Consider the following 230,686-nt stretch of genomic DNA (forward strand, 5'->3'; position numbering starts at 1 on the left):
AGAAGGTGCTCAGGCCGGTTTAAGCTGGTCCACGGTATTACGCAAACGAGATGGCTATTGCAAGGCATTTGATAATTTTGATGTGCAAAAAGTTGCCCGCTATACTGCGCAAAAGCAACTGGAATTACAAAGTAATCCCGAGATTATCAGAAATAAATTAAAAATAAGTTCGGCGGTCATTAACGCGCAGGCGTACATCGCCATCCAGGAACAACACGGCAGTTTCGATACTTATATCTGGTCTTTTGTAGACGGCCAAAGCATCAAAAATGCCTGGAACACGATGCAGGAAGTCCCCGCAAATACCCCGGAATCGGACTCAATGAGTAAGCGCTTAAAAAAGGCAGGTTTTAAATTTGTCGGCACCACCATTTGCTACGCCTATATGCAGGCGGTAGGGATGGTTAATGATCATCTGGTGACTTGCCCAAGATATAATGATGTTTAGTAGGGCGCGGCTTTAGCCCGCCTTGTACAGCAAGATAATGGCGGGCTAAAGCCGCGCCCTACGAAGAAAGAACGGTAGTTTGAATAGATAAGGAAGACGGTGCGAGCAATACACGATTACCTGAATAAACTCAATCAGCGCTATCAAACGGGTATTGCACGCGAACATGCCTACTCTGGCCACTGGTGTTAAACTAGGCGGTAAATTGCGCCAGTTACATTTACTGCAAAGCCCGTTGCTTGATGAGTTAATCAGCAGTTATCCAATAGCCGGTGATAATCACGCCACCCGCAAAATCAATAAACACGATTTTGTTTTAAATCCCGAAGACAGCACGCAAGGCCAGGTGTGGATTAATGATCAGCAATATTTTGCCCAGGTGCCGGTGATCGCCTGGGAATTTTATATCGGCGGTTATCAGCCCGCGCAAAAATGGCTTAAAGACCGCCACGGTCGTACTCTGGATTTTGACGACATCCTGCATTATCAAAAAATCATCGTCGCTCTATCCGAAACCCACCGGATCATGCAGGAGATTGATAAAGTGAATATCACGTAGGGTGTGGCTTTAGCCCGCCATTATCGCGTACCATGTTGGGTATTTTCTGGCGGTCTAAAGTCGAGTCCTACGTATTGTATTTGTGATATTTCTATAAGGAGAGGCGGTGTGAGTTATCAGAATCTAACAACGGGACGATTTTCCGAAACAGGGTGTGCTTATTCTCTAACGATGGTAACGGATAGACGAATTCCTCATTTTAAGGAGTTTGCCAAGGCGCGTTACTTGATTAATGAAATGCGTATGTTACATGAAAAAGAATTAGTAAAATCATTGGCCTGGGTGTTGATGCCAGATCATTTGCATTGGCTGTTGATTGTAAATGAAACTCATCTATCTGAAATAGTGCGAATATTTAAGGGGAAAAGTAGCTTTGATTTAAAAAAATCTTTTCACCTTAATGGTGTGTTTTGGCAACGGGGATTTTATGATCATGCGCTTAGAAAAGAAGAAGATTTAAGAGCTGCAGCGCGGTATATTGTGGCGAATCCGTTGCGGGCTGGATTGGTTGATAGCATTGCAGATTATCCGCATTGGGATGCAGCGTGGATGGTTGATTAAGATTATGCGTAGGGCGTGGCTTTGGCCCGCCTTTTGATAATGGCGGGCTAAAGCCACGCCCTACAGGGTTTAAGGTATTATTATGAGAAAAAAAGGGCGGCAGGTTGTTTTAGATACTGAAACTACAGGATTAAATCCGAAAGAAGGACATAGAATTATCGAGATCGGTTGTGTGGAGCTGGTTAACCGGCGTTTAACCGATCGGCAATTTCATATGTATATCAATCCGGAGCGGCATATTGATGATGGCGCAATTGAGGTGCATGGCATTACCAATGAATTTTTACAAGATAAACCCTTGTTTAAAGATGTAGTCGATGATTTTGTAGATTTTATTCGCGGTGCGGAACTTATTATTCATAATGCGCCTTTTGATGTCGGTTTTATTGATAATGAATTCAAACTGGTGAATTCAGCTGTCAAACATGTAAACGATATTTGCACTGTGTTTGATAGCCTGGTCTATGCCCGAAAAAAACATCCGGGACAGCGTAATAGTCTGGATGCCTTGTGTAAGCGTTATGGCATAGATAACAGTCATCGTGACTTACACGGCGCATTACTCGATTCGGAAATTTTATCGGACGTTTATCTGTTAATGACCGGCGGGCAGATTTCTTTGCTGGATGATGATGATTTAACTGATGGGGCAACAGAGTATATTATTCAACGCCTGAGTAGTGACAGGCCGCCTTTGAAAGTGATTCAATGTTCAGAAGAAGAATTACTGGAACACCAGCAAATGCTGGAATTGCTGGAAAAATCTAGCGGTGCCTGTTTATGGACACAGTAAGTAACGAGAATTTATGGAATACGCATTTTCCTGAGTTTGTTAAAGCTGGAGAAGCTGGTATTAATAGTCTTATGGCTGCTGCAAAATTAGTTACAATGCCTGCCGGGCAGCAGGTTTTTTATCCCGGGGCGGTATGTGAACACTATCTGCTGGTACTTGAGGGCAGTGTGAAAGCGCAGATTATTTCAGCAGGAGGGCGGGAAATGCTGCTTTATCGTGTCAGGCCAGGCGATTCCTGCGTGCTGAGACGACTTCATGTTTACTAAGTGGTGATCATTATCCAGCCGAAGGTATTACCGAAAATAAGGTTCTGGCTTTTGCTATATCATCACATGCTTTTTATCGCTGCATTGAGCAATCAGCTTTTTTTCGCGAGTTTGTATTTAAGAAGTTTTCAGCGCGTTTATCCGATGTGATTGCACTTTTGGAGGATGTTACTTTTAGTGCCATTGATACACGCTTAAGTAAGGTATTGTTAGCAGAAGAGTCGGGTATAATTACCCTCACTCATCAGGAGCTGGCCACCAAACTGGGTTCAGCTCGTGAAGTGATTTCCAGACATTTAAAGCGCTTCGAAGCGTATGGCTGGGTTAGTTTAAACCGAGGCACCGTAACTTTACTAGACACTGAGGCTTTAGGAAAAATCGCTGACAAGCATTAATGCATAGAGTTTGTTTTTGCGTTTTCAGCATCTTCTTTTTGCTCTTTAACGATAAATCTGACGATAGTAAAACCAATTAAGCCACCGACCAAGCAAGCCATCAATAATGGCATGGCAAATGGTATCTCGTGATGGTCACGCATATTCATCTGAAACATGCTAGAAAAAATATTCAGGAAAAAATCAATCATAAATCACCCTTTTTGTGAAAGCGCCAGTGCACGGATTGCTGCCTTGATACCAACAGGCTGGATTTTATATTAGAGTATTATGAAATGGTTATCAGTGACTATGTCACATAAGTAAGTTTTTTATTAAGTTATTTATATTTTCTTATCTTTAGAGAGGTTTAGTATGGCAGCAACACCTTCAAATATGATGCCTTTAGGCACAATAGCACCTACGTTTAGTTTACTTGATACGATATCTGGAAAAAAATTGAGTCTTTCTAGTTTACAAGGAAGCAAAGGAACCTTAGTGATGTTTATCTGTAATCATTGTCCTTATGTCATCCATATTAAAGACCAATTGTGTGCTATTGCGCGGCAATATGCAGAGCAGGGGATTAGTACTATTGCAATTAGCGCTAATGATGTAGTGAATTATCCGATGGATGCCCCCGATAAGATGCAGGCATTAATGGCAGAGTGGGGAAATCCGTTTGCGGCTTATTTATTTGATCAGACACAGGAGGTGGCAAAAGCATATTTAGCCGCCTGTACTCCAGATCTTTATTTATTTGATAAAGATTTAGCCTGTGTCTATCATGGGCGACTGGATGCGGCAACACCAAAGAATAATGCTCCCTTGACGGGAGAAGACCTACGTAATGCCCTAGATGCTTTATTAGCTGGAAAACCTGCTATTAAGGATCAAGTCCCCAGCATAGGCTGTAATATTAAGTGGAAATCTTAATGAGCGCAGGTCGTGGCATTAGTCCACCATGTCCAGCAGCGGTATTAACGGTGGGCTAAAGCCATGCCCTACAAAGTGCTTCGTTATTTGATATCTTCTGGGCGACAATCACCTGGACACAGAACTTGACCCATTGGACGTAGAAACGTGTAGGTGGCGGGGACGACGATAAAAACATCAGCTACCCGCCCAAAGGCATCATGGGGTGGTGCGATTGAACTTAATGCTGTGATGGGTGACATGGCGATAAATAATGCCGTACCTGCAACAGTTGCCGCTAAACCTATAGGACGAAATATTAACAGGTCAAAGGGTACAAAAACCGGGTTGTATTTAGAGGACTTAACAGTAGAGTCTGAAGCCTGATATGCTTTAGCTTGTACCTGCTGGGTAATGAAGAAACAGACGAGCAGACTAAGTAGTAGATATTTTTTCATGATCATATTGGCTAAGATAAAAAAAGCGCTAGCTCGAGAGAAGTAGCGCTTTTTTGTGTCAGTAAAGGTGAATATTTACGACGTTAGGCTGTCAGCAGGGAAAAATCAGTCTGCACATAATCAGCAGGCTAAAACTGAACCCTACATCAGTTTAATGGACGTCTTTCCAGTATTCCTTTTTCAATAAGTAGGCGATCACACCAAACAGCAAGATAAAGAATAATACATATTTGCCCATGCTTTGGCGTTCTAATTGCGCTGGTTCACCGGCATAGACCAGGAAGTTGACAATGTCATTAACTGATTTATCAAATTCTTCGGCATTCATCGTGCCTGGTTCTTCGAGTACCAGTTCAGTGATAGCTTCCTGACCATCAATTTTTTTGTAGACTGGTTTTTGATTGCCTTGAAGCTTCCAAAGAGGGTTAGGCATACCCACTTCAGGAAAAATTGCATTATTGACGCCCAGAGGTCTTATTGGATCGATATAAAAGCCTTTCAGATAGCTATATATCCAGTCAGCACCTCTTGAGCGGGCAATCAATGATAAGTCTGGTGGTTGTACGCCAAACCATTTTTTAGCGTCATGACCGTTCATTGCGGTGAGCATTTTGTCATAAATACCCGCACCTTCAGGAGCAACTTTATCCAGGATCTCCTGTTGCTCTACTTCGAAGTCATCAGCCAGATTCAGATAACGAATGTATTTAGTCGAATGACAGCCTAAACAATATTGAACATAGAGGTGAGCACCATTTTCCAATGATGCTTTATCTGTTAAATCAATATCTGCTGAGTCCAGTTCTATCCCGCCAGAAGCAAATACGCCCAGAGGCATCAACAGTAATAGACAGCTTTGTAATAATTTTTTCATATTAGTCTAGGCTCCCTTTGATTTTTTTAGCAAGGTCGGCAAGTACATGTGCAATACCAGAAGCATCAGGTCGTTTATGCACCACTGTCTGTCCATTTTTATTTTCTGCTACATCGTGGGTCATTGCAGAAAAAGCTTCCTTTATAGCTGGAATGCGATCTTCAATGTTAGGCTGTTCGTTAACGCGCCTGGGTAAAGGTTTAGTTTTTTCCCAGCGAGTATAAATTGGCATTAATAAGAAGAAGCCAAAATAGATTGCAGTAAAAACCCGGGCCATCATGGTCGCACCTGCTGTAGGAGCTTGCATGCCAAGATACCCAAGACCAATAAAGCTGATGACGAATAGCAAAATTGCTTTTTTGTAAATACCGCCACGATAGCGAATAGACCTTACTGGACTGCGATCTAGCCAGGGAAGCAGGAACAATACAACAATCGCACCGCCCATCGCAATAACGCCGGCAAATTTATCCGGGATTGCTCTTAAAATTGCATAGAAGGGTGTGAAATACCAGACAGGAGCGATATGTTCAGGTGTGGCTAGAGGGTCTGCCGGTATAAAGTTGGCATGTTCCAGAAAATAACCGCCCATTTCCGGCATATAGAATAGCACGGTAGCAAAAAAGAACATAAAGACAGCGACGCCGACAATATCTTTGACTGTGTAATATGGATGGAAAGGAATACCATCAACAGGATGCCCCCAGGGGTCTTTGGAATCTTTAATTTCTATGCCGTCAGGGTTATTTGAGCCGACTTCATGCAGGGCAATAATATGCAGAAAGACCAACATGATTAAAATCAGTGGAATGGCAATAACATGGAAAGCAAAGAAGCGGTTTAGGGTTGCATCCGAGATAACATAGTCACCGCGTACCCAAAGTGATAAATCATCACCAATGACTGGAATAGCGCTGAATAAAGAAATAATGACCTGTGCTCCCCAGTAAGACATTTGTCCCCAGGGTAGTAAATAACCCATAAAGGCTTCTGCCATTAGCGCTAGGAAGATCAGCATACCAAACATCCAGATAAGCTCTCTGGGTTGTTTGTAGGAACCGTATATCAAGCCACGGAACATGTGCAGGTAAACTACAATAAAAAAGGCTGAAGCGCCGGTAGAATGCATATAACGCACTAACCAGCCCCAGGGGACCTCGCGCATGATATATTCGACCGAGTCGAATGCCAGACTGGCATCCGGTTTGTAATTCATGGTCAGTAATATGCCGGTGACAAACTGGTTAACCAGCACCAATAATGCCAGCGATCCAAAAAAATACCAGAAATTGAAGTTTTTCGGCGCATAATACTGCGCCATATGTTCATTCCACAATTTTGACATTGGAAAGCGTTCAAGAAACCAGGTGCCGCAATTTTCTAAGTGTTTATTTTTCATGCGCTAGCCTCCGAAGCATCTTCACCGATAATAATGCGTGTTTCTGTAATATAGCGGTGAGGCGGTACATCTAAATTAGTAGGAGCTGGAACGCCTCTCACTACGCGCCCTGCCAGGTCAAACCCTGAACCATGACACGGACAGAAAAAGCCGCCTTTCCATTCAGGGCCTAAATCATTAGGAGCAATTTCGGGGCGAAAAGTCGGTGAACAACCAAGGTGAGTACATAAACCGACAGCAACAAAAATCTCCGGTTTTATGGAACGAAATTCATTTTGGCTTGATTCAGGTTGGTTAGACTCTAATGATTTGGGGTCCGCCAGTTTAGCAGTATCTGTTGCCAGGATCTCCAGCATATCCGGGGTGCGATTAAGAATCCAGACGGGTTTCCCGCGCCAGGCAGCGCGGATGAGTTGACCTGTTTCTATTTTACTAATATCAATTTCTACTGGGGCTCCTGCTGCTTTAGCCTTGGTGCTTGGCTGCATTTGCGCCAGAAATGGGACGGCAATATAGCCTGTACCCACAGCACCAACGACTGTTAAAGCCGTGGTTAGAAATTGGCGTTTTGAATTGTCGACGCCTTGTTCGCTCATGTATAACGCTCCTCGTTGTGTTTTTTAGCTTTTTATTTAATTATTAAATCAATGTTACATCAGAGCTGCAGTATTTTGAAGCTTGTTTTAATAATCTTTTAAATTGCGTTTTTTAATGCCTTAATAAAAGCATTGTTTTCTTCTGGCTTGCCTATTGTTACCCTTAGGCAATCGCTAAGTAAGCCTTTTTGTGGAGATAGGTTTTTTATTAAAATGCCCTGATTTTTTAAAGCGTTAAAAATATCTGTTGCCTTATCTTTAGCTGTGCGGAAAAGAATAAAGTTTGCTGCACTCGGACAAGGCCGAATATCTTTAAGGGTACTTAATTGCAGAAACATACGCGCTCGTTCACTACACAATATTTCAGTTTGTTCGGTAAACATGTCTGGGTGTGTCAATGCAAATTTTACACTGCATTGAGTGAGGATATTAATATTATAAGGCAATCTGGCTTTATTGAGTTGATTAATAATCATACTATCTCCAGCAATAAATCCTAAGCGCAAGCCTGCCAGGCCTAGTTTTGAAACCGTGCGCATAACTAATAAATTTTTATAGTTTGTTAGTTGATTGATAAAACTGAAATTGGTAAATGGGGCATAGGCTTCATCAATAATGACTAAACCCTTAGACTGCCGGATAATCTGTTCTATAGCACTACTATCAAATAAATTACCTGTCGGGTTATTAGGATATGCAAGAAAGATTATTTCCGGTTGTTGACTTTTGATGGTTGCCAGTGTCAGATTTAGATCCAGTTCAAAAGTATCAGCATGCAAGGGCAAGCCTTGATAATTCAGGCCTAAACATTGAGCAATTTGTTTGTACATGACAAAACTGGGCTCTGGCGCCATAACTGTTGCACTGCCAGGTAAAGCCATTAGCAATAGCTGAATGATTTCATCGGAACCATTGCCTAATAGAATGTCACTTTCAGCCGGGATCTGGTTGTATTCTTTTAAGATGCGACAAAGCGACTTGGCTTCCGGGTCGGGGTAGCGATTAATTTCTGCAGCATGTATGACTTTTAGCCATTCTGCTTTAATCTCTTCTGGCCAGGTATAAGGGTTTTCCATCGCATCAAGCTTTATATACCCCGTTGCATCGGCTACTTTATAAGCAGATAATGCTCTGATTTCAGGGCGAATTACGGTAGAGATAAGATCTTGCTCAGTCATGTTTTAGCGGGTTTTAATTTATTCAACACGTTTGAAATGATGTACCCATACTGGTGCGGATTCATTCCATTCCATACCTTTATGCATCTTTAGAATCAGGTTTTTATACATTTCAAGGCTAGGATAGCCTTCTGCTTGCGCTTCAGCATCAGTCATATCGCCAATGGTTTCTCTGGTTAAATCTGTAACAATAAATTCCTGACCTTCCAGTGTAAAAGTTTCATTTGGATAGGCGTATACCCCATCACGACGTTGCTGGGTTTTTCTACCGCTTAGCGCGGCTTCGACTAATTTAGGGTGGGTAACCAGGCGTTCTATGCCACAGGTTTTTTCAGGTAGGTCGGCCATTTTGGTTTCTCTTGTTATATTATTAACTTGTTCCCACGGACATCGCGGAAATTTATACTGGAACGTACTGTGTTCCGTGACGCTGAGCATCACAAACTGCGTTCCCACGCTGGAGCATGGGAACGAGAAAATTACTTACTTTAATCTGTATTCAGCTGAACGGGCATGAGCGGTCAGGCTTTCTCCTCGAGCGAGTATTGAGGCTGTTTTACCCAGTGTATTAGCACCTTCGGCAGAGCAGAATATCAGACTGGATCGTTTCTGGAAATCATATACCCCTAAAGGTGAAGAAAATCGTGCTGTTCCTGATGTAGGCAGAACATGATTAGGTCCTGCACAGTAATCACCTAATACTTCTGCTGTATAACGGCCCATAAAAATAGCACCTGCATTACGTATATGCGTACACAGTTTTTCCGGGTCTTCCACTGATAATTCAAGATGTTCAGGCGCAATGGTATTTGCAACGGCTGCAGCCTCTTCTAATGAGGCGACTTTTATCAGCGCGCCACGTCCTGATAATGAAGCTTTAATGATCTCTGCGCGTTCCATTTCAGGCAACAGTCTAGCGATGCTGTTGGCTACTTCTTCCAGAAAATCTGCGTCATCTGACAATAAGATTGCCTGAGCATCTTCATCATGTTCAGCCTGGGAGAATAAGTCCATGGCAATCCAGTCTGGATTTGTTTTACCATCACAAATAATCAGTATTTCTGACGGGCCGGCAATCATATCAATACCGACTTGACCAAACACCAGCTTTTTAGCAGTGGCAACATAAATATTTCCAGGACCGACAATTTTTTCTACCGCAGGAATAGTTTCAGTGCCAAAGGCCAAAGCTGCAACGGCTTGTGCGCCGCCAATGGCAAAAGCGCGGTCTACACCAGCCAAATAAGCTGCTGCTAAAACCAGCTCATTGGTGTGACCATGAGGTGTAGGCACAACCATAATCAATTCACGCACCCCAGCGACTTTCGCAGGAATAGCATTCATTAAAACTGAAGAAGGGTAAGCGGCTTTACCTCCTGGTACATATAAGCCTGCGCGATCTAAAGGGGTTACTTTTTGTCCTAGTACCGTGCCATCGGCCTCGGTGTATTGCCAGGATTGCATTTTTTGTTTTTCGGCATAGACGCGTACACGGTTTGCTGCGAATTCTAATGCTTCGGCTTTATCTTGAGGCAAGCTATCCCAGGCGGCTTTTAATTGTGCCTGAGAAAGTTCCATCTCGGATGGTTTAGTAAATGAGCATTGATCAAATTGGTTGGTGTAATCAAGTACGGCTTGATCGCCATTGTTGCGTACATTGGCAATAATATCTATAACGCGCTGATGAATGTCGTGATCAGAACTTTCTTCAAAAGCGAGTAATTGTTGCAGTTGAGTCTGAAAATTTGCATCAGAAGTATTTAGGCGTGCGATAGATTGATTCATAGTAATTTATCTTGCTGCAAGTGTTTTTTCGAATTGATCTAATAAGGGCTGGATAATCTGGTGCTTCATTTTCATAGACGCTTTATTCACCACCAGACGTGAGCTGATATTCATAATCAGTTCACGCGGTTCTAGTCCATTGGCTCTTAAGGTATTGCCGGTATCGACGACATCGACAATGTAATCAGCCAGTCCGACTAAAGGCGCTAGTTCCATCGCACCATAGAGTTTGATGATTTTAGCTTGTATACCTTTGCTGGCAAAATAACGTTCTGCTGTTTTGACATATTTTGTTGCCACGCGTACCCGTCCGGAAATATCAGGCGCATTGGTAGGCGCTGCAGTCATTAGCTTGCAGCAAGCGATATTCAGATCTATGGGTTCGTATAAATTATCTGAATCATGTTCAATCAGTACATCTTTACCCGCTATCCCTATATCTGCAGCACCATACTCGACAAAAGTGGGCACATCGGTAGCACGTATGATAATGAGTTGTATATCCGCATGATTGGTTTTAAGAATAAGTTTGCGACTCGTTTTAGGGTCATCAATTGGAATAATATCGGCTTCTGCCAATAATGGCAGCGCCTCGTCGTATATTCTGCCTTTTGAAACGGCGATAGTTAACATGAATAAAAGCCTTTGTTATCTTGGGATGCGGCGAATGGTCGCACCGAGCTGGGAAAGTTTTTCTTCAATATGATCATAACCCCGGTCAATATGGTAGATACGATCAACGAGTGTTTCGCCTTTAGCAACTAAGCCCGCAAGCACCAGACTGGCCGAAGCGCGTAAATCTGTTGCCATTACCGGTGCAGCAGTCAGCTTATCTACGCCTTTACAAATTGCCGTATTGGATTCTAGTTTAATGTTAGCTCCCATACGTTGCATTTCCTGGACATGCATGAAACGGTTTTCAAAAACAGTTTCGGTGATGGTGCTGACACCTTCTGCAATTGCATTCATCGCCGTAAATTGTGCTTGCATATCCGTTGGGAAGGCAGGGAAAGGAGCAGTACGAATTGATACTGCTTTAGGGCGTTTACCCTGCATATCCAGTTCAATCCAGTTTTCACCGGTGGTGATTTGTGCGCCTGCTTCGCTGAGTTTATCGAGCACAGCATCGAGTAATTTTGGCTGGACTTTATTGAGTCTAATTTGCCCGCGGGTCATTGCAGCAGCAACTAAATAAGTCCCCGCTTCAATACGGTCAGGTAAGACGTTGTAATGCAAGCCTTCTACACCTAAACGTTCAACGCCTTCAATTTCTAGAACATCCGTACCTATGCCGGTGATTTTTGCGCCCATTTTATTAAGGAAGTGCGCAAGGTCGTTAACTTCGGGTTCGCGAGCCGCATTTTCAATTATGGTTTTGCCTTCGGCCAGTGTGGCGGCCATTAATAGATTTTCTGTTCCGGTAACAGTCACCTGCTCTAACACTAAACGACAACCTTTTAAACGCTTTGCTTTGGCATGAATATAGCCATTTTCAACTTTAATATCTGCGCCCATTTTTTCCAGGCCGCTTATGTGAATATCAACGGGGCGGGCACCAATAGCACAACCGCCAGGAAGTGAAACATCGGCCTGACCAAAACGCGCTAATAAAGGGCCAAGAACTAAAATTGATGAACGCATGGTGCGCACAAGCTCATAGGGCGCTTCAAGCTTATTAATGGTGCTGCTATTTACTTCAATATTCAGTTTTTCATCTACGGATAACTGTACGCCCATACAGCCGAGTAATTCCATGGTGGTCGTAATATCATGTAAATGCGGGATATTACCAATCAAAACTGGCGTATCACTGAGCAGGGTGGCCGCTAAAATCGGGAGTGCAGCATTCTTGGCACCCGAAACGGTCAATGTACCAGTCAGTTGTTTGCCGCCAGTAATAAGTAATTTATCCATTGTGTTTTATTAATTCTTGAGTGTAAATAATTCGATTTCAGATATATCGCTGAGCTTTGCCAGGGCAGATAGCTGTGCAGGGATATTTTCAAATCGTAGTTCTGTTTGATATGAGCGGGCAAATTTTATCCATTCTATAAGTAAAGCTAAACCAGCGCTATCAATTTTACCCAGCTGCTTTAAGTCTATGTTAATTATCGAGGCACTTTGCTGAAAGTTTAAAACTTTCATTGTTGTTTTATCAATGGTGCTGAAAGTTAAGTCACCCTTAATAATATAATTAGCCTTTGAAGGGGAGAGAATTTCTATGTTTTGCATCGGTTTATTTGTCTTTATCCGATGCATTAAACAAAAACTGGCTGATCAGCCGTTCCAGTACCAGTGCTGATTGCGTTAGCTCAATGGTATCACCTTCTTGTAAAAATTCATCTAATCCGCCGGGGGTTAAGCCGATGTATTTATCACCGAGCAAGCCTGAGGTCAGGATGCTTGCCGAGGTGTCGCTAGGCATTTTATTGTAGCGCGCATCAATACGCAGTTTAACCAGTGCATCATAACTATCAGTGTCGAAACTAATATCAGCAACTCGACCTATAGGAACGCCTGCCATAGAGACCAGTGCTTTATTTTTAAGGCCACCGACATTTTCAAAATGGGCAATGACTGTATAACTGCCATTATCTTGCAAATCACTAAAATTACTGACTTGCAAAGCAAGAAAGAAAAGCGCTGTAATACACAGGCTCACAAACAGACCAACTAATATTTCTATGGATTTGTATTGCATGTTTAGGACTCTCCATACATAAGGGCAGTTAATAAAAAGTCAAATAACAGAATGGCAAAAGCCGAGTTGACTACGGTTCGGGTAGTAGCGCGGCTAATACCAGCAGAAGTCGGGAGAGCATCATAACCTTCAAATAAGGCAATCCAGGAAACTAGCCAGGCAAAAATAATGCTTTTGATAATGCCATTAATAATATCATCGTGAAAATCAATCACGCTTTGCATTTGTGACCAATAAGCGCCAGCATCAACATTTAATAATTCTACGCCGGCCAGGTACCCGCCTAAAACTCCAACTGCACTAAATAAAGCGGCTAATAAAGGCAGCGAAATAAATCCGGCAAAAAAACGGGGTGCAATTATATATTTTAATGGGTCTATGGCCATCATTTCCATTGCTGAAAGCTGTTCAGTTGCTTTCATTAAACCAACCTCAGCGGTTAACGCTGAACCAGCACGTCCGGCAAATAATAAGGCACTGACCACAGGACCTAATTCTCTAACTAATGAAGCCGCTACCATAATTCCCAGTGAAGATTCGGCGCCATAGGTAGATAAGGTATAGACTCCTTGTAAGCCAAGCACCATGCCGACAAACAATCCGGAAACAGCAATTAGCCAGAAAGTAAGTACACCGATGCTATAGAGTTGTTTAATAAGCAAATTTGGCCGGCTTAATGTATAAGCTAAACCCGTTGAAATCGAGAACAGAAATAGACTGCTCCGACCTAATTTTGCCAGAAATTTTAAACTGGAATGACCGATCGTCTGGAATAATTTCATAATGCAGGATTACACGCGAGCAGGTCAGTAGTAAAGTCGTTTGCAGGGTAGTGAAATGGAACAGGGCCATCTGCCTTGCCTTGCATAAATTGATCAACCCAGTCTGAGTCTGTATTATAAAGCTCTTCTGGAGTGCCCTGGCCGGCAATCTTTCCCTCGGATATAAGGTAAATATAATCCGCAATAGAAGATGTTTCCTGAACATCATGAGAAACAACAATACTGGTTAAATGCAAAGTTTGATTTAACGTTTGAATAAGTTTGACTAGCACTCCGAGGGAGATTGGATCCTGTCCGGTAAAGGGCTCGTCATACATGATCATTTCAGGGTCTAATGCCAGGGCCCTTGCCATCGCTACTCGTCTTGCCATGCCTCCGGAGAGTTCACTGGGCATTAAGTGCCGTGCTCCGCGCAAGCCAACGGCATTCAGCTTCATTAATACCAATGTACGAACCATAGATTCCGGGAGTTGTGTGTGTTCTCTGATAGGAAAGGCAATATTATCGTACACAGACATATCAGTTAATAAGGCACCACTTTGAAATAGCATGCCCATTTTTTTGCGTAATTTGTATAATCTGGAGCGCGAAAGTTGGTGTACGTTTTGTTGATTAATTAATATTGTACCGCTATCAGGTTTAAGCTGTCCGGCAATAAGTTTTAATAAAGTAGTTTTACCGGTACCGCTAGGTCCCATTATCGCAGTGATTTTATGAGGCTCAATTTCCAGCGAGATGTCATCAAAAATTTTTCTGTTGCTACGGGAGAAAGTCAAGTTGCGGATGGAAATCATGGTAAGTGTTTTTTATAAGCGCTCCAGAAAACACATTATTATAGTGCAAACAAGGGATTCACGACTATTTTTTATCCTGAGCTGGCATTGCCGCCGGGACACACTGCAATGTTACGAGAGCAAACTTATAGTTACTGTTTTAAGTAACTACTCAGCGTGTCAGGGTCGTTAAAATACAACATCGGATGCAATCCTTGCAACACTAGCAGCATTACTATAGTTACACACAACGCTTGATTTTTGATACGAACAATAGCATACCATTTATGGATATGTATTTATTTATGCTTCAATGAGTTAAGGATTTATTTTTGAATTTTTGAAGCCCGAAACTTTAGTTATTAATTAAGCCTTTTCGAGTATCGATCTTTTCGCTTTGCTGCGTTGCTAAGATTTCTGCAGAAAATTTGGTTAAGGATACGCAGCAAATAACCTACGCAACTTATTTTTTGAGGGTGAGGCTGCCTGCCTGCATTGTGCAGGCAGGCAGGCTGCGTATTGAGGCTACTTCTTGGTGTTCTTTTCCTTGGATTTAACCTTTTCTTGTGATTTTAATTTGATATTATTCCTGTTTTTTTCAATTGTTTTCACACCAATCCCTTTTACATTGCTTAGTTCATCTATACTTTTAAAATCGCCATGTTTTTCGCGGTAGTCGACGATCTCTTCAGCTTTTTTATCCCCGATGCCATTTAACGAGGTTGCAATTTCCTTCGCACTTGCTTTATTAATATCTATTGGCTCAGCAAACACGCTAAATGACAAAAACATTAATACTATTAATAACTTTCTCATTTTTCTATCCTTATTCAGTAGTTGAATTACTAAGTATAGTAAAGATCTTAATTTCGTCAAATTAGTCATTACATTGGTTGATTTTTTCTTGAAAATATCACTTTAAATACTTCTTTATTCAATAACTAAGCAATAGAGTAGCTTATTTCTCATTTGTCGCAGGCAGCAATATAAAAAAATCAGGTTAAAATAGCCACTTGTATACTGGGCTTTCGTTTTTATTATGATGATGCTCGGTTTTTCGCTTCTATTCTTGTGATTGGTTTTGTGTTTTTAGTGGCATGGGTTCCGTTTTTTATGGCACAATAAGCAATTTTTGAACCAACAATAAATTATGCTAATTGATTTTCTTGCTTTGGTATTTGGTTTAGTTGTTCTGGTCTATGCTGCAGACTGGTTTGTCGATGGCGCATCTTCAATAGCCCGAAACTTAGGTGTTTCGCCTTTGTTGATAGGCTTAACTATCGTCGGTCTAGGCACTTCCGCGCCAGAAATCATGGTTTCTTCGCTGGCTTCACTTCAGGGAAATCCTGGCTTGGCTGTAGGTAATGCCATTGGATCTAATATAGCGAATATGGGTTTAATTCTAGGTGCTACTGCATTAATAGCACCACTGGCATTTCATTCAAGACTGTTAAAGCGTGAATTACCGGTTTTGATGTTAATTAGCATTGCCTGTTATGTTTTAGCCTTAGATGGCTTAAGTGTTTTCGACGGTGTGTTAATGTTATTAGGCTTAGTGGTCTTTTTATATTGGCTAATACATTCAGCAATGGCTGAGCGCAAAAATGATGTCTTAGCTAAAGAAGTAGAAGCAGAAATACCAGAAGAAATGCCAAAAATTAAGGCGTGGATTTTTTTTGTGGTTGGCTTGCTGGGTTTATTAATCAGTTCCAAAGTTCTAGTATGGGCAGCAGTGAATATAGCGTATGCGATGGGCGTTAGTGATCTGGTGATAGGCTTGACTATTGTTGCATTGGGTACAAGTTTGCCGGAGTTGGCTGCGTCGGTAGGTAGCGTGCTTAAAGGTGAGGATGATTTAGCGGTAGGTAATGTCATAGGCTCGAATGTGTATAATCTATTGGCGGTTTTTTCCTTGCCTGCATTGATTGCTCCTGGGCCGATAGGTGCGACTGTGATCAGTCGTGATTTTCCGGTAATGCTGGCTTTTACAGCGGTATTATTTATATTGGGCGTAGGTCTTTCCAAAGCGGGCCATATTAATCGTTGGGAAGGCGGTGGCTTGTTATCCGCGTATTTACTTTATCAATGGACAATTTATCAAAATGTTATTTAAGTAATGACTCATGAATGATGCCCAGCTAATACAAGTTGCAACAGAAGTCATTGCTCTGGAGGCACAAGCAGTCAATGGTCTGTTGTCTCAGCTGGATAATGATTTTGTGCAGGCCTGCCATATTATTGCCGCATGTAAAGGACGAGTGGTTGTCACTGGGATGGGTAAGTCGGGACATATTGCCGGGAAAATTGCTGCTACTCTTGCAAGCACTGGAACGCCAGCTTTTTTTGTGCATCCGGGGGAAGCGAGCCATGGTGATTTAGGGATGATTACCCGGCAAGATGTCGTGTTGGCTTTATCCAATTCAGGCGAAACTGCTGAAATTGTAACGTTATTGCCGTTGATTAAACGTCTAGCGGTGCCGATGATAGCTATGACCGGTAGGCCTGATTCTACTTTAGCTAAATTTTCTTCAGCACATATTAGCAATGCCGTAGAAAAAGAAGCTTGTTCTTTAGGTTTAGCACCAACAGCGAGTACTACAGCTGCATTAGTGATGGGGGACGCACTGGCGGTTACGTTAATGACTCTACATGGCTTTACACGTGATGATTTTGCTTTGTCACACCCCGGTGGGAGCCTGGGCAGGCGGTTGCTAGTTTTGGTGAGTGATATTATGCATACCGGTGAGCAATTACCCATAGTGCAGCAAGATGCGAGTATTATGGATGCTTTAGTTGAGATGACGGCAAAGAAATTGGGTATGACTGCTGTTGTTGATCTGCAGGGGCAACTGGCAGGTATTTTTACCGATGGCGATGTGCGCCGGTTACTGGAAAAAGCCATTGATATCCGTCAGGCTTCATTGTTAGAAGTTATGACAGTTCATTGCCAGGTGATAAGTGAGGATGTTTTAGCGGCTGAAGCGATGCATGTCATGGAGCAAAAGAAAATTAATGCATTGATCGTTGTTGATGCTAACAAGCAAGTGACGGGTGCGTTGAATATGCACGACTTAATTCAAGCAGGAATAGTTTAAAATGCAAAATAGAATTGAAAAAGCAAAAAATATTAAACTATTAATTTTGGATGTAGATGGTGTTTTAACTGACGCAAAGCTGTTTTTTGATGAGCAGGGCAAAGAATATAAAGCCTTTAATGTTCGTGATGGTCTAGGTATTAAGCTATTACAGCAATCCGGAATTCAGGTTGCGGTGATTTCAGGCAGAGCCTCTAAACCCGTGGCTTTAAGAATGGAAATGTTGGGCATCAGTTTGGTCTATTTAGGGCAAGCTGATAAGGGGAAGGCGTTTAAGAAAATAATTGCTGAAGTAGGTTGTACGCCTGAGCAGGCCGCTCATGTTGGTGATGATTTAATCGATTTACCGGTATTGATTCAGGTAGGCCTGGCTATTGCTGTGCAAGATGCAAGTGAATATATTTTACCTTATGTAGATTGGCAAACTCGCCTGTCTGGCGGCCAAGGGGCTGTTCGGGAAGTTTGTGATTTTATATTACAGGCGCAAGGAAAAATGAGTGGCATGATTGAGTTATATAAAAAAATATAATGTTTGTTGAACAATGTAAAAACTTTTTTTTCTTGTTTTTGGTTTTTCTGATTTCAATGTGGGCAGTTAATTACGCAACCGATCAAGACACAGAGAAAAGCTTGGTAACGAAGGACCACAATGCCAAATATTTTGCTGTGAGCTATAGTAAAATAGAAATGAATGAATTTGGCTTGGCCGATAGCAAACTGACAGCTGATTTTGCGGCTAATTATAATGGCGATATAGGAACTGAACTTACCAACCCTGAGATGATAGTCTATAAAAAAGTTGCGCCTCCTTGGGTAATTCGTTCTAAAACTGGACATGTCTCTGCAGACGGAAATAAAATATTTATGAACGGCCCGGTTTTTATTGACCGCGCTGAGGCTGAAGGTGTGCGCGAGGTGAATATAAAAACTAGCAACTTGCGGGTTTTACCCGAACGGAATTATGCGGAAACTGACGACTGGGCTGAATTGGTGAGCGGCCTGGATAGAATATCTGGTGTGGGGATGGAGTTATTTTATCAGGATCCTCTGTATATAAAATTATTGGCGAATGTTAAAGGCTTACATGAGTATTAGTAAATGGCTATTGCCAGGATTTTTGGCTTTAAGTATGGCATATAGTCCCTGGGCAATCGCTTTAGAAGGCGATGCGCGTCAACCCGTTAGCATTGAATCAAACTCTGGTTTTTATGATGATAAAAAAGGTGTGAGTATCTATACCGGTGAGGTTATTGTAATTCAGGGCAGTATGCGTATGGATGCGGATAAAGTGGTAGTGCATATGAAAAATCGAGAAATACAGAAACTGGTGGCAACAGGAGAGCCCGTAAAATTTAAGCAAACACCAGAAGAAGGTAAAGAAGATGTGCATGGAAATGCTTTAACGGCTGAATATTACCCGGAAACTCAGTTATTGATTATGCTTAAGGAAGCGGTGGTATGGCAGGGGAAAAACAGTACGGCGAGTGAAAGAATAGAATATGATCGAATCAGTGAAGTAGTTAAGGCCGGTGACAGTGGTTCTGCTGATAAGCGTGTGCATGTGATTTTGCAACCTAAAAATAAGGCAAGCGAGCAGTAGTGGCGATTTTAGCGGCAAAAAACATTGGTAAAACCTATGCTAAGCGTAACGTCGTGAATGACGTTTCTTTTCATGTGGCGAGTAATGAAATTGTTGGATTACTTGGGCCGAATGGTGCAGGAAAAACGACCAGTTTTTATATGTTGGTAGGATTAGTACGGGCAGATGCCGGACATATTTTTTATGATCAGCAGGAGATAACTCAGTTTCCTATGCATATTCGCGCTAGATTGGGCATAGGCTATTTGCCTCAAGAAGCATCGGTATTTAGAAAACTGAGTGTTAGCGACAATTTGCGTGCAGTACTAGAACTTAGAAAAGGACTAAACAAGGGACAGATTGAACTGATTATTGATGAATTACTCGATGAATTTAGTATCTCGCATATTCGAAATAATATAGGTATGGGGTTATCAGGTGGTGAGCGACGTAGGGTAGAAATAGCTCGGGCTCTGGCAACCGATCCTGAATTTATTCTACTGGATGAGCCTTTTGCGGGTGTAGATCCAATTTCCGTCATTGAAATCCAGAAAATTATTGCACATTTAAAAGATAGAAATATTGGTGTATTAATTACTGAACATAATGTGCGTGAAACGCTAGGAATTTGTGATAGAGCTTATATTTTAAATGCTGGACAGGTCATTGCAGAAGGTACTTCCGATGACATAGTCGCAAATGAAGAAGTAAGACGTGTTTATCTGGGTGAGAATTTTAGCCTTTGAGTATCTTGAAATTCTTTTGTTGTTGTATTTTATTGAGAGGCGTTAAATGAAGCAGTCTTTGCAACTCCGTATGGGGCAGCAATTATCGATGACGCCGCAATTGCAACAGGCGATCAAGTTGTTACAGCTGTCTACCTTAGATTTACAGCAAGAAATACAGCAAGCATTAGATTCAAATATGATGCTAGAAGTTATTGAAGATGAGATGTCATCTTTGAGCGAGCAAAATGTTGTAGAAAATACAGTGGATACTACGGATAGAATGAGCAGTGAAGGGTCACAAACAGACATGCCGGATGAACTACCTACCGATAGTTCCTGGGAAGATGTTTTTGATTCTGTGCAAATGGGCCCCGCATCAGCTGGTGACATGCCTGATTTTGAAGTACAACGTAGTAAGTCCATCAGTTTGCAAGACCACTTGTTGTGGCAAATGGAAATGATCCCTTTTACTGACAAGGATAGAGCCATCGTTATGGCTATTATTGATGCAGTTAATGGTGACGGTTATTTAAGTACTCCTGGTGATGATATTTATCAGGGCTTAAGCGAGCAAATGGAGGATCTTGAAGAAGATGAGTTTTATGCGGTATTGCATAGAGTACAGCAATTTGATCCACCCGGAGTAGCAGCTGAAGGTTTAAGGGATTGTTTATACATACAATTACGACAATTGCCCGAAAATACGCCTTTGAGAACTGAGGCTATGGAATTAGTCAAGCAACATCTGGATTTGTTAGCAGCTCAGGATATTGCTAAATTGTTAAAGCGTTTAGCCATTTCAGAGCATAAGTTAACAGCAACGATTGCTCTGATTCGTTCCCTGGATCCTATCCCAGGACGAGCTATTGAGGAAAGAGAATCGGAGTATGTTATCCCCGATTTATTTGTCAGCAAAGTGAATGGTAAATGGCGGGTTGAATTAAATCCTGATATTGCTCCTAAGCTGAGAGTCAACCCTTTTTATTCAAATATGATAAAGCGGGCAGACAATAGTAAAGATAATGTCAGTATGAAAGAGCATTTGCAGGAAGCGCGCTGGTTTATTAAAAGCTTACACAGTCGCAACGATACCTTGTTACGTGTAGGGCGAAGTATTATTGAAAGGCAGACAGAGTTTCTTGAGCATGGTGCAATAGCCATGAAGCCGATGGTGTTGAGAGATATTGCCGAGGAATTAGAGTTACATGAATCAACGATTTCACGGGTTACTTCGCAGAAATATATGCATTTACCCAATGGTGTTATCGAGTTTAAGTATTTCTTTTCCAGTCATGTTTCGACCGAAGGTGGCGGGGAATGCTCGGCAACGGCAATACGGGCCTTTATTAAGGAATTGGTTAGTCATGAAAATCCGGTAAAACCGCTAAGTGATAGTAAAATGGCGGAATTACTAAAAGAGAAAGGAATTAATGTTGCACGGCGTACAATCGCTAAGTATCGCGAGGCAATATCTATACCACCATCAAGTCAAAGAAAGCGGCTTTTGTAAGAAAGTAGTATAATGATTATCGTTTTTTTAATATTATTAGGAGATAAATATATGCAAGTTAGCGTAACAGGTCGTCACGTAGATGTCACAGAAGCAATGAAGCAGCATGTAGAAGATAAAATCAGTAAGTTAAAACGCCATTTTGATCATGTTACAGATATACACGTCATTTTAACTGTGGAAAAGCTAGAGCAAAAAGCAGAGGCAACGGTGCAAATTAGTGGTGCCGTGTTGTTTGCTGATGATGTTCAGGAAGATATGTACGCTGCCATTGATAATATGGTGGACAAATTAGATCGTCAAATTATTAAGCATAAAGAAAAAGTACAATCACATCGCTAATAATTAGCAATTAAACAACGAAGAAAATAGCTTTAAAATTCTTCGTTGTTTAGTCTAACGTTTAGTGTAAAAACGTTAAAATCATGAAACTATTAATTTTGACTGGACTGTCAGGCTCAGGAAAGAGTATTGCCCTGGATACTTTGGAAGATTGCGGCTTTTATTGTATAGATAATTTACCTATTAAATTACTCGATGATTTTGTCAGTAACGTGATGTTACAAGACCAGGCTATATACAGTAAAACAGCGATAGGAATTGATGCGAGAAATCAGAGTGATAGCTTATACGCTTTTGTTGATAAATTAGTATTTATCCGGAGTCAAGGTATTCAGTGTGACGTTATTTTTATGCAGGCAGAAGATAGTGTTTTACTCAAGCGCTATAGCGAGACAAGAAGACGGCACCCCTTAACAAATTTACACCAGTCTTTAAAAGAGGCCATTAAAATTGAAAAAGATATTTTAAAGCCAGTTGCAAAAAGTGCAGATTTAGTTGTCGATACCAGTCGAACTCATTATCATCAATTAAGGCAATTAATTAGAGATTATGTGCAAGAAGGCGAGGCTTTAAAGATTTCTATACAGACACAATCATTTGGCTTTAAGCATGGCATTCCTCTGGATGCAGATTTTATTTTTGATGCGCGTTGCTTACCAAATCCTTATTGGAATCCCGAGTTAAGGGCTTATACCGGTAAAGATCAGGTAGTGATTGATTTTTTAGAATCAGAAGCAGTAGTGACAGAGTTTTTTCAAGATATTTCGACATTTTTAGAACGTTGGATTCCCCGTTTTGAGCAAGAAAATCGCAGTTATTTAACTGTTGCTGTGGGTTGTACAGGCGGACAGCATCGTTCGGTGTTTTTAGTAGATAGTCTTGCGCGATATTTCCAGAGTAAGGCATTTAATGTTATCGTCAGGCATCGGGAATTGCAATAATTAGCAGATTTTTCATATTTTTTCGGTAGCTACAACATAATGAGATAGATATATGCCATCACCTAGACCACAAGATCACTCAGATTTTAATTTACAGCAAATTATAAATGACCTGGATAACGGTGCGCTTTATGATGCGCGGGGTCATTTGCATAGTTTATACCCAGCAGAAATAGCTTTGTTGCTTAGGTCTCTACCTACGGATTATCGCTATCGACTGTGGAAAATTATGGCTCCTGAAGCGATGGGTGAAACGCTCGCAGCGTTACACGGTGAAGTACGGATTGGTCTAATTGAGCATACATCAGGAACTGATTTAGTGGCTGCCGCAAATCAGTTAGAGCCCAGAGATATGGCTGATTTAGTAGCAGATTTTTCTTCAGAGGTCAGGGAGAAGGTCCTTAAAAAAGATGGCAATAGTCGTCTTGAGGCTGCTCTTTCATATGATGGGCACACCGCTGGCGGGCTAATGAGTATGGATGCTTTACCGATACGAGGCGATGTGACGGTAGATGAAACTTTAGCTTATTTGCGGGCGCAGAAAACCATGCAGGCAAATATGGATAGTCTGGTTGTTGTAGCGCGAAATAATCGTTATCTAGGAATGGTGTCTATAGCGACAATTTTAACCAGTGATGCAGAAACGAGAATTTCTACGCTGATGGATACTGCAGAAGCTATTCCTTTAAATATGCCTGTTGCAGAGGTTGCAACTATTTTTGAGCAAAGAAATCTGTTATCTAAAGCAGTCATTGATGAGCAGGGTATTGTTGTTGGCCGGATTACACTTGAAGAAGTGCTAGATGTTATTCGAGAAGAGGCCGATCACGCAATTTTAAGTTCTGCAGGTCTGGATGAAGAGCATGATTTATTTGCACCTGTTCTAGTTAGCGCTAGGCGTAGAGCTGTCTGGCTAGGGGTCAATTTATTTACTGCCTTTCTGGCATCCTGGGTAATAGGTTTATTTGAAGCAACGATTGACCAAATTGTTGCTTTGGCGGTATTGATGCCTGTGGTGGCGAGTATGGGAGGGATTGCAGGTAGTCAGACATTAACGCTGGTTATTCGTGGTCTGGCATTGCATCAAATTTCTTCTTCCAATGCGATGTCTTTTCTATTTAAGGAAATGTCTGTAGGGGCAGTAAATGGTATTGTTTGGTCAATTATTGTTGCTATGATTGCTGCTGCCTGGTTCTCTAATGGCCCGTTAGGGATGATGCTGGGAGGTGCGATGATTATTAATTTAAGTTGTGCGGCAATAGCGGGCGTTTTGATTCCGCTGTTTTTACACAAAAAAGGAATTGACCCTGCGTTGGCGGGGGGAGTTTTACTGACTACAGTCACGGATGTGATTGGTTTTATGTCATTTTTAGGTCTGGCGACAATTTTTTTATTAGCGTAAAATAATTAATTTTGAGGAAAGTACAATGAATATAAAAAAATCACCTTTAGTAATTGCTATAGGTACCACACTGTTTTCTGGTTTAGCTGTAACAAGCGTTCAAGCCGAGGGTATTGAAAGTACTGATAGTAATCCTTTTGCAATGACTGAATTATCTAGCGGTTATATGTTTGTCGCAGAGGCAGATAAAGGCGAGCAAGCAGCCAAGAAAATGAAAGATGGGAGTTGTGGAGAGGGGATGTGTGGTGCAGGTATGATGCCTAAAGCTGATTTGGAAAAAACATCAGAAGGAAAATGTGCAGGAAATAAAGCTATGCCGAAAGCTAAAAAAGAAGATATGAAAGACATGAAAGATATGGAAGGAAAATGTGGTACTAATATGAAATAAAGACAGATTTATCCGGGTTGGCCCGGAAAATCAAGGTTCTCAAGACCCATAAAGTGCTTGTTATTTTATGGGTTTTTTATTGCCTGAAGGTTTTGTATTTTTCATGGCAAGGAGGGGGGGGGAAGGGTAAGCCATATTAGCAAAAAACGATTTAATGCCCATCTAGAAATTACATTAAGAAAAAAAAACAAATAATTGAAAGTTATTGATGTTTTAAGTTTTATATTAATAGTTTTGTGATTATTAAGTGAAAATTATCTAAGTCATTGTCAAAAAAGGGTAATTATTTTTATTCATCCTTGACTAAGCGAAGTTAGAAAACTATAGTTTGTTTAAAGGTGGAGAAAAGTGGTGAAAAGTAGTTTTTTTTAGAAAAAATAGGTAATTAAGGGGGGATTTTGTTTCGTGGTGTAACGGCAATTAATTTAGATGCAAAAGGACGTTTTGCAATTCCTACTCGATATAGAGAAGAATTGCAGGATTGTTGTGAGCGTCAGTTAATCGTTACCGTCGCGGTGAATGAAAAATGTGTTGGTGAACCTGGTTGTCTATGGCTTTATCCGCTACCTGAATGGGAAAAGCTCGAATTAACCGTAAGTAAATTACCGACTTTAAATAAAATGGCTGGAAAATTACGCCGCTTCCTTATTGGTAACGCTATAGAAGCCGAAATGGATGCACAGGGGCGGTTATTAATTTCTGAAAAACTTAGAAAATTTGCCGGCATGGAAAAAAAACTGATTTTAGTAGGACAGTTAAATAAATTTGAAATATGGAACGAAGATGCCTGGATTGCTAAAGAGAATGAATGGCTTGAAGGTGATGATGATGAAGGCCTGGATGAGCTGGAAAGCTTGTCTTTTTGATAAGGGAATAGATCATGCATTTACCGGTATTATTTAAAGAAGTATTGCATGAGTTAACCATAAAGCCAGATGGGATTTATATAGATTGTACTTTTGGACGCGGCGGACACAGTAGAGGCATCCTTCAGCAATTAGGCCCCGCAGGACAATTATTGGCCTTAGATAGGGATCTTGATGCAATACAATCGGAAATTGCACAGGAATTATTGAAGGATTCTCGTTTTCAATTAGAGCATTGTTGTTTTTCACAGTTACAGCAAGCCGTGGAAAAGCGTGGCTGGAAAGGCAAAGTGGATGGCATTCTGATGGATTTTGGTGTTTCATCACCCCAATTAGATAATGCGCAGCGTGGATTTAGTTTCATGCACGATGGACCGCTGGATATGCGTATGGATTGTAACTCTGGCCTGTCAGCTGCAGAGTGGCTGGCCAGCGTATCTGAAGAGGATTTAGTGCAGGTGCTTTTTGATTATGGCGAAGAGCGGTTTGCGCGCAGAATTGCTAACGCGGTGGTGACTCAAAGATTAGAAAAGCCATTAGAAACAACTAGGCAGTTTGTTGATTTACTGGTTGAGGCTATACCTTTTAAAGAAAAACATAAACACCCGGCAACACGTAGTTTTCAGGCTGTCAGGATTGCAGTTAACCGTGAGTTGGAAGAGATAAGCAGCGTACTGGATCAGGCGGTAAATGTTTTAGCTAGTGGCGGAATAATGGTAGTGATTTCTTTTCATTCCCTGGAAGACAGAATTGTTAAACGCTTTATCAGAGATGAATCAAGAGGCAAGTATACGCCGAGTAAATTACCACTGCAGGCTGAGGAGTTGGCAGCGATAAGATTAAAAAAACGGGGTAAAGCAATTAAAGCGGGTAAACAAGAGTTGGCAGATAATCCAAGGTCGCGTAGTGCAGTTATGCGCGTAGCGCAACGTAAGTAGAGTTATGCAGCGAGTTATAGTTGTTGTATTACTGTTTATATTAGTGAGTTCTGGGCTAGGCGTTATTTTTAGTAAATATAATTCCCGGCTGGTTTTTATAGAAATACAAAAAACCGAACAAGAGCTTGATCGACTGGAAGTTCGCTGGGAAAGGCTGACATTAGAAGAACGTATGCTAGCTGAGCATAATCGCGTGGAAAAGATAGCGAGAAAGAAAATGGGTTTAATTGAGCTGGATCGCAAAGCTATCATTTATATACGGCTTTAAAAATGTTGCAAGCTGAAAAGAAAAGAAATATTAAGCAAGCAGATGATTTTTCGGGCAGAAGAAAACTGGTAATGATTCTTATGTTTGCTGCCATGATGATGTTGGTTGCTAAAGCAGTGCAATTACAGGTTCTGGATACGCAGTTTCTACAGCAACAAGCACGCAGTCGTCACGTAGGGACAGTTCAAATTGCAGCTTATAGGGGGCAAATTAAAGACCGGAATGGAGAAAGTCTTGCAGTTAGTGCACCGGTTGGCTCAGTCTGGGTAAACCCGCAATATTGCCGGGTGGAAACGGGCAAGAAAGCAAAGCAGGCTTGTGCGGAATTAGCTAATGAAACAAAACTGAAGCAGCTGGCAAAATTATTAGATATGCCGTTAGAAAAGATTAAAAGGGCATTTGACCCAATGTCGAATAAGCAGTTTGCCTATTTAAAAAGACGGATTGAACCGTATCTGGCGGAAAAAGTTAAGGCAATCGGGTTGCCTGGTGTGGCGATTGTTAAAGAATTTAAGCGTTTTTATCCTGCGGGTGAAGTAACGGCACATTTATTGGGATTTACGAATGTTGATGATCAGGGACAAGAAGGACTGGAGTTAATGCATAACTCGACTCTGCAAGGCATTACAGGAAGTAAGCGAGTGATTCGTGATGGTGCCAGACAAGTGATTGAAGAACACGATGTAGAAAGTATTGAAGAACCTGAAGCAGGACAAGATTTAACTTTAAGCATCGATGAACGTCTACAATATCTGGCGTACAGAGAATTAAAAGCAGGCATCATAATGCATAATGCAGAAGCGGGTGCATTAGTGATTTTAGAGGCTGAAACAGGAAATGTACTGGCGATTGTTAATCAACCATCCTTTAACCCGAATTCGCGAAAAGGTTCGAAGATATCGCATTACCGGAACAGAGCAATAACCGATGTATTCGAACCGGGATCTACGATGAAGCCTTTAGTCGTTGCTGCTGCTTTAGACGGTGGGTATGTGAAAGAAAACCAGTTATTTATAACCAAAAGTTTAAGAATAAAAGGTAAGTGGGTTAAGGATGGTCATGATTATGGCACCTTAAATCTGACAGGTGTGTTAAAAAAATCGAGTAATGTTGCAGCCAGTAAAATTGCATTATCGATGCCGCCTGAGTATTTTTGGCGTTTTTATAATTCAGTAGGTTTTGGCATGCCGCCAGGCATTGGTTTTCCAGGTGAGGCGAGTGGAAGTTTGCCCGACTATTCTGGCTGGAGTGCATTTGAACAGGCAACATTATCTTTTGGGTACGGGCTGTCGGTGTCGATATTACAGTTGGCTAGATCTTATACGGCACTGGCAGATGACGGAAAATTGCATTCGGTAAGCCTACTGAAACGTGACCATGATAACTATGCACAACAGGTTTTATCCGCTGCAACAGCAATAAAAGTGAGAACGATGCTAGAGCAGGTGGTAAAAAAAGATGGCACAGCCTATCAGGCACGTGTAGACGGTTATCGAGTTGCAGGTAAAACAGGAACAGTTAAAAAGGTTAAAGACGGGGCTTATAGTAATGATTACTTATCGGTATTTGTTGGTATGGCACCTGCAAGTGACCCAAAGTTGATTATTGCCGTGATGGTTGATACACCACAAGCAGGTCAATATTACGGTGGATTAGTAGCTGCACCCATTTTCTCTAAAGTGATGGGCGGAGCATTAAGATTATTAGGTGTTACACCTGATGAAGAGCAGAGTATGTCAGTATTATTATCGAAATAGTGATATGAAATTATCGGAGTTATTAACAGGCTTAGCGTACGTCAAGTATGATGCCGAAATTACCCACATTGCTTTAGATAGTCGTGAAATTACTATGGGCGGTGTCTTCTTTGCAGTCGCAGGTGCTATGCAGCACGGTTTGTCATACGCTGCTCAGGTTCAGCAACAAGGTGCTGTTGCAATTGTTTATGATCCTGCAAAGCAAGGTGCCAAACTGGCCGAAAAGATATCAGGCTTACCGCTGATCGCCGTTGACAATCTAACTGAGAAAATGGGCGGCATAGCTGCCCGTTTTTATGCAAATCCTGCGCAGCACTTGAATATTATCGGAATTACAGGAACCAATGGCAAAACATCCTGTAGTCAGTTTCTAGCACAGACAATGGGTGCCTGCGGAGTAATTGGAACATTGGGATGGGGGCTTTGCTCAGATTTAAATAGTACGAGTAATACCACACCTGATGCATTTGCAATGCAAAAGATTTTGGCACATTTTGTAAATCAAGGCTTAGTTAATGTAGCCATGGAAGTTTCGTCACACGGGGTGGATCAAGGTCGAATTAGCGCTATTAGTTTTAGCGGAGCTGTTTTTAATAATCTGAGCCGTGACCACCTGGATTATCACGGCAGTATGGAAGCCTATTTTTTGACAAAATTACGCTTACTTAAATGTAAAGGGTTAAGGTTTGTTGTGGTTAATCTGGATGATGCTTATGCTGAACGTGTTATAGCGGCCATTTCAGATGGAGTCAGAATTTTGACATATAGTCTGCAAGATAAAGTGCATAGTTTGGACTCGAGTTTAACAGCCAGGAATATTAAATACACATTAGCGGGTATAGAGTGCGATGTGTTTTGGCAGAGCCAGCAGGCCATATTAAAAGTCAGTTTGTTAGGGGATTTTAATTTACAAAATATTATGGCTGTTTTAGCGGTTTTGCTAGAAACAGGGCGCCCGTTAACCGAATGTTTAGCGGCTATACAATTAATTAAACCCGTGATAGGGCGTATGGAATGTTTTACAGGGAAAGCAGGAAAACCCATGGTTGTGGTCGATTATGCACATACCCCTGATGCACTGAATAAGGTTTTAAGCACATTAAGGCGGCATTGTACGGCGCAGTTAAGTGTCGTTTTTGGTTGTGGTGGCGAGCGAGATAAAGGTAAGCGTGCCGAAATGGGACATATTGCTGAGCGGTTGGCCGACAGAATTATAGTGACAGATGATAACCCGCGTTTTGAAGATGGAGAAACTATTATTAATCAGATTATTAGTGGACTTAAGATGAACAAAGTGACAGTGATTAGTAATAGAAAAGCGGCTATAGAAAAAAGTATTTTGATGAGTTCAGCTCAGGATATAGTTTTAGTTGCTGGTAAAGGGCATGAAGATTATCAGGAGCTAAAAGGTGTTAAATATCCGTTTAGTGATCGCGAAATCGTGCAGGAGTTATTGGTAGCATGATAGTCATGAGTCTGGATGAAATAAGCAAAATCCTGCACGGGCACAAGATCGGTGCTTCAGTGCAGGTTTCTGGTGTCAGCATTGATACACGGACTCTATCCAGTGGTGATTTATATATCGCCATAAAAGGCGAGCAGTTTGATGGCCATGATTATATTGCCCAAGCACAACAAAACGGTGCTATTGCGGTAGTTGTGGCAAAAAAAGTTGCTACAAAATTACCTCAGATTATCGTCAAAGACACCCGACTTGCTTTAGCAGAGCTGGCTAGGGCATTAAGGGATAAGCTACAGATAAAAGTTTGTGCTATTACCGGAAGCAACGGCAAGACTACGGTAAAAGAAATGATTGCCGCTATTTTGTCAGTTAACTATCAAGTGCTATTTACTCAGGGAAACTTTAATAATGATATTGGGGTTCCATTAACACTCTTACGGTTACATGAAAAGCATCAGTATGCGGTTATCGAAATGGGTGCTAATCATCCTGGTGAGATAGCGTATATCAGTCACTATGCAAGACCGGATGTTGTTGTTATCAATAACGTAGGAGCAGCACATATTGACGGCTTTGGCAGTCTTGAAGGTGTGGCGCAAGCGAAGGCTGAAATTATTCAATCATTAACTGATGATGGTATTGCGGTGTTAAATGCAGATGATCAGTTCTATTCCATGTGGAGAGAGCTTGCCGGGCAACGTAAAGTTCTATCATTTGGCCTCACTCCGGCTGCTGATATAGGTGCAGACAAGATTGTAACCGAGTTACAAGAGCAGCAATTCAAAACGTCTTTTGAATTAGTCTTTAGTGGCCATAAAGTACCCGTCGAGTTAGCTCTGGCAGGCCTGCATAATGTAACAAATGCGCTAGCTGCAAGTGCTGCTTGCATAGCATTAGGTGTAAAACTGGAACAGATCCAAGCGGGCCTAGCCAAAGTTAAAGCAGTCAACGGTCGATTGCAACTGTTTGAATCCGAGTCAGGAATTAAGCTTATCAATGATACTTATAATGCCAATCCTGATTCTTTAGCAGTTGCACTAGAGGTCTTAAAACAGTGTCCGGGAGAATCATGGCTGGCTTTAGGGGCTTTTGGCGAATTAGGCGCTGAAAGTGCACATATTCATAGCGAGATGGGTAGGCAAATTAAAAAAGCAGGTGTGCAACGCCTTTTTGCAACGGGAGAGATGACAGAAAGCACTGTGCAAGCATTTGGTGCAGGAGCTGTTTACTATGCCTCAAAAAATGATTTGATTGAGGCAGTAAAAAAAGAAATAACACCAGAACAGGCGCTATTAGTCAAAGGTTCAAGAGCCCAGAAAATGGAAGTTGTGGTTAATGCATTATTAGGCATAACAGGAAGGTAAGCATGTTACTGTATTTTTTTGATTATTTAACACAATTTGATTCTGGCTTTAGAGTATTCCAGTATCTGACTTTACGCGCAATTTTAAGCGCATTAACGGCCTTGTTAATTTCATTTTTAGTAGGGCCGGCGATGATCAGGCGCTTAAGTAATAAAAACATCGGTCAAAGTGTCCGCGATGATGGTCCCGAAAGTCATTATCAAAAAGCAGGCACCCCCACCATGGGCGGGACATTGATTTTGGTTGGTATTGCCACAAGTACATTGCTTTGGAGTGATTTACGGAATAGCTATATTTGGGTGGCGTTATTAGTGACCATGACTTACGGCGTTATCGGATTTATTGATGACTACAAAAAAGTAAAGTTAGGCAATAGTGATGGCTTATCGGCACGGACTAAATATATCTGGCAATCTGTGATTGCGCTGACTGCCGCTATCTATCTTTTTAAAACAGCTCAAGTGCCTGCAGAAACACAGTTTATTGTGCCTTTTTTTAAAGAAGTTGTGGTTGATATGGGCTGGGCTTATGTGGTGTTGACCTATTTTGTCATTGTAGGCACTAGCAATGCAGTGAATTTAACAGACGGTCTGGATGGTCTGGCGATTTTGCCTACGGTTATGGTTGCGGGCGCATTAGCAATTTTTGCCTATCTGACTGGCCATGTGATGTTCGCAGATTATCTGGCCATACCTTTTATACCCAAAGCAGGTGAGCTGATTGTTTTTTGTGCCGCGTTAGTTGGTGCAGGATTAGGTTTTCTATGGTTTAACGCCTACCCGGCGATGGTGTTTATGGGCGATGTAGGTGCTTTGGCATTAGGTGCCGCATTGGGTGTTGTTGCAGTGCTGGTTCGACAGGAAGTTGTGCTGCTCATTATGGGCGGCGTTTTTGTGATGGAAACCGTTTCTGTGATTATGCAGGTTGCCTCATTTAAGTTAACAGGAAAAAGAATTTTTAGAATGGCACCGATCCATCATCACTTTGAGCTAAAAGGCTGGCCGGAGCCGCGAGTCATAGTTAGGTTCTGGATTATCACTTTTATTCTGGTATTAGTTGGTTTAGCAACATTGAAGTTGAGATAGCGCATGAAAAATGACGATATTTTAAAAGCACTCGATACCCGGTTTTCCTTAAACAAGCAAAACTCAAAAGTTATCGTAGTTGGCTTAGGCATAACAGGCTTATCGGTTGCAAAGTTTTTACACAACCTCGGACTGCAATTTGCCATGGTCGATAGCCGGAAAAATCCTCCGTTTAATGACGAATTATTGGCTGAAATGCCGGATGTCGCGGTTTTTACTGATGGTTTTGACCCGGCAGTATTTGATGTGGCTACACATATCATTGTAAGTCCGGGTGTTTCCATGCAAGAGCCAATAATTCAGCAAACTATAGCCAGGGGCGCGCGTTCTTTAAGTGATATAGATTTATTTGCCTGTGCAGTAGATAAACCTGTCGTTACCATTACCGGTTCGAATGGAAAAAGTACCGTGACCACATTGCTGGGAGATATGGCGAAAGCAGCAAACAAAAAGGTTGCGGTAGGTGGTAATCTGGGTATTCCAGCTCTGGATTTACTTAACGATGAAATTGAAATATATATTCTGGAATTATCCAGTTTCCAGTTAGAGCGAACCAGTCAGTTAAATGCAGTCGCTGCAACGGTGCTAAATATTTCGGCTGACCATATGGATAGATATGCAAATTTAGATGCCTATATCGAGCAAAAGCACAAAGTATACGCTGGCAATGGTGTGATGCTGATCAATTTAGACTGTCCTTATGCGGCCTCTATAAAGCCGTCAAATAGAGACGTGTTAACTTTTAGTTTGAAGGGAAATGCTGATTATTGCGTTATAGAAACTGCTAATGGTCGCAGTCTGGCATTTCATGGGCGAGCAATATTTCCAGTCGATAAATTATTAATTAGCGGCGTACATAATCAGTCAAACGCTTTAGCTGCTTTAGCTTTAGGTGCAGTTATCGGGTTGCCAGAAACAGCAATGTGTGCAGCATTGGGTCGTTTTAAGGGACTAAAACACCGTATGCAATTTGTCGCCAATATTAATGAGGTTTGCTGGGTAAATGACTCCAAGGCGACTAATGTCGGAGCTTGTGTTGCTGCGCTGCAGGGCTTTAAAGATTCCAGTGTGGTATTAATTGCTGGCGGAGATGCAAAGGCGGCAGATATGAGCGATCTTGTTTCGGTACTACAAGAAAAAGTTAAAGCTTTATTGCTCATTGGTAAAGATAGCCAATTGATTCAGCAAGCAGTTAATGACTGCATTCCCGTATTAGACGTAGGCACCTTGAAAAAAGCCGTTAAAAAAGCACAAACAATTGCCCAGGCAGGTGATACTGTTTTGTTATCGCCAGCGTGTGCAAGCCTGGATCAATTTGCAAATTATAAGGAAAGAGGAGCGCAGTTCGTGGCTGAAGTAAAGGCGCTGGAACAATGAAGATTGCAGAGCAGTTAGCCAGGCTGGCAGGTGTCAATATCTATTTTGATAGAGCACTGGTATTTGCAAGCGTGGCGCTTATTGTGATGGGGTATTTAATGGTGTCATCAGCCTCTTTACACCTGGGTGAAAAGCTGGCCGGAGATTTATTTTACTACCCTGTTAGGCAACTTATTCATATCACCATTGGGGTTATGACAGGGTTCTTAATTTGTATGGTGCCAATGGATTTTTGGGAAAAGGCAGGGCCAGCGCTATTTGTCGTTGGTTTGATTTTGCTGGTGATTGTCTTGATTCCGGGTTTAGGTATAAAAGTGAATGGTAGTATGCGCTGGCTTTCAATCGCCGGAGTGAGAATACAAGTCTCCGAACTGGTTAAATTAATCGTGGTCATTTATATGGCAAGTTTTGTATCACGACATCATGACTTTGTGAAAGATTCAGCTTATGGCTTATTGCGGCCTTTATTATTATTGTCGAGTGCTTGTGGTCTATTACTGTTAGAGCCAGATATGGGCTCAGCTGTCGTTATTCTGACGATAGCCATGGGCGTTATGTTTCTTAGTGGCGCAAGGCTGCAACAATTTATCTTATTGATTATTACTGTCATCGGAGCAGGCATTTTAGCTGTTGTATTGTCTGGTTATCGATCTGCGCGAGTGACAAGTTTTTTGCATCCCTGGGAAGATCCTTTTGGTAAAAGTTTTCAATTAGTGCAGGCGTTAATTTCCTTCGGACGTGGCGAATGGACAGGCGTTGGCATGGGGAGTGGTGTACAAAAACTGTTTTATTTGCCTGAAGCTCATACTGACTTTTTATTTTCTGTCATAGCTGAAGAACTGGGGTTGTTAGGTGTATTAAGTGTGATTGCTTTATTTGCGATCATCGTTTGGCGTGCTTTTGCTATTGGCTTAATGGCTGAGAAGTTAGATAAAAAATTCTCTGCTTTTATTGCCTATGGCTTAGGCATCTGGTTTGCCTTTCAATCTTTTGTCAATATGGGTGTCAATATGGGCGCATTGCCAACCAAAGGTTTGACTTTACCGTTTATGAGTTACGGCGGAGGCAGCATGATCGTGATGTGCTCTGCCATGGCAATGCTGTACAGGGTAAATAGTGAAATGATTGCGTTACAACGAGCCGAGTCTGAAACTAAAACGGCATCAGAATATGAGGCGCGGGCATATGAATAAACGCATTGTGATTATGGCGGGTGGTACAGGTGGGCATGTTTTTCCTGCACTGGCGGTTGCTCATTACCTCATTGAGCAAAACTGGCAAGTAAGCTGGATCGGTACTCGAAAAGGAATGGAAAGCAGAGTGATCCCCGAAAATAATATCTTAATAGATTGGATCAGTGTTAGTGGATTACGCGGAAAAGGCATATTGGCATTATTTAAAATGCCATGGATGCTAATAACAGCCTGTCTGGAAGCCAGAAAAATATTACAACAAAGAAAGCCTGATGTGGTTCTGGGCATGGGCGGGTTTGTCGCAGGTCCCGGTGGCTTGATGACAAAACTGATGGGTATCCCCCTGGTTATACATGAGCAAAACAGAGTGCCAGGCACAACTAATCGTTTGCTGTCTCGTATTGCGAATAAAGTCCTGCAGGCTTTTCCGGATAGTTTTCCCGCGAATAAACAGATTATTTTTACTGGAAACCCATTGCGTAAAGAATTTATGCAAGTCCTTAACAAGGCTCAGCATGACCCATCTAAGGGCTTACGTATTTTGGTCATGGGCGGTAGTTTAGGCGCGCAGCGCCTAAATGAAGTCGTTCCCGAAGCCCTCGCGTTGCTGGATAAAGTACTGGTAAGGCATCAGACAGGAAATGCAATGCTACAACAGGTTACTCAAACCTATATAGATAAAGGTATAACGGCGACAGTAACACCCTTTATAGATGATGTGGTTGAGGCTTATGCATGGGCAGATTTAGTCATCTGTCGTGCGGGAGCTATGACAATAAGTGAAGTCGCTGCAATGGCTTTGCCCAGTATTCTGGTTCCCTACCCGTATGCGATTGATGATCATCAGACAGCTAATGCTCAATATCTGGTGACCGCAGGGGCTGGCATCATGATAGACCAGCAACAGTTAACGGGAGCATTTTTAGCTGCACAGATTAAACAATACTCGCCACGACTTGATGAGATGGCAAGGGCAGCAAAACATTGCGCAAAATTAGATGCAACTGACAGCGTTGCAGAGCAGTGTATGTTGGAGGCAGCAGCATGAGAGATTCAATTAACCAGATTATTCGACAACGCTTGACGAAAATGCAGAAAATCCATTTCGTAGGTGTTGGTGGTACAGGTATGAGCGGTATTGCCGAGGTGATGTCTAATCTTGGTTGTCAGGTTTCTGGATCGGATATCAAAGAAAGCCCTGTTACTGAGCGCCTAAGAAAGGTAGGTGTCACAGTTTATATTGGCCATGATCAGAGAAATGTAGCCGACGTAGATGTGCTAGTCACGTCAACAGCAGTGGGTAAAAGTAATATAGAAGTTAAATATGCTTACCAGAACCGAATTCCAGTGATTCCCAGAGCAGAGATGCTTGCGGAATTAATGCGCTTTCGTTTTGGTATTGCAGTTGCGGGTACCCACGGCAAGACAACGACGACCAGCCTGGTGGCAAGTATTCTGGCAGAAGGGGGACTGGATCCAACTTTTGTTATTGGCGGGCGACTTAATAGTGCAGGAACTAACGCACAGTTAGGGCAGGGTGAATATTTAGTGGCCGAGGCTGATGAAAGTGATGCATCATTTTTACACCTTCAGCCAATAATAGCGGTGGTTACTAATATAGACCAGGACCACATGGAAACCTATGAAGGGAGCTATAGTCGTTTAAAAGGTACTTTTATCGAGTTTTTATACCATGTGCCTTTTTATGGTTTAGCTGTTCTGTGTCTTGATGATCTAGGTGTACGTGAAATTTTAGCGCAGTTATCGAAACCGATAAAAACATATGGGACGCATAAGGATGCTGATGTAAGGGCAGTCAATATTCAACAGCAAGGCATGTGTACTCATTTTACAGTGACTCGCTGGGATGGGCACCAAGATCTGAATGTAGTTTTGAACATGCCCGGTTTACATAATATGCAGAATGCTTTGGCTGCAATTACCATTGCTACAGAGCTAAATGTGGATGATGCCGCAATCATTAAGAGTCTGGCTGAGTTCAAGGGTGTCGGACGACGCTTTCAGCTTAATGGCGAAATTACTATAAATCAGGGCACATTAACACTGGTGGATGACTATGGACATCATCCGAGAGAAGTAGCGGCAACTTTAGAAGCCTTGAAACAGGCATGGCCTGATAAACGCTCTGTAGTGGTATTTCAGCCGCATCGCTATTCCAGAACACGTGATTTATTTGAAGATTTCGTTAACGTCTTGTCCACTGTCGATGTGCTGATTTTATTAGATGTATACGCAGCCGGTGAAGAGTCTATCAGAGGAGCAGATGGAAGAGCGTTAAGTAGTGCGATTCGAATGCGTGGTCAAGTCAATCCTGTCTTTGTTGAAAATAGTGAGGATTTGGCACAAATTTTGATAGGTATTATTCAGCCGGGAGATGTTTTGCTAACAATGGGTGCGGGAAATGTTGGCCATATTGCAACTCAGCTACCACAACAATTATTAGAACTAACGCAACAATGAAAGCTTCTAACGACGGTTTACGTGGACTCATATTAAGCAATGAAAAACTGGATAAATATACCAGTTGGCGTGTAGGGGGAGCTGCTGACCGCATGTATATTCCCGCTGACAAACAAGATTTACAACAGTTTATTGCCAGTCTGGCAGTCAATGAACCGGTGTTTTGGCTGGGCTTAGGAAGTAATTTATTAATAAGAGATGGTGGTATACGCGGTACGGTCATTAATGTCCGGACTAAGGTTAAGCAAATAAATTTAGTGGACGATACTCATGTCTATGTTGAATGTGGTCTACCCAGTGCGCATGTTGCACGATTTTGCTCAGAACACGATTTATCTGGTGCTGAATTTTTAGCTGGTATACCAGGTACGATGGGAGGAGCACTAAAAATGAATGCTGGCGCTTTTGGGGGGGAAACATGGAATTTGGTGGAAAGTATCGAAATAATGCCTGTGGGAGGCAAGTCTGCCGAATATGAGGCGAGTAAATTCGAGATAGGGTACCGGAGTGTGAAAGGGGTAGATAATAACTGTATTTTATCAGCAATTTTAAAGCTAAACAGGAATATGGAGCAGACAGGTCAAGGAAAAATAAAAAAACTCTTGGCGCAACGGGCAGCGACACAACCTATTAACCTGCCTAGCTGTGGTTCGGTATTTAGAAACCCTGCTAATGATTTTGCCGCACGTCTGATTGAGGCAAGTGGTTTAAAAGGGTATTCCATAGGAGGCGCGGAGGTTTCAGACAAACATGCAAATTTTATTATTAATACCGGAAATGCGACGGCTAAGGATATAGAGCAGCTTATTGAATATGTTCAAAGTGAAGTAGCGAGAAAACAGGGTGTTGAGTTACACACTGAAGTTTGTGTCGTAGGAGAACAAGTATGAAGCCGACCGTTATAAAACAAGCAAAAGATTTTGGTCGTGTTGCAGTTTTGATGGGAGGCACTGCAGCAGAACGAGAGATTTCTCTTAATAGTGGCAATGCGGTTTTTCAGGCATTGTTACGCAAAAATGTAGACGTTACGGCTGTGGATGTTAAGGGCACTGTTTTAGCCGCTTTAAAGGATTCATCTTTTGATCGCGTAGTGAATATGATACACGGGCGAGGTGGTGAAGATGGCGTATTACAAGCTGTCCTAGAGTCCTTAGGTCTCCCGTATACGGGTAGTGGTGTGCTGGCTTCAGCCCTGAGCATGGATAAATTGCGCACAAAGTTGTGCTGGCAAGGCGCAGGTTTAGCAAGCCCTAAATGGATCGTGTTACAAAGTAAATACGATATACAGCGCTGTATCGATGAATTGGGTTTACCGGTAATTGTTAAGCCCTCAATGGAAGGTTCAAGCCTGGGTATGAGCAAGGCAGAAACTCAAGAACAATTACACAGAGCTTGGCAGGAAGCTGCGCAATATCAATGTGATGTATACGCAGAAGCGTGGGTGAATGGTAAAGAGTATACGGTGGGAATACTGAATGATGAGGCATTACCTGTTATCAGGTTAGAAACCCCTCATGTTTTCTATGATTATGATGCTAAGTATCGGGCAGATAGCACACAGTACCATTGTCCATCCGGGCTTACTGATGATGTAGAAACACAATTAACCGAATTAGCATTAAAAGCTTGTAATGTACTGGGTGTTAAGGGATGGGGGCGGGTTGATGTATTTATTGATAATCAGGGAATGGCGCAACTCATTGAGGTAAATACTGTTCCGGGAATGACCGATCATAGTTTGGTACCTATGGCAGCTAAACAGGCAGGTTTAAGTTTTGATGACTTGGTCTGGCGTATTCTGGAGACCAGCTTGAAATGATAAATAAGCGCATGCAGCTAAAGCTAGCAGCATTGTTAGTGATTATGCTCGGTATCGTTTTCAGTTGGCCACTTGTAGAGCAGGTCATAGCTAAAACTTTGCCGATACGCCATGTGCAAGTTGAAGGGGCTTTTCAATATATTGACAAGCAGGATATACAAATGAAAATTAATCCGCTGGTTCAATCGGGCTATTTTTCAGTCGATTTGCAGGTGATACAACAAGCGGTGATGAGTTTACCTTGGACAGAAAGTATACAGGTGCAACGGATCTGGCCTGATAGACTTAAACTCAGAATTTATGAGCAAAAACCGGTTATACGCTGGCAGGCACATAGTTTATTAAATGAACAGGGTGAGGTGTTTAGGCCTTTAAATATTGATAGGTTTCAGGCCTTGCCGGTATTGTATGCCCCGAATGAACAGCGCCATCAGTTACTGGAAGTGATGCATGGCTTAAGTGTTAGCTTGATGGATCAAGGCTTGTATCTGACGGAGTTTAGAGTCAATGAAAGGCAGTCCTGGTCATTGAGTATGGAGAATGGTCTGGAAATACAGTTAGGTAGACTGCAGCCCTTAGAAAAGTTTAGCCAGTTAATGAAGGCACTTGTCGTATTGGGAAGTGAGTTGGTAAATAAAATGGTTTATGTCGATATGCGCTACCCGAATGGCTATGCTGTGCGCTGGCGAGAAAACGAACAAATTAATTGGTAATTATTATCTGGAATAGGGCTATATCAAGAGTTTAGCTTGTTCTCATCAAGTAGTTAAAGGCAAAGTAATGGCAAAACAGACAGAGCGTAAGGTAATTGTAGGGCTGGATATAGGGACATCCAAAGTTGCCGCTATCGTTGGCGAGGTCAATGAAAACGGTGAGGTTGAAGTGATCGGAATTGGTTCTACACCATCTAGAGGCTTAAAAAAGGGAGTGGTGATTAATCTGGAGTCCACTGTCAACTCGATTCAGCGTGCTGTAGAGGAAGCTGAGCTAATGGCGGGATGTGAGATTACATCTGTTTACGCAGGGATCGCAGGAAGCCATATTAAAAGTTTAAATTCACATGGTATTGTTGCGATTCGAGATAAGGAAGTGTCTCAATATGATATAGACCGGGTAATAGATTCAGCTCGTGCTGTTGCCATTCCAGCGGATCAAAGGATTATTCATATTTTGCCGCAAGAATTTATTATTGATTTACAGGCAGGCATCAAAGAGCCTATTGGCATGTCGGGTATACGCCTGGAAGCAAAAGTACATATGGTAACGGGGAGTGTCAGTGCAGCACAAAATATTATTAAATGTATACGCCGTTGTGACTTAGAAGTCGATGATATCGTTCTGGAGCAACTGGCTTCCTGTTCTTCGGTATTAACCGAGGATGAAAAAGAACTGGGAGTGTGTTTAATTGATATTGGTGGTGGTACGACAGATATTGCCATTTTTTCACAAGGGGCAATAAAACATACAGCTGTTATTCCAATTGCAGGGGATCAAGTAACCAATGATGTTGCTGTTGCCTTACGCACACCGACGCAAAATGCAGAACTAATAAAACGCGAACATGCTTGTGCATTAACTCAGTTAGCGGATGCTAATGAAATGATTGAGGTGGCGAGTATTGGTGATCGACCCTCACGCAAAATTTCCAAACAAAATCTGGCGGAAATTATTGAGCCCCGTTATGAAGAACTGATGCTGTTAGTCCAGGCAGAGTTACGGCGAAGTGGTTATGAAGGTTTGATTACTGCAGGTATTATTTTAACAGGAGGGAGTTCGAAAGTGACTGGACTGGTAGATCTGGCAGAAGAAATTTTTCATATGCCAGTCCGATTAGGTATACCCCAGCATGTAAAGGGTCTAACTGATGTTGTACAAAATCCTATTCATGCTACAGGTGTAGGGTTATTGTTGTATGGAAGGGATCATTTAGCAAGTAGTGATCATTTGGGAGAAACCAGTGAAGGAATTTTTGCACGAATGAAAGCCTGGTTTCAAAACAATTTTTAATATTATCTTTAATAAAATGTGAGGCGAGAGTTATGAAATATGAATTAATGGATTTAGGCTTAGAAAATGCAGTAATTAAAGTAATTGGTGTCGGCGGCGGTGGCGGTAATGCTGTAGATCACATGGTTAATAGCCATATTGAAGGAGTAGAGTTTGTTTGTGCAAATACTGATGCACAAGCCCTGCGTCGTTTACAAGTACCTACGGTGATACAGTTAGGTGCCGAACTGACCAGAGGTCTTGGTGCCGGTACAAATCCAGAAATAGGTAGAGAAGCTGCAGAAGAAAACAAAGATTTAATTCGCGATGTTCTTGAAGGTGCGAATATGCTGTTTTTAACGGCTGGTATGGGAGGGGGAACCGGCACGGGTGCTATTCCTGTTATTGCGCAGATAGCAAAAGAGTTAAATATTTTAACAGTCGCAGTCGTTACTAAGCCTTTTGATTTTGAAGGTAAAAAGAAGATGCAGGTTGCTGAGGCCGGAATTGCAGATTTAGAGAAATATGTAGACTCGTTGATTATTATTCCTAATCAAAAACTATTGCCAGTGTTAGGTGCTAATGTATCAATGAAAAAAGCATTTGCAGCTGCGAACGATGTTTTACTTGATGCAGTGCAAGGTATAACCGAGTTAATCACCAGTCCCGGCATGATTAATGTTGATTTTGCTGATGTTAAAACAGTCATGTCAAATATGGGTGCCGCTATCATGGGGACGGGAATTGCGAGTGGTGAAAATAGAGCGCGCGTAGCTGCAGAAAAAGCGATTGCCTGCCCGCTGTTAGAAGCTATCAATCTTCAGGGTGCGCGAGGAATTTTGGTGAATATTTCTGCTGCAGATATGGGTATTTCCGAGTTTGATGAAGTAGGTAATATTGTACATGCGTTTGCCTCAGATGAAGCAATTATTAAAATTGGTACGGCTATTGATGAGAGCTTAGGTGAAGATATTAAAGTTACTGTAGTTGCAACAGGCATGGGGAGCTCTCAAAGGACAGTAAGTGGACCTATATATATGGTTCCACCAGTTCCAGCAACTGGAAATGATTATGCTAGCTTGGATACTCCAACAATAACACGTAATCAAAAACAGGATAGTAAAGAGACTCGATTTGGAGTACAGCCAAAAACTAATTCAGCAGATATGGATTATTTAGACATCCCTGCTTTTTTACGTCGCCAGGCTGATTAGGTTTGCTGGATAATATAAGCGCATTACCTAGCCCAGGCCTCAGGTGTATGCGTTGTATTATATTAAAAGAACATTAGAGGGGAATATGCTATTCAAGATATTTATTAGAAGTAGATATGTAAATATGCTAGGAAGAAGGCACTGCGTTCCAGATTAAACGGATGTGGTATACTTTGCCAAATTTGATTGATGACAGATTAGACTTAGGCATAGTAAATGATTAAACAACGAACATTAAAAAATACCATCAGAGCAACGGGTGTCGGTCTGCATACAGGGAATAAAATTTATCTGACCCTGCATCCAGCCGCAATTAATACAGGGATTAAATTCAGACGAGTTGATCTAGAGGAACCGGTTACAATTGATGCTATTCCGTATAATGTTGGTGAGACAACGTTGTCTACAACACTGGTAAAAGATGGCGTAAAAATATCGACTATTGAACATTTGCTCTCTGCCATGGCAGGTTTAGGTATCGATAATGCACTGATTGATGTTACCGCAGCGGAAGTACCCATCATGGATGGAAGTGCAGGGCCGTTTGTGTTTTTGATTCAATCGGCAGGTGTTCAAGAACAAGACGCACCAAAGAAATATATCAGGATTAAGCATGAAGTTAAAGTAACTGATGGTGATAAATGGGCGACTTTTTTGCCTATGAACGGTTTTAAAGTGACTTTTACTATAGATTTTGAACACCCTGCATTTGGTGAAAATGTCAAAACCGCAACTATGGATTTTTCCTCTACTACTTTTGTTAGAGAAGTCAGCCGTGCTCGCACCTTTGGCTTTATGAAGGATATAGAATTTTTACGCGAGAATAATCTGGCCCTAGGTGGTAGTTTGGATAATGCAATTGTGATTGATGATGATAAAGTCCTCAACGAAGGTGGTTTACGTTATGCCGACGAATTTGTAAAACACAAAATGCTGGATGCTATTGGTGATTTATATTTGTTAGGCCACAGCTTGATTGGAGAGTATCAAGGTTTTAAATCCGGACATGGCTTAAACAATCAGCTATTAAGAGCGCTGATGGCTGATACTGATGCCTGGGAAAAGGTAACTTTTGAAAATGATGAAGATGCACCGATTCCATTTATGCGTTCAGCTGAAAGTCGTGCTGACGAATAAATAATAGTAGGTAAAAATTTGCGTTTTTTAGTCGATTAAAGATTCATCAGGTGTGGTTAGAGCAGAATAACGTCTGCTCAACCAACTATCAAGCAAGTACTGGCAAGAAAGTGGACATGCTGTTGTTTAACGATTATATTTTTGTAAGGTCTTACTTAATCCCAATAACGCATCCTTTAATTTACCCTCCGCGAGAGAGTTTGCATTATCTCGAAGCAGGTTTATATTCTCATCCGATGGGATTATTTTTGTTACCTCCTTTTTCATCTTAAATGGCTCAGGTCTTAGGACTCTGATCCGAATCCTGTTAATTCTTTCATTGCTTTGGGCGTTGACTGCCTGCTGTATTTGAGCGGTACAAAAACGTAGCTGAGATGCCCAGGCAGCCGAACCGACATAAACCATTAAACTGTTATTATTAATAACGCAATCCTTGATATGCATTTGCAGTTGCTTTGGGCTCGCTGCAACTATGATACGTAGAATCCGCTGATGCTTTATTAATCGTAGCTGAATGGCAGATGTATGAGAAAAAGCAGACGCAGGTTTAAAGCTCATGAATAATGCCGGGCATAAGTCGGTTTAACAAAACTTAGATACAAAGCAGTCGATAAGCCTGATGAGCCATAAATCATCGCCATCACCATAATTTGATAGCGGGCAGCAATAAAAGGTGAAATACCCGAGAGTATTTGCCCGGTCATCATCCCCGGTAACGAGACTAAGCCGACAGCAAATAAAGAATTAATCACCGGAATCATGGCTGCCTGAAAAGCAAAATTTCGCGCTTCGATATAACTATGTGTATTGTGCAGTTCAGAATCTAGCCTTTCGGCAGCGAGACTCACACTATTCATGCTATTGGCAAACACCATGCCAGCAATAGGAACCATATAATGTGGCGCATACCACGGCGTTAAATGCAGGGTACCCTGAGTAATCAACAGCAGTGTTAGACCCCCGCCAAGTACAATGGCAGTAAAAGCATATTTATAGAGTGCTAAACGTAGTTCGGGGACAGTACTAAGAGCAATCCAGCTTGATGCAACGCACATAATGAACAAAATAAGCAAAATGGTGCCACTATTTTGTGCTGCAAAGATAAAAGTTAAAGCATAGCCAACTAATGCTAGCTGAGACAACATTCGAATCAACGCATACACCGAATGCATAACATTCAATGACCAACGTGTGAAAATCAATAAAACCAGCAGTGCAGGTATTAAAGATAAAGCGAGACTGCTTAAACTGATGGTTTCGATGCTGTTCACAAGGCTGATTAAAAAATATTATTTTGGTTTTAGGGGGTGTAAATTATCAATATGGTTGAAATCAACTCCGACACTAATAATAAAACTGGTGGCCTCTTCAATATTCATTTTTGATTTAACAATTTTGGATTCATGCACAATCACAGTAAAGCCTGATGTAGGATTAGGTGAAGTCGGAATAAACAGAATATACATATCCTCGACCCTGTTAGTTACATAAGCAGGTACCCAGACATCCTCTTTTGGATATTCGGTAAAAACAACTTCACGCGCTTGTTTTTGTCCATGCCCAGTAAACAGATTAACGACTTTTTTGATTACCCGATATATTGAATTTAATAATGGAATGCGGTTAACGATATTATCGATTAAACGAATGATCCAGGAACCTTCAACAATCGTTAAACGATATCCTACATAAACAAACAAATAAAAGCTAAAAACAAAGATAGAAATGGTAATTAAATAATTATCCCAGTAACCATAAACAAACTGAAAGGTACCAGAAATAAGCTCTTTCATAAATAAAACAATTTGTAACACCACAACAATCGGGATAAATGCAAAAACGCCTATAAGAAAATAATTGGCAATGCGTTTAATATAGCTATTCATAACGGTTCCTTTTAGTTTTATTATTTTTGGTTGTTAAAAGTTCAAAGATTTGACTATTAATAAGACTCCCGAAAAAGCCAGAAAGAATGCAAATAACTGAGTATATTTTTGATTATCAATTTGTGTGTAGATAAATTCTTCAGTAAACAAAAAAACAACAACGGAAATTTGTAATAACAACATGTTATCGGTATAAGGCATTCCGCTTTCATAACCTATAAGATACAAGGTGAGTAATTGAAATACTGCGAAAGTCGCATAGCAAATAGCGATAGTAACGCGGGTAATATTTTTAGAGTGGCCTTGTTCATGCACTAGTGCGGTTAGCAAAGAGCCACCTAAATTGGTAATACCATGAACAATACCCATGATTATCAAATATAGTTTTTCATATCGGATCATTGCTCTTAGAGATTGTTCAATACGCGGAAAGAAATTCTTTAGTGCAACAAAGATTAAAAATAGTCCAATCAGCAGGCCAATATTTACTTTAATGTTGGTAATAATAAACAGAAAAAAAACGATACAAGGAATGCTGTACAACAGAACATTTTTATACAGATCAAAGTTGATATAGTTGTAATGCTTCACTACTTGTAGCATATTGATAGCAATAGAAATAGGCAATAACACGGAGAGTGTATAGCTAAAATCATAACCCAGTAACAGCAGCAAAGGTGTACCAAATAGCAGGATACCAACGCCAAATAATGACTGAATAACGGTCGTAAGGATTAAGGCAGCTAAAATATCAACAGGCATACATTTCACAGTGTCAATTTACAATGCTACTAAGTATACCTTGCATTCAGTGAGTTCTGTATAAGAAATATACAAAATACCACATCGACATAAATAGATGATTATTCTACAAAGGGGAATCCTGACAAAATGATTATTGATATGAAAATAGTGTGCAAGCTGGGAGCAAGAAAAATTCTTATTGCGATAATGATTCCCCTAAAGTTGTCAGTATATATTTTAAAAGTTCCAACGTCAGCTATCAAGTTGTGCAAACATCAAATCTATCATCGCAATGTGAATAAAAACGGTGCTTGAGTCAGTTAATACTGCGTAATACTTACTCAATCGCTGATAACGATAAAGCCACACAAAGGTTCTTTCAACAATCCTTCGATGTGGTAATGATTTAACCCCTTTCCTGAATACCCATAACCCCCTCAGCCAATTTAAATAGGCGTCCTGGCATATACAGAGTTCGCATAGCCATATAGCCCAATCGAGGTTACATGTCCACCCATTGGAAGCGCTCACGTATAACTTCTGTGGTCAACACTGGCTACGTTTACTAAATCGAAAACCGGCATTCAGCTCAGCCAATGGCTCGATGTCGAATCAACTGTGGACACCGTTTGTGGTCGACAATAAGGAGGCACTAAAGGTTATAATTGCAAAAAGAAATGGCCCGTTCTTACCCTTTCAAAACTGTTTTTCTAACGGAAACAAACGAAATTTCACAAGCCTGGTTCAGGACAGGCAATGCCTTTACGAGCAACGGTGTGGTTGAATTTACGAAACAGCTACTGGCACACTTACCCAATCGAATACGTATTCTTCCTCTAGGTGACAGTGGTTATTTTGTAAGCGACTTACTTGAGTTGCCTGATATCAGGGGGCATGGTTATTTGATCAAGGTGAAGTCCAAGAGTTTGGTTGCACGGCTGACCGATCCAACCTGGGGCACTATTAAAGGCACCCCCCCGATTTGGTAGCAATGCGAATCGCAGTATCGATGTAACGGCCGGCCTCTGCGCTGGATGGCTCAATCTCTGCTCGATCATCCGTATATCCTAGAAGCATCTTATTGAGATGTAAGCGTATTGATGATGTGCTACATAACCCTTAAGCACTTCATTTATGCGCGTTTGCCAGTAACAATCAGCATTAAGATTTTCCACATGGTTTAACAGGTTAACCTATTTTTAACCCTGATTATAAGTTTGCTCAAATCGCGCAATAAATGTAGCTAATTCTGCTACAGGCAAATGATTAATTCCCGCCGCTGCCCTACGACCTCCGCCGGTTGTAAATGACGCACACAGTGCATCCGCATGGGTTTTATTGTTTAACGGGGCCCGAACACTAACCTGATAATCACCCGCCGGAGTGTAAGTTAACACAGCATGAGCCCTGTCCGGGGACTGGTTTGCTAAATCATTACTATATACTCCGCTGACTCGTCTTGTCCAGCCGTGATCCGGTAATATAAAAACGGCAATTTTTGCGCTGCTATATTCCGGGTGTACTTGTTCTGCACGATGCATGTCCTCTAAATAACCATTTTCTAGTTGCTGATAGATAAGGTGACTATTGCTTATAAAATCAAGTGGTGAGGCATAGCTTGCCATTTCAAGATAGAGTTTGTCTGGGGCAAAGTGCAAATCTTCAAGACAACTACCATAACCATTGTAGTTAATATAGGTACCAAGCTTTTGCAGTAGCTGAAGATCCTGTGTGCTGATGTCAGTGGTATTGGCAAGATATTTAGCGCTACCGTGCAAATTGTCACCAAAAGCAGCGGTAATGGCCCAAAGAGGAAACTGATTTTCAAGCTGCTTATTGATAATTAAACTGGTACAAGTATCTGAGCTGGTATCAATTAAAGCAGTTAAATTAGGGTGCTGTGGAATATCACCAGTCTGGTGATGATCAGCATAAAATATTATTGCACCTCTAGCCAGAAAATCATTTAACGGTGCGATATTTTTTTGCATGGAAATATCTAAAACAGTGAGTCGGTCGCCTGCCTGGACATTAATTTTTTTCAGTAATTGTATATCTCGCTTTATACCGGTAATTAAAGTCGACTCAATTGGCTGGGCAAGACGTAGTTGTATAAGTGCACAGATACCATCTGCATCACCATTAAAGATATCGTAATTCATTAGTTGTTTTTTTCGGGCAAGATGTTTCTTTCGCGCAATAATGCGATGACTTGCGCCGCGGATTCTTCAAGAGATAGAGCGTTTGTATCAATTTTTAATTCTGGCTTAACAGGTGCTTCATAGGGTGAAGAGATACCCGTAAAATCTTTAATTTCACCATCTCTGGCTCTCTTGTATAAACCTTTAACATCTCTAGTTTCACAGACTTCTAACGGGCAGAAACAGTGTATTTCGATAAAGTCACCATGTGGCATTAAGCTTCTCGCCATTTCGCGCTCTTCTTTAAACGGCGATATAAAAGCTGTCAGAGTAATAACCCCTGCTTCTAACATCAGCTTTGCTGCTTCACTAATGCGGCGAATATTTTCTTTACGATCCTGGTCATTAAAGCCAAGGTCTTTATTAAGGCCATGACGAACATTGTCGCCGTCCAGAACAAAAGTATGCAGACCAAGCTGGTAAAGTTGATCTTCTACTGCATGAGCAAGTGTTGATTTTCCTGAACCAGATAAACCGGTAAACCAGAGGACAACAGATTTATGTTGATTTTTTTCTTCACGGCGTGTCCTGCTTACTGTAGATTGGTGCCAAACGACGTTGCTGGATTTATCTGATAGTTCGCTCATATTGGAATAGTTTATAGTGAATGTTTAGTAAAATATTTTGATATTTAGAGTTATTCTTTAACCTGGCGTTGGTTCTCTATCATTGGGCAGTTTCCTGAACATATAAAGTTAACCCTAAAGCCCCCATCTGCTCTAAGTTTAAATGGCTCAATTGCCAGTAAGACAGGAAAAGGGTTACTAAAGTTAATAGCCCCCCCCCCACCAGTGCAATAATTAAAAAAAGCCCGATACGTATGTTGAGTCTGCCCAGTGTCCATCAATAAAGTATAAGATTGATAATGTAATCATGGTGACAGCTATTAGCGTAGACCAGAATATAAATATTGGCACCATAAAAAAGAGCAATCATAAGGGGTTCAAGTAGTTCAATAACCATAATACTTGCACCGGTAAAAAATGGTTCAGGTCGTACATGCAATCCTTCATTTTACTTGAATGCAAGATCTAACCCCAGTTTTTTTGGATATGCCGCTTGATTTTTTTGTCTGGCTAATTCGCAATTTTGGATTTGAGCCTGTTATTCTTTTTTTCAAAAACAGACGCCTGTTGAATCAATCGGGCGTATCAGTAAAAAGCTATTTTCATAGCGTATATTTCAAACATCCTTAGTAGTTTCAGCATCGGGCTTGTCCCGCAAACGGTTCAGATTGTGGCTTGCTATGCGATCACATAGTTAGTATGTAACTTCACGACAGACAGTATAACCCGAATTCATATAATAACTGCAACACCTCTTTAAAGGGTTAGATGGTATAGTTTCCGTCGACTAAAACCTGAAACTAAAAAGAGGTGCTCAATGAACACGTTTAACCATCTAACCCAAGAGGAAAGATTTTACATTTATACGCAACTAAAACAAGGCGTTTCTAAGAATCAAATAGCCATCACATTGGGGCGTCATAAATCGACTATTGGACGTGAAATTACGCGTAATACAGGTCAGTGTGGTTATCGTTACAAGCAAGCTGAGAGAATAGCTAAACAACGCCATATTGATAAGCCCAAAAACATCAAGATGACGGCTGAGTTACAACAGATAATAACGCCTTTAATCAAAGAGAAATGGAGTCCTGACTGTATTTCAGGACGCTTAAAACAACAAGGTAAGGACTCCGTCAGTCATGAGACTATTTACCGTTATATTTTAGCTAACAAAGCAGCCGGTGGCGATTTGTATACTTATTTGAGGCATCAAGCCAAACCTTATCGTAAGCGATATGGAAAAAATGATTATCGCGGAACGATACCCAGCCGTGTTGATATTGATGAGCGACCAAAAGTGGTTGATGATAAAACGCGTTTAGGTGATTGGGAAGCAGATACTGTTATCGGTAAAGGACATAAAGGCGTATTGGTGACGCTGACTGAACGGGTCTCAAAGCTCAACTTCGCCATCTCAATTGAGCGTAAAGAATCTGAATTAACGAAAGAGGCGATTATCAATGCTCTTGAGCCTTTTAAACGTTGGGTTCACACGATTACCTTTGATAATGGACGTGAGTTTTGTGGGCATGAAGCCATTGCAAAAACACTCGACTGCGGCACTTATTTTGCCAAACCGTATCATTCGTGGCAACGAGGTTTAAATGAAAACCACAATGGCTTATTAAGGCAATACTTCCCTAAAAAAGAACCTTTGGATAAGGTAACTCAAGATGAGGTTGATAGTGCAATTACAGCACTTAATCATCGTCCAAGAAAAGGGTTAAATTACAGAAATCCATGGGAAGTATTTTGCCAAATAACGGGGGTTGATATAAATAAATCACAGGGTGTTGCATTAATTGCTTGAATTCGCGTAATTTTAGATGGTATTTCTTCATTATCTTCTTTGCAAGATAGTTGTTTTTCATCAATATCGATATGTTCCCACATTCCGTTTTGATGTAACCAAATGGGGTCAGCATTATTTTCAATAAACTCATCTACATCTATACCATCAATTGTAGGGTATCGCTTTATTTTAACTTGTTTGCCATTCATGAAAACCCACTCATATTTTTTTTGACGTTCTGCTTTTGCAGCTTTACGGGCTCGTTTTTGTGTCGTTGTGAGTTTCTTCTTAATTTTGGCCATGAATAATACGCCTGGTTTAAATATTCATCATGACTTCACTCATTTGAGACTGACCTAAGTAACCTCTCATTATACACTGGCAGCGGCCGCACGAATGACTTCCGATAACGGAGGAATCCCTTCTAACTTCAGTAAGCGACTTTTTAAATAACCCCAAAATGACATGCCGTGCTTTCGGCAGGTCTTCTTGAGACTGGCAAAAGTATCACGGGCTTTCCGCCCTGCATCACTTCGTGTACTCCCGCTGATTTTTCGTTTCTTGACGTAATCCCTTATATCCCGTTCGCTTAAATTGTTATGAAGTGGGAGGTAGGGTTTGTCGAGTACACGGAGGAGTTCATGTTGATTTTTCCCCATTCGCCCGAGAGCCTGGTTAAGCGTTTCGTAACAGGTTTTGGTACTGCATAGGATTTGAAAGCGCTGCCTGATACTGTTCGGTAACAGGATTAAGTTTATAAGCTTTCAGGTCATGGTAAATCGACCAAAGCTGGTCGCGTGCGTCATCGACTGCCTTGGTATGGCTGTCATTTATAGGAATCAGGCGATTAATCACTCGTTCGGCATGGATCCAGCACAAGGCATGATCAAAGACGTTAAACTGCCCTGCATCATCACTGATAATTGAAAAAGTCAGAGGAAATGCCTTGGTCTAGCAGCCCTCCCATCAAAGCACCTTCCGTGACTATTTTTCTGTGCCGAGGTTTAACGATGCCTTGCTGATCCAGCCATTCGCACCCGTCAGGTGCCGTGTTAATGCAGACACTGATATTTTCCAGTGTCGCCAAGATTACAACAGACAGCTTATTTTGTGCCATGTATTCAATGGCACCTGTGTTCAATGTATAAAGCGTTGTTTTGCCTTGTGATAGACAGTTTAAAAAATTGATTCTGCTTTTACTTTCTGTACTACTGAACCAGGCAAAAAAATCATTGCCAATATGTGTGCAATAGCCATTTTGCCCTTTATGCCGTGCGCCAGTATCATCTGTATGAATATATTTAGAAACGGATAATCCCGTCTTCAGTAATTCATCTTTTTCGGCATGAAAGTCGTCCAGATCTTCTGTTAGTATATAACTGAGCTTACCGCTCGAAATATCGACGCCTAAATCACGAATTTGTTCCAGTAGTAATGGCTGTGTGACATGTTGGTGATGGTATTGATAGAGAATAAAGGCAATAAGGCTTTTACCAAAGCTACCTCCCTGAATGTCTTCGGGAAGCTGACCTAAAATCGTAAGACCCTCTGGCGTTATATATTCTGCTAAACGATAACGAATGTTATGAGTTTGAAAGGTAATATCCTGAATAACACGATCCTGATACCCTTTAAAGCGTGAACCCTCTGGGATTTCATCCGGCTGAATAATTTGGGTTTCATCTATTTTGAGGTTGCCTTTTTTACTGCGCCTTGGGCCTTTTTTCCTTTTTGATGAGGAGTCATCACTTCCTGGGGCACCCTCCTTATCCATTGTACTCGGTTTGATTTTAGGCTTTGTGGTTTCGCCTTTAAGCTTGAGTATCTCTTGTGCTAACTCATCAATCTGCTTTTGTTGCCAGGCAAGCATTTCCAATAACACATCGACTAGCGGTGTGCGATCTTCTTTGTTTATCTCTGGTAATTCAGGTTTAGGCGAGTTCATAGAATATATTGTAAAGCAACTTTTTAATATTTTCCCGTGGATAATGAGAAGTTACTGACCTAACTCTGTCAGAAAAACTTCATTAATTGTACGAACTCCACACTTAGGGCACGTAATTTCTTTCTCGAAATCGGGTCTAAACGTTTGTTGATTCATTTTTATTTTTCCAACTTCAGAATCGAATATTCCATTACATTTTTTACACTCAAAATTTATTTGCATGACTGCGCCTCCCTCTTTGTAGTGCTAACGGCCCCGATAACCTGCCGGGCCACCATTTTAGACCGCGTTAGCGCCGCTGACAATTACCCGGTCAGGTTTATTGGATTGTGTGCGCCCGGCATGGGCATGATCTTATGGGGGTGTAAGTCCCCTGTACATTATCCAGAGATTTATTCTAAATGATAATTCTAAAAAGTACTAGCCGATGGCAAGGATGGAAGGGCGACCAACCATCTGAAAGAAGCCTAAGTGCAAATCTGTGAGCCACTGGACAAAAACAGCATAGTAAGGCCGAACCGCAGGGCGAGTCAGCAAAATTGACGGAGCCCGCCTGGATCACTGTGAAATGGTAAATGCTGTGGTTATGCAGAGAAAGATTATATTCTTACCCGGGGAAATCTGTCTGCCTAAGTTACTTAACAGAGGCGGTGAAGCAGAGCCTGCGCAGGTGCGCGTTAACAGGGTAGAAGTCAGCTGAAGACGAGAACCCGATATTCATACTGGGGAAAGGTCTGAAGGCCGTGTGATAAGGTGGTGCTTGTGAGCTTTGCTTATTCCTAAACCCCGACGGAAAAAAGACGGGGGTTAGGTCTTGCAATCAAGTATTTGTCGGTTTCTAGCAAACTTTTAGTCCTTAGAATAAACAGCTTGTATTTACCAATCATCAAGTGACCAGCCAACTTAAGTCGATATATGCATGATTATAAGACCCCGTGTTTTCTCATTTAATGACCAAACAAAAACCGTGGAAACAGAAAGCCTCTTGCCTGCTGCCACAACAACACAACATCTGAGATCCTAGCCAATCCTGGGGTATTGGTGCTTACTGAGAACTCAATATTGTTTTCACCTGGCCTTAGAATTCCAGGGGCAACAACCTCATGAAGGGTTCGGTGTTGATCACCACCGAACAGTTGATCTGGGTGTTGGGTCATAACCCCTTGACCATTTATTTTTACTGTGAGTACTACTAGTCCAGTCTCCGTTTCAAAAGTATTCAGCCGAAACATGAGCACTGAACACATACTGACATCTGGGGCACGTAAATTAAAATCGAAATCCTTGTCGATATCTGAACCCCTTTGTATTGTAAAAGGAGCATCGGTTATTACAACAAACTCTGACATAGTCTTCTCTCTAATTGATTTATACCTTATTCATTTATTTTGAATAAGTATAACGACTAGCCGACGGCAATTGCAACTCCGCGAGGTTGTTTTACTAATTCGCAATTCGGGAACTAACCCTTTCGTTCAGCAGCAAATTAGATGCTGAGGGAGTTGCTTGGTCAAAAAACCGGGGATTAAGGCTAAAAATCGCTCCGATACTTGTTGTTGACCGTTGACTACAATGGACAACCTTTAAAGTTCAGTTAACGGGTAAAAACAGAGGCGTGGTTAATCAATCGGGCTGATCCACAAAAAGCTATTTTCATATATCGTAGTTACAGACTTCCTGCTATCGTGCCAGGCATGTCCAACAAACGGTTAGATTGTGGCTCGCTTCGCGATCACAATCTAACCTTGCTCGTCAGATTGTATATACTTGTAACTCCATTTTAATTGCTTTACCCAAGCCAGTGAGATCTCCATAAATTGATCTTGCATTAATACCAACCTTTCGTAATAACGTATAGACATTTTGATATAGGGGGTATCTGACAATAAATTTGTACATTTTACACTTATCATATATTCCAGAATTTATTATTGATTCAATAGTTTTTTCTCTATTTCCTGATATTAAAAATGTACCAAATTGCCTATCCATACGTGCATTTTGCTCTAATGGTTCAGTGACCCATAAAATATCGTATGCAAAGCGGTCAACCACTTCATCAAAAATTTCATCTTGTTTCCCATGGATTGAGGCTCTAGATTCAGAAAATTTAGAATCTCGATTTTTGATAAAATTTAAAGAGCTTTCCATTACCGAAGAATAATCCAAAGCATAGATTGCAAAATCTTCATTTGATAGTGGATCATACGTCTCTAAAGCAAAATATAAAGCGACATAAGGGCTTTCAGTAAAATCAAGCAATCTTGTTGGAACACCGTAATGTTGCATTACAGACAGCCAAGAAAGTTTTGATTTCGGTGTATGCTCAGTTTGGTTATAAATATGGTATTTTGAACGAAACGCTTTATGTGAATGATCTTCAAATTTGCGGGCATTTTCTGAACTCCATTTAGTGCCAATAACACGTTCTAACGTAGACTGTAATTTCCACTCAGCACTTGAATGACCTCTATAAACAAAATGATTTGGAAGTTCATTGAGTTTTCGTATTAACTCATCAATGCTTTCAATAGTTACCTCTTCAATCATCCCCTCACCTTATAATAGGCTTCCTGCAATTCCTTTAAAACCTCAACTCTTCGCTGCTCTGAGTCCACTGGAATTATTACCGCATCGCCCTTAAGTTTAATATTGGTATATTTTTTTGTTGGTTTGGTTGTATTCTTGCTGAGGCTGTATTCCCAGTTGCAGCAGTTGATTTTGCAACAGCTTCGATATTGTCTTCATTTAGGTATTCACCAACTACCTCTACGTTACCGTAGTCACCATTTATTTCCTTACAATACACTGATAGAGGCTTTTGAAATAATTCATCAGCATCAACAGGATTAGGGCCAGTAAAAGATGCCTTAAATCGTTTGATTGAGTATGCTGACTGAAGTTTTTTTATAAATCCATCTGGGTCAGGAATCATATCTACTCTAACCTCAATTCCATGCTCTTTTATTATGTTTGTATTTTCAAATAATTTAGTAATTTTCCTTGCTATTGATCTGACATCTGGAGCTACTTTTGTCTTTTTAGCTATACCTAAAAGTCCGATGGTACAGTCAAATAATACATGGGTATATGGTCCAGAATCATCAATCAAATCAACAAAATTACCTGTTTCAGGATCAAACCGTTCAACTGTTGTTTTTGTAGTACGTCCAACTGCAAATACACCAGTCATTTCATCAAAATATTCAATATTTCCGATATGCCAAATGTGATCTTGCTTGAGTTCAATCTCGGGCTTTTCATTCAACGTTTTTATAAACAGCTGCGATGTAGAAATATTTGGTAAAAATAAATCGCTTTGTGTAGATTTAATAAACTTTGCTAGATATAAATAATATTCGACTACAGACACTATATTCGGCTCCTTCCATACAAAAATCTAACATTGTTAATAAGTGGAAAAAACTCCATCTAGTCCATATATACAATGCAAAAATTTCCATGTGTTGTGATATTAAATTAGGTAACATGGAAATATTTTCTTTAATTTTCCATTTTATCCATAGTAGCGACCATTATAGTGGAAAGCAAGACAAACATAATACTGACAGGTGGAAAATATTTTTCGGTATTGGGTCGTCGTCATAAAAAGTAGAATACAGTTTAATGATGGCCTATTGTATTGAATATAAATAAGTATTATTTATTTTGAGTTTCTTTATTCAAGTAATGGAGGTGAGGCGTTGGTGCATTATTTTCTATATATTGTGATGATATTGACAATAACTTGGAAAGTATCAATAGATTTTTTTAAGCTACCTTAGTTAGGTTTTCCTTATGGATATGCATAATAAATTCAGGCCGAATCCCGATCTAAAACTTATCGAGAAAGTGCGTGAGGTCATGCGCTATCACCACTATCAATATCGAACCGAGCAGACTTATTGCGACTGGATTACCCGGTATATTAAATTTCATGGTTGCCAGAAGCATCCCCGAGAAATAGGGAAACTGGAGATTGAGTCTTTTTTAAGTCACCTTGCGCCAGAACGAAAGGTTTCTGCATCGACTCAGCGACAGGCATTCAATGCTATTGTGTTCCTTTATATTAAAATTCTTGATTTACCTGTGGCAGAGGATATCGGGCATGTCAGGGCGAAACGACAGAGTAGACCTCCGGTTGTTTTGACCAAGTACGAAGTTCAACAAGTTTTTTCATGGATGAAAGGAGATCATCTTTTGATGGCTAAAATTTTTACGGGTGTGGACTCCGGCTGATGGAATGTATCCGTCTGCGCATTCAGGATCTTGATTTTGGGCAGAGTCTGGTTTATATACGTGATGCTAAAGGCGGGAAAGACAGGCTGGTGGTATTGCCAAAATCTGTTCGGGAAGATTTACAGTTTCGGGTTGAGAACGTTAAAAAAATACATTATGAGGATATGTTGCAAGGATTTGCTCGAGTCTATATTCCTGACGCTCTTGCACGAAAATATCCATATGCCTCCCAGGAATTCCGCTGGCAGTATGTGTTTCCGCCTAAAAAATTGAGCAAAGACCCCCGCCGCCGTTCTGGTGTACAGAGCAGACCTCATGTGCTTGAGTCAGGTCTGCAGAAAGCGGTGAAAATAGCGGTTGATCGCGCGGGTATTACAAAACGTGCGACTTGCCATACATTACGCCATTCATTTGCAACGCATATGCTGGAAAATGGGGTGAATATCCGGATTGTACAGGAGCTCATGGGGTATGTGGATGTGAAAACGACTGAAATTTATACTCATGTTATGGAAAAAGATATTTCGGGTGTTGCTGGTCCGCTTGATCTGCTATAAAAGCATGGGTTGGTTGTGGTGTGACTGGCATGATAGTCAGCTAGCTGGTGGAAGTCCAGCCTTTGCCCTGTGAGAAGGGAAAAAGTAGGCGAAAGCAAGGGTGTCCAAAGAAACTCCCGGTAGCTACCCAACAGGGAAACACGGTTATTGGGAGCCAATGCGGAATCTGAAGGAAGCTCTAGCCAAATCGATCACCTAAACGAAAGTGAACCTTCGTAAGGCGGCAACAAGGGGATAAGGTGCCCGCGACCACCGAAGTCCAATATTCTCACCGTAACGTGTTGTTGTATTGAAGGTAGGTAGATCGAGAGATAGTTGACTATCTTACCCAGTGAAGAGCCGTCGGCTTTGGGTCGGAGTAACTGCGACTCCTTAAGCCCTAAGCGCTACAGTAATGTAGACGTTATGAACCGAGGGTTTTCAGATGAAGCCATAGTAATCGTAAAGTTTGGTGCCGATGAATTCATGGTGACATGAAGGAGGGTAAAACATCAAATCAGCAACAGGACGTTGGAGGTGAAGGGCGGAACACGTAAGCGGCCATGGCCGTTGATTATAAACTGATGGACTGAGATCAGCCTAACAGGAACAACCCTCTATTCGCGTCGTAAACAGTGAACGAATCGGTTGTGCGAGATTGAAGAAAGCCCATTGCAAAAGAAAGAAAAAAAAGTGAAATGAACGAACACGACCTATTAATAGAGGAACCCAGACTTTTCGACCAGTTATGCTCAACCTTATACTTGGGCGTCGCTTTTAAACAGGTAAAGAAAAACAAAGGTAAACCCGGCATAGACGGAATAACCATTGCAGACTTTGAAACTCGTTTAGACGAAGAGCTAAGTCAGTTGCAAGAGGAACTCGCAAACTGGACTTATCAACCCTCGCCAGTCCGTCGAGTAGAAATAGCCAAGCCGGGAGGCAAAGGTGTACGACTACTCGGCATACCGACGGTACGGGATCGAGTGGTACAAACAACATTAAAGCTACTGCTGGAACCGGTCTTTGATCCGCATTTTTCACCGCACAGCTATGGATTTCGCCCAGGGCGAAGCCAGCACGAAGCGGTACAAGCGGCACAACAGATAGTGAACAGTGGCAAGCCCTACGTGGTGGATATAGATCTATCCAAGTTTTTTGATAGAATCCATCACGACAGGCTGATAGCCCGAATGGGCGAGAAAATATCCGACAAACGGATACTTCGCCTAGTCGGAAACATGTTGCGTAGCGGCGTCATGATCAATGGCATCGTCAACCCCAGCAAGGAAGGCGCAATGCAAGGGGGCTCACTCAGTCCCTTGCTGAGCAATATCGTTCTGGATGAACTGGATCAGGAATTGGAAAAACGTGGACTGGAATTTTGCAGGTACGCGGACGACTGTAATATCTTCGTAAAATCGCAAAAAGCGGCAGATCGAGTGATGGAAAAAGTCAGCCAATTCATCGAAAAGAAGCTGAAACTGAAAGTGAATCAGGAGAAAAGCCAGGTGGCTAAATCCGATGCGGTAAAGTTTTTAGGTTTTACCGTGGTTAAGGGGACAATTGCCATTGCGCATAAAGCCCTGCAAACAGCCATGAGTGAAATCGAAGAACTGACACCGCGAGGTACACATCAGACTCTGGATACATCACTGGACGAGATCAATCAATGGTATGTGGGCTGGTCAAATTACTACAGTTTGACTTACTACCCCTCACAATTGAATAAAATCGAAGCCCATATCAGGCGACGACTACGATCACGAATAGTCGATCAACAAAAGAGAAAACAGCATCTATATCGAAAACTGGTCAAACGGGGCGTACCACGAAAACAAGCATCAAAAGCCGTCTTTTCAAACAACAAACGGTGGCAACTCTCCAATGCGCGAGCAGTGACGAGGGCTTATCCGAACAGTTGGTTTATAAATCTGAAAGGGCAGGAAATACGATCCGACCGAAAGTTAGAGCATTGGTTTGAAGTTTCTCAATGGATACGTCTTGCGTGAGGAGCCGTGTACAGACCCGTACGCACGGTTCTGTGGGCAGACGCGGGAGCTGCGGCTCCCTCTGACCCGATACGCCTTGATTTAGCTTAGGAGCGTGCACGAAATAAGATATGCATCTTAAAATGGGGCGCAGGTCTTTAGCCTGCATTGTAAAAGGCGGACTAAAGATCCGCGCCCCATTGTGTCGAAGTTACTTCATGCGCGTTCTTTAGCTATGTGCAGAAAATATTTCTTGCATCTTATTGAAGTACAGGTAGCGTTGCAGCGCAAAGCTGGCGAGCCCGATTTGCGTTATCTGCAGGTATGGGAAACTTATCTACTAATTGACAAGTTTCCCACCCGTTCCCCTGGTTTAGGTATATTGAAAACTATAGTTTTTAATAAACATCTCGTACATAGCGTTTATCTTTTTTCATTTGATTAACGTATTCTGCCGCTTGTTCTTCAGACAGATCACCATGAATGGCAATGACATCATGCAATGCTTTATCAACATCCTTGGCCATACGGTATGCATCACCACAGACAAAGAAATAGCCTCCTTGTTCGAGTAAGGCAAATAGTTCGGCTCCTTTTTCACGCATGCGATCCTGAACGTAGATTTTTTCTTCCTGATCACGAGAGAAGGCTAGGTCTAGTCTGTTTAGTACGCCATGTAATTGCATAGCTTCGATTTCATCTCGATAGATAAAATCTTTATCTGCATTGCGATCGCCAAAAAATAACCAGTTAAGTCCTTTTGCTTTTCTAAATTCACGCTCTTGCAAGAATGCACGGAAAGGTGCGACTCCAGTACCCGGTCCGACCATAATCATAGGTAAATCATTGTCTTCAGGAACACGAAACACTTTATTCGGGCTAAAGAAACAACGTACGGCTGAATTATCATCCGCTATGTCAGCAAGATAGGTTGAGCAGACGCCTTTATGTTCACGGTTGAAGCTGTTATAGCGCACGCTACTGATGGTTAAATGCACTGTTTCAGGGTTTGCTTTGCCACTAGACGAGATGGAGTAAGCTCTATGCTGTAATGGTTTTAATAACGCCAGAAATTCTGCTGCCGAGAATTGCATTGCCGGGAATTGTAATAATAAATCTAAAGTATCACGCCCCCAAAGATATTTAGTGAGCTGGTCTTTGTCATCTGTGGCTAATAAATTATTCAGTTCCTGATCGCCTGAACGTTTGGCAATTTCATTCAATAATTCTTTGCTTGGTAACTTGATTTCGAAATGTTCACGTAATGCTTCCGATAGAGGCATTAAGACGCCACTTACGGGCTCTTCTTCGTCACCGCTACAGCCAATCGCTTTAATGATGTCAGCGACTAATTCAGGACAGTTTACAGGCACAACGTTCAACGCATCCCCCGCTTCATAACTTAATCCGGAGTCTGCGATCGAAATTTCATAATGGCGAATTTCTTTGGATGAATCCGGACTGGTCAATAAACGATTGGCAACTAATTTTCCTGGGAAGGGATTTTTTCGCCCATATTTTGCTGTAGCCGGTATGCTGTTACTATCAACTGTTATTGTCGCAGCGCCATCGGCCATTAGCGGGATAACATTGCCAATCCAGTTTTCGGCGGCTTCATCAAAATCGACATCACAATCAATGCGGTCGTACAGGCGCTTGGCACCCAGTTTTTCTAAACGCTGATCCCAATCTTTACCCGCTTGGCAAAACATGTCATAACTGGTATCGCCTAAAGCAAGGACTGAATAGTTCATATTTGTCAGGTCAATGCTATCGTCAGAGCTGATTGTTTCCCATAGCATTTGTGCGTTATCAGGCATTTCGCCTTCACCGTAGGTACTGGTGATAATCAATAGATATTCGAGACCGATAAAAGTGTCAGCTTCGATTTCATCCATGCTTAAAATACCGGGGTTTAAACCATGTGCTTTAGCTAGTTGTGCGGCATCGTGAGCCACTGATTCAGAATTTCCGGTTTGTGATCCATATAAAATGCAAATACTACGCGCATTAGCGTTATCGCCAGAGCCTGCGCTTTGTATGATATGGGAGTGCATTCCTGCAAAAAAACCACCTAGCCAGGCCTGTTGTGCCTCATTGAAAGGTATGTTTTGAGAATTGTTCGCTATTGTCATGGGACTACTCTTAAAAAAGGGTCTCGATAGTAATTAGTGAGTCGAGTGAAATGCCGGGTTATTTTATCTGTGCTACGCTTGATAATCTAACCCAACTTACAATATAACTCTTTGTTGGCTGCCAATTTAAGTGTTGTATTTCTAATCTGTAGAGCGTGGCTTCAGCCCGCCAAAACTCAAAAGTCTGCTAAAGGCGGGCCGAAACCACGCCTTACAGACAATCAAAGATTTCTCGTCTTAAATTGCTAGCTTGTTTGTTGTTGGTTTGTTTAAGCAGCTGCTTTGATTTTTATCATATCCTGAATAACTGTCTGGCTGCTTAATGCCGCTAAATATTCATCCACACTGGGTATATCTGCTAGTGCCTGAGTATTAAGTGCTGACTGTTCAATAATCCAGTTAGTTGTACCAATCGAATTAAAGCTTTGTACGTCACGTAACATTAATGCTTTTTTATAGTCATTCAAGCGCTTATTAGCTAACAAAGTTGCAAGCTGTGCGTCATCATAATTTGCATAGGCTTCACGTGATTCTTTAACTAAAGCATCTTGCAGTTTTCTGGCTTTTGTGGTGATTAAGCGTTGTGCTGCTGCTTCTGTTTGCTGAGCACTTTGTACCTGGTTAGCCGCAATTTGCGTTGCTTTATTCAATACCGCAAAGCTATTAATCATCTTAAACGCTAGCGGGCTATCTGTTGCACCATAATCAGGCGTTTGACCGTCAAACAACACCGAACCATTGACGTAAGCAAGCTGAACTTGAGCGATCTGCTGTTGCGCCTGATCAACCGCCAACTCTTCAATAATTGCTTTGCGCTCAATTGTTTTGGCGATAAATTCAGCAGTTTGTGTTTTGTATAGCCATAGTGGAATAGCAAATCTGAAATGATTACGGGCATTATCCCAGTTATCAAGCAATTTTTGCGCCACACTCGATTCAGCATATTCCGCATGCTGTTCCAGCATGGAAATAACAAATTGCTCATGCGCTCGGGCAGTATCACTATCTTCGGATAAATTTCTGATTTCAACAGAAGAGGCATCATATAAATGCTGTAATTTGTCTTCAGGATCATACTGATAGGCATTACCACCCGACATCCCGTTACAGAAACCTTTACCAAAGGTACCTATGTTGAGTACCACGCCGTTAGTCATATATTCACAGGCAAAATCACCGACTCCTTCTACTACGGCCATTGCACCAGAATTTCGCACGGCAAAACGGTCACCTGCTTCACCGTTAATAAAGGTTTTACCCCCCGTTGCACCAAACAGTGTAAAGTTACCCACTAAAACATTTTCACCGGGAACTTTATGTCCTCCACCCGGCGAGAGAATGACAATGGTTCCACCACACGCTGACTTACCAACGCCATCGTTACAGGTTCCTGTATGCTCCATACGCATACCATCATTTGTAAATGCGCCATAACTTTGTCCGGCTGATCCATGAGTTCGAACAATCAGCGAATCGGGTGCTAAATATCGACGCTTATGCTGATTGGTATAAATTTTAGAGTTAGCTGCAACTTGGTCTGCATCTAATTCATAAGATAATAAACGCTCGATATCGATGGCTGTTTGACCACCCACTGATTTATGGCGGTTAGTCAGTTTAAATTCAGGGCCTTCAACGATAACTTGTTCTTGCCTGGCATGTATAAAGTCCGTTTTGAATTGTTCAATGATTTTATTATCAATAGAAAAATCGGCTTCCAGATAAACCGGTTTCTCGATATGAATGACATCAACGTACTTTAAGAGTTTACCAAAGTCCATTTGACCAATCATGCATTCATGATCCATTAAATGTAATAAGTCAGTTTGCCCTCGTATTTCAGCAAGACTCTGGTAGCCTAAGGAGGCGAGAATTTCACGCACTTCGTGAGCCAGGTTCATAAAATACTGGGCTAAAACTCGTGGATCGCCTTTAAATTCTTCATGCAAGGTCGTCAAACCTGCTGGGCAACGTACATTACAGTTTTTAGCCATCACACAGCGTAGCATCATTAATGCGGTAGTGCCGAATTCAAAAGAGTCACCACCGAGAATTGCTGATTTAACTACGTCCGAACCATTTTGATGCGCGGCGCTACAGCGGATGATGACTTTATCACGCAAGCCATTCACGGAAAGTGCTTGATGTACTTCGGAAATACCTATCTCAGGTGAACGTCCGGTGTTTTTCAAACTGGTCACCGCAGCGGCACCGGTACCACCCGTATTTCCTGCTACGTTAATCACATCAGCACCGGCTTTTGCAACACCGACAGCAATAGTACCAATGCCTTCAGAGGAAACCAGTTTAACAACAACACGCACTCGTGCTGCCTTGGCATCATGTATCAGCTGGCCTAAATCTTCAATTGAATACGTGTCATGATGTGGAGGAGGGCTGATTAATTCAACTTTAGGCGTACCACCTCGCGCAGCAGCAATCTCTACAGACACTTTAGCCGCAGGTAATTGTCCTCCCTCGCCAGGTTTTGCTCCCTGAGCAATTTTAATTTCAATTTCTTCAATATTTAAGTCAGCTAAATAGCCTGCCCAGACCCCAAAACGCCCTGAAGCAAACTGTTTAATCTTGCTTGATCTCATGGTGTTAAAACGACTCGAATGCTCACCACCTTCACCAGAGTTACTCATAGCGCCCGCAATATTGGTACCTTGTGCAACGGCTTCATGTGCTTCGGCTATTAAAGCACCATGACTCATTGCCCCAGATGCTAAAGCTGCAGTAATTTCATGAGCAGGCTGCACCATATTCAGGTTAATCGCAGCGCGTGCATTAATGATGTTTTTAAAGTAGTTTGTCGCTAAGTGATCAGTCTTGTCAGGTGTCACAGAAATCGCACTATCTGAGATTTCAATGCTCAGTGCCTGAGCAGCAAAACGAGTATTAAAATGCGCAGCTAAATTATCTAAACGCTGTTGAGTAGCGTCATTGCTTAAACGGATCTCAAAACTGTTATCTACTTGCTGAACAGTCAGGCCGCGAATGCTGAAATTAATATTTCCGCGCAGGTTTTGTTTACCTAAAATTGCAGTAAATTCAGCCGTTTCCCTGGCACGAGAAATGTCGGCAGGATAACTCATTACATCACGTAAAGCAGCTGGTCGGCTGTCTCTTTCCTGCATGAGAATTTTGCTGAAATTACGGTAGGCAGGGGTTATACCAAAGTTATCTATTTGCTCCGGCGTACGTTTTTCATAGCCAAAATCGGCATACGCACTATCACTGATGACTGGGGATTTGCCATGATTGATATACAGAATATCTTCATCCGTCATATGAATATATTCACGGACTGAAGTATTGCCAAAGGTATGTCCGGCTCCTTCATTACGCTCTTTAAACAAGCCCAGGAAAGGGATGTCGCTTTCGGAACCAACGGCTAATGCCTTTTCATGCCATTCGGTTGCACTGGCCGCAATATTTGCAAACTGGATGCCCCCTACAGAGGAATTAATATTTGGGAAGTAGATTTTTAATAGTGGTTCGTCGGTATCAATATAATTAGATTCAAAAAACTCGCCACCGATATAGCTTTCTGCGGTACATAAGCCAAATTTACCCATGATTTTCATCAGCGATTTTTCAGCCGCTTTTTGAAAACTGTTGAGTGCTTTTTGTTGCTTGTCTTTGCTATATTCAGAGATAACCCGGTTATGTACACTTAACGGGCAGATAGCCGATGCGCCAAACCCTAATATAGTGGCAATATCATGTGCGCTGACAGCTTGACCTGTTTCAGAAATGAGTGAGGAATTAAAGCGTAAGCCTTCTTTAACAAGATGCTGATTGGCAGCTGAAATAAGTAGCAGCGCAGGGATAGCCGCAAGCTCTTTACTGATATTAATATCAGTAAGAATAATAATGCCGGTATTATTTTTTGCTGCTTGGCCAACTTTAAGACAGACATCTGTTAAAGCCCGAACAAGATTTTTTTCATTTTGTTTTGCATTTTCAAAATCAGGTACGTACAGGGCATCAATAGTCACTATGCTGACTGTAGATTGCTGGCGAATTTGTGTTAATTGAGTGCGCTGTAAAATGGGTGAATTAATCACCAATTGTTTACTCGTACCCTCTGAAAAAGTCGGTTTTGCACCGAGTGCAACACGCAAAGTCATGCCATCGCTTTCACGCAGGGAATCTAAAGGCGGGTTGGTGACTTGAGCGAAGCGTTGGCTGAAATAACGTGACATGCCTCCTTCAGCACCTGACAAGGCATTTGGTGTAATCCCGTAACCCATGGCAGAGATTTTTTCCAGGCCAGTGCTTAACATAGGGTCCAACAAAAATTTAAAGCTTTCCTGGTTTAGCGAATATGCGGTATGTCGTTGATCAATGTTAAAAGCGTGCTCATTGTCCAGGCTCGATAGCGCAACGGGTGCCAAAGTGTCTAAATGAATAGCGCGTGCTTTTAATAAAGCATGGTAATCGGTTTCTTTTGCTAAACGTTCCATTACCTGATGGCTGTTATATGCTTCGCCAGTGTTATGGTCAAAATACACCATGCCACCTGCTTCAATACGGCCACGCTTTAAAACGTCTCTGGAAGGAAAGTCAATTTGCCCTGCTTCAGACATTACTGCTAAATATTCACTGGTTTCCACAGTACGCAAAGGACGTAAGCCAAGACGGTCAAGGCGAGCGCCGACACGGATTCCGTCATTAAAAATCAGCGCTGCAGGGCCATCATTTTTTTCTTCGTATAAGCTGAAGTACTCCAGCATGGCTTTAACATCAGCTGATAACGTCGTGTCATTTTCCCAGGCAGGTGGCATCATCGCTAAAATAGCAGTGACAATATCCAGTTTATCTTCATGGATACGGCGTGATAAGGTTTGATCTAAACGACTGGAATCAGATTGACCGATAGGAAAGACCAGGTTTTTACCGTGTTGTCTGGCAATGGCCTGTTCGCTTAAGCGGTTTTTCTTGTCAGTATTTAACTCTCCATTATGCGCCATATAACGGAATGGTTGAGCCATCATTGTCGCAGGAGCGGTATTGGTAGAAAACCGGGTATGGAAAAATAAAGTACAGATGTCGTGGTCTTTATCGTACAGGTCGGTGAAGTACGGAATCACTTCAAAGGAGTTTAAACGGCCTTTATAGACTTGAGTTCGCGAGCTCATTGATAAGGGATAAAATCCATTTAATTCATGGCGCGTAAAGCCTTCTTCTTCGATGGTTAACAATACATCCTGAATATAGCGTTCGAATTCTTCATGACTGGCATCTTTTAGTGAAGTTACCGGGCGACCAAAAATAACCTGTTTAATGGGGAATTGCGCTTTAATGGATGCCGCATTCAATACGCTATTATCAACAGGAATATCACGCCATTTAATTATAGGTAAGCCATACTCTTTTAAATGACTCTCTACTAGATTAAGCGCCGCTGAATCATAATGATTATGATCTTCCGGAAAGAAAAAGTTGGCAACACCAAACTGGCCTAATTCCAGGTCTTGTATGCCGGTAATTTTGCGGAAGAACTTGAGTGATAAATCTATATTAACCCCGGCACCATCACCAATCCCTTCTGCACTCATACCGCCACGATGAGGGATAGTACACAATGCCTGATGTGATTTAATCAGCAAATCATGTGTTTGTTTGCTTTGTTTATGGGTAATAAAGCCGACACCACAGCTATCCTGTGATGACTCAGCGTTATATAGCATTTGATCTTGTTTGTTTAATGGGGAATTTTTTTTCATTCGTCCAGCCCGTCTACGTTTAGCAGCATGATGTGGTTTTAACTCTGAAATATTTATCGATAGGTGTTTGTTTAAATAGTAAAAGTTGCGTTTGTTTGGTTGCAAGTACCTTCACACAGTGTTTTCAAAGTGACCTATAAAACCATTTTTGTTAATAAAAATTTTCTTTAGAGAAACTTATCAATACTAACATGGAAAATAAAATTTGTCATTTTTGCTGATATTGCAAATAGTGAAAGCTAAGTGGCAAATTTTTTTCCAATTACATACAGGAAAAAGTCCTATATTTATTATCGGTTATAAATATTACAATTTCCTGTTATAAAAATAAATATGTAACGAGTAAATGAATAATAAAATTTTTCTGTCAAGTGCTCTCTCTATGTTGGTACTGACAAATGCACAGGCTGCTGATGAGCCGGAAATAGTTCAGGATAATGAGCTCTCGATAGAGCTGGAAACATTAAGTATTGTTAATACAACGCCTTTAGGCGCAGGCATCGCTATTGATAAAGTCCCGGCAAATGTACAGCAGATGGATGCAGAAGACTTGGCGAGAGCGCAAAGTATTTCACTGGCTGATTATATGAATCAATATATGGGTAGTGTTAATATCAATGATGCGCAGAATAACCCTTTTCAACCGGATATACAGTATCGCGGCTTTACAGTTTCGCCTTTAATGGGGTTGCCTCAGGGATTGTCAGTGTATACGAATGGCATACGTTTTAATGAGCCGTTTGGAGATAATGTGCATTGGGATCTGATTCCTAAGGGAGCGATTGAGAGCATGAGTTTAATGCCTGGATTTAATCCGGCTTATGGTTTAAATAGTTTAGGCGGTGCGATTGCAGTAAAGACGAAAACCGGTTTTAGCGCGCCAGAGCATAGCTTGACCCTCAGTGGGGGTTCCTGGGCCAGGCATAACGAAGAATTAACCAGCGGCTGGAATAATGGTGAATTTGCTTATTTTTTGGATCTGCAATATTTTCATGAAGACGGTTGGCGTGATTATTCTAACAGTGGTGTATTTAATGGTTTGGGAACGTTTAGTTGGCGTGGGGATGCCGGACAGTTAAATTTAACCTTGGCAGGTGCGGATACCAGTTTAACCGGTAACGGAGCGATACCGGTAGAGCTAGAGGCAATAGATCGGTCGGCGGTTTTTACTCACCCCGATAAAACCAGTAATCATTTCTTTTTATCTGCTTTAGATGGCAACTTATGGGTGAATGACGAGACTGAGTTGACCGGTAATATTTATTATCGTAGTAATCGCGTGGATACCCTGAATGGCGATGGTAGCGAATTTGAGGAATGCGATGATTCGGATTTTCTGTGCGAAGAGGGGAGTGATGAGGCCGTAGAGGATATAAACGGTAATCCTGTCTATGCTACTGATGCGGTTGAAGGTGGAACCCTAAATACTTCGGAAACTAATCAGTGGTCTTTTGGTTTTGCATTACAATCTGCTTTTAATCAGGCCTTGTGGGGGCATAAAAATCAGTTTGTTATCGGTACTAGTTATGATTTGGGCAAGGCCGCTTATAGTGCTGATACGGAATTAGGCTCATTAACCGATAATCGCGGCGTTGATGGTTCGGGGATACTCGTGGATGAATCCCGGGTGCGTTTAGATACTACAACTAATTCACTTGGCCTGTATTTTACCGAAGTTTTTAATGTTACTGAGCAACTGGCGATTAATGTTGCGGGGCGTTATAACCATGTAGAAATTGATATGCAGGATCATTATGGAACTGAATTGACTGGTAAGCATAAATTTGACCGTTTTAACCCGGCTGCTGGTTTAACCTATGCTTTTATACCGGAAGTAAATTTCTATGGTGGTTATAGTGAGTCTTCGCGCGTACCGACACCCATGGAATTAAGTTGTGCTGACCCCGAAGCCCCCTGTAAATTACCGAATGCTTTTATTGCTGATCCACCTTTAGAACAGGTGGTGGCAAAGTCATGGGAATTAGGTTTTAGAGGTCGTTTTGCAAATATTCTGGGTGGCGGGATTCATTGGAATCTAGGTTATTTTAATACGATTAATCATAATGATATCATTTTCAAAGTGCTGGCACGGCCAATAGCGCAGGCTATTTTGATAATGTTGGACGCACTCAGAGGCAGGGTGTCGAATTAGGGCTTAGTAGCTCATTTTTTGATCGCTGGCGTATGGCACTTAATTACTCATTTATAGATGCTGTTTTTTTAACGCCTTATACTTCGCATAGTCCAAGTAACCCTTATGCGGATGCAAATGGGAATATTCAGGTTAAAAGTGGTAGTCATATACCAGGAGTACCTGAGCATATAGTTAAATTCTCTTCAGATGTTGATATTATCGAAAGCTGGACTTTTGGCTTTAATGTGCTTTTTAATGCTGAGCAATTCCTGCGTGGTGATGAGGCTAATTTAGATGCGCCTTTAGATTCTTTTGTAGTGGTTAATTTACTAACTGAATATCGCTTTAATGAGCATTTTACGATTTTTGGTCGCCTGGATAACCTGTTTAATGAAAAATACAATAACTTCGGGATGTATGGTGAGACCGGAGATGTTCTGGAAGGTATTGGAATTGCTGATCAGGATAGCCGATTTGTTGGCGTCAGTGCGCCGCGAGCGGGATGGGTCGGTATTAAATTAACCTTATGAATGGTGTGAAGGCAAAGGTTACTGGCTTGAACCTAGAAACCGCAGTTGAGCACGGATTTTGTGGAAAATATGAGTATGAAAGACAAGACACAGCTCGCAGGCAATGGCCGTAGCCCTTGGCAAGAGCTGTAACGCAGTATTTCGTGCTCAGATTTATCCACAAAACCGTGAAGCGGAGTAGAGTCACCCAACAGGTGACAAGCATTTACGATTATTATATTTTATATTCAGTCACTTATAGTGTTTTATAGCGGTCAACTGCGGTTTCTAGGTTGAACAAAATAGACTGATAATCAGGCATAAAAAAACCCGCGTTAAGCGGGTTTTTAAGGCTTTAAACTTTATTATTTTTATTTTTAAATGAATTTTATTCCTTTTTAAACTTATTTATTATTTTTATTTGTTAAGTTTATCTTACCTCGTTATCCCTATTTTTTTTTACTTAAATCCCTCAAGTGCTGCAAATTATATATCAATAAATAGGTAAGTGTCCATCAATAAAAATGATATTTTAATGGAATAAAGTTTCGTCTCGAAAACATAATTTAAAAACAAGGGCTTAAATTTTAGACTGTGTGATTTTTTTGTAAATAAGCCAGTATATTAACTGCTTGTTTGATTTTGATTTGGATTGTTAAATATTTTGCTTAATAGCCATCTTGCTTGCACTATTTTTTATTATTATAGAGCTTGATTAAAGTAGCCGGATCCTGCTCTAAAAAGCCATGACTGCCATGTAGCTGCATAAGCTGTGCCGCTAGTGCCGTCATTGGCGTAGATGTAGACTGGGTGCTAGCTAAATCGGTGGCCATATGAAGGTCTTTTAATAATGTTTTGACACGCCATTTAATGGGTGTAAAAATGCCGCTTGCCATTTCAGGAGCTACGATTTGCAGCGGCTTAGAGTCGGCAAAACCACCTGTCAGAGCAGTGGCAATTTTACTGGCATCTACTCCGGATTTTTCTGCTAATGCAATCATTTCCGCAATAACCAGGACATTACAGCTAACAATCATTTGATTGCAAACCTTGGTTATCTGACCGCTGCCAACTTTCCCCATATGAGTGAATTGGCTATATAAAGATTCCAGTACTTCACGAGCAATTTTAACGGACTTTTCATTGCCCCCCGCCATAATGGCAAGGGTGCCATCTGTCGCACCGGCAACGCCTCCAGAGACAGGCGCATCAACCCAATCCATTGCACAGTTTTTATGTAAAAGTTGTGCCAGTTGACGGGTTGTTTCAGGGTGTGTACTAGACAAGTCAATCAGTAATTTATGCTTGGTACCCAATGGGAGTAAGTGCTGCAAAACGATATTTTCTACAATTGGGCTATCTGCAAGGCAGAGCAGGATAATATCAGATTGAGCAACTAGATCAGTAACACTTTTACAGGGTATAGCGCCTGCCTGGATCACTGTATTAAGTTTTTCTGGCGTTCGATTCCAGACATTAACGCGGTAACCTGCCGCTAACAGACGGAGAGACATGGGTTGTCCCATTAATCCTATACCGATAAATCCAAGGCTTTTGTGCGTGTGATTCATAGCGAGAGGCTTATTATTCCTGATCTTTTAATTTCACAGCAGTACCATAGGCAAGTATTTCAGACGCATTCGCCATAATAGCACTGGTTGTAAAGCGTATATTAATAATCGCATCAGCTCCGCGTTTTGTTGCTTCATCAACCATTCTTTGGATAGCGATATCGCGAGCTTCGGCTAGCATTTCAGTGTAACCGACAATTTCCCCGCCAATAATACCCTTCAGGCCAGCCATAAGATCACGCCCAACATGCTTGGATTGCACGACATTACCTGTGACAACGCCGAGGTTTTTTTGAATTGTTTTGCATGGAATTTCAGGAGTAGTAGAGAATTGCATTTTGTTTTTCCTTTTTCAATTTATTGTACAGGTTCTGTTTTTGTTTCCGATAGTTCAGGTACAAACAGGGCAGGATCTACTTTGGTTTTATTTAAATAAACATTCCAGTGTAAATGTGGCCCGGTGACTCGTCCAGTTTCACCTACTTCTCCGAGTTTAGTCCCTTGTTCAACAATTTGTCCTGCTTTGACAGTTATTTTCGACATATGAAAATAACCACTTATCAGTCCTTGTCCATGGTCTAAAAACACAGTATTGCCATTGTAATAATAGCTGCCGGTATTGATGACCATACCAGGAGCCGGTGCGCTAATTGCTGTACCGGTTGATGCAGCAATGTCCAGACCGCTATGAGGGTTTTTGGGCTGGTTATTAAAAAAACGTTTGAGACCGAACGGGCTACTTAAACGTCCCTTGACCGGCAGGCTAAATAATAAGTCTTCAACCGGCTGTTCAGTCCAGGTGTTCAACGCTTTATTGATTGCAGGCCGTTCACTGCTAATACGCTTAAGATCATCAGGATTTGGATTAACCATGCGTTTGTTTTTAATGGTAATGTATTGCGCAGGGTAGTCTTTATCAACGATATCAAAAGCTAGCTCGGTGGTTTTCCCCTCTGTTTTTACCTGGATAGCGTGTTGCCCTGTTTTGCTCGTAAGTGGAATACCAATCACAGCAAACCACCTATGATCATTTTCCAGAATCAAAACGCGTTTATCCTGAAAAAAAACTTCTGGTGCCGGTGTTTCTACAGATCCAAGTTCAATATTAACAATACCACCTGGCACCGCCAGTTGTTTTGGAAGGGCGCTACTCAGCGATATTTGCGGTACCAATAATAATGTTAAGAGCAATTTATTCATGTTTAATTTCCCGTATCTGGCTGTTAATTGAACCTGTTGCCAGGCGTGTATTAAAAGTTTGTCCGACTTTTAGGTGCTGTGTCGATGTGATTAGTTTGCCCTGCTGATCGGTACTTAAAGTATAACCGCGTTGCAGGGTGGCCAGAGGGCTGACGATATTTAGAGTCTGGCTAAGGTGGGCTAGTCTTTCATGTCGTGTATGTAACTTGATTTTAATGTTAGTAAAGAGGCGATTGTTTAGAGCCAGGTATTCACTTTTAAGTCGCTGCACTGTATGCGCCGGGTTATATTGCCATAGTTGTGCATGATGTGTCTTTAGTCTTGCTTTCGCCTGACTTAGCTGGTTTTTCAGTGTATTCGTCAGGCGTAGTTCTAATTCATCGAGCCGTTGTGCTTTGATTTGTAATTGTTTACCGGGATGCTGCAATTGCAGGTTTTTAGTTAGCCAGTCCAGGTGTTGCGCAGTCTGTTGAATGTTATTTTTTATCAATTGAATTAAACGCTGCTCATATGCCTGAAACTGTCCTAACCATTGTTGTCCGTCAGGTGTACAATGCTCTGCCGCCGCCGTTGGTGTGGCTGCGCGTAAATCGGCGACATAATCTGCAATAGTCGTGTCGGTTTCATGGCCTATGCCGCTGATAATCGGAATATGGCTTTTATATATTGCATTTGCGACCATTTCTTCATTAAATGCCCATAAATCCTCTAATGAACCGCCACCACGCGCTAATAGCAGAACATCACATTCTTTACGCTGATTAGCCGTAATGATCGCCTGATTGATTTCGTATTTCGCTTCGTTACCCTGAACCATAACGGGATAAATAATAATCGGAATACTTGGAAATCGGCGGGCAAGTACGGATAAGATGTCGCGTATGGCAGCACCCGATGCCGATGTAATAATTCCAATTGCCGCAGGGATCCGTGGTAATTGCTTTTTGTGATCCGGGGAAAAAAGTCCTTTTGCATCTAGCTTGGCTTTGAGTTGTTCGAAGGCGAGGCGCAACGCGCCATCGCCGGATTCCTGCATCTGATTGATAATTAATTGATAATCTCCACGAGATTCATAGAGGCTAACATTGGCACTAGCCAGAATTTGCAGGCCATTTTCAGGTTTAAATTTAAGCCTCTGTGCCTGGCTTTTAAATAAGGCGCAACGCACCTGAGCGCGTTCATCTTTTAAAGAGAAATAAAGATGACCAGATGACGGGCGACTTAGATTAGAGATTTCACCGCTGATTTGTATAGAAAAGAAGTTTTGTTCCAGCAGAAATTTAACATCTCGATTGAGCCGGGAAACGCTATAAATTGTTTGCATAGTGGGAGTGAAAGAATCCATAGCATTTATTTTGGAGTTTAAAGGTTTAGCAAAAATGTCTGAGAGTAGGTTGTATAGTCTATACTCTTGCTGGTCAATACGTCGCACGGTCGCCATAGCCGCAGATTTTGGCTGGAACAGGAGGCCGAGTCACGGATATGGCTGATTATGTAAAGTAACAGCAAAGTTAAGTGAAGAGTGAAAATTAAGCGTTACAACCTCGTCACAGACTAGACGAAGTTTGTTTAGATTAAAACATGCCCTCCAATTTTCATATAAATAATTAACACATCTCAGAGTATTGTAAAATAAACTTCATTATCTGTATATTGATTGGAGTAAAGATGGGTTGGCTTTATCTTTTGGGAGCGAGTATTGCAGAAATATTTTTTGCATTAAGCCTTAAATATAACGAAGGGTTCACTAAACTGATTCCTTCGATTGTTACAGCAGTGACAGGTGCGGGGAGTTTTGGTTTGTTAATTTTAGCAATTAAAACCTTACCTCTAGGTACGGCTTATGCTATCTGGACCGGGGTTGGTGCAGCAGGAATTGCTATTGCAGGGATTTTTCTGTTTAAAGAATCGGTGGATATTTACCGCCTTTCTTCCATCGCACTTATTATTATTGGTGTAGTAGGTTTAAAAATATTTTCTGGTGAATAATATGCTGCATATTATCAGCATCAGTTCAGGACACGAGGTATTATTTGAACGTATTGCCCGCGGGGATGTCTTGCTTTTTATCGAGAGCGCAGTGCTTTGTTTACATAAAAATTCACAAGCTGCACAGGCAATACTGGCAAATAACCAGCAGTTTGAATTTCATGCTTTGCAAGCTGATTTATTAGCAAGAGGGCTCACTGCAGATAAGATTATATCGGGGATAAATATTGTTGATTATCAAGGTTTTGTTACTTTAACGCTGACACATAAAGTCATTAAAACATGGAGTTAAAGGTGAGCGGCGATAACATACCCACGAACAGTCAGGGTTTTTTGCTGGACATGAGTCTATGGAATGAACAACTGGCAAAGTGTCTTGCTGATATTGAGGGCATAAATTTAACAGATGCGCATTGGGAAATAATATATTTTATTCGCCAGTTTTATCAAGAGTATAAATACTTACCCAATGCCCGTGTTTTTAGTAAAGCTATTAAACAAAAGCTGGGTGAAGAAAAGGCGAATAGCCGTTATTTACTGAAATTATTTCCAGCAGGGCCACTAAAATATTCCTGCAAGATTGCAGGCTTACCCAAACCGCCTAGTTGTTTGTAGCTTGGACGTTTTTAGTGGCTTTATAGCTTCATGACACACCTCATATTTCCAGTGTCAGCTTTTCAATTATTGGAAAATTTAGTTTGTCAATTTACTGCTGCTTAAACCTGTGGATCTGCCGACGCTGTTTTTTGTTGGGACGTTCTGTGACGTCATTGTGCAAAAATTGACGTTCTATTCGTCTCTGAGCCGCATCTTGCTCGCGTTTTAAGCGACTGGCGGCTGTTTCTTCATAAAGAAGGACCGCTTCAGAAGCAGGTCTACGTTGGGCATTGATGGCTACTACTATAATATCCCAGCTTAAATGATCTTTATGGATAATTATATGGCTATCAACTTTTACCTCTTTACCTGGTTTTGTGCGCTGACCGTTTAAGTGTACTTTGCCCCCTGAAACTGCTTCAGCGGCTAGTTTGCGCGTTTTAAAAAAACGCGCAGTCCAGAGCCATTTATCTAAACGAATGGATTCTAACTGAGCCATAAGCGGAATTAACTTTCAGACCAGGCTTTATAACCACCAGCTAAACTCACTGCATTGCTGAAGCCTAGTTTATGCAGGCTTTCTGTTGCTAATGCCGAGCGCCCACCTGACTGGCAGCAAATAATAATTTTAGCTGCGTGTTGGCCAGTAAAAGCAGGGTGGTTATTGATTTGAAACTCAAGTACTCCGCGCGGAATATTGATTGCATTAGGTATTTGGCCTGCGGAAAATTCAGCAGGTTCCCGAACATCTAGAATAAGATGGTCAGATAACGTTTGTCTGGCTTCCGTTACACTGATTTCAGTAATGTTTTGTTTGGCATTTGCAACTAAATCCATTGCTGTTATAGGCATGTTTTTTCTCCGGATCAATCATTTAAAAATATATATTAGCAAGTTATGATATATAAATGCCAGTTTTTTAGTGACTGGCAGGTAATTAAGGTAAATAATAGCTGTTTTTCGTTTTTTTGTGCTGGGGATATTTTGTGAATCTTGAGAAGGTTATTTTCGGTTTTTTCATTGTACTATCATTAACCTTGAATGTAGGTTTTGTCTTAGGTGAGTATAATAATCCTGAGCACCATAGTGTTTATGAGTTATTTGCTGTTGTGGTGGTTAATATGATTGCTACCGGCTTAAAATTGGGCGATCGATCGCAAATTGGAGCGTTACTGCTGGCAACAAGCCTGGTAGCTGATTTTGAATTAATTGCGGCGGCTTTGGAGTGGACTTTTGCTGTGCATGTCATTGGGACAGGGATTACACCTGAAGTTATTACCAGTATCGTTTCTCTAGCCGGAGGCGCATTGGTTGCTAATATAATTTCAGTTGTTATTCTGGTTTCAGAAACCCTGATTTCAAGGATATAACAGTCAGATGTTTATTTAACACTCTATATTCGAGCATAGTCTATGTACACTAGTAATGAGCTAAGCCGTGTTAGTTTTATTGTTATGCGCGAGATGCGCACGCCTTTAATTGCCTTAATAACGGTATATTCGGTTGCTATTTTTGGCATGGTGTCTATACCCGGCCCTGAAATAGATGGAAAAATAGAGTATTTAAGTATTTTTCATGCTTTTTATTTTATGACTTATACCGCAACCACGACCGGGTTCGGTGAAATTCCTTTTGCATTCAGTGATGCACAACGTTTGTGGGCAATAGCATGTCTTTATGTCAGTGTCGTCACCTGGTTTTATGCACTGGGTAGTATTGTACGTTTATTCCAGAATGTATTTTTTAAACGTGCTGTTGATGAATTGCGTTTTGCTTTAAGTGTTAATCGTATCGGAGCACCTTTTTATATTATCTGTGGTTTTGGTGATACCGGCAGTGTGCTGGTAAGAGGTTTGAATGATGCTGGTTTGCATGCCGTTGTTATTGATGAGAGTGCGGAACGTGTAATGGCCTTAAAATTACGTAATTATAAAACCGCTGTGCCGGGTTTATGCGCTGATGCAAGTGTCCCCAGGCATTTACTGGAAGCGGGTGTAACCAGCGAATATTGTAAAGCGGTGGTTGCCATCACCAGTATTGAAGACGTTAACCTTAAAATTTCGGCTGTAGCACGCTTATTGAACCCCGATGTTGGTATTCTTACCATGTCTAAAATGGATGTTTTTGAGGAAACATTGGCGACTTTAGGGGGAGAAGTGCATATTGTTGATCCTTTTAAAACTTTTGCTAAAGTGCTCAATGCCTGTATCAATAATCCTGCGTTTTATGCCTTGAATAATTGGCTTGTTGGTGATAAAGGCGCAAATCTTGAATCGTATGTGCATCCACCTGTTGGCGGCTGGATTATTGCTGGTTATGGGCGAATGGGTATGGAGGCGAATCATGTTTTAACCATGAACGGGATAAAAACGGCTGTAATTGATCCACATTCACGCAAAAAAGAAGAAGAAATTGAAACCTATATTACGGGTAGAGCAAATGCCAAAACATTGAGGAAAGCAGGAATTGATCATGCAGTCGGGTTGTTAGCAGCTGCCGATGATGATGGTCAGAATTTAAGTGTATTATTAAATGCGCGTAGTCTGAATCAGAATTTATTTACTATCGTAAGGCAGAATAGTCATCAAAATGAGCTGGCCTTCGCTAAAGCAGATGCTGATATGATTATGCAGCCAACTTTGGTTACTGCAAGAAAAATCCTGTTATTGTTGATAGCCCCTTTATTAAAACACTTTTTTCGATATTTATTGGCCAGGGAGCCAGGTCGGGATGATGATATTAAACAAGTTATCAGTACGCTAAGGGATAAAATAGGTGATAAAAAACCCTTACTGGTAACCGTTGATTTTACCCGAGAAAAAAGTAGAGCAGTGATTCAGTACTTAGATCAAGGTTTTGATGTGTTGTTGGGTGATATTATTGCCGATCCGCGGAACCCCGAGCAAGAGCTGGAATTAATGCTGTTTGTTATTCAATCTGAAGGGCAAGTAATAGTTTTACCTTCGAATGATCATAAAATCAAAGAAGGCGACCAATTACTTTTTTGTGGCACTGCGTATGCTAAACAAATATTAAAGTCGACTATTAACAATGAGTATACTTTGCATTATTTATGTACGGGTATTCACAAACCATCCAGTTATTTTGCCCAATGGTATGCACGTAGGTTCAATAAAGCGTAGTTTCCGATTTTATCAAGTAGTGTGAGTTGAAAAATTATAATGAGTGAGAATATACGTAAATGCGCCCTGTGTGGACTTGCAGTTGAAATAGAGGGATTTAATGTCCAGACAACTGAGGGCTTAAAGCACTTTTGTTGTGCTGGGTGTGTGTCAGTTTATCGCTTATTAAATGGCGATAAAATCAAAGAATAAATAATGCAGCGCAGATTTCAGCCTTTCTAATGGCAGGTATTCAGAAATATCCTTAAATTGATTCTACTTTATATCCAGATTCCGACCAGGACAAGAAACTGGCGCTGTCTTTTTTCCATTCCGCAAGCACAAAGCGTTGTGCATCTTGTCCGTTTATCTGTAAATCATGTACTGCAGGCCTATGGGTATGGCCATGAATTAAGCGCTTAGTCTGGAATTTTTCCATGACCTTTTGAATGCTTTGCTGATTGACATCCATAATATCCTGAGATTTTTTGCGCTTATGAAAATAACTGCGTAAGCGATACCAGCGGGCATATAACAATCTGAATATCAACGGCCTGGATAAAACATTTTCTTGCCATTCGGTAGCGTGTGATTTGATACGGAATTCCTGATAGGGCAGGTCATCGGTACACAGCAAATCGCCATGCGTCAGTAAAGTACTCGTTCCATAGAGATCAATGACGCTATATTCATCCAGTAAGGTGATCCCTGTTTGTTCACTAAACCGCTTGCCGATCAGAAAGTCACGGTTACCATGTATATAAAAGACGGGTATGCCCTGATTCGTGAGAGCTTTAAGGTGTTTTTTTACCGTGTTGATTGGCGGGCTAAAATCATCATCCCCAATCCAGGTATCAAATAAGTCGCCTAATATATATAAAGCACGAGCTTGAGTGGCACGCGTTGTTAATAGTTCTATAAACTTACGTGTTACTTCAGGGCGTTCAATGGTTAGATGCAAGTCTGAAATAAACAGAGTTTCATTACTCATAGCATAAAAATCTGGCGCAAAAGAAAGAAAAATAAGGAGTGCAATAGCTTTAGGCTAGCTATTGCTAAAAACTAAAACTTTTTACTCTTAATATGTGATGAGTCGGGTTGTTAATCAGTTCTGCGTCTAGATAAGTCAACCCGACTTACAAGCTGTTTCTATTTAATAACTTCAGCTTTTTCAATAATAATATCTGTTTTAGGTACATCTTGATGGCCATTGCGAGTAGCTGTTGGCGCTTTTGCCATTTCATCAACAACATCCATACCTTCAACTACTTTACCGAATACAGTATAACCCCAGCCCTGTGATGTTGGTGCGCTATGGTTTAAGAAGTCATTATCCTTATAGTTAATAAAAAATTGAGAAGATGCAGAGTCTGGAATCCCTGTACGCGCCATGGCGACCGTGCCACGATCATTTTTTAAACCATTATCGGCTTCTATTTTAATCGTATCGTGTGTCGCTTTTTGTTTAAAACTGGTATCAAAACCACCGCCCTGTGCCATAAAGCCTGGAATAACACGATGAAAAACAGTGCCATTGTAAAAGCCTTCATTAACATAGGTAAGAAAGTTTTTTACAGTAATAGGCGCTTTTTCTGGGTTTAGCTCAATAGTGAAATCACCCGCAGTAGTTTGAAATTTGACCCTAGGTTGTGTTTCTGGCATTTTGTTTTCCGTTGAGAAAGAATAGGTTGAAGTAAAGTAGAGCATCAAAAAAATAATTAAAGAACGCATAGTACCCACTATAAAAAGATGTAAATCGTAAATTCTATGTGTTTTTAGCTTGAAAGAGAAGGGTTAATATTGCAAAATTGAATAATTAAACTCATATCAGTGAGTCCTCAGATTGAATTATTCGGAATTACAAAGCCACAAATGTTAAAAATATATAATACCCTGACGCGCAGCAAAGACATTTTTACACCGCGAGTTGAGGGGAAGGTAGGCATGTATGTCTGTGGGATGACAGTGTATGATTACTGTCATATTGGACATGCACGTGTGATGGTCGTGTTTGATATTGTTGCTCGATATTTACGTTATTCAGGTTACGACTTAAGGTATGTGCGTAATGTCACTGATATAGATGATAAAATCATTCAGCGTGCAAATGAAAATAATGAAGAGATTGGCGCCTTAACGCAGCGATTTATTGAAGCAATGCATGCAGATGAGCGTGCATTAGCCGTATTACCACCTGATATGGAGCCCAGAGCGACTAAATCAATGGATGATATTATCCTGATGATTACCGCCTTGTTTGAAAAGGGTCTGGCTTACACAGGGAGCAATGGGGATGTTTTTTATGCAGTGAATAAATTTGCCGGTTATGGTGCTTTATCAGGTAAAAAACTGGATGAATTACAGGCGGGTGAGCGAGTTGAAGTCGATCAGGCAAAAAAAAATCCCTTTGATTTTGTATTATGGAAAAAGGCCAAAGCAGACGAGCCGTACTGGAATTCGCCCTGGGGAAGAGGGCGGCCGGGTTGGCATATAGAATGTTCGGCTATGGCTACGAGATGTCTGGGGCATCATTTTGATATACATGGCGGCGGTATGGATTTACAATTTCCTCATCATGAAAATGAAATTGCCCAATCTGAAGGCGCGACCGGTGAAAAGTTTGTTAATACCTGGATGCATAATGGATTTGTACGTATAAATGAAGAAAAAATGTCCAAATCGCTGGGTAATTTTTTCACAGTCAGAGAAGTGTTAAAGCAATATAGGCCAGAGGTAGTACGTTTTTTTGTAATGTCCAGTCATTACCGTAGTCCACTCAATTATTCTGATGAGCAGCTGGATGATGCGGGAGTTGCATTGACTCGTTTATATACAGCCTTGCGTGGAGTTCCGGCAATAGCAGGAAAAAGCAGTGAATATAGCAAGCGATTTAAACAGGCAATGGACGATGATTTTAATACGCCTGTTGCAGTAGCGGTATTATTTGATATGGCAAGAGAATTGAATAAAGAAAAAAATAATGATGCCGAACTTGCATCCAGGCTAGCCGCTGAATTAAAAGAGCTGTCTAATGTATTGGGCATTTTGCAGGATGATCCGGAAAGTTTTTTGCAGGCTGGAGATACCGTAAAAGAAGGCGGTTTAAGTGAGCAGGAAATTGAACAATTCATTGAGCAGCGCCTACGGGCAAAACAACACAAGAACTGGGCGCTCGCGGATAAAATCCGCGAGGATTTAAAGCAGCAGGGCATAGTCCTGGAAGATGTTGCTGCAGGCACCAACTGGCGTCGTGAATAAATGGCCTTGTTTGTTATTGCAACAAAGTCACTGTAGGGCGCGACTTTAGCCGGCCTATGTTAGTTGTTACTTAGGTTGGCGGACAGAAGCCACGCTCTACCGACAACAAGCTTTTCTAGTAAAACTGTTTTTTATAAAAAACCAAAGTCAATAGAGCTTGAAACTAATCAATTATCAATACTAAGTATAAATGTGACTGAAATAAAAGATAAATCCATCCAGATATACCTTGACGAACTGGCAAGTAAAGCACCGACACCCGGTGGCGGAAGTGCAGCGGCACTGCTAGGCGCGCAATCTGCAGCATTAACCAGTATGGTATGTAATTTAACCATCGGTAAACCAAAATACGCAGAAGTTGAAACGGAAATGCAGGTCTTGTTAAGCAAATCCGAATCCTTGCGTGTAACGTTAACTGCCATGATTAAGGCTGATGTTGATGTTTTTAGTCAATTAATGGCAGCATATGGCCTGGCAAAAGAATCGGACCAGGAAAAAGTAGCTCGTAGCCAGCAAATTCAGACAGTATTGCGTGAGGCAACACAAATTCCCTTAAACTGTGCCAAAGCCTGTGCCGAAGCAATAGTATTAAGTCAGGAAGCGGCAGATAAAGGCAGCTTAAATGTGATTAGTGATGCCGGAGTCGCGGTGATGTCGGCTTATGCCGGGCTAAAAAGTGCAGCTTTGAATGTTTATATTAATGCCGCCAGCCTGAAAGACAGGCCTTTTGCCGAAGAAAAACTAGCAGAATTAGCAGTAATACTCAAAGGCGCAGATATAAAAGCTGAAGAGATCTATCAGCTAGTCAAAAATAAATTGTAAAACCTTAAATAATTATTGACCGACTATAAAAAACAGCTATAATAGTCAGCTCTTTAAGGCATTAATTGCTAGCGTAGTAATTGAACTTATAAGTGTATCGGGGTATAGCGCAGTTTGGTAGCGCGCCTGCTTTGGGAGCAGGATGTCGGGGGTTCGAATCCCTCTACCCCGACCAATACAATGCGCTTGTAGCTCAGCTGGATAGAGCATCGGCCTTCTAAGCCGAGGGTCGCAGGTTCGACTCCTGCCAAGCGTACCATTTCCTTAAAGAACCACACACCATTATGGTGGGCGTAGCTCAGTTGGTAGAGTCCCGGATTGTGATTCCGGTTGTCGTGGGTTCGAGCCCCATCGTCCACCCCAATGATACTTTATAAACAATAACTTACAGGTTTCTTCTTGTAAGTGGTCAATCAAATGTTCTTTGTATATCAATGCCTAAGTTACCATGTAACATACATGGACTAGTTAGTTATTGACGAATAATAATTGTAACTACTCAGCATACTTAAAAATCGCATGAAGTTATAAAGAAAATTCTGGCAGCTTCCCCTCAAATACAAGCAGCATTATCTGAGTTGCATTCGCTTTGTGTATACGACACGTTGATAGATAACTTCTGACGCGGTGAAATATTTCAGTGCCATCGGTACTACGAAAAAAAACGATATTTTTTGATGAACTTTGCTTGTTCGAATCGCATTTTCGGCAGCATTATTGGTAAACAACACACAAACACACTGATGTGTCATAAGGCTCAACACATTCTCCTCATAATTAATAAGCCTTTCCAGTAAGTTTCTAGCCTTAGTGCGTTTAACTCTTCCTCGATTTACTTTTGTAGGCCTATCGAGCGACGGACATTCAATTTCCGCTTTGCCGAGTAATTTTCTCTCTATATTGCACTTTCCATTGCTCAGCTTCTTGGCCCGTCAGTATCCCAGTTGTTTTATTTGACTGCGCCATTCACTTTCTCAAGCAATTGCTTAACATGGTTGATTGCTGAATCAACAGCAATGGAATTTATTTTCAACGGTAATCATGGTTTACTTTAAAGGCGGATTTATTATCATACGGGTTTTAAAGACCAAATTTCCCTTGTTGTAAACGATTGTAAGGCAATTAACAAAGTCGTTCTGGACTATAGGTATTTAAGAGAAACTCTATTGATGACCATTGTTATCAAAGCAATAATTTGTGAATTTATGGACAAGTTTGCTGTTTCACGAAAGTTACTACCAAATCAATCGCCTTTAGGAACCTGTCTGACTAAATCATACAGTTAGATGCTTCGTTATTTTGCGTAGCGTAGCTTTCTATCTTTGCGGGTCCATAGGAAAAAAACCACGGCAGTACCAATCAACCCCATCATGCCGCCTGGACCCCAGATCATAATTCCACCTAATTGTTGATCTAGCATTATTTCAATGGCTAAACGTCCATCAAGTACATCGTATGCAGCATAGATCTGGTCTCTTTTTAACGTAATCATGGCGCCAATAATGGTGTTAGGGATAGTCACTAGCCACAAAATAACTATGCGCATACCAAAGGGAATGCGTGATGTATTTTGACGTGGGTCGCAGATTAGCCACCAGAAAAAGAAACCAGTGAGGATCATGGTAAAGTGCATCCAGTTATGTAATGACTGATTTGCCAGGGCTCGGTTATGCAGGCTGGGAATTTGCCAGATTAATAAGGTTGCGATAAATAGAATAGAAGCAATTGCCGGATGGCCCAAGAACTTATAGAGCCATTGCACTGGTTTATTTCTGATTATAGGCGTCAGAACTGAATGGCGAATTATTTTAGGAAGCCCTTGTAAAAGGGGAGCAAGAGGCATGCTTAATATAAGCAGTAACGGCCCTAGGCCACGCATTAGTATATGTTCGATTTGATGAAAAAAAAGAAAATGTTCTGATAATGGTTCTAATGGCGATTGTAAGGCGATAACAAAACAGAGCATGCCGAGTAAAAAAGTAATTGTTTGCCCTATACTTACTGGACGACCTGCTTCTCGTCTTTTTGCGCGACCACGGAAATAAACGACCACGGTCAATAGCATTGGAATGGCAACATCAGGTGTATAAATCCACGCTGACCAGATAGGTTGCCAGGGTCGAATTTCTCCGTGTGCGAAGCTTATTAGCGGGACAAGGAAAAGGAAAAAGACTATGAGAACTTTTATAGGATTAGGGTACACAATTTTATAAACGGCAAGAGTAGGCAATACTTTCTTGCCTACTCTGTAATTCAGGGTTATGCGCAGAAATCTTCTATGCGCGATAATATGCCGGGCATATCTAAAGCACATTCTGCTAATAGCTCTTCACGAGTCCCTTGTTCGATAAATCTATCTGGTAAGGCGATATTTAAAACGGGCATCAATATTTGTTCCGCCTGTAAAAATTCATTAACCGCACTACCGGCGCCACCAGCCAATACATTTTCTTCAATAGTGATTAGTACATCATGGCTTTTAGCCATCTCTAAAATAATCTTTTCATCAAGCGGTTTAATGAAACGCATATTAACCACGGTAGCACCAAGGTGTTTCCCAACTTCGAGTGCCGGTGTCACCATGCTGCCCCAGGCTAGAATAGCAATCCGACCACCCTTATGACGTATTTCTGCCTTACCAATTTCTAATTCACTAAAGTCAGTATTGACTGTAGAGCCAGGACCTTTGCCGCGTGGGTAACGTACTGAAGCAGGGCCATCGTAGTTGTAGCCGGTAGTCAGCATCTGGCGGCATTCATTTTCATCAGCAGGTGCCATGACTAGCATATTTGGAATGCAACGCAGAAAACTATAATCAAAATTACCCGCATGAGTTGGACCGTCAGGCCCCACCAGACCTGCGCGGTCTATAGCAAATAACACATCCAGATTCTGGATGGCAACATCGTGGACTAATTGATCATAGGCACGCTGCAAAAATGTTGAATAAATTGCAACAATCGGTTTTGCACCCTGGCAGGCTTGCCCAGCGGCTAAAGTAACAGCATGTTGTTCGGCGATAGCTACATCAAAATAACGTTTTGGAAAGCATTCGGAGAACTCGACCATCCCTGAACCTTCACGCATTGCCGGGGTAATTCCCAGCAAACGCTGGTCTTTATCTGCCATATCACATATCCAGCGACCAAATACCTGAGTATAGGTAGGGTGAGGCGAAGGGGCGGCTTTAGGTAAGCAATCCTTGGTACGGTCAAAGGCAGGAACACCATGGTATGCTAATGGATCTTTTTCTGCTGGCGCATAGCCTTTACCTTTTTTTGTTACGATATGCAGAAACACAGGCCCAGAAAGCCCTTTTACGGCGCGTAGTGTATCCACCAGCATATCAATATCATGACCATCAATGGGACCAATATAATTAAAACCGAGCTCTTCAAATAATGTTCCTGGAACAATCATGCCTTTGACATGTTCCTCGGTTTTTTTAGCCAGTTCCCATACTGATGGCAATCCACTGAGCACTTTTTTGCTTTCTTCCCGGACTGAGGAGTAAAGCTTACTTGAAATGATTTTGGTGAAATAGTTGTTCATGGCACCGACATTAGGTGAAATGGCCATGTCATTATCATTCAGAATAACCAGTAAATTGGCATCTATCGCACCTGCGTGGTTCATTGCTTCAAAGGCCATACCACCGGTAATACTGCCATCACCGATGATAGCGACCATACGACTGTCTTCGCCTTTGTTTTCAGCTGCAATAGCCATACCCAATGCAGCACTGATCGAGGTGCTTGAGTGTCCTACTCCAAAAGCGTCGTACTCACTTTCTTGGCGTTTAGGAAATGCAGAGACACCTCCTTTAGTACGAATCGTCGGCATGCGTTCCTTACGGCCGGTTAGAATTTTGTGTGGGTAAGCCTGATGACCAACATCCCAGACTAACTTATCTTTTGGGGTGTTATAAACATAATGCAAAGCAACCGTTAGTTCAACTGTGCCTAAGCCAGCCGAAAAATGACCACCCGATAAACTAACAGTATGAGTTAAAAATTCACGTAATTCCTTGGATAAAGGAATTAATTGAGCTCTAGATAATTTACGTACGTCTTCGGGCAGGTTGATAGTATGTAAAAGTGGGTAATTTTCTGCGATATTCATAGTACGTTCCTTATGACCCTTTTTTGATTTGAGTGCATGGCTAGCCAGGTTTTTCCCGAGTGACCAAATTGAGCCAGGGACTTTGTGAGTGTCGGCAATGGCTTGATCGAAAGAGTTGACAACCCAGTCACGATCTTTTTGTGTTAAGTTGAGCGGCGGCAGTAACTTAACAACATTCATACCATGCCCTGCCACTTGTGTAAGTAGGTGGTGATCTTTAAATAAGGGAATGGTGATCATCTGACAAAATAATCCCTTAGTAGCTGCTTCCAATGTTGCCCAGGCTGCTTTAAGCTTTAGGCTTTTAGGTGCCTGAAATTCAACCGCAACCATTAAACCTTTGCCGCGGGCTTCTTTTAAAAATTCGTATTTGCTACTCATGGCGTTGATACTATTAATGATATCTTCACCAACTTTTGCACTGTTTTCAACCAGTTTTTCATCTTCTATGACTTGCAGAGTTGCAAGACCTGCTGCCATCGCCATATTATTTTTGGAAAAGGTCGATCCATGCACAACTGCTCTGTCCATACGGTTGAATACGGTATCCATGATCTTGTTGGTCATGGCAACGCCTCCAACGGGTACAAAGCCGCCTGATAAGGCTTTGGCCATGCAAATCATGTCCGGTTGTACACCCCAGTGTTCAATTGCCCAGAATTTTCCACTACGTCCAATACCGGTCTGTACTTCATCGGCAACAAACAATGTGCCATATTTTTGACAAAGGCGCTGTACTTCCGGTAAGTAATTGTCATCTGGAATATTAACCCCTTTGCCTTGTATGGGTTCGACTATAAATGCAGCAACATCCTTGGTGCTTAATGCTTGTTCCAGTGCAGCAAGATCATTAAATGGCACTGAACTGCAACCAGGCAGGAATGGACCAAAGCCTTCCCGGAAAACCTTTTCACCTATTAAAGATAAAGATCCCATGGTTAAGCCATGATAGCCATGATCACAAAATACAATTTTTTCGCGTTTTGTGGTGTAACGGGCAAACTTAATCGCAGCCTCGACAGATTCTGTACCTGAATTACAAAAAAACATTTTATTCAGATTATCGGGTGTCGTAGCCAGAATTTTCTTGGCCAGTAAGCCGCTTAGAAGTGACACATCCATTTGCACTAGATTAGGTAATTCCAGTGTTAGTGTTTCTTGTAATGCACTAATTACAGTAGGATGATTTCGGCCCACGGCAAACACACCAAAACCACTTAGGCAATCCAGATATTCAATATTATCCTGATCATATAAATATTGCCCCATGGCTTTTGAGTAATTGCGGTCATAGCCTATTGTTTGCAAGACCCGAACCATTTGATTATTCAAATAGTTTTCGTGTAACTCAAATTTTTCCTGGCTATGTTGAGTAAAAAGTTCGGCGATACTGAATGACATGACTATTCTAGATAATGTGTTTAAAGTTGAATGGTTCTATTGCTAAAAGCAGGCAATATAAAAAGCGTACAAAACAGGGTAAAACTAATGCCAACTGCCAGGGTAATACCCATGCTGGAAATGCCAAAATGCGGTATTAAAGCTAAACTGATAAAACTACTCATTGTAGTAATCGAGCTGAACATAACGCCACGTGCAGTACTGGATTGTAATAAATGCTGGTCCTCTTCGAGTCCTTCATATAAGCAGTGCATAATATGGATGCCACTATCAACCCCCATGCCTAGTAGTAATGGCAGGGCGATAATATTAGCAAAATTAAACGGGATGCCAAGGAAAACATTCACAGTGCAAGTTAAAAGGCCGGCGAGTAATAAGGGACCTAATACTAATAGCGTCTTTTTAAAACTTTTCAACATAAACAAAAGCAATAAGCTAATAATAAGCAGCGAACTGGTGAATGCCTGTTGAAATGCCCCGACGACAGCTTCACCAGAGGCCAGATCGCCAATAGGCAGGCCGACTGCTGAAGGCTCAACACTTTGTACCTCTTCAGCAAAGAGTTTTAAGTTTGCAGGAATGTTTAAATTTTGTTCAGGCATGATCATTGTACGATAGATGCCGGTTGGACTTAGCCATTGCAGACGAATGTCGACAGGTATATCATTTATGCCAAATTGATACGCACTCAGACCCTGACTGAGCATATTAATAGTGTAGGGCAATAGACCTAAGATACTGTTATCCAGATTTTGCGCTAATATGACCGGTTCTGGAAATTGTTCCAGAGAGGCCAAAAATTTATTGATGTTTGCACTTAGATCTGACAAGACCTGAGGATCGATGGATGTACTATTTTTTTCCAGTAAGTTGGCAAGTGTTGCATTAAATTTGCTTAAAACCGCAACAGTATCAGAAGGTGCTAGACGCGCGTTAAACTGACTCAGCTGAGGGCCTAGGATTAGAGCCAGGTCTTCAATCGTAAACAGCTTGTCTTCCTGATCGGTTGCAACCAGACTTTGCAGAGTAATGGTGCCATGAACTGATGGTAACTGATCCAGTTTTGCACTCATGCGTTGTGTTTCTTGCAGATTATTGCTTAATGTATACAGTGCATAAGGCGAATCAGTTTTGGACTTTAATAAATCTTTAAAAGTAGACACCGATTGCGCCTTTGGATTACGCATATCGATTGGATTGGAATCGAAACTGACGTACGGAATGGCAAACAGACAGGCAAAGGCTATGACAAAAGTGCTAATACGAATGGTTTTTTTATAGCGAAAGGGGAGTGTCTGGATAAAAGAAGGTTGGGCGGGTGTTTTAAACGCTTCTGCATGTTTAAGTTTGAATATACTTAGTAGTGCAGGTAAGACCAGCATAGACACAGCCAGACCAATAAACATGCTGACGCCCGATATCAGGCCTAATTCTGAAACACCTTTGTAGTCAGTGGGTATAAAAGCAAAAAAGCCTATAGAGGTCGTTAATGCACAAAGAAATAGCGAAAAGCCAACGCTATGCAAGGCATTTTTAATAGCGTCTGTATTGTTCTGTTGATTAACCAGTTGAGCGCGATAATGCAAATTCATATGAATTGCAAAATCTACTCCCAGACCTATATAAAGGGCTGCAAATGAAACGGAAATGACATTTAAATGGCCAATTGTGATGGCAGCAAAGCCAGCGGTCAGAGCCAGCCCCATTAGCAAGCTAATCAGAGTTGCCAACAGAAGTTTTATGGAGCGGAAACATCTGAAAAGAATAATTAAAACTAGCAGCAAAGAGCCTATACCACTGAGTACCGCACCGTTTCCAATATCCTCTAATTCTTCATGCTGCAGAGCAATATCACCAGTGATGCGAATATTTGAGCCGGGCATTTCAAGCATAAGTTGTCGGGATACTGCGCGCGCTTTTTCAATGGCCGCAGCGACAGGCATCATAGACTGGTAATGTATTCTGGGTTTGGCGATGACAATTCGTCGTGTTTTATTAGTTGCGCTATTAGGGTTAAGAATCTCTTGCCAGGACACATGATAATGATTACCTTCAGCTGTCTTATCCAGGGCTGTGCTGATAGACGATAGCAATGCAGGCAAGCTGTTACTGATCACGCTATCTTCATTTTCCAGAGCCTCAGTCAAAATTGTAAATAGCCCTTGCAGGTGGTAATTTTGTGCCAGATAACCAATAAAGGGTTGAGCATCTGTCAGGTTGCCGGCTAATTTATCTAGCTCTGTCGTGGACAGGTAAAGGAAAGCCTGTTGACGGAAGAAAGTATTGTCATCAGGAATGTAGTTAGATTCAAAATAATCAGTATTGTTATTCAGCCGTTTTAATAAATTGCTGGCAGCAATACCTGTTTCTTCAGGCGTTGGCGTGTCGACCACAAAAAGAATGGCATTAGTATCCTGAGGAAAAGCTGTTTCCAGGCGTTTATAGTTTTTCTGAAAAGGTAAGTCTGGCGACAGCATTTCAGAGGAATTATTGTTAACGCCAAGATGGTCTTTTGCATAATAAATACTCAGGCCTGTTAACAGTAGAGCGCTACCAAGAACTAGCCAGGCATAGCGTGTCACCAGGCAACCTTGCCATTCCAGTATTCTAGTAGCTAATGTCATGCCTGAATCCACTGTGTCTGTGTTATCTGAGGGAGTCGACAAGCGAGGTATTTCAGGGTTTTATTAGCTGCATTGAAATGCAAGCCTAATTTAATTAAACGCGGCAGTTCGCCAGGGTGACTGCATAAGTAGCGCATAAGTTTACTGATAGAGACTACGCCACTATCAGTCATCGCGTAGTTAATCGCCTCAGGTAAATCAAATTCAGCTGGATCTACAATGCTCCGTATGACGATAAAAGGGATCTGCGCCTGATGTGCAGTTTGCGCGACAGCACCCGATTCCATATCTACAGCAATAGCTTGAGTTAGCTGGTATTGCCTGTTTTTATCTTGTGCCAGACTGATAACCGTATCGCTTTCCAGAAGGCAGGCTTGATCATAAGTAATGGATTTATCAAGTAATCTAATGACTTGCTGTGACCATAGTCTATGGGTTGCTAATGAGGTGTAATCTTTGGTTAAAATACTAGCAGGTATAACCAGATCACCCGCTTTTAAATGCGGTGCTAGTGCGCCGGCACAACCCCAGCTAATTAACTGAGTTGCACCGCGGGCCAATAAATTTTGTGCCGCACTGTTAGCATTTTTAGAGCCAGAGCCAGATAAGATGATTAGCGTATTTTCAGACATAGCAAAGCATTCCCCCTGTTTAATTCTGGATTTAGTCAAGGTGTGTAATTCTTCAGGTAATGCAACCAGAATGCCAGTAATCACTTTTTACGTTTCTCATTGCGATAACGCGCTAAAGCCCATAATGGAAAGAATTTGTCATAACCATGGTATTTCAGATAAAACACCCGCGGAAAGCCAGGTGCTGTATGGCAGTCATCAGCCCATAAACCGTCTTGCTGTTGCGTGTTTAGCAAATACTCAATGCCAGCCTGCACTTCTTTTGATGCATACTCTCCGGCAGCCATTAAGGCCAAAGTGGCCCAGGCTGTCTGGAAGGCTGTGCTGGTATGGAATTGACCGCGCACGCTTGGATCATGATAACTTTGATTGTCTTCGCCCCAGCCACCATCGTCATGCTGTACACTTTTAAGCCATGCGACCGCTTTAGTATACATGGCGTCATTTTTTGGTGTATTCGTTTGTTCCAGCGCGATGAGCACCGACCAGGTACCATAAATATAATTAGTGCCCCAGCGACCAAACCATGAACCGTCCTCTTCCTGTTCGGAACAAATATAGTTCAGGCAACGGTTATAAGCAGGTAAATACTCATCATGGTCTTGAGCCACTTTAGCCATTAGCATTATGCAGCGTGCGCTGACATCAGATGTAGGCGGGTCTAATAAAGCACCGTGATCGGCAAATGGTATTTCATTGAGATAATAATAGGTATTATCCACATCAAATGCACCATAGCCGCCATTGCCTGCCTGCATGCCAACAATCCAGCGGGTCGCACGGTGAATGGATTCATCCATATCAGGTAATTCAGAAGTCGCCATACCGTAGGCAACGACTGCAGTATCATCGACATCAGGATAATGAGGGTTTTCAAATTGAAATGCCCAGCCTCCGCCTTTCAGGTTTGGACGCTGTATACGCCAGTCTCCCGGTTCATCAGATAATTGTTTGTTTTTTAACCAGTTATAAGCGAGTTCTCTGCTGTCTTTGGTGTTATCCAAATCAGCTTCCTGCAAGGCAAGTAACGCCAGGCCGGTATCCCAGACGGGAGAGAGGCAGGGCTGGCAATAAGCCTGATCTTCCTTGATAACTAATAATTTATCGATAGCCTTGCGTGCGGTAACAACATGTTCATGATCAGCAGGCATGCCAAGTAATAGCATCGCTTGATAAGCATTGACCATAGCAGGAAAAATCCCGCCTAAACCATCCTCGCCATTGAGTCGCTCGGTAAACCAGTTCTTGGCTCTTGTTACTGCGATTTTATGCATTCTATCAGTGACCAGGATGCGTGATTTACGCCCCAGAGCATCCAGAAACAAGAAAAATTTATTCAGCAGGCCTCTTTCAGGAAAATAATGCTGCTCTTTGTCCGGGTGGACAATAAATAATTCCAGAATATCAATATTAAGCGGGTTTTTTGCTTTTGCCTCTAGAGTACACAAAATAAATAGAGGAATCATAACGGTTCTGGACCAATAGGATACTTTATCTATATGAAACGGAAACCACTTAGGCAATAACATGATTTCCACTGGGATAAATGGCACACCGCGCCATGGAAGTTGTTCAAAAATAGCCAGCGCAATACGAGTAAAAACGTTTGCTTTAGCGGCGCCGCCCTGATTAAGAATAAATTCGCGCAAGCTTGCCATATGAGGCTGATCAGGCTGGTCTCCGGCCAATTTTAATGCATAGTATGCTTTTACACTACAGCTAATGTCGCCTTTACCGCCCTCAAATAATGGGTAACTACCATCTTCAGATTGATGAGCGCGCAAATAAACCGCAATTTTAGCCTGTAATTCCTGGTCAATATCATCCAGGTAATGCATCATCATGATGTATTCAGCTGGAATAGTGCAATCTGCTTCCAGCTCGAATAACCAATAACCATCCTTGTGCTGTAAAGACAGAAGTTTGTCTTGAGCATTTTTTATGGCACTGTCCAGTGAATGGATCTTGCTCATATTATTATAATCCTCGGTAAACATAGTGCGACTCAATTATTTGCTTGATATTGCCAGTCTTTGCAGACCAGATTTTTACTTTTTAAATCAAAAAGTAGTGATAGCAAAAAGTTGCTACGACCAATGACTCGTGTTGTTAAAATAGTTTGCTTAACGCTTTTACGAGTGATTTTGACTTCATTAGAGTCTTTAAAGTCCAGATGTTGTTTGATTTTATTAAGGGTAAGTACGGCCATACCTAAAGCCCATAGACAAAAGTTACGCATACCGGTTTCATGACTAGGGAGCATTTGTGTATAGGTAAGGGCATCTTTTAAATGACCCTGTGCGATACTGATTAAGTGTTCCAGACCAAGCTGAAATTCAGGGCTATCCGTTGATGTGCTCAGTTCTTTTAGGTCAAAGCCGGTTTCAGTGAAAATATCCTGTGGCAGCCAGCAAACTCCGCGTTGAGCGTCATCCCAGATATCTTTTAAGATATTAGTCATTTGCAAGCCTTGCCCAAAGGAAACAGAAAGTTCGAGTAACTGTTCGCGGTGCTGGTTAATTTCCGGCGAGTAATGACAAAATAATTTTGCCAGCATTTCACCGACACAGCCTGCGACATAGTAGCAATACTCATTCATGTCTTGCATGGTTGCCAGTCCGCCGTGTAAATCCATGCCTTGATACACAGGCATCCCTTTTGCCATAGTTTCAACACAGCCTAGCAACGCATCTATTTGTTCAGGAGCAAAGCTATGAGTGATTGCTATAACCCTGGGTGTAAGCTGAATCAATACATGTTCTGCGGGAATAGTTTGTACTGATAGCAGGGGTGCTAAATCCCGGGCGAAAATTTCAGCTTCTTTGCCGGTTCTGACGACTTCTATAAAGGTGCTACAGAAATGTTTTTTCTGTTCAACACTGAGAGACACTTCATCTTCAACAGTATCCACTATACGGCACAACAGGTAGGCATTTGCTACAGCAGAATATAGACCTTCAGGTAGCTGAGGAATTGTTAAGGCAAATGTCCGCGATACACCTTCCAATAATATAGCCTGAAATTCATCGACAGAGGTTGCTAAAAGCGATTCTGGGTTTTCAATAGAAATTTGAGTATCAGTCATGCTGTCTGTAAAAAGTGTATTGAAAGAAAAAACTTAATATAGTGATGAATTATAGACTGTCTGTAGCTTAAATACAAAATATGTTGTTTTTTTGCGAAAAGTTACATTTTTGTCTTATAAATGATTGTGAAAATGAGCCTGATTGATAATTTGTTATCAGAGTTTTTGTTGTTTTTATATAAAAAAATGTGTTTCAAACTGGTGTTAGTCTTTTAAAAATAGTATGCTAGATATTTATTAGGATTAATTAATGTAATTCTGCATTGGAATTTTAATGCTTGTTTCCATATTTTTCTTTTTGTTGTAAATTTGCAACTTTTTGGTTTGTTTATATTTTAGATTTGGAGTAGAAGGTTATGGGTGTTCCATTAAGACAGCAAATTGCTGTAGGTACGTATTTAATGAAGCAAAAATTCAAAGGTGTCGATAAATATCCTTTGGTATTAATGTTAGAGCCTTTGTTCCGTTGCAATCTAGCATGTGCAGGATGTGGGAAAATTGCTTACCCTGACGATATATTAAATAAACGTTTATCAGTTGAAGAGTGCCTGCAGGCCGTCGATGAATGTGGCGCGCCTATGGTGTCTATTCCTGGCGGAGAGCCATTAATTCATAAAGAAATGCCGGAAATTGTTGCCGGTATTATTAAGCGTAAGAAATTTATATATCTTTGCACTAATGCATTACTGTTAAAAAGAGGATAAAAGATTATACGCCCTCGCCATACCTGACTTTTTCAGTGCATCTTGATGGTAATCAGGCTAGACATGATGCGTCAGTATGCCAGGATGGTGTATTTGATATCGCAGTAGAAGCAATTAAAATGGCACTGGATAAAGGCTTTAGAGTGACCGTTAATTGTACGCTTTTTCAAGGAGAGACATCGCAGGAAGTTGCAGACTTTCTAGATTATGCAACAGAGTTAGGCGTAGAAGGTATCACAATTGCACCTGGTTTTAGTTATGAAGATGCACCCGATCAAGATTCATTTATTTCTAGTCAGGCTGCAAAAGAATTGTTTCGTGGGATTTTTGCCATTGGAAAAAATAAAAAATGGAAATTAAACCACTCTTCGCTTTATCTGGATTTTTTGGCGGGCAATCAGCAATACGACTGTACTCCTTGGGGTAATCCGACACGTAATGTTTTCGGTTGGCAAAAACCTTGTTACCTGTTGTCAGATGAAGGTTATGTGGACAGTTTTCAGGAAATGATGGATACCACGTCCTGGGATAAATATGGTGCTGGAAAGAATCCTAAATGTGAAGGCTGTATGGCACATTGTGGATACGAAGCGACAGCGGTAGAGGATACTTTGGCCCACCCCTAAAGGCATTAGCTGCATCAATTCGTGGACCGAGGACAGAAGGTTCAATTGTAAAGGCCCCTAGCTATAAACCGGGTACAACGAGATTAACAGACATTGCAGTGAAAGTAGAAGGTTAAGACCTTAAGGCCTGGTTACATTGATGACTGAAGCATTAAGCGGTTTGTCTGCTGTTATCTGGTTACTAACTGCATTACTTCCCTGGCAACCTTGGCGTACCAGAGAGTTATTAGAAGCTGATAGACCAGAAGAGCTTGATTTAAGCGCAATAACGGTGGTTATTCCGGCGCGTAATGAAGCGGCAGTGATTGCCGGTACTTTGCAAGCCTTAAAGCAGCAAGGGAAGGACTTGCATATCATTCTGGTTGATGATGAATCGGTAGATGGTACAGCAGAGGTCGCTCGGCAGGTGGGTCTGGATAATTTGCAGATTATCCGTTCTGAATCTTTGCCTCCTGGCTGGACTGGTAAATTATGGGCGCAGGAGCAAGGTTTGCGAGCTGTGCAGACACCATTAGTATTGTTACTGGATGCAGATATTTTTCTCATGCCGGGTATTTTGTCTGCTTTAAAAGCCATGCGTGATGCAGAGGGCTTACAGTTTGTTTCCTTGATGGCCATGTTAAAAGTTGATAGCTTCTGGGAAAAAATGTTGATGCCGGCATTTATTTACTTTTTAAAATGCTCTATCCTTTTGCTTTGGCAAATAATACCGCTAGCAAAGTGGCTGCTGCTGCAGGAGGGTGTGTTTTAGTGGATACTCAGGCCCTACGTGCAATAGGCGGAATGGCTGAGATTAAAGATGCAGTAATAGATGATTGTACGCTGGCAAAGAAAATCAAACAGGCAGGATATAAAACCTGGATGGGACTCACGCATGGCGTTATCAGTCAGCGGCCTTATGTGTCGTTGACTGAGATATGGGATATGGTCGCACGCACTGCTTATACGCAGTTATTTTATTCTAATAGTTTATTGTTAGTCTGCACGCTGCTTATGACGCTTATGTATGTGCTGCCTTTGTATGGTTTAATGTTTTTTACCGGAAACGCATGGTTTTTTCAGTGCTAGCCTGGTTAATTATGCTTGGGCTGTATCTACCCACTTTGCGCTTTTATACACTTAATAGTGCTTGGGCTTTATGTATGCCAGTAATAGCTGGTTTATATTTGTTAATGACCTGGACTTCAGCTGTGCGCTACTGGCGAGGCGAGCGTTCACGTTGGAAAGGTCGAATTTATCAGAAAGGTTAAAACAGAATGATGCCAATTAGAAAAGTGATAATGATGTTCTTTTTGTTTTTTTTTACTTCGGTAGTGTTTGCTGAAGTTGATGAAACAGAAGCTGCAACTCAGGTGGTTAAAGACTTTCAGGCGGTTTTACTAGATGTAATGCAGCAGGGCGACAAGCTCAATTTTGAACAACGTTTTGAGATATTAAAGCCTGCAGTATTAAAAAGTCATGATTTGGCTAAAATTACGCGTATTGTGGTTAGCAAAGAGTGGCAAACGTTAACAACCGAGCAGAAAAAAGAGCTAATAAGACTGTTTAGCACCTTAAGTATTGCATCTTACGCACATTATTTTAATAGTTTTTCAGGTCAAAGTTTTAAAGTCGAATCGGCAAAGGCATTGTCCCCCGGGCAAACTTATGTCCATACATTTTTAATGCTTCCTGATGATAAGGATGTCAGTATGGATTACCTTTTGAAAAAGACCGGCGATGAATGGCGTATTATAAATATCATCACTAATGGCGTAAGTGATCTGGCTTTAAAGCGTTCTGAATATGTTGCTGTGATACAAAAATCAGGTTTTGATGCTTTATTAGCGGAACTTTCTGTTAAAATTGAAAAATTCTCTAATTAAAATTTATTTCCGCTTTTGATTATTCGACTATTATCTCGTCTCCTTGCTTCTGCTGGTATTTGTCTATTAGTAGCCTGTGCCAGCACTAGCGAACCTAAAACGGTAGAAGTCATAAATCCTGACGACCCGCATGAAAAAATTAACCGTGAAATCTATGCTTTTAATAAAGGTGTGGATATTTATGTTGCTTCACCGTTAGTCACTGTTTATCAATTTATTCTTCCTGAATTTTTAAGCACAACCGTTGCAAATTTTTTCACTAATTTAAAAGAGCCCAGAACAGTTGTCAATGATGCCTTGCAAGGAAAACAGGCTTCAGCTGGCGCGGATTTTGAACGCTTCGTTATAAATTCATTGCTGGGCTTTGGTGGCTTGATTGATGTCGCTAGCTACGCAGAAATTGAGTACCATGAAGAAGATTTTTCGCAAACTATGGCCATCTGGGGTGTGCCGCGCGGCGACTATCTAGTTATTCCTGTATTAGGTCCTTCGTCTTATCGAGGCGTTCCAGGGAAAATTGTCGATGCCGCTTCCAGTCCTGTTAGTTATCTGATTTGGCCGATACAGGTATTAGATTTGTTAAACTCACGTTCTAATGCAGATCAATCTTTAAATTTTATTGATCAGGCGGCAGTCGATCCTTATTTATTTATGCGTGCTTCTTATTTGCAGTGGCGAGACTTTCAGATTTCTGAAGGTGCGAATGCAGCAGACGATATATTGTTACCTGAATTAGATGAGTCATTTGATGAAGAAGATATGAATCTATTGCAAGAAGATTTAGATATTCAATTGTAGGTAGGGAAGATGAAAAGCCAGACTAAAGAGGTCATAGCACAAACCAGATACTGGTTGGAGCATGTTGTGATAGGACTTGATTTTTGCCCCTTTGCCAAACCCGTTTTTGAGCAAGGTAAAATTCATTTTCAGGTAACGGATGCGCAGTCGCTGGAATGCTGCCTAGAAGACCTGATTGCTGAGGCTGAAAGACTGGATACACAGAGTGAAATAGAAACCAGCTTACTTATTTTTGAAAGCTCATTACAGGATTTTGACAATTTCCTGGATGTTCTGGATATTGCTAATGACTTATTGTTTGAGCAGGGCTATGAAGGAATCTATCAATTAGCTAGCTTTCATCCTGATTATTGTTTTGCAGACTGTGATGCAGATGATCCTGCAAACTATACTAATCGGGCGCCTTATCCTATATTCCATTTGCTCAGGGAAAAGAGTATAGAATCTGCTTTAGCGCATTATAAAAATCCAGAAAATATTCCTCAGGCTAATGTAAAGCTTGCCAGGGAGCTAGGTCTCAAGAAAATGCAAAGCCTGCTGGAGCAATCTATGCAGGCAAAAAAAGAATGAATACCTTGTGAAGGGAAAAATAGCCTGCTCTTTACACATTTTTTTCTGATTTCAGCTCGGCCAATAAAAATTCAATTTCTGTACGCATTTTTTGTCTAAAAAATATAAAGCGCCAGCGACTACCGCCGCATTGTTTCCATAGCATAGCGGAACGAATACCACTTAATAGCAGCGCCCTGATTTTATTAACAACTTCCGGTGATGAAAGATAAGTTTGATCTCCATTTACGATAATACGCGGGTCAATCGTACTAATGGTGCCGTGATAAATATCTGCCAGATGAGCAATGACATTTTCATGCATGACACCGAAATGTTCACTTTGTGCCTGGGCTATTGTGATCTTGTCGCGTACCGTTTTTAGCATTTCCTTGTTTGCAGAAAAATTAGTTTCTAAAAAAATCAGAGAGGCGGCATATCTTGCGATTTCAGGATTGGGTATGCTGTGAGTTTTGAGTTGCAATTGTAATTGCTCAAGTCCCAGCTTTATGCCTGGAAGGCCTCCATAAATGTCTACAGGGTTATCGGCTTCCAGGGCTAATAAACTACCTAAACTGGCTTGCATGGCTTGTTTATCGGCTTTTCCTGTTGTTGCTAATTGTTGAACCAGATAAGTTGCCTGGGCTATTCCGGCAAGCGCAATTGTTTGATAGGTTATTGTTTTGAAAGACATAGGATTAACAAATTTGAGTAGGAGTACACGTTTTTTCAGTAGGGCGTTTTTCTTTTATCCATGCAGAAATACCATTTTGTAAATGCGATACATGAGACATATTAAGTTCTTCGGTTAAAAGCTTGCCTACCTTACCACTACGGCCACCTGAGTGACAGACTAATATAATTTCCTGATCCGGCGATGAACGTAATTTTCGCACTTCTGCAAGCCACTGTTCGATATTGTAATTGCCGTTCTGATCAAAAAAATTAACCGGGTGACTACCCGGTATTATCCCTGTAGTTTGCCATTCCTGTGCTGTGCGAATGTCGATAACCAAGGCATCTTTGTCTAGGTTGTTATTTAACTCGCTAGGTGATAAGTTAGTAAGTTCTGCGGCACCAAGAATATTACTACTGAATAAAAAACAAAAAATGAGTAAGTATTGTATGAAATTTTTAATATGCATGAGTAGATATTTCTTAATTAAGAGAGGATAAATTTTTTAACCAGAAGTGAATTTCTTGGTAATTTATATCATGATTAATGTTTATTAGTCGAGTATGATATGCAGCTAAATTTTATAATCGGACTTGGGATGACAGCAATGACAACAACAGTAAAGCTAAACGTAACCGGAATGAAGTGTGGTGGTTGTGAAAATACAATCAAACAGACATTAACTGGCAAAGCCGGAATTTTATCTGTAGATACCAGTCACGGCGATGACTGGGTGGAAGTTGAGTTTGATGAAACTACGATTGAAGAAGATGATGTAATTGAGCTTATTGAAGGCGCGGGTTTTACAGTAGTAGATTAAAATCAGTCTGGAAATGAAAAGAGTAGATTTTAGCTTGCCTTCTCACCGGTCAGTAACAAAATGAGAGAATTTTATGAGCGAAGAAAATAATCCCGATAACACGGATAATAGCGAGCCTGAAATTCGCTTATCTGTATTAGGCATGAGTTGTGCTGGCTGTGTAAGTGCAGTAGAAACAGCATTATACTCGGTGTCAGGAGTAACCTCGGTTGCGGTAAATTTTGCTGATCATTCGGCCATTGTGAAAGGTGACGTTGATCCTGATTTACTGAAAAAGTCACTGAAAGATTCAGGCTATGACGGTGCCGTCATGGAAGGTTTTGAAGACCCTGCTGAACAAGAAGAGCAAGAAATGGCTCGATATCGCCAATTAATACGCAAAGCTACGGTTGCTGCAGTATTTGGCGTGCCGCTAATGGTGGTAGGCCACTTTGGCGGTGTTCCCGATATAGGATCGGCAACCGGGAACTGGTTCTGGCCTGAAGTCGCTCTGATTACTCTGGCTATCCTGATTTATTCTGGCGGGCATTATTTTGTTGGCGCAGTAAAGTCTTTACGCGCTGGCCAGGCAAATATGGACACGTTAATCGCCTTGGGCACGGGTTCTGCATGGCTATATTCCAGCGTTGTTATTGATTATTCTGAATATTTGCCTTCCCTGTCTGCGCATGCCTACTTTGAAGCGGCTATTATTATTCTGGCGTTTATTAATTTTGGGGCTGCACTTGAAACCAAAGCGCGCGGCAAAACTTCCAGCGCGATTCGTGCCTTGATTGGTTTACAACCTCGTACGGCAAGAGTAGTCAGAGATGGACAAGAACTTGATATTCCCATTGAAGAAGTTGGCCTAGGTGAAACCTTAAGAGTCCGTCCAGGTGAAAAAATTGCTGTGGATGGTGAGTTGATAGAAGGGCATTCAACGGTTGATGAGTCTATGTTAACCGGTGAATCCTTACCTGTAGAAAAAGTTGTCGGTGCCAGCGTGGCAGCAGGGACCATGAATCAGCAAGGGAGCTTTTTGTATCAGGCTACACGTATTGGTCGTGATACTGCTTTGGCGCAAATTATTAAAAGTGTACGCCAGGCGCAAGCCAGTAAGCCAGAATTAGCTAAATTAGCAGATAAAATTGCCAGTATTTTTGTGCCCGTCGTGGTGTGTATCTCAATTCTGACTTTTATTATCTGGAATATCTGGGGGCCTGAACCTGCATTAGGCTATGCGTTTGTAACGGCGATGACAGTATTAGTGATTGCCTGCCCATGTGCTTTAGGTTTGGCAACCCCTATTTCTGTTATGGTTTCTGTTGGGCGTTCGGCACAGTCCGGTATCTTGATTCGTAATGGCGATGGTTTACAGGTGGCCGGCAAAATCAGTACTTTAGTGCTGGATAAGACAGGCACTGTAACTGAAGGCAAACCTACAGTATCAAGCATCGTAGCAATTGGAGATTATAGTCAGGATGATATTCTGCAGTTAGCTGCAAGTATTGAGAAAAATTCTGAACATCCTTTAGCATCTGCCATTATCAATGCTGCTGAAGAGAAAGCCTTAAAATTATCAAGAGCGAAAAAATTTACTGCTGTTGCTGGACATGGTGTGTCAGCAGTGATTAAAGATCAGGCGGTGTTATTTGGCAATGAAGCGCTGATGCGAGAACAAGGCGTTAGCTTTGAGGCATTTGAAGATAAAATGCTGGCGCTATCAAAGCTCGGGCAAACCCCGATGTTTTTAGCGGTTGATAATATTATCGCCGGAATTATCGCTGTGGCTGACCCGATTAAAGCCGACTCGGCTGAGGCGATTAAGCAACTACAAGCGCAAGGTGTACGCGTGATAATGGTTACAGGTGATAATGCCGTTACAGCGGCTGCAATCGCAAAACAAGCAGGTATTAGCGAAGTGCGGGCACAGGTATTACCTGAGGATAAGGCGTTAATTGTCAAGGAGTTACAGCAAGCAGGGCAGGTTATTGGTATGGTCGGCGACGGTATCAATGATGCACCTGCTTTAGCGCAGGCGGATGTTGGAATAGCGATTGGTACTGGTACAGATGTGGCGATAGAAAGTGCGGATATAGTAATCTTGCAAGGTTCTTTGTTAAAAGTGCCCGAGGCTATGTTGTTGTCCAAAGCAACGGTCGCTAATATACAACAAAATCTGTTTGGCGCGTTTATTTATAACTCACTGAGTATTCCTATTGCAGCTGGCTTATTGTATCCGGTGTTTGGTATTCTATTAAGTCCAATGATTGCCAGTGCGGCAATGGCGATGTCGTCTGTAACAGTCGTTGCCAATGCCAATCGTTTGCGCTGGATGGATTTGAATAACGAGGGCAAGAAAGACTATAAACAACAGGTTTTAGAATTATTCGAGGCTTTTAAAAAGAGCTTAGCGTAAGCAGCACGCAGGGCTGTTTCTGTTCATGGCACAGAAACAGCCTTTTGTTTTAACAAATATCTTCCCGGTTATCCTGCGTGTCTAAGTTCTAAGACACGTCAGCGCATCACATTAATCCTTTTTTTATCTAAGCAGTATTCTTGTGATGGCAGTTTTGACAGGCCCTATAGAATTTATAAGTGGGGCCTTTAGCTTATCCTGACTAATCCTGATTTTACGCGTTTTTGCATCTGCTCTAAATATTGCCGTTCTGCTTCTAACCAGTCCAGTATGTCCAGATCCGGTTTAAATTGGCGCTTTAATGAGTTGAAATAAGCCGCATCAGAAATCCATTTTTGTTTTTGTACTTCATTTTTACTCATGAGATATGTTTTTTCAAGTTCTAAACGTGCAGAAAGAATAGTTACAGAAATAATTGTAAATTATGCGCCATTATAAAATCATGGCGGGATTTTTCTTAATGGCTTTGGTAAATTAGCTTCATTTATTTATCAGTAAAGCCTGGATAACATAATCTAGAATTTCCCTGTAAAATGCTTAGCTATTGTCGACCAGGATTTATTATGCGACATAAATACATCATAATCTATGTTTATTGCTTGTGTCAGGCTTTGAGCTGACTTTACTTATAAAGGAAAATAAAATGCAAATGCGTTTAGCAGATATTCAACAACATGTGGGTGGCGAGTTATTTGGCGATGCAAATACTGTGGTTACAGCCGTCAACTCACTAGAATTAGCTATGCCGGGCGAGATAGCATTTGCTGAAAATGACAAATATCTAACAGCCTCTTTGCAAAGCATGGCCTCTATCATAATTGTACCGAAAAGCTTTCCCGAGTTGGAAGGTAAAAATATATTAAAAGTTGATAAGCCGAAAGAGATTTTTATTGGCATTATGATGATGTTTGATGACTCTGCAGTGGGGTTTTCCGGTATTCATCCCACTGCGGTTATCGCTGAAAAACAAGTGACTACCGCAGACTCTGTTGCTATTGCGGCACATGTTTGTATACAGGAAAATGTCACTATTGGTGCAAATACCAGTATCGATTCTAATACCCATATTGCGCATGATGTCGTAATTGGTGAACATTGCAAAATAGGTCCAAATGTCTCCATTTTATCAAAAGTAACGTTGGGACATAACGTTACTATCCATCCTGGTACGGTAATAGGCGGGGATGGTTTTGGCTACTTCTGGGATGGACAGCAGCAGAAAAAAGTGCCGCAACTTGGCGGTGTGATTATTGAAGATAATGTTGAAATAGGCTGTAATGTCTGTATCGATAGAGCAACCTTTGGTATGACGCGGATCGGCAAAGGCACAAAAATTGATAATCTGGTACAAATTGCGCATAACAATGATATAGGCGAACATTGTATTATTGTTTCCCATGTAGGTTTATCTGGCAGTGTTACATTAGGTAAACGCGTTACTTTAGCAGGGCAGGTGGGTATTGCCGATCATATCACTATGGGTGATGGTTCTACAGCTGCCGCAAGAACAGGAATTTCTAAAGATGTACAGCCCAATCAGGTTGTCTGGGGCGCACCTAATCGGCCGATAAAACAAGTGATGCGTGAAATGGCAAGCATTTCCAGGTTGCCTGCTTTATTGGGTGAGGTGAAAAACATCCTTAAAAGGTTGACTGATGTAGAGCAAAAATTATCTCAACTGGATAAGTAATAGGTGATTGAGATCAGGCTTTTGCCCCCTGCTCTGCGGAACTGCCATTAAGTTAAGCAATTATTATATTTATAATCAATGAATTACAGTGTAGTTGGTTAGATTTTTGCTACAAAGCAATAAAAATGTAGCCCAACATAGGCTCCAAACGAGGCATTGTTGGGTTACATTATCTACGCTTCGCTAGATAAGCTATCTCAACCTACAGAGTAACATATTGTTTAATATGAATTTTTCCTTAACTTAATAGCAGTGACGTAGTGCGGAGAATTCATGCGGGACGCTCTGTACGTTCCATGCCACTAAGTAACCAACTGCATTCCCACACAAAGCGTAGCAACCAGCCAAATTAAATAATGAAAACTCTCTTCAAAAGTCAGTGGTTATTGCCAGTTTTATCTGGCATCTTTATTGGTACCAGTTATATTCCCTTTCCTCCCTGGGCTTCGATTTTTGGTTTTATCCCCTTATGGATATTCTGGGAACAGCAAACGCGCCTGAGAAACGTCATTCTAAGCAGTATCCTCTGCACTTTTGTTTATACCCTGATCGGTTTTAACTGGGTTACTTATTTATTGCATGAATATGCCCACGTTCCCTGGTTTGTTGCGGTGCTAGGTATGCTTTTATTTGCCTTATTTGCACATCTTTTTGTGCCGGTTGCAGGAATGCTATGGTTTATTGGCCGAAAACACAGGCTTTATTCCGGCTGGCAGTCTATCCTGGCGATGGGGCTGTTAACTGCATTATCATTGTGGGCAATTCCGATGTTGTTTAAATGGAATTTTGGCTATGCCTGGTACGGTGCGAATATTCCGCTATATCACCTGGCTGAATATATCGGTTTTAGCGGCTTAAGCATGTTAACGGTGCTTGCCAATGTTCCTTTGTATATGGCATGGCAGAACAAAAAGGAAAAAGCAGGGCGTGTTGTGTTTATTCGTGTGCTTATTATATTTCTTACCTTGAATGTTTTTGGTTTAAGCACAAAAGCATGGCAACTCAAACCTGATGCTTCATTTAATACTTTGCTGGTGCAGGCTAATATAGGCAATGCCGAGAAAATGGCGGCTGAGTTTGGGCGCGGTTTTTATGATGAAATACTGAACAAATATCAAGCTGCTACGGATAAAGGCTTAGACCAACATGCTGACAGCAGGGTAGATTTTATTCTTTGGTCTGAAACCGCCTTTCCATCTTTATTAAATCGTGAATATCAGGATAACTATTTTTCTCAGCAATTAATAAAATATATTAATACGCGACAGGTTGCGCTCATTACAGGCGCTTATGCGAAAGATCCTGATAGCGGCCTGATCACAAACTCATTATTTATTTTAGATAACAAAGGACAGGTACAATCATCGTATTACAGTAAAACTATTTTATTGGCTTTTGGCGAGTATATCCCCGGTGAGGAGCAGTTTCCCATCTTTCGTGAATGGTTGCCTATGGTCGGCCATTTTGGCCGTGGTCAGGGACCTACAGAATTGCTTGCATTAAAGGATTATAAAATAGGCCCACAAATATGTTATGAAAGTCTTTACCCTGATTTTTCCAGATCATTAGCGGATTTGGGTGCGCAGTTTATTGTCAATGTTACCAATGATTCGTGGTATGGCACCTGGCAAGAGCCATATCAGCATATGTATATGACTTTGGCGAGAGCGATAGAAACCCGCAGACCCTTGGTGCGAGTAACCAATACCGGTATTTCAACGGTAGTGCTGGCATCGGGCGAAGTTCTACAGCAATCACCCATGCATCAAGAGTGGGCCGGATTATATACCGTGCCTTATTTAAAAGAACCTAAGGCTACTTTTTATCAGCGATATTATGCTTTAATGCCTGAGGCTTTATTGGGGATTTTATGTTTATTGATTATAAATGGCTTCAGATTAAGAGCAAAGCCAGGTGAATTATAGGATGTACCGCGACTCAAAGCGCATCATTCGCGTGCAGATGCGCTTTATATGTCAGCAATAATTTAACCAGCGAATTTAATCCAGGCCAATAGTCTTTACCACATTAAATCATCAGGGATCTGATAATCAGCATACGGATCATCAGTCGCTACGTCATCTTTTATCTTGTCATTCAGAACCAGAATATAACGGGCATCACGTTGTTTTATTTTCTCAGCCACTTGTGCGGGAACCAGTTCGTAGCGAGCATCATATTTAACAATGGCTAATTTACCATTGCTGATATTTTTTAGTGTGGCATCATCGACATAAATTTTCTTGACCGTGTTATTGTCCGAGAAATTATACGCAATACCTTCACTATCTTGTGGCTGACTATTGAGTTTAATTAATTGCTTTATCTGCGCTACAATCGCTTTTTTATCTGCTTCTAGTTTACGTTGCTGATTTAACTCACGGTCTTTGGCCTGTTTTTCAGCCAGTGATTTTTGCGCAAGTAAGGTGGCTTCCTCGGTTTGTTCAGTTTTGCTATTGCGTTGTTGCTTTGATTGTTTATACTTTTCCTTTTTTGCTTGATTTGCTTTATCTTTCTTAATAAGACCTGAGTTCAAAAGCTGGTCTTGTAATGAGATTGCCATACTTATTGCCTTTATTATGCTGGGTTGGTTGTTGCTAAATTATAATGTAATCAGATTTTTATTTAAATAGTGCTGGAGTTATTCCTTATATGAGTCATATGTCCAAGAAAGTTATGCTGGTGTCTGGTGAATCATCAGGCGATCAGCATGGCGCAAATTTATTTCTTGAATTAAAAAAACGCTGCCCTGAAATACAGGGAATGGGTATGGGCGGTAAAAAAATGGCCGAAGCTGGAATAGAATTACATTATGATTCATCAAATATTGGTGTTATTGGTGTGATCGAGGTCATTCTACGTTATGGAGAGATCAAGCGTGCCTTAAATACCATGCAGACTTTGTTATTAGAACAACGGCCTGATTTGCTGATCTGTATTGACTACAAGGAATTTAATTTTAAATTGGCAGGTTTTGCCAAGAAGCATGGCATCAAAGTGTTGTTTTATGTGAGTCCGCAAATCTGGGCCTGGCGGCCTGGGCGCGTGGTTAAATATGGCAAGGTCATCGATATGATGGCGGTTATATTTCCCTTTGAAGTACCCTTTTATGAAAAAGAAAATGTGCCCGTACGCTATGTCGGTCATCCTTCGGTGGATACAGCCCATGCAAAGCATAGCAGAGAGGAAGATTTTAAAGCGTTTAAGCTTGCGATTGATCAACCGGTGGTGGGAATATTACCGGGTAGTCGTACCGATGAAATCAACCGTATGTTACCAATTATGCTGCAGGCGGCTGAACTGATACAAAAAGCTATTCCAGGCGTGCAGTTTGTTTTACCGCAAGCTGATTCAGTGACAGACGAGCTATTACAGTCTTCTTTTCAACACTCGCAAATTCAGGTTAAAGCCATCAAAAGTCAGTTTCATGATACCGTGCAATGTTGCGATGCAGTGATGACAGTTTCAGGAACGGCAACCCTTGAAATTGCATTACTAAAAGTGCCAATGTTAGTGGCTTATAAACTATCTACTATTACCTATTTACTGGCGAGGATACTGGTCGATACAGAATTTATCGGCTTGCCTAATATTATTGCTGGAAAATCCGTGGTAAAAGAGTTTATCCAACATGAGGCGACCCCGGAAAACCTGGCGCAGGAAATAATACATATCTTAGAGGATCAGCAGTACGCGCAGATAATACGTGACGGTTTGCAAATGGTAAAATTAAAAGTTGGTGAGGGCGGTGGCTCAGAAAATATGGCTGAGTTAGCACTGGAAATGCTGCAGGATACATAGTTATAAAGTGGATCTTGTTTTTACGCTCAGCGCCGAGTCATGCATTTCACTGCAAAGCAAGCGCTGGAACGAGAGTCAATAGCGGGATTACATTATCGACAGACATAAAAAAGCCCAGATAAACTGGGCTTTTTAGATAAACTAAAAAACTAATACTTAGTCATCACCGCCAAATACGCCTAATAATTGCAACAAGCTCAAAAATAAGTTGTAAATAGAAACGTATAAAGAAATGGTAGCAAGAATATAGTTTGTTTCGCCGCCGTGAATGATTTCACTGGTCTGGTACAAAATCATACCTGACATCAATAAAATAAACATACCAGATACAGCTAAAGACATGGCAGGAATAGAAAAAATCATGGCGCCGATACCAGCCAGGAATGCAACCAGGATACCCACCATTAAGAATCCGCCTAAAAAGCTGAAGTCTTTACGTGTTGTTAAAGCGTATCCAGATAGCGCAATAAAAATAACGCCAGTACCGCCTAATGCAGTCATCACCAGCTCATGGCCATTAGAGAAAGCACTAAGATACATATTGATGATTGGGCCTAATGTTAGTCCCATAAAGCCGGTCAAGGCAAAAATAAATACTAGGCCTAAAGCGCTATTACTGAATTTAGTGGTTGCAAATAGCAATCCAAAATAGCCCACCATAGTCACAATCATGCCTAAAGGCGGCATATTTAGCATCATGGCCAGGCCTGCAGTAAAGGCACTGAAAAGTAAAGTCAATGAAAGCAACATATAAGTGTTTCTTAAAACTTTATTGGTCGCCAGTGTACTTGCACTGGCAGGTGTAGCAGCAACATTTAATCTCATAATGATATAGCCTAAATTGATAAAAGAATAACAGTAACAATCTTACAAGAGTTTGGTAATATTAAACAACTAAAAATTTAATAAGAAAAGAAAATAGATGACAGAAGTACAGCAACAGACGCCTTATTTATTAATGGGCGGCGAAAAAATGATATTAAAACTGGTGGAGCGGTTTTATTTTTATATGGATACGCTGCCTGAAGCAAAAGAACTCAGGGCAATCCATGCACCTGACTTATCCGCCGCAAAAGAAAAACTGTTCAAGTTTTTATCTGGCTGGCTAGGTGGTCCGGATTTATTTATTCAGGAATATGGACATCCGCGTTTAAGACAGCGGCACTTTCCTTTTAAAGTGAATCAGCAAGTGAGAGATCAGTGGGTATTTTGTATGCACAAGGCTTTGTATGAAATAGCGATGCCTGATGAGTTAAGAAAAAACATAAAGCAGGCAATCGATGATTTAGCAACGCATATGATTAATGCTGAGTGATAGGCACTCAAAGAGTAAGCTTTATATGTCAGGAATGGGACTCAGAAATCAGACTGCCCCTATGTCAAATAAAATGCAATAAGCAGAGGTTCAAGGTTCTTTTAACAAAAAATAAAGGACTTTTAACTTAAGCACAGAGATCACTGAAGTTTCAAAACAAAAAATTCAGTGCTCTCTGTGGCCTCAGTGGTAAGAATGTTAAGTTTTTTATCGTCACTTGTTTTAGAGTCGATATTAATCGGCAATAGTTGTCAGCTTTGCAGCCAGCTTTGCAGATGCTATGCCCAGTCCTACGCCCAGAATAAGTGAGAAGGAAATGATGCAAACCGGGTTATCCCATCCAAAACTGAGTAATACATCTGTGGATAGTTTATCAGGTGTTTGTAAAAGATAGCCAAAGGTTGCTGAGTAGCCTAGTACACTAGCGGGAATGGCTGCAAGTGCAGGGACGTTAGCCGCTAGACACATTGCGATGACAGTAAAGGTAACAATAACGGCTGCCATCATTGGGAAGCCAAGTAATGTATCAGGTGAAATAGTAGCTATTTCATAGGCTGCATAGGTGGCTACAACGACACCAAAAACACTGCAGACGACTGTATTTTTTGCTGCTTCATCGGTACCACCTAAAGCAAAATAGGCTGCCCATGAAATGGTTGCCGCCCAGATTAAAAAGACACCGCTTAGTGGCCCGACTGCCAGAAAAGTTGCGAGTCCTGCTAAAACTCCAATGCTGACAGACAGAGCTGAAAGACCATTCATATTATTATCTCCACATTATTACCTCGGTTAGATATTTGATGTTGCAGTGAGGCGGAAGTACAACATCAAGTTTTACAATTGAACGATATAGATAATGTATTTCTATCTATATAGGCCGCGCGCCCTGATTTAAACATGTAAATTTAAAATACGCAAACGGGCAAGTATATAAATTCAGCAGAACCTGAAGCACAGCTTTAGTGAATAAGGCAGTATTAAGGATCCTTATCCATTTCTTGAAATATTTGATAAAAGTACAGATATAAAAACAAACAGCCCAACCCAACAGCGCCTAAAATCATGCGAATTTGTTTGTCGACGACATCCTGTTCAAAGATAAACTCGAGAAAACAGGTAATAATAACTAATTCAGCGACATAACAAATGCTGACATGCTGATATTTAGTATATGAAACCAGTACTTTATAAGCTTTTACCATGATGATAAAAAATACTGCCCAGTCAAGAACTTCTGCATCGTGGCCAGAAAGCCATAAGCCTTCACCAGTTATTTCCTGACCGACGGCATATAGAGAAGTCAGCATATATAAAACCAGGCGTAACATCACTAGTAATATAATCAGAGAAACCAGTTTATCAACCCACAGGGTGATTTTTTCAATAATTAATATCATGTGTTTTTTATAAAAAATAGTCTCGTGAGCTATAAACAGGCGTGCACTAGCTGGAGCTTTATTTTTACGCCTGTACTTAGTGGATTATCTGCGTCGTTAATCACTCGTGTCGAGTGAATGGTGCAGAGAAAAATTAATGTAATTTAATACGCGAAGAAATAGTACTTCTGAATAGATTCGAAAGCGTCAGCATTGTTGTTTTAAAGTAACCAAATAAAGCAGCCTGGTGCATGGTATACAAGGATAAATAAACCACCCTGGCCATAAAGCCGCCGATAGTGACCGTACCCATAAGATTGCCCATAATATTACCGACTGTCGAATATTTGCCTAAAGAGACCAGTGATCCATAATCGCGATAAACATAATCAACGGGCGGTTTATTAGACATGCGGTTGACCAATGTTTTATGCAAAGTCGTAGCTTGCTGGTGAGCGGCCTGGGCACGCGGTGGTACATTTTCCTTATGTCCTGGCCACGGACAGGCAGCGCAATCACCCAGAGCAAAAATATGGGTATCGCTGGTCTGTAGGGATTGATTAACAACTAATTGGTTAATACGGTTAATTTCCAGACCATCCAGGTCTTTAAACCAGTCAGGGGCTTTAATCCCTGCTGCCCATACTTTTAAATCAGCAGGGATTATTTCACCATCATGAGTTTCAATGCTTGTGTCTGTTATATTAACAACACGACGATTTAGCTTCAGGTCTACGCCCAGTTTAACCAGTTGTTTCTGAGTGGCAATGGACAGATTGGAGGGAAGGGCAGAGAGCAATCGAGGTGACGCTTCAATAATAGTGATTTTTATCTTGTCAATGCCTTCCGCCAAGTCATATATTGCTAATACCCTGGATACTTCATGCAATTGTGCCGACAGTTCTACACCTGTCGCGCCACCACCAATGATGGCAATAGATAATTGCTGCTCGTTATTGTTTTCATGTTGGGCGTGTAATTTTATGCAGGCTTTTACCAGATGTTTTTGAAACTTGAATGCCTCGACCGCTTTATCAAGAAACATGCAATGCTGCTCAACACCTTGTATATTAAACGTATTACTAATACTCCCAACCGCCATAACCAGGGTATCGTAATGAAACGAACGTTCAGGTATTAACTCTTCCCCTTCATCACTGATTGTGGGACTTACAGTAACTTCCTGAGTTGCCCTGTTTAACCCCACCATTCTGCCCAGACGGAAACGGAAATGGTTGCGATGTGCCTGAGCCAGATATTCAAGTTCTTCGGAGGCATCCAGAGTACCCGCAGCAACTTCATGTAATAAGGGTTTCCAGATATGGGTTTGTGAGGCATCCAGTAAAATAATTTCTGCTATGCCCGGTTTGCCTAGTTTTTTGCCCAGACTGGTTGCTAGTTCCAGCCCTGCTGCGCCGCCACCAACAATAAGAATTTTATGCAGGGAATTTGTTGTGCTCATAAGGTCTTCCTGTACAGAATCATAATTTCAGACACTATACATGATTTAAATACAATAAAGTACCCGATATGCATCGATAAATTCCCCAAATAATCACTTGTGCAGGTATAATAAATTCATTGTGTCATTTTATACGGATAGCGTTTTATGCTTCGTTACCTTTTATTATGTTTGTTTGTATGTTCAACGGCAGTAATTGCAGAGGAAGGCGAGCCTGCAGTTACTAATTCTCCGGATGCAGGTGAAATTACAGACCCTTCGGATACGGCTGAAATAGAAAATTCTCCAGAAGTGCCTGATATGCCCTTGCCGGTTCAGGATGGTGAGCCTATGGAAGCCGATATTACCATTACCCGGCGCGGCGAAAAAACCATTCATGAATACCGCGTGAATGGCGTAATCTACAAGATTAAAGTTATACCTGATATTGGGCCTGCTTATTATTATGTTGATCCTGACGGTGATGGTGAGATGGAAGAGGTCAGTGAAAGTGATCTGGATAGTTTAATCAAAATTAATCAATGGACAATTCTTAGCTGGTAAGGCCTTGTCAGTCTATACATCTATTTCTGCATCTGAAGTTCAGTCAATTATAGAGATTTATCAGCTCGCCCCGTTTATCGGCTATACAGGAATAAGTGCCGGGATAGAAAATACCAATTATTTAATAAAAACTGCACAAGGTGATTTTGTCTTAACCTTGTATGAGCACTTTAATGCGCAAGAGATAGTGCCCTACCTGGATTTGCTGCGCCAGTTAGCTGAGCATGCAAGCTACTATCCTGTTCCGCTTGCAGATGCACAGTACAAATACTTACAGATAGTTGCGGGAAAGCCCGCAGCATTATTTAAATGTTTACCAGGAAAATCCGTTCAGCAAGTCACGCCTGAGCAGCATCAGGCAGTTGCCAAAGCCCTGGCAAGTTTTCATTTACAAAGTTCAGGATTGGCTTTCAGAAAAAGAAACACCAGAGATATTGCCTGGATACAAGATATCGCAACACAGATAAGCCCTCATTTGTCGGCTCAAGATAGTGCACTACTGGAAGATGAGCTTGGCTTTCAATTAAAACACCAGACTCAGCATCTAAGGCAGGGCATCATACATGCTGATTTATTTAAGGATAATGTATTATTTACCGGGTTGCGCTTAACAGGCATGTTAGATTTTTATGTGGCCTGTTATGATTGCTATTTACTGGATATTGCGATTACCTTGAACGACTGGTGCATTGATCAGCACGGTCAGTATAGTCACGCACAACAAGCTGTTTTTTTGGCGGCCTATCAGCAGTTAAGAGAGCTTGATCAGCAAGAGCAAAAATATCTTCCAGTGTTTTTACGCCGGGCGTGTATACGCTTCTGGTTGTCTCGTTTAGAACACCAGCTTAATCCTAAAGCAGGTGAGATGACTCAGGAAAAAGATCCTGAGCGCTTTAAAAATTTATTACTGCAACACCGGCATTTTGATAGCTTGCAATAATCCGCTTCGTAGATAGCAACAGCGTGGTACAATCCAAAACTGGTATTTCGCGCGATAAATATATCGCTGAAGTATCGATTGATAATAATTATAAAAAGGAGAGGTTTACGATGAAACTAAAACAAGCTTTATTGGCAGGTGTAGTTCTTTTATTATCTATTTCTGCCAATGCAGAAGTTATATTAGAAGATAATTCAAAAATTGTAGGTAAATGGAACTTATACGCAGAAGCAGCTCAGTTGCATAAAGAGAAGGTGGAACTTTTTTCTGTTTGGGACTTTACTAATCAAGGCGTTATAAAAACTGAATCCGAAGATCGTTTTGGACGCACAAAAACGTTAAAAATTGATTTAAAATATGCGGTTGAAGATGGAGTGATCAAGAAACAAAAAACACCGGGTCGTGCAAAACTCGAAACATGTAAGGTAGAGTCACTAGATGAGAAAAACATGGTTTTAAAATGTCCGTTTCTGTATTTGTTTTTCAAAAGATAATAACAGCCAGTTTTGGGGGGTAGGCTAAAGCCTATTTCCCCGGTTATTAATCAGACCAATAATTCTCACTGACAAAGTTTTCCAGGGCACGGACTTCTGCCCAATTTTCTAACTCCAGCATTGGCCTGGAATAAAATTTTTCAACATGCCCGAGACAAAGAATCGCAATCGGCAGGCTGCCTTCCGGCATCTTCAAAAGGGCGGCTAATTTTTCCGGATCAAATAACGATACCCAGCCCATACCTAAACCTTCAGCTCTGGCTGCAAGCCAGATGTTCTGTATTGCACAGGCAGTGGAAGCAATATCCATTTCAGGCAGAGTACGCCGGCCAAAAATATGCTGTTCGCGTTTATCAGGCAGCGCGACAATCAATAATTCGGCACACTCCATAACACCTTCAACTTTAAGCTTCATAAAATCCGTCTGGCGCTTGCCCAGTGCTGCTGCTGTAAGCTGACGTTCCTGTTCAACTAATCGATATACTGCATGGCGTAAAGCCTGATCAGTTATTCTGATAAAGCGCCAGGGTTGCATTAAGCCGACACTGCCTGCCTGATGCGCAGCGTTTAACAGCTTCGCTAACGTTTCGCCAGGCACAGCTTTATCAATAAAATGGCGCATATCACGGCGTTCGGCAATGGCGCGATAAACGGCTGATATCTCAACATCAGAAAATTTATGTTTATTCATAAGCCAGAGCCAGACTAATTAAAACAACGGTTTCAACCAATTCTACACTGGCACCATAGACATCCCCGGTCACGCCTTGTATGCGCTGCATACTCAGATGTCGTATCCAGGCAATGAGCATAAGGACTGAGAGTAATGTATAGATGTTTGTTAGCCACAAACACAACAACAGGGAAGCGAATATCATCAGTCTGGCGACGTGTCTGGGGAGGTGTTTCTGCATTGCACTGCCTAAGCCATTTTCTCTAACATACGGTGTGCTTAGCATCAGCAGCAAAATACTTAAGCGGCCTAAAAAAGGCGCAAGCAAAAGAAAGCCCAGTCCAGCATCAAGTTGCAGCAGGCTTTGAATGGCTGACCATTTTAACAGTAAAATTAAAACCAGAATAATCACCGCAACTGGCCCGGCTGCTGGATCTTTCATAATCTTTAAACTACGTTCCTTATCGCCTAAACCACCTGCCCAGGCATCACTGCAATCAGCAAGGCCATCAAGATGCAATCCGCCAGTCAACAAAACCCAGGCAGATAAAATAATGGCAGCATGAATAGCGAAGGACATACCCGGAAGTAATCTGGCAAGCAGGAACAGAATAGTCCCGATCAGCAAGCCGACTAAAGGATAAAAGAGCACCGATTGACCCAGGCGCTGGTCAGATACAGTAATGTTTAAATTTAACGGAATGCGGGTGAGAAATTGCACGGCAAGCGCAAAAGAAGCTAGCATGATAAAAAAGTCACTTAGCGATTAATATAAGGATTTCCATTACGCTTAAGCGTTTATTTTAATGGCCTGCCTTGTTGATCTTTGCATATTCTGCCAGAGTACAATAAAAAGGCATCGACAATAGGCCAAAGAATGCCAAAGCCAAGAGTGGCAATACACACCAGAGACTGTATAACAGCCAGCTTATAAAAGCCCAGATACCAGCGATGTCCGGCAAAAAAACCCGTTAAAGGGAAAAGCGCCAATGACAGTGCTATGATGCGTGATTTTACCGGCTCCTGATGATCCATATAGCTGCCAATAAGCGTGACCATAGTCGCATTGGCACCTTCACCTTCAAATAATACATCAGAATCAATAATAGGCAGAACGGGCTCACTCCATTCACTTACATGAAACTCGTAAAACTGTTCATCGCTTTTAATCACACCTGTTTGAGTGTCTTCATCGTAACTTTTAATTTTTCCAATCATTTTAAGTAAAACCTCATCTCATAATTTTCCATGATTTTACTATAGTTAAATGATTGGGGAGGACTTTATTCTAGTTCCCATGCTTGAATTATCCTCGTTCCCACGCTCCGCGTAGGAACTCATACTTGAACGCTTTGCGTTCAATATTTCGTGACGCAGAGCGTCTGCTTATGCATTCCCACGCAGAGCGTGGGAACGAGGGGGAGGTATTTAATCTCCAGCAAAGTGTCTAGTTCCCATGCTTGAATTATCCTGGTTCCCACGCTCCGCGTGGGAACTCATACTTGAACGCTCTGCGTTCAATATTTCGTGACGCAGAGCGTCTGCTTATGCATTCCCACGCAGAGCGTGGGAACGAGGGGGAGGTATTTAATCTCCAGCAAAGTGTCTAGTTCCCATACTTGAATTATCCTGGTTCCCACGCTCCGCGTGGGAATTCATATTTGAACGCTCTGCGTTCAGTGTTTCACCAAGCAGAGTGGGGAGTGAGGTCGGACAAGGATGAACGTTATTCACACGCTGTATTGATATCTGCGGCTGGAGTGGGGGCCTTAAGGTACAAAACTCTATCGTCTCCCGCTCTATTACCCGCTATAGTCGTGTCAATATCAGCATTGCCAATTCCAGCGCCTGAACCGGCGCCGGCAGAAACTAATCTGGCGCAATATCCTGCTGCAGTACCGGTTAAACCCGTTATGCTATCACATTGAGCAACACTAGGAACTTGTATAACAATAGGACGTCCCCAGGCATCCAAAACGACACTATCACCATCAGCAAATGCACGATGAACAAAAGTACCAGCAGCCGAAGTTAAATTTGTAGCCAAGGCCGCCTCTGATGCTAAAGTGATTCCATTCATTAAATAAGGCCCGCGCCAGCCTATCTGCGTATCGGGGTCAAAAGCTGCCCACCCACCCGCATCAAACAAATAATACAGGCTAAAATCGCTGCCGCCTTTACTGGCAGGATATTTCCCCAACGTATCCAGATAATACCGCTCCATAATTGCCCGCTTAATATTCGTCATACTCACATCCGTGACATCGCAGGTGGCTTTGCGACTGGTGCCGCTGAAATAGGGAATAATGAGCCCCGCCAGTGCAACCAGCACTAACAAGACTACCGTGAGTTCTATTAACGTCATACCCTGTTGCTTAATCTTATTCATTAGATCTCCTGTTTGTGGCCCGTATGCAGCTTGCGGAATACGGGGTTTTTTCTCGTTCCCACGCTCTGCGTGGGAATGCATACAGGAACGCTCAGCGTTCCGTTAGTACAGCATGCATCACCAATCACGATAGACCTCAATTAGCCCCGATTGATCAGCATAATTCCGCGCACTGGAATAGCGCCAATGCTCGGCAAGATCCACATACCCACGCTTAACGGGATTCAAATGCATATACTCCAGCTTCTGGCGCAAAATGGCTGCATTCTGTATTAACTGCGGATGCGAACCTTCCTCCCAGACCTGATAATCACGGTCCTGCTTATGCGCTTTTTTATAAAAAGCCAGTTGCTGTAAAAGCGTCTGTTCGCCCGTGGCTGATAAGTGATCAATCAAACCTCTTGCAGTAAAAGACTTAAACCGTTGTACATCTTTAATTAACTGATGCGATTGCGCGATCCAGTGTAAATGATTTTCCATAATCACATAGCCATACAGTTTAAGGTCGGCATTCTGTTGTAAATAGCAAAATGAATCTAAAATAATTTGTACGGCAGCAGGGCGGGTAAACATAGGTATCCAGTTGACAATAGTATTGGTTAAAAAATGCGGACTACTCTGCTCAGTTATTGTGTAGCGACTTTTGCCCATAAATTTACCTCATTACCCTTATATTTAGTTCCCGAGCTCCATTTTTTCTAGTTCCCACGCTCCGCGTGGGAATTCATACGGGAACGCTCTGCGTTCCGTACTCATGACGCAGAGCGTCTGCCACTGCATTCCCACGCAGAGCGTGGGAACGAGAGAAACCTGCGTTTCATGTTGCCTGTTGTCAGGTTGTTATATCAGTTTATCTAGTACCAGCGCGCCATTTTTTTCTAGCTCCCACGTTCCATTTCTAGTTCCCACGCTCCGCGTGGGAATTCATACGGGAACGCTCTGCGTTCCGTATTCATGACGCAGAGCGTCTACCACTGTATTCCCACGCAGAGCGTGGGAACGAGGGATACGGGCTACGTGATTACCAGTTAATCACTGGAAGTAACGAGCCTTTAAAAACTGAAACTAAGACTGCCGAGCCTGAATTATGAACTGTATCAGTACAGGAGGGTGAAGCGGATGCGTCAAATTCATTAACGGAAAGGCTAATTTGTCCGATAGGTATTGTTGAGTTAGGTCCTGAGGCATCATTAAAACCATCAAAAGAAAGCTGGTGTGTAAATCCATCTCTTGGTAATGTTTTGGGACCGCTTACAATTGGGTTATTTATTGTTATGATGTCTCCTGATGCTGCATCTGTTGATGAAACGTAATAAATTTTTACACAGATATCAATATCCGTGTTATCAGTTGCCCATGTGCCGCCTAGCCCCTCGCAACTAACTTTTGTGTCTGGTGTTACAAGTGTGCCTCCACAGTGGGATGTAGGAATCCAGTCTTCACCGTAGATGACTTCGCATTGGTATCGGGTTGTATACGTTGTTGTTGGATCGCAGGTTCCATCCCAATGTCCTCCTGCCATTTCACATGCGACTAAATCACTGTCAAATGGAAGTGCAGAACAAGTTCCAGCTCCAGAAAGTACTGCTGCTGAGGTATTGATTTGTATTCCAGTAACATCAACCTTCCAGCTGTTCGAATCAATCGCTAAATGATCTGTGCCAGGGTAGTCTTTATCAAAGGTATCGGTTCCTCCGGATACGCCATTTTTGCCATAGCTATTAAGTGTTATCGTGTCTGAGGTATTACTGAAATTCCAGCCGTGGTTAACTGTAATTGTATCGCTTCCTGTTCCCCAGCCGTCCGCAAGGGCCTTAGGTGAATCAATATTAATATAAGGCCCATTCCAGCCATAACCCTGCGACGTAGCGGTGTGGGGTACATATGCAGTCTGGTTGCGCCAACTTGCTCCGCAAGTTGCCTGACTATCTTTGGTTGGATCAGTTAAACAATAATCCTCCTCTAATAAATCATGAATTTTGAAAGGTAACCTGCCCATATCCTTCACAAACCCTGAAATATTCGGCTGGCCATTGATCAAGACATCGGGGCGGCCGATAATCGCGCGCCGGATCTTCTCGTAACGATCTTTGGTTACTTCATAGCGGCTCTGAAAGGCCAGTTCCGAGGTGGTTTCGATAGTGATCGACGCCATGGCGACCAGAACCATCATAACGACCAGTAGCTCTACCAGGGTAAAGCCGGATTGTTTAATGCAAATTGAATTCATAGTTAACTAAAAAATAAAACCTTGTGCCCACTGTCTGAGTCACAGCCATTAAGTTCAAATATTATTGTATTTATAATCAATGTATTACAGTGTTAGTTGGGGTGTATTTTTGTTGCAAAGCAATGCCAACGTAACTCAACACAGGCTCCAAACGAGGCAATGTTGGGTTACGTTATCTACGCTAGCGCTAGATAAGCTAACCCAACCTACGGTGTAATATTTTGTTGAATATATTTATTCCTTAACTTAATGGCAGTGACTATCGGTGTGGGAAATTATGCGCGGATGCCCGTGAGGCAAAGCAAACTGGCAGTGCTGCCCTTTGCTGCGCGTGAAAGTATATCAAGCAAAAATCAGTCCATATATAAAGCGTAAAGTGTTTTGCTGCGCTGCAACGGAGCGATCAGCTGATGCCTGGCATTGCGTAACACAGGGCGACCGGGTATGCAGCGCTCTGTTGCGCATGGCGGTGAGGTGGAGGGCTAGCTTAATTTTTGGTACTGCTGTCTAACGGACGAGTGTGGAGCGTGAAATTACGCGATGAGGTGTGGCATATAACCTGCCTGCCCTGGTCATATAGCACTATTCTTTGTAGGGAAATACTGCGCATTGACAATATCTGAAATGGGCGCTGAAAAAATACACAAAATTAAGCGTAATAGAATCAGCAAAGTAGACAAATAAATAAACAAATCAGCGCAAAAAAAACAAAGCTGGCACAGAACTGGCCATAGGATTCAGGATCTAACAAGTTCATTCGATTCAAGGAAGAAATAGCCAGACGGTGAAAAACAGGAATAGTCGAATAAGGGGGGGAAGGATTCCTCCCCACTGCCAGACGCTCTAGACCAGCAAGGGGCAGTGCGCGTTAGTCTTCACTTTAAACACTAAACTAACGATATTGGGAGAAACCCTTCGTGAAATATTATAACTACAAAGCCCGTCAAGCGGGTATGACTTTAATCGAATTGACTGTTGTTTTGTTGATTTTAATCGGTTTGGCTGGATTAATGATCCCTTATGTATCGGGTTTTGTTTCTAAAACGCATGATGCCACCGGGGATAATAATATTGCTAACTTGAATAATACAATTCAGCGTTTTCAAGTGCAATCTATGAAATTTCCTAATAACCTGCAATCCCTGGCTGATGTTTCAGGTGCAACGTATACCGAACTGATGAATACCAATGCAGGGGTTTATGCACCAACAACCTACGTCGAAGGTGGTGCGGGTAACATGCAGATTATGTCCTTAAGATCTGCGGGTATTACCAGTGTTTTGGATCTAAATCAGGTTGCAGGTACATTCAACGGCACAAGTGCTACTTTTACAGCAGCAGGCGCACCTGTTGATCTTACTATGGGTAGTGGTTCTACGTTAGGTGTTTTAACGGTCGGTTTAGGTGCTGAAACTACAGTAGGTACAGATGACTACGCTTCGATCGAAGAGCATTTAGCGGATGCGACTGGTGCACAAATATCGCATTTCAATGCAACCTGTAACGACTATGTGCTTTTCGGTATTGGTCAGGAAAATGAAATGATCGGTAAAGCTATGACCGATGCACCTATACATTTTGCACAACAAGGTGCAATGGGCCCGGATAACAACTACAACCGTTTTGTGGCTATCTTTGAAGTAGATAAAGCGAATGGGACTGGTGTTGTGCTAGCAGCTAACAGCCTACCAGAAGATGAACTTGGAAATGCATTAGCTACTGCAGACTGCGGAACGTCTACTCATGCTGCTAAATTTATCGGTACAGCAATGTTAATGATGCCTCCACATTTATGGGGATTAGCGCATTCATTAAGCCATACTTATGAAAATATTGCGAATGGCAACTAATTAATAGCTAGCTATTTATGATTCCCATGCTCTGCATGGGAATTTCTAACCCGCCGAAGTACAAAACAGATTGTTTATCGTGCTTCGGTTTCGTTTAAAGGATACATAAAACGAAGCAGGAGTTTGATTGTTATGGATGATTGCTAAAGAAGGCCGGGAGGGCCTTCTTTTACCCTAGCGGTGTGCTTTTATACAGAGAGCATAGCGCTAGGGTTTTTTTTGTGTTTATACCTGCTTGCCCTCGTTCCCACGCTCTGCGTGGGAATGCATGCTTAGACGCTCCGCGTCGTGTGTCAATGAGCTGAGAGGGTGGTTGTTTGATTCGCGACGCAGAGCGTCGCTTAATGCGTTCCCACGCAGAGCATGGGAACGAGAATATCCTGCATGGGAACGAGAATGTCCTGTGCGGGAATGAGAATATCCTGTGTGGGAATGAGAAAGTTCCTGCGTGGAACGAGGACAAATATGTTAAATAAATTTTCCTGGCCTTACCGGCTATTGGTGGTGCTGCTGGCGCTGGGAGTGTATGGCTTTATGCGTCAGCCGGTGGTGTTGCTGGATGAGTTAAAAACCACGCTGGATAATAAGGATGAGGCGCAATGGCAGAGCTTAACAGGGACTGCGCAGGTGCAGCCGTATAGCAAGGCGATGCTTGAGAGCTTGCTGAAAATGAAGTATGCGGCGGACTGGGAGCAGGGCAATCGTGGCGATGCGATAAACAGTTATTATGCCGGACAAGAGCAACTGGATGTTATCAGCCGTCAATTAGCCGGTACCGAAGGTTTTCGACATTTTATCTGTGGTGATTTAACCGGCTTTCTGCACACATCGGAGCAAAGCGCTGAGGGTTGTTGGCAACTGGATGGTGTGGTGCGCTGGGTATCGCCTGTGGAAGTGCGGGTGTTGTTTGTGAATCCGCAAACGGGTTGGCAGTCGTCGCTGTTATTGCAGCGCGATGGCTTGTTTAGCTGGAAAGTGGCGGCGGCGGATTTACCGGTAGATGAAATACTGGCCGCCTATCAGCAGCGCCTGGTGGAATAAAAAATTCTGGTTGCCACGTTCCCACGCTCTGTGTGGGAATCCATACGGGAACGCTCCGCGTTCCGTGACGCAGCGCGTCAGCTACTGCATTCCCACGCAGAGCGTGGGAACGAGGTGGAGAGCGTGAGAACGAGATGGAGAGTGTGGGAACGAGCTGGGTTGAGAGACTCGGAGTGTCAGACTCTGTATTTCTGCGCTAGCGCGGAAACAATAATAATTATAAATAGTTGTCATGAAGTTACCTTTTGCAAATGCGCGTCCTGCGCATACTTTACTGTATATCACTGAGGCCAAGACCTTCCGTATAGATGTCGACAGACGCGGCGTGATGCAAGGCGAAGTCGAGGTGATTGAATTGCGTTGTGATTCTTCGCGCAGCATTCCTGCTGTTCTTGAGCATATTATCGAAAATTCCCCGCCGTTAGGCAAAAAGCTGTGGATCCTGTATGTGCGCCTGGCGACTTATTTAATCGCTTTACCCTCGGTGCAGGTTGCCGGGGTTGAGGATGAGGTGCTGGAGCAGGCTTTGCTGTTTGAATATGAGAGTCTCAGCGGGCAGTCAGTGACCAACAGCCAGCTGGCTTATCAGTTTGTGGCTGATGCGGATGAGATGAGTTCCTACTGGATTATTCTGCTGGCCAAAGAGACCTTTACGAACATCAATGCAGTGTTAAAAACGGCGCATTGTAAACTGGGCGGAGTAGGGCATCCGGGCGGTCTGCCTTTTCAGTTTTCCGGTAAAGACGCGCCAAGCTGGTTGCGCGTAGAAACCTGGTCGGATAGCTGTTTTGCCTTGACTAAAAATCCGGATAGCGGCTTTTCACTGCAAATTTTTCACTCCGGACAAAATTCGCGCTGGCAGGATGAGCTGGATCACTGGCTGGCTGAAACCGGGGAAGTGGATAAGTCGGAAGTGATTTTTAATAATAAAATCGAGTATTTGCCGGAGATTGAGGAGCGTTATCATCTGACACTGGATGGCGCGCTGACTTACTGGATGGGCTTGTGGGCTGACTATCTGGTGAATAACAGAGCGTCTGCGGTGCCGTTGTTGAATACGCAGCGTAAAGTGAATATGGATCTGGTGTTTATGCTCGGCGGTGGCAGTCTGGCACTGGCTTTATGTCTGGGGCATTTTAGCTGGAATTTATATCAGCGCAATGATTATGAATTTCAGATCGCGCAGTTACAGGAGACGGAGAAAAATATCAAGACAGCGCGTGACGGAATTAACAAGACTCGTAGTGAGGCGACTGTTATAGAACAAAAAGTCCAGTTATTGCGTAACAATGTCAAGGTGATTCCAGCGGCGATGGCGGCTTTGCAGCAGCGGCCGATGGCTTTATTACTGGGTTTGTCCAAACATGCGCCGGAGGATTTGCTGATTGAGTCGGTGAGTGTGGATGAAGAGCGGCAGATTGTGATTACCGGAGTGTCTTTGCAACCGCTGTTGATTAATGAGCTGGCGAGTAACGTGAAAGACGATTTTGCGGCGTTGGGCTGGCGGGTGAAAACGCCCTATAAAACGGATTTGCAGGCTTTTGCCGGTGGCGGGCCGTGGGAGTTTAAATTGGAATTGGTGGATGAGGGGTTGCAGGGGTTTGTGCCGCTTGAGCCATAGTTTGTTGTTGCCCGCGCTCCATCATGTTTTCTGGTATCCATGCCCTGTATTTTTTTTCGGGTTTCTCATGCGCTGTATTTTTTTCTGGTTCCCATGCTCTGCATTTTATTTCTGGTTCCCATGCTCTGCGTGGGAACCCATAGGGGAACGCTCTGCGTTGCATGACGCAGAGCGTCGGTTACTGCATGCCCACGCGGCGCGTGGGAACGAGAGGTTATAAATGACAGCAGAAAAAAAAAGAGAACAGATTTTAAAGCGGGCTTTGCCGGCGTTATTTATTACCATTATTTATTTTATTTTTGTCAGTAATATTATGGGTGAGCAGGCGAGCAAGGCGCTGGATGATTATACCCAGCTGACACGTCGTGGTATTTCACCTGCCTCATTGCCCGGAATGTATATGCAGCAGGATCAGGCGCGGCAGCAGTTGAGCGCTCTGCAGGCTGAACAGACCAAATATGTGCAGGAAATTAAAGGTATGGTGGGCTATTTATCGGGCGATATCGATGCGACTGCGACGGCGAGCACTTTGGCGCAGATTCTGGCGCAACATCATATACGAGTGGAGAAGGAGTTGAGCGAGCCTTTTGAAAGTAAAAACCTGCCCCCTTCGCTGGCCGAGGTAAAAGCGTTGTTGCAAGAGTCGATTAAGGCCGGTGATACGTTTGGTGTGCAGCACTTATGGTTACGCGGCAGTTATCAGGCGATGTATGCGGCATTGGCAGACATGAATGCCGTGCAACTGGGGGCGATTCCGGTGGCTTTTAGTATGTCGGTGCCGGATGAAAGGGCCACGGGTGAGCTGGACTGGGAGCTGGTATTGTGGATGTGATGATGACTACATTGTTCTGGGTGTGTTCTGGTTCCCACGCTCTGCGTGGGAATCCATACGGGAACGCTCAGCGTTCCGGTTGCATGACGCAGAGCGTCTGCCCCTGCATTCCCACGCAGAGCGTGGGAACGAGATGCTTAATGTTTAGTATTTGGCGTGGGAACGAGGTGTTTGGTGTCTAGCGACAAGGTGAGGTGTTTATGAGTAGCAATTCAAATTTTTCTTTAGCGAGCTGGAAGACGCAATCCAGAGAACATGAGCTGCGCGCGAATCAGCGCAGTGTGGTCAGCGGCTGGAGTGCGACTTTATTTACTGCGGCCGGAAGTTCAGTGTCTGGCACGGTGGTGGATAGCTCCTTGACAGGTGTCAGTCTGGTTATTGCTCAGGGCGGGATAGATATTGATGTGGATGTTGAGCTGACGCTTAATCTGAATACCGGGCAGAGACGATTTACCCGTATAGCGCGGGTCTGCTGGCTGGATCGTAGTGCGGGTGATGTGCATTTTGGCGTACAGTTTGTCGATCATACCGGCTTGACACCGGAGACGCATCAGCTGGATATCAGCGCTATCCGTATTGATCCGGCTTGTGCTTTAAGAATTCCAGCCGGTATTGCTGTGCGGCGTAAGCTGTTGCCTTTTCTGGATCTGCATGGCGTTATTCAAGTGGCGTGTGCCGATATTAAAAATATAACGGTGCTGAATAGCGTGAGCAGGATGTTAAAAGCGCCTATTCGCAGCTGGCCGGTGGATGCCAAAGCGCTAGAGCAGGTGTTAAAAGATGTTTACGGTAATACCGTGCATCAGGCTGCAGTTAAACCGGTTGCGAAACAAAAGGAGGATGCCGGTAATGCGGCGATTGATCTGGCAGAGGGACTGCTGTATTCGGCTTTTATACGTCAGGCGTCGGATATTCATGTAGACCCGCATGTTAAAGGTGCGCGGATTCGCTTCAGGGTGGATGGCCAGCTGGAGGTGTTTGATGAAATCAAGACAGATATTTATCAGGATTTAGCGAGTCGACTTAAGGTTATTTCCGGGCTGGATATTGCAGAGAAGCGTGCGCCACAGGACGGGCGCTTTACGCATAAATTTACCGGCAGCAATCAGCAGGTGGATATCCGTGCGGCGACTCTGCCGACCAAGTATGGCGAGCGGATTACCATGCGTTTGCTGGCGACGCAAAATGATTCTTTGACGCTGGTTAATCTGGGGTTTATTGAATATCACCAGTTAATGATTGAGCAGTTTTTGAGTCGTATCCAGGGAATGATGGTGCTGACCGGCCCTACCGGAAGCGGTAAAACGACGACTTTATATGCGGCGATGACCAAATTGTTGCGTGAGCGTCAGGTGAATATCATGACGGTGGAAGATCCGATTGAATATGAAATCCCTGGTGCGGCGCAATGTGAGATTGATTCCAATTCGGATAAGGTGAGTTTTAATTCGGCGTTACGCAGTATTTTGCGCCATGACCCTGATGTGGTGATGGTGGGTGAGATCCGCGATAAGGAAACCGCGGATATTGCGATTAAGGCAGCGTTGACCGGGCATATGGTGTTGAGCACTTTGCATACTAATTCGGCGATTGCGACGATTACGCGGTTGATTGACATGGGTGTGCCGGCATATCTGGTGGCGGCGGCGTTGCGCGTGGTCATTGCACAGCGTTTATTACGCCGCTTGTGCGGGCATTGCAGTATTGCACGCCCCTTACTGGCGGTTGAGGCTATCGCGATTGATCGCAAGGATCTGGAAGGTACCCGTGTGTATGAGCCGGTGGGCTGTGTGTATTGTGGCAATAAAGGTTTTAAGGGGCGGATTGGTTTGTATGAGGTGGTGGAGTTGCGCACGGAGTGGGCGCGAGTCATTGCCGAAGGCGGCAGTGAGTCGGATTTGCTGGCTATGATGCACGCGGAAGGGATTAATAGTTTGCTGGATGATGCGGTGGATAAGATGTTGCTGGGTAAAACTTCGTATTCAGAAGTTATGCAGGTGGCGTCGTCGTGGTAGCCCGGAATTTAGGGTGGGTAGTGAGTGACGCTGTACGTCACGAAACGCAGAGCGTTTCTTCATGCATTCCCACGCAGAGCGTGGGAACGAGGGATGTAGGTGGCATTGTCGTGGTAGCCCGGAAATTGGGGTGGGTAGTGAGTGACGCTGTGCGTCACGAAACGCAGAGCGTTTCCTTATGCATTCCCACGCAGAGCGTGGGAACGAGGGGTTTATAGCGCGTGGGAAGGAAGGGTTTATTTTGCGCAGGTGAGAGTGAGGGGGGTTCTCGATGACAATTTTTAGCTATACCGCTCGGGATCGTAGCGGTCAGCAGACGAGTGATGTGGTGGACAGTGTTTCGCGGGATGCGGCGATTATGCAGTTGCGTGGTGAAGGTTTGCTGGTTTTACAGATTAATGAGCTGAAAAAAAATAAAGATGAGGAGTCTTATAGTTTAAATCCCCTGGATTACCGTTCAATCAGGTCTCTGGATATAGAGAATGCCTTTCATCAGATTGCGGTGATGTTGCGCAGCGGTGTGAGTTTGATGGATGCCGTGGAGTTGATACGCAAACATTCACGTATAGGTGTGCGTAAGGTATGGGTGAAGATTGCTGAGCGAATTCAGCAAGGCGGTGCGCTTACCGATGCCTTAATAGAACAGGATCTGTTTTCTAATTTGACCATTCAATTAGTCAAGGTGGGAGAGCAAACCGGGCATATGAGTACCGTTATGGATCAGGCGGCTAAAGAGATGGCTTCGACGCGGCGTTTAAAAAAACAGATTACTTCGGCTTTGAAGTATCCGGTGTTTACCTTGCTGTTTGCTATTGGTCTGGTGGTGTTTATGCTGACCAGTATCGTACCGGAGATCAAGAAGTTATTGTTGATTATGGGGAAACCGATGCCACCCATTACTCAGGCATTGATCGATATATCCGACTGGTTTGTTCAGAATGCGATATTTATGGGTATTTTTGCCGTGGTGTTTGTCGTGGTTTTTGTACTGTTGTATCACTGGCCGCCTTCACGCTGGTGGGTGGACCGGTTTTCTTTGAGAATTCCATTGATCGGGCATGTTTTACGGCTATCAGGAACGGTGCTTTTCTGCCGGGCGATGGGGCTGTTACTCAGCAGTGGTGTATTGATTGTGGATGCTTTAAAGACCATGGAGCAGTTGCACGGTAATAAATTTATGGCCAGTCATGTCGCTTTTGCACATAGCCGGGTACTGCAGGGTTCTTCTTTGGCTGAGCCTTTAGCTGAGAAGGCTCGGTATACGGATCTGGTGTTGCAAATGATTCGAGTTGGTGAGAACTCAGGAACTCTGGATGATATTTTAGTAGAAATGACAGAATATCATAATGAGTTGCTGGAACAGTCTATAGCGAAATTGACGGGAATGATTGCGCCTATGATGACTATATTTGTGGGAGGCATTATTGGCTTTGTCTATGCGGCCTTTTTGGTGGCGATGTTTTCAGCGGCAGGCGGGAGTCCTTCATGAGGTGGTTGGTTTTTGGGTTATTGGGGTTTTGTTCACTGGTGTTTGCTGCACAAAAGCAAGTGCAAGAACAAGCTCCAGAACAAGTACAAGAGCAAGTAAAAAAACAAGTCCCAGGACAAGTACAAGAGGAAGTACAAAAGCAAGTCCCGGAAAAAGTACAGGAGGGCGCGCCAGGAAACAGGGTTTACAGAAAAAGCAGTGGTTTGAATGTAAATAATGTTAATAAGACGGTTAAAGTTTTGCGTGACCCTTCGGCGATGAGTGGCAATTTCAGGCAGGCACTGCGTGGTTTGCAGGGGAAAAGTCCACCTGTAATACAAGGTGTACCAACTGCGGTGGGTGCGAAAAAATTTGAGCTGCCTGAGATTGAGATTGTGGGGCGGGTTTATAGTGAGAATAAGCCTGCTACAGTGGTGCTTAAGGCAAATGGTAAATATCACCATTTTGTAGAAGGTGATCAATTAACCCGGGTGATTGATGATCAATTGGTCACTTTTCATGTACAGGAAATCAACGAGCATAGAGTCCGCTTATTGGTTATGCCTTTTAATAAAATTCTGATTTTTAATTAAGCTATGTGGTCTATGTTCCGTTTGCGTTGTGTCTTATTAATTGTGTGCCTGGCTGTTTTCGGTTCCGCATGGTCGGCTAAAAGAATTAGCAACAAGATTTCCGAGCTTGATTTTCAAGATATTACGGTGGGTGATGCGCTGCGTATTTTGTCCAAGCAATCGGATATGAATATTATTTCCTCTAAGGCGGCAGCGGAAATACAGATGACCATGTATTTACGTAATATACAGCCGATGGCCGTGCTGGAGGCGATGGCGAAAACGTATAATCTATGGTATGAGAAAGATAAAAAATCCGGGGTTATTCGGGTTTATACCGTTAAAGAATTCCGTCTGGGTAATGTCGACTATCGAAACGAGCGTACCGAAGTGTTTACTTTTAAGCATCAGCGTACTTCGCTGGACTTCGGCTATATGATTCAGGATTTATTTGGCTACGGGCGGGTAATGCTAAGTCAGGGCGCTGATGAAAATGAAGTGATTAATGATCTGTATGAGCGCCTGGAGCGCTTCGATATTATTGCCAGCAATACTTATAATCAAACTGATAATAGTAATTCTAATGGCTTTGGGATTAGTAGTTCGGGGGGGGGTAACAATAATAGCCAGAATGGCAATAACAACAGCAATAATAATAGCCGGAATGGCAACAATAACAATAATAGCCAGAATGGAAATAATAATAACCGCAATGGCAACTATAATAACCGCAATAGCAATAACCGCAATGGAAACGGGCAAAACAATGGCATGTTTTTAGGCCGTAATCAGGCATTTGATGCCTTGGAACAGTTGCCGAAAAATGAGACTGATGCGATGTTGACCGGCTCGCATATAGGCTCTACAGCGTCCATGAATGAGTTGATTGAGCATGTTTCGCCGATTTATGTAACCTTGATTCGTCGCCAAAACCGTGTGTTAGTGCGTACCCGTGATAAAGACGCCATGCAGGAAATTCAAATTTTATTCAAGAAATTGAATATTAATATGGCGACATTAATGCTTGAAGTGAAGGTGCTGGAGCTGATTTTAAATGATGGTTATGAATCAAGTTTTGATTTTACGATTAATTCAGGGGATTTTCAGGTAACCAAGGCATCCAGCGAGAATTTTATTACAGCAGCGAGTAATGTCTCTGATCTGGTCCGCACCGGACTGGGTGATCCCTCTATGGTTGCGGCGGTGGTCAGTAAAAACTTCAAGGCGCGTTTAAAACTGCTGGAGGAGGAAGGTCGGGTGACAGCGCTGGCGACTCCGATGATTACCACTTCCAATCAGGAGGTCAGCCGGATATTTATAGGTGAGGAACGGCCGATTACCACGAGTCTCAGTGTGACTTGTCCTGCGATAGCAACGCAGTCTGGAGTGCTTGGCGGTGGCATTTCGCAGAGTGTTTGTATTCAAGCCCCTGATACTGAAATTCGACCGATTGGTAAAACCTTGTTATTAACACCGAATATCAGTGCGGATGGTACGGTGGATATTCGCCTGTTGGTTGAAGACTCCAGGGTTTGTGAAGGTTGTGGCAATATCCCCAATGCTGATGGAAGAGGGACACTAACGAATTACAAGGTAGATACGGTACAGGCGCAGACTTTTTCTGGTGATATTGTCGCGGAAAATGCACAGATGATTGCTGTCGGTGGTTTGATTAATGAGCGCTCTGAAGATATAGAGAAAAAAGTCCCGGTATTGGGCGATATTCCTTATTTAGGTTTTTTCTTTAACGATATTCAGAGGGTGCGCAGACGTACTGAAATGGTGATTTTGATTCGTCCTTATGTGATGAATAATAAAGAGGATGATATTGATGTGAATCAGGCCTGGCTGGAGGCGAATAGCATTCATCCCAGTGCGGATAATCTTAATCATCTGGATATGTACAAGAACAACCAGCATCTGGATAAAGGCTATGAGTTACAACCGGATTATAAGGTGTACCCCCTGCAAGATGAATTTGACAGTTATCATGGCAAAGGTGCAGGTGCCAAGGTGCCTAAAGTTGCTGAGCCCGAGCAGGCTACTTTTATGCAGTTGACCGAATATGCGGCCAGAACAGTACGTCTGCCAGACTCAAAGCATGAGAAGGTTGCAGGAATTCAGGCGGTGCAAGTGCCTGGTGCGTATCAACTTGCTGAGGTGTTTTATGATTTGCGTCTTACAGCCGCTCCTGTTGCGAGTTGGCGGAAAGGAGGCGTTTATGTGACGGCTGTTGAGGTGCGTAATTTGTCAAATGAGACGGTTACGATTGATTATCAGCACCTGAAAGGCAACTGGCTGGCATCGACGATTGAAGAGGAGAAAGTCGCACCGCGGAAAGATTTTGGCGATATGACATATTTGTATCTGCTTTCGTCCAAGCCTTTTGAGCAGGCGTTAGAGTACTAGGGTAGGGCTCTCGTTGCGGTCTTGCATGCTGGGGCGAGTGTAAGAGTTTAACTTTAACGGAATGCGCTTGAGGGATGGCACAGCGAGCGCAAGAGACGCTAGCATGATAAAAAAGTCGCTAAGCCTGTAACCTGGAAACTTCAGTTGAGCACGGATTTTGTGGAAAATCTGAGTGTGAAAGACAAGGCACAGCTCGCAGGCAATGGCCGTAGTAGTCCTTGGCAAGAGTTGTATCACAACCGACTTATAAAAGCCCTGATAGCAACAAAGTGCTATGCGGCGTAATTTTACCGGCTCCTGATGATCCATATAGCTGCCAATAAGCATGACCATAGTCGCATGGGAATTTATATATGCTTGCTCAACGTTTCATAACCCAGCGTATTAGTTTTTAATGAATCAAGTTGAGGTGTTGATAAAAAGCCGGTGAGATTCGGAAGGAAAGGTGACTAACTCAGGGTGAGCTTATTTCTAGCTTAGAAAATTTTTATGAAACTCTGTTTTAATCGGTGAATTAAAAGGTATTGGGGACACTTTTTAAAGCGCCCCCAATACTCCATATTAATAAACTAAAGTATATTTAATAGACTATTCTTCTTCGTCTTCGACTACCAGTTCATATCCTTTAGCTTCTAACTCTCTTACAGCAGTGGCAAAGCTATCTTCTGCAGCAGCATCATCAGCAGCAAAAGAATTAGGATGAAAAGGTAGAGGAACAACTCCGTGTGTAATCATTGAGCAATATGCTACTGGTCTGTCGCTGTGACGAGGTATATAAGATCTTCCTGATGGTGAGACATTTAAGTAAACTTCTGCTCTGCACGCAGCACCAGTAACATTAAGATATTCTTCATCAACAGCAAGTAGTTTTACTAGAGTAACAAAGTGGTCACTACCAGGGAAACTAAAGGTGAATTTTTTATGATACTTTAAGCCGCAAAATTCGACTTTTCTAGCCCACACCTTCTTGTATTTAGCTCCATCAGGTTTGTCCCCTATTATAACCGCAAGATCATGACCATGATTCGGTATTAAGTAATATCCAACACCGTCAAGCTCGCAACCTTGATCAATTGATTGTGCCTGTGCTGCACTCATTACTGCAAACATTGAAATTGCTGCAATAACACTTATAAAATAATTATTTTTCATAATTGTAGTCCTTGTTTATTTTGGAATGACTTCATCCTTAAAAAGAAATAACACTCGGAAGTCCTTAATTGTTTTCCGCTTTTAAATTATATACCTAACATCTAAAATGGGAAGTTTTTTTAGGGAATAATTGAAAAAATAATTAATAAATGGGTTATCTGGCCTATTTTTCTGCAAATTATGAAAATAGCGCCAAGGCGAAGTGCGTTGTTTAAACCCTGAAATGAAGACGGCGAGATCATTCGTCAAATTGAAATACGCTAGCAATGCAAGAAAGAAGTGTGTTGTATTCTGTAGGTGCACGGGTCGTGCACCTATTTTTTCATTTCAGGGAATTAAATAGTGCTCTTAGTATTCTAATTCTACCTAGGAATCGGCATCTTGCTTTACATGCGTAGTAAATAAAATACCCTGTAGTTTTATCAACATAATGCCAATAATAATACTGGAAATTAAAATAATCCAGGTGTAATGGGTGTTGTCAATAGGATACAGGTCAGGTGTCAAAGGTGCTGTCAAGCCTAAAATACTATCTAAGTTTCCAGACCCTTTTCCTACTTTTAGCTGGGCTTTCATGCCTTTTTCTGTATGTTGGGAGACTTCACAGTGGATGTAATAGGTATAGTCACGGCTGGGTACGATAAACGAGCCGGTTTTTTGACCTTTGCCGTAAAGTTCAATGGTGAACATGCCTTTGGGGTACATGTACCCTGGCAGACCATGAATCATAAATTGATGGCGTATATCATCTTCGTTGATAAAAGTGACATTAACACGGGCACAGGGGGGGACTTGCCAGTCGCGCTGATCATAAGTAAACATTTTGCCCGCAAAGTCCTGGGCAAATTTTTTCCCACCACGAATAGTGATATTGACATCCTCGGAGATTGCCGGGCAATCTTTGGGTAAGTTATCCGGGTTATTATTCATAATCATGCTTTTCTCATCCATGATCATGCCACCATGATTCATTGCAGCAAAAACAGGCATGGTTAAAACCAAAGAACATACCAGTAATGTTATCTTTTTCATGAGTCAGCCCTGTTTAATCCACGAATAATAAATACCGTTAGCCCGATTGCAAGGCCCGCTAATAATCCAAATAAAATAATACGCAGGTAATCCGGAGCAAGTTCACCCGCTTCAAGTTTTCCCCAGAGTGGACGTTGTTTGGCATAATAGCTATTAGTCAGCACATCATCTAAAGCATCGTCGCGTAAAACGGATGGCATACCCTGCTTGTTGAGCAAGCTTTCATAAACCAGTAAGGCTATATTTCCGCCAGGGCTCATGCCATCATTGGCAACGCCCATTTCCACATGATCATGAAACAGCCAGACGCCTTCGCCATAGCTGTGCAAGCCATCATTAGTCGTTTGCAGGTTTAAGTCAATGCGCTGCGCAGCGGCTAAGTCATAAACATCACGGGTAATTTGAGCGGCAGGATTCTGTGCCACACCATCATAATCAGTAATGGTCGCTTTATGACCATGTATATGTACCGCAATATTGCTGTGCTGGGTATTAGCGATACGTAGTTTAATATTTTCGTCTGGTTTGGCAATGATCAGAGCATCACGCAAGGTGAAAGGGAAAGAGTGGCCATTGAGCATAAAGTAATTTTCTCTGGACTCACTCATATTATAAACGCGGTGCATTTGCTTGGAAATTACACGTATATCATTAGATTCTTGTATGCTTTTTGCCAGGTTTTTATCTATTGACTGATAATGCAGATCGTATTCGCGGTCAAATTTTTGCTTAATTGCGACTGAAGAATGGCGCACATGTCCCGCGCCTACATTAAAGGTTTGTACCCAGTTGTTGGGCTTGTTTTCTTCAACCACAAACATGCCATTTAAGCCCATCATTAAATGTTTATCAGTTTGCACATGGCAATGATAGAGCATGGTTCCCGCATGGCGCGGCTGTAGTTCATAGGTACGGGTAGAGCCAGGCATAACGGGCTTTTCGCCGGTAACCGGTACGCCATCATTATCGCCTCCTGTGGGTGTTTTAAATGCATGATCGACACCATGAAAGTGCAGAGTATGCGGAAAATAATGCGTATTTTCCAGCGTGATGTATACCTTGTCGCCTTGTTCTACGCGTATCACTGGAGAGGGTGCGCGTAAAATCGCATTGGCTTGATTTGAGCGGAAATTTTTCACACTCATGCCGCGTAATTTAGGTGAAAATGCCCACATGCCTGGTTGAATACCAGGTGCAATTTCATAAGTGGGAAAAACGCCGGGACTGTCAGGCGTCGCGCCGTTTAATTCAATGACTTCGAGTTTTATGCGGATAATATCCGGGTCGCCATCGCCATCTAAATCATCACTTTTGGTTAAGGCATCTTCAGCAATACGACTATGCATGATGGTAGGCATGGAAGCATTGTTCATTCCTTTGACAAAGGCTGCAATATTATACGGGTTGTCCGGTTCGCAAAGCAGGGATTCATCTATTTCAACACCATCAATCACTTGTGCCGCGCGCCATTCGGGGTGCTCGTCTTCACATGCTTTGTAGACCTTCAGCGGCTGACTTAGCTGGGGTTGTTGTCCCGCTGGTAAGTCAATGCCTGCTGCGCGCTGAAAAAAAGCAGGTCGCAGCCATGCACTTAAGACAATCAGAGCAACGACAACAGGAATAAGACGGTAATAGAAAATTTTGTTGTGCATATAGTAAGGATGGCAGAAAAAATTTGGTGGTTAAAAAGCTGATATTGAAGCATCCTTGCCATTTAACCTAGAAACCGCAGTTGACCGCTATAAAACATTATAAGTGACTGAATATAAAATATAATGATCGTAAATGCTTGTCACCTGTTGGGTGACTATACTCCGCTTTACGGTTTTGTGGATAAATCTGAGCACGAAATACTGCGTTACAGCTCTTGCCAAGGGCTACGGCCATTGCCTGCGAGCTGTGCCTTGTCTTTCACACTCAGATTTTCCACAAAATCCGTACTCAACTGCGGTTTCTAGGTTCAATGACTTTTCCAAGGCAATATAATCAAACGTTTATAATAGCATAATTTTATAGAGGGACGTTTTCTGGTTCGCTGAGTACATATCTATATGAATTACCATGCAAAGCAATAAAAAACGTAACCCAACATAGGCTCCAAACGAGGCATTGCTGGGTTACGTTATCTACGCTGCGCTAGATAAGCTAACCCAGCCTAGAGTGTAACATTTTGTTTAATATGGATTTATTCCCTAACTTAATGGCAGTGATGTTTTTAGCAGGAATCTCGTGGGTTAAGCAAAGATTCCTGATAAAAAACTTCGGGAATGACGAGACGCTTAACAAACGGATATTTTAAAATTTATTTTAATATAGCTGTGAGTTGTACGTAATCAGGTGGGTTTATATATGCTTGCCCGGGTTAAGTTGCTGGAGTATGAAATTCACACTAAAAGCGATAATTAATAATACGATGCCCAAGGCCAGGCCGAGTTCAAAATCTCCTTTACTGGTTTCTAGCGCTATTGCAGTAGTCATGGTTCGCGTCGTTCCTTGAATATTACCTCCCAGCATCATGGCGGCTCCCACTTCGCCTATTGCTCGCCCGAAGCCTGTAATAACCGCCGCCAGAATCACATAACGTAATTCTTTTATCAGCGGCAAAAATAACTGGCTTTGGCTGGCTCCCAGTGATTTTAGGGTAGGTAATAAGCGACTATCGGCTGATTGTACTGCGACTACGCACATATTGATAATAATCGGCAATATTAAACTGGCTTGGCCAATAATAACGGCGGGTTCTGAATACAGCAGACCATAATCACCCAATAAACCACGGCGACTGAGTAAACCATAGAAAATCAGGCCTATCATTACCGTTGGCATCGCCATTAAGGTATTCAGTAATTGCAATACCATGCGTTTGCCAATAAAGGTATTTATAGCAATTAATATGCCTACAGGAATTGCGATTAGTGCGGCGAGTGTTGTAGCTATCAGCGCTATTTTTAACGATGTCCAGACAATCAGGTAAATTTCAGGGTCAAACTGCAGCAACAGCTTGATTGCCGCAGTAATGGCATCGGTAAAATAATTCATTTGCTTATGCGGGATCTGAACGTTGCCAGTGCCCTGACTTTCCGCCTGATTTTTGTTGCAGTTGCACTTTGTTAATGCTCATGCCTCGATCAACTGCTTTACACATATCGTAGATGGTCAGTAACGCGATTTGCGTTGCTGTTAATGCTTCCATTTCAACACCGGTCTGGCCATTGGTTTTTACTGTGGCGTGGCAATGAATACGGTTTTTTGCTGTGTCAATTGTGAAATTTACTTCTACATGAGTAATAGGCAGGGGATGGCACAGGGGGATCAAGTCAGCGGTTTTTTTGCTGGCCATAATCCCTGCTATGCGGGCAATGGATAGCACGTCGCCTTTTTTATGTTGGCCGTTTTGAATAAGAGTCAGGGTACCTGGCAGCATTTCGATATAACCAGTGGTGACTGCGCTTCGCTGGGTAATCGCTTTTTGGCCAACATCGACCATATGCGCTTCACCTGATAGGTTGAAATGGGTTAGTTTTGTCATGTTACTTTAGATTTCGATTAATGGCATGTATCATCCGTCTATTATCTATTTTTTTAGTCAATGAGTGAATGGCTGTGAGCATTAAAGTTCGTTATTTTGCAAGTTTAAAAGAAAGTTTAGGTCGCGATAGTGATAATCTGGAATTTGAACAGACTATTAGTGTAGCTGAAGTGTGGGCAAGGGCCGTTCCAGCAAAGGAAATGCCCGTCAATATACTTGCAGCCGTTAATATGCAATATGTGGGTTTAGATCAGCAAGTGGCTGATGAGGACGAAGTTGCATTTTTCCCGCCTGTGACGGGAGGTTAGCATGATTAAGATAGTGTCTGCTGAATTTGATCCTTTTGCCGAGGCTCAAAGCCATCAGAAAAAAAGTGCCTTAACGGGAAAATACGGTGCGACCAGTCTATTTATTGGCACGATGCGTGATTTTAATCAAGGCGACAAGGTGCAGGGTATGACTCTGGAACACTACCCCGGTATGACTGAAAAACAATTGGCTATGGTTGTAGCAGACGCTGAAGAAAAATGGTCATTACTGGATTCACTGGTCATTCATCGTGTTGGTGATGTGTTTACTGATGATGTACTGGTGCTTGTTGTCATCTGGTCTGTGCATCGAGGTGATGCGTTTGATGCCAGTCGGTATATTATGGAACAATTAAAATCGAAAGTGCCTTTCTGGAAAAAAGAGATACTAACCGATGACCAGCATCGCTGGGTGGTAAAAAATACGGATGGGTATTTGTAAGCGATTTTATTTCGGGATTTACTCGTTCACCGGTTCTGCGTGGGAATGCATCCGTAAACGCTCGGCGTTCTGTGATGTAGAACGTCTGCTCATTCATTCCCACGCTGGGCGTGGGAATGAGGTTTGCTGCTGTTATTTAAAATGCAGGTTTTTGTGCTGTGTTGTTGTAACGCTCAATACTTGACGTGATTTCAGCTTCGGCATCTGCAATGCCGAACCAGCCTTCAACCTTAACCCATTTGCCTTTTTCCAGATCTTTGTAATGCTCAAAGAAATGAGAAATTTTATTCAGATCCGCTTCCGGGAAGTCCAGATAGGTTTCAATTTTATTGTAATACTGAGTCAGTTTTTGTACAGGTACAGCCAAAATTTTTGCATCTTCACCTGCTTCATCAGACATTTTCAGTACACCAATCGGGCGGCAACGAATAACACTGCCACTTAGAATAGGGTGTGGTGTTATAACCAATACGTCAACCGGATCACCGTCATCAGATAAAGTGTGTGGAACATAACCATAGTTTGCAGGGTATTGCATCGCTGTACCCATAAAACGGTCTACAGTTAATGCGCCAGTTGCTTTGTCTACTTCATATTTGACAGGGTCACTGTACGCTGGGATTTCAATAATAACATTGATGTCACTAGGGACATCTTTACCAGATTTGACGTTTGTAAATGACATATTGCTTCTCTTAAATATGGAAAATTAATAACTATATAATTATACGCATATTCTTTATACTTTGAGCGTTGATATTTGTTTAATTTTTGATTTTAAGGTGAAGTGAGTGCAGGGAATATTACGTAAGATGAAAACTGAGTTACAACAGCCGGTAAAGTATCATTTGCCGTTGGGTGAGCAGTTAATAGAATTAAACTCCTGTATCGGCAAAGCGATTAAACTGAACTACACAGGCAAGATTTTTTGTGTGCATTGTCAGCGTGCGATAAAAAAAAGTTTTAATCAGGGATTTTGTTACCCGTGTTTTATTACATTGGCACAATGCGATATATGCATAATGAAACCTGAGTTGTGTCATTTCGATGCCGGTACCTGCCGGGAGCCAGAATGGGCGAAGAAGTTTTGTTTTCAACCACATTTTGTTTATTTGGCTAATTCATCAGGCATTAAAGTTGGGATTACTCGACATACCCAGGTGCCAACGCGCTGGATAGATCAGGGAGCGGTGCAAGCACTGCCTATTTTAAGGGTGCAATCACGATATGTTTCAGGCCTGGCGGAGATCATCATTGCTGAGCATGTCAGTGATAAAACCAGTTGGCAACGCATGTTGAAAAATCTGCAAGACCCTGTTGATCTACTGGCAAAGCGTGATGAATTATTGTCTGTTTGTCAGCAGCAACTCGCGGCGATAAAAGAGAAATTTGGTGATCAGGCGATTGAGTTATTGCCTGAAGAAAAAGTCACAGATATTGTATATCCTGTTGAGCAGTATCCCGTTAAAGTAAAATCATTTAATTTAGATAAAGCGCCTGAGGTGGCTGGAGTCTTACTAGGGATTAAAGGGCAGTATTTACTGTTTGATACCGGCGTGATTAATATCCGTAAATTTGCCGGCTATGAAGTGGAGTTTGAGGTATGACCCAGGTAAGAGAAATTGCGCAATTAGGTGCAGGGATTTTGCGTCTGCGTGCAGCAGAAGTGCAGGATGTTAAATCAGCTGAAATGCAGTTTATCGTAAGCGATATGTTTACTACTTTGGCGAGCACTAATGGCGTGGGGATAGCTGCACCACAAATATCCGAGTCATGGCGTATGATGATTATTGCATCCAGACCGTCGGAACGGTATCCCTATGCGCCTGAGATGCAGGCAACGTTAATGGTTAATCCGTGTTTTGAATGTATTAGTGAGCAACAGGAAAAAGATTGGGAAGGTTGTTTAAGTATCCCTGGTGTTCGGGCAAAAGTACCCAGATATACCAATATAAAAGCGACTTATACAAATGCAGAAGGGGAATCGGTTACGCAGATTTTAGACGGTTTTATAGCACGCGTTTTTCAGCATGAATATGATCATCTTGATGGTCTGGTTTATCTGGACAGGGTTGAAAGTAATCGAGATATAATTTCAGAAACGGAATTTGCCAAGTTAATGCAAAAGCAGAATTAGACTAGCTTATTAAGCATTACTTTTTAACTTATTGTTTATGGACATGATAATAAGAGGGTAAAAGGCATGGCAAAAAATATAAACAAGGCCCAGTCTGCCAGAAAATAGAGTCCCGATAACGCACACAAATATTGTTCAAATGCTGTCTGCTTTGCTGATGCCCAGTTTTCGCCAGGTGCGCATACGGTAGCTGTTATTTCTGTTCTACATTCAAGACGAGGAGAGTGATCAGCCAAGATAACGAATCCAGGATCTTGCAAAATATCTGGTTCAGGTATCAATGTCTTCTGTGAGTGATGCTTTTCCCTAACAGCATAACAACCAATTAGACTCAGAAAGGTATTGGTTTTGTTATGCTTCGTTAAAGAATTACAGACGCTCATCCATGATGAGTTTGGTCGGGACGGAATGCATATCCATCTTGAGTGATTTACTGGTATTCACCTGTAATTATCCATTTTTCTGCTGCATCTAACTTATTAAAGGCAAAACGTTTAATATCTGCACTGACAAAGTGACTTGCGATATTTTCAGCAAAACTGCCGATAGCAGAATCTGTTACCAAAGCAATGTGGGACACTTGTTTATGATGTTCCTTGATAAATTTAAAATGGCTTATCAAGGCCGCGAATGAATCCCAACCTGGAAATGACTGCACATGAATTATGATACCTTTTAATTTCCCTGCACTTTCAATATACGGGTCAATAATTTTACTGGCGGCTTTAAAGTCTGCTATAGATAGCTCTCCATCTGGCTGAAGTATTGCAATTCCAGCTACCGCATTTAAGTTTACAGTCAACATTGTTATTCTCCTATATTTAGATCCGAAAATTGAAAATGCTGCGGATCTGGTTACTTTTTGCTAATAAAACTTTCTGATAAGTTACCAAGTTTAACCGTGTTTTTATACCTTATTTTCAAGGTTATGACAGCCAGGGTCGAGGGATTCAATTATACGAATGGGATGCAAAGAAGCATACCGCTTTTCTGGTTCCTGGGTTTCGGTGTCCATGTTGAAATAATACAGTATTTTAAATGCTATTTAATGTCTTGCATGATTTAAACCTAGAAACCGCAGTTGGCTGCTATAAGGCATTTTAAGTGACTGAATATAAAATATAATTTTCGATTTTGGGTGCAGGTCTTCAGCCCGTTTTATAAATTGCAGGTTAAAGAGCTGCGCCCATATTAATGATGATGTAACTGTGTGTCGTGTATTTTCTTATGCCGTTCGAGTTCTATTATTTCTGCCTCTGGGATTGTTACCCTCAGCACTTGCGCCAGAACGTTGACCATCTCTATGACCTACTCTGGGTTTTTTCGGTCTGCTGGGTTTAATAGGGCGGCTGTCTAAACGCGATTCGGGCAAGCTATGAACAGGCTCAAAACCCTCTACCATTTCACGGCCAAGCAGTGATTTAATGAGTCGCTCAATATCAACAAGCTGTTGAAATTCATCGGCACTCACTAATGATACCGCATGCCCCGATGCACCTGCGCGCCCTGTACGACCAATACGATGGACATAGTCTTCGGGTACATTGGGCAAATCAAAATTAACCACTTGTGGTAATTGATCTATATCCAGACCTCGTGCAGCGATATCGGTTGCTACCAGAATCCGGATAAGGCCACTTTTAAAATCGGCCAGGGCTTTGGTTCGTGCGCCCTGGCTTTTATTTCCATGAATCGCCGAGGACTGAATTCCTTCTGTTTCCAGATGGCGGGCTAATTGATTCGCGCCGCGTTTGGTTCGGGTAAAAACCAGCACTTGTTGCCATTGGTTTTGCTTGATCAGCTGAGTGAGTAATTCAGGTTTCTTTTTCTTATCAACTGGATAAATACACTGCTTTACATTTTCTGCAGTGGTAATCAGTGGGCTAACCGAAATTTCAACAGGATTATGTACGATAGTTTTAGCTAACTGACGAATTTCATCAGAAAAAGTAGCCGAAAAGAGCAGGTTTTGGCGTTTTTTAGGCAGTGTCGCTAATATTTTGCGTATATCATGAATAAAGCCCATATCCAGCATACGATCGGCCTCATCCAGTACCAGAATTTCTAATTGCGAAAATCTAACGGCATTTTGGTTATACAGGTCTAATAAGCGTCCTGGTGTCGCGACTAGAATATCCACACCCTGACGCAGGCGCATCATTTGCGGATTAATTTTTACACCGCCAAACACCACCGTAGAACGTAAGGGTAAATGCTTGCCATAGCTATTAATGCTGGCCTCGATTTGCGCGGCTAATTCACGTGTAGGCGTTAATATTAATGCACGTACCTGATTGGCGTTAACGTGTTCACCTGTAGAAAGTAACTCTAGTAAAGGAAGTGTGAATCCTGCTGTTTTACCTGTGCCTGTTTGTGCGGCAGCCATTACATCACGTCCTGCAAGTACTGCAGGTATTGCTTCAAGCTGTATGGGGGAAGGGGTTTGATAGCCTTTTTCGGAAATGGCTTTAAGAATATCTGGGGATAGGTTTAGTGCAGCAAAACTCATGTGTTGTCTCATTTAAGATTGGAATCACTTTTCAGTGTGACAGCTAGTCTACAGGAACTTGCTTATAAGTATGTAATAAATTACACACAGCCAGCTAATTGTATTGCGGCTGCGGGGCACAGGCTTTAGCGAAGTAGAAAGGATTTCTGAAAATAGCGATACTTCGAGCGGTGATGGTTGCGGATTATATAGTGAATAGATTGAGGCGATTGTTATAGCTAAGGCAGCGCGCAATAAATATGCTACCCCATATTGCGCAGGATTTTTGTTTGTCTTCAAGGCTTAGAAATAGGCACATAGTTGGCTACGTAACTATTTCTACAAAGCAGAAGACGGACAAAAAGACTAGCAAGATGGGTGGGGTATTTGTTGCGAGTTTCCTAAGCTGTTGTGCTTTGTTACTTGACCACTACACTACGAATATTTAGTTAATTATGCGCCCAGGGTAAATCCGACCTTAATTGTCACTTGCCAGTGGGCGACTTTGCCATCTTCAATATGGCCGCGGGTTTCGACAACTTCGAACCAGCGCATATTATGAATAGTTTCCGAAGCTTTGGCGACAGCTGTTTCTATTGCTTGTTGAATGCCAACCGTTGATGAGCCCGTTAATTCGATTTTTTTATAAGTATGATCAGTCATGGAGATATCCTTTTAAAGAGTAGCATTTTTTAAGTATATAGGCGCTCAGATTGTTTACCTATATATTAAGCAGCAAGGCTTAATTATTGAAACGACAGTGTAACTTCAAATGAAATAATTTTCCTGTAAAATTTTCGTCTCAAAGTTGACTAATTAGCTGGATAAATGACAATCCAGTCTTGCTGCATATCGAGCACTGTCCAGCCGTTTTTCTGAGCTGCATCAAGTGCCTTGTCCAGTTTGTCTATATGAGAGTCCCTGTCATAGGTATATTTTCGTTGTGCATCGGTATGTTGATTGATCCTCACTGGTTTGTTGGCTTTATCATCAATATAATTGATTTCTGGCAATCTTACCAATACGGGAATCCCATCACGCATTTCCAGTCTGGTTTTGATACTACTTCCGATTACCTGCTCCGGTGGAATAGCATAAACCTCCTCTTTATTTCTTAACAGTGGGATGCGGCTTTAGCCCGCCTTAATAAGGCTTACACGCTAATAATGGCAGGCGAAAGTCCTGCAATGGCCTTAACGCTTATACTGCATAACACTTTCTGCTTTATTACGATATTCAGTGGCTTTAGCCTGATCACCTAACTGCTGATTATAACTAGCTAGAGCCATCAGTATTTCTATATTTCCAGTGTGTTTTTGTAGTGCGCTTTGCAGTATTTTGATCGCCTGTTCAGGATGCTTTTCAGCTGTGGCAACCGCATATACATATTGATAACTCGCGGTATCAGGCTCTAGTTCAGCGGCTTTTTGTAATGCCTGCAGGGCTTTTTCTTTTTCGCCATGTCGCACATACCAAAGCCCTAGCGAGTGATACAAAGCAGCATCTGGAATAACTTTTAAGCCCTGCTGTAATATTGCAAAGGCGGCTTGCTCCTGATTCTGTTGCTGCAAAAAATTAGCATAATTAACATACGCGGGAATAAACTGTACTTGCAAAATCAATGCTTGCTTAAAAGCAGCCTCAGCCTTGGCAAACTGTCCCAACTGGCTGTAAAGTTGCGCTAAGGACAATTGTGCCTCGGGCCGGTCGGCTGCAAATAACAGACTTTGCCGATATTCTTCGCTGACTTTATCAATTAATTCTTGTTGTTGTTTTTCCAGTGAACCGCGTGGTACAGCTGCTAAAATGCGTGCCGCTTCCATACGCACAATTTTAACAGGATCATTTAATGCCGCGAAAATCTGCGCAACTGTATGCTCTAAAGGAAATAATTCCAGTGCCAGTAAAGCCTGTCTACGCACATCCGTATCTTGTGAGCGTAGCATTTGCATAGCTGTCATCAGGGTCTGTCTTGAAGGGTATTCTCCTAGGTGTCCTACGACGGTAGCTTTAGCAATATTTGGCGTCACATTTAACAGTGTTCCGTAAGCCAGCTGTAAAGCATCTGCCTGTTGTTGCTCTAATGCATGGAGTGTCGGGCCAAATTGCTGATAACCTTGCGGTGTTTTTCCATACCATTTTTTAATTGCCTCTGCTGCCCACGGGCTATTTTTATGCTGATGGCAGTTAGTGCAGGCATCAGGTGTTGCTAATTGAGTTGCCAGGTCCGGGCGCGGTATCCGGAAACTATGATCATTACGTGCATCTACCCCCATATATACGGTTGCAGGCATATGACAGGCAATGCAACTAGCTCCGGCAGACTTATCCTGATGAAAATGATGTTTTGAGGTTGCATAATCAGTAGCCAGATGACATTGCAGACAAACCTTATCACTTTCGGCTTTACGTGCCAGTGTATGTGGATTATGACAATCGCTACAGATCACTCCTGCCTGATACATCTTGCTCTGCAAAAATGAAGCATAGACATAGACCTCATCTTTGATTTGACCATCGGGATAATACAGTGGCGCGGTTAATAATGCAGGTAAATAATGATCGCGGAAATTATCTCCCGGAACAAAGTTATCATCCAGTTGTGCGCGGCGCGAATGGCATTTAGCACAGACCTGTATTTCTGCCTGATTTGTAGATGAGCTACCTGATAGTTCTGGTTTACCCGTTTTAGTATTGATTGTCCAGTTTCTGTTTGCGGGTTTGGGCAGATGAACTGTTAATCCATTTACTTGCCTGTCACGTTTGTCTGCTGGCTTTTCTGCCCAGATGATATGTTCAGAGGCTGGGCCATGGCAGGCTTCACAGGAAACATTGATTTCATCCCATGTTGTCGCGTAGCTTTTATCCTGCTCGGAATAATTTTTCTGCAGATGGGTACTGTGACAATCGGCACACATAAAATTCCAGTTTAAATTCGGTCCTGTCCAGTGCAATACATCGCCAGCTTTAATAGCCTCATCAGGATGCAGGCTAAACCAGCGTTGCCCGCCCTGTTCTTTGCTACGACTGTCCCAGGCTATATCAAGCACCTGAATTTTGCCCTTAGGAAATTTAACCATATATTGCTGCAAAGGGTAGATGCCAAAAACGTAGCTAATTTGATAGTCGTGCAGCTTGCCATCCGGGCCATCGGTATTGACCATAAACTGATCCTGATTTTTATAAAAACGACTGCTGATACCTGACTTGCTAAAGGTCGCATTATTAAAATTGCCCAGGACATTTTGTGCATTTGCTTCCTGCATCGCCAGATCATGGTGCGAGTCTTGCCATTGATTATGTTCTTCAAGATGGCAGGACTTGCAAGTTTGCTCCCCGACATACTCCGGGGCCGCAATTACGGCTAAAGGATAAAGAAAACAAAGCGTTATAAGGTAACGTAACAGGGATATTAATTTCATTTTTACCGGTTTAGAAGGATGGTTTTGGCAACAGTCATTTACTAAGGGGTGTGCATTAACTAACTTGAGCAACCTGATTTTTGTAGGTGGGCGCGGCCCGTTGTCATTCACAGGATGAAAAGATTAATTTGCATAGGCCTCAGCGAGAAGAGTGTTATTTATTTTATACCGTCAAGATAATTTTACCTATATGTAGGCTGGTTTCCATTAACGCATGTGCTTTTTCTGCTTCTGCTAAAGGGAAAGTTTGATAAATAACCGGTTTAATCTGACCATTTGTCAATAAAGGCCAGACATTTCTTTTTAATTGCTTAGCAATGTGTGCTTTAAATTCGATACTTCGTGAACGCAGGGTCGAGCCTGTAAGCGTCAGGCGTTTAAGCATAACTGGCAATAAATTAAGCTCAGCTTTGATACCCTTTTGTAGTGCAATCTGTACCAGTCGTGCATCAAAATCCATGCATTTTATATTGCGCGCCAAATAATCCCCGCCGACCATATCCAGAATAACATTAACGCCTTTACCTTGTGTATAGCATTTTATTTCTTCAACAAAATCTTGCTGCTGGTAATTTATCGCTAAATCCGCACCGAGTTCAGTGCAAAACAGGCACTTTTCTTCGCTACCTGCGGTGACTATAACCTTTGCTCCAAAGGCTTTAGCCAATTGAATTGCTGTCGTACCAATGCCACTACTACCGCCATGAACTAACAGCGTTTCGCCAACCTGCAGCTGCAGGCTGGCGCGATCAAAAACATTACTCCAGACAGTAAAATAGGTTTCCGGCAATGCAGCGGCTTGTACAAAGCTCAATGCATCCGGAATGGCTAAACACAGTTGAGCCGAAGCAGTGCAGTATTCTGCATACCCACCGCCGGTGATTAATGCACACACTTTATCGCCAATATTTAAATGGGTAATATTGCTGCCTAATGCGGCAATGGTTCCGGCCACTTCCAAACCTAAAATATCAACAGCACCAGCTGGTGGCGGGTAAAGTCCCTGGCGTTGCATAATGTCGGGACGATTGACACCGGCGGCATGCACTTTAATTAAAACCTCATCGGCTTTTGCGATTGGGATAGGGCGCTGGTCTATTTGCAGGCTGCTACTTATTCCTGAATTAATGATATTTATGGCACGCATTTTTGTTGTGGAAGAGTGAGGCATTAACTTCGAAATTTAGCAGGCTTAATACGATAATTATAAGGATGATCAATATGACCGCATTAAATTCTATAGCAAACTCGACTTCGGGTCGACATGGAGGCGTGGCTGAACTTAAGATTTATGCCAGGAGTGTCATAACAGAAGTATTCAATCATCACGTCCATTCGCTTATTGGCGAGTGGCAATTAGTCTGCCGATCTAAGGTTTAGCTAGCACAAAAAATTACTGTTACCGACAAATCCTTTCCTGATTACCCATAACTCTCAGCTATATTCGCCATCCGATGCTTATAGCGCACTACCTTAAGTTAAGAGATTTTTATTGCAAAGCAATAAAAACGTAACCCAACATAGGCTCCAAACGAGGCATTGTTGGGTTACGTTATCTACGCTTCGCTAGATAAGCTAACCCAACCTACAGTGTAACATTTTGTTTAATATGGATTTATTCCTTAACTTAATGGCGGTGATGCTTGCAGCAGGAATCTCGTGGGTTAAGCAAAGATTCTCGATAAAGCTTGTGCCCAAGCTTGACTGGGTAGACTGCGAAAATGACGAGACGCTTAAATATACTGATATTTTAAAATTTAATTTAATAGGGCTGTGAGTTGTACGTAATCAGGAATCCTTTTTATTTATTATATAGGTAAGATCATTCTGATTAAAGGTGGTGTGATTTATTATGGCAGCGGCGTCTCGTTAAGGAATTTAAACAGGCTAGTACTGGACGCTTAACGGTTGAACAACAGTCTGTTTTCTCCCCGGATTACAATCTACGTATCGGGTAATAGTAACTACGGGTTAGGTTGAACAACAGTCTGTTTTCTCCCCGGATTACAATCCTACTGAGAAACTTAGCCTTAAATTTTCTTCAGCAAAAGTGCCCGGAGGCAGAATCGAATCTTCGACACGTGTATTTTCAGTCCATAGTGGTTGAGCTTTAGCAACGATCTTTAAATTTTTACAATAATAAGGATAGAGATAAGCTATCATGAATACATTGAAAAGTTTAACAATCGGACAATATGCATCTTACAAAGACAGAGCGAATTCTTCGGATTTTCACTGAAGTGCGAGCTGGGGAAGGTTCCACAGCACTTCTAATGCTCACCAATGTATTTCTTATTCTCTGTGCTTATTATTTCATTAAGCCATTACGTGAAGGCTGGATCGCTATTTCAGATATTGAAGGCCTGTCGAAAATGGAAGTCAGGGCTTATTCAAGTTTTGCTCAGAGTATATTTCTATTATTTATTGTCGGATGGTATGGTCGTCTATCCGAGCGTTGGAGTCGCATTACCTTAATTACACGAGCAACCCTGTTTTGCATATCTAATATGGTAATATTCTGGATTCTTCAACCGGGTTTATTTATTGAAGGGTTACCGGCATCAGGAATTATTTTCTATCTTTGGGTGGGCATGTTCGGGGTATTTATTGTCGCTCAATTCTGGACTTTCAGCGCTGATATATACACTGATGAAAGCGGCAAACGTCTCTTGCCTCTAATAGCCATAGGGGGGACCTCTGGAGCTGCCGCAGGTTCATGGATGGTTGATCTGTTTGTCGAAACCGGAATCATTCATACAGAAGCCTTGTTGCTCATTGCAACCTTGCCACTTTTCGGTTCGGTTTTAATCACCCGTACTGTTGATGCCCGCCTAAGAAATCAAGGTTCCTTGGGTAAGGTTAAATCTTCTGTAAGTATTCCTGCCTTAGTGACTGAAAATAAAGATATTAAACCTATTATTATCGGTGCCAAACTAATATTTTACAGTCGTTTTATGCTGGCTGCTGCTCTAGTCACGCTTTTAACTAATTGGGTAAATACCAATGGTGAAAACCTTTTATTTCGGGTGATTCAGGATGCACTGGCTATGCAAGCGATAGAGCTGAATATAACCGGTTCTCAGCAGATACTCGGATTCATTCGGGATGGTACCACGGCATTTTATGGGAACTTCTTTTTCTGGGTGAATATCACCGCCTTGTTTCTACAGTCTTTTATGGCCTCACGCTTGCTCAAACTAGGCGGTTTTGGAGTTATTCTTTTGACTCTGCCCGTTATCGCTCTGCTTTCCTATACGACTATGGCGTTATTGCCAATTCTGTTAGTTGTAAAAATAATGAAGATTGCAGAAAATGCCACAGACTATTCGATCAACAATACCGCTCGTCATGTGCTTTGGCTACCGGTTGACACGAAGATGCGATTTCTCGGGAAACCTGCCATAGATACACTTTATGTTCGATTTGGAGATGGATTAGCCGCCATTACAGTTCTAATAGGTGTTCAAGTGTTATCACTATCGACCAAACAATTTTTTATCTTCAATGTATCATTGGTTGTGCTTTGGTTGATATTCGGCATCATGCTGGTACGCGAGTACAATAAGGCTTTAGCTGCAAACCTGACGGAAAACAAGCGTTAATTTGGTTTTGAGATAATACTTAGGTATACCTGATTACCCATAACTCTCAGCTATATTCGTCATTCCTGCACGCTTTTAGCAGGAATCTCGTGGGGTAAGCAAAGATTCCCGATAAAAGACTTCGGGAATGACGAGACTATTAACATACTGATATTTAAAATTTTTTTAATATGGCTGTGAGTTGTACGTAATCAGGTAGGCATATACAAGAATATCGTCACCAGTCGTTTGCTAGGTAGAGGATTGAGTCCTGCATAAGTATGGCAAGGCTGTTTCGGACTGTTCTTAACCTATCAAAAAACAACAGTTGAAGCATGTTATGATTTATTAACTCTGTTTCTATAGGTCATTTAAAGAAGTGTCTGGTTATGCATATATATAATAAATATCTGATAGTCCTTACTTTAACCTCCCTCATCCCGGTGATATGCTCTGCAACCCCTGAGACAACCGAGTACAGAACATGGATTGCTGATATGAAAGAAAGTCCCAAAGGACCTTTTATCCGTGTTTTCTGGTTTTGTAACGATGGAGAAATTTTATTGCCAAAACCCTATGCATGCACTGAGCATGGTGGGGGGTATCAGCATGGAAAGCTGAACGACAGGGCCTTGATTCTAAGAAATAATGGCTACTGGATAGCAAATTTACTTGCTGGAATCGATACGAAAAACATCCTGGCTAGTGATGATTTTGTTGATTGGTATGGTCAGTTGCTAATTGAAAAGTTTCTGATCAGAACAGATAATGGCTGGATTCTGAAAAAGGCCCTTTATTACCGCGGAGCCATTCAAGAAGAAGACGAAAGGTATGGAGCCAGAATGCTGCTCACTGCTCTAGCTGAAAAAAATGAATGGATCAAGCGACGTTACTCTGCTCTGCGTACGGGAGTACAACTTCTTCCTCATGGCGAAGATAGCGCATCAATTCAGAAAGTTCGACAAATGTCAGTTTCTCTAGCAGAGCAGGATGAACAGTTTGTAAATTTACGTACCAAAATTCATGTATCGCCCGATGCAGGGGATGCCAGGCTGGTCCGTGAATATGCGGCAAAGATTAGCGATCCTCAGCAACAAGCCAAATACATGGAATTGGCTCAGGAAATCGATCGCGTTTTCCAATCACATCCCTTGCATCAGTTACTGGAACGGAATGCAAAAATTTTTTCTGCTGAACCCTGGTTACAGCAGCTGCTTCTTGAAGCTGGCAAAGCCTATCATTCAGACAATAGTGCTGGAAACTATTATGCTGTTACATCACACCTTCTCGCTGACCTTCGCGATGCACTCCCTAAAATTCGAAAACCAGGTTCAAGGCTGCGCATTCTGGATTTGAGTCTTGCTGTTGAAGTTGAAAACTTCAGAGTCAGTACTCAACTCAAATCTACACTTACAAAAGTCAATCGACTGCAACGTATTTCCTGGTTACGAGATGCGGCTTTAGCTGCCTACGGCACTGGTCATATTAATCATCGAAGCCTGGAAGCACTACAGGCTTCTATCAGCCGAATGGAATATGCACAACTTCCTTTAACTACTTATTTCAACGAATTGAAATATCTTTCCCGCGCTCCTGGCTGGAGTACACAGGAATTACGCTTTCAGTTTTATCAATCAATGATAAAGTTGACAGAAATAGAACCTTTAGCCATATTTTTTATTCAAGATATTTTACGCGGAAGTCCCATGCTGTTTTTTTCGCAAATCCTGGATAGCTTAAGTCGTGATGCTAACCAATTGGCTGGGACTACGCATAAGATCTTTAATACACAAGTTGGCGTTGGGTTCCATGCTCTCAACCCAGGACTGGCCAGGGGAAAGTTATATACAAAAGTTGATATCAATAATTCTGCAAACTTTGACTCACAAGGTATCTATTTACTACCTGAAACTGTTGCCGACCTTCCCTCTATTGCTGGTATTATCACTGTTGGGGAAGGCAATTCGCTTTCGCATATTCAATTACTGGCCAGGAATTTGGGTATTCCCAATATTACTGTTAATGAAAATCTTCTGCAGCAACTCCAGGACCATGATGGTGAAACCATTGTTATGGCAGTCAGTCCAGATGGCCTGATAGAAATAAATGGCGATTCAGAATATTGGCAAAAATTCTTTAATTCAAACTCCAATCAACAACAAGCTGTTATTCGCCCCGACCTGGAAAAACTCGATCTGTCTATACAAGAAATTATAGGTCTGAACTCCCTTCGAGCCTCTGATTCGGGCCGCATTGTTGGCCCTAAAGCTGCCAAACTGGGGGAGTTGTATTATCATTACCCTGGAAAGGTTGCAAAAGGTTTTGCTATTCCATTCGGGGTTTTTCGTAAAACAGTATTAGACGCGCCCTACAAAAAAACTGAACAAACTGTGTTTGAATGGATGGAAAGTCAGTATGCAATTATTCATGCCTTACCCATAGATTCTGAACAGCGCAAGCAGATGACGGAGTCTTACCGGGCGGAAATATATGACATAATCATCAATACTGATATAGGGGATCAAAACCGAAATAACATACGCAAAGCAATGATCAATACCTTCGGCAGTACAGAGGCAGGCGTATTTATCCGTTCGGACACCAATGTAGAGGATTTACCCGGCTTTACTGGAGCGGGGTTAAACCTGACATTGTTTAATATTGTCAGTATAGAGAATATATTTAAAGGAATCACTAAAGTATGGGCCTCACCCTTTACTGCTCGCGCATTTTCCTGGCGACAATCGCTTATGGAATCACCTCAACATGTTTATCCGTCAATACTGCTTATGCAAACCGTGGCAAATGATAAATCCGGCGTTATGATTACAGAGGACATTGATACCAACAAAAAAGGTGTCCTGTATATTGCAACCAACGAAGGCGTTGGCGGTGCCGTCGATGGGCAATCTGCCGAATCTCTGCGTATAGATACAAGGGATGGGAAGGTTCTATTATTAGCCACTGCATCTGCGCCCTTTCGGAAAGTTCCATTACCTGAAGGCGGCATTGCAAATGTACCGGTTAGTGATTCTGAAAGTGTATTAAAAGCAAATGAAATAAGCCAGTTAATACAGTTTGCCAAAGAATTACCGGATACATTTCCACCTATCACAGATGAAAATAACAACCCTGTTCCGGCTGATATTGAATTTGGATTTTTCAATGGCAAGCTACAATTATTTCAACTGCGTCCCTTTTTGCAAAGTAACAAGGTTCAAGCCAGCTCCTATTTAATGAATATGGATAAGGCGCTACAAAATAATATGAACAGGATGGTATTAATGAATGAGGTACCGGAAGAATTATGAAAACCATGATACACATGCATATGTTGCTTGCTTTGTTGTTTTCTGCCGTACTGCAGGCATATCCTTTGGATGGATACAAGGAAACAGGTATAAGACGTGTCGAGGCTGACCGGCTTGCAGTGTTAGGAGAAATTCGCGGACGCAAACAACCCCCGGGGGCTTTACTGCCTATTCAATATGTTAATCTGCGTTTACTGGATTACCCGGAACTAAATTTACCACCGCCAGACCCAAATTTTACAACCCAAATCACCAAATTGTTAGGCAACTCTAGTGAACATTATGGGATTTCTGTTTTAGACGTTTCTGATCCCCATCATCCTCTCTATGCAGAATATCGTGGTGATTTTCAGCAAAATGTAGGAAGTGTTGGAAAAATATTGGTAGGATTAGCATTATTTCAGGCACTTGCGGATATTTATCCGGATATTGAGTCGCGAAAAAAAATACTGCTTGAAACCATTATCACCGCCGATAATTTTATTTATACCGATCATCATAAGGTGCACATCTGGAACCCGGTTAGCAGAAAAAGCGTTACTAGAGAATTGAGAATAGGAGATCAGGGTAATTTATGGGAATGGCTAGACTGGATGTTCTCGGCAAGTTCAAATGCAGCAGCGGCGACGGTAATGAAACAGGCCATGTTATTAGTGCATTACGGTAAAAATTATCCGGTTGGCGATGATGAATCCAGCGAGTTTTTTAATATTACTCCCCGAAAAGAGCTTAGCCAGCTATTTACAAAGACTTTTATAGACCCGTTAAATCGAAGCGGCTTCGATCCGGAACGGTTTCGACAAGGTAGTTTTTTTACACACTATGGCAAGAAAAAAGTATCTGGGACTTCGAGTTTTGGTACAGCTCGGCAACTTATGCTGTTTTCCTTGAGAATGGAACAAGGTAGGCTTGTGGATATATTTTCCAGCCGTGAGATTAAACGTTTACTGTATATGACTGAGCGCAGAATTCGTTATGCCTCATCACCGGCATTGTCCGAATCGGCGGTATATTTCAAATCCGGCTCATTATACCAATGTAAACCGGAGCCGGGTTTTGTATGTAAGAAATATCATGGTAATGTCAAAAATTATATGAATTCAGTAGCAATTGTTGAATCACCTGCAGGGGAACCCCGTCTTAATTATTTGGTGACGTTGCTTTCTAACGTGTTGTATAAAAATTCCGCAGTGGATCACCAGACACTAGGCACCCGTATTCACCGCGTTATAGAAGCTATGCATCCGTATCAGGCACTAACACCAGAGGGTATTCCGATTGCTGCAAGTTTTGGAGATGAATTAATTGGTTACGAAGGAAAACGTTTGCAACGCCTGCAGGTTGTTAATATACAGGTAGCATTGCAGAAATTAGGTTATTCAGTCGGTGGGGTCGATGGTAAAGTAGGCCCCAAGACGATCAGGGCCATAAAAGATTTTCAGTCAGCTTATAAACTCGAAGCGGACGGAAAACCGTCCGCAACCCTGCTAGAAAAGCTTAATGAAGTACTTGCTAGTTTTTAGAGGCGACCATATGAGGAACAATTAGATCGTGCAGCGGTACAATCATTTTCTGTAGCCATTTACCACCGTCAGGATGTTTGGCAAGTGCGACTATTATAAATTTGTGTCCACCACTTTCGACAATGGCGCTATCAGCATGCCAGGTTCTCCATGAACCAGATTTTCGATAGATTTTAGCGTCTGGACGTTCTTTTTCAAGTCCTTTGACAAATTTGTGATGAATCGCAGGTTTTGACAGAATTTCTTTCATTTGGCTGGCTAGTGGTTCTGGAACTAACTGCCCTGTTTCAAGCATATAATAAAAACGGGCGGTCTGCATTGCTGTAGCGCCATGGGAAATGTTATGTAATGGGTCACGTTTCCATGCCTTGGCTTTACCATATTCCTTTCCTACCCATAGGCCGCCATTTTTATCCTGATCATAAAGTTTGAAACGATCAGACTGCAAAATTTCTGCTAGTCTCGCTTCACCAACACGATGATACATTTCAGTCGCAGCCTGATTCGAGGAATACCTGATCATATCAGTTAATGTCTTACTGGTATTTTGATCCAGTTGCATTTTTCCGCGCTCGATTTCTACGAATGCACCTAGAAGAATGGCAATTTTTGGAAGGCTGGCAGCATACACCATATTCTCACCATTAATCATTGCAACTTTTGGATGTTTAAGATCAGTAATATCAACCAAATTTAAGTTAAGCCATTTTTTTTCTGCTGCGTGACCTAATCCGATAGATTTTATCACCCTTTCCAATTTACGTTGGAGAACCGGGTCTTTTGAATTCGTCAAAGAGGGATAGTTACCGGCAAAACTTACTGAAGGCGCCAATAAGCTAATTAGCAGGGAAGTAAATAGAAAACAGATTGATGTTTTCAAAGAATTCATAAATGCACCTTATCAAGTGAAGGGTGAAAAGAATTGAACTATTTTTTTATTGTAAATCTATATTACTCAAGTAGACATAAAAAACGATATCTGTTTTTTATGAAGCCAGGTTAAAGTATAAATATACGTAAAATATATGATTGTCTCTCAATTCCATTACTTAAAGCAAGTTAATTATTATTTGGGACAGTAGTTTATACTTCGCACGGCCACATATGCGGTTTTCTAACGGCCGATATTAGCCGATAGCCGCATTGCTGAAACAGTTGCGTAGCTTGCTATGCGCCAGTTTCAGTGCCTACACTATTGGCAGTGAGGGAGGAAGGGAATCAAAGAAATCAAAGTGTGTCCCGATTACTATTCAAAACTATTATTGTTAAATCTACAGTCCTCTGTGTCAGGATAAATGTCGTTTATGCTCTCAAATTTCTTTTTAAATCCCTGGCGCTTATCTGAGGTTCCGCTCTAAATACAATTCAGTAGTTATTAGCATTGAAAGGTTTTGACGCGCTTCTGAATAAGTAAATACTTGCATTTTTGTTTACTCCAATACTTTTCTGTTTTTTTTTTTTTTCATTTTAAAGAAGTACAGCGTTTAATCGCATTGATAAAGCAGAATAACACAACAATCACCCGTCTTAATCGGTTGAATTTTAAAGATGGTAATATCAACCGAGTTTGACCCTATTGGTTCCTAAAAGCATCCCTTTTTGCACCACACTCCCTTGTGCAACAGGCAATGCCACTACGACATCATTTATCGTCGCCGTATGAGCAATGCGATTTCGCTAGTTTTCATTTTACTGTCTCCACCCGGAGCTCTAAGTTCTGCGGTTCTTGCTTGGCAACTGATGTTTTTTTAAACTAAAGCGGTAATACGCCTGCAGAGGGGGCTTGAAAAGCTGTCATTTTCTATTCCCCAGCCATAATCTGTTTTAAAAAAGGCACGGTAAGTTTGCGTTTGGCTATTAGTGTGGCTTGCTCCAGCCTGGGTAACAGATCCCATAAGGCGGGCAGGTCGCGCGCATAATGTTTGTTTAGAAACTGTCCGACTTGAGGCGAAATATCAAACCCGAGATGTCTGGCTTTGCAGGTGAATGCTGCGATTCGTTCTGTATCAGAAAGTTCCTGTAGTTTTAGGGTCAGGCCCCAGCTCATACGGGTTTTTAAATCAGCCAATTCGATTGCGAGATAATTCGGCGGGCAATGCGCAGAAATAATCAGTTGATGATTATTTTCCCGGTGTTGATTATAGAAATTGAACAGCGCAAGTTCCCAGGCGTTATTTCCTGCACAATATTCAATATTGTCTATACAGATAAGATCAAACGTCTCCAGGCCTTCAAGAATATCAGGGGAGGGGAGTTCGCCCTTTTTTAAAGGCAGGTAAAAGGCGGTCAGTTGAAGTTGGTGGGCTTGCTGGCAGCATGCCTGCAATAAATGAGATTTACCCTGGCCGTGATCACCCCAGAGATATATTTGTTGATCGCCTTTACCACTCGCAGTATCCGTTAGATATTGAACGACCTGTTGATTACTCGCCGTATAAAAACTGGCAAAAGATTGTTCGGCCTTAAGGTCAAACTGTACCGGGATTTGCTCTGACATTATTACTGGTTTCTGGCAGAATAACGGACAAAAAGAGTACAACCTAAAAATAGCATCAGGCTGAATAGCACTTCTAAAGCAGGTAATAGACGCTCTGTTCGGGCATACGTTTCGATGCTGCCGTGGATAAAATAAGGCATGCTCAGATAAGCCATCCACGAACAGCTTTTTAAATTACCTTTTAAAAATCCCCTGAAAACAAAGAGTAATGGGCTTACTATCACAATCAGTGCCAAAGCAACGGGTAGTTTTTCAGGTGGTGATAAAACGGTATTCCAGAGCATAAGTAATACAAATAATCCCAGATAACCACAGAAAGCAATGGCGTAATAATAGCGTGCATTCATGATGTTTTTAATTTTATGGCCGTTTTTGCTAAACGAGCGCCTAAGGCAAAGCAAAGTGTTTTTTCATCTTTACTTAATGTTTGTTGAATATGAGCAACATGGCTAGCACCATAAGGTGTGCCGCCTGTTTGTGTTTCTCTTAAGGCATCTTCGCTACTGGGAAGTCCCAGCAGAATCATGCCATGATGAAACAAGGGTAACATCATAGACAGTAAAGTGGTTTCCTGCCCGCCGTGCATGCTTCCTGTCGAGGTGAATACGGCTGCAGGCTTATTAGTCAATGAGCCGCTAAACCAGGCTGCAGTGGTATTATCAATAAAGTATTTAAGCGGCGCTGCCATATTACCAAAATGAGTAGGGCTGCCTAAGGCCAGCCCGTCGCAGCTTTTTAAATCATCCAGTGTGACATACAGCGAGCCTGACTCGGGGATGTCGTCAGCCGTTTTTTCACATACCGTGGATATTTTAGGTACGGTGCGCAGGATTGCTTCTGTGCCGGCAACAGACTCAATGCCATGGGCAATTTGTTGTGCCATAGTCTTGGTAGTTCCATCGCGGCTGTAGTATAAAACAAGAATATTAACCATTCGTTAAACTGTAAAATGCTTGCAAGGATAGGTGCCTATTATAAATAAATGTTGGGCGTGGCTTCAGTCCGCCTTAATAAATAGTTGCGGGCTAAAGCCACGTCCTACGACAGGAAGGGTAAACGAGTTTATAAAATCGCTAAAACACTTTCAGGTGGACGACCAACAGCGGCTTTACCATTCGCTAATACAATAGGCCGTTCTATTAATTTAGGCGTGTTAACCATCCCGGCAATTAAAGCATCTCGATCCAGATCGGGATTGTCCATTCCGGTTGCTTTATATTCAGCTTCATTTTTACGCATTAATTCACGCGGTTGCATATCAAGCAACTGCAAAATGGCATCTAATTCTTCCGCTGTTGGTGGCGTTTTTAAATATTCAATGACTTCAGCTTGTACGCCGTTTTCTTCCAATAATTGTAGTGTTTGACGTGATTTACTGCATCTTGGGTTATGGTAAATTTTTACGCTCATGGTTTTATCCAGACAAAAATTAAAAAACCTATAATAGCACACACAGGGGGAGTTTAGCCCTTATAAACAATGTGTAGAATGGCATGAAATTTTTACAGAAACCTGGTGTCCGGCAGACCTTAATGGACTGGAAAAATTATTGTTGATCGGTTAATCCGGTTTACTGCGCATGCTAGTTATCAGTGCCTGTTGGTAAAATAAATAATAGCTCAGCATCATCAGGCTACGAATAAGCATAAACACGCTTAATGCCAGCCACAATCCATGGTTGCCCAAAGCTTGAGTGCAATACCAGGTAGGTAGAAAAACCAAAAACAGCGCAAGTAAAATACAATCACGCATTTGCCTGGATAAAGTTGCTCCGATAAAGACGCCATCCATTAGAAAACTGCTAAAAGATATTAGCGGTAAGACGATCAGCCAGGGTAAATACTCATAGGCTGGTTCACGTACTTCGGTTAAATGAGTCAAAGCATTGATAATGTCTTTCCCTGCGTAACTAAATATGAGTGTAAATAGCAGCGCAATAAGCAAAGACCATAAGCCTGTGGTCTTTAGCGATTGTTGAAACAGGCGCTTATTGTTTGCCCCTAAAGCACGACCAATCAAGGCTTCTGCTGCATGAGCAAAGCCATCTAAAGCATATGCCATAAACGTCTGAAAATTCATTAAAACAGCATTGGCCGCTAAAATAGCACTCCCAAATTTTTCACCTTGTACGGTAAAAAAACTAAAGGTAAAAATTAAACACAGAGTACGCACAAACAAATGACTATTCATCAAGAGCATGGGTTTAATCTTGTCGAGTTGAAACAGATAAGACCATGACAGGGAACGAGAACACTGGGGAATACTCCGCGCGACCAGGATAATCCCAAGAATTAAGCCGGCATATTCAGCCAATACCGAGGCCAGTGCAACGCCTGCGGAATTCATGCCGTAGTGCACGACAAACAGCAGGTCTAAGCAAATATTACATAAATTAACCGTGACTACGATAAATAAAGGACTCTTAGTATTTTGCCTGCCTAAAAACCAGCCTAAAATCACATACTGACATAACGTTGCAGGAGCGCTCCAGATACGTATATAAAAATATTGCTGTGCCAAAGGCTCGATACTATAGTCACAATTAATCAGGTAAAAGCTAAACGCAGCAATGGGCTGTTGAAATAAAAGAATCAGTAGGGAAATACTGAGAGCAAGAACAATAGCGCGAACTAGTATAGCTTTTAATGCGAGTGAATCATTAGCCCCAAAAGCTTGAGCACTAAGCCCTGAGGTGCCCATGCGTAAAAAGCCAAAACTCCAAAAAATAAAACTGAAAATCAGCCCGGCAAGCGCGACAGCGGCCAGGAAGTCGGCATTATCCAGATGCCCCATAACAGCGGTATCAACCAGGCCCAATAAGGGCGTAGAGATATTGGCAATTATCATTGGTAGAGCAAGTTGCCAGACCTGCCGATGATTAAAGTGCCGGTTATTCAAAAGTGATAAAGAACGTTATGGAAAAGCCGCTGCTAAATAGCATCAATACCAAATATTCTGCGATATAAAACCCCATGTAAAGCAACAAAAAAAGGCACTGCCCAGATCAAACCGATGCCAAAAGGTATCAGGCTGATCAAGTAAATTATCCCTATCATGACATAAATGAAAAAAATCTTGAACCAGTGTTGATGTACCGCTTTGCGTGAAGTTTCCATTGCTTGCCAAAAATCCATGCCTTTTTCAATAATCAGTGGCAAAGTAAAAATATAAGCAATACAAAGATAAATACCAGGAATAACTAATAACATAAAGCCTAGCATAACCAACAGAGATGCAAAGCAGGCTGCAATAATAATAGGCAGGCTGTAACTGAAATAAGAAAAAGCCAAATTAAAATCAACAGCGGCATCTACCGCGCGATATAGACCCATCATTAAAACGCCTGCAAAAAGCGGATAGCTGGCCAATGATATAAGAAAGTTAAAAACACCCGTTAAGATAGATGCAAAAGCTGGATCTACCATGTTAAATAAGTTCATTAGCAAGATAGAGCCAACACTTATTGCGGTAAGTGCCAAAAAAATGATTAGAACAGCACCTAAAACAGGCGCTTTGAAACCAGAAGTTCGCTGCCAGGCTTCCTGAAAAACTTCCGAGACAGTAAAATCATAAGGAGCAGCAATGCCCTCTTGCAGACTACCTGATACTGGTTTCATATGTTGATTTGTTTGCATAAATGACCCTCAAGCAATAACTATAAAGTATTGAGTGTAGTGCAAAATGATAAAAATAAAATGCAAGTTATACTTCGCACGGCCTCATATGCAGTTTTCTAGCGGCCAGTTATAGCCGATAGCTATATTACTGAAAATAGTTTCATAGCTTCTTGCTATGCATCTGTTTTAGCGCCTTTCTCTCGACTAAAATCAATTCGTTATACAACCGTATCCGTGACTGCGCGAAGTATAATACCGATGGTGAAAAAGCAAACCTGGATGAGCCCGGCAATTTATTTTATCCGGTGAGAGATAAATAAATCATAAAAAAGGTTGCGGACTTAAAAAAAAATTGTATAATATTCGAATCATCTAAGGGGTCCTTAGCTCAGCTGGTAGAGCACCGCACTTTTAATGCGATGGTCGTGCGTTCGAATCGCACAGGACCCACCACTTAGAAACCTTGTATATCAAGGGACTCAAAGACATTGCCCGTCGAGTTGAAGCAGAACAAAAGTAGAAAGGCGTAAATTTAGGCGCACTTCTGCATAACTGCTCTAATGAGGTGGCGTAATGAACCAACAAAAAAAATCAAACATAGTCCAATACTGGGCTGATAGTCATTTAGTTGTTTCTGGTAATCAATACCAATTAATCGACAACGAAACTCAAAAAATATTATTCAAATGTACTGCTAAGTCTGATCTTGAGGCTAGTAAAAAATGCTGTGCTTTTCTTCGTTATGGAAATGCTAAGCAGCCCAATAAATTCAAATTACATAAAGCACCATCTAATGTAATGTCATTGCCATTTGTGACTAAAAGCAAAGCAGGCCGAGATTGGTTTAATATTCCTGTGACGGGTGATTATGCAATCGACTGCAGCACTGGAGTCGATTGTGCAGCAATGCTTATTAAAGCAATGCGTGATGACAAAGGTTATTGTGGCGGAAACCTGCAGCTCATCGTTTTATCACTTTTAAATCGTAAAGAAACTAAACAAGAATTACACGGCATTATTGTTGGGTTCTTCTCTCAACTTGATGTGTGGCTTCAACTATCAGCAACTCATGGTGGTAAAGGACTAGATAATATTTCTTATGAGCAATTCATAGAAAAAGTATCATCATGCTTAAAAGAGGTCGCGTAATGGCTTACATCAGACCTTTAAAAAATGGTAACTTCCGTGCTGACATACGCATGAAAGGCATTACCAAAAATAAAACATTCCCTTCAAAACTACTTGCAGAAGCCTGGGCATCGGCTACCGAGTCTAATATTAAATCTATACCTGCTTTAAGCGTTGAACAGTTGATTAGCTTATCTGATGCTGATATAGATGCTATGGGCGGTATTGAGTTATTCAATCAATTAAGTGTGGATTTATTCAGTACCCGCAATGCGGCAAAGCTGGGAGTCATTAATCAACTTAGTAAAAAAGAACTGCTACAGCTGTCACCACATGAAATAGAAAACATGGGTGGTGCTGAATTATTTACCCAGGCAGGTAAACGCATTCGTTATAAAACTTTTCGTGAAGTCTGTACGGAATATTTAGCGCAGTGGAAAAAGAAGGATTATCAAAACCAGATGTTAAGGGTTAATTACTGGTGCAGTATTTTTGGTGAACGGATAATCACTGACATTGATATTTTCGATATTCGAGATCAAGTTGATCTTATGCTTAATGAAAAACAAAGGCCTGTCACGATAAACCGCAAAAAAGCCGTTTTAAGCAGCGTATTCAAATACGCCTTATCACGCGGTTATATTGATGAGAACGTGGTTACGAGTGTAGTTGTTGATAACGATAGCAAGAAGCGCGATAGAGTTCTGAATAAAGACGAGAGAGCCAGATTATTGACCGCTTGCCAGTCAGCGAAATGGAATAAGCTTCATTTACTTGTGCTAAGTGCATTGACCACAGGCGCGAGAAAATCTGAGTTATTAGGTTTGCACTGGAATGATATTAACTTCAAAGATAGTACCGCGAAGCTAGGCGATACTAAGAACGGTAGCAGTAGAATACTCACATTTCCGCCAATAGTTATGACTGAGTTCAAGCGCTTTCAAGAAGTGGGTAATGGCTTGATATTCGAATCTGACCGTAAGTCTGGTACACCTAAAGATATTCGTAAATCATGGACAGCCGCGCTCAAGGAGGCAAACATATCTGATAAAGACACTCTTAACAATGATGGTAGTGTTAAGGTCGAAAAGTTTACCTTTCATTGCTTGCGTCACGGTTTTTGTTCTGCTTTATCCGACGCAGGAAAGGAGTTAAGTCAGATTGCTGAGCTTGCAGGGCACAAGTCAATACAAACGACTATGCGGTATATTCATCAGGGTAACGAGCAGAAAAAGCAGATTGTTGATGAATTAGCCCAAGCTTTTAATTTATAGGATAATCCAGTTTAACCAGCATAGCTCGACGGAGCGAAAAGCAGAGTCATTACCTGCCTGGCTGGTTTCTTATCGTAATGGTTTACACTTTAATGAGGTGTGTTTTATGAATAAGCTTTTTGAGCTCAAAGACTGGTTAACATTGGAAGACACTGCAAAGGAACTTTCACAAGCCCTTTCTGAACCAGTAAACAAAGCTGATATATTACATTTAGCGATAGATGGGAAGATAACTTTGTCAGTAAATTTATTAAAAACTATACCTGTAAATTTTGGAAAAATTATTGTTCTTAATGATGCCGAAAGGGAAGAAACTCCTTTAGAAAATATAGAAGAAGGCGATATCTACTCTTTAGAAAATGAATGGATATTCATGGAAACAACACAAGATATTGAGCGAATCAAAGGTGTGTGGGATTTACCAATGGGGGATTGCAATAAACAATATATTGAGTTTCAATTGCAGAAGCTAAATGAAAACATCGGAGGTGAAAAAGAATTTATCCCGGAAGACACAAGTGGACTTTTTTTAGTTAGCTCTAATAAGGAAATGGTCAAAGTTCTAATAGGAATAGAAGATATTGAGATTATGAGTGGTTCCATAGCTAATGGAAAAAAACTAAGACAACGTATAAAAGATGAAAAATTTAGTGAATGGCAAGCAAATGAGTTACTGAAAAAATATTCTGAAGATAGAAGGAGGTTTATTGAAAGAAGTTCTAAAACTCCAATTTATCAAACTTATTACCATGACTATCAACTCCGTGACTCTAGCTTTTTAGTTGTTCGGCCCAGAGCGATTAGTGATTTTATAAATACACTTGATTCAGAAGTTCTACCGGAAGAAAAAAACGTTACAGTAAATGACTTATTTACAAACCCACCCCAAAATCATTCTGAACCATTTGAAGCTTTAAAGAAACAAGCTTGTAATTTTATTAATGAATACCACAGATTACCTAAAAATAAAAAAGAACTGTGGGATTATTTGACTGATCAGCTTGAGTACGACACAAGAAAAAACGCTATTCTTTATCCATATTCTAAAAAATGGACTGATTTTGATGCTTTTAGTTCAATGTACAAGAACCGGACAACTATCCGATAAATCCGATAAATCCCACAAAAACTACAATCACCTATAACACACTGAAATAATACAATCTCTTTTTAAACAACATGAGATTGTATTAATGACTACTCAAACACAGGTCACACTAAATGACCTAACCCCCTCCAAAAAAATCCCCGAAAAATATCCTGAACTGTTCCCTGAGAAAAAATGGAAATGGAAAGTTGCTCAACGGCAGCATAACGGATTAGCTAGAGCGTTTCGTAAAATTGGACGTGACCTCTATGTCAATGAGCTTGTTCTTGCTGAGTGCATAAATGAGCAGTTAACAGCCTGATTCGCATAATAAATGCGATTCAAACCATCTAATTACCAGAGCTGTTACTGCAAAGGCGCGTTTTTAGGCGCAAATTCCAGAGTATTTTTAACAAAATGCTTCAATTCGACGGGCAAAATCGAGAGGAATATAGCAGGAACAGCAATGGAGTTTTTATAAACAATATTATTAACACCAAAATGTATTTATTAAACGTCACCCGCAATAACGAGCCGTTTGTTTTGTGCGAATATGAAACAGAGGAACAGGCAGTTACGGCACTTGAAGCGTTGCTGGATCAGTACGGTGATGAAATTACCTACACGCTTGATGAGCAGGCATAAAAAAACCCGTAACTCAATGAATTAACGGGCTAATAATCAAACGCTATACTTTTCAAAATCGATTTTAAGTATAGCAAACTTCGATTATTTTGCCCAAGGATTTTGGCAAAAAATAATGAAAAAATTACTAAACAAATTAAATTCACAAAGCACTATACAAAATTATTTGTTGGGAGAGGCTAATGGCTGACATTAACGCGCTTCTCTCGGGTCTGGAAAAAGTGAGGCCTAATGGACAGGGTAAATGGATGGCATGTTGCCCCGCACACGAGGATCGCTCACCATCATTAGGTATAAAAATTACTGATGATGACAGGATTTTAATCCATTGTTTTGCTGGATGTGAAGTCGGCGCCATTGTTTCGGCGATAGGATTAACGCTAGCTGATTTAATGCCTGATATCCCTAAAGACCAACTTTATAAAAAAGGCAGTAGACCGCCTAAATTCAATAAATTTGAGCTGTTCGACAAAATACTTAACGAGTCGCGAATATTGTCTATCGCAATGCGACAAATTCTTGAAGGCAAGTCTCTTGATAATGATGATCTACGCCGTGTTATTCAGGCAGAAAACACGATTAATGATTTAGCTATGGAGATATTACGATGAGCCTTGAGGACACGCTTCAAGCCCAAAATGAAGCTATAGTAGCTAAAAAAAGACGTAATTCATCTTCTGTTGCTCCTATTAAGCCAAATGTGGAAATATTAAATGCAGAATCAATCACTGAAATTAAACGGAATACCTTAAACAAACTACTGTCAAAAATAAATCCAGTAGATTTTTTAGCGGTGTGTGAAGCTTTAGGATGGGAGCCGTCAAAAAATAAAATGGGAGGGGATAACCCGCCTACGCAAAGCAATTATAAAGTAGCCATTGTTGACGAACTTATGAAATCAGCAAAAAGCAATAACTGGCACTTGGCATTAGACTCAGGGCTTTTCTATATTTATACAGGCAGCATGTGGATTAGCCTGGATAAGGATGAGTTAAAAAACTTTTTAAAAGATGTTGCCATTAAACAAAGTTACCCGCCTATCAAAGCAAAGGACAGTAAATTTATAGTCCAGCTCTATGACCAAGCGATACAGGATGGATTTTTTACTGATAAACATTATGCTCAGCAATCAATGATTAATCTGAGTAATTGCACATTAGTTTTAAATAGTGATGGTGTAAAAATTAAAGAATTTGATTACCGTGATTTCTTAACTCACCAGCTTCCATTTAATTACGACCCTGAAGCTCATAACGCTATTTTTCAAAAGTATCTGGATGATGTATTACCCGATAAAGATACGCAACGCACATTGCAGGAGACCTGCGGTTATTTATTCATTAAAGGCTTAAAGCTGGAAAAAATATTTTTCTTGTACGGAACAGGTGCTAACGGTAAAAGCGTTTTATTTGAAGTGATAAACGGCCTAATCGGCGATGAAAATACCAGTCATTATTCACTAGAAAGCCTGACTGACAACAGCGGCTATTATCGAGCAAAAATAAAAGACAAGATTGTTAATTATGGCACTGATATAAAACTTACAAATATTGACGCAGGACTATTTAAAACTCTGGCGAGTGGCGAACCAATTGAGGCAAGATTGCCATACTGCGAACCGTTTACAATGTCAGATTATGCAAAGCTTATCTTTAATGTTAATCGACTGGATAACGCAAATATTGAGCATACTCATGGCTTCTATAGGCGCATATTGATTATCCCGTTTGATAAAACAATTGCCGATGACAAGCAGGATAAATCTCTGCATAAGAAGATATTAAGCAACAAGGCAGGCGTACTTAACTGGATTATTGCAGGAGCCAAGCGTGTTATTGCTAACGAAGATATTTTTGTATCGGAAGAATGTCAAAAATTTAAAGCTAAATTCATCAAGGAGACGGATAGTGTAGCTTTATTTTTAGATGATTCAGGATATGAACCTAGCAATACAGGAACAAGCTTTTTGTCAAACGTTTATGCTGAATACAAGGAGTATTGTATTGATGACGGATATAGATCTTTAGGAAAAAATAATTTCAGCAAACGGATGTGCGCACTTGGTATTAACCGGGTAAAAAACAATCACAACAAAGATTGTTTCAATGTGATTAAAAATTATAACCCCTAAAAAACACACCCTGTGTGGAAAAGGTTATAAAGTAAGTTTAGGATTTTAGGATTAAGTCTACAGCCCTTTAATATAAAGGGTTTCACGTCCTAACTTTTGATTTTAAAACTTAGTCAAAACTTAGTTATTTTTTAGGAATCCTAAAAACATCCTAAAAAAAAACTAAGTCTTGAAATCACTTTTTAGGATGCTGACGCCTTGATACATAAGGCTTACAGAGCAAATCCTAAAATCCTAAGTTTACTTGATAACCTTTTTCACACAGGGCATGATTTTAAATCCATACAAAATATATAAAACATTATGAAAATCACGCTAGCAAACAAAATCGAAATTAAAACCACACCCGATAACGAAAAGCTAGGCGGTAACAAGGAATTAGCCAGGCTGCAAAATGATAACGATTACCTGAAATCAGAACTTAAATTAATTAAGAAGCAGGTAAAGGACGCTAGTGGTGATCGTGAAGCTAAGCAAGCACTCCAAAAGGAACGTGATGCACTGCTACTGCATGTAGCTGAACTTGAACGAGTGGCCGGCATAACTGATGCAATATTGAATGATAAGGATACGGAAATTGCTAGATTAAAGGGCAATCAAAAGCCAGTCAATTAAAAATAGAGCTTAGTTTTGTTCGGTGACACTAATACGAGATCTGACGGCTGAAAATTCAGCCATCAAAATATATTGATTATCGATGCAAAATTCAGATAAGCACAAATTCCCCCATTGGGGGAAACCAAGAATACCAGTCAACTGGGATTCTTCAAACAATAGAGCACTGTAAAAAAAAAGCTAAGTCATTGATTCATAAGCCCTGAATTGAAGTTAGGGCAATATAATCAACAGGTTACGGCTACCCATATTCAATGGGATTATTCAGTTAAACACGGAAAAACCGCTAAATAACCCTTTATAACGGCATAAAATTAAGTTTTTAATGTTGAGTAAAACTAATGACAGACACTAAAAAACAAGGCCGTCCATTTGGCACAACAAAATCAACGCTGGTTCGAAATCGAGCCACCAAATTTTTAGAGAAAACTCTTAAAAATGAAACCGCTGATACTCTCTCGAGAACGCTATCAGCAATTGAATTATTAAAAATTAATCAGGAAAAAAAATAAATGAAAACAATCGATTCAACAAAAATCTTATTAGCTAAAAGTTCTGTAGAGGCATTAAAACCGGTTTCAGATTTAATCAGTAAAATAAAACACTCTGATCTTGCATACAATGAGTCGGCAATCCAAAAGGTCAGTAAATTTTCAGAGTTTCTTGAGTCGCTATTATCTGAACAACAGGCAATTTTAAATCAAGCTGATGCCCTTCAAGATAACCGCGACGAGGTGTTAATTAACCTTGCATTTCAGTATGTTAATAAAATACCCGATCGAGTTGAGGGCCTTAAAAAATCGCGTCCAGGGATTGAGAAATACCACAAGGAAAAGCGCGATGAGCTTCAACAAAAGGGGTTTTCAGCGGATGAAATTAATAAAATTATTCCAGAGAATCAGTTACTTGAAAAACTCAGCTCTTTGGAACAGAAGGTGGCTGAACTAAAACAAGAGGAGGCTAAGCTTAAAAAATTTATCCATGACAAGCCATTTTTTGATACCGCGATCATCGAGGGTACTTATTTCTATAATCACTTCACTGAGAATGAGGCAGATTTTAGAAACAACCCGACATGCCAAATTCAATACTTAGACATGATTTAAATGCAAAGCATCATCAATGCACAGCTAAAAAAAGCTGAGAGTAAGCCCGAACCTGCGGAAATTGAGCCAATAAGGCCTTACAACAAGGCCGAAATTGCTATGCTGACGATCGTGGGCTCACGATTAATGGAGGCTCGTAAATTGTGCAAACTAAACAGAAAACAAGCCGCTGACTTGCTTGGCGTTGAGGAATTTTATCTTGGCCGGCTTGAAAACGGTCTTGATGTTGATTGCGTTCCGCTGGAATTAATTAAGCGGGCCGCAGAAGTTTTTGATGTTTCAATTGATTATCTGTTTGGCATAACTGACGACTGGGAAAGAGATCCGGTTGTTTGCTATGAACGGGTGGTGGGGCAATGGATGTATGAGGAATTTAAAAATCAACTTCTTAGCCAAGCTGTGCAGCAACAAAAGCTCTTAAGAAAAATTGACTCAATCGATTATTTGGTGAAAAAGTCGATTATTTCACTGGAAAACATTTTTAAATCACTTGATCGGTTTAGGGAGCTTAATCCTGAGTTTGATACTGATATGAGAGGCGGTGCGAGCCTGGTTCATGCAGTAGAAAAATTCAAAAAATCCATTAATATCATCGAATCGAAATTATTAAGATCAAAAGTTTTAAAACTAAAATTAGAGAAATTACCTTGAAATTAAATGCAGAACAATGGGAAGAGATACGCTACCAATGGGAATCGGACGATAGCTTAAGTTTTGAAGAGCTATCAAAAAAATTACCAGTTACCCGACAAACCATAAGCAAAAGAGCACATAAGCATGGCTGGTGCAAGAATTCTGGAAAGGAGTTAAAAAAAATTACTCGCAAAGAAATTGATAATGAACATGATATGAAGAATGGCGTTGGCAGGCCAGCAATAAAGTTTAAGCCTGAATATTCGGAGCAAGCAAAAAAGCTGGCTCTTCTTGGCTTGGTTGATAAAGAGATTGCACCTGTATTTGGGATATCATTGCGAACATTGAACAAATGGAAAATCAAATATCCTGAATTTATGCAGTCCATAAAGGATGGAAAGCTTCAGGCTGATTCAGAAGTGGCACTCTCTCTCTATAAATCAGCAATAGGCGGCCATACTATTTCAGAAGAAAAAGTTATTCCTGATGGCGATGGTGGAACAACTATCATCGAAATAAAAAGGCAGATACCACCTGATTACCGTGCTCAATCATTATGGCTAAGAAATAGGCAGCCTGCAAAATGGCGCGATAAAGTAGAGATTGATGCAGCTATTGATGTAAATGAAACTTCAATAGAATTCATTATGGAAAACTTTATTAAAGTTATGGATAAAGCCCATGAGCGAAGTCGGTTAATGCGTATTGAGCGCGGCCTTGACCCAAAGGACTGATTAAAATGATTGGCATAGGAATAGGGATCTTGACCGCTGCACTTAAAAAGGTTGTTGCACCACCTGCTCCAGTTCAGGATGCTACACCACCGGTTAAAGATGATCCGCCTGCGTAATTGGTATTACAGAGATTGCGGCTAATGTGCCTGTGCTTAATGAGAATGGTGGTGATCGTAAATCAGTATTACAAAATGAAAAATGTAATACTGAAATATTAGATAGAGGCAACTCCAAAGAATACAGCAATGATGCTAATATCTCAGCATCTTAGAAACGTTAACGCTGCCGAATTCTCGGCAACGCAAATTATCTTGAGAGCGCACTAAGATAGGCTAGGCTTTTGTCAAATGTGCACCCGGGTGCATATTTGGATATATAACTAAAAAATGAGCTTGAAGCCTGTATGTCAAAAGCGACTTGAAAGTCGTATTTGATTATGCAATCAACCGTCCGCCTGGAAGGACACAAATTAATTTAGTGTGGGAAATGCCACCAAACAAAAGCCACATGGTAAGTTTATTGAGATGGTCAAAACGGACCTACAGGTCCGTTTTGGATTGCGTCAAGCAAGAAATTTAGCGTACAACATTTTAATACACAAAACATAGCTGCTAATTTCAATGCGGTTTTTTTGTGTCTTAAATATCACCAGAATTTCTGGAGTCAATAAGCTTCCTAATTATTAAGGCGCAATCTAAGGCGTAATTTTAGGCGCAGTTGTCAAACAAAACCACTTAAATTAAAACAATTACGAAACAACTTGAAACTAGGTGTATATAAGGAGTAGACTACAGTCTCACTCTGTTTCAATAAGTCTAGCAAGCTCTTTTAATGCGATGGTCGTGCGTTCGAATCGCACAGGACCCACCATAGAACTTAAATGAAAACAAGGGCTTAGAAAGGATTTTAAGTTTCAGTAACTGTGTACTAAACGAGCGACTACAGTGATAACTACAGTAGTTTGGTTTATTTCTCTCTCAAGAGGAAACACAGATGCTAAATTTTCATATCCGCAAAGTAACACTCCAAAATGGCGATACTCGTTATCGCACCATAATTACCAAATCTGGTAAAAGTACAAAATCAAAAACATTTAGACGTAAATCCGATGCTAAAACATGGGGAAGTCGTACCGTTTTAGAATCTCAAGAAAATGAAGCCAAAGGTATTAAGCCTTGCACTATTACGTTTAGCCGTTTGACTGATGAATATATGCACTGGTGGACTGGCAAAGACCATGATCGAGTTAGACTCGTTTTATGGTGGGAAAATCAATTAGGTAAAATTCTCTTATCTGAAATCACCCCTGAACTGATCCGTGAAAAACTCAAAGTAAAAAAATCAAAAGCCCCTGCCACATACAATAAGCATTTAGCTGTTATTTCTGCAATTCTCGACTATGCTACATTACAGCAGGAAGAAGATGATATTACAGAGCAGTATATCGATGAAAACCCCTGCAAGCGTGTTCGTTCTCTCAAAGTAAGCAATAAACGTGTGCGTTATTTATCCGACGAGGAAAAACCGCGTCTATTGAAATCTGCTAAAATCATTGGCGGTAGGTTTTATCTAAAAGTATTAATGGCATTAACCACCGGCATGCGCAAAGGTGAGTTGGAAAAACTGCGCTGGAATGATATTGATTTTGAGCGTGGTTTAGCTTTATTACATGATACTAAAAACGGTACATCAAGACATACGCCTGTTCCCGATGTTATTATGGGCGAAGTGAAAAAATATCGTGAAATTGGTAATAGCCTATTATTTCCTTCGACTGTGAATCCTGAAAAACCTTTCGATTATAAAAAACAGTGGGCTAATTGTCTTAAATCAGCCAATATTCAGGATTTCAGATGGCATGATATGCGGCATGATACCGCCAGTACCTTGGCGCGTGATGGAAAAACCTTAAAAGAGATATCTGAGGTGTTAGGACATAAATCCCTGGCTAGTACTGACCGCTATACGCATCTTTGTACAGAACACAAAAGCCAATTGCTGAATGATACGATGAATAAGGCGATTAGTTTGTAAATTAAATTCAATGATTAGTTGTAAGCTATCTTATTGGCAGCTTGCTTATTTTCAGTTAGTAATTATTCATTTATGGAGTAATAGTGATAGTTACATGTGATGTTATTGATCAAAACGCCACCATTCATCCTATATATGAAGAGGTTTTATCATTTAAGAAATCTAAAAATAATGATAAAAACAAGCATCCTTGGGTAAAAAAATGCTTATTACTCAATGAGACGAAAGAGTGGATTAGTGAGAATTCAAGAGGTGAATTAATTGGACAAAATACTTTTTGTATTGTTGTTGCAGATGCTTTTGATTTATATTTTTCTGAATATCCCAATACTCGAACTAAAGTTCAAGCGGAAGAGATTAAACGAAATTCAAAATCATTGAAGTACGCCATGCATAACTGCTTACTTCCAAAAGCAGCTAGCTCTGAGAAGTTTAATGAAGGATTAAATTCTTTAATTAACCTTGAAGCTAAATGCCCGGGCCCTGTCACCTCACAAAGAGGCAATCCAAAGCGTAGGACTCTAATAGTAAATATTGCTACAGGTCTTTATGACTCATTTAATACTTTACCAAGCCTGATCATTCTTACCAATTTGATTTTAATGGTTGAGTTTATTGATGCTGATAACTTAAAGAGAAGTATTAGGAACACTTATACTGAGGAGTTAAAGGCTGAAATCAAAGATGGAGCGATACGAAGGCGTGATAAAACTAATAGAAACATATTTGACTCAGAGTTACTCACGCAGAATGCTATCAATAAACTCCAAAAAAGTGCAGTACCTCAAAAACAACCGGTCAATATATTTGAAAATCAAATACAGTTAACTGACGCATTCATGAATGAAGTGCAAGTAAAAGATGATTCTGAGTTAATTAGACAATTAGCATTATTAAAAAATATGCTTTATGAGAGGCTATAAACAAAGGAAGTCCTACTTTAGGAAACAAAAAAAGAAATTCTTGAGTTTTGTTTCCTAATTTTATAACGTACTTAAGCAAACTATTATTATACCTACTCTATGTTAAACAACGAGTAAGGCTATATGACTTCAGCTATTTTACCAAAGATAAGCAATAATCCATCACTCAGCGAATATATCCCAAAAAATAAATTCGCCGTATCTCCTAACTGTCCTGTAACAGAACCAGAATTTAACTGGTTATTTAAACAACGTGAGCAAAACGGTTTTGCACTGGCTTTCGTCAAAGTCAGTGCAAGAAGTTTTCTTGTGCATATTCCTTCATTTATTGAATGTCTAAACGCTAAACGAGGTCTATAAAACTGCTCATTATCCGCGCCACGCAAACGGCTACCAATTAGGATAATTGGGCACAGATAGGCGTTATCGCATGTCGTATGCGGATAGTTACCAGAGTTTATAAGGCTTCCCGATGAAAACTACAGTGATTTTACTTGTTGAGGGAATATGAACAGACAAAAAGAAGCCCGCACAGATACGGGCAACAGAAATATAGCACAACTATTTTACCACTCAGAAAATAAGGGAGGTAAAAAACCTTATGTCAGATAACTTATTATGTTTGCAGCAAGAAATGCAGTCAGCGGGACTTAATATTAATTCAGGCCAGGAGATTATTTTAGATGGAAAATTCAAAAACATTGGCACGACAGATAAACCAGGTAAAAAATGCGCTTGGTATATTGGCCAACAATATCATCTGGGTGGACACGAATACACTCTGTGTACTTTTGGTGATTTTTCCCTAGATTTAAGACAATCCTATAAAAGTTGGGGCGACAAAGATCAATTATCTAAAGTTGATTACGCTTTATTAGCAGATAAGCAAAAACAGCAGCAAAAGCTGGTTGAGCAACAACTCAAGCGTAAACGTAAACAAGCCGCTGTTGATGCGGTTAAGGAATGGGCTGCATTATTACCAACTGGAGACAGTCAATATCTAACTAAAAAATGTATAGGTGGTGTTGGTGTTAGATATGGCGAAGCCGATAACAATCCATTTATTGCAATTCCGGTTAATGGTATTGATGGCAGATTACGAGGACTGCAAAAAATATTTGATCACAATATTCCGAATCAGGAGCGTAATAAAACCTTTACCACAGGCACAGAAAAACAAGGCGGACATTATTTAATGGGTGAGGTCTTAACCTTTCACCCGCTTTGTTTTGCTGAAGGCTATGCAACCTCCGCAAGTATACATGAAGCAACAACTTATCCAGTCGTTGTATGCTTTGATGCTGGAAACATTAAATCAGTTGTAGCAGCCTATCGCTCAAAATACCCCACACAGCAATTCATCATCTGTGCAGATAATGATCAATGGAAAGATGAAATTAAAAATCCAGGAGTAGATAAAGCAACTGATACTGCAAAAGAGTCAGGGTGTTTTATTGCAATACCTGACTTTTCTGATTTAGACATTAGCACTAAGCCCACTGACTTTAATGACCTGCAATTATTGGCAGGCAAAGAAGCTGTATTAAAACAAATTCAACATCCAGAATTTGACTATAGAAAAACACAAGTTACCGAGGTTACTCAAGTTACCCTCAATGAGAATAAGGGCTTGGAAGGTAACCCTGAACAAACAAAAGATGATACAAAGGTTGCTGAACAATGGCCGGGTGAATCCTCACGGCCTTGTTATGGAGTGTATGAAAAATGGCACAAGATTAATAGTACTCAACGTAAACCGGGCGTATATCATCATGGCATTAAAGATGGTGGAGACAATGCACCACCTGTATTGTTAGAAACCTGGATATGCAGTCCACTGTATGTTCGTGCAATTACCCGAGATAACAATAACTTTAATTTTGGGCGGATTATTGAATTTAAAACGAGTACTAAAACCAGACGGCAATGGTGTATGCCCATGTCAATGTTGGCCGGTAATGGTGATGAGTTAAGACGCGAACTGTTATCAATGGGCTGTGAAATTGACCCGAAAAACCGTAATCAATTGCCATTGTATTTACAATCCATTCCACCTAAAACCGTTTTAAAAAGTGCTTTAAATATAGGTTGGCATGATAACGCTTTTGTTTTACCTGATAGAACCATAGGCAGTGCTGAAGTGTTTTACCAATCTTCTCACCTTGAACAGCGCGAATATACTCAAAATGCACAACTTGAGGATTGGCAACAACATATTGCCCGATTATGTATTGGTAATCCATTATTGGTACTGTCAATGAGTATTGCCTTCTCAGGCCCATTACTAAGAAAATTACATACCGATGGTGGAGGATTTCATATTTATGGTGATTCGTCAAAAGGAAAAAGTACCGGATTACGCGTAGCCTGTTCTGTTTGGGGCGGTGATGATTACCGTAAAACCTGGAAAGCAACAGGTAATGGTATGGAAGGTGTTGCAGCTATTTTTAATGATTCACTACTGGCTATTGATGAAATATCCGAAGCGGAAGGCAAAGAAATTGGCGGTATTATTTATGCGCTAGGTAACGGTGTTGGTAAAACCCGGGCCATGCGTGATGGAACAGCAAAACCTTCACATCGCTGGGTTGTTGCGGTGATATCCAATGGAGAGCGAACTGTTGCGTCACACATGGCAGAGAAAGGCTTGCAGATCAAAGCAGGTCAGGAAATCAGATTACTGAATATTCCGCTGTTTGGGCAATATGGTGCGTTTGATGACTTACATGAATTGGAAAATGGACGACAATTTTCCGATACCCTGCAAGCTAATAGTAAAAAGTATTACGGCACCGCAGGTATTGCCTTCTTAGAACAACTTTGTTCGGATCAGCAAGACTTAGGTGAATTATTAGAGCAATTCCGCAAAGTATTTGATGATGGCACACTCAGTAGTCAGGAAGGTCGTGCTGCAAATCGCTTTGCCATTACAGCAATGGCTGGTGAGTTAGCAAGCAGTTACGGTATCACAGGATGGGAACCGCAGACAGCACTCACAGCTACTTTGCAATGCTTTCAACAATGGCGCGAAAACTTTGGTTCAGGTGATCACGAAGAAAGGCAAATCATAAATGCTATTCATGATTTTATTGATTGTCACGGAGATAGCCGATTCAGTGAGCCAAATAGCTCGCTAACGATCAATAATCGAGTAGGTTATTTTCGGCAATCAGGTGATGGCAATCGAGAATACATGTTTACCGCTAGTGGCTTTAAAGAAGCACTGTCAGGGCATGATGTTAAACGAGGTCGACAGGCGCTTAAGAAAGCAGGTTATTTAATCCCTGGTAATAAGATAGATCAACAGCAATTAAAGGTCAGTGGGCGTAATACTAAAGTCTATGTACTTAGATTGTCAGGGAGTAACCATGTATGACATGACGGTTATGATTACTGATTTTCTGCAACAAAATAAGACGGAAGGTAACTTTAGTAACCCCAAAGATAATGCTCAAGTTACCCCGCAAGACACTGATGATAAAAAGGGTAACCGTAGTAACTTGGGTAACCAGGAAAAATTAAGTAATGAAGTAGTCAATCAAATGTTTATTCATGCGGCACAAGCTTCAGGACTGATGGCTGAACAACTTTGGTCTTTTTTGGATGATTCAGATATTGATGACTTACTGCATCATTTGATAGACCAAGAGACATTAACGGTCTATGCAAAATCATGGGCACGTTATCCTGAAACCGTGCCAGAAGGAAATACTCAACCTTTCCCTACGCATGAACTTAAACCTAAAACAGTAGCATGCAAACAATGCCAGAACTTTATGCCTGACAAGATAGGCGATGGTACCGGAATTGGGCATTGTTCTGTTAATGCTCCGGCAAGTAAAAAAGGCTCACTTTGGCTTAATACAGAAGTTATTTGTAATAAATATAAAACCACAGCATAGGAGATTAACGATGAATAATACGCTCGCTCAACTTAAGGCAAACCAAACTAATGCTCAGAAATCTACTGGCCCGGTAACAGAAGAGGGTAAGAAAACTGTTGCAAATAATGCCCTCAAGCATGGATTATTTTCCAAACAGCTTATTCTGAAAAATGAAAATGAAACAGACTATCAGTTATTGCATAATGGCTTGCAGTGTGAATTAAAACCGGTGGGTACATTAGAACAATCATTGGTAGAACGGATCGCTGTAACTTTGTGGAGGCAACGGCGTCTAGTAAACTCCGAAACTGCACACATTAACTTAAGCAACCAGGAACCCAAGATACTTAAACTGGTTAATAGTGAATTGGATTTAAGCTATACAAGTAAAGAACTAAAAGCAGAAGATTTGACTAATTTTGATCAGGAGCAGTTAAAAATATACAAGGCTGTTGTAGAGGAATTTGAAAAAATAGATGATGATAAAGTAAATGTATTAACGGAAGTAAAAGCATACGCCCCACTAATTTACCAAACCCTGGCAGAGGAAGCCGAAACAGATGAAGAAAGTTTCAATGATTACATTAAAAATTTTGCAAGTCTCAGAGAATGGATTGAAGACTTGGTTGATTTTTATCAGTCACAAATAAAAATAGCTCAACAACGCCCTCTAATTCTTGAAATAGCGAGTTCTGTGCAAAATAAACAATCCATACTTCAGGGCAAGCTACGAGACGCATTAGCCAAGTATCAGTTGATGTTAGATAACGAACTCTATAAAGCCATTAAAACCCTAAGAGAGACCCAAACCTGGCGCTTAGACATACTGGAACCCATGACTGAAAAAAATGGCTTTGTTTTGGAAAATAAGTCATAAATTAAAGTGTTAGCTGCGCTTACAGCAATGTTGCGCAACATAATTTAACTAATGATTTCGGAAAAAACAGAGAGTGGGGGGGAATAAATGGGCGGATATGGCAGTGGTAGAAAAACCAACATTAAAAGCACTGAGGATACTTTATCAATTGATATTCGGCGTTGGCAGCGTGATAGCTTTTTAGATAATGGCACAAGCTTTACATGTAGGTGGTCAAAGCGAGGCAAAGTGATAGGAAGGGTTAATGTAAAAACAGAGGCAAATTTAGTAAGACTGAACTATTCCACTAGAGTCCACGGTGGTTCATGGGAAAATCAAAATTATCCAGTTCAATTACAAACGACGCACTGCAATTATGGCGGTAAACGCTATTGGTTTATCTGTCCTGCAAGCGGCTGCAATAAGCGTGTTGCTCTCCTATATTTACACAATAGCCACTACTTTGCTTGTCGGCATTGTCATAAACTTGCCTACCCTAGCCAAAGGGAACGTGATTGGGATAGCGCTGCAAGGCAAGTCGATAAAATCAGAGAAAAGCTGGATTGGGAGCCTGGCTTTCTTAATGGAAACGGCTGTAAACCAAAAGATATGCACTGGAAAACCTTTTGGCGCTTACAAAAAGAACATGATGTTTACGTAAAAAAAGTGACAAGTGCTATCTAAGGTTATTTAAATTAAACTATAAGAAAATTACAAAAAACAACAGCAACATATCCATATAAATGTAGAATGAATGGCTATTTGTACCAGATTAACGGATTGCTCTGCACCTATTCAATGACCGAAAACAAACTATCCATCTCCCAACTTGAACAATACCTATCCAAAGCCGCATGGATCTTAAAAGGCCCCGTCGATGCATCAGACTTCAAGGTCTACATATTTCCTCTGCTATTCTTTAAACGTATCTCTGATGTCTACGATGAAGAGTTTCGTATCGCACTGGAAGAATCTGAGGGCGATGAAGAATATGCCGCTTTACCTGAATTCCATCGTTTTGAAATCCCTGAGGGCTGTCACTGGATTGAGGTGCGGGAAACTGCAACTAATGTAGGTTTAGCGATTGAAAAAGCCTTACGAGGCATAGAGCAAGCGAACCAGGAATTCCTATACGGTATATTTGGTGATGCGCAGTGGAGTAATAAAAACAAACTCTCTGATAAATTGTTGATTGATTTAGTTGAACACTTTTCTCAATACACATTAGGTAATGAAAACGTCAACCCTGATATGCTCGGTCAAGCCTATGAGTACCTGATTAAGCACTTTGCCGATCTCACCAATAAAAAAGCGGGGGAATTTTATACTCCGCGCTCAGTAGTGCATTTGCTAGGGTTGATTTTAGACCCACATGAAGGCGAAAGCATCTACGATCCTGCTTGCGGTACAGGTGGCATGCTATTGGAATGTGTAGATCATCTAAAACATAATCAAGAAGACTCCCGTACCTTAAAACTGTATGGCCAAGAGAAAAACCTGACTTCAAGCTCTATTGCTAGAATGAATATGTTTCTGCATGGTATTGAAGATTTTGAAGTGCTAAGAGGCGACACTTTACGCAACCCTGCTTACTTTGAAGCGGATGGATTAAAAACCTTCGATTGTGTCATTGCCAACCCGCCATTTTCTCTTAAAGACTGGGGCGCAGAAAATTGGGCTAATGATCCATTCGGCAGGAATATTGCTGGTGTACCCCCTAAAGGGAATGGTGACATGGCCTGGGTGCAACATATGGTTAAATCCATGAACAGCACTGGCCGCATGACCGTGGTTTTACCGCATGGCGCATTATTCCGTAAAGGGGCTGAAGGTAAAATTAGACAAGCGCTATTAGAGCAAGATTTATTAGAAGCCGTAATTGGCTTAGGCCCCAATGTTTTTTACGGTACGCAATTGGCTGCTTGTGTCATGGTATTTAAACAAAACAAAGCTGTAGAGAAAAAACAAAAAGTATTGTTTATCGATGCTTCTGATCAAATTCGTGTTGGCAGAGCGCAGAACTTTTTAGAGCCTGTCCATGTAAAGCAGATTTATGATTGGTATCACGACTATGCTGATGTAGAAAATTACGTCAAAGTAGCCAGTATTGATGAATTAAAAGAAAATGATTACAACCTGAATATCCCACTGTACGTAGAAAAAATCATTGAAGATAACTTGCCCAGTGTAGAAGAAGCTCTGAGTGATTTAAAAGATGCCTTGCAAGACAGTTTAAAAGCTGAAGAAAAATTTAAATCGATTTTGCAGGACTTTATACAGTGAAGCAAATGTTTGATTTTAACGAATTAACGACACTGTGTTTTTCAACGCATGAAAAAATGCAACAGCGTGCCGTCTACACAGTGAATATATCCTTAGTGATTAGAAACTGGCTGTTTGGCTGCTATATTTCAGAATTTGAACAAAAAGGCGAGAATCGCGCTGGTTATGGCAAAAACCTGATAAAAAAATTATCAGATACACTACAGCAGCAAGGCATAAAAGGTGTATCAGCAACAAACCTTAAACAGTGCCGTTCATTTTACCTATCCTATCAGACAATAAGTCAGACACTGTCTGACCAATCTTTATCAATACACTCTGAGCGCACGAATTTTTTAGAGCAAGCAAGTGACTTATTAATGCCTGAATTCTCCTTGAGTTGGTCGCATTATATTACCTTGTTAATGCTTGATAACCCGAATGAACGACGCTTTTATGAACTGGAATCAAGCGCAAATAGTTGGAGTGTACGCGAATTAGAACGGCAAATTTCCAGCTCTTTATATGAACGATTAGTTTTAAGTCGTAGCAAGGAAGAAGTGATTAAACTCTCCGAACAGGGATTAATTGTAGAGAAAGCCGCCGATTTAATTAAAAACCCTTTTGTCCTCGAATTTTTAGGCCTAGAAGAAAAGCCAACCTATTCCGAAAATGACCTTGAACAAGCCATTATCACTAAATTGGAAAGTTTTTTACTCGAATTAGGCAAAGGCTTTCTTTTTGAAGCACGGCAAAAACGCTTTACCTTTGATAATGACCATTTTTATGTCGATTTGGTTTTTTATAATCGCTTGTTGCATTGCTATGTCTTGATTGATCTAAAGCGCGATAAACTCACGCATCAGGACTTAGGTCAGATGCAAATGTATGTTAATTATTTTGATCGTCATGTAAAAACCGCAGACGAAGCGCCGACCATCGGTATTGTCTTGTGCCACAGAAAAAATGATGCCTTAGTAGAATTAACTTTACCTGAAGAAAACAATATTTATGCGTCTCGCTATCAGCTATACCTACCTTCAAAAGAAGAACTAAAAGCTGAATTACAAAAAATTGAATCTGAGTTAAATGACCATTAACAAGCAATGTCTCGAATTTAAAAGGATTTACTAATCATGACCCAACAAGAACTCGAAAAATACCTCTGGGGTGCAGCGACAGCATTACGTGGCACCATCGATGCGGGTGATTATAAACAATATATTTTTCCGTTATTATTCTTCAAACGCATATCCGATGTTTATGATGAAGAATTTGCTAATGCTTTAGCGGAAAGCGATGGCGATATGGAATACGCCGCCTTTGCTGAGAATCATCACTTTCAAATTCCAGCAGGGGCGCATTGGAATGATGTGCGTGAAACCACGGTGAATATCGGCGCAGCTTTACAAGAAGCCATGCGCACGATTGAAAAAGCCAATCCTGATACCTTGTTCGGGATTTTTGGTGATGCCAGCTGGACTAATAAAGACCGGCTTTCGGATGAAATATTAACCAACCTAGTCGAGCACTATTCACAGCACAAGCTTAATATAAGCACCGTCCCTGATGATAAATTGGGGAATGCGTATGAATACCTGATTAAAGAATTTGCTGATGATAGCGGCCATACCGCCGCGGAATTTTATACCAATCGTACTGTGGTCAAACTGATGACTATGATCATGGACCCGCAACCCGGCGAAAGCGTCTATGATCCGACGTGCGGTTCGGGTGGTTTGCTATTGAATTGTGCCTTGCATTTAAAAGATGAAGGCAAAGAATATCGCACGCTCAAGCTTTATGGCCAAGAGATTAACTTGCTCACCTCCGCCATTGCACGTATGAACATGTTTATGCACGGCATAGAGGAATTTAGCATTATTCGTGGGGATACGCTGGCGAATCCTGGTTTGTTAGAAAACGATCAACTCAAAACTTTTAATGTCATTTTGGCTAACCCTCCGTACTCGATTAAAGCCTGGGATCGTAAAGCCTTTGAGAGTGATGCCTATGGGCGTAATCTTTGGGGTACGCCTCCACAAGGTTGTGCGGACTATGCTTTTGAACAGCATATTGATAAAAGTATGAATCAGCATAATGGTAGGTGCGTCCAACTATGGCCTCATGGCATCCTTTTTAGAGATAACGAAAAGAAGATGAGGAAGAAAATGATAGAAACGGATACTATTGATTGTGTCATTGCGTTAGGTAAGAACTTGTTTTACAACTCATCAATGGAGTCTGCTTTATTAATCAGGCGAACTAATAAAGACCAAAAGAAAAAAGGGAAAGTGTTGTTTATTAATGCATTTAGCGAAGTAAAAGATGAAAAAACTATTTCATATTTATTAGATGAGCATATAAAAAAGATATATGACGCTTACACTGATTACAGTGATATTGAAGGATTTTCTTGTATTGTCAATGTTGATGACATATTAAAAAATGATGCCTCGCTTCTTGTTACCAATTATGTGAAATCAACCAGAATAGTTAATGACAATATTTTATCGGTAGACGATGCTTATGCACAGTGGATTAGTAGTTCAGTAATAATGAAGGAAAGCATGGAAACGCTTTTCGATACTTTGAATTAATGGAAATATCAATGCAAATAGATAAATCATCTTGGGAAAAAGTTAAGTTAATTGATGTAGTTACTAAAAAAGAAGAAAACGATAAAGAGAATGCTAAAAATAGATTTGAACGATTTATAAAAGTTGAGCACTTAAATGCTGAGTCATTACATATTAAAAGATGGGGCAATCAAAATAAAGATGAATTACCCCCCACCTTTTATAAAGTCTTTAGAAAAGGGCAAGTATTATTTCCGACTCGTAACCCGCACTTGCGAAGAACAGCTTTAGCGTCTTTTGATGGTATATGTGGTGAAAAAACGCTAACTTTGGAGCCTAACGAGGAAAAAGTTTTACCAGAATTTCTCCCTTTTTTGTTTCATAGTAATGAGTTTTATCAGCACACTACATCATCAATTGTTGGATCTACAAATCCTCATGTAAGGTGGCGTGATGTTGCCAGCTATGAATTTCTGCTCCCACCCAAAGACCAACAAGCCAAACTGGCTGAATTGCTTTGGGCTATGGAAGAGGTAGTTGAAAATGATTTAACCTTATTGGATAAACTGTCTTTAACTCTTGACTCAGATATTGAAAGCAGAATTCATGGGGTAACTCTCGCTGGTCATACAATACAGCAAGTTATTGATGAATTATCAGAATACAAGGGGGTTGGTACTTTAAGCCAATTTGGAAAAATATTTAAAGGTAAAGGAATTACTAAATCAGAATTAGTTGATATCGGACTTCCATGCGTTCGATATGGCGAGTTATATACCAAACATCACAGGGTTATAAGAAAATTTTATTCGTTTATTACTGATGAATCCTCTGCAAATTCAATTAAGCTAAAGCAAAACGATGTGCTTTTTGCTGGTTCAGGTGAGACCATTTCTGAGATTGGTAAATCAGCAGCATTCATTAGCGATGAAGAGGTTTATGCCGGTGGTGATATATTGATTTTTCGTCCTTATGACATGGATGGTATCTATTTAGGGTATTTGTTAAATTCTCAACTTGTAAGGCAGCAACTGAATAAATTTGGGACTGGAGCAACAGTTATGCATGTTTATGCATCAGATATTGAGAAAATTAAAGTTCCAATTTTTGAAAAAGACGAGCAAATAAACATAGGTCAGCATTTGGAATCCATTGCAGATAATATTTCAAATTTAAATAAAAAAATAGAAAATTCACAAAAACTTAAAAAATCCCTAATCAACCAAATCTTCTAACCATGTCCTTTACTGAACTCAACAGCGTAGAACATTACATCATTCACCAAGTCAGCGGTGTTAATCTCAATGCTGATAACATTGCCACGCCTAAAAGCAGTTACGGCACTCAGTGGGTATACCAATCAGCAGAAGAACTCAATCGTGGCGTCAATGAAGTATTGGTTGAAGTCGAATTAACCGCTGCTTTACTACGCTTAAATCCTGAGATTAAACAACGTCCTGAATTAGCTGATGAAGTAATCTACAAGCTCCGTGCTATTTTGATTTCGGTAAATCAAATCGGCCTGGTGAAAGCCAATGAAGAGTTTTTTAAGTGGTTGAGCGGTGACAAGACCATGCCCTTTGGTGAGAATAATCGCCATGTGCCGGTTCGCTTGCTGGATTTTGATGACCTAACCAATAACCGCTACGTTGTCACTAATCAATTCCGCATTCATCATCGGGAAACTAAAATACCTGATGTGGTATTGCTAATTAACGGCATTCCCGCGGCGGTCGGTGAAGCAAAAACGCCTATACGCCCTTCGGTCAGTTGGTTAGATGGGGCGCATGAAATTCATACGGTGTATGAAAATGCCGTGCCACAGTTATTTGTACCCAATATTTTATCGTTTGCTACCGAAGGCAAAGAGCTATTTTATGGTGCTATCCGTTGCCCACTCGAATTTTGGGCGCCGTGGCGTTTGGAATCAGAACAGGGTGATCTCGCTAAACAACTCGGTTTAGCGGAAATCGGTAAAGAATTAACTGATTTATTGAGTCCGGTACGCTTGCTGGATATTTTGCAAAACTTTTCGTTATTTACGACAAATAAAAAGAAACAACGCAGCAAAGTCATTCCACGTTTTCAGCAATATGAAGGTGCAAATAAAATTGTACAACGTGTAATTGAGGGGCAGATTAAAAAGGGATTGATCTGGCATTTTCAAGGCTCGGGTAAATCTTTGTTGATGGTATTTGCCGCACAAAAATTACGTAAAGCCACTGAACTTAAAAGTCCGACCGTGATTGTGCTGGTAGATCGAACCGATTTAGATACTCAGATCAGTGGTACTTTTAATGCGGCGGACGTGCCTAATGTCGAATCCACGGATAGCATTAAAGAGCTGCAAACCATGCTGGAGCGTGATACGCGAAAAATCATTATCTCAATGATTCATAAATTTCGTGATGCCAAGCCTAATATGAATTTGCGCGACAATATCATTGTCTTAGTGGATGAAGCACATCGAACGCAAGAGGGTGATTTAGGCAGGCAAATGCGTGCGGCCTTACCGAATGCGTTTTTATTTGGGTTAACGGGAACGCCGGTTAATAAAGCGGACAAAAATACCTTTTGGGCCTTTGGTGCGGAAGAGGATCAAGGCGGTTATTTATCACGTTATACCTTTCACGATTCGATACGCGATGAAGCAACCTTACCTTTGCATTTTGAGCCACGATTGGTAGATGTGCATGTGGATAAGGAAGCCATTGATCAAGCTTTTGCTGTGTTTAAAGAAAGTGCCGCGTTAAATGATGAAGAAGCAGATGCCTTAAATCAGAAATCAGCAAAAATGGCGGCGTTTTTAAAATCCCCCGAGCGGGTTGCTAAAATCGTCACTGATATTGCGACGCATTTTAAAGAAAAGGTTGCACCACAAGGCTTTAAGGCGATGATCGTCACCCCTGATCGTTATGCCTGTGTGCTATACAAAGAAGAGTTGGATAAACATTTTCCTACTGAAGCCAGTCGCGTGGTGATTTCTACCACAGCCAATGATGACTATGAGTTTAAACAAAAGTGGGCGGTCGATAAATCGGCACAGGAAAAGATAGTCGATGAATTTAATGATGCACAGTCTGACTTAAAATTTATTATCGTTACCGCTAAGTTACTCACTGGTTTTGATGCACCGATATTGCAAACGCTTTACTTAGATAAATCCATAAAAGATCACACCTTATTGCAGGCTATCTGCCGTACTAATCGTTTATATCCACAAAAGAGCTTTGGCCGTATCGTGGATTATTTCGGTGTGTTTGATGATGCCGCTAAAGCACTCGAGTTTGATGAGGAAAGTGTTAAACAAGTCATTACTAATTTATCGGCATTAAAAGAGAAGTTACCTGAAGCCATGCGCGATGCCTTAGCGCACTTTCCGAATGTCGATAGAACCCTGGAAGGCTTTGAAGGGCTAGAAGTCGCGCAAAATACTATTAACAGTAATGAGAAAAAAGACGCCTTCGCGCTAGATTTTAAATATCTGGCTAAATTATGGGAGTCCCTGTCACCGGATAATATCCTGGATTTATATAACCAGGACTACAAATGGTTGGCGCAAGTCTATGAGTCTGTTAAGCCGGCATCAAACAATATTGGCAAGTTATTATGGCTCACCTTAGGCGCACAAACCACACAATTGATTCATGACCATGTTCATGTCGGCGAAGTACATCAGTTAGAGGAATTTGTGCTGGATGCTGATGTGATTGAGGATATTTTTAACAATTCTGATCCAAAGAAAATCAAAGCACTAGAAAAGATGCTGGTGCAACGGTTTAGCAAGCATGCCGGTAATCCAACGTTTAAAAAACTGAGTGAGCGCCTAGAAGAGCTACGTGATAAAGCAGAGAAAGGCTTAATCAGCTCGATTGAGTTTATTAAAGAGCTGTGCAAGATTGCTAAAGAAACCGTTCAAGCCGAGAAAGAGCAGGAAGAGGCCTTACAAGATAAAACCCCACAAGCCGCTTTAACGGAATTATTTTTAGAGCTTAAGACCGAGCAAACACCTGCGGTTGTTGAGCGTATTGTGACTGATATTGATGCTATTGTGCGTGTCGTCCGTTTTCCTGGCTGGCAACAATCAACCCAGGGTGAACGTGAGGTACAGCAGTCATTACGCAAGGCTTTGTTGAAGTACAAGTTGCATAAAGACCAGGTGCTGTTTGATCGGGCTTATGGGTATATTAAAGAGTATTATTAATATGCCAAATAAATAGATTGTATTTGTTACAAATTTAAGGTTGTTATTTAATGATTGATCCAGAAATTATCAGAGAAAAGGTTGATGAAGACGAAACACCAATACTGGAGTTTAAAAGGCAATGGTATTGGGATAATGAGACACCCAAAGAAGAAATGAGTGGCAAATGGGGCGAGTTTATAAAAGATATTATTTCATTGTCCAATGGTTACTTAAACTTTGTAGGAAAAGATCGTTATCTTATTGTTGGATATTGTGAAAGTGAGTCTAAAATTTTTGAGGTAAATACTCATAATATAAAAATTTTAAAAGACTTGAGGTATTTCAAGAAACAATTAGTACAAAAATTAGAAAAGTATACATCTCCATCACTTGTAACAATTGATGTCGAGTTAGTTGAGCTTGATAGCTCATCATTACTAGTATTTAAAATACCAAGCCCATGTCATGTAACTGAGTTACAGTCGGAATTAAAAACTAAAACAAGAACACTTGACCAAGGGGCTGTATTAGTTAGAAAGGGGCAAGATAGTGATTCAATAAAACTTGCTACCATTACTGAAATAGAAGAATTAATGGATGAGTTTTCTAGGTTCAAGAAAGAAAAGCAGTTTACTACTTCGGATAGTAAAAAAGAAGATGAGAAAGAGAGAAGCATTGAAAAAACTGTTCAATTGTATATTGATCAAAATACTAGTTTTTCACTAGATGTAGGTTATCCAATTAAGCTTAATAATTGGACAGAAAATATAGTTTTTGAACTATTCAGGATGTCTGAAACCTTTGGAGTAGTTAGAGAGTTTCTATATCTTCATGAGAGCGCAAGCCAGGGGAAAACATTAGGGTATTTAAAGCATAATCATTTAGTATCTGGTTTTGAGTCTCTTATTGTTTTAACTGAACGACCTAAACTTAAAGATACTGAAAAGCGAAAAACAAACATTAAAAAAATATTTAACACTGAGCATGTTTTTTTTATTGATGAGTTTGGGTACGAGTTTTTGTATAAAGATTGCTTGCTTGATTACGTGAAATACAATCTTCCTGTTTATGTGGATAGCCTGATTGATGGGGATGAAACAGAGAATAAACCTGCACTTGAAGAGTTAAAAAAGTGGTATTTACATGAAGCAGCGCCATTACTTGTAATTAAAGGGTATGGTGGGGTAGGAAAGACCACGTTAGTAAAACAGTTTCTTGATTATATATATGATTGTAGTAATAATTCAGGAATATTATTCATTGATTCAAATGAGATTATTGACGATTTAGCACGTCTTACTAACTCAAATAAAAAAATTGATGATATATACGATTTCTATCAAGTGCAGATTGTTAAAGAGGATAGTAGCTATCGTAAATTTAGCAAAGATTTACTTAAGCTATCTGTCGATAATGGAAGCTTGATCATTGTTCTTGATGGTATAGATGAAGTTATAGCAAAGCTAGGGTCTAAATTTGATGTTGCATCATTTGTAGAGTCAATCTCAAATAGTTATTCAAGTGACCTTAAAAAAGCTAAAATTATAATTACTTGTAGAGATCATTTTTGGGATTCCTTAGGGAATAATATAAAAATTCCTGAAATAATTTTAAAGCCTTTTAATAAGGGTTTGGCTGTTGAGTTCTTTAATCAAGCATTTCAAAATGAAACGTCAGCCGTCGATAAAGCTATGCAGTTAGCTGATAAATTTGCAACTGAGCAAACCTCTAATGGAGAAAAGGACTCGATATACATTCCATATGTTTTAGATATGATTGTGTATCTGATTAATCAGAAAAGTGAAATATTATCTAATACATCGCTATGTAAAAGTAACTTACTTTCAGAGAAGTTGCAGAATGATTTTATTATAGCCAGTGTTTGTGAACGGGAAATAAAAAAATTAGACAGTTTAGAACTTGATGATCAAATTAAGATTTTAATGAACATATCTATTAGTAAGGGTGAAGGACTTAGCTTATATGATGTGAAATCTGTATTGAACTCTGTTACTAGAGTGTCAGTAGATGATCAATTAATTGAAAAACTAAAAGGACACCCATTGTTAGTGTGTTCTGATAATAAACTATCATTTAGGTATGACTTTTTTAATTTCTATTTTAAAACTGTATATGTTGCACATTATCTTAGAATGCAAGATATTTCGTATCTTGATCAAATAACTATAGAAATTATTGGTAGCTATATTAAGTATGGTAACGGATTTACAGAAATTCTTTGTGATAGAGCGGACTTTAACGATGATCTAATATTATTTTGTATTGAAACTATTGAAGAATTACAAAATAGGTGCCACGCAGAAAGAAATGAAAGTAATTATTCTTACCAATGCGCTATTTCCTCTGTATTTGTATTTCTTTTATGTGCACAACAGGCTTCTGATACGAATCATTCTGATGTTGAATCTCGTACAAAATTAATGGACAAAATTTTTGAAAATACTCAAGAAGTTAGAGGGCTGTGCTTAATAAATATATTTGGGGATAACAAAAATAAGCTGACATTTGACTTCCGAAAAAAAGTGTTAGTTGATTGTTTTTTTGAGCAATTTGAATATTTTTGGGACTGTCCTATAGATCTGGAGACAAAGTTTATTGATTCTACCTTTAAAGCTTTAGAGCCTCGGAAAGGATTAACACCAACTTTCTATGAAGGCACTTTTAGCAAATGTTGTAACACAGTTGGTATTTCAGATATTTTAAATAAAAGAACTGTTGAAATTGACGGCGAGGCGGAAAGAGTTAAAGATAGTTTAATTAAGTTTTTTAGACTGTTTTATAAAAGAGGAAACTTTTATCCAAAGAAACAAGAGCAAGTTAGATCAAAAGTTTTTACAGCTAAACTTCTCCCATTGTTACTTAAGCATAAAGTTGTAAAAGATTATATTGACCCCCACAAACCGACATTTAAACAATATGTAATTACCTCAGAATATTTTCCAGTTATTAAATATCTTGAACAAAAAAGTGCTTGTATAGAACTTGAAAGGCTTGTTGAAATACTCACTAAGCACTAGAAATAAAAAATGCGACATTCATTGCATCAATTTGAATGGCGACTCGGTCATGAGATAAAGGTCAGAAGTCAATTAAATTAAAGGCGGTATCAGAGAAAATGTTGAATTACCGCGTATAGCCAAAGGTGCATCAGGACAAGGGAGTACGCAGTATGTCGATTACCATACGCTTAAAGACGTTTACCCTGTTACTCAATGTCATTTAAATGTCATGGTGGCTGATACTAAAAAATGGGAGCAAAGTGCTGGTTTTGCTTTGGATGCTCACCCTGATGTTATGAAATGGGTGAAAATCGAGCATTTAGGTTTCGTTATTCCTTACCGTAAAAAAGGAACCCCTAGCAGTTATATACCTGATTTTATCGTTGAATTGGATATTGGTTTAAACCTTATCATCGAGATTAAAGGTCAATACAATGACGATGCTGATATTAAAGCGAAAGCTGCTGAACGTTGGGTTGATCCGGTTAATGCCATAGGTAACCTAGGGCTTTGGCAGTATATAGTGGTAAAAGAGCCTACGAAATTACCCATATTATTAAGTGAGCGTTGTCTGGCAAAGTGGGATGCAGATGATTTTGAATTGGGTAAGTGAGCAATTAAAGCAGGTGCGCTGGAAAGATGGTCGGCTTATTTTGATAAGGGCTATCTTGAAAACCGATTATGGCCGAAACAATGTCACTGATGAATTCAGAGTAGCATTAAAAAAATATTATCATGCTGGAAATCGTTGAAATTATCAAACCCGCTAAACAAGGTATGACTATGCCTTTTTTATGTAATGCATCTGATGAACATGCTTATTATGTCAAAGGCTATGCGGCAACTGTTTCAGGATTAATGAAAGAGTGGCTAGGAAGTCATTTGGCCTTAGCTTTTGGCTTGCCAGTACCAGAATTTAAGATTGCATTTCTTGATCCAGATCTTGTTAATTGCTTTGGTGGTATGGCTATTTCTCAGCTTAAAGGCGGTTATGTATTTGCGTCTAAACAAATGCCTTCAGTGACTGAGTTAAAGTATGAAACGGTGAATAAGATTGATGCACAGTTAAAGTTAAGCGTTTTATTATTTGATTTATGGGTAGAAAACGAAGACCGCACTTTGTCAGAAAAAGGGGGAAATCCGAACTTACTCTGGAAAAGTAATGAGTCCGGTTTATATGTTATTGATCATAATTTAATTTTTGATGAGGGTTTCAATAAACGCGAATTCAAGCAATTAATGCAACACCCTGTGATTTATTTATATCAACCCCCGTTATTTGGCAAAATACTTCCCATGGAGTTCTGTAATTTAACCCTTTTCTTGGACGATGATTAAGTGCTGTAATGGCACTATCAACCTCATCTTGAGTTACCTTATCCAAAGGTTCTTTTTTAGGGAAGTATTGCCTTAATAAGCCATTGTGGTTTTCATTTAAACCTCGTTGCCACGAATGATACGGTTTGGCAAAATAAGTGCCGCAGTCAAGTGTTTTTGCAATGGCTTCATGCCCACAAAACTCACGTCCATTATCAAAGGTAATCGTGTGAACCCAACGTTTAAAAGGCTCAAGAGCATTGATAATCGCCTCTTTCGTTAATTCAGATTCTTTACGCTCAATTGAGATGGCGAAGTTGAGCTTTGAGACCCGTTCAGTCAGCGTCACCAATACGCCTTTATGTCCTTTACCGATAACAGTATCTGCTTCCCAATCACCTAAACGCGTTTTATCATCAACCACTTGTGGTCGCTCATCAATATCAACACGGCTGGGTATCGTTCCGCGATAATCATTTTTTCCATATCGCTTACGATAAGGTTTGGCTTGATGCCTCAAATAAGTATACAAATCGCCACCGGCTGCTTTGTTAGCTAAAATATAACGGTAAATAGTCTCATGACTGACGGAGTCCTTACCTTGTTGTTTTAAGCGTCCTGAAATACAGTCAGGGCTCCATTTCTCTTTGATTAAAGGCGTTATTATCTGTTGTAACTCAGCCGTCATCTTGATGTTTTTGGGCTTATCAATATGGCGTTGTTTAGCTATTCTCTCAGCTTGCTTGTAACGATAACCACACTGACCTGTATTACGCGTAATTTCACGTCCAATAGTCGATTTATGACGCCCCAATGTGATGGCTATTTGATTCTTAGAAACGCCTTGTTTTAGTTGCGTATAAATGTAAAATCTTTCCTCTTGGGTTAGATGGTTAAACGTGTTCATTGAGCACCTCTTTTTAGTTTCAGGTTTTAGTCGACGGAAACTATACCATCTAACCCTTTAAAGAGGTGTTGCAGTTATTATATGAATTCGGGCATTTTTTAATTTCGGTTTAATGATTTTGTCGTGTTGTTATTTCCAGCTTTAGATCACATCACAAAATACCGACAAGATTGTATTTGCGAAAATTAATGATTTTACAGTTGTGCTTCAGCAACGAGTCCTTAGGTCATTTTGCTGTACTCCATCAAGCCAATTTCGACCTGAATGAGCTGCCCGCCTAAGATGAAGAAATTATAACAGCCCAAGAAGCAGGTTTATTGCTTTTCTTTGCGAAAAACAGACTATCTAACAATGCTCCATTTATACAAATGTTTACACTTGCTACAGAACTCAACAGTTACTCAATCTAACGGATATGAACGGATTTAAACTGAAGTATTTTTTTCTGGTTTATCTCTAATAAAGGTGAGCTGTTTTTTATCATTGGAGATGGATGCATCAACTACTGTTTTTACAGGCCGAGTCTAACGTCAGGTAACCTGAGCTCAAGATAGTTACTTGATACTACATTAATAATGGGCGAAGCAAACCTTTAGCCTGGTTTCCACGGTCTCCGTGAGAATTCATACGGGAATGCTCTGCGTTCCGTGACGCAGAGCGTTAGAAACGAGAAAATTTAACTTAATGCTAATCTAAGAATTAGAGTCTCATCTTATTTTCTTAGGATAATCGTCAAGCTTTTGATTTAATATAGTGAGTTCAGGTGTTCTGAACTTGTATTAGTCGCATTTTGATCCAACAGGCACTGTAAGTCTTGATCAAAACTATTGGCCGGTATTTTCCAAAGAACAGTCAATTGTGATTAGGATGATGATTGTCAGATGGTGACCCATAACAGTTATTGAGCTATTTTAACTTTAAATATAATCCGACTCTTTTGGTTAATTTTGGTGACTGCTCTTCCAAGTCCATCATGCGGAAAATTCAATTGTTTTGTTGCATAAATGAGCGTAGGGTCGCCTTTAAGCATTTATTTTTTGTTAATATTAATCTGATTAAGTAAGGTTATTTATTTGTTTACAAAATTGTAAATAATCGGAGTGGCTAGATAATTTTTTGAAAAGGTGAATAAGGATGAAGAAAGGTTTAATTTTAATTTCTGTTTTGGCGGCTTTGTTTTCAAATCCACTGCTTGCGGATCAAATATCAGGTGGACCCAGGGTTAGCCTGGATTCAGGCCAGTTTATTGTACCTTGTGTTGAGGTGGATGATCCTGGAAATAAATTCGATGGAAAATATTTTGATGTTAAATTGGTTCAAAACGGAACTTTTTATGAATTGATTTATGTTAAAGAAGAGGATTCTGAGGTTTGTAAACAATTGATAGCGGCCTCGTTGAATGCCGATGAAGATACTTCTGATATTGAGGGTAATCTAGGTAGTACTGATACACAAGCCACCTACAAAATTGGTGATACCGGTCCTGCAGGAGGAATTGTTTTTTATGTTACGGATGGTGGGTTACACGGTTTAGAGGCTGCGCCAAGTGACCAAGAAACAACGCAATGGGGCTGTGATTTGGTAACGACCGGAGCAACAGGTTTCGCTGTTGAAACTGGAGCGGACAATACTTCAAAAATTTTGAGGGATTGCTCCACCCCAGGAATAGCAGCTCGTCTAGCCGGAAATTATGTGTTAAATAACTACATTGACTGGTTTTTGCCGTCTATTGATGAGTTAAACGAATTGTATTTACATAAAGACATTGTCGGTGGTTTTGCTAATGCTTACTACTGGAGCTCTACGGAGGACTATAGCGCCTACGCGTGGTACCAGGATTTCGGCGATGGCAACCTGAACAACTTCAGTAAGAACTTCCCGCTCAGAGTGCGTGCCATTCGGGCTTTTTAACTATTTAATCTTTACCCCGCGGGCAGCGGTCGATTTTTTTGGACCATGGCGCTGTATTTTGACTTTCCGGTTTGCGTGATACCCAGCAAATGATCAAGAATATATACAGCGCCAAAGGCCGCATTTGGCCCAGGCTGATTCACATTTGAAACATGCTAAACCACTGACTTATTTCCTCTACATACAATTACGCATAAGCAGAACCTGGCGGGTTAAATGCCAGGTTATAAAAACTTGGAATAGCATATCGGGTCAGAGGGAGCCGCAGCTCCCGTCTGCCCACAGAACCGTGCGTACGGGTCCGTACACGGCTCCTCACGCAAGACGTATCCATTGAGAAACTTCAAACCAATGCTCTAACTTTCGGTCGGATCGTATTTCCTGCCCTTTCAGATTTATAAACCAACTGTTCGGATAAGCCCTCGTCACTGCTCGCGCATTGGAGAGTTGCCACCGTTTGTTGTTTGAAAAGACGGCTTTTGATGCTTGTTTTCGTGGTACGCCCCGTTTGACCAGTTTTCGATATAGATGCTGTTTTCTCTTTTGTTGATCGACTATTCGTGATCGTAGTCGTCGCCTGATATGGGCTTCGATTTTATTCAATTGTGAGGGGTAGTAAGTCAAACTGTAGTAATTTGACCAGCCCACATACCATTGATTGATCTCGTCCAGTGATGTATCCAGAGTCTGATGTGTACCTCGCGGTGTCAGTTCTTCGATTTCACTCATGGCTGTTTGCAGGGCTTTATGCGCAATGGCAATTGTCCCCTTAACCACGGTAAAACCTAAAAACTTTACCGCATCGGATTTAGCCACCTGGCTTTTCTCCTGATTCACTTTCAGTTTCAGCTTCTTTTCGATGAATTGGCTGACTTTTTCCATCACTCGATCTGCCGCTTTTTGCGATTTTACGAAGATATTACAGTCGTCCGCGTACCTGCAAAATTCCAGTCCACGTTTTTCCAATTCCTGATCCAGTTCATCCAGAACGATATTGCTCAGCAAGGGACTGAGTGAGCCCCCTTGCATTGCGCCTTCCTTGCTGGGGTTGACGATGCCATTGATCATGACGCCGCTACGCAACATGTTTCCGACTAGGCGAAGTATCCGTTTGTCGGATATTTTCTCGCCCATTCGGGCTATCAGCCTGTCGTGATGGATTCTATCAAAAAACTTGGATAGATCTATATCCACCACGTAGGGCTTGCCACTGTTCACTATCTGTTGTGCCGCTTGTACCGCTTCGTGCTGGCTTCGCCCTGGGCGAAATCCATAGCTGTGCGGTGAAAAATGCGGATCAAAGACCGGTTCCAGCAGTAGCTTTAATGTTGTTTGTACCACTCGATCCCGTACCGTCGGTATGCCGAGTAGTCGTACACCTTTGCCTCCCGGCTTGGCTATTTCTACTCGACGGACTGGCGAGGGTTGATAAGTCCAGTTTGCGAGTTCCTCTTGCAACTGACTTAGCTCTTCGTCTAAACGAGTTTCAAAGTCTGCAATGGTTATTCCGTCTATGCCGGGTTTACCTTTGTTTTTCTTTACCTGTTTAAAAGCGACGCCCAAGTATAAGGTTGAGCATAACTGGTCGAAAAGTCTGGGTTCCTCTATTAATAGGTCGTGTTCGTTCATTTCACTTTTTTTTCTTTCTTTTGCAATGGGCTTTCTTCAATCTCGCACAACCGATTCGTTCACTGTTTACGACGCGAATAGAGGGTTGTTCCTGTTAGGCTGATCTCAGTCCATCAGTTTATAATCAACGGCCATGGCCGCTTACGTGTTCCGCCCTTCACCTCCAACGTCCTGTTGCTGATTTGATGTTTTACCCTCCTTCATGTCACCATGAATTCATCGGCACCAAACTTTACGATTACTATGGCTTCATCTGAAAACCCTCGGTTCATAACGTCTACATTACTGTAGCGCTTAGGGCTTAAGGAGTCGCAGTTACTCCGACCCAAAGCCGACGGCTCTTCACTGGGTAAGATAGTCAACTATCTCTCGATCTACCTACCTTCAATACAACAACACGTTACGGTGAGAATATTGGACTTCGGTGGTCGCGGGCACCTTATCCCCTTGTTGCCGCCTTACGAAGGTTCACTTTCGTTTAGGTGATCGATTTGGCTAGAGCTTCCTTCAGATTCCGCATTGGCTCCCAATAACCGTGTTTCCCTGTTGGGTAGCTACCGGGAGTTTCTTTGGACACCCTTGCTTTCGCCTACTTTTTCCCTTCTCACAGGGCAAAGGCTGGACTTCCACCAGCTAGCTGACTATCATGCCAGTCACACCACACTTGACTTCAGTACCAGAATTCAAGTTTACTCGGCCCCCCCGTAGTTTAATTGATTGGAGTTATGACTGGGGCTATCTCCTGGGTAACTTCAAACGGAATACCAAATGCAGCTCTATAACCATTTCCATGAATAATCGCAAGATCTTCAAGAAATGTCTTCAGGTCAGTGATTGGAGAGGTGGGTAAGGGTACCTGCACTATCTCACCGGAAATTACAGCTTCTATTGGCCAGGCTACAAATGGTTTTTCTACTGTGTTTTCATTGATTTCAAATGTAGTGTGCTGCATTGTCATGTCAGCAAGTTTGCCAGCAGTATATGCATAGGCAACAGCAGCAACAAATGCTTTAGACTCTTTACCCCATGGTATATCAAGCTTGCCAAGCTGAGTGTCGACATTCAGACCATTAAAGGGATCGTACAACCAAAAGTAATAGTTCTCTTCTGGCACAGCCAGTTCTTTATAAAGGTAATTCCAGGCATGAGGAACCACATCCCATTTACTATAAACTAGCGTGTTCAGATATTTGACGCTATTTCCAGAAACTTCTCATTATCCACGGGAAAATATTAAAAAGTTGCTTTACAATATATTCTATGAACTCGCCTAAACCTGAATTACCAGAGATAAACAAAGAAGATCGCACACCGCTAGTCGATGTGTTATTGGAAATGCTTGCCTGGCAACAAAAGCAGATTGATGAGTTAGCACAAGAGATACTCAAGCTTAAAGGCGAAACCACAAAGCCTAAAATCAAACCGAGTACAATGGATAAGGAGGGTGCCCCAGGAAGTGATGACTCCTCATCAAAAAGGAAAAAAGGCCCAAGGCGCAGTAAAAAAGGCAACCTCAAAATAGATGAAACCCAAATTATTCAGCCGGATGAAATCCCAGAGGGTTCACGCTTTAAAGGGTATCAGGATCGTGTTATTCAGGATATTACCTTTCAAACTCATAACATTCGTTATCGTTTAGCAGAATATATAACGCCAGAGGGTCTTACGATTTTAGGTCAGCTTCCCGAAGACATTCAGGGAGGTAGTTTTGGTAAAAGCCTTATTGCCTTTATTCTCTATCAATACCATCACCAACATGTCACACAGCCATTACTACTGGAACAAATTCGTGATTTAGGCGTCGATATTTCGAGCGGTAAGCTCAGTTATATACTAACAGAAGATCTGGACGATTTTCATGCCGAAAAAGATGAATTACTGAAGACGGGATTATCCGTTTCTAAATATATTCATACAGATGATACTGGCGCACGGCATAAAGGGCAAAATGGCTATTGCACACATATTGGCAATGATTTTTTTGCCTGGTTCAGTAGTACAGAAAGTAAAAGCAGAATCAATTTTTTAAACTGTCTATCACAAGGCAAAACAACGCTTTATACATTGAACACAGGTGCCATTGAATACATGGCACAAAATAAGCTGTCTGTTGTAATCTTGGCGACACTGGAAAATATCAGTGTCTGCATTAACACGGCACCTGACTGGTGCGAATGGCTGGATCAGCAAGGCATCGTTAAACCTCGGCACAGAAAAATAGTCACGGAAGGTGCTTTGATGGGAGGGCTGCTAGACCAAGGCATTTCCTCTGACTTTTCAATTATCAGTGATGATGCAGGGCAGTTTAACGTCTTTGATCATGCCTTGTGCTGGATCCATGCCGAACGAGTGATTAATCGCCTGATTCCTTTAAATGACAGCCATACCAAGGCAGTAGATGACGCACGCGACCAGCTTTGGTCGATTTACCATGACCTGAAAGCTTATAAACTTAATCCTGTTACCGAACAGGCGAGCAGTATCAGGCAGCGCTTTCAAATCCTATGCAGTACCAAAACCTGTTACGAAACGCTTAACCAGGCCCTCGGGCGAATGGGGAAAAATCAACATGAACTCCTCCGTGTACTCGACAAACCCTACCTCCCACTTCATAACAATTTAAGCGAACGGGATATAAGGGATTACGTCAAGAAACGAAAAATCAGCGGGAGTACACGAAGTGATGCAGGGCGGAAAGCCCGTGATACTTTTGCCAGTCTCAAGAAGACCTGCCGAAAGCACGGCATGTCATTTTGGGGTTATTTAAAAAGTCGCTTACTGAAGTTAGAAGGGATTCCTCCGTTATCGGAAGTCATTCGTGCGGCCGCTGCCAGTGGATAATGAGAAGTTACTATTTCCAGCATTAACGGGTACGGAACATTGTGGAAATTTGGCATCCCAAAGACTGGCATAAGCTGCATTGCCTGGCGTAGGACCTGCAGTTGGCAGCGCAAAAACATGTCCTGCCCATTCTGGATTACTCGCACTGAGCATATCTTGCGCCCAGTTTGCAAGAGTTGGAGCAAGGGCACCACCTAAACTGTGTCCCGTAACAATCAGTTTAGTGCTGCCAGCTTCACTCTGCTTTAACTGCGCCAAAAATTCTTGAAGCGAAAGGTCTTTATTCGGTGCATATTGAGATGGCACTAATCTGTTTAACAGATAAAATACACCATCAGCTGTACCTTTTGAGATCATCGGATCAGTTTTGACTATTTGCTTAAGGGGAACGGTCACAGGTTTATGATCTACAGGCATTGGCCATTTGACCAGAAATTCTGGCCCAACCTGAAAGTCTTCAACCAGCCAATCCAGACCGGCAGTCGCATTGGTGCCAGCAATGGCTAAAATGTATGTGTCCTGAGAAGCGCTGTAGACTACAAAAGCGGTATTATCCGTTTCAAACAAACTGATGGGGAATTCATAAACACCTGGCCCCCAGGCTGGTTTCCAGTCTCCGCCAATTAGCTTTGAACCAAGTGTCTTGATTAGACCAGAGGCCACGGCACTGTGCTGCTCACCCTTGTTGTCAAAAAACAGGTAGGGTTGGTTTATATTGCCATTGGTAAGTGCGGCATATGCAAAGTCGGCCTGTTTCCGTGAGATGCCAGTTAACCCTCCAGTGTCACTGACCGTTGTTTTAAATAAATATGCAGTTTGAATCAAATCAAAACTGTTTGCTGGCAAGGAGCTGGAATTTGGACATTCTGCTTCTGCTGGAGATATGGCAGTTGCAACTTTCGAAGTCACAAGTAGCCCGCTTATCAGAATGATTGCGGCAATTTTATGCCCCAGTCCATCTGTTCCTTTATATTATTCATATTCTTTTTCCTTATGTTATTTATGAGATGATTTTAGACTATAGCTGAATTAATCAATGGAAGTGATTTTAATTGACATAAAGGAATTCGTTAATTAATGATGCTTAATGCTGCGGGATCTGCATAACTAAAGAGCCGATATTTTAGTAGCAGGAAAGTTTGTAGACAAAAAATCAGAAACGTTTATGCACTTATTATACGAATTCAGGTTTGAACAAATAAACCCAAAACATATTAAAACGTTTACCGTTGATAATGGCAGTGAATTTGCTCAGTTTAAAGACTTAGAAAAAGCCACAGCAAGCCTGGTGTATTTTGCGGGTCCCTACAGCCCTTGGCAGCGTGGATTAAATGAAAATACCAATGGTCTATTGAGAAGATATTTTCCAAAGGGATGTAATTTTCATGAGATTAGTGATAGTCTCATCTAACAAGTCGTTGAAAAATTAAATCATCGGCCAGGGAAATGTTTAAAATAACCGCACACCTTACGAGGTTCTTTTTAAAAACCAAAAGTGTTGCACTTGTAACTTGAATTCGCCATGGATCACACAGCACACAACAAACTTATTTCATTTATCTGGTCAATTGCTGACGACTGTTTACGCGACGTTTACGTGCGCGGCAAGTATCGGGATGTTATCTTGCCCATGGTCGTGTTACGCCGACTGGATACTTTACTAGAACCCGGCAAACAAGCGGTTCTTGATGAAGTTAAATTCCAGATAGAAGAAATGCAGGCAACTGAACTGGATGATGCACCTTTAAAAGAAGCATCGGGCTATGTATTTTACAACACCAGCAAATGGACACTGCAACAGCTTTTCGGCACGGCAACCAATAACCAGCAAATCCTACTGGCTAATGTAGAAGAATACCTCAATGGCTTTAGTGATAACGTCAAAGAAATTGTCGAACGCTTTAGGCTCAAGGCCTTGGTCCGACATATGGCCAATAAAGATGTCTTGCTGAATGTGCTGGAAAAATTTGTTTCCCCTTATATCAATTTAACCCCTGAAACAGTCGAAGACCCTGAAGGCAATAAAATGCCTGGCTTATCTAACCTGGGCATGGGTTATGTGTTTGAAGAGTTGATCCGTAAATTTAATGAAGACAACAACGAAGAAGCTGGAGAGCATTTTACCCCGCGTGAAGTGATTGAACTGATGACGCACCTGGTCTTTGACCCCGTCAAAAACGCTATACCTAGCGTCATATCAATCTATGACCCGGCCTGCGGTAGTGGCGGGATGTTGACCGAATCGCAGAATTTTGTCGAGGAAAAATACCCCAGCGTCGGTATTAGCCGCGATATTCATCTATTTGGCAAAGAAATCAACGATGAAACTTACGCCATTTGTAAATCAGACATGATGATCAAAGGTAATAACCCGGAAAATATCAAAGTCGGTTCCACTCTGTCAACGGATGAATTTGCTGCGACTCGCTTTGACTTTATGCTTTCCAATCCACCTTACGGTAAAAGCTGGGCAAGTGAGCAGAAGTATATTAAAGAAGGTAAAGAAGTGATCGATCATCGCTTTATTATCAGCTTACCGAATTACTGGGGTAAAAATGAAGTGGTTGATGCTGTGCCGCGCTCCAGTGATGGTCAATTGCTGTTTCTGATGGAAATGGTCAATAAAATGAAATCACTGGATTCGGGGTCGAAAGGTTCTCGTATTGCCTCAGTGCATAATGGTTCCAGTTTATTTACCGGTGATGCCGGTTCAGGCGAAAGCAATATACGCCGTTATATTATCGAAAACGACCTGCTGGAAGCCATTGTACAAATGCCCAATAATCTGTTCTACAACACCGGCATTACCACCTATATCTGGTTATTAAGCAATCACAAAGCAGGCGCAAGACTAGGTAAAGTCCAGTTAATCGATGGCAGCTTATTGTTTCGGAAATTGCGTAAAAACCTGGGTGCGAAGAACTGTGAATTTGCCCCTGAACATATTCAGGAAATTGTTGATTGTTACTTAAATAGTGCCACAACGGAACGAGTACTTAATGACAATCACGACTCTATGGGCATTGCCTCACAAGTCTTTGCCAATAGTGACTTTGGTTATTACAAAGTTAATATAGAACGTCCGGACCGCCGTAAAGCGCAATTTAGCCTGACACGCAATGAAAGCTTACGTTTTGATAAACAGCTACAAGAAGCGATGGCTTATCTGTACCAAACACACGGTGAAAAAGTCTATCAGGCAGGCTTTCTTAAAGCGCAACAAAAAGCCATTGTGGAATGGTGCGAAGACAATGACATTAGCCTTAATGCCAAAGCGCGTAGCAAATTGCTCGACCTTAAACTATGGCAGAAACAAATGACCTTAGTCAACACAGCGAATACCTTAATGGCCGAACTAGGTGAAACTGAATACCGCGATTTTAATCTGTTTAAACAGGATGTCGATGCCAGCTTAAAAACAAGTGAGATCAGACTGGGCGCTAGTGAGAAAAACGCTATTCTTAATGCCGTCAGTTGGTATGACGAAAGCGCAGAAAAAGTCATCAGGAAAAAACAAAAATTCGGTGCCGACGATTTAAGCGCTTTAATAAGCCATCTGGATTGCCAGCAAAGTGATTTAGCCGATTACGGTTACTATCAAATTGGCAATAGTAATGAATACCTTATGTATGAATCCAGCGCAGAACTGCGTGATGCAGAATCTATCCCGCTTAAGGATACTATTCACCGCTACTTCCTGGCCGAAGTTAAGCCGCATGTCGCCGAAGCCTGGATTAATCTGGACAGCACCAAGATTGGCTATGAAATCAGTTTTAATAAATACTTCTATCGTCATAAACCGTTACGCAGTATGGAGAAAGTGGCTAAAGATATTGTTGATTTAGAGCAAAAAGCAGAGGGTTTGATTGCGGATATTTTGGGTATTGCGGTGGCTGATATTCAAGTGGGGGCGTGATGACAGTTTTAGCGGTTATGCCTAAATATAAGGTTTATAAGGACTCGGGGGTTGAGTGGTTGGGACATATACCTAGCCATTGGCTCATCCGTCCCTTTACAAAAATATTCAGTTTTGGGCGAGGGCTAAGCATTACCAAGGAAAATCTCCAAAACGAAGGGATTCCTTGTGTTAATTATGGGGAAATACATTCTAAATATGTCTTTGAAGTCGATCCGAACAAACACCTTTTGAAATGTGTAGACAATAAATATTTAGATAGCTCCTATAAATCCTTATTAAAATATGGCGACTTCGTTTTTGCTGATACTTCAGAAGATATAGAGGGTTCTGGTAATTTTACATACTTAAATAGTAAGCAAAACGTTTTTGCCGGTTATCACACTGTTATTGCTCGCCCAATTGAAGCTATAAATAAAAGATTTCTTGCGTATATATTGGACTCTATCTCTTATCGTACTCAAATACGGAGAAAAGTTAAGGGAGTCAAAGTATACAGTATTACTCAGGCTATTCTTAAATCGACAAAATTGTGGTTACCTCCTGATGATGAACAAACTACCATTGCTAACTTTCTTGATAAGAAAACCGCACAAATTGATCAAGCCATTGCCATCAAGCAAAAGCAAATTGAGCTGTTAAAAGAGCGCAAGCAAATTATTATCCAAAAAGCCGTGACTCAAGGTTTAGACCCTGATGTACCATTGCGTGATTCAGGTGTAGATTGGATTGGTGAGATACCTGAGCACTGGGAAATACGAAGAAGTAAGTTTTTATTTACACAGAGAAAAGAAAGAGCATGGAAGGATGATGTCCAATTATCTGCCACCCAAGCATACGGAGTAATTCCACAGGATGAATACGAAGAAAAAGTGGGCAGAAAAGTTGTAAAAATACAATTTCACCTAGATAAAAGGAAACATGTTGAACTAAATGACTTTGTAATTAGCATGAGAAGTTTCCAAGGTGGATTAGAGAGGGCTTGGGCAAGGGGATGTATTCGCTCTTCATATATTATTCTTAGGTCTTTAGAAGACATTGATACTAACTTTTATAGCTACCTCTTGAAATTACCAAGCTACATTAAAGCATTACAGAAAACTGCTAGTTTTATACGTGATGGTCAAGATCTCAATTTTGAAAACTTTTCAAAAGTAGATTTATTTATTCCACCTTTGAAAGAGCAAAATGAGATTGCCATGTTTATTGTTCAACAAACATCTCTAACCGATATAGCAACTGAGCTATACCAACAGCAAATCAAAAACCTAAAAGAATACAAAACCACCCTGATCAATAGCGCTGTGACAGGTAAGATCAAAGTACCTGAGCTTGTCTAATGGCTTATCAACCGCCTTTTCAGTTGACGCATACCATGACCCGACAGGTTGCCCGAATTGGTGAACTGATTGGCACCTGGAAAGCGACGCATCAGAACTTGTTATTACCCGAACTTCGGCGTGGTAATCGCATTAAAACCATTCAAGCCTCTTTAGCCGTAGAACAAAATACCCTGAGTGTAGAACAGGTCACGGCGGTTTTAGCGGGTAAAACCGTGCTGGGGCAGCCGCGTGAAATTCAGGAAGTGCTGAATGCTTTTGCAGCCTATGAAGCTATGAGTCACTGGCAGCCGCACAATCTTGAGGATTTGCTGGCGGCACATGGATTGTTAATGCGGGGTTTAGTGGATAATGCTGGACATCTGCGGCAGAGCGGCACGGGCATCTATCAAGGGACGCAACTGGTTCATATGGCACCACCCGCCAATCAACTCCCGCGTTTAATGGATGATCTACTGACATGGCTTAAAACCACCGATGCGCACCCGCTGATTGCTTCCGCTGCCTTTCATTATGACTCTGAATTTATCCATCCGTTTAGTGATGGCAATGGGCGTATGGGGCGCTTATGGCAAACGCTTATTCTAAGCGACTGGCAACCGATGCTGGCTTATTTACCAGTAGAAACGGTGATTAAGCATCGCCAGCAAGCGTATTACCAGCTACTGGGTGAAGCCGATCAAAATAGCGATTGCTCGGCCTTTATTGAATTTTTATTAGCCGCGATTGAAAGCAGCTTAGAAGAAGCCATTGCCAGTGAAACAGAAACGCGGGTAGAAATGCAGGTAAAAACGAGGGTAAAAACACCAGACAAAATTTTAGCTTTATTACAGCAACAACCCGAGCTAACACTCGCTGAGGTTGCCAATCATATCGGTCTTTCAACCAGTACCGTAGAACGCGCGGTTGCGAAATTAAAACAACAACACAAACTTTCCTATCATGGCCCTAAAAAAGGCGGGTATTGGCAGGTGAAGATAACAACGTAGGTTGATGCCGTCTTTTTGGCAAACCAACAATTCATCCACCCATCTATATGCCTAAAAATGTTGGGTTAGCTTGTTGCGCTGACGCTTAACAAGCTAACTCAATCTACGCGGTGAAATACCTGCTGTCCTTTGTTAAATTGATAGCCCTTTTATGGAGCCTAAAATAATAAATACACTCCACAAGATAATTTGTTGCAGTTGAAGACTCTACAAATAATTACAAGTAAAATATAAAAACCATAAAAACTAAGGACTCATTGAGCAACGTAGGTTGGCAATACAGCAGTATCCATCGGTATATTCGTCATAAAATTATCGACCCTAATTGGGGTAGCAATCCTATTGCTTTATTTGCTGATGTTGGGCATGAATGAGATGTTTTTATTAAATGTTGGGTTACGAAAAGCAGTAACTCAACCTACGTTTTTTTTATAAGTCGATGATAAAAAATATTAAAATCAGGAACTAATTAAGTATGGTCAGCCAAACCAATGAACAAGCTTTAGAATCCGCCATAGAAAAGCATTTAACCGGCGCGCGTCTGGAAGAACTGGCCAATAAAGTTGGTGAAAAGCCTGCTGGTTTTGGTGCGCATTACTACCACAAGGGGCATGCTGCAGATTTTAATGCCCAATACGCGATTGATAGCCATCACTTTTGGTCATTTCTTAAGCAAACCCAAGAAAAAGAACTGGATAAGCTGAAACGTAATAGCCCTAACGATTGGCAGCGGAAAATCCTTGAACGCTTTGACCGAATGATCAAAAAATATGGCGTTGTGCATTTGTTAAAAAAAGGTTTAGCTGTCGATGATGCTCATCTACATCTTATGTATCCCGCGCCTTTAGCTAGTAGCAGTGACAGTGTGAAGAAGAACTTTGCCAGCAATATTTTTAGTTGCACTCGCCAGGTGCGCTATTCTTTGGCTAATCCATTGCAGGAAATTGATATGGTGTTATTTGTTAATGGCCTAGCATTGGTAACCTTGGAGCTTAAAAACCCATGGACAGGGCAAACAGCACGTTATCATGGGCAAAAACAATACCGTGAAGATCGTGATATTACGCAACCCTTATTAAACTTTGGCCGTTGTTTGGTACATATGGCAGTAGATACTGATGAAGTATATATGACCACCAAATTAACGGGGAAAGAGACTTTCTTTTTACCGTTTAATAAAGGTCATCATCATGGCAAAGGCAACCCTGCCAACCCCGATGGTCATAAAACTGCCTATTTATGGCAAGAGGTTTTCAGTAAAGAAAATCTGGCAAATATTGTGCAACATTTTGTGCGGCTGGATGGTAGCAGTAAAGACCCTATTAATAAACGTACGCTATTCTTCCCGCGTTATCATCAACTGCATGTCGTGCGTAGCCTGATTGCCGATGTTGCCATTAACGGCGTCGGGCAAACCTATTTGATCCAGCATTCAGCAGGCTCCGGCAAAAGTAATTCCATTGCCTGGGCGGCTTATCAGTTAATTGAAGCTTATCCTGCTTCGGCTGATATTCCAGGTGCTAAAGGCCTGGATCAGCCTTTGTTTGATTCTGTCATTGTGGTAACGGATCGTCGCTTACTGGATAAACAGTTGCGTGACAATATTAAGGATTTTTCTGAAGTAAAGAATATCGTTGCTCCTGCGCACAAATCCTCTGAGCTAAAAAGTGCCCTGGAAAATGGTAAGAAAATTATCATTACTACGATTCAGAAATTTCCTTTTATTATTGAGGGTATCAGCGATTTAAGTGACAAGCGTTTTGCGGTCATTATTGACGAGGCGCACAGTTCACAAAGCGGTTCTGCGCATGACAATATGAATAGAGCGATGGGTAAGGATGAAGATGAGGAAGATGTTCAGGATAAAATTCTAGACGCGATGCGTTCACGCAAAATGCGCGGTAATGCTTCTTATCTGGCTTTTACCGCAACACCGAAAAGCACTACACTGGAAAAGTTTGGTCAGCAACAGTCTGATGGTAGTTTTGTCCCGTTTCACTTGTATTCCATGAAACAGGCGATTGAAGAGGCGCGAATTCAAGCAATTAATGCAACACCCTGTGATTTATTTATATCAACCCCCGTTATTTGGCAAAATACTTCCCATGGAGTTCTGTAATTTAACCCTTTTCTTGGACGATGATTAAGTGCTGTAATGGCACTATCAACCTCATCTTGAGTTACCTTATCCAAAGGTTCTTTTTTAGGGAAGTATTGCCTTAATAAGCCATTGTGGTTTTCATTTAAACCTCGTTGCCACGAATGATACGGTTTGGCAAAATAAGTGCCGCAGTCAAGTGTTTTTGCAATGGCTTCATGCCCACAAAACTCACGTCCATTATCAAAGGTAATCGTGTGAACCCAACGTTTAAAAGGCTCAAGAGCATTGATAATCGCCTCTTTCGTTAATTCAGATTCTTTACGCTCAATTGAGATGGCGAAGTTGAGCTTTGAGACCCGTTCAGTCAGCGTCACCAATACGCCTTTATGTCCTTTACCGATAACAGTATCTGCTTCCCAATCACCTAAACGCGTTTTATCATCAACCACTTGTGGTCGCTCATCAATATCAACACGGCTGGGTATCGTTCCGCGATAATCATTTTTTCCATATCGCTTACGATAAGGTTTGGCTTGATGCCTCAAATAAGTATACAAATCGCCACCGGCTGCTTTGTTAGCTAAAATATAACGGTAAATAGTCTCATGACTGACGGAGTCCTTACCTTGTTGTTTTAAGCGTCCTGAAATACAGTCAGGGCTCCATTTCTCTTTGATTAAAGGCGTTATTATCTGTTGTAACTCAGCCGTCATCTTGATGTTTTTGGGCTTATCAATATGGCGTTGTTTAGCTATTCTCTCAGCTTGCTTGTAACGATAACCACACTGACCTGTATTACGCGTAATTTCACGTCCAATAGTCGATTTATGACGCCCCAATGTGATGGCTATTTGATTCTTAGAAACGCCTTGTTTTAGTTGCGTATAAATGTAAAATCTTTCCTCTTGGGTTAGATGGTTAAACGTGTTCATTGAGCACCTCTTTTTAGTTTCAGGTTTTAGTCGACGGAAACTATACCATCTAACCCTTTAAAGAGGTGTTGCAGTTATTATATGAATTCGGGAGGGCTTTATTCTGGATGTTCTGGCCAATTACACCACCTATAAGTCTTATTATGAGATTGAAAAGTCGATAGCGGAAAACCCGCAATTTGATAGTAAAAAAGCGCAGCAGAAATTACGCGCTTATGTAGAACGTAGCCAGCAAACCATCGATACCAAAGCTGAGATCATGATGGATCACTTTATCCCGCAAGTGGTCAATAGCAAAAAGCTTAAGGGTAAAGCGAAAGGCATGGTGATTACGCAGAATATTGAAACAGCGATTCGGTATTACCAGGCGATTAATCGAATTCTAAAGCAACAGGGGAATCCTTTTAAAATTTTAATCGCCTTTTCAGACAAGAAAGAGGTCGATGGCGTTGAATATGTCGAACCTGATATGAATGGTTTCTCTGAAAATGATACCCGACATAAATTTGCTACCGATGAATACCGGCTATTAGTGGTTGCCAACAAATACCTCACGGGCTTTGACCAGCCTAAGCTCTGTTCCATGTATGTTGATAAAAAGTTACAAGGAGTTCTGGCGGTACAGGCCCTATCCCGTTTAAATCGATCAGCGCCTAAATTGGCAAAGAAAACGGAAGATTTGTTCGTATTGGATTTTTTTAATAGTGTTGACGATATCAAGACTGCATTTGATCCTTTCTATACCGCAACCTCTTTATCAGAAGCGACTGATATTAATGTATTACATGAGCTTAAAACAGCGCTTGATGAAGTAGGCGTCTATGAGTGGTCTGAGGTTGAGGTTTTTATTAAGCGTTACTTTAATCAAGACGATGCACAGGAACTCAGCCCCATTATTGATGTTGCCGCAGATCGTTTTAATGCAGAACTGGAGCTGGAAAATGACGACAAAATTGACTTTAAAATCAAAGCTAAACAGTTTGTCAAAATCTATGGCCAAATGGCTTCTATCATGCCGTATGAAATTGTAGCGTGGGAAAAGCTATTCTGGTTTCTGAAGTTTTTAATTCCTAAGCTTAAAGTTGAAGATCCTGATGCTGATTTATTGGATGAGCTGCTTGAATCCGTTGACCTAAGCTCTTATGGTCTTGAACGCGTCAAGCTTAATCAAACTATCAGCCTGGATGATGCTGAAACGGAATTAGATCCGCAAAATTCAAATCCCCGTGGTAAATATGGCGAAGAAGAAACCAACCCGCTTGATGAAATTATTCGTAACTTTAATGAGCGCTGGTTCCAGGGCTGGGGTGCGACACCTGAAGAGCAGAAAATAAAGTTCTTAAATATTGCTAACAGTCTTAAAACACACCCTGATTTTGAGGCCAAATATCAAGGTAACCCGGACCCGCATAACAGAGAGTTAGCTTTTGAAAAAATATTAAAAGAAGTCATGCTGCACCGCCGTAAAGATGAATTGGAACTGTATAAGTTATTCGTCAATGATGAGGCATTTAAAGCCTCGTTGCAGCAAAGCTTACAGCGGATAGTTGCTTAATCCTAGAAACCGCAGTTGACCGCTATAAAACATTATAAGTGACTGAATATAAAATATAATGATCGTAAATGCTTGTCACCTGCTGGGTGACTATACTCCGCTTCACGGTTTTGTGGATAAATTTGCACACGAAATACAGCGTTACTGCTCTTGCCAAGGGCTATGGCCATTGTCTGTGAGCTGTGCCTTGTCTTTCACACTCAGATTTTCCACAAAATCCGTACTCAACTGCGGTTTCTAGGTTAAAGCGGAGCGCGGAATAAAACCTGTTTTTTTATCAATTTTTATTTTTTTTCCAGGCGATCTTCTAACTCACCAATATAAGCGAACAATGAATTTTCTGACTGCTTAACAACTCCGTAAAGATTGTTTTCAAACTGGTCAACTTTTTCTAGTATTTCGGATTTCATTTCTTCTCCATGCGCTGTTTGCTTCGCTAATTCACTTTCCAGGAAATTATATAATTCTGTTACCTGCGATGCCTCGGCCTGATCGATAAGCTTTCGGTTAACCTGCAGTTCACGGGAATGGTGATGCGCTTCAAGAAGAGCGGAGGATTGCAGGTAAGCTATATCAATAAGAAACAATACAGTAATAAAAATTACTATCCCCAGCATTACCAGTCCCAGTGGCACTTGAGCCGTTGTAAACCCAAACGATAATGCACCAGGAGTAATAAAAATATCCCAGTTGTTTACAGCTAGTCCAGCTGTAGCAAGCAAAGCAAGTAGCAGTAAAAGACTAAAAATCCTCATGGAAAAATCTCCTTGGCAATAAAATTAAAGAAAATATGCATAATATAAAGCGCAGAAAAGGGGTTTTTCAACATCGTTTGCGCCTAATAATTCAAGCTGCGTTTTCTAAATGATCAGGGTTTAACACAACATCCTCTATCTTATCCTAATTTCTTGTCAAATCTGACCAGGGTAATGATTTTTCTGCTTTCTTTGCTAACTATAATGCCCGATATTTTCTCAGCAATGGCTCAACTTGCCGCGAATATTCAGTGTCAGAAGAATTGCCTGGCGGTGTTACAAAGCGCTCAAATCAGCTTTGAATCCGCAACTGAGCTGTGTTAAATGGATTATGCTCGTCAAGCCATTTCAGCGCGTCTGGAAAATGTAAAACAAATTCCCCGAAACGATGAAGGGCATAATAAGTTGTTTTAGAATTGCTTTCTTATGCGTAGACCATTGTGCAATATCAACCAGCTCATCTTCTAATGTGTGGTGTGCGCTGACGGTCAAGTTCTAAAACAAGCAGAGTTATCAATCAATAGTGTCATTTGAAAATTGCCAATGCACTTATTAGTTGAATCTAAGCTTTCAAATAAGACAGGGGTATTGCATAAGTTTTTTGATGTTTGCATGTGTCTGGATAAATGAGTGAAAACGGATTATTCAGAGAAAATATCATGCTTGATATTGATTTATGGCATTTAGGTATAGACTAAAAGTTTTATAAGACTCATAGTAGCAATATGACGAGTGAAAACAGCAAACAAACAATAACAGTACTTTATCATGCAGACTGCCTGGATGGTTATGGCGCGGCATGGTCAGCATGGAAGTCCTTAGGTGATTCGGTGCAATATAAGGCGGTACGGCATCAAATGCCGATGCCTGAATTTCCTGCAGGTGACGTGCTATATATATTAGATTTTTGTTATCCTATAGAGCAATTAGTCAATGCTGCCCAAAAAGCCAGTAAAGTTGTTGTGTTAGATCACCATATCAGCGCACAACAAGCATTTAACGCTTATCAGGGGGAAATTCCTGAAAATCTGGAGATAAACTTTGATATGCAGCAAAGTGGCTGCATGATCGCGTGGCATTATTTTCAGGGCGATATTGAGCCGCCCATGCTATTACGGCATATTGAAGACCATGATTTATGGCGGCATCAATTAAGGCATACTGAGGAAATCATGAAAGCCTTGTTTTTGCGCCGGCCGATTTCTTATGCTGCGTTTGAACAGATACAAATAGATATTTTATACCGCGAAGGAAAAATTTTATTAAAACAACATCGGCAAATGGTTAAAACCTTGTTAAATTCGAGGCATAGTATAAGGCTCAATGATACGCTGGGCCTGGCCGTTAATGCACCGGGCGCATTTTCCAGTGATTTAGGACATGCTTTAGCTAAAAAATCAGGGACATTTGGGTTAACCTACCACTATCATGGAAAGAGACAGTGTTATGAGTGTGGCCTGCGTTCTATTGGTGATTTTGATGTTTCTAAGCTGGCAGTTTGTTTCGGGGGGGGCGGGCATCAAAATGCAGCGGGTTTTAGTATCGATAGAAAGGTATTTTCAGGCTTTTTCTAGTTGTTCAGCGAGCCTGGCGATGTTAGCTATTTTGCAAACCATATTGCCGCTGTACCAGCCGAATCTCATTACATGGCTTTAAAGCACAGTATCTTCAGGCCTTTGCCTTCCGCTTCCAGATATACCTCTGGTGCGGGGATTTCTTGTACTAGCGTATATTGTGGTGCCAGTTCTGCTATATGTTCGATTAAGTAATCCCGTCCGAGTTCCGGCGCATTTAAGCATAATAGTAGCGTTGCTCCCGGTGCCATAAATTGATCAAGCCGGCGTAGTATTTTAGGATAGTCTTTTGCAATATCGACACTGCCTTTTTGTAACGTTGGTGGGTCACAAATCAATAGATCAAATGGCCCGCGTTTTTTCAGTCGGCTAAAGGATTTAAAGGTATTAAGCTTTTCAAAGTATACTTGTTCCAGTGCCTGCCCGTTTAAACGATGGTTTTCGCGCCCGGTATTCAGAGCGGCACTGCTCATATCAACATTTAAGACTGACTTCGCATTGCCAGCAATTGCGGCTACTGAAAAACCGCAGGTATAGGCAAATAAATTGAGTACGCGTTTATCCTGACTCTGTTGTTGCACCCATCTGCGCCCGTTACGCATATCCAGAAACAAGCCGGTATTACGAACTTGTCCTAAACGGATATTGAATTTCAGATTATCTTCCTGAATCGCAAGTTGGGTGATGGTAGCGCCGCGAATAATATCAATAGGCCCCGATAATTCATATCGATGTTGCAGTTGCACACTTTGACAAGAGGTTAACTGAGACACCAAGTAATCTGCCAGTATGTCTATTTCAGTCTCTGATTCAGGCGCAAATAAAGTGATTAATATGACAGGCGGCAGCCAGTCTATAGTGACATGATGTAAATCAGGGTAACCATGACCCCGGCCATGAAACAGACGTTGTGCCTGTAATGAGTCTTCTGCTGTTTTGGGTAATTGCAGGTATTGAGACAGTTGAGATAAAGCGGACATAGTTGATTGTTTATCAAAAATAGCTGATTAGTATAGCTCAGTATGCTGGTAATTGCTGTGCTGGAAATGGTCGTTATTCAATATTAGAGGTGTATCTATTTTCAATTAAGTCAGAAATATATAGCTGATTTACCTAGTGACTTTTGCTGGCCGTAAAGACATAATGCTATTTATATAAGCCCATATTTTGTAGTATTGCCAGTACACCAGGAGGTGTTATGAAGACTAAAATTAAAGTCACAGAAGCAGAAACATTTATAAATCGCCCTGGGTGGTTTATGTTCAGGGGCGCAATGATGTTTGCTTTCGGTTCGTTATTGTTAATACTCTCAGTGGTAGCACCCCATATGCAAATGTTAGGAACAAGCTCCTCCTGGATTCCGGTTTCTTCAGCTATCATTTTGCTGGCTGGAATCTTGCGTTGTATTGATGCTTTTGCCTCTGACAGGCAAACGCTTGTGTTAATGAATATGCAAGGCGGTATGATTGATTTAGTCTGTGGGTTTATTATTTTTACAAATATAGGTGCCACATCACTTACGCTTAGCTTGATAGTTGCCGCATATCTTATTATGCAAGGTTTGTATAGATTTATGCTTACTTTTGTGATCGAAATTCATAGTCTCAATTCGGCGAGAATTGGAGGAAGTGTTTCGGTATTGCTTGGGCTTATGGCTTGGTTGAACTGGCCTTTTTCAGACTTTTGGTTTCTCTCCTTTGCGCTCAGCAGTGAAATTGCCAGTCGCGGATGGGCATTAATGTTTTATGCAAATTCAATCAACAAACAACAAAAGGTTAGTCAATAATGGTTTTGTAGATCAACAGGTCTGAGTGACTATAAAAGTATCACTCATATACATATTTTTCAGGTTGTAGGCTCTCATTGCAAACCATGCCAATCTACTTTGCCAACAAATAATTAGATTTATCAAAAATTATTGGCTCTAACTTATTGCTGATTCCTTGAATAATTTCCGCTATTTTATCTTCATCTTCCACCGATTTTGTCAGCTCGGGGTATTTCTGTTTTTTCTTGCTTACTCGGGTTTGCTTTATGCTTCCCCGGAGATAGAAATTCAGGGTCTGAATGATGAGCAAGAAAAAAATGTTCGCGCTTATTTATCTTTAAGTAGTGAGATTTGTGAGGCACCCAGCTGGAAAATCAAACGTTTGTTTAAACAAGCGCCATTGCAGGTAGAGAAAGCTTTACGGGCTTTAGGCTATTATCATCCACAAATTACTAAAAACCTGAGTTGGCAAAATGACTGCTGGGAGGTTTTATTTGTTATTGATCCGGGACCTCCGATGATTATCGATTCTATTGATATTCAGGTGCTGGGGCCAGGAGCAGATGAACTTTTTTTTAGCGAAATATTGCAAGAAATCAGCATTAAAGTTGGCGATACAGTCAATCACGAAGTATATGACGAGATTAAAAAGAAATTAAAAAACCGTGCGGATGCCAAAGGCTATTTCGATAATTATTTTGTACTTAAGCAATTGTCTGTCAATCCTGATACCAATACTGCTACTATTCAATTACATCTACAAACAGGCAAGCGCTATTATATTAGCAAGATTGATATTGAGAAGAATGCCTTAAGTATTTATTTTACAAGTAAATATTTGACGATAAAGGAAGGCCAGGCTTATGACCGGGCCAAGATTTTTGAGACACATCAGTTGTTAGACTCGTCGGATTATTTTAAAAATATCGAGTTAAAATACCAGCAAAATCAGGCACAGGATTATCAGGCTCCGCTAACTGTTAAATTGACTAATCAACCTCAACATGTAGTGTCGGCAGGGACTGGTTATGATACTGACCTTGGTTTTCGGCTTAGTGCCGGGTATAAAAATAGATACTTGAATGAAAGCGGTTATCAGTTTATTTCCAACTTGAATCTATCACTTAAAAAATCTAATCTGGCGCTGGAATATTTGATGCCGCTGAGTAATCCATTAAAAGATCGTTTGTCTTTTTTTGCCGGCGTCACTTATGAAAATACCACCTATGTTGATAATCAAAAAGCTGAGATAGGGGTGCGGCTATCTAACCGCTTATATGGTCAATTAGTACTGGCTGAACAATTAAATTTTGTCTTTGAACGTTTTCGCAATTCTACAAATGATCCCTATCAAACGAGCTATATGTTGGTGCCGGGTATTAGCATGTCCAATGTCAGAGCGACAAAAAAAGGCATGTATTTAGAAGGCTATAAATATATGTTTCAGGTGAACGGAGCGCATCGTAATGTGGGCTCTTCAGTGAGCTTTATTCAGCCCAAATGGTATACCAAAATTTCTTACCCTACCTTTTATGGAGGGTGCCTGATAGCACGAGTTGATTTAGGGGCTACGGCTGTTGATGATTTTGCAAATTTGCCTACGAGTTACCGTTTTTATGCCGGGGGTGGGGAAAGTGTACGTGGTTATGATTATAAAAGTATCGGCCCACGTAATGCCGCCGGGGATGTTGTCGGTGGGCGTTATTTAATCACTAGCAGTCTGGAATATGAGCAACGCGTTTATGAAAACTGGAGCATGGCTGCATTTGTTGATGCGGGAGATGCCTTTAATGACGTTATTGATATGAAGCTGGGTGTGGGTTTAGGTGTACGCTGGTATTCCATAGTGGGGCCGGTGCGGCTTGATCTTGCCGTACCTACGGGTGATTTCGGTGATGTGCATGTGCATTTTAGCTTGAGTACGGCCTTATGAGGATATTATTCCGTGCCTCTCTTGCGATCTTTTGCACAACAGTGTTGATACTTGTGGTGGTGATTGCCTTGCTGTTTTACAGTCCGCAGTTTAATCGCTGGGTGGTGTTGCAGGCCATCAATCAAGTGCCCGGGCTGAGCATTGCTAAAGTCGATGGTTTACTTTTGAGTGATATATTCGTCACTGATGTGAGCTACCGGGATGATGTGGTTGAGGTCAATATAAAGTCGCTGTCTTATCAGCTCAAGTTGCAGGATTTGCTGCAAGAGCGCGTTTTATTTGAGTCATTGCAGGCGGCAGGCGTTGATGTTGTGCTGCTTGACAGCACAGAACCCGTAGCAGAGGAGCCTGAATCGCCTCCTTTTGTTATGCCGGTGACTTTAATGGTTAGTCATATCTCTGTGAGTGACTTGAGTATTAGACAGGGTGAGTCCGATTATTTGCTAGACAAGATTAGCCTGGCTTTGTTGTATCAAGGGCAGGACTTGCAAATTAGCCAGTTGCTGCTGGATAGCGAGATGGTGCAATTGCAGGACGGCAATGTGGCCCTGGAATTAGGGCATAACACGCCCTTTACATTAGAGGTGAACGTGGCGAAATCGGTGCCTGACCTGGCCGATGTAAAGGCGCATGTATCGCTACACGGAGATACTCAGAAAATCTATCTGGATGCCAATGTGATGGTACCGAGCGCTATACATGCACAAGGCTGGGTAGCGTTGAGTGATGTATCCCCGCAGTTTGATTTACAAATAGCCTGGCCAGCATTGCAATGGCCTTTACAGGGAGAGAAGCAATACGCAAGTACAAATGCCAAACTCACTTTGCAGGGGAAAGCGGACGATTATATTGTGAATTTTGATAGCGATTTGTTTGCCAGGGATTTGTCAGCTGAGCACCTGCAGTTACAGGGACAGGGAAACGCCGAACAACTCACCTTAAATACTTTGCTTTTAAAAGCATTAAAGGGCGAAATACTCGCTAAGGGGCGAGTTAGCTGGACAGCAGGATTGCCTAGTCAGCTACAGTTGCAGGCGAAAAAATTACAACTGGCTACACTTGCGCCGGATTATCCAGGTGAAATAAATCTGGACACAGAAATTTCAGGGCAGCTTATTAATGAGCCGGATATTCATGTGCAAGTGAAAAAGCTGGATGGCATAATTTTAGATAAAAAATTACAAGGCACGGCTAACATTCACTATACAGCGGAGCAAACTTTTATAGAAAAACTGCATGCAAGTGTGGGTGCAAACTATATAGATATTCAGGGTGAGGTCGGCAAACGTAATTTAGTGCGTTTTATGCTGAATGCAGAAAATTTACATGATCTCAGTCCTGATTTGATGGGGGCCGTGTTTGCGGAAGGGTCGCTGCATGGAACAATGACTCAACCCCAGGTGAAATTTCATTTATTGTCGGATGGAGTTGGTTTTCAAGAGTATAAAGTCGGCAGTATAGTCGCTAAAGCTATATTAGATACAGCGGGCGAGGGGCAATTAAATGTGCATGCGACTGCACAGAATATTGTGTTTAACGATCAGCAGATTGAACTCATTGAATTACAAAGTATTGGCCAAAATGCACATCATGAGTTGCGTGCTCAGGTGAAGAGTGAGCAGGTAAATCTGGACTTAGCATTACAAGGTGCATGGGAGCCAGTTGCCAGGAAGTGGCAGGGACAGATACAACAGCTGCAAATGCAGAGTGGATCGCTAGGCATATGGGAAATTATAAAAACCAGCCCATTGCAAATTGCCCTGGTAGATGAACAAGCACCAAAGCTGGATACAGAAATTTGTTTAGCTCAAAAAAGCGGGACGGGATTACTATGTATAAGCGCTGTGTCAGAGCTGACCGGGCAAAAACTGACAGGAACTATTCAGCAATTACCTTTATCTATATTTGCCGACTGGATGCCTCCAACGGTGCAAGTAAAAAGTCTTTTGCAGAGTCGGTTTTCCTTTTCTTTACAGCAAGCATTGCAAGGAAATGTGCAGGTAACACTCGATCCGGGTGTCATGATAGTGCAAGACGAAGATATAGGTGTACAGCGAGTTAATTTTAAGATGGCGCATTTTGATGCCCAGCTTTTAGCTGATACGATGCAGTCCAATTTATCTATTGTTTTAAATGATGCTAATCATCTTAAGGGGCAGGTTAAAGTCCTGGGTCTAGCGAACATGGCAACTGCCACAATAAAAGGCTTACTTAATGTACATCTGGAACAAATCGGTTTTATAAGTGCTTTTGCTGATTCAGTGAGTAATGTTGCAGGTCTTATAGAAGGCGAAGTGCATATACAAGGTTTATTAAAGTCACCAAGTCTAAATAACAGCTGGCTGAAATTACAGCAAGGTAGCTTGACTGTAATGAGTGCAGGATTGTCGCTTAGTGATTTGAATATTGAATTAACGCATGCACAAAAAGAGCGGATTTTTTTACGTGGCAGAACTGATATAGAAGGGCAGCGCCTGTTGCTTAATGGTCAAGTCGATCGTTATAGCAGCGATCAATTGCAGTACACTATGACGATAAAAGGCGAGGAATTGAGGCTGATACAAATACCTGAGATACAGGCCTGGTTGTCTCCAGACCTGCAATTATCGGGGAATAAACAAGGCGCTAAATTACAGGGTAATATAGCTGTGCCTAAGGCGATTATGGTATTTCAAACTATTCCAGAAAGTGCGGTAGGTCTTAGCGGTGACGAAGTGGTCGTAAGTGATAAAAAACCGGAGGTCAAAACACCCGCTTACCTGGTTGATATGGATGTAACTATTACACTAGGTAAGGAGGTTTCTGTTCAAGGTTTTGGTTTGAAAGCACGTTTAGAGGGCCAGTTACGCGCATTACAGGTAAATAATGACTTAAAATTGTTTAATGAACTGAATTTACGTGAAGGCACCTATATTGCTTATGGCCAGGATCTAACTATTGATAAGGGGCAGTTACTGTTTGCAGGAAATGTAGAAAACCCTGGTGTCAATATTTTGGCTTCGCGTAAGGCCAGTGACTGGAATGATAAGACTATCGCCTATTTAAGCTTGACCGGAACGCTAAAAAATCCTGTTACCCGTATTTATACTGTTCCGTCATCTAGTGATAATGATGCGTTAGCCTATTTGCTGACAGGTGCGCCGCTTAGTAAGAGCGGAGACAATAGTTCGGCCCTGATAGCTAAAGTTGCATTAGGCCTGGGGCGAGAATATGTTGATGCGGTGATGGGTACTGTTGGTATTGATGAATTGGAAATAAAAAGTACCGCTGTAGGTCAAAATTCGATGGTGATAGGGAAGCGGATAGGTCCTAATTTATATGCAAGGTATATTATGGATGTGCTGACAGCACAAATGCAATTTGCAGTGGAATATAAACTCACTAAAAATATCAGCATAGAAACGCGCGCAGGCTCAACATATAGTAGTGACATTAAATATAGTATTGAGTTTGATTAGGACGGGCTGTCAATATGTTGATAGTTTAATCCACCCAGTAAAAGCTGATTGTCTTGTATTTAGTGGATAACTTCATTTGACGAAATATTGTCATTATGGATGATGAAAACTGAATATGGCCTGTTTCCTGCTAATGATTATATGATACTAACATTCGTTTTCTGCGCTAATTCAAGCCAGATTAAACGCGATGTTACCGCGCAAACAAAAAACTAATTTTTATTTTTACTAAAGGAGAAGCAATGGCTAATATTCATTTTGTAGGTGGAGAAAAAGGGGGGGTTGGTAAATCTGTGGTTGCTAGGGTACTTGCTCAATATATGATTGATCGTGAAATTCCTTTTTGTGCGTTTGATACTGATCGTTCTCATGGTTCTTTATTACGTTTTTATGCTAATTATTCTGTGTCTACGCAGGTAGAAGCCTTTGAAAGTCTTGATGCTATTGTTGAGGCTGCGATAGAAGATAATGATCGACATATTCTGGTTGATCTAGCTGCACAAACATTTCACCCCTTTGTTAAATGGTTTGAAGAGACAGGGGTTGCTGAATTAACAGAGGAGCTTGGGATTACAGTGACTTATTGGAATGTAATGGATTCAGGCAAGGACTCGGTTGACCTTTTAGATCCGTTATTTGCGCAACATGCCCCCAATATGAACTATGTATTAGTCCTTAATGCACTCCGCGGGGATAATTTTGAGATATTTGAAAACTCAGCAGCCAGAAAGCAAGCGCTGGAGTTAGATGCTAAAATTATGCCTTTAAAGCGGTTACACCCACCGCTGATGCAAAAAATTGATGCGACGAGCGCAAGCTTTTGGGCCGCGAAAAACAGTGTTCCTGGTAGTCCGGTCAAATTAGGCCTGCTGGAACGCCATCGTGTAAAAATATGGTTACGTGAAGCTTATCATCAGCTGGATTTGCTGGGCGTTTAATTCTGCATGATAGTCATTAAAACGATTCGCTCACCAGCGTTGAATTCCTGAAAACTCGAAGGCTTTACCACCATGAGCTCAATATGGACTTGTGGTGTGTATAGCTCCGAATAAAGCGGCTATTACTCCTTGTTAAGGACAATTCCATACCTCTAACAAGTTACGACTTAAGCCCGTAAATCTTCAAAAGAATACGTTGAAGGCGGGTTGAATTGCGCTTACTCTTATTGCAATTTTAAGCTAACTTATTATGCTTTGGCTTCAGATAGTATCTGAATAACGTTCTGTGCCTCAGTTGTAAAGACATTGATAATTGGAATGGTACAAGAAGTGCTTGCTATATTATTAATGACGCATGAATGTTGCAGCAGCTTCAATTAATAGTTACAGTGCAGGAGAATTCCAGTATGGCGATTAGTGTATTTGATATTTTTAAAGTTGGCATTGGCCCTTCCAGCTCACATACCGTTGGGCCTATGCGTGCTGCATACACTTTTGCAGAAGCTTTGCAGCAGCAAGAATGTCTGTCAGGCCTGGGATCATTGACTATAGAATTATTTGGCTCTTTGGGCGCTACGGGTAAAGGACATGGTAGCAATAAAGCGGTAATGCTAGGGTTGTTAGGCAAGATGCCGGACTCGATAGATCCAGATAGTATTGACGATAAACTTCAGCGCATCGAGCAATCGGGTGAGATTTATCTTTTAAGTCAATTTCCTGTTAAATTTAATCCGGCTGAACACATAATCTTCCACCGCAAAGCACTGCCTTTTCATGCTAACGGTATGCGTTTTACGGCGAAAGATAGTGATGGTACTCAGTTACTGGTAAAGGATTTTTATTCAGTCGGCGGCGGTTTTATTGTAAGCGAAACCGATACCAGTATTAGCTTTAATAACAATGATGACTGTTTGCCTTACCCTTTTAAAACGGCTGATGAGCTATTAAAGCTGTGTATGCTACATAAATGTTCATTTAGCCATATTATGTTTAATAATGAAAAAGCATGGCTTAGTGAAGGCGAAATCAGGCGTGATTTATTGCATATCTGGGAAGTTATGCGCTCTTGCGTGCAACGTGGGTTAGCCAATGAAGGAATTCTGCCTGGTGGCATGAAGGTAAAGCGTAGAGCAGCCGGTCTATATAAACAACTAATTAATGAAGAACAGGCACAGATATCAAAAGTGCCTATGGGGACGCTGGACTGGGTTAATCTATATGCACTGGCGGTAAGTGAGGAAAACGCAGCGGGAGGGCGTGTAGTAACAGCTCCAACGAATGGTGCTGCAGGCATTATTCCAGCAGTACTGCATTATTACTGGAAGTTTTGTAAAGATGCAAATGAAGAAGGTGTGATCCGGTTTTTATTAACGGCGGGGGCGATAGGTTTTTTGTATAAGGAAAATGCATCTATTTCGGGAGCTGAAGTCGGTTGTCAGGGGGAGGTAGGGGTCGCATGTTCGATGGCAGCAGGAGCCTTGGCAGAAGTCTTGGGAGGCTCTGCTGAACAGGTTGAAAATGCCGCTGAAATTGGCATGGAACATAATTTAGGACTTACTTGTGATCCCGTAGGCGGTTTAGTTCAAGTACCTTGTATCGAACGTAATGCGATGGGGGCCGTTAAGGCGATTAATGCCGCGAGAATTGCCTTACGTGGTGATGGAACACACTTTGTCTCATTGGATAAAGTAATTAAAACGATGCGTGAAACGGGTGCGGATATGCAAACAAAATATAAAGAAACATCACGAGGTGGTTTGGCCGTGAATCTTATTGAGTGTTAGTTTTATACTGTGCAAAATTTTCGGGCTTAGTTTGCAGAATAATTCTCAAAACCGTGAAGCGGAGTATATAGTCACCCAGCGGGTGACAAGTATTTACGATCATTATATTTTATATTCAGTGACTTATAATGTTTTATAGCGGTCAACTACGGTTTCCAGGATAATAGTTGTCAGCAGAATAAAGCTATCAAAGTGGATTATAAACTGACTCGGGAGGTACGCCGTTTCTCCATTGCGTAGAACGTGACATAAAATAACTGCCGTAATCTGAATATTGTAGATTTGGTTGTGTGATGCTCAGCATCACAAACTGCATTCCCATGCTGGAGCATGGGAACGAGAAAACGGTTAAGTTCTTTTGAAATTCAATTATCTAGTCGCAATGGGGGTGACATCACGAATGCCAGCGCCAGTATATAATTGTCTTGGTCGGCCTATTTTTTGTTCCGGGTCGGTAATCATCTCATCCCATTGTGCAATCCAGCCGACGGTTCTGGCCATGGCAAAGATTGCAGTAAACATGTCAGTGGGGATTCCCAGCGCACGTAAGACTATGCCTGAATAAAAATCTACATTAGGATACAATTTCTTTTCAATAAAATACTCATCTTCCAGGGCAATATTTTCCAGTTGCATAGCCAGTTTAAATAGTTTGTCATCATGTAACCCTAATTCATTGAGTACTTCATGACAGGTTTGACGCATTAATACGGCTCTGGGGTCGAAGTTTTTATAGACCCGATGGCCAAATCCCATCAGTTTAAATGGGTCACTCTTATCTTTGGCTTTTGCTATAAAGCGGTCGATATGCGCTACATCACCAATTTCTTCCAGCATGACCAACACGGCCTCATTTGCTCCGCCATGAGCAGAGCCCCACAGGCAGGCTATTCCAGCAGCCACACAGGCATAAGGGTTCGCACCACTGGAACCAGCCAGTCTGACGGTAGACGTTGATGCATTTTGTTCATGATCTGCGTGTAAAATCAGAATTCTATCCAGAGCTCGCGTTAATATAGGGTTTGGGAGGTAGTCATCACAAGGAGTGCCGTGTAACATGCGCATAAAGTTTTCACTGTACCCTAAGCTGTTTTTAGGATACATAAATGGCATGCCAGTCGAGTATTTATGGCACATAGCAACAATCGTTGGCATTTTTGCGATTAGGCGAATAGCGGATAATTTTCTGATTTCTGCATTTTTCACATCCATTGATTCATGATAAAAAGCCGACATTGCCCCAACAACGCCTACAAGAATTGCCATAGGATGAGCATCACGACGGAAGCCGTTAAAAAAATTGGTCATTTGTCCGTGTACCAATGTGTGATGGGTGATTTGGTGGACAAATTCCTGCATTTCCGCGCCATTAGGCAACTCCCCGTTTAATAACAGGTAGCAAGATTCGAGGAAGTCGCATTTTTCTGCAAGTTGCTCTATTGGATAGCCGCGATACAGTAATATGCCTTTATCACCGTCTATAAACGTAATTTTAGAGCTGCAACTGGCGGTAGACGTAAAGCCCGGGTCGTAGGTAAATGTACCCGTTGTTTTATGCAGTGTTCTGATGTCGATTACATCTGGACCCAGGGAGCCTGAGTGGACGGGTAATGAACTGGTGTTTTCACTATTCGATAATGTAATGGTTGCAGTGGCATTTTCGGCCATAATGTCTTCCTTTAGCTAAAGTGTTTAGTGCGTATTATTCATAAAAGCAAATATCAGTCCATGAATGTTTTTAAAAAATGCAAAATACGTAAATTTACTTGCAGAAGCGTTTTGCTGTTTTCTATGGGTAAGGGGAGGGAGCTGTTAACCAGTTCTGTTTGGCTTATGTTTGATGCTAAATCGTTTTATTGGTAACAAGGTATGCAAAAGGTTCAGAAACCTTGATTGATTTTGGACAGGTAAATTCTTTAAAGATTTTATATGGGGTATGCGCAGATGTGGTTCGCAGTTGTTCCATAATGGTGCGATCTGGCATTAATTTTGTTTTATACGATGAATTAATAGTGATTGTGTTTCGGCCTGGAACTTGCTATATCTATATGCAATCGCACAGTAATTAGAAGTTTAAATCGAATAGGGGTAAAACATGTCCATTCGTGTGGCCATTAATCATAAAACAGTTTATAAATTCGACCGTTCCGTGTCGTTATCACCGCATATTTTTCGTTTGCGCCCTGCTGTACATAGCAGAACACCTATTAAAGCCTACAGTTTACGTATTCTGCCTGAAGAGCATTTTATTAACTGGCAGCAGGATCCGTTTGGCAATATTCTGGCGCGAGTGGTTTTTCCTGAGAAGACCAGAGAATTGAGCGTCGAAGTCGAGGTCATTGCGGATATGACTACCATCAATCCGTTTGATTTTTTTGTTGAAAGCTATGCAGAAAACTATCCTTTTAAATACACTGAGCAAGCTCTCAAAGAGCTGGAGCCTTATCTAGAAGTTACTGAAGACGGACCGTTACTAAAGCAATGGCTAAAGGATTTTGATGCCAAGGAACGCACTATCAATGATTTTATGGTCTATGTAAACCAGCAGCTTTATAAGGATATTAAATATAATATTCGTATGGAAGTGGGGGTGCAAACCTGTGAAGAAACACTGACTTCATTAAGTGGTTCATGCCGTGATTCCGCCTGGTTACTGGTGCAAATCTTACGTCATTTAGGTTTGGCGGCGCGTTTTGTTTCTGGCTATTTAGTACAATTAACATCCGATGTTAAATCGCTTGATGGCCCCTCTGGACCAGAAGCAGACTTTACTGATCTGCATGCCTGGGCTGAAGTATATATACCAGGCGCTGGCTGGATTGGTCTTGATCCAACTTCTGGTTTACTCGCTGGCGAAGGACATATTCCTTTAGCGTGTACGCCTGACCCGGCGAGTGCCGCACCTGTGACGGGGGCAACTGATAAATGTGAAATTGAATTTGAATTTAGCAATACGGTCACGCGTATTCACGAAGATCCACGGGTTACAAAACCTTATTCTGAAGAGCAATGGCAAGCCATTAATGCTTTAGGTGAGGACGTTGATCGGCGTTTTATCGAGGATGATGTGCGTCTAACCATGGGTGGCGAACCTACTTTTGTATCTGTTGATGATATGGAAGGTGATGAATGGAATACCGGTGCCGATGGTGTGCATAAACGCAAACTTGCCAATGAATTAACCTTTAAATTAAGTGAAGTGTTTGCTAAAAATCCTTTACTGCATTATGGACAAGGTAAATGGTACCCCGGCGAAGCCTTACCGCGCTGGCAATATGGTATTTTCTGGCGTAAAGATGATGTACCTGTCTGGCAGGATGCTGAGTTATTAGCTGATATTCACAAGGATTATCAGTTTACTGTTGAAAATGCTTTTCAATTTATGCATCGCTTATGCCAGCATTTGCATGTCGCAAAACGTTATATTAAAACCGCGTATGAAGATCCTTTTTACTATTTGTGGCAGGAAGGAAAGGTACCGACAAATATCGATCCGTTAAAAAGTAAGCTGAAAGATACGATTGAACGCCGTACTTTAGCCAAGCTTTTGGATCAACAGCTAGATACGCCAGTAGGATATGCTTTACCGTTGCAATGGGACTGGGATAAAGAGGCCTGGCACAGCGGTCCGTGGGAATTTCGTCGCGATGAAATGTTTTTGATTCCAGGTAATTCGCCTATGGGTATGCGTATGCCATTGGATAGTTTGCCTTGGGTTGCTCCAGATGATCGCGACAATCAGGAACCGCAAAGTTTGTTTCAGCCTTTGCCTGAACTGGGTGATTATTACGGAGCAATTACACGTCGCTATAGCCAGTTGATCGCAAAAAAGAAAGAACATCCTGAAATTATTGAGCAAGATCTAGCTGATGCGGAAGAAAATCTAGTTAAAGTTCCGCATACTGCACTTTCAGTAGAAGCGCGTGAGGGGCGCTTGTATATTTTTATGCCACCATTAACATCACTGGAGCATTACCTGGAAATTATTGCCGCAGTAGAAGCAACGGCGGCAACATTGAAAACACCTGTGGTTATTGAAGGTTATGAGCCACCGAGAGATTTTCGTCTTGAGCGCTTGATGATTACGCCTGATCCCGGTGTGATTGAGGTGAATATTCACCCCTCGAGTAGCTGGAAAGAACTGGTCGATAAAACTAATATTATTTATGAGCAGGCGCATCAAGTAAGATTAGGCGCGGAAAAATTTATGCTCGATGGTCGTCATAGTGGGACAGGCGGTGGTAACCATATTACTTTAGGCGGTGCGACGCCAGCGGATAGTCCCGTTCTTAGACGACCTGATTTATTGCGCAGTTTGATTACCTATTGGCAGCATCATCCAGGATTGTCGTATTTATTTTCCGGTATGTTTATAGGTCCTACCAGCCAGGCACCGCGGGTGGATGAAGGACGTGATGAGAAGCTGTATGAACTAGAAATTGCTTTTCAGCAAATGCCCAAAGGTGAAACTCCGGCACCCTGGTTAGTGGATCGTTTATTACGTCATTTATTAACTGATATTACCGGTAATACCCATCGCTCGGAATTTTGTATTGATAAGCTGTATTCGCCGGACAGTTCTACGGGGCGTCTAGGTATTCTGGAATTACGTGCTTTTGAAATGCCGCCGCATCCGCGTATGGCTTTAGTGCAAACGTTGTTATTGCGTACGCTGATAGCCTGGTTCTGGCATAAACCTTATGAACATAAGTTGATTCGCTGGGGCACGGAGCTGCATGATCGCTTTTTACTACCACATTATGCCGAGCAGGATTTACGTCAGGTAGTCAGTGATTTACAGAGTGATGGTTTTGCATTCAAAATGGAATGGTTAGATCCGTTTTTTGAATTCCGTTTTCCTGTGTATGGTACGCATCAAGTAGAAGGTATTGATCTGGAATTACGCTTTGGTATCGAGCCGTGGCATGTATTGGGTGAAGAAGTAAGCAGTAGTGGTACATCTCGGTATGTTGATTCCTCGGTAGAGCGGTTACAATTTAAAGTCTCGGGCTTTACCGAAGGGCGTTATATTGTCACTTGTAATGGTCGGCGTCTGCCTTTACGCAATACCGGACGTAAAGGCGAGTATGTTGCTGGTGTGCGTTACCGCGCCTGGCAGCCACCGTCTGCATTGCATCCAACCATTAAGCCGCATGTGCCGTTAATATTTGATGTATTTGATAGCTGGAATGGACGTGCTGTTGGCGGCTGTACTTATTATGTTTCGCACCCTGGTGGCCGTAGTTATGATGCTTTTCCGGTTAATAGTTATGAGGCGGAAGGGCGACGTATTACCCGTTTCTGGGATTATGGTCACAGCCCTAGTTCGGAAGGTGCTGAACGTCAGCCGGTAATACAGGGTGGAAGTCATGAAGGGGCAAGCTTTACTACCTTTGGAAACCAGGAGTTTGTTGTTCCGACCAGGGTGCCTGCACCTGAATTACCTAGTGAAGAATATCCATGTACCTTAGATTTGCGTTATGATGAGCGCATTCAAAAGTTTTAGGGATAAAAAAATAATAACTGAATAAATTGGTAGTCTGGGCTGGGATTTTATTGCGCAACAATAAAATCCCAGCCCAACACATATTTTTATAGCACTGAAATAATGACTTCCGTTATCTATTCCTCGCTTGATAAACGACTCAAACCTACAATTTTGCTTCAGATTATTCCGTTTTATTCCTTATCTTAATGGCAGTGCCTTTTAAATAGCTATGATTAACCTGGATCCCGTTGTGCAGAATGACATAACTTCTAGTCTTGCCAGTCAGTATTATGCAACGCAACTGAGTAGTTCTGATGAAATACTGGGTGGCCAAAATAAAGTCCAGCCGCATTGGCGGGACTTTATGTCTGCAATTGAAGCAATGGGCGGAGCTGAGCTAGAACGTCGCCGCAAGGAAAACCAGCGCCTGCTACGTGAAAACGGTGTAACTTATACCGTTTACAGTGATAAAGGTCATCACAACCGTCCCTGGAAGCTTGATTCAGTGCCATTATTAATTGGTTCGGCTGAATGGCTAGTTATCGAGCAAGGCATACAGCAACGGGCTGAGTTACTTAATCTGATTCTTAAGGATCTGTACGGACCACAACAACTGTTGAAAAAAGGCTTAATACCCGCGCAATTGATTTTTGCGCATCAGGGGTTTTTGGCGCCTTGTGTGGGTAGTCTAACGGATGCGACTCGCTTGACTATTTATGCCGCTAATCTGGTGCGTGGTCAAAACGGAAAGATGTGGGTGCTTAACGATCATACTCAGGCACCTTCAGGTATGGGTTATAGCCTGGAAAACAGGAATGTAGTCGGCAGGGTGATGGGTGACCTGTTTCAGGATTCGCAGGTACAACGTTTGGCAGGCTTTTTTACCTCTCTACAAAGCAGTCTGGCGCAATTGGCTCCACACAATAAAGATGATCCGCATATTGTTGTATTGACCCCAGGCCCCTTAAATGAAACTTATTTTGAACATGCTTATCTTGCTTCGCAATTAGGGTTTACATTGGCTCAGGGTGAAGATTTAACCATGCGTGATGGTAAAGTCTGGTTGCGAACATTGGAAGGCTTAAAGGCTGTCGATGTTTTGTTAAGACGTGTTGATGATGGTTTTTGTGATCCATTGGAGCTGAATCCGCGCTCGCAATTGGGAGTTGCTGGTTTATTGCAAGCAGTGCGCTTAGGTAATGTTAGTGTCGCTAATCCTTTGGGTAGCGGAATTTTAGAAAATCCCGGACTTTTGGGCTTCTTACCGAGCTTGTGTCGGCATTTTCTGGGCCAGGAATTGCTACTTCCTTCGACGGCAACATGGTGGTGCGGGCAGAAGAAAGAGCGTGATTTTGTTATTAATAATATATCCAAGCTGACAATTAAACCTATTTCTCGTAGTTCTCATCAGGTTATTGTTGGGGAGCACTTGAGTTCCCAGCAACGTGATGAACTTATTTATAGAATCAAAGAAAAACCCTATCTTTTTATAGGTCAGGAGCAAATTAACTTTTCTACTGCGCCTACATTAATTAATGGCGTCATTGAGCCGCGCAACTGTATATTACGCAGCTTCGCAGTGTCCAGTGATAAGTCTTATCAGGTTATGCCGGGAGGCTTGACTCGAGTCGCTGCAGATAAAGATCAGTTTACGGTATCTAATCAGTTTGGTGCGATTAGCAAAGATACCTGGGTGTTAAGTTCCAGAGAGAGTAGCAAGCAAAGTCAAGATCGAAGTCAAAGTCAAAGTCAAAGTCAAAGTCAAAGTCAAAGCTCCCTGATTAGACACCAGGTGCCTGCCCTTGTTTCTGAGCCACTGGTAAGCAGGGCAGCAGATAATTTATTTTGGGTAGGTCGGCATTTTGAGCGAATTTTTTTCAGTATCCGCTTATTGCACATCGTGCTTAGTGAGCAAATGAACCTGAAGGATGTTAGTGAGCAAAGTAATAGGCATTTTGAGGTTTTATTACATGCAGTCACACATTTGACCGGGACCTACCCTGGATTTATAGCTGCTAATCCTTTGTCTCAGGCTGAACAGCATAAGCAGATGCTTTCTTTATTTAGTGATCAGCAACGCGCTGGCACTATTGCCAGTAATATTGAGGACTTTTTTTATGCTGCATTTAATATCCGCGACTTATGGTCGCAAAATACCTGGCGCTGTATAGATTCGATACGCGACGACTGGCATGCCGAGGCGCACCAGTTAATGTCGTCGCCTGCACAGTTAAGTCGTCCGCTCGATAAACTAAATCTACAAATGGCTGCTTTCAGCGGACTGACATCTGAAAGTATGACCCGAGAAGCAGGGTGGACATTACTGCAACTAGGAAGAAGGCTGGAAAGAGCCCTGGCTTTAATTTCTTTTTTGCGTGCTACTGTTGTACAAAAGCAGTCAGAAACACAGTTATACCCGGTTCTGGAATCGGTGCTGCAGGTGACCGATAGTTTTAGTCTTTATCAGCGCAGATACCGTTCGGTTGTCTGCCTACCGCTGTTACTGGAATTATTGTTAGGAGATAAAAGCCATCCTTATTCTCTGCTGTTTCAATTGCAGCATTTGAAAGATGCTGTTGCAACCTTACCAGGGCAAAATAAAAATCGTTTGAGTATGGAACAGCGCTTAATTCTGAAAGCCTATATTGATATTCAATTATGTGATTTTAATAGCTTACTGAATATTGATGATAACAATGGTATTCACTCAAAGCTGGACAAACTGTTGAAAAATTTGACTGAATCACTTTGGGAATTTTCAGATATGATCGCTCAGCGTTATTTTAATCATGTGCAAGTAAAGCATCAGTTATCTCCAGTAGCGCTGGAGAAGAACTTATGAAATTTACCATTAAGCATACCACTCAATACAGCTATAACCAATCTGTCGATCTATGTCATAGCGAGGCGCGTCTGTTAATGCGAGAATGTTCTAATCAACGCAGCATATCCAGTAACATAAAGATTAGCCCGGCACCTCAGGGTTACCATGAACGACTGGATTATTTTGGCAACAAGGTGGCCTTTTTTTCATTACAACAACCGCATAAGCAGTTAATTGTTACTGCCTTAAGTGAAGTTGAAGTGCTAAATAACAACCTGATAATAAATATGGCCAGTATCAGTTGGGAAGATGTTTTAGCACAGATGAGATATACTCAGGCGCCCTTAACTGAATTGCCGCTGGTGCAAATATATGCTCTGGATTCAGCGCTTGCAGCTGCGAGCATGGAGATTAAAGCCTATGCAGCAGAATCATTTCAGCCTGGCAGGACAATATCCGCTGTTGCTGAAGATTTAACCCAGCGTATTTATCAGGATTTTAGTTATGATCCCACTTTTACTACCATTGCTACGCCCCTGGCGACGGTACTGGAACATAAGCGAGGCGTCTGTCAGGATTTTGCGCATCTGGCTATAGCTTGTTTTCGTTCTTTTGGACTGCCTGCGCGGTATGTCAGTGGTTATATAGAAACAACTCCTCCGCCAGGTGTTGTCAAACTGGCGGGCAGTGATGCTTCACATGCCTGGTTTTCATTTTTTCAACCAGATTACGGCTGGCAGGACTATGATCCAACCAATAATTGTAAAACGGGTGAGCAGCATATTACCTTGGCGTGGGGGCGTGATTATAATGATGTTACACCCTTAAAAGGTTTGGCAATAGGCAGTAGTCAACAGCAGATTTCGGTTGCAGTTGATGTGCATAGACAAATCTGAGTTTGTTCTATTATCCTGCTATAATAGCCGCATTTATTTTTAAGTAAAAAAGAATTAATTATGACTTATTGTATTGCAGCTTCTATTGATGAAGGCCTGGTGTTAGTTTCCGATTCCAGAACTAATGCTGGAATTGATAATGTGAGTACTTATGGCAAAATGCACGCTTTTGATACCAGTGATGATCGTACACTTATATTACTAAGTGCTGGAAATTTGGCTACCACTCAAGCGGTACTGGAACAAGTACATCGAGATAGAGTTAAAGGTGCAGAAATTAATCTAAATACCGTTGACTGTCTTT

210 protein-coding genes, 4 tRNA genes and 3 pseudogenes (2 of these 217 running past the window's edge) are annotated in these 230,686 nt (G+C 41.4%); 130 read left to right on the forward strand and 87 right to left on the reverse strand.

Features of this window, described 5'->3' with window-relative positions:
- The 6 genes from AU255_RS04210 to AU255_RS20015 all read left to right on the forward strand — a co-directional run.
- Positions 1-448: the 3' portion of a DNA-3-methyladenine glycosylase I gene (locus tag AU255_RS04210; protein WP_080521714.1), read on the forward strand. The gene continues 110 nt to the left of window position 1, outside the view; only the last 448 of its 558 coding nucleotides appear in the window; its start codon lies off the left edge, out of view; the stop codon is at positions 446-448.
- 166 nt (positions 449-614) lie between these two features.
- The gene (locus tag AU255_RS04215) at positions 615-1,007 is read left to right on the forward strand and encodes a type ISP restriction/modification enzyme (protein WP_158083049.1); all 393 of its coding nucleotides are present in this window, start codon (positions 615-617) and stop codon (positions 1,005-1,007) included.
- Positions 1,008-1,115: 108 nt separating this feature from the next.
- On the forward strand, positions 1,116-1,568 hold the full coding sequence (locus AU255_RS04220; RefSeq protein WP_080521715.1) for an REP-associated tyrosine transposase: 453 nt from the start codon (positions 1,116-1,118) through the stop codon (positions 1,566-1,568).
- A gap of 82 nt (positions 1,569-1,650) precedes the next feature.
- The gene (gene dnaQ, locus AU255_RS04225) at positions 1,651-2,361 is read left to right on the forward strand and encodes a DNA polymerase III subunit epsilon (protein ID WP_080521716.1); all 711 of its coding nucleotides are present in this window, start codon (positions 1,651-1,653) and stop codon (positions 2,359-2,361) included.
- The gene (locus AU255_RS04230; RefSeq protein ID WP_080521717.1) at positions 2,349-2,627 is read left to right on the forward strand and encodes a cyclic nucleotide-binding domain-containing protein; all 279 of its coding nucleotides are present in this window, start codon (positions 2,349-2,351) and stop codon (positions 2,625-2,627) included. The genes dnaQ and AU255_RS04230 overlap by 13 nt, the downstream gene beginning before the upstream one ends.
- A 146-nt stretch (positions 2,628-2,773) precedes the next feature.
- The gene (locus tag AU255_RS20015; RefSeq protein WP_158083050.1) at positions 2,774-3,022 is read left to right on the forward strand and encodes a Crp/Fnr family transcriptional regulator; all 249 of its coding nucleotides are present in this window, start codon (positions 2,774-2,776) and stop codon (positions 3,020-3,022) included.
- Here the strand turns inward: AU255_RS20015 and AU255_RS04240 are convergent.
- Positions 3,019-3,213, reverse strand: a complete 195-nt coding sequence (locus AU255_RS04240) for a hypothetical protein (RefSeq protein WP_080521719.1) — start codon at positions 3,211-3,213, stop codon at positions 3,019-3,021. The genes AU255_RS20015 and AU255_RS04240 overlap by 4 nt on opposite strands.
- A 163-nt stretch (positions 3,214-3,376) precedes the next feature.
- Between AU255_RS04240 and AU255_RS04245 the strand changes: the two genes are divergently transcribed.
- The gene (locus AU255_RS04245) at positions 3,377-3,937 is read left to right on the forward strand and encodes a thioredoxin family protein (protein WP_080521720.1); all 561 of its coding nucleotides are present in this window, start codon (positions 3,377-3,379) and stop codon (positions 3,935-3,937) included.
- An 83-nt stretch (positions 3,938-4,020) separates the two neighbouring features.
- Here AU255_RS04245 and AU255_RS04250 read toward each other — a convergent pair whose 3' ends face one another.
- The 14 genes from AU255_RS04250 to AU255_RS04315 all read right to left on the reverse strand — a co-directional run bounded on the left by AU255_RS04250 (position 4,021) and on the right by AU255_RS04315 (position 15,278).
- The gene (locus AU255_RS04250; protein WP_080521721.1) at positions 4,021-4,374 is read right to left on the reverse strand and encodes a hypothetical protein; all 354 of its coding nucleotides are present in this window, start codon (positions 4,372-4,374) and stop codon (positions 4,021-4,023) included.
- Positions 4,375-4,525: 151 nt separating this feature from the next.
- The gene (locus AU255_RS04255) at positions 4,526-5,248 is read right to left on the reverse strand and encodes a cytochrome c1 (RefSeq protein ID WP_080521722.1); all 723 of its coding nucleotides are present in this window, start codon (positions 5,246-5,248) and stop codon (positions 4,526-4,528) included.
- Position 5,249: 1 nt separating this feature from the next.
- The gene (locus AU255_RS04260; protein WP_080521723.1) at positions 5,250-6,647 is read right to left on the reverse strand and encodes a cytochrome b; all 1,398 of its coding nucleotides are present in this window, start codon (positions 6,645-6,647) and stop codon (positions 5,250-5,252) included.
- Positions 6,644-7,243 (reverse strand): ubiquinol-cytochrome c reductase iron-sulfur subunit, encoded by a 600-nt coding sequence (petA, locus tag AU255_RS04265; protein WP_080521724.1) that lies wholly within the window; start codon positions 7,241-7,243, stop codon positions 6,644-6,646. The genes AU255_RS04260 and petA overlap by 4 nt, the downstream gene beginning before the upstream one ends.
- A 98-nt stretch (positions 7,244-7,341) precedes the next feature.
- Positions 7,342-8,421, reverse strand: a complete 1,080-nt coding sequence (gene hisC / locus AU255_RS04270; protein ID WP_080521725.1) for a histidinol-phosphate transaminase — start codon at positions 8,419-8,421, stop codon at positions 7,342-7,344.
- Positions 8,422-8,439: 18 nt separating this feature from the next.
- The gene (locus tag AU255_RS04275) at positions 8,440-8,769 is read right to left on the reverse strand and encodes an ASCH domain-containing protein (protein ID WP_080521726.1); all 330 of its coding nucleotides are present in this window, start codon (positions 8,767-8,769) and stop codon (positions 8,440-8,442) included.
- A gap of 135 nt (positions 8,770-8,904) precedes the next feature.
- Entirely contained in the window at positions 8,905-10,206 is a 1,302-nt protein-coding gene (hisD, locus tag AU255_RS04280; RefSeq protein ID WP_080521727.1) for a histidinol dehydrogenase, read from the reverse strand.
- A 6-nt stretch (positions 10,207-10,212) separates the two neighbouring features.
- Positions 10,213-10,839 carry an ATP phosphoribosyltransferase gene (hisG, locus tag AU255_RS04285; protein ID WP_080521728.1) on the reverse strand — a complete coding sequence of 209 codons (627 nt, stop codon included), beginning with the start codon at positions 10,837-10,839 and terminating at the stop codon, positions 10,213-10,215.
- A gap of 15 nt (positions 10,840-10,854) precedes the next feature.
- Positions 10,855-12,120 (reverse strand): UDP-N-acetylglucosamine 1-carboxyvinyltransferase, encoded by a 1,266-nt coding sequence (gene murA, locus AU255_RS04290; RefSeq protein WP_080521729.1) that lies wholly within the window; start codon positions 12,118-12,120, stop codon positions 10,855-10,857.
- 9 nt (positions 12,121-12,129) lie between these two features.
- Positions 12,130-12,438, reverse strand: a complete 309-nt coding sequence (locus tag AU255_RS04295; RefSeq protein ID WP_080521730.1) for an STAS domain-containing protein — start codon at positions 12,436-12,438, stop codon at positions 12,130-12,132.
- A 4-nt stretch (positions 12,439-12,442) separates the two neighbouring features.
- On the reverse strand, positions 12,443-12,907 hold the full coding sequence (gene mlaD, locus AU255_RS04300) for an outer membrane lipid asymmetry maintenance protein MlaD (protein ID WP_080521731.1): 465 nt from the start codon (positions 12,905-12,907) through the stop codon (positions 12,443-12,445).
- Between the two features lie 2 nt (positions 12,908-12,909).
- Entirely contained in the window at positions 12,910-13,689 is a 780-nt protein-coding gene (gene mlaE / locus AU255_RS04305; protein ID WP_080521732.1) for a lipid asymmetry maintenance ABC transporter permease subunit MlaE, read from the reverse strand.
- Positions 13,686-14,483, reverse strand: coding sequence for an ABC transporter ATP-binding protein (locus AU255_RS04310; RefSeq protein ID WP_080521733.1), 798 nt, complete (start codon positions 14,481-14,483; stop codon positions 13,686-13,688). The genes mlaE and AU255_RS04310 overlap by 4 nt, the downstream gene beginning before the upstream one ends.
- A gap of 504 nt (positions 14,484-14,987) precedes the next feature.
- Positions 14,988-15,278 carry a ComEA family DNA-binding protein gene (locus AU255_RS04315; RefSeq protein ID WP_080521734.1) on the reverse strand — a complete coding sequence of 97 codons (291 nt, stop codon included), beginning with the start codon at positions 15,276-15,278 and terminating at the stop codon, positions 14,988-14,990.
- A gap of 334 nt (positions 15,279-15,612) precedes the next feature.
- Here AU255_RS04315 and AU255_RS04320 point away from each other — a divergent pair, with 334 nt between their 5' ends.
- The 28 genes from AU255_RS04320 to lpxC all read left to right on the forward strand — a co-directional run bounded on the left by AU255_RS04320 (position 15,613) and on the right by lpxC (position 43,394).
- On the forward strand, positions 15,613-16,575 hold the full coding sequence (locus AU255_RS04320) for a calcium/sodium antiporter (RefSeq protein WP_080521735.1): 963 nt from the start codon (positions 15,613-15,615) through the stop codon (positions 16,573-16,575).
- Positions 16,576-16,585: 10 nt separating this feature from the next.
- Positions 16,586-17,557, forward strand: a complete 972-nt coding sequence (locus AU255_RS04325) for a KpsF/GutQ family sugar-phosphate isomerase (RefSeq protein WP_080521736.1) — start codon at positions 16,586-16,588, stop codon at positions 17,555-17,557.
- A gap of 1 nt (position 17,558) precedes the next feature.
- Entirely contained in the window at positions 17,559-18,086 is a 528-nt protein-coding gene (locus AU255_RS04330; RefSeq protein WP_080521737.1) for a KdsC family phosphatase, read from the forward strand.
- A complete protein-coding gene (lptC, locus tag AU255_RS04335) occupies positions 18,086-18,652 on the forward strand; it encodes an LPS export ABC transporter periplasmic protein LptC (RefSeq protein WP_080521738.1) in 567 nt (188 codons plus the stop codon). The genes AU255_RS04330 and lptC overlap by 1 nt, the downstream gene beginning before the upstream one ends.
- Positions 18,642-19,157, forward strand: coding sequence for a lipopolysaccharide transport periplasmic protein LptA (lptA, locus tag AU255_RS04340; RefSeq protein WP_080521739.1), 516 nt, complete (start codon positions 18,642-18,644; stop codon positions 19,155-19,157). The genes lptC and lptA overlap by 11 nt, the downstream gene beginning before the upstream one ends.
- On the forward strand, positions 19,157-19,882 hold the full coding sequence (gene lptB / locus AU255_RS04345; RefSeq protein WP_080521740.1) for an LPS export ABC transporter ATP-binding protein: 726 nt from the start codon (positions 19,157-19,159) through the stop codon (positions 19,880-19,882). Before lptA ends, lptB begins: the two co-directional genes overlap by 1 nt.
- Positions 19,883-19,928: 46 nt before the next feature.
- The gene (locus tag AU255_RS04350) at positions 19,929-21,374 is read left to right on the forward strand and encodes an RNA polymerase factor sigma-54 (RefSeq protein ID WP_080521741.1); all 1,446 of its coding nucleotides are present in this window, start codon (positions 19,929-19,931) and stop codon (positions 21,372-21,374) included.
- A gap of 51 nt (positions 21,375-21,425) precedes the next feature.
- Positions 21,426-21,716, forward strand: coding sequence for a ribosome hibernation-promoting factor, HPF/YfiA family (gene hpf, locus AU255_RS04355; protein WP_080523281.1), 291 nt, complete (start codon positions 21,426-21,428; stop codon positions 21,714-21,716).
- An 83-nt stretch (positions 21,717-21,799) separates the two neighbouring features.
- Positions 21,800-22,657, forward strand: a complete 858-nt coding sequence (gene rapZ / locus AU255_RS04360) for an RNase adapter RapZ (protein WP_080521742.1) — start codon at positions 21,800-21,802, stop codon at positions 22,655-22,657.
- Positions 22,658-22,709: 52 nt separating this feature from the next.
- A complete protein-coding gene (gene mgtE / locus AU255_RS04365; RefSeq protein WP_080521743.1) occupies positions 22,710-24,059 on the forward strand; it encodes a magnesium transporter in 1,350 nt (449 codons plus the stop codon).
- Positions 24,060-24,084: 25 nt separating this feature from the next.
- A complete protein-coding gene (locus AU255_RS04370) occupies positions 24,085-24,447 on the forward strand; it encodes a hypothetical protein (protein ID WP_080521744.1) in 363 nt (120 codons plus the stop codon).
- 398 nt (positions 24,448-24,845) lie between these two features.
- Positions 24,846-25,313, forward strand: a complete 468-nt coding sequence (gene mraZ / locus AU255_RS04375; protein WP_080521745.1) for a division/cell wall cluster transcriptional repressor MraZ — start codon at positions 24,846-24,848, stop codon at positions 25,311-25,313.
- Positions 25,314-25,327: 14 nt separating this feature from the next.
- Positions 25,328-26,251, forward strand: coding sequence for a 16S rRNA (cytosine(1402)-N(4))-methyltransferase RsmH (gene rsmH / locus AU255_RS04380; protein ID WP_080521746.1), 924 nt, complete (start codon positions 25,328-25,330; stop codon positions 26,249-26,251).
- A gap of 4 nt (positions 26,252-26,255) precedes the next feature.
- Positions 26,256-26,519 (forward strand): cell division protein FtsL, encoded by a 264-nt coding sequence (gene ftsL, locus AU255_RS04385; RefSeq protein WP_080521747.1) that lies wholly within the window; start codon positions 26,256-26,258, stop codon positions 26,517-26,519.
- A gap of 2 nt (positions 26,520-26,521) precedes the next feature.
- On the forward strand, positions 26,522-28,276 hold the full coding sequence (locus AU255_RS04390) for a peptidoglycan D,D-transpeptidase FtsI family protein (RefSeq protein WP_080521748.1): 1,755 nt from the start codon (positions 26,522-26,524) through the stop codon (positions 28,274-28,276).
- A gap of 4 nt (positions 28,277-28,280) precedes the next feature.
- Positions 28,281-29,741 carry a UDP-N-acetylmuramoyl-L-alanyl-D-glutamate--2,6-diaminopimelate ligase gene (locus AU255_RS04395; protein WP_080521749.1) on the forward strand — a complete coding sequence of 487 codons (1,461 nt, stop codon included), beginning with the start codon at positions 28,281-28,283 and terminating at the stop codon, positions 29,739-29,741.
- On the forward strand, positions 29,738-31,102 hold the full coding sequence (locus AU255_RS04400) for a UDP-N-acetylmuramoyl-tripeptide--D-alanyl-D-alanine ligase (protein WP_332889024.1): 1,365 nt from the start codon (positions 29,738-29,740) through the stop codon (positions 31,100-31,102). The genes AU255_RS04395 and AU255_RS04400 overlap by 4 nt, the downstream gene beginning before the upstream one ends.
- Positions 31,103-31,104: 2 nt before the next feature.
- Complete coding sequence (mraY, locus tag AU255_RS04405) at positions 31,105-32,187, forward strand: phospho-N-acetylmuramoyl-pentapeptide-transferase (protein ID WP_080521750.1); 1,083 nt, start codon at positions 31,105-31,107, stop codon at positions 32,185-32,187.
- A gap of 3 nt (positions 32,188-32,190) precedes the next feature.
- Positions 32,191-33,564: a UDP-N-acetylmuramoyl-L-alanine--D-glutamate ligase gene (murD, locus tag AU255_RS04410; protein WP_080521751.1), complete on the forward strand. Its 1,374-nt coding sequence runs from the start codon at positions 32,191-32,193 to the stop codon at positions 33,562-33,564.
- Positions 33,561-34,757, forward strand: coding sequence for a putative lipid II flippase FtsW (gene ftsW / locus AU255_RS04415; RefSeq protein WP_080521752.1), 1,197 nt, complete (start codon positions 33,561-33,563; stop codon positions 34,755-34,757). The genes murD and ftsW overlap by 4 nt, the downstream gene beginning before the upstream one ends.
- Positions 34,750-35,805, forward strand: a complete 1,056-nt coding sequence (murG, locus tag AU255_RS04420) for an undecaprenyldiphospho-muramoylpentapeptide beta-N-acetylglucosaminyltransferase (RefSeq protein WP_080521753.1) — start codon at positions 34,750-34,752, stop codon at positions 35,803-35,805. Before ftsW ends, murG begins: the two co-directional genes overlap by 8 nt.
- Positions 35,802-37,238 carry a UDP-N-acetylmuramate--L-alanine ligase gene (gene murC / locus AU255_RS04425; protein ID WP_080521754.1) on the forward strand — a complete coding sequence of 479 codons (1,437 nt, stop codon included), beginning with the start codon at positions 35,802-35,804 and terminating at the stop codon, positions 37,236-37,238. Before murG ends, murC begins: the two co-directional genes overlap by 4 nt.
- Complete coding sequence (gene murB, locus AU255_RS04430; RefSeq protein WP_080521755.1) at positions 37,235-38,128, forward strand: UDP-N-acetylmuramate dehydrogenase; 894 nt, start codon at positions 37,235-37,237, stop codon at positions 38,126-38,128. The genes murC and murB overlap by 4 nt, the downstream gene beginning before the upstream one ends.
- Entirely contained in the window at positions 38,125-39,057 is a 933-nt protein-coding gene (locus AU255_RS04435; protein WP_080521756.1) for a D-alanine--D-alanine ligase, read from the forward strand. The genes murB and AU255_RS04435 overlap by 4 nt, the downstream gene beginning before the upstream one ends.
- Positions 39,054-39,770, forward strand: coding sequence for a cell division protein FtsQ/DivIB (locus tag AU255_RS04440; RefSeq protein ID WP_080521757.1), 717 nt, complete (start codon positions 39,054-39,056; stop codon positions 39,768-39,770). The genes AU255_RS04435 and AU255_RS04440 overlap by 4 nt, the downstream gene beginning before the upstream one ends.
- Before the next feature lie 67 nt (positions 39,771-39,837).
- Positions 39,838-41,064: a cell division protein FtsA gene (gene ftsA / locus AU255_RS04445; protein WP_080521758.1), complete on the forward strand. Its 1,227-nt coding sequence runs from the start codon at positions 39,838-39,840 to the stop codon at positions 41,062-41,064.
- Between the two features lie 32 nt (positions 41,065-41,096).
- The gene (gene ftsZ, locus AU255_RS04450) at positions 41,097-42,257 is read left to right on the forward strand and encodes a cell division protein FtsZ (protein WP_080521759.1); all 1,161 of its coding nucleotides are present in this window, start codon (positions 41,097-41,099) and stop codon (positions 42,255-42,257) included.
- A 216-nt stretch (positions 42,258-42,473) separates the two neighbouring features.
- Entirely contained in the window at positions 42,474-43,394 is a 921-nt protein-coding gene (gene lpxC / locus AU255_RS04455) for a UDP-3-O-acyl-N-acetylglucosamine deacetylase (protein ID WP_080521760.1), read from the forward strand.
- A 126-nt stretch (positions 43,395-43,520) separates the two neighbouring features.
- On the opposite strand, the gene AU255_RS04460 is transcribed toward lpxC, so the two are convergent.
- Genes AU255_RS04460 through AU255_RS04475 form a run of 4 tightly spaced genes read right to left on the reverse strand, consistent with a single transcriptional unit; the run spans position 43,521 to position 46,042 of the window.
- Positions 43,521-43,952 (reverse strand): DciA family protein, encoded by a 432-nt coding sequence (locus AU255_RS04460; protein WP_080521761.1) that lies wholly within the window; start codon positions 43,950-43,952, stop codon positions 43,521-43,523.
- The gene (locus tag AU255_RS04465; protein WP_198942531.1) at positions 43,949-44,665 is read right to left on the reverse strand and encodes an ABC transporter permease; all 717 of its coding nucleotides are present in this window, start codon (positions 44,663-44,665) and stop codon (positions 43,949-43,951) included. The genes AU255_RS04460 and AU255_RS04465 overlap by 4 nt, the downstream gene beginning before the upstream one ends.
- An 18-nt stretch (positions 44,666-44,683) precedes the next feature.
- Positions 44,684-45,280: a DUF502 domain-containing protein gene (locus AU255_RS04470; protein ID WP_080521763.1), complete on the reverse strand. Its 597-nt coding sequence runs from the start codon at positions 45,278-45,280 to the stop codon at positions 44,684-44,686.
- A 33-nt stretch (positions 45,281-45,313) separates the two neighbouring features.
- The gene (locus AU255_RS04475) at positions 45,314-46,042 is read right to left on the reverse strand and encodes a TSUP family transporter (RefSeq protein ID WP_080521764.1); all 729 of its coding nucleotides are present in this window, start codon (positions 46,040-46,042) and stop codon (positions 45,314-45,316) included.
- Positions 46,043-46,701: 659 nt separating this feature from the next.
- On the opposite strand from AU255_RS04475, the gene AU255_RS04485 reads away from it, so the two are divergent.
- Positions 46,702-47,013 carry a hypothetical protein gene (locus AU255_RS04485; protein WP_080521766.1) on the forward strand — a complete coding sequence of 104 codons (312 nt, stop codon included), beginning with the start codon at positions 46,702-46,704 and terminating at the stop codon, positions 47,011-47,013.
- Positions 47,014-47,223: 210 nt separating this feature from the next.
- On the opposite strand, the gene AU255_RS04490 is transcribed toward AU255_RS04485, so the two are convergent.
- Together AU255_RS04490 and cysC are read right to left on the reverse strand one after the other, a co-directional pair.
- On the reverse strand, positions 47,224-48,186 hold the full coding sequence (locus AU255_RS04490) for a DHH family phosphoesterase (RefSeq protein ID WP_080521767.1): 963 nt from the start codon (positions 48,184-48,186) through the stop codon (positions 47,224-47,226).
- Positions 48,186-48,812, reverse strand: a complete 627-nt coding sequence (cysC, locus tag AU255_RS04495; protein WP_080521768.1) for an adenylyl-sulfate kinase — start codon at positions 48,810-48,812, stop codon at positions 48,186-48,188. The genes AU255_RS04490 and cysC overlap by 1 nt, the downstream gene beginning before the upstream one ends.
- A 796-nt stretch (positions 48,813-49,608) precedes the next feature.
- Here cysC and AU255_RS04500 point away from each other — a divergent pair.
- A complete protein-coding gene (locus tag AU255_RS04500) occupies positions 49,609-50,604 on the forward strand; it encodes an IS30 family transposase (RefSeq protein ID WP_080521769.1) in 996 nt (331 codons plus the stop codon).
- Here the strand turns inward: AU255_RS04500 and AU255_RS20250 are convergent.
- The 7 genes from AU255_RS20250 to AU255_RS04525 form a co-directional block, all read right to left on the reverse strand.
- Positions 50,523-50,888, reverse strand: a complete 366-nt coding sequence (locus AU255_RS20250) for a hypothetical protein (RefSeq protein ID WP_198942532.1) — start codon at positions 50,886-50,888, stop codon at positions 50,523-50,525. The genes AU255_RS04500 and AU255_RS20250 overlap by 82 nt on opposite strands.
- Before the next feature lie 69 nt (positions 50,889-50,957).
- Complete coding sequence (locus AU255_RS20255) at positions 50,958-51,245, reverse strand: IS66 family transposase (protein ID WP_198942533.1); 288 nt, start codon at positions 51,243-51,245, stop codon at positions 50,958-50,960.
- Positions 51,246-51,261: 16 nt separating this feature from the next.
- Positions 51,262-51,465, reverse strand: coding sequence for a hypothetical protein (locus AU255_RS20260; RefSeq protein ID WP_198942534.1), 204 nt, complete (start codon positions 51,463-51,465; stop codon positions 51,262-51,264).
- Positions 51,466-51,499: 34 nt separating this feature from the next.
- The gene (locus AU255_RS04510) at positions 51,500-52,531 is read right to left on the reverse strand and encodes a transposase (RefSeq protein WP_198942535.1); all 1,032 of its coding nucleotides are present in this window, start codon (positions 52,529-52,531) and stop codon (positions 51,500-51,502) included.
- A gap of 947 nt (positions 52,532-53,478) precedes the next feature.
- A complete protein-coding gene (locus AU255_RS04515) occupies positions 53,479-53,880 on the reverse strand; it encodes a hypothetical protein (RefSeq protein WP_080521770.1) in 402 nt (133 codons plus the stop codon).
- A 403-nt stretch (positions 53,881-54,283) separates the two neighbouring features.
- On the reverse strand, positions 54,284-55,081 hold the full coding sequence (locus AU255_RS04520) for an FRG domain-containing protein (protein ID WP_080521771.1): 798 nt from the start codon (positions 55,079-55,081) through the stop codon (positions 54,284-54,286).
- 76 nt (positions 55,082-55,157) lie between these two features.
- Entirely contained in the window at positions 55,158-55,904 is a 747-nt protein-coding gene (locus tag AU255_RS04525; RefSeq protein ID WP_198942536.1) for a hypothetical protein, read from the reverse strand.
- A gap of 425 nt (positions 55,905-56,329) precedes the next feature.
- Between AU255_RS04525 and AU255_RS20650 the strand changes: the two genes are divergently transcribed.
- The 3 genes from AU255_RS20650 (at position 56,330) to ltrA (AU255_RS04535) (ending at position 59,318) form a co-directional block, all read left to right on the forward strand.
- Positions 56,330-56,770: a phage integrase N-terminal SAM-like domain-containing protein gene (locus AU255_RS20650; protein WP_233144549.1), complete on the forward strand. Its 441-nt coding sequence runs from the start codon at positions 56,330-56,332 to the stop codon at positions 56,768-56,770.
- Positions 56,770-57,327, forward strand: a complete 558-nt coding sequence (locus AU255_RS20655) for a tyrosine-type recombinase/integrase (RefSeq protein WP_233144550.1) — start codon at positions 56,770-56,772, stop codon at positions 57,325-57,327. Before AU255_RS20650 ends, AU255_RS20655 begins: the two co-directional genes overlap by 1 nt.
- A gap of 677 nt (positions 57,328-58,004) precedes the next feature.
- The gene (gene ltrA, locus AU255_RS04535; RefSeq protein ID WP_080521772.1) at positions 58,005-59,318 is read left to right on the forward strand and encodes a group II intron reverse transcriptase/maturase; all 1,314 of its coding nucleotides are present in this window, start codon (positions 58,005-58,007) and stop codon (positions 59,316-59,318) included.
- Positions 59,319-59,695: 377 nt separating this feature from the next.
- On the opposite strand, the gene AU255_RS04540 is transcribed toward ltrA (AU255_RS04535), so the two are convergent.
- Together AU255_RS04540 and AU255_RS04545 are read right to left on the reverse strand one after the other, a co-directional pair.
- On the reverse strand, positions 59,696-61,432 hold the full coding sequence (locus tag AU255_RS04540; protein WP_080521773.1) for a diflavin oxidoreductase: 1,737 nt from the start codon (positions 61,430-61,432) through the stop codon (positions 59,696-59,698).
- A 269-nt stretch (positions 61,433-61,701) separates the two neighbouring features.
- Positions 61,702-67,167 (reverse strand): glutamate synthase-related protein, encoded by a 5,466-nt coding sequence (locus AU255_RS04545; protein ID WP_080521774.1) that lies wholly within the window; start codon positions 67,165-67,167, stop codon positions 61,702-61,704.
- 346 nt (positions 67,168-67,513) lie between these two features.
- On the opposite strand from AU255_RS04545, the gene AU255_RS04550 reads away from it, so the two are divergent.
- A complete protein-coding gene (locus AU255_RS04550; protein WP_143735852.1) occupies positions 67,514-69,319 on the forward strand; it encodes a TonB-dependent receptor in 1,806 nt (601 codons plus the stop codon).
- Between the two features lie 11 nt (positions 69,320-69,330).
- Positions 69,331-69,831 (forward strand): annotated as a pseudogene (locus tag AU255_RS21045) (TonB-dependent receptor domain-containing protein); the annotation flags it as partial.
- Positions 69,832-70,499: 668 nt separating this feature from the next.
- On the opposite strand, the gene AU255_RS04555 reads toward AU255_RS21045, so the two are convergent.
- From AU255_RS04555 to xseA, 4 genes are read right to left on the reverse strand one after another with little or no spacing between them, the layout of a single operon-like run.
- On the reverse strand, positions 70,500-71,381 hold the full coding sequence (locus AU255_RS04555) for an NAD(P)-dependent oxidoreductase (protein WP_080521775.1): 882 nt from the start codon (positions 71,379-71,381) through the stop codon (positions 70,500-70,502).
- A gap of 13 nt (positions 71,382-71,394) precedes the next feature.
- On the reverse strand, positions 71,395-71,718 hold the full coding sequence (locus AU255_RS04560) for a YbjQ family protein (protein WP_080521776.1): 324 nt from the start codon (positions 71,716-71,718) through the stop codon (positions 71,395-71,397).
- Positions 71,719-71,738: 20 nt separating this feature from the next.
- On the reverse strand, positions 71,739-72,581 hold the full coding sequence (locus tag AU255_RS04565; protein ID WP_080521777.1) for a peptidoglycan DD-metalloendopeptidase family protein: 843 nt from the start codon (positions 72,579-72,581) through the stop codon (positions 71,739-71,741).
- Positions 72,574-73,926 carry an exodeoxyribonuclease VII large subunit gene (gene xseA / locus AU255_RS04570; RefSeq protein WP_143735854.1) on the reverse strand — a complete coding sequence of 451 codons (1,353 nt, stop codon included), beginning with the start codon at positions 73,924-73,926 and terminating at the stop codon, positions 72,574-72,576. The genes AU255_RS04565 and xseA overlap by 8 nt, the downstream gene beginning before the upstream one ends.
- 323 nt (positions 73,927-74,249) lie before the next feature.
- Here xseA and AU255_RS04575 point away from each other — a divergent pair, with 323 nt between their 5' ends.
- From AU255_RS04575 to AU255_RS04585, 3 genes are read left to right on the forward strand one after another with little or no spacing between them, the layout of a single operon-like run.
- Positions 74,250-74,570 carry a DMT family transporter gene (locus tag AU255_RS04575; protein WP_080521778.1) on the forward strand — a complete coding sequence of 107 codons (321 nt, stop codon included), beginning with the start codon at positions 74,250-74,252 and terminating at the stop codon, positions 74,568-74,570.
- A gap of 1 nt (position 74,571) precedes the next feature.
- Positions 74,572-74,862 (forward strand): sulfurtransferase complex subunit TusB, encoded by a 291-nt coding sequence (tusB, locus tag AU255_RS04580; RefSeq protein WP_080521779.1) that lies wholly within the window; start codon positions 74,572-74,574, stop codon positions 74,860-74,862.
- Positions 74,853-75,185: a TusE/DsrC/DsvC family sulfur relay protein gene (locus tag AU255_RS04585; RefSeq protein WP_080521780.1), complete on the forward strand. Its 333-nt coding sequence runs from the start codon at positions 74,853-74,855 to the stop codon at positions 75,183-75,185. Before tusB ends, AU255_RS04585 begins: the two co-directional genes overlap by 10 nt.
- Before the next feature lie 91 nt (positions 75,186-75,276).
- Here AU255_RS04585 and AU255_RS04590 read toward each other — a convergent pair whose 3' ends face one another.
- On the reverse strand, positions 75,277-75,666 hold the full coding sequence (locus AU255_RS04590; protein ID WP_080521781.1) for an RNA-binding S4 domain-containing protein: 390 nt from the start codon (positions 75,664-75,666) through the stop codon (positions 75,277-75,279).
- 8 nt (positions 75,667-75,674) lie between these two features.
- Positions 75,675-76,019 (reverse strand): rhodanese-like domain-containing protein, encoded by a 345-nt coding sequence (locus AU255_RS04595; RefSeq protein WP_080521782.1) that lies wholly within the window; start codon positions 76,017-76,019, stop codon positions 75,675-75,677.
- 134 nt (positions 76,020-76,153) lie between these two features.
- Between AU255_RS04595 and AU255_RS04600 the strand changes: the two genes are divergently transcribed.
- Genes AU255_RS04600 through AU255_RS19680 form a run of 3 tightly spaced genes read left to right on the forward strand, consistent with a single transcriptional unit; the run spans position 76,154 to position 78,502 of the window.
- Positions 76,154-76,537, forward strand: a complete 384-nt coding sequence (locus AU255_RS04600) for a DUF6394 family protein (RefSeq protein WP_080521783.1) — start codon at positions 76,154-76,156, stop codon at positions 76,535-76,537.
- Positions 76,538-76,579: 42 nt separating this feature from the next.
- Positions 76,580-78,310 carry an NAD-binding protein gene (locus tag AU255_RS04605; protein ID WP_080521784.1) on the forward strand — a complete coding sequence of 577 codons (1,731 nt, stop codon included), beginning with the start codon at positions 76,580-76,582 and terminating at the stop codon, positions 78,308-78,310.
- Between the two features lie 39 nt (positions 78,311-78,349).
- Complete coding sequence (locus AU255_RS19680) at positions 78,350-78,502, forward strand: metal-binding protein (RefSeq protein WP_143735855.1); 153 nt, start codon at positions 78,350-78,352, stop codon at positions 78,500-78,502.
- A gap of 52 nt (positions 78,503-78,554) precedes the next feature.
- Here the strand turns inward: AU255_RS19680 and lpxH are convergent, their stop codons facing one another.
- Both lpxH and AU255_RS04615 read right to left on the reverse strand, forming a co-directional pair.
- A complete protein-coding gene (lpxH, locus tag AU255_RS04610; protein WP_080521785.1) occupies positions 78,555-79,280 on the reverse strand; it encodes a UDP-2,3-diacylglucosamine diphosphatase in 726 nt (241 codons plus the stop codon).
- A 158-nt stretch (positions 79,281-79,438) separates the two neighbouring features.
- Positions 79,439-80,020: a peptidylprolyl isomerase gene (locus AU255_RS04615; protein ID WP_080521786.1), complete on the reverse strand. Its 582-nt coding sequence runs from the start codon at positions 80,018-80,020 to the stop codon at positions 79,439-79,441.
- Between the two features lie 141 nt (positions 80,021-80,161).
- Between AU255_RS04615 and cysS the strand changes: the two genes are divergently transcribed.
- From cysS to AU255_RS04640, 5 genes are all read left to right on the forward strand, one after another.
- Entirely contained in the window at positions 80,162-81,547 is a 1,386-nt protein-coding gene (gene cysS / locus AU255_RS04620) for a cysteine--tRNA ligase (protein ID WP_080521787.1), read from the forward strand.
- 192 nt (positions 81,548-81,739) lie between these two features.
- Entirely contained in the window at positions 81,740-82,369 is a 630-nt protein-coding gene (gene fchA, locus AU255_RS04625) for a methenyltetrahydrofolate cyclohydrolase (protein ID WP_080521788.1), read from the forward strand.
- Positions 82,370-82,467: 98 nt separating this feature from the next.
- Positions 82,468-82,544 (forward strand) — tRNA-Pro (locus tag AU255_RS04630).
- A gap of 7 nt (positions 82,545-82,551) precedes the next feature.
- Positions 82,552-82,628: transfer RNA gene (locus AU255_RS04635), tRNA-Arg, on the forward strand.
- A 28-nt stretch (positions 82,629-82,656) separates the two neighbouring features.
- Positions 82,657-82,732, forward strand: a tRNA-His gene (locus tag AU255_RS04640).
- 206 nt (positions 82,733-82,938) lie between these two features.
- On the opposite strand, the gene AU255_RS21300 is transcribed toward AU255_RS04640, so the two are convergent.
- The 8 genes and pseudogenes from AU255_RS21300 to AU255_RS04680 all read right to left on the reverse strand — a co-directional run bounded on the left by AU255_RS21300 (position 82,939) and on the right by AU255_RS04680 (position 94,233).
- A complete protein-coding gene (locus AU255_RS21300; RefSeq protein WP_080521789.1) occupies positions 82,939-83,289 on the reverse strand; it encodes an IS66 family transposase in 351 nt (116 codons plus the stop codon).
- A gap of 374 nt (positions 83,290-83,663) precedes the next feature.
- Positions 83,664-84,599, reverse strand: a complete 936-nt coding sequence (locus AU255_RS04650) for a cytochrome c oxidase assembly protein (protein ID WP_158083052.1) — start codon at positions 84,597-84,599, stop codon at positions 83,664-83,666.
- Positions 84,600-84,628: 29 nt separating this feature from the next.
- Entirely contained in the window at positions 84,629-86,491 is a 1,863-nt protein-coding gene (dxs, locus tag AU255_RS04655) for a 1-deoxy-D-xylulose-5-phosphate synthase (protein ID WP_080523284.1), read from the reverse strand.
- Positions 86,492-86,506: 15 nt separating this feature from the next.
- Positions 86,507-87,892: pseudogene (locus tag AU255_RS04660) on the reverse strand (aspartate aminotransferase family protein); the annotation flags it as partial.
- A gap of 20 nt (positions 87,893-87,912) precedes the next feature.
- Positions 87,913-90,516 (reverse strand): MMPL family transporter, encoded by a 2,604-nt coding sequence (locus tag AU255_RS04665; protein ID WP_080521791.1) that lies wholly within the window; start codon positions 90,514-90,516, stop codon positions 87,913-87,915.
- Positions 90,513-91,232 carry a phosphorylase family protein gene (locus AU255_RS04670; protein WP_080521792.1) on the reverse strand — a complete coding sequence of 240 codons (720 nt, stop codon included), beginning with the start codon at positions 91,230-91,232 and terminating at the stop codon, positions 90,513-90,515. Before AU255_RS04670 ends, AU255_RS04665 begins: the two co-directional genes overlap by 4 nt.
- Entirely contained in the window at positions 91,229-93,121 is a 1,893-nt protein-coding gene (gene shc / locus AU255_RS04675) for a squalene--hopene cyclase (RefSeq protein WP_233144551.1), read from the reverse strand. Before shc ends, AU255_RS04670 begins: the two co-directional genes overlap by 4 nt.
- Positions 93,122-93,153: 32 nt before the next feature.
- On the reverse strand, positions 93,154-94,233 hold the full coding sequence (locus tag AU255_RS04680; RefSeq protein ID WP_080521794.1) for a phytoene/squalene synthase family protein: 1,080 nt from the start codon (positions 94,231-94,233) through the stop codon (positions 93,154-93,156).
- A 356-nt stretch (positions 94,234-94,589) separates the two neighbouring features.
- On the opposite strand from AU255_RS04680, the pseudogene hpnH reads away from it, so the two are divergent.
- The 6 genes and pseudogenes from hpnH to AU255_RS04705 all read left to right on the forward strand — a co-directional run bounded on the left by hpnH (position 94,590) and on the right by AU255_RS04705 (position 98,796).
- Positions 94,590-95,679, forward strand: a pseudogene (gene hpnH, locus AU255_RS04685) (adenosyl-hopene transferase HpnH).
- Positions 95,680-95,702: 23 nt separating this feature from the next.
- Positions 95,703-96,314 carry a glycosyltransferase gene (locus tag AU255_RS04690; protein WP_269844768.1) on the forward strand — a complete coding sequence of 204 codons (612 nt, stop codon included), beginning with the start codon at positions 95,703-95,705 and terminating at the stop codon, positions 96,312-96,314.
- Positions 96,242-96,631 carry a glycosyltransferase gene (locus tag AU255_RS21050; protein WP_269844769.1) on the forward strand — a complete coding sequence of 130 codons (390 nt, stop codon included), beginning with the start codon at positions 96,242-96,244 and terminating at the stop codon, positions 96,629-96,631. Before AU255_RS04690 ends, AU255_RS21050 begins: the two co-directional genes overlap by 73 nt.
- 188 nt (positions 96,632-96,819) lie before the next feature.
- On the forward strand, positions 96,820-97,428 hold the full coding sequence (locus AU255_RS04695) for an ABC transporter substrate-binding protein (protein WP_233144552.1): 609 nt from the start codon (positions 96,820-96,822) through the stop codon (positions 97,426-97,428).
- A 15-nt stretch (positions 97,429-97,443) separates the two neighbouring features.
- Positions 97,444-98,226 carry an MlaA family lipoprotein gene (locus AU255_RS04700; protein WP_080521796.1) on the forward strand — a complete coding sequence of 261 codons (783 nt, stop codon included), beginning with the start codon at positions 97,444-97,446 and terminating at the stop codon, positions 98,224-98,226.
- Positions 98,227-98,235: 9 nt separating this feature from the next.
- Positions 98,236-98,796 (forward strand): DUF1415 domain-containing protein, encoded by a 561-nt coding sequence (locus tag AU255_RS04705; RefSeq protein WP_080521797.1) that lies wholly within the window; start codon positions 98,236-98,238, stop codon positions 98,794-98,796.
- 31 nt (positions 98,797-98,827) lie between these two features.
- On the opposite strand, the gene hflD is transcribed toward AU255_RS04705, so the two are convergent.
- The gene (gene hflD, locus AU255_RS04710; RefSeq protein ID WP_080521798.1) at positions 98,828-99,469 is read right to left on the reverse strand and encodes a high frequency lysogenization protein HflD; all 642 of its coding nucleotides are present in this window, start codon (positions 99,467-99,469) and stop codon (positions 98,828-98,830) included.
- Between the two features lie 4 nt (positions 99,470-99,473).
- Positions 99,474-99,920 (reverse strand): rhodanese-like domain-containing protein, encoded by a 447-nt coding sequence (locus AU255_RS04715; protein ID WP_080521799.1) that lies wholly within the window; start codon positions 99,918-99,920, stop codon positions 99,474-99,476.
- Positions 99,921-100,058: 138 nt separating this feature from the next.
- On the opposite strand from AU255_RS04715, the gene AU255_RS04720 reads away from it, so the two are divergent.
- On the forward strand, positions 100,059-100,271 hold the full coding sequence (locus tag AU255_RS04720; protein ID WP_158083053.1) for a heavy-metal-associated domain-containing protein: 213 nt from the start codon (positions 100,059-100,061) through the stop codon (positions 100,269-100,271).
- Positions 100,272-100,344: 73 nt separating this feature from the next.
- Positions 100,345-102,669: a heavy metal translocating P-type ATPase gene (locus tag AU255_RS04725; RefSeq protein WP_080521801.1), complete on the forward strand. Its 2,325-nt coding sequence runs from the start codon at positions 100,345-100,347 to the stop codon at positions 102,667-102,669.
- A 188-nt stretch (positions 102,670-102,857) separates the two neighbouring features.
- On the opposite strand, the gene AU255_RS19685 is transcribed toward AU255_RS04725, so the two are convergent.
- Positions 102,858-103,031, reverse strand: a complete 174-nt coding sequence (locus AU255_RS19685) for a DUF2934 domain-containing protein (RefSeq protein ID WP_143735856.1) — start codon at positions 103,029-103,031, stop codon at positions 102,858-102,860.
- 281 nt (positions 103,032-103,312) lie between these two features.
- On the opposite strand from AU255_RS19685, the gene lpxD reads away from it, so the two are divergent.
- Both lpxD and lnt read left to right on the forward strand, forming a co-directional pair.
- The gene (lpxD, locus tag AU255_RS04730) at positions 103,313-104,359 is read left to right on the forward strand and encodes a UDP-3-O-(3-hydroxymyristoyl)glucosamine N-acyltransferase (protein ID WP_080521802.1); all 1,047 of its coding nucleotides are present in this window, start codon (positions 103,313-103,315) and stop codon (positions 104,357-104,359) included.
- Between the two features lie 356 nt (positions 104,360-104,715).
- A complete protein-coding gene (gene lnt / locus AU255_RS04735; RefSeq protein ID WP_080521803.1) occupies positions 104,716-106,284 on the forward strand; it encodes an apolipoprotein N-acyltransferase in 1,569 nt (522 codons plus the stop codon).
- 95 nt (positions 106,285-106,379) lie between these two features.
- Here the strand turns inward: lnt and AU255_RS04740 are convergent, their stop codons facing one another.
- Positions 106,380-106,922, reverse strand: a complete 543-nt coding sequence (locus AU255_RS04740; protein WP_080521804.1) for a DUF2058 domain-containing protein — start codon at positions 106,920-106,922, stop codon at positions 106,380-106,382.
- Between the two features lie 89 nt (positions 106,923-107,011).
- On the opposite strand from AU255_RS04740, the gene lpxB reads away from it, so the two are divergent.
- Entirely contained in the window at positions 107,012-108,160 is a 1,149-nt protein-coding gene (gene lpxB / locus AU255_RS04745; RefSeq protein ID WP_080521805.1) for a lipid-A-disaccharide synthase, read from the forward strand.
- A 156-nt stretch (positions 108,161-108,316) separates the two neighbouring features.
- Here lpxB and AU255_RS04750 read toward each other — a convergent pair whose 3' ends face one another.
- The gene (locus tag AU255_RS04750; protein ID WP_080521806.1) at positions 108,317-108,985 is read right to left on the reverse strand and encodes a Bax inhibitor-1/YccA family protein; all 669 of its coding nucleotides are present in this window, start codon (positions 108,983-108,985) and stop codon (positions 108,317-108,319) included.
- A 97-nt stretch (positions 108,986-109,082) separates the two neighbouring features.
- Here AU255_RS04750 and AU255_RS04755 point away from each other — a divergent pair, with 97 nt between their 5' ends.
- Positions 109,083-109,475: a group II truncated hemoglobin gene (locus AU255_RS04755; RefSeq protein WP_080521807.1), complete on the forward strand. Its 393-nt coding sequence runs from the start codon at positions 109,083-109,085 to the stop codon at positions 109,473-109,475.
- 234 nt (positions 109,476-109,709) lie between these two features.
- On the opposite strand, the gene AU255_RS04760 is transcribed toward AU255_RS04755, so the two are convergent.
- The 3 genes from AU255_RS04760 to AU255_RS04770 form a co-directional block, all read right to left on the reverse strand.
- A complete protein-coding gene (locus AU255_RS04760; RefSeq protein ID WP_080521808.1) occupies positions 109,710-110,237 on the reverse strand; it encodes a DUF1097 domain-containing protein in 528 nt (175 codons plus the stop codon).
- A gap of 215 nt (positions 110,238-110,452) precedes the next feature.
- A complete protein-coding gene (locus AU255_RS04765) occupies positions 110,453-110,872 on the reverse strand; it encodes a hypothetical protein (protein WP_080521809.1) in 420 nt (139 codons plus the stop codon).
- Between the two features lie 133 nt (positions 110,873-111,005).
- On the reverse strand, positions 111,006-112,313 hold the full coding sequence (locus tag AU255_RS04770) for an NAD(P)/FAD-dependent oxidoreductase (RefSeq protein ID WP_080521810.1): 1,308 nt from the start codon (positions 112,311-112,313) through the stop codon (positions 111,006-111,008).
- Positions 112,314-112,460: 147 nt separating this feature from the next.
- Here AU255_RS04770 and AU255_RS04775 point away from each other — a divergent pair, with 147 nt between their 5' ends.
- From AU255_RS04775 to AU255_RS04785, 3 genes are all read left to right on the forward strand, one after another.
- Positions 112,461-112,856, forward strand: a complete 396-nt coding sequence (locus AU255_RS04775) for a DUF2782 domain-containing protein (RefSeq protein WP_080521811.1) — start codon at positions 112,461-112,463, stop codon at positions 112,854-112,856.
- 4 nt (positions 112,857-112,860) lie between these two features.
- On the forward strand, positions 112,861-113,796 hold the full coding sequence (locus AU255_RS04780; RefSeq protein WP_158083054.1) for a homoserine kinase: 936 nt from the start codon (positions 112,861-112,863) through the stop codon (positions 113,794-113,796).
- 110 nt (positions 113,797-113,906) lie between these two features.
- Positions 113,907-114,290: a hypothetical protein gene (locus AU255_RS04785; RefSeq protein WP_080521813.1), complete on the forward strand. Its 384-nt coding sequence runs from the start codon at positions 113,907-113,909 to the stop codon at positions 114,288-114,290.
- A 46-nt stretch (positions 114,291-114,336) separates the two neighbouring features.
- Here the strand turns inward: AU255_RS04785 and bluB are convergent, their stop codons facing one another.
- From bluB to AU255_RS04815, 6 genes are all read right to left on the reverse strand, one after another.
- Positions 114,337-114,981: a 5,6-dimethylbenzimidazole synthase gene (bluB, locus tag AU255_RS04790; RefSeq protein WP_080521814.1), complete on the reverse strand. Its 645-nt coding sequence runs from the start codon at positions 114,979-114,981 to the stop codon at positions 114,337-114,339.
- Entirely contained in the window at positions 114,974-115,708 is a 735-nt protein-coding gene (locus tag AU255_RS04795; protein ID WP_080521815.1) for an adenosylcobinamide-GDP ribazoletransferase, read from the reverse strand. Before AU255_RS04795 ends, bluB begins: the two co-directional genes overlap by 8 nt.
- 53 nt (positions 115,709-115,761) lie before the next feature.
- Positions 115,762-116,181, reverse strand: coding sequence for a TM2 domain-containing protein (locus AU255_RS04800; RefSeq protein ID WP_080521816.1), 420 nt, complete (start codon positions 116,179-116,181; stop codon positions 115,762-115,764).
- Positions 116,182-116,689: 508 nt separating this feature from the next.
- On the reverse strand, positions 116,690-117,352 hold the full coding sequence (locus AU255_RS04805; protein WP_080521817.1) for a prepilin-type N-terminal cleavage/methylation domain-containing protein: 663 nt from the start codon (positions 117,350-117,352) through the stop codon (positions 116,690-116,692).
- 117 nt (positions 117,353-117,469) lie between these two features.
- Entirely contained in the window at positions 117,470-118,003 is a 534-nt protein-coding gene (locus AU255_RS04810; protein ID WP_080521818.1) for an REP-associated tyrosine transposase, read from the reverse strand.
- A gap of 370 nt (positions 118,004-118,373) precedes the next feature.
- A complete protein-coding gene (locus tag AU255_RS04815) occupies positions 118,374-119,582 on the reverse strand; it encodes a type II secretion system protein (protein ID WP_080521819.1) in 1,209 nt (402 codons plus the stop codon).
- 917 nt (positions 119,583-120,499) lie between these two features.
- Here AU255_RS04815 and AU255_RS04820 point away from each other — a divergent pair.
- The 8 genes from AU255_RS04820 to AU255_RS04855 all read left to right on the forward strand — a co-directional run bounded on the left by AU255_RS04820 (position 120,500) and on the right by AU255_RS04855 (position 131,390).
- Complete coding sequence (locus AU255_RS04820; protein WP_080521820.1) at positions 120,500-121,432, forward strand: type II secretion system protein; 933 nt, start codon at positions 120,500-120,502, stop codon at positions 121,430-121,432.
- A 534-nt stretch (positions 121,433-121,966) separates the two neighbouring features.
- Complete coding sequence (locus tag AU255_RS04825) at positions 121,967-122,473, forward strand: hypothetical protein (RefSeq protein WP_158083055.1); 507 nt, start codon at positions 121,967-121,969, stop codon at positions 122,471-122,473.
- Between the two features lie 232 nt (positions 122,474-122,705).
- Positions 122,706-124,094, forward strand: coding sequence for a hypothetical protein (locus AU255_RS04830; protein ID WP_080521822.1), 1,389 nt, complete (start codon positions 122,706-122,708; stop codon positions 124,092-124,094).
- 220 nt (positions 124,095-124,314) lie between these two features.
- Entirely contained in the window at positions 124,315-124,926 is a 612-nt protein-coding gene (locus AU255_RS04835) for a hypothetical protein (protein ID WP_080521823.1), read from the forward strand.
- 200 nt (positions 124,927-125,126) lie between these two features.
- Positions 125,127-126,941: an ATPase, T2SS/T4P/T4SS family gene (locus AU255_RS04840; RefSeq protein ID WP_080521824.1), complete on the forward strand. Its 1,815-nt coding sequence runs from the start codon at positions 125,127-125,129 to the stop codon at positions 126,939-126,941.
- Positions 126,942-127,212: 271 nt separating this feature from the next.
- Positions 127,213-128,430, forward strand: a complete 1,218-nt coding sequence (locus tag AU255_RS04845) for a type II secretion system F family protein (protein ID WP_080521825.1) — start codon at positions 127,213-127,215, stop codon at positions 128,428-128,430.
- Positions 128,427-129,002 (forward strand): hypothetical protein, encoded by a 576-nt coding sequence (locus AU255_RS04850; RefSeq protein ID WP_080521826.1) that lies wholly within the window; start codon positions 128,427-128,429, stop codon positions 129,000-129,002. The genes AU255_RS04845 and AU255_RS04850 overlap by 4 nt, the downstream gene beginning before the upstream one ends.
- 12 nt (positions 129,003-129,014) lie before the next feature.
- Complete coding sequence (locus AU255_RS04855) at positions 129,015-131,390, forward strand: DUF3438 family protein (RefSeq protein ID WP_158083056.1); 2,376 nt, start codon at positions 129,015-129,017, stop codon at positions 131,388-131,390.
- 588 nt (positions 131,391-131,978) lie between these two features.
- Here the strand turns inward: AU255_RS04855 and AU255_RS04860 are convergent.
- From AU255_RS04860 to moaC, 5 genes are all read right to left on the reverse strand, one after another.
- Positions 131,979-132,542, reverse strand: coding sequence for a hypothetical protein (locus AU255_RS04860; protein WP_080521828.1), 564 nt, complete (start codon positions 132,540-132,542; stop codon positions 131,979-131,981).
- Between the two features lie 366 nt (positions 132,543-132,908).
- Positions 132,909-133,574 carry a multicopper oxidase domain-containing protein gene (locus tag AU255_RS04865; protein ID WP_080521829.1) on the reverse strand — a complete coding sequence of 222 codons (666 nt, stop codon included), beginning with the start codon at positions 133,572-133,574 and terminating at the stop codon, positions 132,909-132,911.
- A complete protein-coding gene (locus tag AU255_RS04870; protein ID WP_080521830.1) occupies positions 133,571-135,226 on the reverse strand; it encodes a multicopper oxidase domain-containing protein in 1,656 nt (551 codons plus the stop codon). Before AU255_RS04870 ends, AU255_RS04865 begins: the two co-directional genes overlap by 4 nt.
- A 691-nt stretch (positions 135,227-135,917) precedes the next feature.
- Positions 135,918-136,613 carry an ABC transporter permease gene (locus AU255_RS04875; protein WP_080521831.1) on the reverse strand — a complete coding sequence of 232 codons (696 nt, stop codon included), beginning with the start codon at positions 136,611-136,613 and terminating at the stop codon, positions 135,918-135,920.
- A gap of 4 nt (positions 136,614-136,617) precedes the next feature.
- Positions 136,618-137,103, reverse strand: coding sequence for a cyclic pyranopterin monophosphate synthase MoaC (moaC, locus tag AU255_RS04880; RefSeq protein WP_080521832.1), 486 nt, complete (start codon positions 137,101-137,103; stop codon positions 136,618-136,620).
- 74 nt (positions 137,104-137,177) lie between these two features.
- Here moaC and AU255_RS04885 point away from each other — a divergent pair, with 74 nt between their 5' ends.
- A complete protein-coding gene (locus AU255_RS04885) occupies positions 137,178-137,411 on the forward strand; it encodes a MoaD/ThiS family protein (protein WP_080523285.1) in 234 nt (77 codons plus the stop codon).
- A 1-nt stretch (position 137,412) separates the two neighbouring features.
- Complete coding sequence (locus AU255_RS04890; protein ID WP_080521833.1) at positions 137,413-137,853, forward strand: molybdenum cofactor biosynthesis protein MoaE; 441 nt, start codon at positions 137,413-137,415, stop codon at positions 137,851-137,853.
- A 136-nt stretch (positions 137,854-137,989) separates the two neighbouring features.
- Here AU255_RS04890 and ppa read toward each other — a convergent pair whose 3' ends face one another.
- Positions 137,990-138,538 carry an inorganic diphosphatase gene (ppa, locus tag AU255_RS04895; RefSeq protein ID WP_080521834.1) on the reverse strand — a complete coding sequence of 183 codons (549 nt, stop codon included), beginning with the start codon at positions 138,536-138,538 and terminating at the stop codon, positions 137,990-137,992.
- A 127-nt stretch (positions 138,539-138,665) separates the two neighbouring features.
- Between ppa and AU255_RS04900 the strand changes: the two genes are divergently transcribed.
- Together AU255_RS04900 and def are read left to right on the forward strand one after the other, a co-directional pair.
- Positions 138,666-139,460, forward strand: coding sequence for a DUF2797 domain-containing protein (locus AU255_RS04900; protein WP_080521835.1), 795 nt, complete (start codon positions 138,666-138,668; stop codon positions 139,458-139,460).
- Positions 139,457-139,990 (forward strand): peptide deformylase, encoded by a 534-nt coding sequence (gene def / locus AU255_RS04905; protein ID WP_080521836.1) that lies wholly within the window; start codon positions 139,457-139,459, stop codon positions 139,988-139,990. Before AU255_RS04900 ends, def begins: the two co-directional genes overlap by 4 nt.
- A gap of 430 nt (positions 139,991-140,420) precedes the next feature.
- Here def and AU255_RS04915 read toward each other — a convergent pair whose 3' ends face one another.
- The 6 genes from AU255_RS04915 to AU255_RS04940 all read right to left on the reverse strand — a co-directional run bounded on the left by AU255_RS04915 (position 140,421) and on the right by AU255_RS04940 (position 147,047).
- Positions 140,421-140,795 carry a SpoIIAA family protein gene (locus tag AU255_RS04915; protein WP_080521838.1) on the reverse strand — a complete coding sequence of 125 codons (375 nt, stop codon included), beginning with the start codon at positions 140,793-140,795 and terminating at the stop codon, positions 140,421-140,423.
- Positions 140,796-141,215: 420 nt separating this feature from the next.
- Complete coding sequence (locus AU255_RS04920) at positions 141,216-142,499, reverse strand: DEAD/DEAH box helicase (RefSeq protein ID WP_080521839.1); 1,284 nt, start codon at positions 142,497-142,499, stop codon at positions 141,216-141,218.
- A 432-nt stretch (positions 142,500-142,931) separates the two neighbouring features.
- Positions 142,932-143,141: a dodecin gene (locus tag AU255_RS04925; protein WP_080521840.1), complete on the reverse strand. Its 210-nt coding sequence runs from the start codon at positions 143,139-143,141 to the stop codon at positions 142,932-142,934.
- A 149-nt stretch (positions 143,142-143,290) separates the two neighbouring features.
- Positions 143,291-143,521: a hypothetical protein gene (locus AU255_RS04930; protein WP_080521841.1), complete on the reverse strand. Its 231-nt coding sequence runs from the start codon at positions 143,519-143,521 to the stop codon at positions 143,291-143,293.
- Between the two features lie 150 nt (positions 143,522-143,671).
- The gene (locus tag AU255_RS04935) at positions 143,672-145,900 is read right to left on the reverse strand and encodes a HEAT repeat domain-containing protein (RefSeq protein ID WP_080521842.1); all 2,229 of its coding nucleotides are present in this window, start codon (positions 145,898-145,900) and stop codon (positions 143,672-143,674) included.
- Between the two features lie 163 nt (positions 145,901-146,063).
- Positions 146,064-147,047: an NAD(P)H-quinone oxidoreductase gene (locus AU255_RS04940; RefSeq protein ID WP_080521843.1), complete on the reverse strand. Its 984-nt coding sequence runs from the start codon at positions 147,045-147,047 to the stop codon at positions 146,064-146,066.
- Between the two features lie 74 nt (positions 147,048-147,121).
- Here AU255_RS04940 and AU255_RS20030 point away from each other — a divergent pair, with 74 nt between their 5' ends.
- The 4 genes from AU255_RS20030 (at position 147,122) to AU255_RS04955 (ending at position 154,315) form a co-directional block, all read left to right on the forward strand.
- Positions 147,122-147,280, forward strand: coding sequence for a hypothetical protein (locus tag AU255_RS20030; protein ID WP_158083057.1), 159 nt, complete (start codon positions 147,122-147,124; stop codon positions 147,278-147,280).
- Between the two features lie 893 nt (positions 147,281-148,173).
- On the forward strand, positions 148,174-149,502 hold the full coding sequence (locus tag AU255_RS04945) for an NTP/NDP exchange transporter (protein WP_080521844.1): 1,329 nt from the start codon (positions 148,174-148,176) through the stop codon (positions 149,500-149,502).
- 476 nt (positions 149,503-149,978) lie between these two features.
- The gene (locus AU255_RS04950) at positions 149,979-152,792 is read left to right on the forward strand and encodes a PEP/pyruvate-binding domain-containing protein (protein WP_158083058.1); all 2,814 of its coding nucleotides are present in this window, start codon (positions 149,979-149,981) and stop codon (positions 152,790-152,792) included.
- Positions 152,789-154,315, forward strand: a complete 1,527-nt coding sequence (locus AU255_RS04955) for a peptidoglycan-binding domain-containing protein (RefSeq protein WP_233144553.1) — start codon at positions 152,789-152,791, stop codon at positions 154,313-154,315. Before AU255_RS04950 ends, AU255_RS04955 begins: the two co-directional genes overlap by 4 nt.
- On the opposite strand, the gene AU255_RS04960 is transcribed toward AU255_RS04955, so the two are convergent.
- From AU255_RS04960 to AU255_RS04990, 7 genes are all read right to left on the reverse strand, one after another.
- The gene (locus AU255_RS04960) at positions 154,305-155,204 is read right to left on the reverse strand and encodes a serine hydrolase (protein WP_080521846.1); all 900 of its coding nucleotides are present in this window, start codon (positions 155,202-155,204) and stop codon (positions 154,305-154,307) included. The genes AU255_RS04955 and AU255_RS04960 overlap by 11 nt on opposite strands.
- Positions 155,205-156,116: 912 nt before the next feature.
- Positions 156,117-156,812, reverse strand: coding sequence for a DnaA regulatory inactivator Hda (gene hda, locus AU255_RS04965; protein ID WP_080521847.1), 696 nt, complete (start codon positions 156,810-156,812; stop codon positions 156,117-156,119).
- 2 nt (positions 156,813-156,814) lie between these two features.
- Positions 156,815-157,159, reverse strand: coding sequence for a DUF2069 domain-containing protein (locus AU255_RS04970; protein WP_080521848.1), 345 nt, complete (start codon positions 157,157-157,159; stop codon positions 156,815-156,817).
- Positions 157,156-157,746, reverse strand: a complete 591-nt coding sequence (gene wrbA / locus AU255_RS04975; protein ID WP_080521849.1) for an NAD(P)H:quinone oxidoreductase — start codon at positions 157,744-157,746, stop codon at positions 157,156-157,158. Before wrbA ends, AU255_RS04970 begins: the two co-directional genes overlap by 4 nt.
- 128 nt (positions 157,747-157,874) lie before the next feature.
- Positions 157,875-158,222 (reverse strand): arsenate reductase (glutaredoxin), encoded by a 348-nt coding sequence (gene arsC / locus AU255_RS04980; RefSeq protein WP_080521850.1) that lies wholly within the window; start codon positions 158,220-158,222, stop codon positions 157,875-157,877.
- 150 nt (positions 158,223-158,372) lie between these two features.
- Positions 158,373-159,659 carry an MATE family efflux transporter gene (locus tag AU255_RS04985; protein WP_080521851.1) on the reverse strand — a complete coding sequence of 429 codons (1,287 nt, stop codon included), beginning with the start codon at positions 159,657-159,659 and terminating at the stop codon, positions 158,373-158,375.
- An 83-nt stretch (positions 159,660-159,742) separates the two neighbouring features.
- Complete coding sequence (locus AU255_RS04990) at positions 159,743-160,447, reverse strand: glycerophosphoryl diester phosphodiesterase membrane domain-containing protein (RefSeq protein WP_080521852.1); 705 nt, start codon at positions 160,445-160,447, stop codon at positions 159,743-159,745.
- A 359-nt stretch (positions 160,448-160,806) separates the two neighbouring features.
- Between AU255_RS04990 and AU255_RS04995 the strand changes: the two genes are divergently transcribed.
- From AU255_RS04995 to AU255_RS05125, 28 genes are all read left to right on the forward strand, one after another.
- A tRNA-Lys gene (locus tag AU255_RS04995) sits at positions 160,807-160,882 on the forward strand.
- 120 nt (positions 160,883-161,002) lie between these two features.
- The gene (locus AU255_RS05000) at positions 161,003-161,578 is read left to right on the forward strand and encodes a hypothetical protein (protein WP_080521853.1); all 576 of its coding nucleotides are present in this window, start codon (positions 161,003-161,005) and stop codon (positions 161,576-161,578) included.
- Entirely contained in the window at positions 161,578-162,831 is a 1,254-nt protein-coding gene (locus AU255_RS05005; protein ID WP_158083060.1) for a tyrosine-type recombinase/integrase, read from the forward strand. Before AU255_RS05000 ends, AU255_RS05005 begins: the two co-directional genes overlap by 1 nt.
- Before the next feature lie 106 nt (positions 162,832-162,937).
- Entirely contained in the window at positions 162,938-163,939 is a 1,002-nt protein-coding gene (locus AU255_RS05010) for a hypothetical protein (protein WP_080521855.1), read from the forward strand.
- 85 nt (positions 163,940-164,024) lie between these two features.
- On the forward strand, positions 164,025-164,240 hold the full coding sequence (locus AU255_RS05015; protein WP_080521856.1) for a hypothetical protein: 216 nt from the start codon (positions 164,025-164,027) through the stop codon (positions 164,238-164,240).
- 95 nt (positions 164,241-164,335) lie between these two features.
- On the forward strand, positions 164,336-164,563 hold the full coding sequence (locus tag AU255_RS05020) for a hypothetical protein (RefSeq protein WP_080521857.1): 228 nt from the start codon (positions 164,336-164,338) through the stop codon (positions 164,561-164,563).
- Positions 164,564-164,745: 182 nt separating this feature from the next.
- Positions 164,746-165,174, forward strand: coding sequence for a hypothetical protein (locus AU255_RS05025; RefSeq protein ID WP_080521858.1), 429 nt, complete (start codon positions 164,746-164,748; stop codon positions 165,172-165,174).
- On the forward strand, positions 165,171-166,694 hold the full coding sequence (locus AU255_RS05030) for a DNA primase family protein (RefSeq protein ID WP_080521859.1): 1,524 nt from the start codon (positions 165,171-165,173) through the stop codon (positions 166,692-166,694). The genes AU255_RS05025 and AU255_RS05030 overlap by 4 nt, the downstream gene beginning before the upstream one ends.
- A gap of 303 nt (positions 166,695-166,997) precedes the next feature.
- Entirely contained in the window at positions 166,998-167,309 is a 312-nt protein-coding gene (locus tag AU255_RS05035) for a hypothetical protein (protein WP_080521860.1), read from the forward strand.
- 341 nt (positions 167,310-167,650) lie between these two features.
- A complete protein-coding gene (locus tag AU255_RS20035; RefSeq protein WP_158083061.1) occupies positions 167,651-167,821 on the forward strand; it encodes a hypothetical protein in 171 nt (56 codons plus the stop codon).
- Positions 167,822-168,415 carry a MerR family transcriptional regulator gene (locus AU255_RS05040; protein WP_080521861.1) on the forward strand — a complete coding sequence of 198 codons (594 nt, stop codon included), beginning with the start codon at positions 167,822-167,824 and terminating at the stop codon, positions 168,413-168,415. It begins immediately after the preceding gene.
- A complete protein-coding gene (locus tag AU255_RS05045; RefSeq protein ID WP_080521862.1) occupies positions 168,416-169,066 on the forward strand; it encodes a helix-turn-helix domain-containing protein in 651 nt (216 codons plus the stop codon).
- Positions 169,063-169,782 carry a hypothetical protein gene (locus AU255_RS05050; RefSeq protein WP_080521863.1) on the forward strand — a complete coding sequence of 240 codons (720 nt, stop codon included), beginning with the start codon at positions 169,063-169,065 and terminating at the stop codon, positions 169,780-169,782. Before AU255_RS05045 ends, AU255_RS05050 begins: the two co-directional genes overlap by 4 nt.
- A 993-nt stretch (positions 169,783-170,775) precedes the next feature.
- A complete protein-coding gene (locus AU255_RS05055) occupies positions 170,776-171,816 on the forward strand; it encodes a tyrosine-type recombinase/integrase (RefSeq protein WP_080521864.1) in 1,041 nt (346 codons plus the stop codon).
- 83 nt (positions 171,817-171,899) lie between these two features.
- Entirely contained in the window at positions 171,900-172,739 is an 840-nt protein-coding gene (locus AU255_RS05060) for a hypothetical protein (protein ID WP_080521865.1), read from the forward strand.
- Between the two features lie 123 nt (positions 172,740-172,862).
- Positions 172,863-173,099, forward strand: a complete 237-nt coding sequence (locus AU255_RS05065; protein WP_080521866.1) for a hypothetical protein — start codon at positions 172,863-172,865, stop codon at positions 173,097-173,099.
- 241 nt (positions 173,100-173,340) lie between these two features.
- A complete protein-coding gene (locus AU255_RS05070) occupies positions 173,341-176,115 on the forward strand; it encodes a DUF927 domain-containing protein (protein WP_080521867.1) in 2,775 nt (924 codons plus the stop codon).
- Positions 176,108-176,641, forward strand: coding sequence for a hypothetical protein (locus AU255_RS05075; protein WP_080521868.1), 534 nt, complete (start codon positions 176,108-176,110; stop codon positions 176,639-176,641). Before AU255_RS05070 ends, AU255_RS05075 begins: the two co-directional genes overlap by 8 nt.
- Positions 176,642-176,651: 10 nt before the next feature.
- Positions 176,652-177,500 (forward strand): hypothetical protein, encoded by an 849-nt coding sequence (locus AU255_RS05080; RefSeq protein WP_080521869.1) that lies wholly within the window; start codon positions 176,652-176,654, stop codon positions 177,498-177,500.
- A gap of 87 nt (positions 177,501-177,587) precedes the next feature.
- Positions 177,588-178,163: a hypothetical protein gene (locus AU255_RS05085; protein WP_080521870.1), complete on the forward strand. Its 576-nt coding sequence runs from the start codon at positions 177,588-177,590 to the stop codon at positions 178,161-178,163.
- 114 nt (positions 178,164-178,277) lie between these two features.
- Positions 178,278-179,762 carry a type I restriction-modification system subunit M gene (locus AU255_RS05090; RefSeq protein ID WP_080521871.1) on the forward strand — a complete coding sequence of 495 codons (1,485 nt, stop codon included), beginning with the start codon at positions 178,278-178,280 and terminating at the stop codon, positions 179,760-179,762.
- Positions 179,763-179,767: 5 nt separating this feature from the next.
- Positions 179,768-180,841, forward strand: coding sequence for a PDDEXK nuclease domain-containing protein (locus tag AU255_RS05095; protein ID WP_080523286.1), 1,074 nt, complete (start codon positions 179,768-179,770; stop codon positions 180,839-180,841).
- A gap of 36 nt (positions 180,842-180,877) precedes the next feature.
- On the forward strand, positions 180,878-182,341 hold the full coding sequence (locus AU255_RS05100) for a type I restriction-modification system subunit M (protein ID WP_080521872.1): 1,464 nt from the start codon (positions 180,878-180,880) through the stop codon (positions 182,339-182,341).
- Positions 182,342-182,352: 11 nt separating this feature from the next.
- The gene (locus AU255_RS05105) at positions 182,353-183,555 is read left to right on the forward strand and encodes a restriction endonuclease subunit S (protein ID WP_158083062.1); all 1,203 of its coding nucleotides are present in this window, start codon (positions 182,353-182,355) and stop codon (positions 183,553-183,555) included.
- Between the two features lie 2 nt (positions 183,556-183,557).
- A complete protein-coding gene (locus AU255_RS05110; protein ID WP_080521874.1) occupies positions 183,558-186,524 on the forward strand; it encodes a type I restriction endonuclease subunit R in 2,967 nt (988 codons plus the stop codon).
- A 50-nt stretch (positions 186,525-186,574) separates the two neighbouring features.
- A complete protein-coding gene (locus tag AU255_RS05115) occupies positions 186,575-189,544 on the forward strand; it encodes an NACHT domain-containing protein (RefSeq protein WP_080521875.1) in 2,970 nt (989 codons plus the stop codon).
- Between the two features lie 211 nt (positions 189,545-189,755).
- Complete coding sequence (locus tag AU255_RS05120; protein ID WP_233144554.1) at positions 189,756-190,139, forward strand: PDDEXK family nuclease; 384 nt, start codon at positions 189,756-189,758, stop codon at positions 190,137-190,139.
- A 122-nt stretch (positions 190,140-190,261) separates the two neighbouring features.
- The gene (locus AU255_RS05125; protein WP_080521876.1) at positions 190,262-190,864 is read left to right on the forward strand and encodes a HipA family kinase; all 603 of its coding nucleotides are present in this window, start codon (positions 190,262-190,264) and stop codon (positions 190,862-190,864) included.
- On the opposite strand, the gene AU255_RS05130 is transcribed toward AU255_RS05125, so the two are convergent.
- Positions 190,755-191,750 carry an IS30 family transposase gene (locus AU255_RS05130; RefSeq protein WP_143735847.1) on the reverse strand — a complete coding sequence of 332 codons (996 nt, stop codon included), beginning with the start codon at positions 191,748-191,750 and terminating at the stop codon, positions 190,755-190,757. The two genes, AU255_RS05125 and AU255_RS05130, sit on opposite strands and share 110 nt — an antisense overlap.
- 1,134 nt (positions 191,751-192,884) lie before the next feature.
- Here AU255_RS05130 and AU255_RS05135 point away from each other — a divergent pair.
- Positions 192,885-193,661: an Lcl C-terminal domain-containing protein gene (locus AU255_RS05135; protein WP_080521877.1), complete on the forward strand. Its 777-nt coding sequence runs from the start codon at positions 192,885-192,887 to the stop codon at positions 193,659-193,661.
- Positions 193,662-193,976: 315 nt separating this feature from the next.
- On the opposite strand, the gene ltrA (AU255_RS05140) is transcribed toward AU255_RS05135, so the two are convergent.
- On the reverse strand, positions 193,977-195,290 hold the full coding sequence (ltrA, locus tag AU255_RS05140; RefSeq protein WP_080521772.1) for a group II intron reverse transcriptase/maturase: 1,314 nt from the start codon (positions 195,288-195,290) through the stop codon (positions 193,977-193,979).
- A 709-nt stretch (positions 195,291-195,999) separates the two neighbouring features.
- On the reverse strand, positions 196,000-196,404 hold the full coding sequence (locus tag AU255_RS05145; protein ID WP_143735860.1) for a hypothetical protein: 405 nt from the start codon (positions 196,402-196,404) through the stop codon (positions 196,000-196,002).
- A 146-nt stretch (positions 196,405-196,550) separates the two neighbouring features.
- Here AU255_RS05145 and AU255_RS05150 point away from each other — a divergent pair, with 146 nt between their 5' ends.
- Positions 196,551-198,131, forward strand: coding sequence for an IS66 family transposase (locus AU255_RS05150; RefSeq protein WP_080520980.1), 1,581 nt, complete (start codon positions 196,551-196,553; stop codon positions 198,129-198,131).
- Here AU255_RS05150 and AU255_RS20265 read toward each other — a convergent pair.
- Complete coding sequence (locus AU255_RS20265) at positions 198,093-199,040, reverse strand: lipase family protein (RefSeq protein ID WP_080521879.1); 948 nt, start codon at positions 199,038-199,040, stop codon at positions 198,093-198,095. The two genes, AU255_RS05150 and AU255_RS20265, sit on opposite strands and share 39 nt — an antisense overlap.
- Before the next feature lie 211 nt (positions 199,041-199,251).
- Between AU255_RS20265 and AU255_RS05160 the strand changes: the two genes are divergently transcribed.
- The 5 genes from AU255_RS05160 (at position 199,252) to AU255_RS05180 (ending at position 206,495) form a co-directional block, all read left to right on the forward strand.
- On the forward strand, positions 199,252-199,542 hold the full coding sequence (locus AU255_RS05160) for an IS30 family transposase (protein WP_269844798.1): 291 nt from the start codon (positions 199,252-199,254) through the stop codon (positions 199,540-199,542).
- Positions 199,543-199,653: 111 nt separating this feature from the next.
- The gene (locus tag AU255_RS05165) at positions 199,654-202,047 is read left to right on the forward strand and encodes a type I restriction-modification system subunit M (protein ID WP_080521881.1); all 2,394 of its coding nucleotides are present in this window, start codon (positions 199,654-199,656) and stop codon (positions 202,045-202,047) included.
- A complete protein-coding gene (locus tag AU255_RS05170; protein WP_080521882.1) occupies positions 202,047-203,387 on the forward strand; it encodes a restriction endonuclease subunit S in 1,341 nt (446 codons plus the stop codon). The genes AU255_RS05165 and AU255_RS05170 overlap by 1 nt, the downstream gene beginning before the upstream one ends.
- The gene (locus AU255_RS05175; RefSeq protein ID WP_080521883.1) at positions 203,387-204,376 is read left to right on the forward strand and encodes a Fic family protein; all 990 of its coding nucleotides are present in this window, start codon (positions 203,387-203,389) and stop codon (positions 204,374-204,376) included. Before AU255_RS05170 ends, AU255_RS05175 begins: the two co-directional genes overlap by 1 nt.
- 475 nt (positions 204,377-204,851) lie before the next feature.
- A complete protein-coding gene (locus tag AU255_RS05180; protein ID WP_233144555.1) occupies positions 204,852-206,495 on the forward strand; it encodes a DEAD/DEAH box helicase family protein in 1,644 nt (547 codons plus the stop codon).
- Here the strand turns inward: AU255_RS05180 and AU255_RS05185 are convergent.
- Positions 206,414-207,409: an IS30 family transposase gene (locus tag AU255_RS05185; RefSeq protein WP_143735847.1), complete on the reverse strand. Its 996-nt coding sequence runs from the start codon at positions 207,407-207,409 to the stop codon at positions 206,414-206,416. The genes AU255_RS05180 and AU255_RS05185 overlap by 82 nt on opposite strands.
- A gap of 259 nt (positions 207,410-207,668) precedes the next feature.
- Between AU255_RS05185 and AU255_RS05190 the strand changes: the two genes are divergently transcribed.
- Complete coding sequence (locus tag AU255_RS05190) at positions 207,669-208,964, forward strand: type I restriction enzyme subunit R domain-containing protein (RefSeq protein WP_233144556.1); 1,296 nt, start codon at positions 207,669-207,671, stop codon at positions 208,962-208,964.
- A gap of 284 nt (positions 208,965-209,248) precedes the next feature.
- On the opposite strand, the gene AU255_RS05195 is transcribed toward AU255_RS05190, so the two are convergent.
- Entirely contained in the window at positions 209,249-209,719 is a 471-nt protein-coding gene (locus AU255_RS05195; RefSeq protein ID WP_080521884.1) for a hypothetical protein, read from the reverse strand.
- Positions 209,720-210,444: 725 nt separating this feature from the next.
- Between AU255_RS05195 and AU255_RS05200 the strand changes: the two genes are divergently transcribed.
- On the forward strand, positions 210,445-211,293 hold the full coding sequence (locus AU255_RS05200) for a DHH family phosphoesterase (protein WP_080521885.1): 849 nt from the start codon (positions 210,445-210,447) through the stop codon (positions 211,291-211,293).
- A 68-nt stretch (positions 211,294-211,361) separates the two neighbouring features.
- On the opposite strand, the gene AU255_RS05205 is transcribed toward AU255_RS05200, so the two are convergent.
- The gene (locus AU255_RS05205; RefSeq protein ID WP_143735861.1) at positions 211,362-212,273 is read right to left on the reverse strand and encodes a class I SAM-dependent methyltransferase; all 912 of its coding nucleotides are present in this window, start codon (positions 212,271-212,273) and stop codon (positions 211,362-211,364) included.
- Positions 212,274-212,491: 218 nt separating this feature from the next.
- Here AU255_RS05205 and AU255_RS05210 point away from each other — a divergent pair, with 218 nt between their 5' ends.
- From AU255_RS05210 to AU255_RS05230, 5 genes are all read left to right on the forward strand, one after another.
- A complete protein-coding gene (locus AU255_RS05210; protein ID WP_080521886.1) occupies positions 212,492-213,079 on the forward strand; it encodes a DUF308 domain-containing protein in 588 nt (195 codons plus the stop codon).
- A 157-nt stretch (positions 213,080-213,236) separates the two neighbouring features.
- On the forward strand, positions 213,237-214,994 hold the full coding sequence (locus AU255_RS05215; protein WP_143735862.1) for an autotransporter assembly complex protein TamA: 1,758 nt from the start codon (positions 213,237-213,239) through the stop codon (positions 214,992-214,994).
- Positions 214,991-218,452: a translocation/assembly module TamB domain-containing protein gene (locus tag AU255_RS05220; RefSeq protein WP_080521888.1), complete on the forward strand. Its 3,462-nt coding sequence runs from the start codon at positions 214,991-214,993 to the stop codon at positions 218,450-218,452. The genes AU255_RS05215 and AU255_RS05220 overlap by 4 nt, the downstream gene beginning before the upstream one ends.
- 242 nt (positions 218,453-218,694) lie before the next feature.
- Positions 218,695-219,390, forward strand: coding sequence for a P-loop NTPase family protein (locus tag AU255_RS05225; protein WP_080521889.1), 696 nt, complete (start codon positions 218,695-218,697; stop codon positions 219,388-219,390).
- A 407-nt stretch (positions 219,391-219,797) separates the two neighbouring features.
- Positions 219,798-221,174: an L-serine ammonia-lyase gene (locus AU255_RS05230; RefSeq protein WP_080521890.1), complete on the forward strand. Its 1,377-nt coding sequence runs from the start codon at positions 219,798-219,800 to the stop codon at positions 221,172-221,174.
- Between the two features lie 369 nt (positions 221,175-221,543).
- Here AU255_RS05230 and gltA read toward each other — a convergent pair whose 3' ends face one another.
- Positions 221,544-222,842: a citrate synthase gene (gene gltA, locus AU255_RS05235; RefSeq protein ID WP_080521891.1), complete on the reverse strand. Its 1,299-nt coding sequence runs from the start codon at positions 222,840-222,842 to the stop codon at positions 221,544-221,546.
- Between the two features lie 427 nt (positions 222,843-223,269).
- Here gltA and AU255_RS05240 point away from each other — a divergent pair, with 427 nt between their 5' ends.
- The 4 genes from AU255_RS05240 to AU255_RS05255 form a co-directional block, all read left to right on the forward strand.
- The gene (locus AU255_RS05240) at positions 223,270-226,680 is read left to right on the forward strand and encodes a transglutaminase family protein (protein WP_080521892.1); all 3,411 of its coding nucleotides are present in this window, start codon (positions 223,270-223,272) and stop codon (positions 226,678-226,680) included.
- A 232-nt stretch (positions 226,681-226,912) separates the two neighbouring features.
- Positions 226,913-229,504 (forward strand): circularly permuted type 2 ATP-grasp protein, encoded by a 2,592-nt coding sequence (locus tag AU255_RS05245; RefSeq protein ID WP_233144557.1) that lies wholly within the window; start codon positions 226,913-226,915, stop codon positions 229,502-229,504.
- Complete coding sequence (locus AU255_RS05250; protein WP_080521894.1) at positions 229,501-230,382, forward strand: transglutaminase family protein; 882 nt, start codon at positions 229,501-229,503, stop codon at positions 230,380-230,382. The genes AU255_RS05245 and AU255_RS05250 overlap by 4 nt, the downstream gene beginning before the upstream one ends.
- 60 nt (positions 230,383-230,442) lie before the next feature.
- A protein-coding gene (locus AU255_RS05255) for a peptidase (protein WP_080521895.1) crosses the window boundary here: on the forward strand, positions 230,443-230,686 show its start. 512 nt of this gene lie beyond the right edge of the window; only the first 244 of its 756 coding nucleotides appear in the window; it begins with the start codon at positions 230,443-230,445; its stop codon lies beyond the right edge, outside the window.

The sequence above is a fragment of the Methyloprofundus sedimenti genome, assembly GCF_002072955.1.
Classification (GTDB): Bacteria; Pseudomonadota; Gammaproteobacteria; order Methylococcales; family Methylomonadaceae; genus Methyloprofundus; species Methyloprofundus sedimenti.

Coding starts and splice junctions, on each gene's coding strand:
- AU255_RS04215 (WP_158083049.1), top strand. CDS start 615: ATGCCTACTCTGGCCACTGGTGTTAAACTAGGCGGTAAATTGCGCCAG.
- dnaQ (WP_080521716.1), top strand. CDS start 1,651: ATGAGAAAAAAAGGGCGGCAGGTTGTTTTAGATACTGAAACTACAGGA.
- AU255_RS04230 (WP_080521717.1), top strand. CDS start 2,349: ATGGACACAGTAAGTAACGAGAATTTATGGAATACGCATTTTCCTGAG.
- AU255_RS04240 (WP_080521719.1), bottom strand. CDS start 3,213: ATGATTGATTTTTTCCTGAATATTTTTTCTAGCATGTTTCAGATGAAT.
- AU255_RS04245 (WP_080521720.1), top strand. CDS start 3,377: ATGGCAGCAACACCTTCAAATATGATGCCTTTAGGCACAATAGCACCT.
- AU255_RS04250 (WP_080521721.1), bottom strand. CDS start 4,374: ATGAAAAAATATCTACTACTTAGTCTGCTCGTCTGTTTCTTCATTACC.
- AU255_RS04255 (WP_080521722.1), bottom strand. CDS start 5,248: ATGAAAAAATTATTACAAAGCTGTCTATTACTGTTGATGCCTCTGGGC.
- AU255_RS04260 (WP_080521723.1), bottom strand. CDS start 6,647: ATGAAAAATAAACACTTAGAAAATTGCGGCACCTGGTTTCTTGAACGC.
- petA (WP_080521724.1), bottom strand. CDS start 7,243: ATGAGCGAACAAGGCGTCGACAATTCAAAACGCCAATTTCTAACCACG.
- hisC (WP_080521725.1), bottom strand. CDS start 8,421: ATGACTGAGCAAGATCTTATCTCTACCGTAATTCGCCCTGAAATCAGA.
- AU255_RS04275 (WP_080521726.1), bottom strand. CDS start 8,769: ATGGCCGACCTACCTGAAAAAACCTGTGGCATAGAACGCCTGGTTACC.
- hisD (WP_080521727.1), bottom strand. CDS start 10,206: ATGAATCAATCTATCGCACGCCTAAATACTTCTGATGCAAATTTTCAG.
- hisG (WP_080521728.1), bottom strand. CDS start 10,839: ATGTTAACTATCGCCGTTTCAAAAGGCAGAATATACGACGAGGCGCTG.
- murA (WP_080521729.1), bottom strand. CDS start 12,120: ATGGATAAATTACTTATTACTGGCGGCAAACAACTGACTGGTACATTG.
- AU255_RS04295 (WP_080521730.1), bottom strand. CDS start 12,438: ATGCAAAACATAGAAATTCTCTCCCCTTCAAAGGCTAATTATATTATT.
- mlaD (WP_080521731.1), bottom strand. CDS start 12,907: ATGCAATACAAATCCATAGAAATATTAGTTGGTCTGTTTGTGAGCCTG.
- mlaE (WP_080521732.1), bottom strand. CDS start 13,689: ATGAAATTATTCCAGACGATCGGTCATTCCAGTTTAAAATTTCTGGCA.
- AU255_RS04310 (WP_080521733.1), bottom strand. CDS start 14,483: ATGATTTCCATCCGCAACTTGACTTTCTCCCGTAGCAACAGAAAAATT.
- AU255_RS04315 (WP_080521734.1), bottom strand. CDS start 15,278: ATGAGAAAGTTATTAATAGTATTAATGTTTTTGTCATTTAGCGTGTTT.
- AU255_RS04320 (WP_080521735.1), top strand. CDS start 15,613: ATGCTAATTGATTTTCTTGCTTTGGTATTTGGTTTAGTTGTTCTGGTC.
- AU255_RS04325 (WP_080521736.1), top strand. CDS start 16,586: ATGAATGATGCCCAGCTAATACAAGTTGCAACAGAAGTCATTGCTCTG.
- AU255_RS04330 (WP_080521737.1), top strand. CDS start 17,559: ATGCAAAATAGAATTGAAAAAGCAAAAAATATTAAACTATTAATTTTG.
- lptC (WP_080521738.1), top strand. CDS start 18,086: ATGTTTGTTGAACAATGTAAAAACTTTTTTTTCTTGTTTTTGGTTTTT.
- lptA (WP_080521739.1), top strand. CDS start 18,642: ATGAGTATTAGTAAATGGCTATTGCCAGGATTTTTGGCTTTAAGTATG.
- AU255_RS04350 (WP_080521741.1), top strand. CDS start 19,929: ATGAAGCAGTCTTTGCAACTCCGTATGGGGCAGCAATTATCGATGACG.
- hpf (WP_080523281.1), top strand. CDS start 21,426: ATGCAAGTTAGCGTAACAGGTCGTCACGTAGATGTCACAGAAGCAATG.
- rapZ (WP_080521742.1), top strand. CDS start 21,800: ATGAAACTATTAATTTTGACTGGACTGTCAGGCTCAGGAAAGAGTATT.
- mgtE (WP_080521743.1), top strand. CDS start 22,710: ATGCCATCACCTAGACCACAAGATCACTCAGATTTTAATTTACAGCAA.
- AU255_RS04370 (WP_080521744.1), top strand. CDS start 24,085: ATGAATATAAAAAAATCACCTTTAGTAATTGCTATAGGTACCACACTG.
- rsmH (WP_080521746.1), top strand. CDS start 25,328: ATGCATTTACCGGTATTATTTAAAGAAGTATTGCATGAGTTAACCATA.
- ftsL (WP_080521747.1), top strand. CDS start 26,256: ATGCAGCGAGTTATAGTTGTTGTATTACTGTTTATATTAGTGAGTTCT.
- AU255_RS04390 (WP_080521748.1), top strand. CDS start 26,522: ATGTTGCAAGCTGAAAAGAAAAGAAATATTAAGCAAGCAGATGATTTT.
- AU255_RS04395 (WP_080521749.1), top strand. CDS start 28,281: ATGAAATTATCGGAGTTATTAACAGGCTTAGCGTACGTCAAGTATGAT.
- AU255_RS04400 (WP_332889024.1), top strand. CDS start 29,738: ATGATAGTCATGAGTCTGGATGAAATAAGCAAAATCCTGCACGGGCAC.
- mraY (WP_080521750.1), top strand. CDS start 31,105: ATGTTACTGTATTTTTTTGATTATTTAACACAATTTGATTCTGGCTTT.
- murD (WP_080521751.1), top strand. CDS start 32,191: ATGAAAAATGACGATATTTTAAAAGCACTCGATACCCGGTTTTCCTTA.
- ftsW (WP_080521752.1), top strand. CDS start 33,561: ATGAAGATTGCAGAGCAGTTAGCCAGGCTGGCAGGTGTCAATATCTAT.
- murG (WP_080521753.1), top strand. CDS start 34,750: ATGAATAAACGCATTGTGATTATGGCGGGTGGTACAGGTGGGCATGTT.
- murC (WP_080521754.1), top strand. CDS start 35,802: ATGAGAGATTCAATTAACCAGATTATTCGACAACGCTTGACGAAAATG.
- murB (WP_080521755.1), top strand. CDS start 37,235: ATGAAAGCTTCTAACGACGGTTTACGTGGACTCATATTAAGCAATGAA.
- AU255_RS04435 (WP_080521756.1), top strand. CDS start 38,125: ATGAAGCCGACCGTTATAAAACAAGCAAAAGATTTTGGTCGTGTTGCA.
- AU255_RS04440 (WP_080521757.1), top strand. CDS start 39,054: ATGATAAATAAGCGCATGCAGCTAAAGCTAGCAGCATTGTTAGTGATT.
- ftsA (WP_080521758.1), top strand. CDS start 39,838: ATGGCAAAACAGACAGAGCGTAAGGTAATTGTAGGGCTGGATATAGGG.
- ftsZ (WP_080521759.1), top strand. CDS start 41,097: ATGAAATATGAATTAATGGATTTAGGCTTAGAAAATGCAGTAATTAAA.
- lpxC (WP_080521760.1), top strand. CDS start 42,474: ATGATTAAACAACGAACATTAAAAAATACCATCAGAGCAACGGGTGTC.
- AU255_RS04460 (WP_080521761.1), bottom strand. CDS start 43,952: ATGAGCTTTAAACCTGCGTCTGCTTTTTCTCATACATCTGCCATTCAG.
- AU255_RS04470 (WP_080521763.1), bottom strand. CDS start 45,280: ATGAATAGCTATATTAAACGCATTGCCAATTATTTTCTTATAGGCGTT.
- AU255_RS04475 (WP_080521764.1), bottom strand. CDS start 46,042: ATGCCTGTTGATATTTTAGCTGCCTTAATCCTTACGACCGTTATTCAG.
- AU255_RS04485 (WP_080521766.1), top strand. CDS start 46,702: ATGGCCCGTTCTTACCCTTTCAAAACTGTTTTTCTAACGGAAACAAAC.
- AU255_RS04490 (WP_080521767.1), bottom strand. CDS start 48,186: ATGAATTACGATATCTTTAATGGTGATGCAGATGGTATCTGTGCACTT.
- cysC (WP_080521768.1), bottom strand. CDS start 48,812: ATGAGCGAACTATCAGATAAATCCAGCAACGTCGTTTGGCACCAATCT.
- AU255_RS04500 (WP_080521769.1), top strand. CDS start 49,609: ATGAACACGTTTAACCATCTAACCCAAGAGGAAAGATTTTACATTTAT.
- AU255_RS20250 (WP_198942532.1), bottom strand. CDS start 50,888: ATGGCCAAAATTAAGAAGAAACTCACAACGACACAAAAACGAGCCCGT.
- AU255_RS20255 (WP_198942533.1), bottom strand. CDS start 51,245: ATGGGGAAAAATCAACATGAACTCCTCCGTGTACTCGACAAACCCTAC.
- AU255_RS04510 (WP_198942535.1), bottom strand. CDS start 52,531: ATGAACTCGCCTAAACCTGAATTACCAGAGATAAACAAAGAAGATCGC.
- AU255_RS04515 (WP_080521770.1), bottom strand. CDS start 53,880: ATGTCAGAGTTTGTTGTAATAACCGATGCTCCTTTTACAATACAAAGG.
- AU255_RS04520 (WP_080521771.1), bottom strand. CDS start 55,081: ATGATTGAAGAGGTAACTATTGAAAGCATTGATGAGTTAATACGAAAA.
- AU255_RS20650 (WP_233144549.1), top strand. CDS start 56,330: ATGGATATGCATAATAAATTCAGGCCGAATCCCGATCTAAAACTTATC.
- AU255_RS20655 (WP_233144550.1), top strand. CDS start 56,770: ATGGAATGTATCCGTCTGCGCATTCAGGATCTTGATTTTGGGCAGAGT.
- ltrA (WP_080521772.1), top strand. CDS start 58,005: ATGAACGAACACGACCTATTAATAGAGGAACCCAGACTTTTCGACCAG.
- AU255_RS04540 (WP_080521773.1), bottom strand. CDS start 61,432: ATGACAATAGCGAACAATTCTCAAAACATACCTTTCAATGAGGCACAA.
- AU255_RS04545 (WP_080521774.1), bottom strand. CDS start 67,167: ATGAAAAAAAATTCCCCATTAAACAAACAAGATCAAATGCTATATAAC.
- AU255_RS04550 (WP_143735852.1), top strand. CDS start 67,514: ATGAATAATAAAATTTTTCTGTCAAGTGCTCTCTCTATGTTGGTACTG.
- AU255_RS04555 (WP_080521775.1), bottom strand. CDS start 71,381: ATGAATCACACGCACAAAAGCCTTGGATTTATCGGTATAGGATTAATG.
- AU255_RS04560 (WP_080521776.1), bottom strand. CDS start 71,718: ATGCAATTCTCTACTACTCCTGAAATTCCATGCAAAACAATTCAAAAA.
- AU255_RS04565 (WP_080521777.1), bottom strand. CDS start 72,581: ATGAATAAATTGCTCTTAACATTATTATTGGTACCGCAAATATCGCTG.
- xseA (WP_143735854.1), bottom strand. CDS start 73,926: ATGGATTCTTTCACTCCCACTATGCAAACAATTTATAGCGTTTCCCGG.
- AU255_RS04575 (WP_080521778.1), top strand. CDS start 74,250: ATGGGTTGGCTTTATCTTTTGGGAGCGAGTATTGCAGAAATATTTTTT.
- tusB (WP_080521779.1), top strand. CDS start 74,572: ATGCTGCATATTATCAGCATCAGTTCAGGACACGAGGTATTATTTGAA.
- AU255_RS04585 (WP_080521780.1), top strand. CDS start 74,853: ATGGAGTTAAAGGTGAGCGGCGATAACATACCCACGAACAGTCAGGGT.
- AU255_RS04590 (WP_080521781.1), bottom strand. CDS start 75,666: ATGGCTCAGTTAGAATCCATTCGTTTAGATAAATGGCTCTGGACTGCG.
- AU255_RS04595 (WP_080521782.1), bottom strand. CDS start 76,019: ATGCCTATAACAGCAATGGATTTAGTTGCAAATGCCAAACAAAACATT.
- AU255_RS04605 (WP_080521784.1), top strand. CDS start 76,580: ATGTACACTAGTAATGAGCTAAGCCGTGTTAGTTTTATTGTTATGCGC.
- AU255_RS19680 (WP_143735855.1), top strand. CDS start 78,350: ATGAGTGAGAATATACGTAAATGCGCCCTGTGTGGACTTGCAGTTGAA.
- lpxH (WP_080521785.1), bottom strand. CDS start 79,280: ATGAGTAATGAAACTCTGTTTATTTCAGACTTGCATCTAACCATTGAA.
- AU255_RS04615 (WP_080521786.1), bottom strand. CDS start 80,020: ATGCGTTCTTTAATTATTTTTTTGATGCTCTACTTTACTTCAACCTAT.
- cysS (WP_080521787.1), top strand. CDS start 80,162: ATGTTAAAAATATATAATACCCTGACGCGCAGCAAAGACATTTTTACA.
- dxs (WP_080523284.1), bottom strand. CDS start 86,491: ATGAATATCGCAGAAAATTACCCACTTTTACATACTATCAACCTGCCC.
- AU255_RS04665 (WP_080521791.1), bottom strand. CDS start 90,516: ATGACATTAGCTACTAGAATACTGGAATGGCAAGGTTGCCTGGTGACA.
- shc (WP_233144551.1), bottom strand. CDS start 93,121: ATGAGCAAGATCCATTCACTGGACAGTGCCATAAAAAATGCTCAAGAC.
- AU255_RS04680 (WP_080521794.1), bottom strand. CDS start 94,233: ATGACTGATACTCAAATTTCTATTGAAAACCCAGAATCGCTTTTAGCA.
- AU255_RS04690 (WP_269844768.1), top strand. CDS start 95,703: ATGACTGAAGCATTAAGCGGTTTGTCTGCTGTTATCTGGTTACTAACT.
- AU255_RS21050 (WP_269844769.1), top strand. CDS start 96,242: ATGCTCTATCCTTTTGCTTTGGCAAATAATACCGCTAGCAAAGTGGCT.
- AU255_RS04695 (WP_233144552.1), top strand. CDS start 96,820: ATGATGCCAATTAGAAAAGTGATAATGATGTTCTTTTTGTTTTTTTTT.
- AU255_RS04705 (WP_080521797.1), top strand. CDS start 98,236: ATGAAAAGCCAGACTAAAGAGGTCATAGCACAAACCAGATACTGGTTG.
- hflD (WP_080521798.1), bottom strand. CDS start 99,469: ATGTCTTTCAAAACAATAACCTATCAAACAATTGCGCTTGCCGGAATA.
- AU255_RS04715 (WP_080521799.1), bottom strand. CDS start 99,920: ATGCATATTAAAAATTTCATACAATACTTACTCATTTTTTGTTTTTTA.
- AU255_RS04720 (WP_158083053.1), top strand. CDS start 100,059: ATGACAACAACAGTAAAGCTAAACGTAACCGGAATGAAGTGTGGTGGT.
- AU255_RS04725 (WP_080521801.1), top strand. CDS start 100,345: ATGAGCGAAGAAAATAATCCCGATAACACGGATAATAGCGAGCCTGAA.
- AU255_RS19685 (WP_143735856.1), bottom strand. CDS start 103,031: ATGAGTAAAAATGAAGTACAAAAACAAAAATGGATTTCTGATGCGGCT.
- lpxD (WP_080521802.1), top strand. CDS start 103,313: ATGCAAATGCGTTTAGCAGATATTCAACAACATGTGGGTGGCGAGTTA.
- lnt (WP_080521803.1), top strand. CDS start 104,716: ATGAAAACTCTCTTCAAAAGTCAGTGGTTATTGCCAGTTTTATCTGGC.
- AU255_RS04740 (WP_080521804.1), bottom strand. CDS start 106,922: ATGGCAATCTCATTACAAGACCAGCTTTTGAACTCAGGTCTTATTAAG.
- lpxB (WP_080521805.1), top strand. CDS start 107,012: ATGAGTCATATGTCCAAGAAAGTTATGCTGGTGTCTGGTGAATCATCA.
- AU255_RS04750 (WP_080521806.1), bottom strand. CDS start 108,985: ATGAGATTAAATGTTGCTGCTACACCTGCCAGTGCAAGTACACTGGCG.
- AU255_RS04755 (WP_080521807.1), top strand. CDS start 109,083: ATGACAGAAGTACAGCAACAGACGCCTTATTTATTAATGGGCGGCGAA.
- AU255_RS04760 (WP_080521808.1), bottom strand. CDS start 110,237: ATGAATGGTCTTTCAGCTCTGTCTGTCAGCATTGGAGTTTTAGCAGGA.
- AU255_RS04765 (WP_080521809.1), bottom strand. CDS start 110,872: ATGATATTAATTATTGAAAAAATCACCCTGTGGGTTGATAAACTGGTT.
- AU255_RS04770 (WP_080521810.1), bottom strand. CDS start 112,313: ATGAGCACAACAAATTCCCTGCATAAAATTCTTATTGTTGGTGGCGGC.
- AU255_RS04775 (WP_080521811.1), top strand. CDS start 112,461: ATGCTTCGTTACCTTTTATTATGTTTGTTTGTATGTTCAACGGCAGTA.
- AU255_RS04785 (WP_080521813.1), top strand. CDS start 113,907: ATGAAACTAAAACAAGCTTTATTGGCAGGTGTAGTTCTTTTATTATCT.
- bluB (WP_080521814.1), bottom strand. CDS start 114,981: ATGAATAAACATAAATTTTCTGATGTTGAGATATCAGCCGTTTATCGC.
- AU255_RS04795 (WP_080521815.1), bottom strand. CDS start 115,708: ATGCTAGCTTCTTTTGCGCTTGCCGTGCAATTTCTCACCCGCATTCCG.
- AU255_RS04800 (WP_080521816.1), bottom strand. CDS start 116,181: ATGATTGGAAAAATTAAAAGTTACGATGAAGACACTCAAACAGGTGTG.
- AU255_RS04805 (WP_080521817.1), bottom strand. CDS start 117,352: ATGAATAAGATTAAGCAACAGGGTATGACGTTAATAGAACTCACGGTA.
- AU255_RS04810 (WP_080521818.1), bottom strand. CDS start 118,003: ATGGGCAAAAGTCGCTACACAATAACTGAGCAGAGTAGTCCGCATTTT.
- AU255_RS04815 (WP_080521819.1), bottom strand. CDS start 119,582: ATGAATTCAATTTGCATTAAACAATCCGGCTTTACCCTGGTAGAGCTA.
- AU255_RS04825 (WP_158083055.1), top strand. CDS start 121,967: ATGCGTCAGCCGGTGGTGTTGCTGGATGAGTTAAAAACCACGCTGGAT.
- AU255_RS04830 (WP_080521822.1), top strand. CDS start 122,706: ATGAAGTTACCTTTTGCAAATGCGCGTCCTGCGCATACTTTACTGTAT.
- AU255_RS04835 (WP_080521823.1), top strand. CDS start 124,315: ATGACAGCAGAAAAAAAAAGAGAACAGATTTTAAAGCGGGCTTTGCCG.
- AU255_RS04840 (WP_080521824.1), top strand. CDS start 125,127: ATGAGTAGCAATTCAAATTTTTCTTTAGCGAGCTGGAAGACGCAATCC.
- AU255_RS04845 (WP_080521825.1), top strand. CDS start 127,213: ATGACAATTTTTAGCTATACCGCTCGGGATCGTAGCGGTCAGCAGACG.
- AU255_RS04850 (WP_080521826.1), top strand. CDS start 128,427: ATGAGGTGGTTGGTTTTTGGGTTATTGGGGTTTTGTTCACTGGTGTTT.
- AU255_RS04855 (WP_158083056.1), top strand. CDS start 129,015: ATGTTCCGTTTGCGTTGTGTCTTATTAATTGTGTGCCTGGCTGTTTTC.
- AU255_RS04860 (WP_080521828.1), bottom strand. CDS start 132,542: ATGAAAAATAATTATTTTATAAGTGTTATTGCAGCAATTTCAATGTTT.
- AU255_RS04865 (WP_080521829.1), bottom strand. CDS start 133,574: ATGAAAAAGATAACATTACTGGTATGTTCTTTGGTTTTAACCATGCCT.
- AU255_RS04870 (WP_080521830.1), bottom strand. CDS start 135,226: ATGCACAACAAAATTTTCTATTACCGTCTTATTCCTGTTGTCGTTGCT.
- AU255_RS04875 (WP_080521831.1), bottom strand. CDS start 136,613: ATGAATTATTTTACCGATGCCATTACTGCGGCAATCAAGCTGTTGCTG.
- moaC (WP_080521832.1), bottom strand. CDS start 137,103: ATGACAAAACTAACCCATTTCAACCTATCAGGTGAAGCGCATATGGTC.
- AU255_RS04890 (WP_080521833.1), top strand. CDS start 137,413: ATGATTAAGATAGTGTCTGCTGAATTTGATCCTTTTGCCGAGGCTCAA.
- ppa (WP_080521834.1), bottom strand. CDS start 138,538: ATGTCATTTACAAACGTCAAATCTGGTAAAGATGTCCCTAGTGACATC.
- AU255_RS04900 (WP_080521835.1), top strand. CDS start 138,666: ATGAAAACTGAGTTACAACAGCCGGTAAAGTATCATTTGCCGTTGGGT.
- def (WP_080521836.1), top strand. CDS start 139,457: ATGACCCAGGTAAGAGAAATTGCGCAATTAGGTGCAGGGATTTTGCGT.
- AU255_RS04915 (WP_080521838.1), bottom strand. CDS start 140,795: ATGTTGACTGTAAACTTAAATGCGGTAGCTGGAATTGCAATACTTCAG.
- AU255_RS04920 (WP_080521839.1), bottom strand. CDS start 142,499: ATGAGTTTTGCTGCACTAAACCTATCCCCAGATATTCTTAAAGCCATT.
- AU255_RS04925 (WP_080521840.1), bottom strand. CDS start 143,141: ATGACTGATCATACTTATAAAAAAATCGAATTAACGGGCTCATCAACG.
- AU255_RS04930 (WP_080521841.1), bottom strand. CDS start 143,521: ATGCGTGATGGGATTCCCGTATTGGTAAGATTGCCAGAAATCAATTAT.
- AU255_RS04935 (WP_080521842.1), bottom strand. CDS start 145,900: ATGAAATTAATATCCCTGTTACGTTACCTTATAACGCTTTGTTTTCTT.
- AU255_RS04940 (WP_080521843.1), bottom strand. CDS start 147,047: ATGCGTGCCATAAATATCATTAATTCAGGAATAAGTAGCAGCCTGCAA.
- AU255_RS20030 (WP_158083057.1), top strand. CDS start 147,122: ATGACCGCATTAAATTCTATAGCAAACTCGACTTCGGGTCGACATGGA.
- AU255_RS04945 (WP_080521844.1), top strand. CDS start 148,174: ATGCTCACCAATGTATTTCTTATTCTCTGTGCTTATTATTTCATTAAG.
- AU255_RS04950 (WP_158083058.1), top strand. CDS start 149,979: ATGAAAGAAAGTCCCAAAGGACCTTTTATCCGTGTTTTCTGGTTTTGT.
- AU255_RS04955 (WP_233144553.1), top strand. CDS start 152,789: ATGAAAACCATGATACACATGCATATGTTGCTTGCTTTGTTGTTTTCT.
- AU255_RS04960 (WP_080521846.1), bottom strand. CDS start 155,204: ATGAATTCTTTGAAAACATCAATCTGTTTTCTATTTACTTCCCTGCTA.
- hda (WP_080521847.1), bottom strand. CDS start 156,812: ATGTCAGAGCAAATCCCGGTACAGTTTGACCTTAAGGCCGAACAATCT.
- AU255_RS04970 (WP_080521848.1), bottom strand. CDS start 157,159: ATGAATGCACGCTATTATTACGCCATTGCTTTCTGTGGTTATCTGGGA.
- wrbA (WP_080521849.1), bottom strand. CDS start 157,746: ATGGTTAATATTCTTGTTTTATACTACAGCCGCGATGGAACTACCAAG.
- arsC (WP_080521850.1), bottom strand. CDS start 158,222: ATGAGCGTAAAAATTTACCATAACCCAAGATGCAGTAAATCACGTCAA.
- AU255_RS04985 (WP_080521851.1), bottom strand. CDS start 159,659: ATGATAATTGCCAATATCTCTACGCCCTTATTGGGCCTGGTTGATACC.
- AU255_RS04990 (WP_080521852.1), bottom strand. CDS start 160,447: ATGCAAACAAATCAACATATGAAACCAGTATCAGGTAGTCTGCAAGAG.
- AU255_RS05000 (WP_080521853.1), top strand. CDS start 161,003: ATGAACCAACAAAAAAAATCAAACATAGTCCAATACTGGGCTGATAGT.
- AU255_RS05005 (WP_158083060.1), top strand. CDS start 161,578: ATGGCTTACATCAGACCTTTAAAAAATGGTAACTTCCGTGCTGACATA.
- AU255_RS05010 (WP_080521855.1), top strand. CDS start 162,938: ATGAATAAGCTTTTTGAGCTCAAAGACTGGTTAACATTGGAAGACACT.
- AU255_RS05015 (WP_080521856.1), top strand. CDS start 164,025: ATGACTACTCAAACACAGGTCACACTAAATGACCTAACCCCCTCCAAA.
- AU255_RS05020 (WP_080521857.1), top strand. CDS start 164,336: ATGCTTCAATTCGACGGGCAAAATCGAGAGGAATATAGCAGGAACAGC.
- AU255_RS05025 (WP_080521858.1), top strand. CDS start 164,746: ATGGCTGACATTAACGCGCTTCTCTCGGGTCTGGAAAAAGTGAGGCCT.
- AU255_RS05030 (WP_080521859.1), top strand. CDS start 165,171: ATGAGCCTTGAGGACACGCTTCAAGCCCAAAATGAAGCTATAGTAGCT.
- AU255_RS05035 (WP_080521860.1), top strand. CDS start 166,998: ATGAAAATCACGCTAGCAAACAAAATCGAAATTAAAACCACACCCGAT.
- AU255_RS20035 (WP_158083061.1), top strand. CDS start 167,651: ATGACAGACACTAAAAAACAAGGCCGTCCATTTGGCACAACAAAATCA.
- AU255_RS05040 (WP_080521861.1), top strand. CDS start 167,822: ATGAAAACAATCGATTCAACAAAAATCTTATTAGCTAAAAGTTCTGTA.
- AU255_RS05045 (WP_080521862.1), top strand. CDS start 168,416: ATGCAAAGCATCATCAATGCACAGCTAAAAAAAGCTGAGAGTAAGCCC.
- AU255_RS05055 (WP_080521864.1), top strand. CDS start 170,776: ATGCTAAATTTTCATATCCGCAAAGTAACACTCCAAAATGGCGATACT.
- AU255_RS05065 (WP_080521866.1), top strand. CDS start 172,863: ATGACTTCAGCTATTTTACCAAAGATAAGCAATAATCCATCACTCAGC.
- AU255_RS05070 (WP_080521867.1), top strand. CDS start 173,341: ATGTCAGATAACTTATTATGTTTGCAGCAAGAAATGCAGTCAGCGGGA.
- AU255_RS05075 (WP_080521868.1), top strand. CDS start 176,108: ATGTATGACATGACGGTTATGATTACTGATTTTCTGCAACAAAATAAG.
- AU255_RS05080 (WP_080521869.1), top strand. CDS start 176,652: ATGAATAATACGCTCGCTCAACTTAAGGCAAACCAAACTAATGCTCAG.
- AU255_RS05085 (WP_080521870.1), top strand. CDS start 177,588: ATGGGCGGATATGGCAGTGGTAGAAAAACCAACATTAAAAGCACTGAG.
- AU255_RS05090 (WP_080521871.1), top strand. CDS start 178,278: ATGACCGAAAACAAACTATCCATCTCCCAACTTGAACAATACCTATCC.
- AU255_RS05095 (WP_080523286.1), top strand. CDS start 179,768: ATGTTTGATTTTAACGAATTAACGACACTGTGTTTTTCAACGCATGAA.
- AU255_RS05100 (WP_080521872.1), top strand. CDS start 180,878: ATGACCCAACAAGAACTCGAAAAATACCTCTGGGGTGCAGCGACAGCA.
- AU255_RS05105 (WP_158083062.1), top strand. CDS start 182,353: ATGCAAATAGATAAATCATCTTGGGAAAAAGTTAAGTTAATTGATGTA.
- AU255_RS05110 (WP_080521874.1), top strand. CDS start 183,558: ATGTCCTTTACTGAACTCAACAGCGTAGAACATTACATCATTCACCAA.
- AU255_RS05115 (WP_080521875.1), top strand. CDS start 186,575: ATGATTGATCCAGAAATTATCAGAGAAAAGGTTGATGAAGACGAAACA.
- AU255_RS05120 (WP_233144554.1), top strand. CDS start 189,756: ATGGTGGCTGATACTAAAAAATGGGAGCAAAGTGCTGGTTTTGCTTTG.
- AU255_RS05125 (WP_080521876.1), top strand. CDS start 190,262: ATGCTGGAAATCGTTGAAATTATCAAACCCGCTAAACAAGGTATGACT.
- AU255_RS05130 (WP_143735847.1), bottom strand. CDS start 191,750: ATGAACACGTTTAACCATCTAACCCAAGAGGAAAGATTTTACATTTAT.
- AU255_RS05135 (WP_080521877.1), top strand. CDS start 192,885: ATGAAGAAAGGTTTAATTTTAATTTCTGTTTTGGCGGCTTTGTTTTCA.
- ltrA (WP_080521772.1), bottom strand. CDS start 195,290: ATGAACGAACACGACCTATTAATAGAGGAACCCAGACTTTTCGACCAG.
- AU255_RS05150 (WP_080520980.1), top strand. CDS start 196,551: ATGAACTCGCCTAAACCTGAATTACCAGAGATAAACAAAGAAGATCGC.
- AU255_RS05165 (WP_080521881.1), top strand. CDS start 199,654: ATGGATCACACAGCACACAACAAACTTATTTCATTTATCTGGTCAATT.
- AU255_RS05170 (WP_080521882.1), top strand. CDS start 202,047: ATGACAGTTTTAGCGGTTATGCCTAAATATAAGGTTTATAAGGACTCG.
- AU255_RS05175 (WP_080521883.1), top strand. CDS start 203,387: ATGGCTTATCAACCGCCTTTTCAGTTGACGCATACCATGACCCGACAG.
- AU255_RS05180 (WP_233144555.1), top strand. CDS start 204,852: ATGGTCAGCCAAACCAATGAACAAGCTTTAGAATCCGCCATAGAAAAG.
- AU255_RS05185 (WP_143735847.1), bottom strand. CDS start 207,409: ATGAACACGTTTAACCATCTAACCCAAGAGGAAAGATTTTACATTTAT.
- AU255_RS05190 (WP_233144556.1), top strand. CDS start 207,669: ATGATGGATCACTTTATCCCGCAAGTGGTCAATAGCAAAAAGCTTAAG.
- AU255_RS05195 (WP_080521884.1), bottom strand. CDS start 209,719: ATGAGGATTTTTAGTCTTTTACTGCTACTTGCTTTGCTTGCTACAGCT.
- AU255_RS05200 (WP_080521885.1), top strand. CDS start 210,445: ATGACGAGTGAAAACAGCAAACAAACAATAACAGTACTTTATCATGCA.
- AU255_RS05205 (WP_143735861.1), bottom strand. CDS start 212,273: ATGTCCGCTTTATCTCAACTGTCTCAATACCTGCAATTACCCAAAACA.
- AU255_RS05210 (WP_080521886.1), top strand. CDS start 212,492: ATGAAGACTAAAATTAAAGTCACAGAAGCAGAAACATTTATAAATCGC.
- AU255_RS05220 (WP_080521888.1), top strand. CDS start 214,991: ATGAGGATATTATTCCGTGCCTCTCTTGCGATCTTTTGCACAACAGTG.
- AU255_RS05225 (WP_080521889.1), top strand. CDS start 218,695: ATGGCTAATATTCATTTTGTAGGTGGAGAAAAAGGGGGGGTTGGTAAA.
- AU255_RS05230 (WP_080521890.1), top strand. CDS start 219,798: ATGGCGATTAGTGTATTTGATATTTTTAAAGTTGGCATTGGCCCTTCC.
- gltA (WP_080521891.1), bottom strand. CDS start 222,842: ATGGCCGAAAATGCCACTGCAACCATTACATTATCGAATAGTGAAAAC.
- AU255_RS05240 (WP_080521892.1), top strand. CDS start 223,270: ATGTCCATTCGTGTGGCCATTAATCATAAAACAGTTTATAAATTCGAC.
- AU255_RS05250 (WP_080521894.1), top strand. CDS start 229,501: ATGAAATTTACCATTAAGCATACCACTCAATACAGCTATAACCAATCT.